The 224,431-nt window shown below is 64.3% G+C and carries 207 protein-coding genes, 1 other RNA gene and 4 pseudogenes (1 of these 212 cut by a window edge); 97 read left to right on the plus strand and 115 right to left on the minus strand.

Translation table 11 applies throughout. The annotated features are described in order from the left end of the window. Positions 1-241 (plus strand): hypothetical protein (locus NGM28_RS08370; RefSeq protein WP_252089747.1); only part of this gene is annotated, 241 nt, incomplete at its 5' end. Between the two features lie 104 nt (positions 242-345). Here NGM28_RS08370 and NGM28_RS08375 read toward each other — a convergent pair. The 11 genes from NGM28_RS08375 to NGM28_RS08425 form a co-directional block, all read right to left on the minus strand. Further along, complete coding sequence (locus tag NGM28_RS08375) at positions 346-747, minus strand: ExbD/TolR family protein (RefSeq protein WP_213658793.1); 402 nt, start codon at positions 745-747, stop codon at positions 346-348. A gap of 1 nt (position 748) precedes the next feature. Beyond that, a complete protein-coding gene (locus tag NGM28_RS08380) occupies positions 749-1,471 on the minus strand; it encodes a MotA/TolQ/ExbB proton channel family protein (RefSeq protein WP_252089748.1) in 723 nt (240 codons plus the stop codon). A gap of 30 nt (positions 1,472-1,501) precedes the next feature. Then, the gene (locus tag NGM28_RS08385; RefSeq protein WP_252089749.1) at positions 1,502-2,293 is read right to left on the minus strand and encodes an energy transducer TonB; all 792 of its coding nucleotides are present in this window, start codon (positions 2,291-2,293) and stop codon (positions 1,502-1,504) included. Positions 2,294-2,620: 327 nt separating this feature from the next. Next, positions 2,621-3,610: a sulfate/molybdate ABC transporter ATP-binding protein gene (locus NGM28_RS08390; protein ID WP_011536261.1), complete on the minus strand. Its 990-nt coding sequence runs from the start codon at positions 3,608-3,610 to the stop codon at positions 2,621-2,623. A 3-nt stretch (positions 3,611-3,613) separates the two neighbouring features. Beyond that, on the minus strand, positions 3,614-4,486 hold the full coding sequence (gene cysW / locus NGM28_RS08395) for a sulfate ABC transporter permease subunit CysW (protein WP_011536262.1): 873 nt from the start codon (positions 4,484-4,486) through the stop codon (positions 3,614-3,616). A 12-nt stretch (positions 4,487-4,498) separates the two neighbouring features. Next, positions 4,499-5,317, minus strand: coding sequence for a sulfate ABC transporter permease subunit CysT (gene cysT, locus NGM28_RS08400; RefSeq protein ID WP_011536263.1), 819 nt, complete (start codon positions 5,315-5,317; stop codon positions 4,499-4,501). A 135-nt stretch (positions 5,318-5,452) separates the two neighbouring features. Then, positions 5,453-6,460, minus strand: a complete 1,008-nt coding sequence (locus tag NGM28_RS08405) for a sulfate ABC transporter substrate-binding protein (RefSeq protein WP_240065484.1) — start codon at positions 6,458-6,460, stop codon at positions 5,453-5,455. A 48-nt stretch (positions 6,461-6,508) separates the two neighbouring features. Beyond that, positions 6,509-6,691, minus strand: coding sequence for a sulfur starvation response protein OscA (gene oscA / locus NGM28_RS08410; protein ID WP_011536265.1), 183 nt, complete (start codon positions 6,689-6,691; stop codon positions 6,509-6,511). Positions 6,692-6,988: 297 nt separating this feature from the next. Next, positions 6,989-10,054 (minus strand): efflux RND transporter permease subunit, encoded by a 3,066-nt coding sequence (locus NGM28_RS08415; protein ID WP_252089750.1) that lies wholly within the window; start codon positions 10,052-10,054, stop codon positions 6,989-6,991. After that, positions 10,051-11,118: an efflux RND transporter periplasmic adaptor subunit gene (locus NGM28_RS08420; RefSeq protein WP_252089751.1), complete on the minus strand. Its 1,068-nt coding sequence runs from the start codon at positions 11,116-11,118 to the stop codon at positions 10,051-10,053. The genes NGM28_RS08415 and NGM28_RS08420 overlap by 4 nt, the downstream gene beginning before the upstream one ends. Continuing rightward, positions 11,115-12,203 (minus strand): efflux RND transporter periplasmic adaptor subunit, encoded by a 1,089-nt coding sequence (locus NGM28_RS08425; RefSeq protein ID WP_252089753.1) that lies wholly within the window; start codon positions 12,201-12,203, stop codon positions 11,115-11,117. Before NGM28_RS08425 ends, NGM28_RS08420 begins: the two co-directional genes overlap by 4 nt. Positions 12,204-12,343: 140 nt before the next feature. Between NGM28_RS08425 and NGM28_RS08430 the strand changes: the two genes are divergently transcribed. Continuing rightward, entirely contained in the window at positions 12,344-13,510 is a 1,167-nt protein-coding gene (locus tag NGM28_RS08430) for an AAA family ATPase (protein ID WP_252089755.1), read from the plus strand. 112 nt (positions 13,511-13,622) lie between these two features. Here the strand turns inward: NGM28_RS08430 and NGM28_RS08435 are convergent, their stop codons facing one another. The 7 genes from NGM28_RS08435 to NGM28_RS08465 form a co-directional block, all read right to left on the minus strand. Next, on the minus strand, positions 13,623-14,516 hold the full coding sequence (locus NGM28_RS08435; RefSeq protein WP_028688537.1) for an ABC transporter permease subunit: 894 nt from the start codon (positions 14,514-14,516) through the stop codon (positions 13,623-13,625). Continuing rightward, positions 14,513-15,394 carry an ABC transporter permease subunit gene (locus tag NGM28_RS08440; protein WP_240065489.1) on the minus strand — a complete coding sequence of 294 codons (882 nt, stop codon included), beginning with the start codon at positions 15,392-15,394 and terminating at the stop codon, positions 14,513-14,515. The genes NGM28_RS08435 and NGM28_RS08440 overlap by 4 nt, the downstream gene beginning before the upstream one ends. Positions 15,395-15,429: 35 nt before the next feature. Then, positions 15,430-16,572 carry an ABC transporter ATP-binding protein gene (locus NGM28_RS08445; protein ID WP_240065479.1) on the minus strand — a complete coding sequence of 381 codons (1,143 nt, stop codon included), beginning with the start codon at positions 16,570-16,572 and terminating at the stop codon, positions 15,430-15,432. 57 nt (positions 16,573-16,629) lie between these two features. Next, positions 16,630-17,724 (minus strand): polyamine ABC transporter substrate-binding protein, encoded by a 1,095-nt coding sequence (locus NGM28_RS08450; protein WP_240065478.1) that lies wholly within the window; start codon positions 17,722-17,724, stop codon positions 16,630-16,632. Between the two features lie 161 nt (positions 17,725-17,885). After that, the gene (locus NGM28_RS08455) at positions 17,886-18,983 is read right to left on the minus strand and encodes a polyamine ABC transporter substrate-binding protein (protein WP_084941111.1); all 1,098 of its coding nucleotides are present in this window, start codon (positions 18,981-18,983) and stop codon (positions 17,886-17,888) included. A 169-nt stretch (positions 18,984-19,152) separates the two neighbouring features. Then, complete coding sequence (locus tag NGM28_RS08460; RefSeq protein ID WP_252089757.1) at positions 19,153-20,514, minus strand: aspartate aminotransferase family protein; 1,362 nt, start codon at positions 20,512-20,514, stop codon at positions 19,153-19,155. A gap of 48 nt (positions 20,515-20,562) precedes the next feature. Beyond that, positions 20,563-21,921 (minus strand): glutamine synthetase family protein, encoded by a 1,359-nt coding sequence (locus NGM28_RS08465; protein WP_240065476.1) that lies wholly within the window; start codon positions 21,919-21,921, stop codon positions 20,563-20,565. Between the two features lie 667 nt (positions 21,922-22,588). On the opposite strand from NGM28_RS08465, the gene NGM28_RS08470 reads away from it, so the two are divergent. Continuing rightward, positions 22,589-23,965 carry a glutamine synthetase family protein gene (locus NGM28_RS08470; protein WP_213658805.1) on the plus strand — a complete coding sequence of 459 codons (1,377 nt, stop codon included), beginning with the start codon at positions 22,589-22,591 and terminating at the stop codon, positions 23,963-23,965. A gap of 203 nt (positions 23,966-24,168) precedes the next feature. Here the strand turns inward: NGM28_RS08470 and argA are convergent, their stop codons facing one another. Next, a complete protein-coding gene (argA, locus tag NGM28_RS08475) occupies positions 24,169-25,467 on the minus strand; it encodes an amino-acid N-acetyltransferase (RefSeq protein WP_240065475.1) in 1,299 nt (432 codons plus the stop codon). 125 nt (positions 25,468-25,592) lie between these two features. Then, positions 25,593-26,735, minus strand: coding sequence for an acetylornithine deacetylase (gene argE / locus NGM28_RS08480; protein ID WP_240065474.1), 1,143 nt, complete (start codon positions 26,733-26,735; stop codon positions 25,593-25,595). A 247-nt stretch (positions 26,736-26,982) separates the two neighbouring features. Here argE and NGM28_RS08485 point away from each other — a divergent pair, with 247 nt between their 5' ends. Beyond that, positions 26,983-28,362, plus strand: a complete 1,380-nt coding sequence (locus NGM28_RS08485) for a CYTH domain-containing protein (RefSeq protein ID WP_252089759.1) — start codon at positions 26,983-26,985, stop codon at positions 28,360-28,362. A gap of 88 nt (positions 28,363-28,450) precedes the next feature. On the opposite strand, the gene NGM28_RS08490 is transcribed toward NGM28_RS08485, so the two are convergent. Then, positions 28,451-28,921, minus strand: a complete 471-nt coding sequence (locus NGM28_RS08490) for an Lrp/AsnC family transcriptional regulator (RefSeq protein ID WP_011536281.1) — start codon at positions 28,919-28,921, stop codon at positions 28,451-28,453. 126 nt (positions 28,922-29,047) lie between these two features. Between NGM28_RS08490 and NGM28_RS08495 the strand changes: the two genes are divergently transcribed. From NGM28_RS08495 to NGM28_RS08505, 3 genes are all read left to right on the plus strand, one after another. Further along, positions 29,048-29,374, plus strand: a complete 327-nt coding sequence (locus NGM28_RS08495) for an ACT-like domain-containing protein (RefSeq protein WP_240065472.1) — start codon at positions 29,048-29,050, stop codon at positions 29,372-29,374. A 98-nt stretch (positions 29,375-29,472) separates the two neighbouring features. Beyond that, positions 29,473-31,140, plus strand: a complete 1,668-nt coding sequence (locus NGM28_RS08500) for a GspE/PulE family protein (protein ID WP_252089760.1) — start codon at positions 29,473-29,475, stop codon at positions 31,138-31,140. 92 nt (positions 31,141-31,232) lie between these two features. Continuing rightward, positions 31,233-31,547, plus strand: a complete 315-nt coding sequence (locus NGM28_RS08505; protein ID WP_011536284.1) for a DUF2388 domain-containing protein — start codon at positions 31,233-31,235, stop codon at positions 31,545-31,547. Between the two features lie 101 nt (positions 31,548-31,648). Here NGM28_RS08505 and gcvP read toward each other — a convergent pair whose 3' ends face one another. The 10 genes from gcvP to NGM28_RS08555 form a co-directional block, all read right to left on the minus strand. After that, the gene (gcvP, locus tag NGM28_RS08510) at positions 31,649-34,522 is read right to left on the minus strand and encodes an aminomethyl-transferring glycine dehydrogenase (RefSeq protein ID WP_252089762.1); all 2,874 of its coding nucleotides are present in this window, start codon (positions 34,520-34,522) and stop codon (positions 31,649-31,651) included. Between the two features lie 160 nt (positions 34,523-34,682). Beyond that, a complete protein-coding gene (gene gcvH, locus NGM28_RS08515; protein WP_252089763.1) occupies positions 34,683-35,066 on the minus strand; it encodes a glycine cleavage system protein GcvH in 384 nt (127 codons plus the stop codon). Between the two features lie 47 nt (positions 35,067-35,113). Further along, on the minus strand, positions 35,114-36,196 hold the full coding sequence (gcvT, locus tag NGM28_RS08520) for a glycine cleavage system aminomethyltransferase GcvT (protein ID WP_240065467.1): 1,083 nt from the start codon (positions 36,194-36,196) through the stop codon (positions 35,114-35,116). Between the two features lie 125 nt (positions 36,197-36,321). Continuing rightward, positions 36,322-37,944, minus strand: coding sequence for an ABC transporter permease (locus NGM28_RS08525; protein ID WP_502943841.1), 1,623 nt, complete (start codon positions 37,942-37,944; stop codon positions 36,322-36,324). 142 nt (positions 37,945-38,086) lie between these two features. After that, a complete protein-coding gene (locus NGM28_RS08530; RefSeq protein ID WP_240065466.1) occupies positions 38,087-39,088 on the minus strand; it encodes an extracellular solute-binding protein in 1,002 nt (333 codons plus the stop codon). A gap of 200 nt (positions 39,089-39,288) precedes the next feature. Further along, positions 39,289-40,506: a 2-octaprenyl-3-methyl-6-methoxy-1,4-benzoquinol hydroxylase gene (locus tag NGM28_RS08535; RefSeq protein ID WP_252089921.1), complete on the minus strand. Its 1,218-nt coding sequence runs from the start codon at positions 40,504-40,506 to the stop codon at positions 39,289-39,291. A gap of 9 nt (positions 40,507-40,515) precedes the next feature. Beyond that, positions 40,516-40,998 carry a DUF4442 domain-containing protein gene (locus NGM28_RS08540; protein WP_252089765.1) on the minus strand — a complete coding sequence of 161 codons (483 nt, stop codon included), beginning with the start codon at positions 40,996-40,998 and terminating at the stop codon, positions 40,516-40,518. After that, a complete protein-coding gene (gene ubiH, locus NGM28_RS08545) occupies positions 40,995-42,194 on the minus strand; it encodes a 2-octaprenyl-6-methoxyphenyl hydroxylase (RefSeq protein WP_240065464.1) in 1,200 nt (399 codons plus the stop codon). The genes NGM28_RS08540 and ubiH overlap by 4 nt, the downstream gene beginning before the upstream one ends. Beyond that, a complete protein-coding gene (gene pepP, locus NGM28_RS08550; protein ID WP_240065463.1) occupies positions 42,191-43,525 on the minus strand; it encodes a Xaa-Pro aminopeptidase in 1,335 nt (444 codons plus the stop codon). The genes ubiH and pepP overlap by 4 nt, the downstream gene beginning before the upstream one ends. 22 nt (positions 43,526-43,547) lie before the next feature. After that, positions 43,548-44,102, minus strand: a complete 555-nt coding sequence (locus NGM28_RS08555) for a YecA/YgfB family protein (RefSeq protein WP_240065462.1) — start codon at positions 44,100-44,102, stop codon at positions 43,548-43,550. A gap of 146 nt (positions 44,103-44,248) precedes the next feature. On the opposite strand from NGM28_RS08555, the gene NGM28_RS08560 reads away from it, so the two are divergent. The 4 genes from NGM28_RS08560 to NGM28_RS08575 all read left to right on the plus strand — a co-directional run bounded on the left by NGM28_RS08560 (position 44,249) and on the right by NGM28_RS08575 (position 45,649). After that, positions 44,249-44,458: a TIGR02449 family protein gene (locus NGM28_RS08560; RefSeq protein ID WP_011536295.1), complete on the plus strand. Its 210-nt coding sequence runs from the start codon at positions 44,249-44,251 to the stop codon at positions 44,456-44,458. Then, on the plus strand, positions 44,455-44,772 hold the full coding sequence (locus NGM28_RS08565) for a cell division protein ZapA (RefSeq protein WP_240065461.1): 318 nt from the start codon (positions 44,455-44,457) through the stop codon (positions 44,770-44,772). Before NGM28_RS08560 ends, NGM28_RS08565 begins: the two co-directional genes overlap by 4 nt. A 17-nt stretch (positions 44,773-44,789) precedes the next feature. Continuing rightward, a non-coding RNA gene (gene ssrS, locus NGM28_RS08570) (6S RNA) lies at positions 44,790-44,969 on the plus strand. A 71-nt stretch (positions 44,970-45,040) separates the two neighbouring features. Then, positions 45,041-45,649, plus strand: a complete 609-nt coding sequence (locus NGM28_RS08575; protein ID WP_252089767.1) for a 5-formyltetrahydrofolate cyclo-ligase — start codon at positions 45,041-45,043, stop codon at positions 45,647-45,649. A gap of 19 nt (positions 45,650-45,668) precedes the next feature. On the opposite strand, the gene NGM28_RS08580 is transcribed toward NGM28_RS08575, so the two are convergent. After that, entirely contained in the window at positions 45,669-45,824 is a 156-nt protein-coding gene (locus NGM28_RS08580; RefSeq protein ID WP_011536298.1) for a hypothetical protein, read from the minus strand. Positions 45,825-46,000: 176 nt separating this feature from the next. Here NGM28_RS08580 and NGM28_RS08585 point away from each other — a divergent pair, with 176 nt between their 5' ends. The 4 genes from NGM28_RS08585 (at position 46,001) to NGM28_RS08600 (ending at position 51,335) form a co-directional block, all read left to right on the plus strand. After that, entirely contained in the window at positions 46,001-46,450 is a 450-nt protein-coding gene (locus tag NGM28_RS08585; RefSeq protein ID WP_240065459.1) for an EVE domain-containing protein, read from the plus strand. A gap of 94 nt (positions 46,451-46,544) precedes the next feature. Further along, entirely contained in the window at positions 46,545-47,504 is a 960-nt protein-coding gene (locus NGM28_RS08590) for an HlyD family secretion protein (protein WP_252089769.1), read from the plus strand. Then, complete coding sequence (rbbA, locus tag NGM28_RS08595) at positions 47,501-50,224, plus strand: ribosome-associated ATPase/putative transporter RbbA (RefSeq protein WP_252089771.1); 2,724 nt, start codon at positions 47,501-47,503, stop codon at positions 50,222-50,224. The genes NGM28_RS08590 and rbbA overlap by 4 nt, the downstream gene beginning before the upstream one ends. Before the next feature lies 1 nt (position 50,225). Further along, positions 50,226-51,335, plus strand: a complete 1,110-nt coding sequence (locus NGM28_RS08600; protein ID WP_240065456.1) for an ABC transporter permease — start codon at positions 50,226-50,228, stop codon at positions 51,333-51,335. Here the strand turns inward: NGM28_RS08600 and NGM28_RS08605 are convergent, their stop codons facing one another. Then, positions 51,336-51,740 carry a flagellar basal body-associated protein FliL gene (locus NGM28_RS08605; protein WP_213658824.1) on the minus strand — a complete coding sequence of 135 codons (405 nt, stop codon included), beginning with the start codon at positions 51,738-51,740 and terminating at the stop codon, positions 51,336-51,338. It abuts the gene before it with no gap. 157 nt (positions 51,741-51,897) lie between these two features. Here NGM28_RS08605 and NGM28_RS08610 point away from each other — a divergent pair, with 157 nt between their 5' ends. Then, positions 51,898-52,875 carry an NADPH:quinone oxidoreductase family protein gene (locus tag NGM28_RS08610; RefSeq protein ID WP_240065455.1) on the plus strand — a complete coding sequence of 326 codons (978 nt, stop codon included), beginning with the start codon at positions 51,898-51,900 and terminating at the stop codon, positions 52,873-52,875. A gap of 56 nt (positions 52,876-52,931) precedes the next feature. On the opposite strand, the gene NGM28_RS08615 is transcribed toward NGM28_RS08610, so the two are convergent. The 5 genes from NGM28_RS08615 to trxA form a co-directional block, all read right to left on the minus strand. Then, the gene (locus NGM28_RS08615) at positions 52,932-53,582 is read right to left on the minus strand and encodes a gamma-glutamylcyclotransferase (protein ID WP_240065454.1); all 651 of its coding nucleotides are present in this window, start codon (positions 53,580-53,582) and stop codon (positions 52,932-52,934) included. A gap of 345 nt (positions 53,583-53,927) precedes the next feature. Beyond that, a complete protein-coding gene (locus NGM28_RS08620; RefSeq protein ID WP_240065453.1) occupies positions 53,928-54,896 on the minus strand; it encodes a CDP-6-deoxy-delta-3,4-glucoseen reductase in 969 nt (322 codons plus the stop codon). Continuing rightward, positions 54,896-56,362 (minus strand): 4-hydroxy-3-polyprenylbenzoate decarboxylase, encoded by a 1,467-nt coding sequence (ubiD, locus tag NGM28_RS08625; protein ID WP_252089773.1) that lies wholly within the window; start codon positions 56,360-56,362, stop codon positions 54,896-54,898. The genes NGM28_RS08620 and ubiD overlap by 1 nt, the downstream gene beginning before the upstream one ends. Before the next feature lie 211 nt (positions 56,363-56,573). Next, positions 56,574-57,833 (minus strand): transcription termination factor Rho, encoded by a 1,260-nt coding sequence (gene rho / locus NGM28_RS08630; RefSeq protein ID WP_011536308.1) that lies wholly within the window; start codon positions 57,831-57,833, stop codon positions 56,574-56,576. A 310-nt stretch (positions 57,834-58,143) separates the two neighbouring features. After that, a complete protein-coding gene (gene trxA, locus NGM28_RS08635; RefSeq protein ID WP_011536309.1) occupies positions 58,144-58,470 on the minus strand; it encodes a thioredoxin TrxA in 327 nt (108 codons plus the stop codon). A gap of 245 nt (positions 58,471-58,715) precedes the next feature. On the opposite strand from trxA, the gene ppx reads away from it, so the two are divergent. After that, positions 58,716-60,218, plus strand: coding sequence for an exopolyphosphatase (ppx, locus tag NGM28_RS08640; protein WP_252089923.1), 1,503 nt, complete (start codon positions 58,716-58,718; stop codon positions 60,216-60,218). 184 nt (positions 60,219-60,402) lie between these two features. Here the strand turns inward: ppx and ppk1 are convergent, their stop codons facing one another. Both ppk1 and hemB read right to left on the minus strand, forming a co-directional pair. Further along, positions 60,403-62,634: a polyphosphate kinase 1 gene (ppk1, locus tag NGM28_RS08645; RefSeq protein WP_240065451.1), complete on the minus strand. Its 2,232-nt coding sequence runs from the start codon at positions 62,632-62,634 to the stop codon at positions 60,403-60,405. Positions 62,635-62,653: 19 nt separating this feature from the next. Then, positions 62,654-63,664, minus strand: coding sequence for a porphobilinogen synthase (gene hemB / locus NGM28_RS08650; protein WP_011536312.1), 1,011 nt, complete (start codon positions 63,662-63,664; stop codon positions 62,654-62,656). A gap of 208 nt (positions 63,665-63,872) precedes the next feature. On the opposite strand from hemB, the gene NGM28_RS08655 reads away from it, so the two are divergent. Then, complete coding sequence (locus NGM28_RS08655; protein WP_240065450.1) at positions 63,873-64,517, plus strand: DedA family protein; 645 nt, start codon at positions 63,873-63,875, stop codon at positions 64,515-64,517. 501 nt (positions 64,518-65,018) lie between these two features. On the opposite strand, the pseudogene NGM28_RS08660 reads toward NGM28_RS08655, so the two are convergent. After that, a pseudogene (locus NGM28_RS08660) lies at positions 65,019-65,645 on the minus strand (sterol desaturase family protein); the annotation flags it as partial. Positions 65,646-65,902: 257 nt separating this feature from the next. Between NGM28_RS08660 and elbB the strand changes: the two are divergent. Continuing rightward, on the plus strand, positions 65,903-66,571 hold the full coding sequence (elbB, locus tag NGM28_RS08665) for an isoprenoid biosynthesis glyoxalase ElbB (RefSeq protein ID WP_240065449.1): 669 nt from the start codon (positions 65,903-65,905) through the stop codon (positions 66,569-66,571). A 78-nt stretch (positions 66,572-66,649) separates the two neighbouring features. On the opposite strand, the gene NGM28_RS08670 is transcribed toward elbB, so the two are convergent. Further along, positions 66,650-67,102 carry a YaiI/YqxD family protein gene (locus NGM28_RS08670; protein ID WP_240065448.1) on the minus strand — a complete coding sequence of 151 codons (453 nt, stop codon included), beginning with the start codon at positions 67,100-67,102 and terminating at the stop codon, positions 66,650-66,652. Positions 67,103-67,240: 138 nt separating this feature from the next. After that, positions 67,241-69,172, minus strand: a complete 1,932-nt coding sequence (locus NGM28_RS08675) for a cytochrome c/FTR1 family iron permease (RefSeq protein ID WP_252089775.1) — start codon at positions 69,170-69,172, stop codon at positions 67,241-67,243. A gap of 277 nt (positions 69,173-69,449) precedes the next feature. On the opposite strand from NGM28_RS08675, the gene NGM28_RS08680 reads away from it, so the two are divergent. Genes NGM28_RS08680 through NGM28_RS08695 form a run of 4 tightly spaced genes read left to right on the plus strand, consistent with a single transcriptional unit; the run spans position 69,450 to position 72,580 of the window. Then, positions 69,450-70,841: a COG3014 family protein gene (locus tag NGM28_RS08680; RefSeq protein ID WP_252089776.1), complete on the plus strand. Its 1,392-nt coding sequence runs from the start codon at positions 69,450-69,452 to the stop codon at positions 70,839-70,841. A gap of 14 nt (positions 70,842-70,855) precedes the next feature. After that, the gene (locus tag NGM28_RS08685) at positions 70,856-71,224 is read left to right on the plus strand and encodes a YcfL family putative periplasmic lipoprotein (protein ID WP_240065445.1); all 369 of its coding nucleotides are present in this window, start codon (positions 70,856-70,858) and stop codon (positions 71,222-71,224) included. Between the two features lie 21 nt (positions 71,225-71,245). Next, entirely contained in the window at positions 71,246-71,833 is a 588-nt protein-coding gene (gene lpoB, locus NGM28_RS08690) for a penicillin-binding protein activator LpoB (protein ID WP_240065444.1), read from the plus strand. Positions 71,834-71,836: 3 nt separating this feature from the next. After that, positions 71,837-72,580 carry a penicillin-binding protein activator LpoB gene (locus NGM28_RS08695; protein ID WP_240065443.1) on the plus strand — a complete coding sequence of 248 codons (744 nt, stop codon included), beginning with the start codon at positions 71,837-71,839 and terminating at the stop codon, positions 72,578-72,580. Between the two features lie 56 nt (positions 72,581-72,636). On the opposite strand, the gene NGM28_RS08700 is transcribed toward NGM28_RS08695, so the two are convergent. The 7 genes from NGM28_RS08700 to NGM28_RS08730 all read right to left on the minus strand — a co-directional run bounded on the left by NGM28_RS08700 (position 72,637) and on the right by NGM28_RS08730 (position 79,163). After that, positions 72,637-72,885, minus strand: coding sequence for a DUF3077 domain-containing protein (locus NGM28_RS08700; protein WP_252089777.1), 249 nt, complete (start codon positions 72,883-72,885; stop codon positions 72,637-72,639). Further along, entirely contained in the window at positions 72,882-73,145 is a 264-nt protein-coding gene (locus NGM28_RS08705; protein ID WP_252089778.1) for a hypothetical protein, read from the minus strand. The genes NGM28_RS08700 and NGM28_RS08705 overlap by 4 nt, the downstream gene beginning before the upstream one ends. 907 nt (positions 73,146-74,052) lie before the next feature. Further along, on the minus strand, positions 74,053-75,291 hold the full coding sequence (locus NGM28_RS08710) for a heme biosynthesis protein HemY (RefSeq protein ID WP_252089779.1): 1,239 nt from the start codon (positions 75,289-75,291) through the stop codon (positions 74,053-74,055). After that, positions 75,288-76,388: a uroporphyrinogen-III C-methyltransferase gene (locus NGM28_RS08715; RefSeq protein ID WP_240065439.1), complete on the minus strand. Its 1,101-nt coding sequence runs from the start codon at positions 76,386-76,388 to the stop codon at positions 75,288-75,290. The genes NGM28_RS08710 and NGM28_RS08715 overlap by 4 nt, the downstream gene beginning before the upstream one ends. Positions 76,389-76,434: 46 nt before the next feature. Continuing rightward, on the minus strand, positions 76,435-77,202 hold the full coding sequence (locus NGM28_RS08720) for a uroporphyrinogen-III synthase (protein ID WP_240065438.1): 768 nt from the start codon (positions 77,200-77,202) through the stop codon (positions 76,435-76,437). Beyond that, complete coding sequence (gene hemC, locus NGM28_RS08725; protein WP_240065437.1) at positions 77,199-78,140, minus strand: hydroxymethylbilane synthase; 942 nt, start codon at positions 78,138-78,140, stop codon at positions 77,199-77,201. The genes NGM28_RS08720 and hemC overlap by 4 nt, the downstream gene beginning before the upstream one ends. 273 nt (positions 78,141-78,413) lie before the next feature. Then, positions 78,414-79,163: a LytR/AlgR family response regulator transcription factor gene (locus NGM28_RS08730; protein ID WP_044488561.1), complete on the minus strand. Its 750-nt coding sequence runs from the start codon at positions 79,161-79,163 to the stop codon at positions 78,414-78,416. 295 nt (positions 79,164-79,458) lie between these two features. Between NGM28_RS08730 and argH the strand changes: the two genes are divergently transcribed. Continuing rightward, positions 79,459-80,853 carry an argininosuccinate lyase gene (argH, locus tag NGM28_RS08735; RefSeq protein WP_252089780.1) on the plus strand — a complete coding sequence of 465 codons (1,395 nt, stop codon included), beginning with the start codon at positions 79,459-79,461 and terminating at the stop codon, positions 80,851-80,853. Positions 80,854-80,919: 66 nt separating this feature from the next. On the opposite strand, the gene NGM28_RS08740 is transcribed toward argH, so the two are convergent. After that, positions 80,920-81,582: a glutathione S-transferase family protein gene (locus tag NGM28_RS08740; RefSeq protein ID WP_252089781.1), complete on the minus strand. Its 663-nt coding sequence runs from the start codon at positions 81,580-81,582 to the stop codon at positions 80,920-80,922. Between the two features lie 147 nt (positions 81,583-81,729). On the opposite strand from NGM28_RS08740, the gene NGM28_RS08745 reads away from it, so the two are divergent. The 4 genes from NGM28_RS08745 to NGM28_RS08760 all read left to right on the plus strand — a co-directional run bounded on the left by NGM28_RS08745 (position 81,730) and on the right by NGM28_RS08760 (position 86,314). Next, entirely contained in the window at positions 81,730-82,032 is a 303-nt protein-coding gene (locus tag NGM28_RS08745; RefSeq protein WP_011536332.1) for a hypothetical protein, read from the plus strand. Positions 82,033-82,083: 51 nt separating this feature from the next. Then, the gene (locus NGM28_RS08750; protein ID WP_240065434.1) at positions 82,084-82,329 is read left to right on the plus strand and encodes a TIGR02647 family protein; all 246 of its coding nucleotides are present in this window, start codon (positions 82,084-82,086) and stop codon (positions 82,327-82,329) included. Positions 82,330-82,509: 180 nt separating this feature from the next. Beyond that, positions 82,510-85,374 carry a class I adenylate cyclase gene (locus tag NGM28_RS08755; protein ID WP_252089782.1) on the plus strand — a complete coding sequence of 955 codons (2,865 nt, stop codon included), beginning with the start codon at positions 82,510-82,512 and terminating at the stop codon, positions 85,372-85,374. Positions 85,375-85,471: 97 nt separating this feature from the next. Continuing rightward, positions 85,472-86,314: a PI-PLC domain-containing protein gene (locus tag NGM28_RS08760; protein WP_252089783.1), complete on the plus strand. Its 843-nt coding sequence runs from the start codon at positions 85,472-85,474 to the stop codon at positions 86,312-86,314. A gap of 24 nt (positions 86,315-86,338) precedes the next feature. Here the strand turns inward: NGM28_RS08760 and rnk are convergent, their stop codons facing one another. The 3 genes from rnk to cyaY form a co-directional block, all read right to left on the minus strand. Further along, on the minus strand, positions 86,339-86,749 hold the full coding sequence (gene rnk / locus NGM28_RS08765; RefSeq protein ID WP_011536336.1) for a nucleoside diphosphate kinase regulator: 411 nt from the start codon (positions 86,747-86,749) through the stop codon (positions 86,339-86,341). Positions 86,750-86,906: 157 nt separating this feature from the next. Further along, the gene (locus NGM28_RS08770) at positions 86,907-87,125 is read right to left on the minus strand and encodes a DUF1289 domain-containing protein (RefSeq protein WP_213658845.1); all 219 of its coding nucleotides are present in this window, start codon (positions 87,123-87,125) and stop codon (positions 86,907-86,909) included. A gap of 1 nt (position 87,126) precedes the next feature. Then, positions 87,127-87,459 carry an iron donor protein CyaY gene (gene cyaY / locus NGM28_RS08775; protein ID WP_213658846.1) on the minus strand — a complete coding sequence of 111 codons (333 nt, stop codon included), beginning with the start codon at positions 87,457-87,459 and terminating at the stop codon, positions 87,127-87,129. A gap of 214 nt (positions 87,460-87,673) precedes the next feature. Here cyaY and lptM point away from each other — a divergent pair, with 214 nt between their 5' ends. From lptM to NGM28_RS08805, 6 genes are read left to right on the plus strand one after another with little or no spacing between them, the layout of a single operon-like run. Further along, entirely contained in the window at positions 87,674-87,883 is a 210-nt protein-coding gene (gene lptM / locus NGM28_RS08780) for an LPS translocon maturation chaperone LptM (RefSeq protein ID WP_011536339.1), read from the plus strand. Positions 87,884-87,892: 9 nt separating this feature from the next. Further along, positions 87,893-89,140 (plus strand): diaminopimelate decarboxylase, encoded by a 1,248-nt coding sequence (lysA, locus tag NGM28_RS08785; RefSeq protein ID WP_240065431.1) that lies wholly within the window; start codon positions 87,893-87,895, stop codon positions 89,138-89,140. 4 nt (positions 89,141-89,144) lie between these two features. Further along, entirely contained in the window at positions 89,145-89,975 is an 831-nt protein-coding gene (dapF, locus tag NGM28_RS08790) for a diaminopimelate epimerase (RefSeq protein ID WP_252089786.1), read from the plus strand. 13 nt (positions 89,976-89,988) lie between these two features. Then, entirely contained in the window at positions 89,989-90,696 is a 708-nt protein-coding gene (locus NGM28_RS08795) for a DUF484 family protein (RefSeq protein WP_213658850.1), read from the plus strand. Further along, entirely contained in the window at positions 90,696-91,595 is a 900-nt protein-coding gene (xerC, locus tag NGM28_RS08800) for a tyrosine recombinase XerC (RefSeq protein ID WP_240065429.1), read from the plus strand. Before NGM28_RS08795 ends, xerC begins: the two co-directional genes overlap by 1 nt. Further along, on the plus strand, positions 91,592-92,287 hold the full coding sequence (locus NGM28_RS08805; protein WP_240065428.1) for an HAD family hydrolase: 696 nt from the start codon (positions 91,592-91,594) through the stop codon (positions 92,285-92,287). Before xerC ends, NGM28_RS08805 begins: the two co-directional genes overlap by 4 nt. A gap of 220 nt (positions 92,288-92,507) precedes the next feature. Here the strand turns inward: NGM28_RS08805 and sutA are convergent, their stop codons facing one another. The 3 genes from sutA to glnK all read right to left on the minus strand — a co-directional run bounded on the left by sutA (position 92,508) and on the right by glnK (position 94,989). Further along, a complete protein-coding gene (gene sutA, locus NGM28_RS08810) occupies positions 92,508-92,837 on the minus strand; it encodes a dormancy-specific transcriptional regulator SutA (RefSeq protein ID WP_011536349.1) in 330 nt (109 codons plus the stop codon). A gap of 430 nt (positions 92,838-93,267) precedes the next feature. Then, positions 93,268-94,602, minus strand: coding sequence for an ammonium transporter (locus NGM28_RS08815; RefSeq protein ID WP_240065427.1), 1,335 nt, complete (start codon positions 94,600-94,602; stop codon positions 93,268-93,270). Between the two features lie 48 nt (positions 94,603-94,650). Then, a complete protein-coding gene (gene glnK, locus NGM28_RS08820) occupies positions 94,651-94,989 on the minus strand; it encodes a P-II family nitrogen regulator (protein ID WP_002555808.1) in 339 nt (112 codons plus the stop codon). Between the two features lie 406 nt (positions 94,990-95,395). Here glnK and NGM28_RS08825 point away from each other — a divergent pair, with 406 nt between their 5' ends. From NGM28_RS08825 to NGM28_RS08850, 6 genes are all read left to right on the plus strand, one after another. Next, positions 95,396-95,659, plus strand: a complete 264-nt coding sequence (locus tag NGM28_RS08825; protein WP_240065426.1) for an accessory factor UbiK family protein — start codon at positions 95,396-95,398, stop codon at positions 95,657-95,659. Between the two features lie 24 nt (positions 95,660-95,683). Further along, the gene (locus NGM28_RS08830; RefSeq protein WP_240065425.1) at positions 95,684-96,112 is read left to right on the plus strand and encodes a TOBE domain-containing protein; all 429 of its coding nucleotides are present in this window, start codon (positions 95,684-95,686) and stop codon (positions 96,110-96,112) included. 387 nt (positions 96,113-96,499) lie between these two features. Further along, positions 96,500-96,706: a hypothetical protein gene (locus tag NGM28_RS08835; protein ID WP_252089789.1), complete on the plus strand. Its 207-nt coding sequence runs from the start codon at positions 96,500-96,502 to the stop codon at positions 96,704-96,706. 311 nt (positions 96,707-97,017) lie between these two features. Continuing rightward, complete coding sequence (gene mgtA / locus NGM28_RS08840; RefSeq protein WP_252089791.1) at positions 97,018-99,729, plus strand: magnesium-translocating P-type ATPase; 2,712 nt, start codon at positions 97,018-97,020, stop codon at positions 99,727-99,729. A gap of 9 nt (positions 99,730-99,738) precedes the next feature. Then, positions 99,739-100,134, plus strand: coding sequence for an SLOG family protein (locus tag NGM28_RS08845; protein WP_240065422.1), 396 nt, complete (start codon positions 99,739-99,741; stop codon positions 100,132-100,134). A gap of 101 nt (positions 100,135-100,235) precedes the next feature. Then, positions 100,236-100,508: a type II toxin-antitoxin system RelE/ParE family toxin gene (locus NGM28_RS08850; protein ID WP_252089793.1), complete on the plus strand. Its 273-nt coding sequence runs from the start codon at positions 100,236-100,238 to the stop codon at positions 100,506-100,508. An 8-nt stretch (positions 100,509-100,516) separates the two neighbouring features. Here the strand turns inward: NGM28_RS08850 and NGM28_RS08855 are convergent, their stop codons facing one another. After that, the gene (locus NGM28_RS08855) at positions 100,517-100,783 is read right to left on the minus strand and encodes a type II toxin-antitoxin system RelB/DinJ family antitoxin (RefSeq protein WP_252089795.1); all 267 of its coding nucleotides are present in this window, start codon (positions 100,781-100,783) and stop codon (positions 100,517-100,519) included. 233 nt (positions 100,784-101,016) lie between these two features. On the opposite strand from NGM28_RS08855, the gene NGM28_RS08860 reads away from it, so the two are divergent. From NGM28_RS08860 to NGM28_RS08870, 3 genes are all read left to right on the plus strand, one after another. Then, positions 101,017-102,504, plus strand: coding sequence for a YifB family Mg chelatase-like AAA ATPase (locus NGM28_RS08860; protein ID WP_252089797.1), 1,488 nt, complete (start codon positions 101,017-101,019; stop codon positions 102,502-102,504). Between the two features lie 225 nt (positions 102,505-102,729). After that, positions 102,730-103,755, plus strand: coding sequence for an alpha/beta hydrolase (locus tag NGM28_RS08865; protein ID WP_240065418.1), 1,026 nt, complete (start codon positions 102,730-102,732; stop codon positions 103,753-103,755). 234 nt (positions 103,756-103,989) lie between these two features. Beyond that, a complete protein-coding gene (locus tag NGM28_RS08870) occupies positions 103,990-105,777 on the plus strand; it encodes a monovalent cation:proton antiporter-2 (CPA2) family protein (RefSeq protein WP_252089799.1) in 1,788 nt (595 codons plus the stop codon). A 3-nt stretch (positions 105,778-105,780) separates the two neighbouring features. On the opposite strand, the gene NGM28_RS08875 is transcribed toward NGM28_RS08870, so the two are convergent. Next, complete coding sequence (locus NGM28_RS08875) at positions 105,781-106,059, minus strand: HigA family addiction module antitoxin (protein ID WP_062359945.1); 279 nt, start codon at positions 106,057-106,059, stop codon at positions 105,781-105,783. Between the two features lie 649 nt (positions 106,060-106,708). Between NGM28_RS08875 and NGM28_RS08880 the strand changes: the two genes are divergently transcribed. After that, positions 106,709-107,002, plus strand: coding sequence for a DUF3077 domain-containing protein (locus NGM28_RS08880; protein WP_240065415.1), 294 nt, complete (start codon positions 106,709-106,711; stop codon positions 107,000-107,002). A 99-nt stretch (positions 107,003-107,101) separates the two neighbouring features. Here the strand turns inward: NGM28_RS08880 and ycaC (NGM28_RS08885) are convergent, their stop codons facing one another. Then, positions 107,102-107,731, minus strand: a complete 630-nt coding sequence (gene ycaC / locus NGM28_RS08885; protein ID WP_252089801.1) for an isochorismate family cysteine hydrolase YcaC — start codon at positions 107,729-107,731, stop codon at positions 107,102-107,104. 260 nt (positions 107,732-107,991) lie between these two features. On the opposite strand from ycaC (NGM28_RS08885), the gene NGM28_RS08890 reads away from it, so the two are divergent. Then, on the plus strand, positions 107,992-108,903 hold the full coding sequence (locus tag NGM28_RS08890; RefSeq protein ID WP_252089803.1) for a LysR substrate-binding domain-containing protein: 912 nt from the start codon (positions 107,992-107,994) through the stop codon (positions 108,901-108,903). 69 nt (positions 108,904-108,972) lie between these two features. Here the strand turns inward: NGM28_RS08890 and NGM28_RS08895 are convergent, their stop codons facing one another. From NGM28_RS08895 to NGM28_RS08915, 5 genes are all read right to left on the minus strand, one after another. Further along, on the minus strand, positions 108,973-110,946 hold the full coding sequence (locus NGM28_RS08895) for an amidohydrolase family protein (protein ID WP_252089804.1): 1,974 nt from the start codon (positions 110,944-110,946) through the stop codon (positions 108,973-108,975). Positions 110,947-111,012: 66 nt separating this feature from the next. Beyond that, entirely contained in the window at positions 111,013-111,579 is a 567-nt protein-coding gene (locus NGM28_RS08900; protein ID WP_240065412.1) for an antibiotic biosynthesis monooxygenase, read from the minus strand. A 118-nt stretch (positions 111,580-111,697) separates the two neighbouring features. Beyond that, entirely contained in the window at positions 111,698-112,327 is a 630-nt protein-coding gene (gene ycaC / locus NGM28_RS08905; RefSeq protein WP_011536364.1) for an isochorismate family cysteine hydrolase YcaC, read from the minus strand. A 155-nt stretch (positions 112,328-112,482) separates the two neighbouring features. After that, positions 112,483-112,809, minus strand: coding sequence for a hypothetical protein (locus tag NGM28_RS08910; RefSeq protein WP_252089806.1), 327 nt, complete (start codon positions 112,807-112,809; stop codon positions 112,483-112,485). After that, entirely contained in the window at positions 112,806-113,234 is a 429-nt protein-coding gene (locus NGM28_RS08915; RefSeq protein WP_240065410.1) for a hypothetical protein, read from the minus strand. Before NGM28_RS08915 ends, NGM28_RS08910 begins: the two co-directional genes overlap by 4 nt. Before the next feature lie 249 nt (positions 113,235-113,483). On the opposite strand from NGM28_RS08915, the gene NGM28_RS08920 reads away from it, so the two are divergent. Then, the gene (locus NGM28_RS08920) at positions 113,484-114,911 is read left to right on the plus strand and encodes a mechanosensitive ion channel family protein (RefSeq protein WP_252089808.1); all 1,428 of its coding nucleotides are present in this window, start codon (positions 113,484-113,486) and stop codon (positions 114,909-114,911) included. 67 nt (positions 114,912-114,978) lie between these two features. Here the strand turns inward: NGM28_RS08920 and amaA are convergent, their stop codons facing one another. After that, positions 114,979-116,265 (minus strand): L-pipecolate oxidase, encoded by a 1,287-nt coding sequence (gene amaA / locus NGM28_RS08925; RefSeq protein WP_252089810.1) that lies wholly within the window; start codon positions 116,263-116,265, stop codon positions 114,979-114,981. A gap of 133 nt (positions 116,266-116,398) precedes the next feature. After that, positions 116,399-117,889 carry an L-piperidine-6-carboxylate dehydrogenase gene (amaB, locus tag NGM28_RS08930; protein ID WP_286088953.1) on the minus strand — a complete coding sequence of 497 codons (1,491 nt, stop codon included), beginning with the start codon at positions 117,887-117,889 and terminating at the stop codon, positions 116,399-116,401. Positions 117,890-118,022: 133 nt separating this feature from the next. Between amaB and NGM28_RS08935 the strand changes: the two genes are divergently transcribed. Together NGM28_RS08935 and hglS are read left to right on the plus strand one after the other, a co-directional pair. Further along, positions 118,023-118,913: a LysR family transcriptional regulator gene (locus NGM28_RS08935; RefSeq protein ID WP_252089812.1), complete on the plus strand. Its 891-nt coding sequence runs from the start codon at positions 118,023-118,025 to the stop codon at positions 118,911-118,913. A gap of 224 nt (positions 118,914-119,137) precedes the next feature. Next, positions 119,138-120,523, plus strand: a complete 1,386-nt coding sequence (gene hglS / locus NGM28_RS08940; protein ID WP_252089814.1) for a 2-oxoadipate dioxygenase/decarboxylase HglS — start codon at positions 119,138-119,140, stop codon at positions 120,521-120,523. Between the two features lie 88 nt (positions 120,524-120,611). On the opposite strand, the gene NGM28_RS28935 is transcribed toward hglS, so the two are convergent. The 3 genes and pseudogenes from NGM28_RS28935 to NGM28_RS08950 all read right to left on the minus strand — a co-directional run bounded on the left by NGM28_RS28935 (position 120,612) and on the right by NGM28_RS08950 (position 123,757). Next, positions 120,612-121,481 carry a methyl-accepting chemotaxis protein gene (locus NGM28_RS28935; RefSeq protein WP_430624228.1) on the minus strand — a complete coding sequence of 290 codons (870 nt, stop codon included), beginning with the start codon at positions 121,479-121,481 and terminating at the stop codon, positions 120,612-120,614. Beyond that, positions 121,479-122,615, minus strand: a pseudogene (locus NGM28_RS28940) (Cache 3/Cache 2 fusion domain-containing protein); the annotation flags it as partial. The pseudogene NGM28_RS28940 and the gene NGM28_RS28935, both read right to left, overlap by 3 nt. Before the next feature lie 212 nt (positions 122,616-122,827). Further along, positions 122,828-123,757 carry a LysR substrate-binding domain-containing protein gene (locus NGM28_RS08950; RefSeq protein WP_011536377.1) on the minus strand — a complete coding sequence of 310 codons (930 nt, stop codon included), beginning with the start codon at positions 123,755-123,757 and terminating at the stop codon, positions 122,828-122,830. 155 nt (positions 123,758-123,912) lie between these two features. Between NGM28_RS08950 and NGM28_RS08955 the strand changes: the two genes are divergently transcribed. After that, a complete protein-coding gene (locus NGM28_RS08955) occupies positions 123,913-125,307 on the plus strand; it encodes a NorM family multidrug efflux MATE transporter (RefSeq protein ID WP_252089817.1) in 1,395 nt (464 codons plus the stop codon). A gap of 58 nt (positions 125,308-125,365) precedes the next feature. Here NGM28_RS08955 and NGM28_RS08960 read toward each other — a convergent pair whose 3' ends face one another. Next, a complete protein-coding gene (locus tag NGM28_RS08960; protein WP_240066697.1) occupies positions 125,366-127,033 on the minus strand; it encodes a putative bifunctional diguanylate cyclase/phosphodiesterase in 1,668 nt (555 codons plus the stop codon). A gap of 306 nt (positions 127,034-127,339) precedes the next feature. On the opposite strand from NGM28_RS08960, the gene rep reads away from it, so the two are divergent. Both rep and xpt read left to right on the plus strand, forming a co-directional pair. Beyond that, complete coding sequence (gene rep, locus NGM28_RS08965) at positions 127,340-129,349, plus strand: DNA helicase Rep (protein WP_213658888.1); 2,010 nt, start codon at positions 127,340-127,342, stop codon at positions 129,347-129,349. A 63-nt stretch (positions 129,350-129,412) separates the two neighbouring features. Beyond that, positions 129,413-129,985, plus strand: coding sequence for a xanthine phosphoribosyltransferase (xpt, locus tag NGM28_RS08970; protein WP_070093858.1), 573 nt, complete (start codon positions 129,413-129,415; stop codon positions 129,983-129,985). A gap of 141 nt (positions 129,986-130,126) precedes the next feature. On the opposite strand, the gene NGM28_RS08975 is transcribed toward xpt, so the two are convergent. The 5 genes from NGM28_RS08975 to dadA form a co-directional block, all read right to left on the minus strand. Further along, positions 130,127-131,986, minus strand: coding sequence for an acetyl-CoA hydrolase/transferase C-terminal domain-containing protein (locus NGM28_RS08975; protein ID WP_252089818.1), 1,860 nt, complete (start codon positions 131,984-131,986; stop codon positions 130,127-130,129). A gap of 161 nt (positions 131,987-132,147) precedes the next feature. Then, positions 132,148-132,552 carry a c-type cytochrome gene (locus NGM28_RS08980; RefSeq protein WP_240066729.1) on the minus strand — a complete coding sequence of 135 codons (405 nt, stop codon included), beginning with the start codon at positions 132,550-132,552 and terminating at the stop codon, positions 132,148-132,150. Between the two features lie 154 nt (positions 132,553-132,706). Continuing rightward, positions 132,707-133,255 carry a cupin domain-containing protein gene (locus NGM28_RS08985; protein ID WP_240066699.1) on the minus strand — a complete coding sequence of 183 codons (549 nt, stop codon included), beginning with the start codon at positions 133,253-133,255 and terminating at the stop codon, positions 132,707-132,709. Between the two features lie 108 nt (positions 133,256-133,363). Continuing rightward, the gene (gene alr / locus NGM28_RS08990) at positions 133,364-134,437 is read right to left on the minus strand and encodes an alanine racemase (protein WP_240066700.1); all 1,074 of its coding nucleotides are present in this window, start codon (positions 134,435-134,437) and stop codon (positions 133,364-133,366) included. Between the two features lie 184 nt (positions 134,438-134,621). Beyond that, complete coding sequence (dadA, locus tag NGM28_RS08995) at positions 134,622-135,926, minus strand: D-amino acid dehydrogenase (RefSeq protein ID WP_240066701.1); 1,305 nt, start codon at positions 135,924-135,926, stop codon at positions 134,622-134,624. 155 nt (positions 135,927-136,081) lie between these two features. Between dadA and dadR the strand changes: the two genes are divergently transcribed. After that, positions 136,082-136,570 (plus strand): transcriptional regulator DadR, encoded by a 489-nt coding sequence (gene dadR, locus NGM28_RS09000; protein WP_003258963.1) that lies wholly within the window; start codon positions 136,082-136,084, stop codon positions 136,568-136,570. 4 nt (positions 136,571-136,574) lie between these two features. Here dadR and NGM28_RS09005 read toward each other — a convergent pair whose 3' ends face one another. Beyond that, positions 136,575-136,928, minus strand: a complete 354-nt coding sequence (locus NGM28_RS09005; protein ID WP_240066702.1) for a YkgJ family cysteine cluster protein — start codon at positions 136,926-136,928, stop codon at positions 136,575-136,577. 134 nt (positions 136,929-137,062) lie between these two features. Between NGM28_RS09005 and NGM28_RS09010 the strand changes: the two genes are divergently transcribed. Next, a complete protein-coding gene (locus tag NGM28_RS09010; protein ID WP_252089820.1) occupies positions 137,063-138,355 on the plus strand; it encodes an NAD(P)/FAD-dependent oxidoreductase in 1,293 nt (430 codons plus the stop codon). A 146-nt stretch (positions 138,356-138,501) separates the two neighbouring features. Here NGM28_RS09010 and NGM28_RS09015 read toward each other — a convergent pair whose 3' ends face one another. Beyond that, positions 138,502-138,732 carry a DUF1127 domain-containing protein gene (locus NGM28_RS09015; protein ID WP_252089822.1) on the minus strand — a complete coding sequence of 77 codons (231 nt, stop codon included), beginning with the start codon at positions 138,730-138,732 and terminating at the stop codon, positions 138,502-138,504. A gap of 178 nt (positions 138,733-138,910) precedes the next feature. Here NGM28_RS09015 and NGM28_RS09020 point away from each other — a divergent pair, with 178 nt between their 5' ends. Beyond that, a complete protein-coding gene (locus NGM28_RS09020; protein ID WP_252089824.1) occupies positions 138,911-140,341 on the plus strand; it encodes an aminotransferase-like domain-containing protein in 1,431 nt (476 codons plus the stop codon). Between the two features lie 48 nt (positions 140,342-140,389). Then, positions 140,390-141,946 (plus strand): phospholipase D family protein, encoded by a 1,557-nt coding sequence (locus NGM28_RS09025; RefSeq protein WP_252089826.1) that lies wholly within the window; start codon positions 140,390-140,392, stop codon positions 141,944-141,946. 80 nt (positions 141,947-142,026) lie between these two features. Here NGM28_RS09025 and NGM28_RS09030 read toward each other — a convergent pair whose 3' ends face one another. Together NGM28_RS09030 and NGM28_RS09035 are read right to left on the minus strand one after the other, a co-directional pair. Further along, on the minus strand, positions 142,027-143,166 hold the full coding sequence (locus NGM28_RS09030; protein ID WP_240066707.1) for an MFS transporter: 1,140 nt from the start codon (positions 143,164-143,166) through the stop codon (positions 142,027-142,029). Positions 143,167-143,283: 117 nt separating this feature from the next. Beyond that, the gene (locus NGM28_RS09035; protein WP_011536393.1) at positions 143,284-144,777 is read right to left on the minus strand and encodes an aldehyde dehydrogenase; all 1,494 of its coding nucleotides are present in this window, start codon (positions 144,775-144,777) and stop codon (positions 143,284-143,286) included. A gap of 196 nt (positions 144,778-144,973) precedes the next feature. On the opposite strand from NGM28_RS09035, the gene NGM28_RS09040 reads away from it, so the two are divergent. Further along, positions 144,974-145,333: a cupin domain-containing protein gene (locus NGM28_RS09040; protein WP_252089827.1), complete on the plus strand. Its 360-nt coding sequence runs from the start codon at positions 144,974-144,976 to the stop codon at positions 145,331-145,333. Between the two features lie 156 nt (positions 145,334-145,489). Here the strand turns inward: NGM28_RS09040 and rpmG are convergent, their stop codons facing one another. Next, positions 145,490-145,645 (minus strand): 50S ribosomal protein L33, encoded by a 156-nt coding sequence (gene rpmG, locus NGM28_RS09045; protein WP_003253507.1) that lies wholly within the window; start codon positions 145,643-145,645, stop codon positions 145,490-145,492. 11 nt (positions 145,646-145,656) lie between these two features. Further along, positions 145,657-145,893 (minus strand): 50S ribosomal protein L28, encoded by a 237-nt coding sequence (rpmB, locus tag NGM28_RS09050; RefSeq protein ID WP_008091535.1) that lies wholly within the window; start codon positions 145,891-145,893, stop codon positions 145,657-145,659. A gap of 372 nt (positions 145,894-146,265) precedes the next feature. Between rpmB and NGM28_RS09055 the strand changes: the two genes are divergently transcribed. Further along, positions 146,266-147,855 carry an ABC transporter substrate-binding protein gene (locus NGM28_RS09055; RefSeq protein WP_240066709.1) on the plus strand — a complete coding sequence of 530 codons (1,590 nt, stop codon included), beginning with the start codon at positions 146,266-146,268 and terminating at the stop codon, positions 147,853-147,855. An 86-nt stretch (positions 147,856-147,941) separates the two neighbouring features. Here the strand turns inward: NGM28_RS09055 and NGM28_RS28945 are convergent. Then, positions 147,942-148,055: pseudogene (locus NGM28_RS28945) on the minus strand (RadC family protein); the annotation flags it as partial. 356 nt (positions 148,056-148,411) lie between these two features. Between NGM28_RS28945 and NGM28_RS09060 the strand changes: the two are divergent. Together NGM28_RS09060 and NGM28_RS09065 are read left to right on the plus strand one after the other, a co-directional pair. Beyond that, positions 148,412-149,389 carry a retron St85 family effector protein gene (locus NGM28_RS09060; RefSeq protein ID WP_252089829.1) on the plus strand — a complete coding sequence of 326 codons (978 nt, stop codon included), beginning with the start codon at positions 148,412-148,414 and terminating at the stop codon, positions 149,387-149,389. Next, the gene (locus tag NGM28_RS09065; protein WP_252089831.1) at positions 149,390-150,355 is read left to right on the plus strand and encodes a retron St85 family RNA-directed DNA polymerase; all 966 of its coding nucleotides are present in this window, start codon (positions 149,390-149,392) and stop codon (positions 150,353-150,355) included. Positions 150,356-150,365: 10 nt separating this feature from the next. Here NGM28_RS09065 and radC read toward each other — a convergent pair whose 3' ends face one another. Then, a complete protein-coding gene (gene radC, locus NGM28_RS09070) occupies positions 150,366-151,049 on the minus strand; it encodes a RadC family protein (RefSeq protein ID WP_252089832.1) in 684 nt (227 codons plus the stop codon). A 131-nt stretch (positions 151,050-151,180) separates the two neighbouring features. Between radC and coaBC the strand changes: the two genes are divergently transcribed. The 7 genes and pseudogenes from coaBC to NGM28_RS09105 all read left to right on the plus strand — a co-directional run bounded on the left by coaBC (position 151,181) and on the right by NGM28_RS09105 (position 157,248). Beyond that, positions 151,181-152,392: a bifunctional phosphopantothenoylcysteine decarboxylase/phosphopantothenate--cysteine ligase CoaBC gene (coaBC, locus tag NGM28_RS09075; protein WP_011536397.1), complete on the plus strand. Its 1,212-nt coding sequence runs from the start codon at positions 151,181-151,183 to the stop codon at positions 152,390-152,392. A 5-nt stretch (positions 152,393-152,397) separates the two neighbouring features. Further along, complete coding sequence (gene dut / locus NGM28_RS09080) at positions 152,398-152,853, plus strand: dUTP diphosphatase (protein ID WP_252089834.1); 456 nt, start codon at positions 152,398-152,400, stop codon at positions 152,851-152,853. Positions 152,854-152,986: 133 nt separating this feature from the next. Continuing rightward, positions 152,987-154,360, plus strand: a pseudogene (locus NGM28_RS09085) (phosphomannomutase/phosphoglucomutase); the annotation flags it as partial. 30 nt (positions 154,361-154,390) lie between these two features. Next, a complete protein-coding gene (gene argB, locus NGM28_RS09090) occupies positions 154,391-155,296 on the plus strand; it encodes an acetylglutamate kinase (RefSeq protein ID WP_252089836.1) in 906 nt (301 codons plus the stop codon). 220 nt (positions 155,297-155,516) lie between these two features. Continuing rightward, positions 155,517-156,197, plus strand: coding sequence for a CsgG/HfaB family protein (locus tag NGM28_RS09095; RefSeq protein WP_240066712.1), 681 nt, complete (start codon positions 155,517-155,519; stop codon positions 156,195-156,197). 26 nt (positions 156,198-156,223) lie between these two features. Further along, a complete protein-coding gene (locus tag NGM28_RS09100) occupies positions 156,224-156,592 on the plus strand; it encodes a DUF4810 domain-containing protein (RefSeq protein WP_252089838.1) in 369 nt (122 codons plus the stop codon). Continuing rightward, on the plus strand, positions 156,589-157,248 hold the full coding sequence (locus tag NGM28_RS09105; RefSeq protein ID WP_240066714.1) for a DUF799 domain-containing protein: 660 nt from the start codon (positions 156,589-156,591) through the stop codon (positions 157,246-157,248). The genes NGM28_RS09100 and NGM28_RS09105 overlap by 4 nt, the downstream gene beginning before the upstream one ends. A 68-nt stretch (positions 157,249-157,316) precedes the next feature. Here NGM28_RS09105 and pyrE read toward each other — a convergent pair whose 3' ends face one another. Then, positions 157,317-157,958, minus strand: coding sequence for an orotate phosphoribosyltransferase (pyrE, locus tag NGM28_RS09110; protein ID WP_252089841.1), 642 nt, complete (start codon positions 157,956-157,958; stop codon positions 157,317-157,319). An 80-nt stretch (positions 157,959-158,038) separates the two neighbouring features. Between pyrE and crc the strand changes: the two genes are divergently transcribed. After that, positions 158,039-158,818, plus strand: coding sequence for a catabolite repression control protein Crc (gene crc / locus NGM28_RS09115; protein ID WP_011536402.1), 780 nt, complete (start codon positions 158,039-158,041; stop codon positions 158,816-158,818). A gap of 130 nt (positions 158,819-158,948) precedes the next feature. On the opposite strand, the gene rph is transcribed toward crc, so the two are convergent. Further along, positions 158,949-159,671 carry a ribonuclease PH gene (rph, locus tag NGM28_RS09120; RefSeq protein WP_011536403.1) on the minus strand — a complete coding sequence of 241 codons (723 nt, stop codon included), beginning with the start codon at positions 159,669-159,671 and terminating at the stop codon, positions 158,949-158,951. 229 nt (positions 159,672-159,900) lie between these two features. Here rph and NGM28_RS09125 point away from each other — a divergent pair, with 229 nt between their 5' ends. After that, positions 159,901-160,764 carry a YicC/YloC family endoribonuclease gene (locus tag NGM28_RS09125; RefSeq protein ID WP_240066715.1) on the plus strand — a complete coding sequence of 288 codons (864 nt, stop codon included), beginning with the start codon at positions 159,901-159,903 and terminating at the stop codon, positions 160,762-160,764. Between the two features lie 13 nt (positions 160,765-160,777). Further along, the gene (gmk, locus tag NGM28_RS09130; protein WP_240066716.1) at positions 160,778-161,398 is read left to right on the plus strand and encodes a guanylate kinase; all 621 of its coding nucleotides are present in this window, start codon (positions 160,778-160,780) and stop codon (positions 161,396-161,398) included. 94 nt (positions 161,399-161,492) lie between these two features. On the opposite strand, the gene NGM28_RS09135 is transcribed toward gmk, so the two are convergent. The 3 genes from NGM28_RS09135 to NGM28_RS09145 form a co-directional block, all read right to left on the minus strand. Then, the gene (locus NGM28_RS09135; protein WP_240066717.1) at positions 161,493-163,031 is read right to left on the minus strand and encodes an APC family permease; all 1,539 of its coding nucleotides are present in this window, start codon (positions 163,029-163,031) and stop codon (positions 161,493-161,495) included. Positions 163,032-163,144: 113 nt separating this feature from the next. After that, positions 163,145-163,918 (minus strand): gamma-glutamyl-gamma-aminobutyrate hydrolase family protein, encoded by a 774-nt coding sequence (locus tag NGM28_RS09140; RefSeq protein ID WP_252089842.1) that lies wholly within the window; start codon positions 163,916-163,918, stop codon positions 163,145-163,147. Between the two features lie 4 nt (positions 163,919-163,922). Then, entirely contained in the window at positions 163,923-165,305 is a 1,383-nt protein-coding gene (locus NGM28_RS09145; protein WP_502943844.1) for a glutamine synthetase family protein, read from the minus strand. 207 nt (positions 165,306-165,512) lie between these two features. Between NGM28_RS09145 and NGM28_RS09150 the strand changes: the two genes are divergently transcribed. The 5 genes from NGM28_RS09150 to NGM28_RS09170 all read left to right on the plus strand — a co-directional run bounded on the left by NGM28_RS09150 (position 165,513) and on the right by NGM28_RS09170 (position 170,201). After that, on the plus strand, positions 165,513-166,388 hold the full coding sequence (locus NGM28_RS09150; RefSeq protein ID WP_213658910.1) for a LysR family transcriptional regulator: 876 nt from the start codon (positions 165,513-165,515) through the stop codon (positions 166,386-166,388). Positions 166,389-166,578: 190 nt separating this feature from the next. Then, the gene (gene rpoZ, locus NGM28_RS09155; protein ID WP_008091595.1) at positions 166,579-166,842 is read left to right on the plus strand and encodes a DNA-directed RNA polymerase subunit omega; all 264 of its coding nucleotides are present in this window, start codon (positions 166,579-166,581) and stop codon (positions 166,840-166,842) included. 59 nt (positions 166,843-166,901) lie between these two features. After that, positions 166,902-169,010: a bifunctional GTP diphosphokinase/guanosine-3',5'-bis pyrophosphate 3'-pyrophosphohydrolase gene (spoT, locus tag NGM28_RS09160; protein ID WP_240066719.1), complete on the plus strand. Its 2,109-nt coding sequence runs from the start codon at positions 166,902-166,904 to the stop codon at positions 169,008-169,010. Between the two features lie 23 nt (positions 169,011-169,033). After that, positions 169,034-169,414 carry a deaminase RidA gene (ridA, locus tag NGM28_RS09165; protein WP_011536411.1) on the plus strand — a complete coding sequence of 127 codons (381 nt, stop codon included), beginning with the start codon at positions 169,034-169,036 and terminating at the stop codon, positions 169,412-169,414. Positions 169,415-169,472: 58 nt separating this feature from the next. Then, on the plus strand, positions 169,473-170,201 hold the full coding sequence (locus tag NGM28_RS09170; RefSeq protein WP_252089844.1) for a hypothetical protein: 729 nt from the start codon (positions 169,473-169,475) through the stop codon (positions 170,199-170,201). Positions 170,202-170,283: 82 nt separating this feature from the next. Here NGM28_RS09170 and NGM28_RS09175 read toward each other — a convergent pair whose 3' ends face one another. Beyond that, positions 170,284-171,138: an SDR family oxidoreductase gene (locus tag NGM28_RS09175; protein ID WP_252089846.1), complete on the minus strand. Its 855-nt coding sequence runs from the start codon at positions 171,136-171,138 to the stop codon at positions 170,284-170,286. A gap of 192 nt (positions 171,139-171,330) precedes the next feature. Between NGM28_RS09175 and exbB the strand changes: the two genes are divergently transcribed. The 6 genes from exbB to NGM28_RS09205 all read left to right on the plus strand — a co-directional run bounded on the left by exbB (position 171,331) and on the right by NGM28_RS09205 (position 178,060). After that, a complete protein-coding gene (gene exbB / locus NGM28_RS09180; protein ID WP_252089848.1) occupies positions 171,331-172,305 on the plus strand; it encodes a tonB-system energizer ExbB in 975 nt (324 codons plus the stop codon). 3 nt (positions 172,306-172,308) lie between these two features. After that, positions 172,309-172,737 carry a TonB system transport protein ExbD gene (gene exbD, locus NGM28_RS09185; RefSeq protein WP_252089849.1) on the plus strand — a complete coding sequence of 143 codons (429 nt, stop codon included), beginning with the start codon at positions 172,309-172,311 and terminating at the stop codon, positions 172,735-172,737. Further along, a complete protein-coding gene (locus NGM28_RS09190) occupies positions 172,734-173,468 on the plus strand; it encodes an energy transducer TonB (protein WP_252089851.1) in 735 nt (244 codons plus the stop codon). Before exbD ends, NGM28_RS09190 begins: the two co-directional genes overlap by 4 nt. A gap of 94 nt (positions 173,469-173,562) precedes the next feature. After that, entirely contained in the window at positions 173,563-174,489 is a 927-nt protein-coding gene (locus tag NGM28_RS09195; RefSeq protein ID WP_011536417.1) for a hydrogen peroxide-inducible genes activator, read from the plus strand. 4 nt (positions 174,490-174,493) lie between these two features. Further along, complete coding sequence (gene recG / locus NGM28_RS09200) at positions 174,494-176,572, plus strand: ATP-dependent DNA helicase RecG (RefSeq protein ID WP_252089853.1); 2,079 nt, start codon at positions 174,494-174,496, stop codon at positions 176,570-176,572. Positions 176,573-176,650: 78 nt separating this feature from the next. Then, positions 176,651-178,060 carry an HDOD domain-containing protein gene (locus NGM28_RS09205; RefSeq protein WP_252089855.1) on the plus strand — a complete coding sequence of 470 codons (1,410 nt, stop codon included), beginning with the start codon at positions 176,651-176,653 and terminating at the stop codon, positions 178,058-178,060. Between the two features lie 88 nt (positions 178,061-178,148). Here the strand turns inward: NGM28_RS09205 and NGM28_RS09210 are convergent, their stop codons facing one another. From NGM28_RS09210 to NGM28_RS09225, 4 genes are all read right to left on the minus strand, one after another. After that, positions 178,149-178,523: a hypothetical protein gene (locus NGM28_RS09210; RefSeq protein ID WP_011536420.1), complete on the minus strand. Its 375-nt coding sequence runs from the start codon at positions 178,521-178,523 to the stop codon at positions 178,149-178,151. 133 nt (positions 178,524-178,656) lie between these two features. Further along, the gene (locus NGM28_RS09215) at positions 178,657-178,953 is read right to left on the minus strand and encodes an HU family DNA-binding protein (RefSeq protein WP_011536421.1); all 297 of its coding nucleotides are present in this window, start codon (positions 178,951-178,953) and stop codon (positions 178,657-178,659) included. Positions 178,954-179,140: 187 nt separating this feature from the next. Then, a complete protein-coding gene (locus tag NGM28_RS09220) occupies positions 179,141-180,289 on the minus strand; it encodes an NAD(P)/FAD-dependent oxidoreductase (protein ID WP_252089857.1) in 1,149 nt (382 codons plus the stop codon). A gap of 33 nt (positions 180,290-180,322) precedes the next feature. Then, a complete protein-coding gene (locus tag NGM28_RS09225) occupies positions 180,323-180,490 on the minus strand; it encodes a rubredoxin (RefSeq protein ID WP_011536423.1) in 168 nt (55 codons plus the stop codon). 248 nt (positions 180,491-180,738) lie between these two features. Here NGM28_RS09225 and NGM28_RS09230 point away from each other — a divergent pair, with 248 nt between their 5' ends. Together NGM28_RS09230 and ubiA are read left to right on the plus strand one after the other, a co-directional pair. Next, complete coding sequence (locus NGM28_RS09230; protein WP_240066727.1) at positions 180,739-181,296, plus strand: chorismate--pyruvate lyase family protein; 558 nt, start codon at positions 180,739-180,741, stop codon at positions 181,294-181,296. Then, positions 181,296-182,186: a 4-hydroxybenzoate octaprenyltransferase gene (ubiA, locus tag NGM28_RS09235; RefSeq protein ID WP_240066728.1), complete on the plus strand. Its 891-nt coding sequence runs from the start codon at positions 181,296-181,298 to the stop codon at positions 182,184-182,186. The genes NGM28_RS09230 and ubiA overlap by 1 nt, the downstream gene beginning before the upstream one ends. Before the next feature lie 95 nt (positions 182,187-182,281). Here the strand turns inward: ubiA and NGM28_RS09240 are convergent, their stop codons facing one another. Then, a complete protein-coding gene (locus tag NGM28_RS09240) occupies positions 182,282-182,650 on the minus strand; it encodes a COG4315 family predicted lipoprotein (protein ID WP_252089860.1) in 369 nt (122 codons plus the stop codon). Between the two features lie 175 nt (positions 182,651-182,825). Here NGM28_RS09240 and phoB point away from each other — a divergent pair, with 175 nt between their 5' ends. The 3 genes from phoB (at position 182,826) to NGM28_RS09255 (ending at position 186,505) form a co-directional block, all read left to right on the plus strand. Next, positions 182,826-183,515: a phosphate regulon transcriptional regulator PhoB gene (gene phoB / locus NGM28_RS09245; protein WP_011536427.1), complete on the plus strand. Its 690-nt coding sequence runs from the start codon at positions 182,826-182,828 to the stop codon at positions 183,513-183,515. Positions 183,516-183,686: 171 nt separating this feature from the next. After that, entirely contained in the window at positions 183,687-184,958 is a 1,272-nt protein-coding gene (gene phoR, locus NGM28_RS09250) for a phosphate regulon sensor histidine kinase PhoR (RefSeq protein WP_252089926.1), read from the plus strand. Positions 184,959-185,164: 206 nt separating this feature from the next. Further along, the gene (locus NGM28_RS09255) at positions 185,165-186,505 is read left to right on the plus strand and encodes a hemolysin family protein (RefSeq protein WP_252089862.1); all 1,341 of its coding nucleotides are present in this window, start codon (positions 185,165-185,167) and stop codon (positions 186,503-186,505) included. 54 nt (positions 186,506-186,559) lie between these two features. Here the strand turns inward: NGM28_RS09255 and NGM28_RS09260 are convergent, their stop codons facing one another. The 8 genes from NGM28_RS09260 to NGM28_RS09295 form a co-directional block, all read right to left on the minus strand. Continuing rightward, positions 186,560-187,456, minus strand: coding sequence for a peptidoglycan DD-metalloendopeptidase family protein (locus NGM28_RS09260; RefSeq protein ID WP_252089863.1), 897 nt, complete (start codon positions 187,454-187,456; stop codon positions 186,560-186,562). Positions 187,457-187,658: 202 nt separating this feature from the next. Continuing rightward, positions 187,659-188,570 (minus strand): response regulator, encoded by a 912-nt coding sequence (locus NGM28_RS09265; protein ID WP_252089865.1) that lies wholly within the window; start codon positions 188,568-188,570, stop codon positions 187,659-187,661. 163 nt (positions 188,571-188,733) lie between these two features. Then, positions 188,734-189,504, minus strand: coding sequence for a phosphate signaling complex protein PhoU (phoU, locus tag NGM28_RS09270; RefSeq protein ID WP_023630537.1), 771 nt, complete (start codon positions 189,502-189,504; stop codon positions 188,734-188,736). A gap of 129 nt (positions 189,505-189,633) precedes the next feature. Continuing rightward, positions 189,634-190,467, minus strand: coding sequence for a phosphate ABC transporter ATP-binding protein PstB (pstB, locus tag NGM28_RS09275; RefSeq protein WP_134689168.1), 834 nt, complete (start codon positions 190,465-190,467; stop codon positions 189,634-189,636). A 104-nt stretch (positions 190,468-190,571) separates the two neighbouring features. Next, positions 190,572-192,242, minus strand: a complete 1,671-nt coding sequence (gene pstA / locus NGM28_RS09280; protein WP_252089868.1) for a phosphate ABC transporter permease PstA — start codon at positions 192,240-192,242, stop codon at positions 190,572-190,574. 17 nt (positions 192,243-192,259) lie between these two features. Further along, positions 192,260-194,548, minus strand: coding sequence for an ABC transporter permease subunit (locus NGM28_RS09285; RefSeq protein WP_240064222.1), 2,289 nt, complete (start codon positions 194,546-194,548; stop codon positions 192,260-192,262). A 142-nt stretch (positions 194,549-194,690) separates the two neighbouring features. After that, entirely contained in the window at positions 194,691-195,689 is a 999-nt protein-coding gene (locus NGM28_RS09290; RefSeq protein ID WP_240064221.1) for a phosphate ABC transporter substrate-binding protein PstS, read from the minus strand. Between the two features lie 304 nt (positions 195,690-195,993). Further along, the gene (locus NGM28_RS09295; protein ID WP_240064220.1) at positions 195,994-197,283 is read right to left on the minus strand and encodes an MFS transporter; all 1,290 of its coding nucleotides are present in this window, start codon (positions 197,281-197,283) and stop codon (positions 195,994-195,996) included. A gap of 361 nt (positions 197,284-197,644) precedes the next feature. On the opposite strand from NGM28_RS09295, the gene NGM28_RS09300 reads away from it, so the two are divergent. Beyond that, positions 197,645-198,043, plus strand: coding sequence for an acyl-CoA thioesterase (locus NGM28_RS09300; protein WP_003253317.1), 399 nt, complete (start codon positions 197,645-197,647; stop codon positions 198,041-198,043). Between the two features lie 73 nt (positions 198,044-198,116). Continuing rightward, complete coding sequence (locus NGM28_RS09305) at positions 198,117-199,013, plus strand: D-hexose-6-phosphate mutarotase (RefSeq protein WP_252089870.1); 897 nt, start codon at positions 198,117-198,119, stop codon at positions 199,011-199,013. Between the two features lie 92 nt (positions 199,014-199,105). Here NGM28_RS09305 and NGM28_RS09310 read toward each other — a convergent pair whose 3' ends face one another. The 5 genes from NGM28_RS09310 to NGM28_RS09330 form a co-directional block, all read right to left on the minus strand. Next, the gene (locus tag NGM28_RS09310; protein WP_252089872.1) at positions 199,106-199,639 is read right to left on the minus strand and encodes a DUF3299 domain-containing protein; all 534 of its coding nucleotides are present in this window, start codon (positions 199,637-199,639) and stop codon (positions 199,106-199,108) included. A gap of 51 nt (positions 199,640-199,690) precedes the next feature. Further along, the gene (locus tag NGM28_RS09315; RefSeq protein WP_240064217.1) at positions 199,691-199,936 is read right to left on the minus strand and encodes a GlsB/YeaQ/YmgE family stress response membrane protein; all 246 of its coding nucleotides are present in this window, start codon (positions 199,934-199,936) and stop codon (positions 199,691-199,693) included. A gap of 96 nt (positions 199,937-200,032) precedes the next feature. Next, entirely contained in the window at positions 200,033-201,115 is a 1,083-nt protein-coding gene (locus tag NGM28_RS09320; protein WP_252089873.1) for a 5-(carboxyamino)imidazole ribonucleotide synthase, read from the minus strand. A 10-nt stretch (positions 201,116-201,125) separates the two neighbouring features. Continuing rightward, positions 201,126-201,617 (minus strand): 5-(carboxyamino)imidazole ribonucleotide mutase, encoded by a 492-nt coding sequence (purE, locus tag NGM28_RS09325; protein WP_011536443.1) that lies wholly within the window; start codon positions 201,615-201,617, stop codon positions 201,126-201,128. 170 nt (positions 201,618-201,787) lie between these two features. Next, on the minus strand, positions 201,788-202,717 hold the full coding sequence (locus NGM28_RS09330; RefSeq protein ID WP_011536444.1) for a LysR substrate-binding domain-containing protein: 930 nt from the start codon (positions 202,715-202,717) through the stop codon (positions 201,788-201,790). 181 nt (positions 202,718-202,898) lie between these two features. Between NGM28_RS09330 and aspA the strand changes: the two genes are divergently transcribed. Continuing rightward, the gene (aspA, locus tag NGM28_RS09335; protein ID WP_240064215.1) at positions 202,899-204,323 is read left to right on the plus strand and encodes an aspartate ammonia-lyase; all 1,425 of its coding nucleotides are present in this window, start codon (positions 202,899-202,901) and stop codon (positions 204,321-204,323) included. Positions 204,324-204,418: 95 nt separating this feature from the next. Here aspA and NGM28_RS09340 read toward each other — a convergent pair whose 3' ends face one another. After that, positions 204,419-204,940, minus strand: coding sequence for a hypothetical protein (locus tag NGM28_RS09340; RefSeq protein WP_252089875.1), 522 nt, complete (start codon positions 204,938-204,940; stop codon positions 204,419-204,421). A gap of 699 nt (positions 204,941-205,639) precedes the next feature. On the opposite strand from NGM28_RS09340, the gene NGM28_RS09350 reads away from it, so the two are divergent. From NGM28_RS09350 to NGM28_RS09360, 3 genes are all read left to right on the plus strand, one after another. After that, a complete protein-coding gene (locus NGM28_RS09350; RefSeq protein ID WP_252089877.1) occupies positions 205,640-206,632 on the plus strand; it encodes an AraC family transcriptional regulator in 993 nt (330 codons plus the stop codon). Positions 206,633-206,846: 214 nt separating this feature from the next. Then, positions 206,847-207,887 (plus strand): histone deacetylase family protein, encoded by a 1,041-nt coding sequence (locus NGM28_RS09355; RefSeq protein ID WP_252089880.1) that lies wholly within the window; start codon positions 206,847-206,849, stop codon positions 207,885-207,887. A gap of 2 nt (positions 207,888-207,889) precedes the next feature. After that, positions 207,890-208,993 (plus strand): extracellular solute-binding protein, encoded by a 1,104-nt coding sequence (locus tag NGM28_RS09360; protein ID WP_240064208.1) that lies wholly within the window; start codon positions 207,890-207,892, stop codon positions 208,991-208,993. A 57-nt stretch (positions 208,994-209,050) separates the two neighbouring features. On the opposite strand, the gene pdxR is transcribed toward NGM28_RS09360, so the two are convergent. Further along, positions 209,051-210,577, minus strand: a complete 1,527-nt coding sequence (gene pdxR, locus NGM28_RS09365; protein ID WP_252089882.1) for a MocR-like pyridoxine biosynthesis transcription factor PdxR — start codon at positions 210,575-210,577, stop codon at positions 209,051-209,053. Between the two features lie 90 nt (positions 210,578-210,667). Between pdxR and NGM28_RS09370 the strand changes: the two genes are divergently transcribed. The 3 genes from NGM28_RS09370 to NGM28_RS09380 are packed head-to-tail and all read left to right on the plus strand — an operon-like array spanning position 210,668 to position 212,435. Further along, positions 210,668-211,297 (plus strand): FMN-binding negative transcriptional regulator, encoded by a 630-nt coding sequence (locus NGM28_RS09370; RefSeq protein WP_252089884.1) that lies wholly within the window; start codon positions 210,668-210,670, stop codon positions 211,295-211,297. 12 nt (positions 211,298-211,309) lie between these two features. Further along, on the plus strand, positions 211,310-211,756 hold the full coding sequence (locus tag NGM28_RS09375; RefSeq protein WP_252089885.1) for a GNAT family N-acetyltransferase: 447 nt from the start codon (positions 211,310-211,312) through the stop codon (positions 211,754-211,756). 7 nt (positions 211,757-211,763) lie between these two features. Then, the gene (locus tag NGM28_RS09380) at positions 211,764-212,435 is read left to right on the plus strand and encodes a GNAT family N-acetyltransferase (RefSeq protein ID WP_252089886.1); all 672 of its coding nucleotides are present in this window, start codon (positions 211,764-211,766) and stop codon (positions 212,433-212,435) included. A 147-nt stretch (positions 212,436-212,582) separates the two neighbouring features. Here the strand turns inward: NGM28_RS09380 and oadA are convergent, their stop codons facing one another. Together oadA and NGM28_RS09390 are read right to left on the minus strand one after the other, a co-directional pair. Then, positions 212,583-214,391 (minus strand): sodium-extruding oxaloacetate decarboxylase subunit alpha, encoded by a 1,809-nt coding sequence (gene oadA, locus NGM28_RS09385; RefSeq protein WP_011536457.1) that lies wholly within the window; start codon positions 214,389-214,391, stop codon positions 212,583-212,585. Positions 214,392-214,489: 98 nt separating this feature from the next. Then, a complete protein-coding gene (locus NGM28_RS09390; protein ID WP_252089887.1) occupies positions 214,490-215,905 on the minus strand; it encodes an acetyl-CoA carboxylase biotin carboxylase subunit in 1,416 nt (471 codons plus the stop codon). A 189-nt stretch (positions 215,906-216,094) separates the two neighbouring features. Here NGM28_RS09390 and NGM28_RS09395 point away from each other — a divergent pair, with 189 nt between their 5' ends. After that, on the plus strand, positions 216,095-217,057 hold the full coding sequence (locus NGM28_RS09395; RefSeq protein WP_286088955.1) for a LysR family transcriptional regulator: 963 nt from the start codon (positions 216,095-216,097) through the stop codon (positions 217,055-217,057). Here the strand turns inward: NGM28_RS09395 and NGM28_RS09400 are convergent. Both NGM28_RS09400 and hexR read right to left on the minus strand, forming a co-directional pair. Next, positions 216,999-217,217 carry a PA3496 family putative envelope integrity protein gene (locus NGM28_RS09400; protein ID WP_240064203.1) on the minus strand — a complete coding sequence of 73 codons (219 nt, stop codon included), beginning with the start codon at positions 217,215-217,217 and terminating at the stop codon, positions 216,999-217,001. The genes NGM28_RS09395 and NGM28_RS09400 overlap by 59 nt on opposite strands. 179 nt (positions 217,218-217,396) lie before the next feature. After that, a complete protein-coding gene (gene hexR / locus NGM28_RS09405; protein ID WP_011536461.1) occupies positions 217,397-218,263 on the minus strand; it encodes a transcriptional regulator HexR in 867 nt (288 codons plus the stop codon). A 103-nt stretch (positions 218,264-218,366) separates the two neighbouring features. Here hexR and zwf point away from each other — a divergent pair, with 103 nt between their 5' ends. Beyond that, on the plus strand, positions 218,367-219,809 hold the full coding sequence (gene zwf, locus NGM28_RS09410) for a glucose-6-phosphate dehydrogenase (RefSeq protein WP_240064202.1): 1,443 nt from the start codon (positions 218,367-218,369) through the stop codon (positions 219,807-219,809). 128 nt (positions 219,810-219,937) lie between these two features. On the opposite strand, the gene NGM28_RS09415 is transcribed toward zwf, so the two are convergent. Next, entirely contained in the window at positions 219,938-222,799 is a 2,862-nt protein-coding gene (locus tag NGM28_RS09415; RefSeq protein WP_252089894.1) for an EAL domain-containing protein, read from the minus strand. A 255-nt stretch (positions 222,800-223,054) separates the two neighbouring features. On the opposite strand from NGM28_RS09415, the gene uvrD reads away from it, so the two are divergent. Further along, a protein-coding gene (gene uvrD / locus NGM28_RS09420) for a DNA helicase II (RefSeq protein ID WP_240064200.1) crosses the window boundary here: on the plus strand, positions 223,055-224,431 show its 5' portion. 807 nt of this gene lie beyond the right edge of the window; the window shows 1,377 of its 2,184 coding nt (coding positions 1-1,377); its start codon is at positions 223,055-223,057; its stop codon lies beyond the right edge, outside the window.

Here is a 224,431-nt window from a genome sequence, read left to right on the forward strand (position 1 = left end):
CTTAGTATTTTCAACTACTTACAAACGTCATGCATCCATTTGGATGCTCTCGAAAGAAAAAACCATCCAAAAGTTGCGCAACTTTTTGCGCAGTGGTGGCAAAAAGTTGCGCAGTTGGCTGCAGGCCTTGCTGCGCATGCTCTACATCAATGTATTCACACACTTATCCACATTTGAGTGCGCAACTTCTTGCGCAGTTGACCAGAAAGTCAGATTTCCCGAACAAGGCCAAAACGAGTGATCCGAGGAAGCTGGCCCGGGCATAAAAAAAGGGGCCAACCCCTGCCAAGAGATATGGCCCCAACGCACCTGCGAGAATTGCTTGCCTGAAGAGGGTCTTGCCGGTCAGCGTGCGGTGATCACCGCCAGCTTGCTGATGCCGGCCCGTTCGATGGCCGCCATCGCCCGGGCGACCTCGCCGTAGTTCACGCCATCGTCGGCCTGCAGCTGCACGCGCAGCTCGGCATCCTTGCCCTTGGCGGCCTTTAGGTTGGTCTCCAGCAGGTCCGGCTGGATCTCGTCCTTGTTGATGAACAGCTTGCCGCTGCCATCGATGCTCACCACCAACGGGTCCTTCTGCTCCACCGGGGCGACGGCCTCGGTCTTGGGCAGGTTGATGGGGATGGCGTTGGTCAGCAGCGGCGCGGTGACGATGAACACCACCAGCAGCACCAGCATGACGTCCACCAGCGGCGTGACGTTGATTTCACTCAACACTTCATCGCTGTCCTGGGTCGAGAAGGCCATGTCAGGAGGCCTCCTTCACAGGTTGGGTGAAGCCGGTGTGCTGGCGCTGCACCGCAGGGTGTACCAGCACGCGGAAGGCACTCTTCTGCGCCAGGCTGTAGAAGTCGTGGGCGAAGTCGTCGAGGTCGGCCGCGGTCAGCTTGAGGCGACGGAGGAAGTAGTTGTAGACCAGCACCGCCGGCACCGCGACGGCGATACCCACGCCGGTGGCGACCAGCGCCGCGCCGATCGGGCCGGCCACGGTTTCCAGGCTGGCCGAGCCCGCCGCGCTGATGCCCTTGAGGGCTTCCATGATGCCCCACACGGTGCCGAACAGGCCGATGAACGGCGAGGTGCTGCCGATACTGGCCACCACTGCCAGGCCGGTTTCCAGCGAGCGGCGCTCGCGGACGATCTGCTGGCGCAGGGCGCGCTCCAGGCGGTCCTGGTGGTTGATGGCCTGGCTCAGGTCATTGGCCTGGCCAGGCTCGCCGACCGCAATCGCCGCGAAGCCTGCCTGGGCGACGCGGGCGGCCGGGCCGGGCAGGTCGTGGGCGGGCTCGGCGGCGGAGTCGAGGCTGGACGCGGCCCAGAACTGCTGGTGGAAGCGCTTGTCCTGGTTCTTCAGGCGCACGAACTGCACGACCTTGGCCAGGGCCAGCGCCCAGGTGGCGACGGAGAAGCCGACCAGCAGCCAGATGACCGCGCTTTCAACGGATTCGAGGGGGGATGCCAACAGGCTCATGATGTAGTCCTTCCTTTGTGCGGTCGCGGGTTAACGAAGCTTGAAATCGATGGGTACGCTGACCCAGCCCACCTGGGCCACGTCGCCCTGCTTGGCCGGCACGAAGCTCCAGCGCTTCACGGCGGCCAGCGCGGCGGCGTCCAGGGCGTCACGGCCGCTGCTCTTCTGGAGCTGGATCTGCCCCGGCTTGCCGCTGGGCAGCACCTCGATCCGCAGCAGCACGGTGCCTTCCCAGCCACGGCGCAGGGCCATCTGCGGGTACTCCGGCGCCGGGTTCTTCAGGTAGGCGGCGTTGGCCGAAGCCGGGGTGACTGGCGCAGGTGCAGGTGGCGCGGGTGCCGGGGGTGCGGGCGCGGCCACCGGTGTTGGTGGTGGCGCCTCGACCGGCTTGGGTTGCGGCTTGGCCACGGGCTTGGGCGCAGGCTTGGGTTTCGGGACCGGCTTGGGCGCGGGCTTGGCAGCCAGTTCGTCGACCACCGGTGGCGGTGGTGGCGGCTGGACCACAGGGGCCGGCGGCGGCGGTTCGACCACTGGCGGCGCCGGGGCGGCGAACTCGATGGTCATGGGCGGAATCTGCGGCGCAACGACCGGCAGCTCGGGCGTGGGCTGATGGCTGACCCAGTACGCCGCGACGCCGTGCAGCACCAGCACCAGCAGGCCGAGCGCCAGTTTGTCGCGGCGCTTCAGGCCACTAACCGGCGTGCGTTGCAGGCGCAATTGCGCGAGCGGCAGGCGCAGGGTGCGGCCAAGCTCGACGAGCTCACCCGGCGCGGGGCGCCAAGGCTGGTCGTAGGCCCGGGCGGCGATCTGGACATTACCCATTGCTTGAGGCTCCTGGGGTGTTGATTCAGGGGTGTGGCTGAATCATCGGGGGCCCAGGCTTAGCTCATAAAGGAATGTTTAAAGTTAAAGCTATAACCGAATTGAATATTCAATTGCGTGAGTTTCTGGAGCCCTTGTCAGTAAAGGGCTCCAGCCAGGGTGTTGCCGTTCGATGCTTTTCGGGCATGGAAAATATGTGTGACAGGCATCGGATTATTGCGAGGGCTGCGCCCTCGTTCGCCGGCAAGCCGGCTCCTACCTGTATCGCGACAATCCGGCAGCCAAAAAAAAAGCCCGGGACCATGCCCGGGCTTTTGCTTCGGCGAATCAGATATCCGCCACCTTCTGCCACACCTTCGGCCGGAAGAACAACGTCTCCCCCCGCGCCAGCCCCGTCAGGCTGTCGTGATCCTTGACCACCTCGGCTTCGATCAGCTCGCTCTGCCCTTCCACCTTCAGGGTCACCCGGGTGGTCGCGCCCAATGGGCGGATATCACGCACCTCGGCGGCGTGGTGCCCTTCAGTCTCATGGCGCGACAGCGACACCTCGTGCGGACGGAACAGCACGTGATGCCCTTCGCTCAGCGCCAGGCGGTTGGAGTCGCCGAGGAAGTGGTAGACGAAGTCGTTGGCCGGTTTCTCGTACACCTCACCCGGCGAACCGATCTGCTCGATCACGCCCTTGTTCATCACCACGATGCGGTCGGCAACTTCCATCGCTTCTTCCTGGTCGTGGGTAACGAACACCGACGTCAGGTTGATGTCCTCGTGCAGGCGCGCCAGCCAGCGGCGCAGCTCCTTTCGCACCTTGGCATCCAGCGCTCCAAACGGCTCGTCGAGCAGCAGCACCTTGGGCTCCACCGCCAGGGCGCGGGCCAGGGCGATACGCTGGCGCTGGCCACCGGACAGCTGCTCGGGGTAGCGGTCGGACAGCCAGTCGAGCTGCACCATGTTCAGCAGCTCATGAACCTTCTCGGCGATCTTGCTCTCGCTCGGGCGCTCGCCCTTGGGCTTCATGCGCAGGCCGAAGGCGACGTTGTCGAACACGCTCATGTGGCGGAACAGCGCATAGTGCTGGAACACGAAACCGACGTTGCGATCACGCACGTCATGGCCGGACACATCCTCGCCATGGAACACAATGCTGCCGTTGTCCGGGGTCTCGAGGCCGGCGATGATGCGCAGCAGGGTGGTCTTGCCGCAGCCGGACGGCCCCAGCAACGCCACCAGCTCGCCGCTGTGGATATCCAGGTTGATGTTGTCCAGGGCCTGGAAGCTGTTGAAGCGCTTGCTGACGTTACGAACTTCGATCGACATGAATCATTCCTCCGCGGCGCTGTGGCGCAGGCGGTTAATACGGTTCTCGCTCCACTGCTTGAGCAGCAGGATGAAGAGCGCCAGGATCAGCAGCAGGCTGGCCACGCTGAAGGCCGCGACGTGGTTGTACTCGTTGTAGAGGATCTCCACGTGCAGCGGCAAGGTGTTGGTGACGCCGCGAATATGGCCGGACACCACCGACACCGCGCCGAACTCGCCCATGGCCCGGGCAGTACACAGCACCACGCCGTAGATCAGGCCCCATTTGATGTTCGGCAGGGTGACATGCCAGAACATCTGCCAGCCGTTGGCCCCCAGCAGGCGCGCGGCCTCCTCTTCCTGGGTGCCCTGCTCCTGCATCAGCGGGATCAGCTCGCGGGCCACGAACGGCACGGTGACGAAGATGGTCGCCAGGACGATGCCCGGCAAGGCGAAGACGATCTGGATATCGTGGTCCTGCAGCCACGGCCCGAACAGGCCTTGGGCGCCGAACATCAGCACGTAGACCAGGCCGGCGATCACCGGCGACACCGAAAACGGCAGGTCGATCAGTGTGACCAGGATGCTCTTGCCGCGGAAGCTGTACTTACTCACGCACCAGGCGGCGGACACCCCGAACACCAGGTTCAGCGGCACCGAGATAGCCACCGCCAGCAGCGTGAGCTTGAGCGCGGACAGCGCGTCGGGCTCGAAGATCGCTTCGAAGAACGTGCCGAAGCCGTTCTTCAGCGCCTGCGACACCACGATCACCAGCGGCAGCGCCAGGAACAGCGCGAAGACGATCCAGGCCAGGGTGATCAGCACGCGGCGCGAGGTGGCGCTGCCACGCCGGGCGGCGTTGGCGGCGGCGGTTGCACCGAGGGTTTGACTAGACATTGCCGGCCTCCTTCAAGGGGTTTCGATACGCCGCTGCAGCAGGTTGATCAGCAGCAGCAGGATGAAGGAAACCACCAGCATCAGCACGCCGATGGCGGTGGCGCCGGTGTAGTCGTACTGGTCGAGTTTGACCATGATCAGCAGCGGCAGGATCTCGGTCTTCATCGGCATGTTGCCAGCGATGAAGATCACCGAACCGTATTCGCCCACGCCGCGGGCGAAGGCCAAGGCGAAGCCGGTCAGCCAGGCCGGCAGCAAGGCCGGCGCCAGCACATGGCGGAACACCTGCAAGGGCTTGGCGCCCAGGCAGGCGGCGGCCTCTTCCACTTCACGGGGGATGTCGGCCAGCACCGGCTGCACCGTGCGCACCACGAACGGCAAGGTGACGAAGGTCAGCGCCAGGGTGATGCCCAGCGGCGTGTAGGCGATCTTGAAACCGAGGTCGGTGGCGAACTGGCCGACCCAGCCCGCCGGGGCGTACAGGGCGGTCAGGGCGATACCGGCGACGGCGGTGGGCAGGGCGAACGGCAGGTCGATCATCGCGTCGATGACCTTGCGCCCGGGGAAGGTGTAGCGCACCAGCACCCAGGCCAGCAGGGTGCCGATCACACCGTTGATGATGGCGGCGAACAGGGCGGTGCCGAAACTCAGCTTCAGCGCGGCCAGTACCCGCGGTGCGCTGACGATGTTCCAGAACTGCTCCCAGGTGAGCTGCGCGGCATGGATGAACATGGCGGCCAGCGGTATCAGCACGATCAGGCTGAGGTACACCAAGGTGTAGCCCAGCGTCAGCCCGAAGCCGGGTATGACGGGGGAAATGCGACGTGACATAAAGGTCCCTGGTTGAACGCACGAAGCCCGGGGGTCATCCCGGGCCGGTGCAGGCTGCTGGAGTTCGCCGGCAAGCCGGCTCCTACAGGTATTGCGCGCCCCTCGTAGGAGCCGGCTTGCCGGCGAACCGCGTACTCACTGTGCCTGGTAGATCTGGTCGAACACCCCACCGTCATTGAAGAACTTGGGTTGTGCAGTCTTCCAGCCACCGAAGTCCTTGTCGATGGTCACCAGGTCCAGCTTGGGGAACTGCTTGCCGAATTCGGCGGCGACCTTCTCGTCACGCGGGCGGTAGAAGTTCTGCGCGGCGATCTGCTGGCCCGCCGGGCTGTACAGGTGCTTGAGGTATTCCTCGGCGATCTTCTCGTTGCCCTTCTTCTCGGCGTTCTTGTCGACCACCGCCACCGGTGGCTCGGCCAGGATCGACAGCGAAGGCACGACGATCTCGAACTTGTCGGCGCCACCGTCTTCCTTGAGCGCCAGGAAGGCTTCGTTCTCCCAGGCCAGCAATACGTCGCCCTGGCCATTGTTGACGAAGGTGATGGTCGAGCCACGGGCGCCGGTATCGAGCACAGGTACGTGCTTGAACAGCTCCTGCACGTAGGCCTTGGCCTTGTCTTCGCTGCCGCCGCTCTTCAGGCCGTAGGCCCAGGCGGCGAGGAAGTTCCAGCGGGCGCCGCCGGAGGTCTTCGGGTTGGGGGTGATGACCGAGACGTCCTTCTTGATCAGGTCGCCCCAGTCCTTGATGCCTTTCGGGTTGCCCTTGCGCACCAGGAACACGATGGTCGAGGTGTACGGGGTGCTGGCCTGCGGCAGGCGCTTCTGCCAGTCCTCCGGCAGGGTCTTGCCGAGCTTGGCGACTTCGTCGATGTCGCCGGCCAGGGCCAGGGTCACCACATCGGCGCGCAGGCCGTCGATCACCGCGCGGGCCTGCTTGCCGGAGCCGCCATGGGATTGCTGGATCTTCACCTGGTCGCCTGGGTGGGCGGCCTGCCAGTGCTTGATGAACTCGGCGTTGTACTGCTGGTACAGCTCGCGGGTCGGGTCATAGGACACGTTCAGCAGTTCGTAGTCCTTGGCGATCGCGGAACCGGCAAAAACGGCACTGGCCAGGGCGGCAAGCGCATAACGGCGGATGGACATGGTGAAGCTCCCGATTGGCATTTTTCTAGTTTTGTAAGAGATGCGGTATCAGCCGGACTTGCCGCCGGGTTGCTGCAGGCGGAACTTCTCCTTGCGTTCGATCTGCACCACCTGGGCGTTGTGCACGGTGATCTCCACCGCGCCGAAGCGCAGGTCGCGCAGTGCGCTCTGGATTTCACGCAGAATGGTGGCTTCGTCCTGACCGTCGATGCTGCGCAGAGATGCACTCATGCTCGTTCTCCTGTGAGTAAGGGTGCCGGGCAGAGGTTTGAAGGGGATTTGCGCCTGGCGTGAGAGCCATAGTAGTGAGGCGCGGATATTCTTAAAAATACTGTTTAAGAATGTTTATATAACTGATTTTTCCGGTCACATCTGCCGATGTTCGCCGGCAAGCCGGCTCCTACGGGTAGGGGCCGAGCCGCTGGTTCAATGCGGTACTTGTAGGAGCGGATTCATCCGCGATGCAGGCACCGCGACGCTCGGCACGGGCGGTGCCCGTGATCGCGGATAAATCCGCTCCTACCAGGGTCAATGCGATTTCGGGGCTTTGTTTTCCGGCTCGCGGATCTTGTACCAGGCCACATACAGCGCCGGCAGGAACAGCAGCGTCAGCAGCGTTGCACTGATGATGCCGCCAATCATGGCGTAGGCCATCGGCCCCCAGAACACTTCCCGGGCAATCGGGATCATGCCCAGGCTCGCCGCCGCCGCCGTCAGCAGGATCGGCCGGCGGCGGTGATTGGTCGCCTCCACTACCGCATCCCAGGGCGTGTAGCCCTGCTCCTCGAACTCGTCGATCTGGGTCACCAGGATCACCGAGTTGCGGATGATGATGCCAGCCAGGGCGAGGATCCCGAGAATCGCCACGAAGCCCATCGGCGTGCCCGTGGGCACCAGCGCCACCACCACGCCAATCAACCCCAGCGGCGCGACGCTGACCACCAGGAACAGCTTCTGCACGCTGTGCAACTGGATCATCAGGAAGGTCGCCATCAGGAACAGCATCAGCGGGATCACGGCGGCGATCGGCCCCTGGGCCTTGGCGCTCTCTTCCACCGTACCGCCGGTGGCCACGTCGTAGCCCACCGGCAGCTTGCCGGCGAAGTCATCGATGCTGGGCTTGAGTTCAGCCACCAGGTCGGTGGGCTGGATATCACCCACCACGGAAGCCTTGATGGTGATGGTCGGCTTGCGGTCGCGGCGCCATACCAGCGGCTGCTCCTGCTCGTAGCGCACGGTGGCGAAGGCCAGCAGCGGGATCGAGGCGCCGCTGGGCGTGACGATCTGCAGGTTCTGCAAGGTATCCGGCGAGCCGCGCTCGCTGTCCTCGGCGCGGGCCACCACATTGACCAGGTAGATGTTGTCGTTGACCTGGGTGACCTGCACGCCACTGACGATGCTGTTCATCACGTTGGCCACGTCCTCGGACGACAACCCCAACTGGCGCGCCTTGTCCTGGGCGATCTCGATGCGCAGCACCTTACCGGGCTCGTTCCAGTCGTAGATCATCTCGCCGATGTGCTCGTTGCTGTCGAGCAGGGTCGCCAGTTCGATGGCATGCCGACGCACCTGGTCGATATCCTTGCCGCTGACCCGGTACTGGATCGGCCGGCCCACTGGCGGGCCCATCTCCAGCGACTGGACGTTGGTGCCGACACCGACGAACTCCTCGTGCAGCAGCTTCTGCAGGCGCTCCATCATGCCCTCGCGCTCCTCGAAGCCTTTGCTGACGATCACCAGCTGGGCGTAGTACGGGTTCTGCAATTGCTGGTCGAGGGGCAGGTAGAAGCGGATCGCGCCCTGGCCGATGTAGGTGCTCCAGCGCACCAGGTCCGGGTCGTCCTTGATCCTCGCCTCCAGGCGGTCGACGACCTTGCGCGTCTCTTCGATCGAGGCGTTCTGCGGCAGGTTGAGGTCGACCAGGATCTCCGGGCGGTCCGACGACGGGAAGAACTGGTTCTGCACGAAGCGCATGCTGAAGATCGACAGGGCGAACAGCAGCACCGTGCCGATGATGGTCAGCCAGCGGTGGCGCATGCACCACATCAGCCCGCCCTCGAAGGCCCGGCCGACGCGCCCGGGCTCGGCCTCATGAGGCTTGAGCTTGCTGCTGCTGAGAATGTGCACGCCCAGCACCGGGGCGAAGAACACCGCCACCACCCACGACACCAGCAAAGCCACGGCGATCACCGCGAACAGGGTATAGGTGTACTCGCCCGCGGAACTGGCGTTGAGGCCGATCGGCACGAAGCCGGCCACCGTCACCAGGGTGCCGGTGAGCATGGGGAATGCGGTCGAGGTGTAGGCGAAGGTGGCCGCCTGCTCCTTGGTCTCGCCCATCTCCAGGCGCGTGACCATCACCTCGACGGTGATCATCGCGTCGTCCACCAACAGGCCCAGGGCGATGATCAGCGCACCCAGCGAGATCCGCTGCATGGTGATGTCGCTGTACTCCATGAACACGAACACCATCGCCAGCACCAGCGGGATCGAGCAGGCCACCACCAGGCCTGCGCGAATGCCGAGGCTGACGAAGCTCACCGCCAGCACAATCACCACCGCTTCGAACAGCGCGCTGGTGAACCCGCCGACCGCCTGCTTGACCACCACCGCCTGGTCGGACACGTTGTGCACGCCCACCCCCACCGGCAGGTCGCGAACGATGCTGTCCATCCGCGCCTTCAGGGCCGCGCCGAACACCTCGATGTTGGCGCCGGCCTTCATGCCGATCGCCAGGCCGATGGCGGTCTGGCCGTTGAAACGGAACATCGGCGACGGCGGGTCGACATAGCCGCGCTCGATATCGGCGATGTCGGCCAGGCGGAAGAAGCGGTCGTTGATGCGCAGGTTTACCGTCTCCAGGTCCTTCTCCGAAGCGAACTGCCCGGTGGTGCGCACCGAGATGCGCTCGGGCCCGGCTTCGATCACCCCGGCCGGGGTCACGGCGTTCTGCTGCTGCAAGGCCTGCATGGCCTGGCGCTGGTCGATGCCCAGCGCGGCCAGCTTGCGGGTGGAGAAATTCAGGTAGAGCACTTCGTCCTGGGTGCCGATCAGCTCGACCTTGCCGATGTTGGGCACCTCGCGCACTTCGGCCCGCGCCACTTCCACATAGTCGCGCAGTTGGCGCAGCGTCAGGCCATCGGCGGTGAACGCATAGATAGAGCCGAACACGTCGCCGAACTCGTCGTTGAAGGCAGGGCCCTGGATGCCCGCGGGGAACTGCCCGCGAATGTCCTGGATCTTCTTGCGCACCTGGTACCAGATCTCGGGGATGTCCTTGGCCTTGGTGGTGTCGCGCAGGTAGACGTAGACGGTGGACTCGCCGGGGCGGGTGTAGCTTTTCACGTAGTCGAGGGAGTCGAGCTCCTCGAGCTTCTTCTCGATGCGGTCGGTGACCTGGTACAGGGTCTCGTCCTGGGTGGCGCCCGGCCAGCGGGTCTGGATGACCATGGTCTTGATGGTGAAGGACGGGTCTTCCTCACGGCCGAGGTTGAAGTAGGAGAAGATCCCCATCAGCAAACCGACGAACATCAGGTACCAGACGAAGGACTGGTGCTTCAGCGCCCACTCCGAGAGGTTGAAGCTTCCTTTCATTGCGCGTCCTCATCGAAGGTGACCTTCTGGCCGGGCTTGAGGCTGTTCACGCCGGCCGTCACCACCCGCTCGCCGGGCTGCACGCCGGAGGCCAGGACGATGCTGTCGGCGGTACGCCCGATCAATGCGACGTCACGGGTGGCCACGGTTTTCTGTTGCGGATCGACCACCCACACCTGGGTCTTGCCGTCGCGTTCGAGCAGTGCGGTCAACGGCAGCTGACTCCGTGGGCTAACCGCCGAAGACAGGGTGACGCTGATCGCCGTGCCCAGATGGAAGGCGTCGGGGGTGCTGGCCAGGGTCAACCGCGCACGCCGGGTACGGGTGGTGGCATCGGCCTGTGGTTCCAGCTCACGCAGCGTGGCGGTGGTATTGATACTGGGATCGAGCTGCGAAGCGACGGTGAAGGTGAGGTCCTTGTTCAGCTGTTCAGCGAGCGGGATCGGCAGGTCGATCACCGCCTCCTTGATGTCGGGACGGGCCAGGGTCACCACGGCCTGGCCGGCGCTTACGGTCTGCCCGGCCTCGGCCTGCCAGGCGGTGACCACCGCGGCATGGTCGGTGCGCAGGGTGCTGTAGTCGAGCTGGTCGCGGGCCTGGCTGACCGCCGAACGCGCCTGTTCCAGCGCGGCGCCGGTGGTCTTCAGGTCGGTCTGGGCGATGTCCAGCTGGGCCTGGGCGCCGACACCACGGTCGTAAAGCTGCTGCTGGCGGCGGGCATTGGCTTGCGCGTTGATCCATTGCGCCTGGACCTTGGCCAGGTCGCCTTCGGCGGCACGCAGCTGGTTCTGCTGGTCGGTCGGGTCAAGGGTGGCCAGGGTATCGCCCGGGCTGACCCGGGCGCCCACATCCAGCCAGCGCCGGGCGATGCGCCCGGATACCCGGAACCCCAATGTGCTTTCGTAACGGGCCTGGATGGCACCGGCGAAACGGCCCATTTGCGACTGCACCTGGGGTTCGACCAGCGTCGACAGCACCGGGCGCACCGCCTCGGGCTGCACCTCCTCGCCGCCGCAGGCAACCAGCATAAGGCTGGCGGACAGTATCAACAGCTGGCGCTTCATGGCGCGGCTCCTCCGTCCTTGGCGCTGACCTTCTCGACCTGCATGCCCGGGTGCAGCAGTTGCCCACCGCCCACCACCACGGTTTCACCGCCCTTGATACCGTCGGCGATCACCACCTTGCCAGTAAGGTAGCGTGCCACCTGAACCTTGCGTAGCTCGACCTTGTCGCCCTCGCCCACCACCCACACTGCCGGCTCCTTCAACGCCTTGGTCAGCGCCGCCCAGGGCAGCTCGATGCTGGGCCGGCCCTGGGTGTTGCCGGTGGCCGTGACCGGCGAGCCCAGCTGCATCCCGGCCGGCACGTTGCGCAGCGCAACCTTGACCTGCACCGTGCCGCTCTCGGCGGACACCGTCGGGGTAATCTCGCGGACCCGGCCCTCGGCCTTGATCGCCGGATTGTCCAGCAGGCTGACGACGACGCCCTCGTCGCTGGGCGCTTTCACCAGCAGCGCTTCGTAGACATTGAACACCGCATCGCGGTCGCCATCGACGGCCAGGCTGAAGATCGGCATGGTTGCCTGCACCACCTGGCCGACCTCAGCTTGGCGCGCGGTGATCACCCCGTCGGCTTCGGACACCAGCGCCGTGTAGCTCAACTGCTCGTTGGCGTTGGCCAGTTGTGCCTGGGCGGCCTTGAGTGCGCTCTGGCTGCTGCGCAGGGCGGCTTCGGCGGAATCGTATTCACTCTGGCTGGTGTAGCCCTTGGGCAGGAGCTTCTGCTGGCGCACGAACGCGGCGCTGGTCTGGGTGACCCGGGCCTGCTCGGCGAACACCTCGGCCTTGGCGGAATCGACGGTGTTTTGCAGGTCCTTCGGGTCCAGGCGCGCCAATACCTGATTGGCTTTCACGTGGTCGCCCACATCGACGCCGCGCGCGATGATCTTGCCGCCCACGCGAAACGACAGGTCGGTCTGCACCCGCGCCTGCACATCGCCGGTCAAGGTGACCCGGGCGGCGAAATCGGTGGGCTGCACCTGTTGCACCGCCACCCTGGGCAACACCGGGCCGGCTTGCTCCTTGCCACAGCCCGTAAGCATGAACAGCAGCCCCAGGCAAACGACCATCGGCGGACGTATGACCGTCATGCAGGCTCCTTGCGTCGACAAAGGGTGAGAGGGATGCGTTTGAAGCGTAGATCAGGGTTGGACAAACGGCACCGATGTCAGCCCAACAAAGCGCAGCGCTATCGGCGATACTGCCAGCCAGACGCTCAAGGACACCGCCGATGCTGACCACCCTGGCCATTGCCAACTACCGCTCGATCAACCAGCTGGTGCTGCCGCTCGGGCGGCTCAACGTGATCACCGGTGCCAACGGCAGCGGCAAGTCCAACCTGTACAAGGCCTTGCGCCTGCTGGCCGAGACCGCCCGCGGCGGCGTGGTCAACGCGCTGGCGGCCGAGGGCGGGCTGGAGTCGACCTTCTGGGCCGGCCCCGAGAAGCTCACCCGGCGCATGCTCAACGGCGAGGTGCCGGTGGAAGGCGGGCCACGCCAGCAAGCCAGGCGCCTGAAGATGGGCTTTGCCGGGGAGGATTTCGGCTACGCGATCAGCCTCGGCCTGCCCGAACCCAGCCGGTCGAAGTTCGCCCTGGACCCGCAGATCAAGCAGGAGACGATCTGGGCCGGCCCCCTGTGCCGCCCGGCCAGCCAGCTGGTGCAGCGCAACGCCGGGATGGTCAAGGCCCGCGATGGGCGCCAATGGCAGGTGCTGCACCAACACATGACCGAGTTCGACAGCCTGTTCGACCAGGTCGGCAGCCTGCAGGGCTCCCCCGAGGTGCCGCATCTGCGCGAGCAGATCCGCAGCTGGCGCTTCTACGATCACTTCCGTACCGATGCCGAGGCCCCTGCCCGGCAATCACGGCTGGGCACCCGCACACCGGTGCTGCACCACGACGGCCGCGATCTCGCGGCCGCCCTGCAGACCATCGACGAGATCGGCGACCTGCAGGCGCTGCAGGACGCAGTGGGCGACGCCTTTCCCGGCGCCCGGCTCGCGGTCGACGCCCAGCCCGGCGGCCTGTTCGGCCTGCGTTTCCACCAGGCCGGGTTGCTGCGGCCGCTGAGCGCTGCCGAGCTGTCCGATGGCACCTTGCGCTACCTGTTGCTGGTGGCGGCCCTGCTCACGCCGCGCCCGCCGAGCATGATGGTGCTCAACGAGCCAGAGACCAGCCTGCACCCGGACCTGCTGCCGGCGCTGGCGCGCCTGATCCGCCGCGCGGCGCGGGAGTGTCAGGTATGGGTGGTGTCGCACGCGCCCCGGCTGGTGGCGGCGCTGGAGGAGGATGACGACTGCAACTCGATCCACCTGGAGAAAACACTGGGACAGACCGGCATCGTAGGTCAGGGCATGCTGGATGAGCCGGCCTGGAACTGGCCGGATCAAGGCTGAACAGACACAACCCGTAGGAGCCAGCCTTGCTGGCGAACCAGGCACCGCGGTGCCTGGCACCGGCTGTGCCGGTGTTCGCCGGCAAGGCCGGCTCCTACGGTGATCACCTGGCTCAGGCTTGTGCGGTGGCCTGGGCCGGGCGACGAACCTGAGGCTGCGAGACGTTCGCCGCGGCGCCCTCCTCGATGGCCTGCTGGATCGCCCGGCGGCGGCGCTCTTCGGCCTGGCGGCTGAAGTACCAGACCAGGAAGGTCACCAGCGACACCGACAGCAGGATCAGGCTGGCCACGGCGTTGATCTCCGGCTTCACGCCCAGGCGCACGGCCGAGAACACTTCCATCGGCAGCGTGGTCGAGCCCGGGCCGGACACGAAGCTGGCCAGCACCAGGTCATCCAGCGACAGGGCGAACGACATCATGCCGCCCGCCGCCAGCGACGGCGCAATCATCGGGATGGTGATCAGGAAGAACACCTTCCACGGCTTGGCACCCAGGTCCATGGCCGCTTCTTCGATGGACAGGTCCAGCTCGCGCAGGCGCGCCGACACCACCACCGCCACATAGGCGGCGCAGAACGTGGTGTGGGCGATCCAGATGGTGACGATGCCACGCTCCTGGGGCCAGCCGATCATCTGCGCCATGGCCACGAACAGCAGCAACAGCGAAAGACCCGTGATCACCTCGGGCATCACCAGCGGCGCGGTGACCAGGCCACCGAACAGGGTGCGGCCCTTGAAGCGGGTGACCCGGGTCAGCACGAAGGCCGCCAGGGTGCCCAGCGCCACCGCGGCGACCGCCGTGTAGCAGGCGATCTCCAGCGAGCGCATCACCGAACCCATCAGCTGGGTGTTGTCGAGCAGGCCGACGTACCACTTCACCGACCAGCCGCCCCACACCGTCACCAGCTTGGAGGCGTTGAACGAGTAGATCACCAGGATCAGCATCGGCAGGTAGATGAACAGCAAGCCGAGCACCAGCATCAGCTTGGAGAAACTGAAGCGTTTCATGCGCGGCCCTCCATCTCTTTGGCCTGGCTACGGTTGAACAGCAGGATCGGCACGATCAGGATCGCCAGCATCACCACCGCCAGCGCGGACGCCACCGGCCAGTCACGGTTGTTGAAGAATTCCTGCCACAGCACTTTACCGATCATCAGGGTTTCCGGGCCGCCGAGCAGTTCAGGAATCACGAACTCGCCCACCACCGGGATGAACACCAGCATGCAGCCGGCGATGATGCCGTTCTTCGACAGCGGCACGGTGATCTTCCAGAAGCTGTTGAAGGTGCTCGAACCCAGGTCCGAAGCGGCCTCGAGCAGGCTCTCGTCATGCTTCACCAGGTTGGCGTACAGCGGCAGGATCATGAACGGCAGGTACGAATAGACCACGCCGATATACACCGCCAGGTTGGTGTTGAGGATCTGCAGCGGTTGGTCGATCAAACCCAGCCACAGCAGGAAGCTGTTGAGCAGCCCGTTGTTGCTGAGAATGCCCATCCAGGCATAGACGCGGATCAGGATCGCGGTCCAGGTCGGCATCATGATCAGCAGCAGCAGGACCGTCTGCGACTCCTTCTTGGCCTTGGAGATGGCGTAGGCCATCGGGTAGCCGATCAGCAGGCACAGCAAGGTGCTGAACAGGGCCACCTTCAGCGAACCGAGGTAGGCCGCGATGTACAGTTCATCCTCGGTGAGCAGGCCGTAGTTGGCCAGGTTCAGCACCAGCTGGACCTTGCCTTCCAGGTACGTGTAGATCTCGGTGTACGGCGGGATCGCCACGTCGGCTTCGGCAAAGCTGATCTTCAACACGATGAAGAACGGCAGCATGAAGAACAGGAACAGCCAGATGAACGGCACGCCGATCACCATGTGCCGCCCTTCGGGGATCAAGCGCTGGAGGGCTCGTTTGAGCTTTCGTGGTTTCATGAGCGCAGTACCACGCCGCTGTCGTCTTCCCACCACACGTAGACTTCGTCATCCCAGGTGGGGCGGGTGCCCTGGCGCTCGGCGTTGGCGACGAACGACTGGACGATCTTGCCGCCAGGCAGTTCGACGTAGAACACCGAGTGGCCACCGAGGTAGGCGATGTCGTGGACCTTGCCACGCGACCAGTTGTGCTCGCAGGTCGGTTGCTCGGTGGTGACCAGCAGCTTCTCCGGGCGCAGGGCGTAGGTGATGTGCTTGTCCTCGACCGAGGTGGTGACACCGTGGCCAACGTAGATCTTGCGCTCCAGTTCCGGGCTGGCAATGATCGCGTGGCCTTCGGCGTCGTCGACCACTTCACCGTCGAACAGGTTGACGTTACCGATGAACTCGCAGACCAGGCGGCTGGTCGGGGTCTCGTAGACGTCGATCGGGCTGCCGATCTGGGCGATCCAGCCCAGGTGCATGATGGCGATGCGCTGGGCCATGGTCATGGCCTCTTCCTGGTCGTGGGTCACCATCACGCAGGTCACGCCCACGCGCTCGATGATTTCCACCAGCTCCAGTTGCATCTGCGAACGCAGTTTCTTGTCCAGCGCGCCCATGGGTTCGTCGAGCAGCAGCAGCTTGGGGCGCTTGGCCAGCGAGCGGGCCAGGGCCACGCGCTGGCGCTGGCCACCGGACAGCTGGTGCGGCTTGCGCTTGGCGTACTGGGTCATGTGCACCAGCTTGAGCATCTCGGCCACGCGGGCGTCGATCTCGGCCTTGGGCATCTTGTCCTGCTGCAGGCCGAAGGCGATGTTCTGCGCCACGGTCATGTGCGGGAACAGCGCGTAGGACTGGAACATCATGTTGATCGGCCGCTCGTAGGGCGGCATGTCGGTGATGTCGACGCCATCGAGGAAGATCCGCCCTTCGGTCGGGCGCTCGAAGCCGGCCAGCATGCGCAGCAAGGTGGATTTGCCGGAACCGGAGCCGCCCAGCAGGGCGAAGATCTCACCCTTGCGGATTTCCAGGGACACATCGTCCACGGCTACCGTTTCGTCGAACTTTTTCGTGACCCGGTCGATCTTGACCAGCACCTGCTTGGGTTGCTGGCCACCCTCGAGGGCTTTCTTATAGGCACCGGAGGCAACTGCCATGAGTGAAACTCCCAACAAGATTTATGTGCCCGCCGCTGCGCTGGCGGGCCTGGATTGTTACTTGCCCGACTTGACCTTGGTCCAGCTGCGGGTCATCAAACGTTGCACCTTGGGTGGCAACTCAGAGTTGACGAACATCTTGTCCAGCACTTCCTGCGGTGGGTAAACCGCGGCGTCAGTCCTCACGGCCTGGTCCATCAGGTCGCCAGCCTTGGGGTTCGGGTTGGCGTAACCGACGTAATCACTGACCTGGGCGATCACCTCAGGTTTCAGCAAATAGTTGATGAAGGCATGGGCCTCCTTGACGTTGCTGGCATCCTTGGGGATCGCCAGCACATCGAACCAAAGGTTGCCGCCTTCCTTCGGGATGGCGTAGGCCAGTTTCACGCCCTTCTTCGCTTCCTCAGCGCGGGCCTTGGCCTGGAACACGTCGCCGGAGAAGCCGGCGGCCACGCAGATGTCGCCGTTGGCGAGATCGGTGATGTATTTCGAGGAGTGGAAGTAGGTCACGTACGGGCGCACGGCCAGCAGTTTCTCTTCCGCCTTCTGGTAGTCCTTCGGGTTGCTGCTGTTGGGGTCCAGCCCCATGTAGTTGAGCACGGCCGGGAGCATCTCGTCGGCCGAGTCGAGGAAGGCCACGCCGCACTTGGCGAGCTTCTTCATGTTCTCGGGTTCGAACAGCACCGCCCAGGAGTCGATCTTGTCGGTGCCCAGCGCCGCCTTGACCTTCTCGACGTTGTAGCCGATGCCATTGGTGCCCCACAGGTAGGGGACGGCGTACTGGTTGCCCGGGTCGTTCTTCTCCAGGCGCTTCATCAGCGCCGGGTCGAGGTTCGCGTAGTTGGGCAGCAGGTCACGGTCGAGCTTCTGGAACGCGCCCGCCTTGATCTGCTTGCCGAGGAAATGGTTGGACGGTACGACCACGTCGTAGCCGGTACGCCCGGCCAGCAACTTGCCTTCCAGCGTCTCGTTGCTGTCGAAGACGTCGTATTTGGGGGTGATGCCGGTTTCCTTCTGGAACTCGGCAAGGGTATTGGGGCCGACATAGTCGGACCAGTTGTAGATGTGCACCGTGGGCGCCGCTTGGACGCTGCAAGCCAGCGTCAGACCCGCTCCAGCCATCAAGGCCTTGCGAAATACAGAAATGGACAAGTGGGTGGTCCTCACAATCAGTGCCTCAAGTGGCGGAAAAACTCGGCCGCACACGCAAAACCGGCGCGCAACTTACCTTCACGGCGTGGATGCCGCAAACTTATTTGCCTTAACCTGCCTCCGGGCCGGGAAACCCCGGCCCAGAGGGCCTTGCATCGGGCTTACTTGCCCGACTTGATCTTGGTCCAGCTGCGGGTGATCTCGCGCTGGGCGGTCTTCTCCGGTGCCTTGATGGCGTACAGCTTGGCCTTCACGTCATCGGACGGGTAGATCGCCGGGTCGCTGGTGATCTCTTTGTCCACCAGCGGGGTGGCGGCCTTGTTGCCGTTCGGGAAGCGCACGGCATTGGTGATGCCGGCCATCACTTCCGGCTGCAGTAGGAAGTCCATGAACTTGTAGGCGGCCTCGACGTTCTCGGCATCTTTCGGAATGGCGACCATGTCGTAGAAGGTACCGGCACCTTCCTTCGGAATGGTGTAGCTCAGCTTGACCTTGTCGCCGGCCTCGTGGGCACGGGCCTTGGACTGCTCCAGGTCACCCGAGTAACCCACGGCCACGCAGATGTTGCCGTTGGCCAGGTCCGAGATGTACTTGGAGGAGTGGAAGTAGGTGATCGACGGACGGATCTTCAGGAACAGGTCTTCCGCGGCCTTCAGGTCTTCCTTCTTGGTGCTGTCGCTCGGCAGGCCCAGGTAGTGCAGCGCGGCCGGGATCATCTCGGTCGGGGCATCGAGGAAGCTCACGCCGCAGCTCTTGAGCTTGGCGATGTTCTCAGGCTTGAACACGGCGTCCCACGAGTCGATCTTGTCCACGCCCAGCGCGGCCTTGACCTTCTCCGGGTTGTAGCCGATGCCGATGGAGCCCCACATGTACGGGAAGGCGAACTTGTTGCCCGGGTCACTGGCATCACCCACGGCCTTGAGCAGTGCCGGGTCGAGGTTCTTCCAGTTGGGCAGCTTGGAGCGGTCCAGCTCCTGGTAGACGCCGGCCTTGATCTGCTTGGCCAGGAAGTTGTTGGACGGCACGACGATGTCGTAGCCCGACTTGCCTGCCAGCAGCTTGGCTTCGAGGGTCTCGTTGCTGTCGAAGACGTCGTAGACCACCTTGATGCCGGTCTGCTTCTCGAAGTTGGCCACGGTGTCCGGGGCGATGTAGTCCGACCAGTTGTAGACGTGCAGCACCTTGTCGTCAGCCTGAACAGCAGTAGCCATGGCACCCATCAGGGCGGCGGCCAGCAGCGTCTTGCCCAATTTCTTCATGCGTAATGCTCCAGAATTTATTATCAAGCCATCTGTTCAGCAGCCAGGTACCACGGGACGCGCGCTGGGCGACTGAAACAGCCGTTAGTCTGGCAAGTTACAAGGCGCTGTTTCAACCGAAGCAGGGCCCTGTAACGACTTAATGTCACCTCGCCAGCCTAGCAGACCGTCACTTGATCGCTTCGTACGTCAAATCCAGGCACTTGCGCGCCTTTTCCACCAGTTCGTCGATCTCGTCGCGGCTGATCACCAGCGGCGGCGCGATGATCATGGTGTCGCCTACCGCGCGCATCACCAGGCCGTTCTCGAAGCAGTGGGTGCGGCAGATCATGCCCACACCCTTGCCTTCGTAACGGCTGCGGGTCGCCTTGTCCTTGACCAGCTCGATCGCACCGAGCAGGCCCAGGCCGCGTACCTCGCCCACCAGCGGGTGGTCCTGCAGCTCACGCAGTCGTTTTTGCAAATACGGTGCCGTTTCCGTGCGGGCGCGCTCGACGATCTTCTCGTCGCGCAGGATGCGCAGGTTTTCCAGGCCCACCGCCGCCGCCACCGGGTGGCCGGAGTAGGTGAAGCCGTGGTTGAAGTCACCACCTTCGCTGATCACCTTGGCCACTTTGTCACGCACGATCACACCGCCCATGGGGATGTAACCGGAAGTCAGGCCCTTGGCGATGGTCATCAGGTCGGGTTTGAGGTCGTAGTAGTCGGAGCCGAACCACTCGCCCGTGCGGCCGAAACCACAGATCACTTCGTCGGCGACGAACAGGATGTCGTACTTCGCCAGAATTTCCTTGACCTTCGGCCAGTAGGTTTCAGGTGGAATGATTACCCCGCCGGCACCCTGAATCGGCTCGGCGATGAAGGCGGCAACGTTGTCCTCGCCGACTTCGAGAATCTTCTTCTCCAACTGCTCGGCTGCCCACACCCCGAATTCATCCGGGGTCATGTCACCGCCTTCGCCGAACCAGTAAGGCTGCGGGATGTGCACGATGCCCGGGATCGGCAGGCCGCCCTGCTCGTGCATGCCGCTCATGCCGCCGAGGCACGCACCCGCAAAAGTGGAGCCGTGGTAGCCGTTGATGCGGCCGATGATGGTCTGCTTGTGCGGCTTGCCCTTGAGCGCCCAGTAGTGGCGCACCATGCGCAGCACGGTGTCGTTGCCTTCGGAGCCGGAGCCGGTGAAGAACACATGGGTCATGCCCTCGGGCGCCACGTCGGTGATCGCCTTGGCCAGCTCCAGGGCTGGCGGGTGAGCGGTCTGGAAGAACAGGTTGTAGTACGGCAGTTCGCGCATCTGTTTCTCTGCTGCCTGCACCAGCTCTTCACGGCCGTAGCCCACCGCCACGCACCACAGGCCGGCCATGCCGTCGAGGATCTTGTGCCCCTCGCTGTCCCACAAATGCACGCCCTGCGCCTTGGTGATGATGCGCGGCCCCTTCTCCTTCAACTGCTTGTAGTCGCTGAAGGGTGCAAGGTGGTGCTCGCCGCTCAGGGCCTGCCATTCACGGGTTTGCGGGTTGTTGACGCTCATGTGCTTCTCCATGGTCCGGTGGCCGCCCCCAGGCGGCCTCAGGGTTGATCACACAGCAAACAGCAGGAACTCACGCTCCCAGGAGCTGATGACTCGCTTGAAGTTCTCATGCTCGGCGCGCTTGGTGGCGACGTAGCCGGTGATGAATTTCTTGCCCAGGTACTGCACCAGCGCCTGGCTGTTCTCCATGCGCTCGAGGGCATCCTCGATGGTCAGCGGCAGGCGCAGGTTGCGGCGTTCGTAGCCACGGCCCTGCACCGGCGCGCTGGCCTCGATGCCTTCGACCATGCCGATATAGCCACACAGCAGGCTGGCGGCGATGGCCAGGTACGGGTTGGCGTCGGCGCCTGGCAGGCGGTTCTCGACCCGACGGTTTTGCGGGCCGGCATCCGGCACGCGCAGGCCCACGGTGCGGTTCTCCTCGCCCCATTCGACGTTCACCGGCGCCGAGGTGTCGGGCAGGAAGCGGCGGAATGAGTTGACGTTGGGCGCGAACAGCGGCAGCGCCTCGGGAATGAACTTCTGCAAGCCGCCGATGTGATGCAGGAACAGCTCGCTCATGCTGCCATCGGCGTTGGAGAAGATGTTCTTGCCGGTGGCCATGTCGACCACGCTCTGGTGCAAGTGCATGGCGCTGCCCGGTTCACCGGTCATGGGCTTGGCCATGAAGGTGGCGGCCACGTTGTGCTTGAGCGCCGCCTCGCGCATGGTGCGCTTGAACACCAGGATCTGGTCAGCCAGGTGCAGCGCGTCGCCATGACGGAAGTTGATCTCCATCTGCGCCGTGCCGTCTTCGTGGATCAGCGTGTCGAGGTCCAGCTGCTGCAGTTCGCACCAGTCGTAGACATCTTCGAACAGCGGGTCGAATTCGTTGGCGGCTTCGATGGAGAACGACTGGCGGCCGGTTTCCGGGCGGCCGGAGCGGCCCACGGGCGGCTGCAACGGGAAGTCCGGGTCTTCGCTGCGCTTGGTCAGGTAGAACTCCATCTCCGGCGCGACGATCGGCTGCCAGCCCTTGTCGGAGTAAAGCTTGAGGACGCGCTTGAGGACGTTGCGCGGCGACAGCTCGACCGGGTTGCCTTTCTTGTCGTAGGTGTCGTGGATCACCTGGGCGGTCGGCTCGATGGCCCATGGCACCAGGAACACCGCCTTCTCGTCGGGGCGGCAGATCATGTCGATGTCGGCCGGGTCGAGCAGGTCGTAATAGATGTCGTCGTCGACGTAGTCGCCGGTCACGGTCTGCAGCAGCACGCTCTCGGGCAGGCGCATGCCCTTCTCGGCGATGAACTTGTTGGTTGGCGAGATCTTGCCGCGGGTGATGCCGGTCAGGTCGCTGATCAGGCATTCCACTTCGGTGATCTTGTGCTCTTTCAACCAATCGGTGAGCTGGTCGAGGTTGTTACTCATAAATACCTCAGGAGGTAATGTGGCCCGGACGATGGATGCCGGCAGCCACTGACGCCTGGCGTCGGTCAAAATCGGCGCGCACGGCGCCGAGGGGCCTGGACAGGCCCGCGCCTTGATTCTGGATGCTGTGCATGGCTAAAGCAAAAGGCCCCGCGCAGGACGGCAGTGGATACACTGCATAAGAGCGTGTCCGTGATGAAAGCGAAGGGCAGATAGAAAGGAAGACGTGCGGTAAAACGTTACGAGGTATGGTTTTTTTGTGCGAACCGTCAATTATTGCGGCCAGTGCGACAGCCCATTGATGCAGGCGCGCAATGATCGGACGGTAACCGGGAGATGTGCCTGAACGCACCGTGCATGCGGCGCTGACAGGTCTCGACAGGCGGACCATGTGACCCTCGTATTATTGTGTTCTGGGTTGTGACCGAGCTTATCCTCGTTCATTTTTTTTCACAACCTCTCCGTAAAAAATAAAACACGCCCCGCTCGGGATAACCCTTCAGGACGAAAATAGCGGATAATGGCACGCCCTGATATGCAGCAAATCTGCCGTAGATGTGCCATTTAAGGGCATCATGGGGCTGGCTTGACTTAACCTGGTCTTTCCGATTGACTGGGGTTGCAAGCCCCCCTTGATTGATATTTTTAACAAAAAAGGTGTTGCATCATGTCGGTACCCCCGCGTGCCGTTCAGCTTAACGAAGCGAACGCGTTCCTTAAGGAACATCCTGAGGTTCTCTACGTTGACCTTCTGATTGCAGATATGAATGGTGTGGTGCGTGGCAAGCGCATCGAGCGCACCAGCCTCCACAAGGTTTACGAGAAAGGCATCAACCTGCCCGCCTCCCTCTTCGCCCTGGATATCAACGGTTCGACCGTCGAAAGTACCGGCCTTGGCCTGGACATCGGCGATGCCGACCGCATCTGCTACCCCATCCCCGGCACCCTCTCCAATGAACCCTGGCAGAAGCGCCCGACCGCGCAGCTGCTGATGACCATGCACGAAATCGAAGGCGAGCCGTTCTTCGCCGACCCCCGCGAAGTGCTGCGCCAGGTGGTGAGCAAGTTCACCGAGATGGGCCTGACCATCTGCGCCGCGTTCGAGCTGGAGTTCTACCTGATCGACCAGGAGAACGTGAACGGCCGTCCGCAGCCGCCGCGCTCCCCCATCTCGGGCAAGCGCCCGCAGTCGACCCAGGTGTACCTGATCGACGACCTCGACGAATACGCCGACTGCCTGCAGGACATCCTCGAAGGCGCGAAAGAGCAAGGCATCCCCGCCGACGCCATCGTCAAGGAAAGCGCCCCGGCGCAGTTCGAAGTCAACCTGCACCACGTACCTGATCCGCTCAAGGCTTGTGACTATGCGGTACTGCTCAAGCGCCTGATCAAGAACATCGCCTACGACCATGAAATGGACACCACCTTCATGGCCAAGCCCTACCCGGGCCAGGCAGGCAACGGCCTGCATGTACACATCTCCGTGCTGGACAAAGATGGCAACAACATCTTCACCAGCGAGGATCCCGAGCAGAACGCCGCGCTACGTCACGCTGTCGGCGGTGTGCTCGAGACCCTGCCTGCTTCGATGGCGTTCCTTTGCCCGAACGTCAACTCGTACCGCCGTTTCGGCGCGCAGTTCTATGTGCCGAACGCACCGAGCTGGGGCCTGGACAACCGCACCGTCGCCCTGCGCGTCCCAACCGGTTCGCCGGATGCCGTGCGCATCGAGCACCGCGTGGCCGGTGCCGACGCCAACCCGTACCTGATGATGGCGGCTGTGCTGGCCGGTGTGCACCACGGCCTGACCAACAAGATCGAGCCGGGTGAACCGATCGAAGGCAACTCGTACGAGCAGCTGGAGCAGAGCCTGCCGAACAACCTGCGCGATGCCCTGCGCGAGCTGGACGACAGCGAGATCCTCAACAAGTACATCGATCCGAAGTACATCGACATCTTCGTCGCGTGCAAGGAAAGCGAGCTGGAGGAGTTCGAGCATTCGATCTCCGACCTCGAGTACAACTGGTACCTGCACACCGTGTGAACGAAAACGCCGCCCCCAGGGGCGGCGTTTTTCATTGGCCTCCAGACACACTCAATCCCCCTGTAGGAGCGGCCTTGTGCCGCGAAAGGGGTGCGAAGCGCCCCCAGGATTTGTGCGTCAACCTGAAATTGCCGGGGCCGCTGCGCGGCCCTTTCGCGGCACCAGGCCGCTCCTACAGGGACGGCGCAAGCCTGCGAGCGTGTTTACAGAGGTTTCTCGAAGATCTTCGAATTGCGCTGGTAGTTGTACAGCGAAGCCCGCGCCGCCGGCAGCCGCTCCACCTCGCTGGGCGAGAAGCCACGCTCGCGGAACCAGTGCGCGGTGCGGGTCGTCAGCACGAACAAGGTGTTCAGCCCCAGCGCCCGCGCCCGCGTCTCGATACGCTCGAGCAACTCATCACCGCGCCCGCCATGCCGGTACTCCGGGTTCACCGCCAGGCACGCCAGCTCCCCCGCTTCGGAATCGGCAATCGGGTACAGCGCCGCGCAGGCGATGATCATGCCTTCACGCTCGACCACGCTGAACTGCTCGATCTCCCGCTCCAGCACCTCGCGCGAACGGCGCACCAGGATGCCCTGCTCTTCCAGCGGGCTGATCAGGTCCAGCAAGCCACCGACATCGTCGATGGTCGCCTCGCGCACCACTTCGAACTGCTCCTGGGACACCAGCGTGCCGCCACCGCCGCGGGTGAACAGCTCGGTCAGCAACGCGCCATCTTCGGCGTAACTGACGATATGGCTGCGCGCTACACCGCCCTTGCAGGCCTCGGCGGCGGCATCGAGCAACTCGCCCTGGTAATCACTGCCCAGGCGCAGCAGATGCGGCGCCACCTGCTGTGGACGCAGTTCGCGCACCAGCTGGCCTTGTTCGTCCAGCAGTCCGCGCTCGGCACCGAACAGCAGCAGCTTGTCGGCACCCAGCTCGATGGCGGCACGGGTGGCGACGTCCTCGCAGGCCAGGTTGAAGATCTCGCCGGTGGGCGAATAACCCAGTGGCGACAGCAGCACGATGGAGCGCTCATCGAGCAGGCGGTTGATACCCTTGCGGTCGACCCGGCGCACTTCGCCGGTGTGGTGATAATCGACCCCTTCCAGCACACCGATCGGCCGCGCAGTGACCAGGTTGCCGGAGGCCACGCGCAAGCGCGAGCCCTGCATGGGCGAGGCCGCCATGTCCATCGACAGGCGTGCCTCGATGGCCAGGCGCAAGGCGCCGACCGCATCGATCACGCAGTCCAGGGTGGCCGCGTCGGTGATGCGCATGCCGCGGTGGTAATGCGGGGTCAGGCCGCGAGCGGCCAGGCGGCTTTCGATCTGCGGACGCGAGCCGTGTACCAGCACCAGGCGCACGCCAAGGCTGTGCAGCAGTACCAGGTCGTGGACGATATTGCCGAAATTAGGGTGTTCAACCCCGTCCCCCGGAAGCATGACCACGAAGGTGCAGTCGCGGTGGGCGTTGATGTAGGGAGAAGCATGGCGCAGCCAGTTGACGTAATCGGGCATGACAAGGCCTGTGGATAAGTGAACGGAGAACGAAAAGGCTCACAACGTTCGAAAGTCATCGTCGGAACAGGCTTGCGGTCACGCGCGGTCTCCTCTAGGCAGGAACGAATCAGCTCAATGGACGTTTAGCTCAGGCAATAGTGCCGGATCAGGTCACGCAATAGACGCACGGTAGGCTCGATGCGTGACATTTCAAGGTATTCGCCAGGCTGGTGGGCGCAGGCGATGTCGCCTGGGCCGAGTACGATGGTCTGGCAACCAAGCTGCTGAAGATAAGGCGCTTCGGTGCCAAAGGCCACTGCTTCGGCACGATGGCCGGTCAGGCGCTCGGCCAACAGCACCAGCTCGCTGTCGGCGGCCTGCTCGAACGGCGGCACTTCGGGGAATAGCGGCGCGTAGTCGATGCGGACTTCGTGACGCTCCGCCAGCGGTTCCAGCTTGGCGCGAATGGCGGCGCGCAGCGGCTCCACATCCATGCCCGGCAGCGGGCGCAGGTCGAACTCCAGGGCGCACTGGCCGCAGATGCGATTGGGGTTGTCGCCACCGTGGATACAACCGAAGTTCAGGGTGGGGGTGGGCACGCTGAACTGCGGGTTGCGGTATTTCTCCTGCCAGCCGCGACGCAGGTCCATCAGCTCGCCCATCACCGCATGCATGGCCTCCATGGCGCTGCGGCCCAGGCTCGGATCCGACGAATGGCCACTGCGCCCGAGGATATCGATGCGGTCCATCAGGATGCCTTTGTGCATGCGGATCGGCTTGAGCCCAGTGGGTTCGCCGATCACCGCCGCTCGCCCGAGCGGCTGGCCGGCTGCGGCCAGGGCGCGGGCGCCCGACATGGAGCTTTCCTCGTCACAGGTGGCGAGGATCAGCAGCGGTTGCTTGAAGTCGTGTTCGAGCAGCGGGATCACGGCATCGATGACCAGGGCGAAGAAGCCTTTCATGTCGCAACTGCCCAGCCCCACCCAGCGGCCATCCACCTCGGTCAGCTTGAGCGGGTCGCTGCTCCACAGCTGAGGGTCGTAGGGCACAGTGTCGCTGTGCCCGGCCAGCACCAGGCCGCCCGGGCCGGTGCCACGGCTGGCCAGCAGGTTGAACTTGCCGGGGCTGACCTGCTGGATCTCGCAGGTGAAGCCAAGGTCGCCCAGCCAACCGGCCAGCAGGTCGATGACCGGGCGGTTGGACTGGTCCAGCGCGGGCTGGGTGCAGCTGACCGAAGGGGCGGCGATCAGGGCGGCGAACTGGTCTTTCAGCGACGGCAACGGCATGCGCGGACTCCTCGACGGCATTGGAGGCCATCATAACAATGCAATCCCTGCGTGGAACAAGTGTCTTGCCTGTGGAAGCGGGCCCGGCTATGCCGGGCATCGCCAGCAAGGCTGGCTCCTACAGGATTGCGCCCCCTGCAGGAGCGGGTTTACCCGCGATGGGCCGCAAAGCGGCCCCAAACCCGGCAGGGCACAGCCGACTCCTGTAGACTGCTCGCCAACGACGCCCCTCCTTCCCGAGCCCGCGATGCACAAAGAAACCGAACTGAAACTCCGCGCCAGCCGCGAGACCCTTGACGCCCTGCGCGAGCACCCGCTGCTGAAGAAGCGCAACAAGTCCGGCTGGCAGACCCGCGAACTGCTCAACCAGTACTTCGACACCCCGGAGCGCGAGCTCTCCGCCGCCCGCGTCGCCTTGCGCCTGCGCCGCGACGGCGAGGTCATCATCCAGACCCTCAAGTGCCGAGGCCAGAGCGTGGCCGGCCTGTCCGAGCGCAACGAGTACGAATGGCACCTGGACAAGGTCAAGCTCGACCTGAAGAAGCTCGACGCCACCTGCTGGCCCGAACAACTGGCCGACCTCGACAAGAAGACCATCAAGCCGCTGTTCACCACCGACTTCACCCGCGAATACGCCGAAATCGCCTGGGGCCGTGGCAAGGCCAAGGTGGTGATCGAGGCCGCGCTGGACCGAGGCTTCGTGATCGCCGGCAAGCGCAAGGAAGAAATCTGCGAGCTGGAACTGGAGCTGCGAGAGGGCGCGCCGCAAGCGCTGCTGGAACTGGCCGCCGAGCTGGCCGCCGCGCTGCCGCTGATGCCCTGCGACATCAGCAAGGCCGAACGCGGCTACCGCCTGCTCGACCCGGACAGCTACGAGCTGGACCTGCCAAGCACCGAACTGGACGCCGAGACACCCCTGGACGACGCCTTCACCGCCCTGGCCTGGCAACTGCTGGGCAGCAGCCAGCGCCTGGCCGAGCAATTCCGCCACAACGGCCACTGGCGCCTGCTGCAGGACTGGGTCCGCTGCCTGGCCGAACTGCGCGCGCTCACTGGCAGCCTCGGCCAAGCCGCGCCGCGCCCGACCACCCGCGCCCTGCGCAGCAGCCTCGATGCGCTGCTGGAAGACTGGCGCCCACTGGTCCAGGCCGGCAACGACGACGAAGACATTCGCCGCGCCGCGCCCGAGCAATTCGCCGAAGAGCTTGAAGATGTGCGCTGGGGCCAGTTCTCCCTGGAGACTGCCAACTGGCTGAACGCCCGTGCCTGGACCGCCGAACGCAAGGGCCGTGGCGAACGCCAGGGCAAGGCCCAGCTGGCCAGCTGGCTACAACACCAACTGGGCGAGGAAGCCCGGGCCCTGAAGCTGCCATTGTACGTGCAGCGCCCGGAAGACCTGGCCGAACAGCTGCCGCGCATCGAGTGCGTGCAGGCCTGGCTGCACCATGCGCGCCAGGTGCTGGACCTGCCGCAGCTGGACCGCCTCTACGGTGAGCTGAACAAGCTGCACCAGCTGGCCGAACATCCGCTGCTGGACGAGCACAAGGACGAACTGCTGGAGGCCCGCATCGAGCAGGCCCGCGCCATCGAGCAGAACCGCGCCTGGAAGTACTTGCTCAAGGCTTGAGGCCCCTTCGCCGGCAAGCCGGCTCCTACACTGTCTGGGTTGTCCCAGTCCACCGTCCGTAGGAGCCGGCTTGCCGGCGAACCGCCCCTCAGCGCCCCAGCGGCAAGCTGGTGGTGCTCTTGATTTCCGACAGCGCCACGATCGAATTCACCTCCTGTATCCCGGGCACATTCGACAGCTTCTCGAAGAAGAACCGCTCGTACGCCTCGATATCCGACGTGACGATTCGTAGCAGAAAGTCCACCGCCCCCATCAGCACGTAGCACTCCAGCACCTCGGGAAACCCACGGATCGCTTCGGTGAACTCGGCAAAGTTCGAGCGGCCATGGGCATTGAGTTTCACCTCGGCGAAGATCTGCGTGTTCAACCCCACCTTCTTGCGGTCCAGCAAGGTCACCTGGCCTCGGATCACACCCTCTTCCTTCAAGCGCTGGATACGCCGCCAGCAAGGCGATTGCGACAACCCGACGCGCTCGGCAATCTGCGCACTGGATAACGAAGCATCCTCCTGCAGCAATTCGAGGATGCGTCGATCATAGGCGTCCAACTCGCTTTGCATAATTGATTCTCGATTCAGCTAAATATGAAATTGAATTATTCGATCAGGCGGCAAATCGAATAAATCATAGCGAAAAAATGCCCCGTCCCCCGTGCAAGAATTTCCGCACTTTCGCGGAGACCCGGCATGAACGCACTCGAACGCCCCCTCACCTCCCCTCGCGCCGACGCCTGGGCCGCCAACGCCGCCCACAGCACCGTGCGCTACCGCCTGCAGGCTGAAGCCGAGCCAGACAGCCTGTGCCGCGTGCTCAACCTGTTCGCCCTGCAGTTCCTCACCCCGCACAGCGTGCAGGTCAGCCAGTGCGACGACCTGCTGGACATGCAGATCGGCATCGGCGGCCTGAGCTGGCACCGGGCCGAGGTCATCGCGCAGAAGCTGCGCAACCTGGTCTGCGTCAGCGAAGTCAGCCTGGAAAACCTGCCAGCACTGGCCGAGGTCGTGGCGCGCTGAATAACGCGCGCAAGATCCCGAAACCCTTTGCCGGCGCAGCAATGATCGCCCCCGGCTAGCCTTGCCCAGGCCACCGTTCGCCCGGCAGGGACGCCACCATGCTCACCCACGCTACCCAAGACCTCGACCTCAACCGCCTGCTCGACGCCCTGCTGGCCGAACACCGGCTCACTGCCGGCGACGCGCTGGAGGTGCTCGAACGGGCCAGGGCCTGCCCCACCGACCATCCCCTGGAACTGATCGCCGCGCTCAACCTGGCCGATCCGCTGCACCCCGGCCAGCCGCTGGACCTGAACACACTGTGCCGCTGGCTGGCAGACCAGGTTGACCTGCCATTCCTGCACATCGACCCCCTGCAGGTTGACCTGGCCCGGGTGGCCAGCCTGATGTCCGCAGGTTTCGCCCAGCGTCACGGCATACTGCCCATCGCGGTGGACGCCGGCACCATCACGGTGGCCACGGCCCAGCCCTACCTGCGCGAATGGGAGGCCGAGCTCGCGCTCAGCCTGGGCAAGACGGTATGCCGCGTGCTGGCCAGCCCCAGGCAGATCCACCAACTGAGGCCGACGTTCTTCGGCCTGGCCCGCTCCGTGCGCGGCGCCGGCGACCAGCCCCCGCCGGGCCTGGGTGAGCTGGAACAGTTACTCGAAGTGGGCGCCAACCAGCCCCAGGCCAGCGCCGATGATGCCCATATCGTGCATATCGTCGACTGGATGCTGCAGTACGCCATCGAGCAACGGGCCAGCGATATCCACCTGGAACCCCGCAGGGAACAAGGCCACCTGCGCCTGCGCATCGATGGCCTGCTGCAACAGGTCTACAGCTTTCCGGCAAACGTCACCCTGGCCATGGTCTGCCGCCTCAAGCACCTGGGGCGGATGAACGTCGCGGAAAAGCGCCGCCCGCAGGACGGTCGCCTGAAGAGCCGCTTGCCAGGCGGCGCCGAGACCGAGCTTCGTCTTTCCACACTACCGACGCCGTTCGGTGAAAAGCTGGTGCTGCGCCTGTTCGATCCACAGCAGTTGCACGACAACCTCGAAAGCCTGGGCCTGGACGGCCCGATGCTGGAGCAATGGCAAGCGCTGCTGCGTCAACGCCGGGGTATCCTGCTGGTGACCGGCCCCACCGGGTCAGGCAAGACCAGCACCCTCTACGCCAGCCTCAGGCACCTGGCCACGCCACAGGTAAACCTGTGCAGCATCGAAGACCCCATCGAACGCCTGGAGCCGGCGATCAACCAGCTTCAGGTCCAGCCTGCGCTCGACCTGGGCTTCGCCAATGGCGTGCGTGCCCTGCTGCGCCAGGACCCGGACATCATCATGATCGGCGAGATCCGCGACCCGGAGACCGCCCAAGTGGCCGTGCAGGCCGCATTGACCGGCCACCTGGTGTTGTCGACGCTGCACACCAACGATGCCTGCGGAGCAATCACCCGCCTGCAGGAACTGGGCGTCGCCGACTACCTGATCAAGGCCACCTTGAGCGGCGTCCTGGCCCAGCGCCTGGTACGCACCCTTTGCCCGGCATGCCACGGCACACAGGCCTGCCACCAGTGCCGTGGCACGGGCTATCACGGCCGCACCGGGCTGTTCGAGTTGCTGCCTGTCAGCCCACGCCTGCGCGAATGGATCACACCGTCCACCGACATTGCCGCGCTGCACCAGCAAGCCCTGGCCGACGGCATGCGCGACCTGCGCCGCTGTGCACAGGACAAGATCGAGCGCGGCCTGACCAGCCAGGAAGAGGTACTGCGCGTCTGTGGATAACCAAGAAATCCCCTGCGTGGCCGGGAACTTGGCGCAAGGTCAGTGGATCAAACCGGCATCTCAACCGCCCTCATCCACCGAGGTGATTCAACATGCGTTTCAAAACAGCCATCGCAGCCACCGTCCTGTTCTCGCTGCCCATTGGCTCCGCCATGGCCGATACGTTCTGGCGTAACGTGATTTCCTCCGGCGCCACTACCGCCTCGACCTACCTGACGTTCAAGGACCACAAGCTGATCGTCGCCGCCCAGGACGACGCCGGCAGCTTCGTCGCCAGCGAGGGTGCGATCCGCGGGCCATACCTGGAAGCCGCAATGCGCCAGGTGCGCGCGGACAACCCAGGCGTCCAGGCCAGCGACATGGAGCTGGCCAACGCGATCCTGGCCAAGAACGCCGTCGCCGAGTAATCCCCACGCCCTGTAGGAGCGGCTTCAGCCGCGATCACCCGCAAAGCGGGTGCCATCCGCATCGCGGCTGAAGCCGCTCCTACAACGAACAGCCCGCCTGATTAGCGATACGCCTCCACCGGCACACACGCACAGAACAGATTCCTGTCCCCATACACGTTGTCGACCCGGTTCACCGCCGGCCAGTACTTGTGCTGGCGCGCGTGAGTGCTGGGGGCCACCCCCTGCTCGATGCTGTAGGGCCGATCCCACGGCGCCAGCACATCGGCCAGGGTATGCGGGGCATGCTTGAGCGGATTGTCCTCGGCAGGCCAGTTCCCCTCCTGCACTTCGCCGATTTCCGCACGGATCGCCAGCATCGCCTCGACGAACCGGTCCAGCTCGGCCTTCGACTCGCTCTCGGTGGGTTCGACCATCAGCGTGCCTGGCACCGGGAACGACATGGTCGGCGCATGGAAGCCATAGTCCATCAGGCGCTTGGCCACATCTTCCTCGCTGATGCCGGTCAATGCCTTGAGCGGGCGCAGGTCAAGGATGCACTCGTGGGCCACACGCTCGTTGCGCCCACGGTAAAGCACCGGGAAGGCATCGCGCAGCTGGCTGGCCAGGTAGTTGGCCGAGAGGATCGCCACTTCGCTGGCATCGGCCAGTTGCGGCCCCATCATCGCAATGTACATCCAGCTGATCGGCAGGATGCTGGCGCTGCCCCAGGGCGCGGCGCTGACCGCCGTCATGTTCGGGTCGAGGCCAGGCACCGGCACCACCGGGTGACTGGCGACGAACGGCTTGAGGTGGGCACGGATGCCGATCGGGCCCATGCCTGGGCCGCCACCGCCATGGGGGATGCAGAAGGTCTTGTGCAGGTTCATGTGCGACACGTCGGCACCGATGTCGGCGGGCCGCGTCAGGCCAACCTGGGCGTTGAGGTTGGCACCGTCCATGTACACCTGGCCGCCATGCTGGTGCACGACCTCGCAGATCTCGCGGATGCCCTCTTCATACACTCCATGGGTCGACGGGTAGGTGACCATCAGGCATGACAGCCGATCACCGGCCGCCTGCGCCTTGGCCTTGAGGTCGTCGAAGTCGATGTTGCCCTGCTCGTCGCACTCGACGATCACCACGTCCATCCCCGCCATTTGCGCCGATGCCGGGTTGGTGCCATGGGCCGAGGACGGGATCAGGCACAGGGTGCGCCTGGGCTGGTGGCGGCTGCGGTGATAGCGGGTAATGGCCATCAGCCCGGCATACTCGCCCTGGGCGCCGGAGTTGGGCTGCATGCAGATGGCGTCGAACCCGGTGATCGCGCACAACCAGCTTTCCAGCTCGTCGATCATCGCCTTGTAGCCCTGCATCTGGGTTAGCGGGGCGAACGGGTGGGGTTGGGAGAATGCCGGCCAGGTGATGGGGATCATCTCGCTGGTGGCGTTGAGTTTCATGGTGCAGGAGCCCAGTGGGATCATCGACTGGTTCAGCGCCAGGTCCTTGTTCTCCAGCTGCTTGAGATAACGCAGCATCTCGGTTTCGCTGTGGTGCAGGTTGAACACCGGGTGCTGCAGGAGCGGCGTGCGTCGTACCAGGGCACCGGGGATGCCCTCGGGCAGCGCCTTCTGATCAAGCTCGGCGATATCCAGCCCGTGGTCGACACCGAGGAAGATGTCGAACAGCTTGTACACTGTCGCTTCGTCACAGGTTTCGTCCAGGCTGACACCCAGGTGCCCACGCCCGAGAATGCGCAGGTTGATGCGCGCATCCTCGGCACTGGTGATGATCGCCGCCTGGGTGCCGCCGACATCCAGCGTAAGGGTGTCGAAGAAGTGTTGGTTCAGCCGCTTGAGGCCCTTGGCCTCGAGCCCGGCGGCGAGGATGAAGGTCAGCCGATGCACGCGCTGGGCGATGCGTTGCAGGCCTTCGGGGCCGTGGTAGACGGCATAGAAACCGGCGATGTTGGCCAGCAGCACCTGGGCCGTGCAGATGTTGGAGTTGGCCTTCTCGCGGCGGATATGTTGCTCGCGGGTCTGCAGGGCCATGCGTAGCGCGGTGTTGCCACGGGCATCGCGGGACACGCCGATGATGCGCCCGGGCATGGCCCGCTTGAAGTCATCGCGACAGGCGAAATAGGCCGCATGGGGCCCGCCGTACCCCATGGGCACGCCGAAGCGCTGGGTCGAACCGAGCACCACGTCCGCCCCCAGCTCACCCGGTGGCGTGAGCACTACCAGGCTGAGGATGTCGGCGGCTACGCAGGCCAGTGCCTGCTGGCCGTGCAACTGGTCGATGAGGGGGCGCAGGTCACGCACTTCGCCGTGGGTGTCCGGGTATTGCAGCAAGGCCCCGAATACCTTGTGCCTGGCCAGGTTATCCACAGAATCGACGATCAGTTCGAAGCCGAAGCCCTCGGCGCGGGTCTTGAGTACCGACAGCGTTTGCGGGTGGCAGTGCTCGTCGGCAAAAAAGGCGTTGCTCTTGCTGCGCGCCACGCGTTTGGCCAGGGCCATGGCTTCAGCGGCGGCGGTGGCCTCGTCGAGCAGTGAGGCATTGGCCAGCGCCAGCCCGGTCAGGTCGATGACCATCTGCTGGAAATTCAGCAATGCCTCCAGGCGCCCCTGGGCAATCTCCGGCTGATAGGGCGTGTAGGCGGTATACCAGCCCGGGTTCTCCAGCACATTGCGCAGGATGACCGTGGGGGTGACGGTGGCGTGGTAGCCCATGCCGATCAGGCTGGTCCACAGCTGGTTCTGCGCGGCATAGCCGGCAAGCTTGTCGAGCGCGGCCTGTTCGCCGAGTGCTGGCGGCAGGTCGAGGGGGTGGTTGAGGCGAATGCCGGGCGGTACGGTCTGTTCGATCAGCTCATCGCGGCTGGCGACACCCAGTGCCTCGAGCATGGCCTGCTGCTCCGGGCCATCGGGGCCCAGGTGACGACGCAGGAAAGGGTTGGGCTCTTGCAGTTGACTCAGGGATGGCGACTGGGACATGGCGACGATCTCTTCCTGGACCAGTTCTCTTGGAGACTTACAAGTCTAGGAAGGGATCGGGGATATTGCGGGAAAACTTGTGAAGCCTGTTCGCCAGCAAGCTGGCTCCTACGAGACCAGATACACCCCCTGTAGGAGCCAGCTTGCTGGCGAACCTGGGTTACTCGCCGATAAAGGCCTTGTAGCCAGCAGCATCCAGCAGCTTGTCCAGCTCGGCCTTGTCGCTCGGCTTCAGCTTGAAGATCCACGCATCGTAGGGTTCTTCGTTCAGCAGCTCAGGGCTGCCGTCCAGCTCGTCGTTGACCGCGATCACTTTGCCGCCCACCGGCGCGTAGATATCCGAAGCGGCCTTGACCGATTCGACCACGCCCGCGGCGTCGCCAGCCGAGAACACCTTGCCGACTTCGGCCAGCTCGACGAACACCACGTCACCCAGGGCTTGCTGGGCATGGTCGCTGATGCCCACGGTCACCGTGCCATCGGCTTCCAGACGCGCCCACTCATGGCTTTCGGCAAAACGCAGGTCGGCGGGAATATTGCTCATGTCTTGTCTTCCTCGATTGGGTCAGCGGACGGCCCGCCGTTAAGTGTTCAGATCAGGATCTTGCCGTGGCGCACGAAGGTTGGCTTGACCACACGCACCGGGTACCACTTGCCGCGGATCTCCACCTCGGCACGATCACCGGTAGCCATGGGCACACGCGCCAGGGCAATGGATTTGCTCAGCGTAGGCGAGAAACTACCACTGGTGATCTCCCCTTCGCCAATGCCGGATACGCGGACCACTTGGTGGGCGCGCAATACACCACGCTCCTCGAGCACCAGGCCGACCAGTTTTTCCTTCACGCCCTGCTCGATTTCCGCCAGCAGGCCGCCGCGACCGACGAACTCGCGGCCAGCCGGCTCCCAAGCGACGCTCCAGCCGAGATTGGAAGTCAGTGGGGTGTGGGACTCGTCGATGTCCTGGCCATACAGGTTCATGCCGGCTTCCAGGCGCAGCGTGTCACGGGCACCCAGGCCACTGGGGGCGATGCCCGCACCGACCAGGTCGTTGAAGAAGGCCGGGGCCTGATCGCCGGGGAGGATGATCTCGAGACCGTCTTCGCCCGTGTAGCCCGTACGGGCGATGAACCAGTCACCTTCGGCGAAGCCCTCGAACGAGCGCAGTTCGCGGATCAGTGCGGCACGCGGCGCGCTGACCAGGGCGGCGACCTTTTCGCGGGCTTGAGGGCCTTGAATCGCGAGGATTGCCAGCTCCGGGCGAGCGGTGAAATTGACCTTGAAGCCAGCGCTCTGCGCCTGCAGCCAGTTCAGCACCTTGTCGCGAGTGGCGGCGTTGGCCACCAGGCGGTAGCCATCTTCGGTGCGGTAGGCGATCAGGTCGTCGATGACCCCGCCTTCATGATTGAGCAACGGGCTGTACAGCGCCTTGCCGGGGCTTTCCAGGCGCGTCACGTCATTGGCGAGCAGGTGCTGCAGCCAGGGTGTGGCGGCACAGCCTTCGATATCGATGACGGTCATGTGCGAGACATCGAAAACCCCGCAGTCACTGCGCACCTGATGGTGCTCCTCGACCTGCGAGCCGTAATGCAGGGGCATGTCCCAACCGCCGAAGTCGACCGTCTTGGCGCCAAGCGCCAGGTGCAGGTCATACAGAGGCGTACGCTGTCCCATGGGTTTCTCCTTCCGGGCGTGGCGAGGCGGCGGCGGGCGGCAATTGTTTATTGATCACCTGTTCTTGTAGGAACCGCCGCTGCGAATGCCGCGCATTGTAGCCGCAAGGAAGCGCCCTGGCACCCTTATCGCCGATGCCCCGGACGATGGGCCGAACGACGGATCAGGCCGATCACCGGCAGCAAACCGACCAGCACCAGGGTCAGCGCCGGCAACGAAGCCCGCGCCCATTCACCCTCGCTGGTCATCTCGAACACACGCACGGCCAGGGTGTCCCAGCCGAACGGGCGCATCAGCAAGGTGGCCGGCATTTCCTTGAGCACATCGACGAACACCAGCAATGCGGCGCTCAGGGCCCCGGGCACCAGCAGCGGCAGATAAACCTTGAAAAACAATCCTGCCCCACCAACGCCGAGGCTGCGCGATGCCTCCGGCAAGGAGGGCCGGATGCGTTCCAGGCTGCTTTCCAACGGCCCGTAGGCGACCGCGATGAAGCGCACCAGGTAGGCCAACAGCAGCGCCGACAGGCTGCCCAGCAACAGCGGCTTGCCCGCCCCGCCCAACCACTGCGAAAGCGGTATCACCAGTTGGTTGTCCAGGTAGCTGAACGCCAGCATGATCGACACGGCAAGCACCGAGCCGGGCAACGCGTAGCCCAGGTTGGCCAGCCCGACCCCCGCACGAATCCCCGTGGTCGGAGCCTGGCGGCGGGCGAAGGCCAGCAGCATGGCCACGCTGACCGTGATCAACGCGGCCATGCCTCCCAGATACAGGGTGTGCATGACCAGCCCGAAATAGCGCTCGTCCAGGTCGTGCCGGCCTCGCTGCCAGAACCACGCCAGCAGTTGCAGCAGCGGGATGACGAAGGCGCAGGTGAGCACCAGCAGGCACCAGGCGCTGGCGGCGAACGCCTTGACGCCGCGCAGGTGATAAAGCGCCTGCCCCCGTGGCCGTTCATTGCCACTGCGGCCGGCACCGCGGGCGCGGCGCTCGCCGTACAACACCAGGATGACCGCCAGCAACAGCAGGCTGGCCAGCTGCGCCGCGCTGGACAGGCTGAAGAAGCCGTACCAGGTCTTGTAGATGGCCGTGGTGAAGGTGTCGAAGTTGAACACCGACACCGCGCCGAAATCGGCCAGGGTTTCCATCAGCGCCAGGGCGATACCCGCGCCGATGGCCGGGCGCGCCATGGGCAGGGCGACGCGCCAGAACGCTTGCAGGGGGGACAGGCCAAGCACCCGCGCCGCTTCCATCAGGCCCTTGCCCTGGGCCAGGAAAGCGGTGCGTGCCAGCAGGTAGACGTAGGGATAGAACACCAGTACCAGGACCGTGATCACCCCGCCGGTGGAACGCACCCGCGGCAGGCGCATGGGCCCGAACACTTCGCGCAGCGCCGTCTGCACGGGGCCGGCGAAATCCAGCAGGCCGACGAAGACGAATGCCAGCACATAGGCAGGGATGGCGAAGGGGAGCATCAACGCCCAGTCAAGCCAACGCCGGCCCGGGAATTCACAAAGGCTGGTGAGCCAGGCCAGGCTCACGCCCAGAACGGTCACACCGATGCCAACGCCGACCACCAGCGTGAGGGTGTTGCCCAGCAGGCGGCCCATCTGGGTGTCGAGCAGGTGCGACCAGATCTGCATGTCGACCGACTGCCATGAGATCACCAGGACGCTCAGCGGCAGCAGGACCAGGGCGGCGCTGAGGAAGACCGGGAGGTACCAGCGGCGTTGGAGGGTATGGGGCAATGCAGGAGTCTCGGTTGCAGGTGGCGACCGCTGCGCGGTCGTTCGCGGCTGAAGCCGCTCCTACAAGGGACCGTACAATCCTGTAGGAGCGGCTTCAGCCGCGAAGGGGCCCTTGAGGGCCCGAAAGGATAAGCCGTGAAACTCAGTTCCAGCCAGCCCGGTCCATCAAGCGAATGGCCTCGGCCTGGCGCTTGCCGGCCACCTCGACCGGAATACTGTCGGCCTTGAAGCTACCCCACGCCGCCACTTCCTCGGAAGGCTTGACCTTCGGGTTGGCGGGGAACTCCTGGTTGATGTCGGCAAACAGCTTCTGCGCTTCTTCGCCGGTCATCCACTCGACCAGCTTCTTCGCCGCTTCCGGGTGTGGCGCGTGCTTGGTCAGGCCAATACCCGACAGGTTGACGTGCACGCCACGGTCGCTTTGGTTGGGCCAGAACAGCTTCACCGGCAGGTTCGGCTTCTCCTTGTGCAGGCGGCCGTAATAATAGGTGTTGACGATGCCCACGTCGCACTGGCCGGCGGCGATGGCCTGAAGCAAGGCGGTGTCATCGGAGAATACGTCGGTAGAGAGGTTGTTGACCCAGCCCTTCACCAGCTTCTCGGTCGCGGCCTCGCCGTGGTTCTCGATCAGGGTGGCGGTCAGCGACTGGTTGTAGACCTTCTTCGCCGTACGCAAGCACAGGCGGCCTTCCCAGTTCTTGTCGGCCAGGGCCTCATAGGTGCTCAGCTCGGACGGTTTGACCCGCTCGGTGGAGTAGACGATGGTCCGCGCGCGCAGGCTCAGGCCGGTCCAGTCGTGGGACGAGGCGCGGTACTGCGCAGGAATGTTCTGGTCGATGATGGCCGACTTGATCGGCTGCAGGATGCCCATCTGCTCGGCCTGCCAAAGGTTGCCGGCATCGACGGTGAGCAGCAGGTCGGCCACGCCATTCTCGCCCTCGGCCTTGATGCGCTGCATCAGCGGGGCTTCCTTGTCGGTGATGAACTTGATCTTCACTCCGGTCTTGGCGGTGTAGGCGTCGAATACCGGCTTGATCAGTTCGTCGATGCGCGAGGAGTACACCACCACTTCGTCCGCCGCCTGGGCGGTGCCACCGAACAACGTGAGGGCCAGGGCGGCCAGTAGGGGCTTGCGGGATAACATTCGGAGCACTCCTCGCTGAGTTGAGAGGTGCAAATGGTAGTGGTTCCCATTTTACGGCTCATCTGCCGAGCCGTTACCAGATGTTGCTGGGGACTGCTACGCAGTCCTTTCGCGGCACCAGGCCGCTCCTACAGGGATTGCGCAAAACCTGTAGGAGCGGCCTTGTGCCGCGAAAGGGCCGCAACGCGGCCCCGGCCATCTCAAGCCTTGGCCAACTCCGGCAAATCCCCGGACAACCCCAACGCCTGGCGCACGAACAACGCCTTGGCCTCGGGCATCTGCTCCACCAGCTTCAGCCCGCTGTTGCGCAACCAGCGCAGCGGCAGCGGGTTGGCCTGGAACAACCGCTCGAAACCTTCCATCGCCGCCATCAGCGCCAGGTTATGCGGCATCCGCCGCCGCTCGAAGCGGCTCAACACCTTCACATCGGCCAGGCGCTCGCCGCGCTCGCAGGCTCGCACCAGTTCCTCGGCCAGCACCGCGGCATCGAGGAAGCCCAGGTTGACCCCCTGCCCCGCCAGCGGGTGGATGGTGTGGGCCGCGTCGCCGATCAGCGCCAGCCCTTCCTCCACATACCGCTTGGCGTGGCGCTGGCGCAGCGGCACGCAGACCCGCGGGTCGGCCTGCAACACCTCGCCCAGACGGCCCTCGAAGGCGCGCTCCAGCGCCTTGCAGAACGCCTCGTCGTCCATCGCCATGGCCTGCTCGGCCTGCTCCGGCGTGGTCGACCAGACGATCGAGCACCAATCCTGCCGGCCGTCGCGGTCAAGCGGCAGGAAGGCCAGCGGGCCCTCGTCAGTGAAGCGCTGCCAGGCCGTGACCCGGTGGGCTGCGCTGCAACGCACGCTGGTGACGATGGCGTGGTGCAGGTAATCCCACTCACGGGTCTCGCAGCCTGCCAGGCGTCGCACCGCCGAGTTGGCGCCGTCGGCAGCGATCACCAGCGGCGAACGCAGCTGACGGCCATCGGCCAGGGTCAGCAGCCATTCGTCACCGGAGCGGCGCAGCTGCTCGAGGCGGGCATTGGGCAGCAGCCCGACATCGCTGTCGTGCAGGCGCTCCAGCAGGCCGTCCTGGACCACGCGATTCTCGACGATATGGCCCAGCACCTGGGCATGCACGCTGGCCGCCGAGAAGTGGATCTCGCCGGTGCCGCTGCCATCCCAGACACGCATGTGCGAATACGGCGAGACGCGCCGCCGGGCGATGCCCTCCCAGGCACCGACACGTTCGAGGATGCGCTGGCTGGCCGCCGACAACGCGCTGACCCGCGGTTCGAACGCCGCGTCGCTATCGAAGGGCTTGACCGACAGCGGGCCGCCGTCGAGCAGAAGGACTTCCAGGCCGCTGTGGCGCAAGGCCAGGGCCAGGGCGCTGCCGACCATACCGGCACCGACAATCAACAGATCCGCGCGCATTTCCATGCCTTACGCCTGCCTCGCTTGCGGCTTGAGCCGCACATATAGGGTTTTGTCGACCCGCGCCACCAGTTCGCCGGCACCGTCGCGGATCTCCACCTGCAACCGGGGCAGGTATTTCTTGCCGCTGGCGGTCTGCTGGCGGATGTCGTCCAGCAGCGCGTCATCGACGTGCAGTTCGGCATACACCGGGCCCTTGCCCGGCGAGATGAAATCGATGCTGGCGGCCTTGTCCCAGACGATGTACTCGCGCCCCAGCTGCTCGATCAGCAGCAGCATGTAGAACGGGTCGACCATCGAATACAGGCTGCCGCCGAACTGGGTGCCGACATAGTTGCGATTCCACCGCGTCAGCTTCATGCGCACCTTGACGCGGCGCATGTCCGGGCTGATCTCCTCGATGTGGATGCCGGCGCCGAGGTAAGGCGGGTAGAGATTCAACAGCCAACGCAGCATGCGGGCTCGGCGCGCGAGCTTGCGGGAGTCGCTCATGCCTGGCCTCGCGGGTCGGGGCGCGTGCCCAGGCCCATGGCCTGGCGGGCGAACCAGCTTTTCGCCGGGGGCAGCAGGTCAAGGCCGAGCAAACCGATATTGCGCCCAGCCGCCATCAAAGGCTGGTTGCTGCCAAACAGGCGGGTGACCTGGTCGGAGAAGCCAATGGTCATCGCCTGGTCGAGGCGCTGGCGCTGCTGGTAGACCTGCAGCGTGGCCAGGTCACCGGGTTGCTGCGGGCCGGCCAGCAACGCATCGGCCAGCGACTGCACATCGCGCAGCGACAGGTTGAAACCCTGGCCGGCGATCGGGTGCAGGCTGTGGGCGGCGTTGCCCAGCACCACCAGGTGTGGGCGCACCTGCTCCTCGGCCTCGACCAGCGCCAGCGGATACAGATGACGGGCGCCCACCTGACGCAGCGCGCCCAGGCGATAGCCGAAGGCGTCCTGCAGCTCGCGCAGGAAACTGCGCTCGTCGAGCTCGGCCAGGCGCCTGGCGTCCATCCCCTGGCGGGTCCAGACCAGCGCGCAGCGGTTCTCGGAAAGTGGCAGCAAAGCCATCGGGCCCTGCTCGGTGAAGCGTTCGAAGGCCTGGCCGCCGTGGGCTTCGCCCGGGGTGATGTTGGCGATCAGCGCGCTCTGGTCATAGGGCGTGCGGCGCACATGAATGCCCAACTGCTCGCGCAGGCCCGAGCGACCACCGTCGGCCAGCACCGCCAGGTCGCACTCAAGCGAGGTGTCGTCATCCAGCTGCAAGCGATAGCCACCGGCGATGGCCTGCATGGCCTTCACTTCGGCCGGGCAGCGCCAGCTGACCACCTCGCTGTCGATGGCCTGCCACAGGCACTGGCCAAGCCAGGCGTTCTCCACCACATAGCCGAGCGCTGGCACGCCCTCCTCGCCGGCATCCAGGCGCGTGGCGCCAAAGCGGCCGCGGTCGGAGACCTGGATCTGCAGGATCGGTTCGGCACGACGGCTGATGGTCTGCCACAACCCCAGTTGCTCATAGATCTGCCGGGTGCCGTAGGACAGCGCCGAAGAGCGCGCGTCGTAGCTGGGCTGGAAGCTGTCGCCCGGAGCGAACGGTTCGATCAGCAGGATCTTCCAGCCACGCGCCTTGGCCGCGGCCTGCAGGGTCAACGCCAGGCTGGCGCCGACCAGCCCGCCACCGATGATCGCCAGATTGACCCGATTCATGCGGCGTCCTCGCGGGCACCGAGCATCAACGCCTCGATGTCGGCGACGGTCTTGGGTACGCCTGAAGTGAGGATTTCACAACCTTGCCTGGTGACTACCACGTCGTCCTCGATCCTTACGCCGATGCCGCGCCATTTCTTCGCGACGTTCTGGTTGTCGGCGGCAATGTAGATGCCGGGTTCGACGGTCAGCGCCATGCCCGGTTCGAGCACCCGCCATTGGCCGCCGACCTTGTATTCGCCCACGTCGTGCACATCCATGCCCAGCCAGTGCCCGGCGCGGTGCATGTAGAAGGCGCGATGGGCTTCGCTGTCGATCAGCGCCTGCACCTCGCCCTTGAGCAGGCCCAACTCCACCAGGCCTTCGGTGATCACCCGCACGGTCGCCTCGTGGGCGTGGTTCCAGTGCTTGCCTGGGGCGATCACTTCGAACGCCGCTTCCTGGGCCTTGAGCACCAGTTCGTAGATAGCCTTCTGCTCCGGCGAGAAGCGCCCGCTGACCGGGAAGGTGCGAGTGATGTCGCTGGCGTAGCAGTCGATCTCGCAGCCGGCGTCGATCAATACCAGGTCACCGTCCCTGAGCGGCGCATCGTTCTGCTGGTAATGCAGGATGCAGCTGTTGCGCCCGGCCGCGACGATAGAGCCGTACGCCGGCATCTTCGCCCCGCCCTTGCGGAACTCGTAGTCGAGCTCGGCTTCCAGGCTGTACTCGTGCAACCCCGCACGGCACGCCTGCATGGCCCGGACGTGGGCGCGGGCGGAGATTGCCGCGGCCTCGCGCATCACCTTCACTTCCGCCGCCGATTTATACAGGCGCATGTCGTGCAGCAGATGATCCAGGGCAACGAACTCGTTCGGCGGCTGGGCACCCAGGCGGGCCTTCGAACGGATCACGTTGATCCAGTCCATCAGCCGCCGGTCGAACTCGGCATTGCTGCCCATGGCGCTGTAGACCCGTTCGCGCCCTTCGATCAGGCCGGGCAGGATCTCGTCGATGTCGGTGATGGGGAAGGCGTCGTCGGCGCCGAAGTCGCGCATCGCGCCTTCCTGGCCAGCACGCAGGCCGTCCCACTGCTCACGCTCAGGGTTGCGCTCACGGCAGAACAGCACGTACTCGCCGTGCTCGCGGCCGGGGATCAGCGCAATCACCGCCTCGGGCTCGGGGAAGCCGCTGAGGTACTGGAAGTCGCTGTCCTGGCGATAGACGTGCTCGACGTCGCGGTTGCGGATGGCAACCGCGGCGGCCGGCAGGATGGCGATGCTGTTGGGGACCATCTGCGCCATCAGCGCCTTGCGCCGACGGGCGTACTCCGCCTTGGGTATGTGGCTCATGGGCAAACGACCCCGGTTCAGATCAATGCAGCGATGGCTTGGGCGCGGGCGCGGCAGGTGCGGCCAACTCCGTGTACAGCAGCAGCGGCGCGACGCGCAGGTATTCCATGACTTCCATGTAGTCGTTTTCGCCGTCCTCGGACTCTTCCAGCGCTTCCTGGACCTGCGAGATGGCCACCAGGTCCTGGAGCACTTCCTTCGCGTCGGTGGACAAGTCCTTGCCGCCAGCGTTCAAGCCGAAACCGGCAATGAAGCCCTGGCACCATTGGCCCAGCGCGGCGGCGCGGTCGGCCAGCGCGGCATCGTCGGACGGCAGCAGCAGGACGATGGCGACGTCCTCGCCGGTCAGTTCGGCCTTGACCATCTCTTGCAGGCCGACCAGGGCGTTGCGCACGGTGTCGCCGGGCTCGGTCTCGAGCAGCTGGGCCGCATCGGCCAGCCAGGCGTCGGCATCGAAGCCGGCGCCGGCGCAGCTGCGGCCGATCAGCAGGCCATGCAGCTCGGCGGGAGTGACAGGGTGGCCATTGCTCGAGAGCAACATGGCGAAGGCGATGTAGGGCGATTGGGTATTGGGCATGGGCAGCTAGGCGCCAGACGGCGCAATGACTAGAATGGAGACCTTGTATCCTAGCACCGGCAGGCGCGCCAAGACCATCGGCACTGGCCGTCTCGCCCCTGGGGCAGGCATGATCGCCAGGTGAGTCAAGGAATCGAGTGCAACCCATGCAAGAGAACGACCTGCAAGCGCTGATGAGCCGGTTCGAGCTGCTGATCGAGCGCGTCGAGCAACTAAAACGGCAAAATGCACTCCTACTAGCTCAGGAACGATCCTGGCGCGAGGAGCGCGCCCACCTCATCGAAAAGAACGAGATCGCCAAACGCAAGATCGAGTCGATGATCTTGCGCCTCAAGGCCCTGGAGCAAGACTCATGAGTTCAAGCAATAGCGTCACCGTGCAGATCCTCGACAAGGAATACTCGATCATCTGCCCGCCCGAGGAGCGCAACAACCTGGTCGGTGCCGCGCGTTATCTGGACGGCAAGATGCGCGAGATCCGCAGCAGCGGCAAGGTGATCGGCGCCGACCGCATCGCCGTGATGGCCGCGCTGAACATCACCCACGAACTGCTGCACCGCCAGGAACGCCCGGAAACCGCCAGCGGCGGCACCACTCGCGAGCAGGTGCGCGACCTGCTGGAACGGGTCGATCAGGCACTGGCCGACGATCCGGTTAGCAAAAACGATTGAGATTGGTATACTGGCGCCACTCCCTGGGGGATGCGCCAGTCGGTTATGTCCCTGAGCCGATACGCACAACCACGGGGGTTGCACGCTGGGGCCGGTGTGCATGTCCGCCCGACGGAAAGCCTTAACGCCCCCTGCAATCTCCACCTTGAACTTTCGGGTTCAAGGGCTACACCGATAGCGGTCTTGTCGGGGAGCCTGAATTCTATTGCCCGCCTTCCTGGCGGGCATTTCGTTTTGGCCGCCAGCCTCATTGGGGATCGCCCGTGCCATGACCGACATCGCGCCGCTCACCCGCCCCCAACTGCGCCGCCTGCTACGCAACGCCCGCCGCGCACTGACACCCGCCCAGCAACGCCAGGCCGCACTCGGCCTGTACCGCCAGTTGGCGCAGGACCCGCTGTTCCGCCGCGCCCGACATATCGCCCTGTATCTACCCAACGACGGCGAAATCGACCCACGCCTGCTGCTGCGCGAAGCCCACAAACGCGGCAAGCACGTGTACCTGCCCGTGCTGCACGCCTGGCCGCGTACCCGCATGGTGTTCCAGCGCTTCGAGCCGGGCGAGAAACTGCGCCCCAACCGCTTCCGCATCGCTGAGCCGGTGATCGAGCGCAAGCGTCAACGACCGGTCTGGGCGCTGGATCTTGTCCTGCTGCCGCTGGTCGGGTTCGATGAAGTGGGCGGTCGCCTGGGCATGGGGGGCGGGTTCTACGACCGCAGCCTGGCCTATCAGGCGCGGCGCAAGGCCTGGAAGAAGCCAGTGCTGCTGGGGCTGGCGCATGAATGCCAGAAAGTGGAGCGGCTGGCTCAGGCGAGCTGGGATGTACCCTTGCGCGGGACGGTCTCGGACCGTGGCAGGTACCTGGCGCCGAAGTGAACAGGCGCGAAAAGGGGGATCAGCGGTGCTGCTGTTGGGCGGGGTCGACCGGGGCCTGTTGATAGGCGGCGTCCAGCTTTCGCTCCCACAAACCCTGAGCGTAACCGGTGGTGACCACACCCAGACCGAAGATGAAGGCCAGGATCCAGAGCAGGTCCGGTTTACGTTGTTTCATCGATTGCCCCCCTAGGCAATAGTCCATGCTCGGCGGCTTTCTTGATGGCTGCCGGAGCGTCTAGCTTTAAAATCGGCGCATTTTCCGACAACGTGAGTCGACACGCAAACGTTGACGCCAACCGACTGTCGGTTTCATGCAACGATTTATTTCAAACCCTTTCAGGAGCAGCATCCATGGCCTATTGGCTGATGAAATCCGAGCCCGACGAGCTGTCGATCGAAGCCTTGGCACGCCTGGGCGAGGCTCGTTGGGACGGTGTGCGCAACTACCAGGCGCGCAATTTTCTGCGGGCCATGAGCGTAGGCGACGAGTTCCTGTTCTACCACTCCAGTTGCCCGCAACCAGGCGTCGCCGGCGTCGCCCGGATCACCGCCGCCGCCTATCCGGACCCCACGGCGCTGGACCCTGAAAGCCACTACTTCGACGCCAAGGCCAGCACCGAGAAAAACCCGTGGAGCGCGGTGGACGTGGCCCATGTGCAGACATTCCGCCAGGTGCTCGGCCTGGGCCTGCTCAAGCAGCAGGCCGCGCTGGAGGCATTGCCCCTGGTGCAGAAGGGTACCCGCCTGTCGGTGATGCCAGTGACACCCGAACAATGGGCGGCGATCCTCGCGCTGAGCTGAATACCCGTCTATCGTCAGGGGTTTGACCAATATCAACGCGCCAGGAAGTGCGCCGCGCCAGGATTGAGGCGTGCAAGCCGCAGGATGCAGACCGATGAACCGAATCGCCCCCAGACTCTTCGCTGGCGCCCTGATCACCCTGCTGCTGGCGGCGGGTGGGCTGGGTTACTGGAAATCCCTCCACGACCGCCTGCCCGAAGGCCTGAGCATGGGCAACGGCCGCCTCGAATCCACCGAAGTGCAGATCGCCAGCAAGGTTCCCGGCCGCCTGGCCGAGGTGCTGGTGGACGAAGGCGACAAGGTCAGCCGTGGCCAACTGCTGGCGCGCATCGACACCCGCACGATGGAAGCCCAGCGTACCCAGGCCGAGGCCGAAGTGCTGCGCGCCAACGAAAACTACGCCGCCGCCCAGGCCAGCGTGCAACTGCGTCAAAGCGAGCTGCTATTGGCCAGCCAGGAGCTCAAGCGGGTGCGCGAGATCTTCCAGCGTAAATTCGCCAGCCAACAGTTGCTCGACCAGCAACAAGCCCGCTACGACACCGCCAACGCCGCCGTGGTCGCCGCCCGGGCGCAACTGGCGGCGATCAAGGCCGCCATCGGCGCCGCCGAGGCCCAGGTGGCGCAGCTCACCAGCGAGATCGACGACAGCAGCCTGCGCGCGCCCATCGACGGCATCATCCAACTGCGCCTGGCCGAGCCCGGCGAAGTGCTCGGCGCCGGTGGCCGGGTGTTGATGCTGATCGACCCCAGCGACCAGTACATGAATCTCTACCTGCCCGCCGCTACCACCGGGCGGCTGACGGTTGGCGATCAGGCACGGATCGTCCTCGACGCCCTGCCTGAGAAGGCCTTGCCGGCCAAGGTGGCGTTCGTCGCGGCGAAGGCGCAGTTCACCCCGAAACAGGTGGAGACCCGCGACGAACGGCAGAAGCTGGTGTTCCGGGTGAAGCTGCGCCTGAATGAACCCAGCGCCGTGCCCCAGGCCAAGCCCGGCATGCCCGGCGCCGGCTACGTGCGCACCGCCGACGTGGGTTGGCCGGCCAACCTGCAATGAACGCCGCCCCAGCCCTGCTGGCCGAGGGCATCAGCCACCGCTACGGCGACCTGCAGGCCCTACGGGACGTGGCCTTCAGCCTGCCGGCCGGCACCCGCTGCGGCCTGATCGGCCCGGATGGCGCCGGCAAGTCGACACTGCTCGGGCTGATCGCCGGGGTCAAGCGCCTGCAACAGGGTGAGCTGCAGGTGCTTGGCGGCCCGATTCGCCAGCGCCGCCACCGCACCACGCTGTACCCCAGGGTCGCGTTCATGCCCCAGGGCCTGGGCAACAACCTGTACCCGGAGCTGTCGATCCGCGAGAACATCCAGTTCTTCGCCACCCTGTTTGGCCTGGGCCGCACCGAATGCCGCCAGCGCATGGCCAGCCTGCTGCGCGCCACCGACCTGGAACGCTTCGCCGAGCGCCCGGCGGGCAAGTTGTCCGGTGGCATGAAACAGAAGCTCGGTTTGTGTTGCGCGTTGATCCACGAACCGGACCTGCTGATCCTCGACGAGCCGACCACGGGCGTCGACCCGTTGTCGCGGCGGCGCTTCTGGGAACTGGTGGAGCAGGTCCGTGCCCAGCGCCCTCAACTGACCCTGCTGGTGGCCACCGCCTACATGGAAGAGGCCGAGCAGTTCGAGCACTGCCTGATGCTCGACGGCGGGCGCCTGCTGGCGGCCGGCCCCAGCCAGGAACTGGCTGCCGTCACCGCGAGTGGCAAGCTTGACGATGCCTTCACTCGCTTCCAGGGTGCCGGCCGCGAACAGCCCGCCCCCCTGCACATTCCACCCCGCGAGACCGACGACGGCCCGATCGCCATCGAAGCCCACGACCTGACCTTGCGCTTCGGCGACTTCACCGCCGTGAACAAGGTCAGCTTCGCCATCGGCCGTGGCGAGATCTTCGGCTTCCTCGGTTCCAACGGCTGCGGCAAGACCACCACCATGAAAGTACTCACCGGCCTGATGCCGGCCAGTGAGGGCAGCGCCAGCCTGCTCGGGCGCCCGGTGGACGCCGGCGACCTGGCCACGCGCAAGCGGGTGGGGTTCATGTCCCAGAGCTTTTCCCTGTATGGCGAGCTGAGTACCCGACAGAACCTCGAGTTGCACGCGCGCCTGTTCGACCTGCCCAAGGCCGAAAGCACCCCACGCATCAACGAGCTGATCGAACGTTTCGACCTCGGCGCCATCGCCGACCAACCTTCCGGTGCCCTGCCCCTGGGCTTGCGCCAGCGCCTGTCGCTGGCTGTGGCGGTACTGCACCGCCCGGAAGTGCTGATCCTCGACGAACCAACCTCCGGCGTCGATCCGGCCGCCCGCGACGGCTTCTGGCGCTTGCTGGTGGAGCTGTCCCGCGAGCAGGGCGTGACCATCTTCCTCTCCACCCACTTCATGAACGAAGCCCTGCGCTGTGACCGCATTTCGCTGATGCACGCCGGTCGGGTGCTGGCCTGCGACACCCCGCAGGCGCTGCAACGGCAGTTCGGCGGCGACACCCTGGAAGACGCCTTCGTGCGCTGCCTCGAACAGGCCCAGGACACGCCAACCCAGGCCCAGGCCGATACAACGCTGGAACAGGCCGGCACGCCGCCACCGCCGCTGCGCCAAGCGTTCAGCCTGCGCCGCCTGCTGGCGGTGGCCAGCCGCGAGGGCAAGGAACTGCTGCGTGACAAGGTGCGCCTGGCCTTTGCCCTGCTCGGTGCACTGTTCATGATGGTGATCTTTGGCTATGGCATTTCGCTGGACGTGGAAAACCTGGCCTTCGCCGTCTACGACCAGGACCAGAGCCCGCAAAGCCGCGCCTACCTCGAGGCCTTTCGCGGGTCACGCTACTTCGCCGAACAAGCGCCGATCCGCGACGCCCGCCAGCTGCACCAGCGCCTGCAACGCTCGGAAATCAAGCTGGCCCTGGAGATCCCGCCAGGCTTCGGCCGCGACCTGCACGCCGGGCGTCAGCCGGTGGTGGCGGCCTGGCTAGACGGCGGCATGCCGTTCCGCGCCGAGACCAGCCGCAACTATGTCGAGGCCGTGCACCAGGCCAACCTCGAACAGCTCGCCGCCCTCGGCCCGCACCCGGTGTCGCGCCAACAGCCCGTGCGCCTGGAGACGCGCTTTCGCTACAACCAGGACGTGGTCAGCGTGAACGCCATCGGCCCCGGGGTGATGGCGCTGATCCTGGCGTTCATCCCGGCCATGCTCACCGCGCTGGGGATCGTGCGGGAAAAGGAACTGGGCTCGATCACCAACTTCTACGCCACCCCGCTCACCCGCCTGGAGTTCCTGCTCGGCAAGCAGGCGCCCTACCTGGCGGTGAGCCTGGTCAACCTGGCGCTGCTGGTGGCGATGAACCGCTGGCTGTTCGGCGTGCCGCTCAAGGGCAGCCCACTGGCCCTGGCCTGCGGCGGCCTGGCCTACCTGCTGGCGACCACCAGCCTGGGGCTGTTGATCTCGGCCTTCACCCGCACGCAGATCGCGGCGATCCTCGGCACCATGATCATCACCAGCCTGCCGACCATCCAGTTCTCCGGGCTGATCGTGCCGCGCTCGTCGCTGGACGGCTCGGCGGCGCTCATGGGCCAGCTGTTCCCGGCCGGCTACTTCCTCGACATTGCCGTCGGCACCTTCACCAAGGCCCTGGGCCTGCGCGAGCTGTGGCCACAGTGCCTGGTCCTGCTGGGCTTCTTCGCCGCCTTCACCGGGCTTAGCCTGGCCATGCTGAAAAAGCAGGAGGCCTGAGATGAGCCGACTCGCGCATACCTTGCGCCTGGGCCTGAAGGAACTGACCAGCCTGCGCCATGACAGCGTGTTGCTGCTGTTCCTGCTATACGCCTTCAGCGTGGCGATCTACATGCCTGCCGCCGGCTCGGTGATCGGCGTGCACAACGCCAGCGTGGCGGTGGTCGACGAAGACCGCAGCGCGCTGTCGCGCAAGCTCGCCGAGTCGCTGCAGCCACCCGAGTTCCAGCCTGCCGTGGCCCTGCCAGCCGACCGCCTGGACCAGGCCATGGACAGCGGCCAGTACACCTTCATCATCAACGTACCGGTGAACTTCCAGAGTGACCTGCTGGCCGGGCGCTCGCCGGAGCTGCAGGTCAACGTCGATGCCACGGCCATGAGCCAGGCGTTCATGGGCGCCGGCTACATCGGCCGGATCTTCGAACGCGAACTGCTCGAATACGCCGACCGCAGCGCCACCAGCCCCGCGCTGATCAACCCCAAGGCGCTGTTCAACCCCAACCTGGAGGGTGGCTGGTTCCTGGCGGTGATCCAGATCGTCAACAACATCACCATCCTCGCCATCGTGCTCACCGGCACCGCGCTGCTACGCGAGCGCGAGCATGGCACCCTTGATCACTTGCTGGTGCTGCCGCTGACGGCGCTGGAAATCATGTTGGCGAAGATTGGCAGCAACGCCCTGGTGGTGGTGCTGTGCACCTGGGTTTCGCTGGAGGTGGTGGTCAAGGGCGCGCTGGGCGTGCCGCTGGCGGGTTCGCTGGGGCTGTTCCTGGGGGTGACCGCGTTGTACCTGTTCGCCAGCACGGCATTGGGGATCTTCCTCGCCACCTTGGCGCGTTCGACGCCGCAGTTCGGCCTGCTGGCGATCCCGGTGATCATACCGATGCTGCTGCTCTCGGGCGGCAGCACACCGCTGGACAGCATGCCGCAATGGCTGCAGTGGGTCATGCAGGGCTCGCCCTCGACCCACTTCGTCAGCCTGGGCGCGGCGATCCTGTTCCGCGACGCCGGGCTGAGCGTGGTGTGGCCAGACGTGCTGGCCCTGGCCGTGATCGGCCTGGTGTTCTTCAGCGTGGCACTGCTGCGCTTTCGCCGCAGCCTCGCCGCCTGATCACTGCACGATCAGGTTGTTGAACAGCAGGTCCTCGACGATCGGCTTGCCCTCTTCGGACTCCATCACCTGCTGCACCTGCTTCAGGGCTTCCTGACGCAGTTTTTCCTTGGCTTCGACGTTGCTCATGTTGTCCACGCCCTGCTGGGTGAACAGCGCCACCAACTGATTGCGGATCAGCGGCTCGTGGTGCTTGACCGCTGCGGCGGCGGTATCGCCGGTGACGCGCAGGGCCACGTCGGCCTTGTACACCCGCAGTTTCGGGCCACCATCGAGCGCGTAGTTGCCGACAAAGGGCGGGCTCAGGGTGATGTAGGACACCTTCGGCTCCCCTTCCTTGGCTTCCTCGGCCATTGCCGCCGCTGGCAGCATCAGGGCCAGCACCATCAAGATCCACGCTTTCACGAATTCGCTCCTCAATACAGTTGGCGCCAGCTTACCCAGCGCGCCCGCCAAACCCAAGCCCGGGCTTATGCCGGCTCATCAGGGCGGGCCATGCTCGTTGACCGCAGTCACGGCCCTCCTACACTTATCGGCCACCACACGCAAAGGAATAGCCCTGATGAAAGCCTTGTTGTGCAAAGCCCTGGGCCCAGCGCGGGACCTGGTCCTGGAAGAGGTTGCCAGCCCCACGCCGAAGAAGAACGAGATTCTCCTCGACGTGCATGCCGCGGGGGTCAACTTCCCCGACACCCTGATCATCGAGGGCAAGTACCAGTTCCAGCCGCCGCTGCCGTTCTCGCCCGGTGGCGAGGCGGCCGGCGTGGTGACGGCGGTCGGTGAAAAGGCCGGTGCATTCAAGGTGGGCGACCGGGTCATGGCCCTGACCGGCTGGGGCGCCTTCGCCGAGCAGGTGGCGGTACCGTTCTACAACGTGCTGCCGATTCCGGCCGGCATGGACTTCACCACCGCCGCCGCCTTCGGCATGACCTACGGCACGTCGATGCACGCGCTGACCCAGCGCGGCCAGCTCAAGGCCGGCGAGACCTTGCTGGTGCTCGGCGCCTCGGGTGGCGTGGGGCTGGCGGCGGTGGAAATCGGCAAGGCCCTCGGCGCACGGGTGATCGCCGCGGCCAGCAGCGCCGAGAAGCTCGCGGTGGCCAAGGCTGCCGGGGCCGATGAACTGATCGACTACAGCCAGGCCAGCCTGAAGGATGAGATCAAGCGCCTGACCGGCGGCCAGGGCGTGGATGTGGTCTACGACCCGGTCGGTGGCGAGCTGTTCGACCAGGCCGTGCGCGGGCTGGCGTGGAACGGGCGGCTGCTGGTGGTGGGTTTTGCCAGCGGCACGATCCCGCAGTTGCCGGTGAACCTGGCGCTGCTCAAGGGCGCGGCGGTGCTCGGGGTGTTCTGGGGCGCGTTCGCCCAGCGTCAGCCGGAGGACAATGCGAAGAACTTCCGCCAGCTGTTCGCCTGGCATGCCGAGGGCAAGTTGAAGCCGTTGGTGTCGCAAACCTATCCGTTGGCCGAGGGGGGCGCGGCGATCGAGCGGCTCGTGCAGCGCCAGGCGGTGGGCAAGCTAGTCGTGGTGGCCAGGTAGAGGGGTTCGCCGGCAAGCCGGCTCCTACAGCGAGTCGTGCTTGCCGGTAATCCTTCTCAGAGCTCACGCAGGTTGTGGCAACGCCTGAACCGCGCCTCCAGGTTGCGATCCGGCATCTGGTGGCTGCGCAGGGCGTTGAGGGTCTGCTCCACATATTCCCGTGTCGTGCCGTAGCGGCCCTTGGCACTGGCCAGGATCTGGCTCAGCAAGGTGTCCGGCAGATTCCCGGCGTAACAGGGCAAGTGCCGCTCCAGCACGAAGCCCAGCGCCTGCACCTTGCTGCCATCACTCAAGCGGCAGCTCAGCCAATGCGGCCGATAGGCCGGATAGGGCATCTCGCGTTGCCACAGGGCCATCAGCGAGTCTTCCAGGTTGCTGTCGTCCAGCCGGTAGGCGAAACCGCTGCAAGAGCCGCCACGATCCAGGCCGAACACCAACCCAGGGCATTCCGGAGTGCCGCGATGCTCGTGGGACCAGAGGTAGAGCCCACGGTGATAACCATGCACCCGCGCCCGCTGGCGTTCCACCGAATGGCATTCAGGGCGCCAGATCAATGAGCCATAGGCGAACAACCACACCGGGCCGCCCATGTGCTGTGACAGGGTCACACTCATCGACTGTTGTAATTGCTCGCGGGTCAACTGTTGCCCGAAGTCGAGCGAGGGGGGATATGCGACCTGCCAGGATGAACTTTCAAGTGCCGACATAAACTGCCGCCATAATTCCTGTGAACTGCCAGAGTGCCGGTTCTACTGTGATACTTACAGTGCCTGTACGGACGTATTCGCGGCTGAAGCCGCTCCTACAGGAATTGCGCAAGCCTCTGTAGGAGCGGCTTTAGCCGCGAAGGCCCTGACGCCTAACGTAAGGCAGAACGCAGGTTCGGCTCAAGCCCGAATTCAAAGTTTCATTCAGTCGCCCGCCGAACGGAAACTAATATTTCGAGTATAGCGACAGTTATTAACCGTATCGGCAATAATTCCCGCCATATAATCGACCGAAAAAAGTTGGTTATTAAAAACAGCACACCCTTGCAGTGTGCCGTTTCTCGATCAACCGCGCGGTGCGTAGGCGAACACGTCGGCGCGCATGCGGTGGGCGTCCATGCCGGCCTCGACCAACGCGTCGAGAGTGGCATAGACCATGTTCGGCGAGCCGCTGGCATAGACATGGACCTGGTTCAGGTCGCCGATGTCTTCGCACACGGCTTCGTGCAGCAGGCCACAACGCCCCTCCCAACCGCACAGGTCGCTGACAACCTTGTGCAGGAACAGGTTGGGCAGGCGCTGCCACTCGTCCCAGTGCTCGATCTCGTAGAAGTCCTCGGGCCGGCGCACGCCCCAGTACAAGTGCACGGGGTGCTTGAAGCCCTTGGCGCGACAATGCTCGACCAGGCTGTGCATCTGGCCCATGCCGGTGCCTGCGGCAATCAGCACCAGCGGGCCATCCGGCAGCTCGGCCAGGTGGGCGTCGCCGAACGGCAGCTCGATACGCGCGATGCCATTGCGCTGCAATTGCGCGACCAGTTGCACGGCGCTGCTCTCACGCGCCAGCACATGCAGCTCCAGGTCACGGCCACCATGGGGTGCCGAGGCCAGGGAGAATGCGGCCTTGTCGGCGCCCTCGCGCTCGATCATCAGGTACTGCCCGGCGTGATAACGCGGTGGCTTGCCGGCCGGAGCACGCAGGCGCACGCGCCAGACGTCGCCACCCACCTCGACGCACTCGCTCACGGTGCAGGCCAGCTTGCGCACCGGTAGTTCGCCCAGGGCCAGCACACCATCCCAGAGCACCACGCAATCCTCCAGAGGCTCGGCGATGCAAGTGAACAGCTCGCCGTGATCACGGACCACGCCCTCCTGGCGCACACGCCCTTCCACCAGCAACGCGGCACAGACATGGCAGTTGCCATTACGGCAACTGCTCGGGCAGTCGTAACCCAGCCGCCGCGCCGCGTCCAGAATCCTTTCCCCGGGTTCCACCGCCAGTACCGCCCCGGAAGGCTGCAAGGTCACCTGCATCAATCTATTCCCAACTGATCCCACAGCTCATCGATACGGCGGGTGACGGCCTCGTCCTTGACGATGACCCGGCCCCATTCGCGTGTAGTTTCGCCCGGCCACTTGTGGGTGGCGTCCAGGCCCATCTTCGACCCCAGCCCCGACACCGGCGACGCGAAGTCGAGGTAATCGATGGGCGTGTTGTCGATCAACACCGTATCACGCTTGGGGTCCATGCGCGTGGTGATGGCCCAGATCACATCGTTCCAGTCGCGGGCGTTGATATCGTCGTCGGTGACAATAACGAACTTGGTGTACATGAACTGTCGCAGGAACGACCACACACCCAGCATCACGCGCTTGGCGTGGCCTGGATACTGCTTTTTCATGGTCACCACCGCCATGCGGTACGAACAGCCTTCCGGGGGCAGGTAGAAGTCGACGATCTCGGGGAACTGTTTCTGCAGGATAGGCACGAACACTTCGTTCAGCGCCACGCCGAGGATCGCCGGCTCATCCGGCGGACGGCCGGTGTAGGTGCTGTGGTAGATCGGCTTCTGCCGGTGGGTGATGCGCTCGACGGTGAACACCGGGAAGCTGTCCACCTCGTTGTAGTAGCCGGTGTGATCGCCGTACGGGCCTTCCGGAGCCATTTCACCCGGGTGGATCACGCCTTCGAGGATGATCTCAGCGGTGGCCGGCACCTGCAGGTCGTTGCCACGGCATTTGACCAGTTCGGTGCGGTTGCCACGCAGGAGACCGGCGAAGGCGTATTCGGAGAGCGTGTCCGGCACTGGAGTCACCGCACCCAGGATAGTCGCTGGGTCCGCACCCAAGGCCACGGCCACCGGGAAGGGTTGGCCAGGATGCTTCTGGCACCACTCGCGATAGTCCAGGGCACCACCGCGGTGGCTCAGCCAGCGCATGATGACCTTGTTGCGGCCGATCACCTGCTGGCGGTAGATGCCCAGGTTCTGGCGGTCCTTGTTCGGGCCACGGGTCACGGTCAGGCCCCAGGTGATCAGCGGTGCCACGTCGCCCGGCCAGCAATGCTGGATCGGCAGTTGCGACAGGTCGACATCGTTGCCCTCGACCACGATCTCCTGGCACACCGCGTCCTTGACCACTTTCGGCGCCATCGACACGACTTTCTTGAAGATCGGCAGTTTCGACCAGGCGTCCTTCAGGCCTTTCGGCGGCTCGGGCTCCTTGAGGAACGCCAGCAGCTTGCCGATTTCACGCAGCTCCTCGGTCGATTCGGCGCCCATGCCCATGGCCACACGCTCGGGGGTGCCGAACAGGTTGCCCAGCACCGGGATGTCGAAGCCGGTGGGCTTTTCGAACAGCAACGCCGGGCCCTTGGCGCGCAGGGTGCGGTCGCAGACTTCGGTCATTTCCAGGACGGGGGAGATGGGAACCTGGATGCGCTTGAGTTCACCGCGCTGTTCCAGGCCACGGATGAAGTCGCGCAAATCGCGATACTGCATGCATGAGCCTCGTGTTGGCCGTATCGGTCGGGGTGCAGAGTGTAGCGCCGTTCACGCCTTGTTTGGGGGCAAAATGAAACGGGGCCGCTTCGCGCCCCATCGCGGCTGAAGGCCGCTCCTACAGGGGTCGGCGTAAGCAGAACCCGTGTAGGAGCGGCCTTCAGCCGCGATGGGCTGCAAAGCAGCCCCAGTTACAGCCTGGTCTATAAGCTTACTTGCGCTTCATCGACAGGAAGAACTCGTCGTTGGTCTTGGTCTGCTTGAGCTTGTCGACCAGGAACTCGATGGCGGCGATCTCGTCCATCGGGTGCAGCAGCTTGCGCAGGATCCACATGCGCTGCAGTTCGTCGTCGGCGGTCAGCAGCTCTTCGCGGCGGGTACCGGACTTGTTGATGTTGATGGCCGGGAACACACGCTTTTCAGCGATGCGACGGTCCAGGGGCAGCTCCATGTTGCCGGTACCCTTGAACTCTTCGTAGATCACTTCGTCCATCTTCGAGCCGGTCTCGACCAGCGCGGTGGCGATGATGGTCAGCGAACCGCCTTCCTCGATGTTACGCGCGGCGCCGAAGAAACGCTTTGGCTTCTCCAGGGCGTGGGCGTCGACACCACCGGTCAGTACCTTGCCGGAGCTCGGGATCACGGTGTTGTAGGCACGGGCCAGACGGGTGATCGAATCGAGCAGGATGACCACGTCCTTCTTGTGCTCGACCAGGCGCTTGGCCTTTTCGATGACCATTTCGGCGACCTGCACGTGGCGGGTCGGCGGCTCGTCGAAGGTGGAGGCGACCACTTCGCCGCGCACGGTGCGCTGCATCTCGGTCACTTCTTCCGGGCGCTCGTCGATCAGCAGGACGATCAGGTGGCACTCGGGGTTGTTGCGGGTGATGTTCGCCGCGATGTTCTGCAGCATGATCGTCTTACCGGCTTTCGGCGGAGCGACGATCAGGCCACGCTGGCCTTTGCCGATCGGGGCGCACAGGTCGATGACGCGACCGGTGAGGTCTTCGGTGGAACCGTTGCCGGCTTCCATCTTCAGGCGCTTGTTGGGGAACAGCGGCGTCAGGTTTTCGAACAGGATCTTGTTCTTCGCGTTTTCCGGGCGGTCGAAGTTGATGGTGTCGACTTTGAGCAGGGCGAAGTAACGCTCACCTTCCTTCGGTGGACGGATCTTGCCGACGATGGTGTCGCCGGTGCGCAGGTTGAAGCGGCGGATCTGGCTGGGCGACACGTAGATGTCGTCAGGGCCGGCCAGGTAGGAGGCATCCGCCGAACGCAGGAAACCGAAACCATCCTGGAGAATCTCCAGCACGCCGTCACCCGAGATCTCTTCGCCGCTTTTCGCATGCTTTTTCAGCAGGGCGAAAATCACGTCCTGTTTGCGCGAACGGGCCATGTTTTCGATGCCCATCTGTTCGGCCATTTCCAAAAGATCGGTAATCGGCTTTTGCTTGAGTTCTGTCAGGTTCATAAGGGGAGTGACGTAATCATGTAAGAAGGGAGAGAGTAAGCATTTGGCTTAATGAGGCCGCGCCGCTAGATGGCGACAAGATCGCGTACTGATTCGAATTAGGGATGCTTCGGCGACGGCGTGCAGAGGGCACTGAAAGGGTCAGTGCGAGGCCGAATGTAACACTTGATTTTTTCGACGTCTAGTGGTTTTAGCCACACATATCGACAGGTTTTTACCAGGAGGGGCGATAACGTGGGGCGAGCCCGCTTGCACCGATATTTCCCACGGCAGGCAAAGAAAAGCCCCGCATTTGCGGGGCTTTTTCACATCACAGGTTGGCGTCGATGAACGCCTGCAGCTGCGATTTCGACAGGGCGCCGACCTTGGTGGCCTCGACGTTGCCGTTCTTGAACAGCATCAGGGTCGGGATGCCGCGCACGCCGTGCTTGGCCGGGGTTTCCTGGTTTTCGTCGATGTTCAGCTTGGCGACGACCAGTTTGCCTGCGTAGTCTTCGGCGATGGCGTCCAGTACCGGAGCGATCATCTTGCATGGGCCGCACCATTCAGCCCAGTAGTCGACCAGCACCGCGCCTTCGGCCTTGAGTACGTCGGCTTCGAAGCTGGCGTCGGTGACGTGTTTGATTTTGTCGCTCATGGAAATCTCCAAGGTCGTAAGCAATAAAAAACGTTGCCCATCATAGCGGCACCCTGGCGCGACAGGAAGCCACGGACGATTGAGTGTAACTATAGTTGTGCAAGACCCCACGAATCGAAACGGTCATGTCGCTGCCATAACATTGCCATGACCTTGCCATGCATCAAGCCTTGCAGCGCCGCGCGTTGGCGGATGGCCACGATCGTGGCACGATTGCCGGGTTAACGACCGAGAACCTCCAGACCATGCCGCAAACCACCGCGAAGAACCTGTCTCTGATCGCCGCCATCGACCTGGGCTCCAACAGCTTCCACATGGTCGTGGCCAAGGCCCATCACACGGAAATCCGCATTCTAGAGAGGCTTGGAGAAAAGGTTCAGCTCGCCGCCGGTATCGACGAGGAGCGCAGGCTCAGCGAGGAGGCCATGCAGCGGGGCCTGGAATGCCTCAAGCGCTTCGCCCAACTGATCAACGGCATGCCTGCCGGCTCGGTGCGCATCGTCGGCACCAACGCCCTGCGCGAAGCGCGCAACCGTAACGAATTCATCCAGCGCGCCGAAGCTATCCTCGGCCACCCGGTCGAGGTCATCTCCGGCCGTGAAGAGGCACGCCTGATCTACCTCGGCGTCTCCCACACCCTGGCCGACAACCCCGGCAAGCGCCTGGTTGCCGACATCGGCGGCGGCAGCACCGAGTTCATCATCGGCCAGCGCTTCGAGCCGCTGCTGCGCGAAAGCCTGCAGATGGGCTGCGTGAGCTTCACCCAGCGCTACTTCCGCGACGGCAAGGTCACTCCCGCACGCTACGCCCAGGCCTACACCGCCGCGCGCCTGGAGCTGATGAGCATCGAGAACGCCCTGCACCGCCTGACCTGGGACGAAGCCATCGGCTCCTCGGGCACCATTCGCGCCATTGGCGCGGCAATCAAGGCCGGTGGCCTGGGCAATGGCGAGGTCAACGCCGAGGGCCTGGCCTGGGTCAAGCGCAAGCTGTTCAAGCTGGGTGAAACCGACAAGATCGACTTCGACGGGGTCAAGCCGGATCGCCGGGCGATCTTCCCGGCCGGCCTGGCGATCCTGGAAGCGATCTTCGATGCCCTGGAACTGGCCCGCATGGACCATTGCGACGGCGCCCTGCGCGAAGGCGTGCTGTTCGACCTGCTGGGCCGCCATCACCACGAAGACGTGCGCGAACGCACCCTGAACTCGTTGATGGAGCGTTACCACGTCGACCAGGGCCAGGCCGCACGCGTGGAGCGCAAGGCGCTGCATGCGTTCGACCAAGTGGCCAGGGCGTGGGACCTGGAGAATGGAAACTGGCGCGATCTGCTGGGCTGGGCGGCGAAAATCCACGAAATAGGGCTGGATATCGCCCATTACCACTACCACAAGCACGGTGCCTACCTGATCGAGCACTCCGACCTGTCAGGCTTCTCCCGCGAGGACCAGCAGATGATGGCGCTGCTGGTGCGCGGCCACCGCCGCAACATCCCCAAGGACAAGTTCGCCGAGCTGGGTGACGAAGGCATCAAGCTGCTGCGCCTGTGCGTGCTGCTGCGCTTCGCCATCCTGTTCCACCACATCCGGGGTACCCAGCAGATGCCCAAGGTGGTGTTGCAGGCTGGCGAAGACAGCCTCGACGTGGCTTTCCCCGATGGCTGGCTGGAGCAGAACCAGCTGACCCAGGCCGACTTCGCCAACGAGGCGGAGTGGCTGGCGCGGGTCAATTTCGTGCTTAGCGTCAGGTAATGTGAGGCGCCTGGCACCGGCTGCGCCGGTGTTCGCCGGCAAGGCCGGCTCCTACACAGGTTGCAATCCCTGTAGGAGCGGCTTCAGCCGCGAATCAGGCGACGCGGTGCCTGGCACCGGCCATGCCGGTGATCGCGGCTGAAGCCGCTCCTACAGGGCTGCGCAACGGTACCCGCCATCGGCACTAGCGAACGTTGAGCACCGGGTTGCTCAGGCGCTCCAGCAAGGTCGCCTGGGCACTGCGCGGGTTCTGGTTGCCGGTCGGCGTGCTGCGCACGTAGCGCCCGTCCGGCTGCAGGGTCCAGGCCTGGGTGTTGTCGGTGAGGTAACCCTCCAGCTCCTTCTTCACCCGCAGCAGCAACTTCTTGCCCTCCACCGGGAAGCAAGTCTCGACGCGCTTGTCGAGATTGCGCTCCATCCAGTCGGCGCTGGACAGGTAGATCTGCTCCTCGCCACCGTTGAGGAAGTAGAACACCCGGGTGTGCTCGAGGAAGCGGCCGATGATCGAGCGCACATGGATGTTGTGCGACACCCCGGCGATGCCTGGGCGCAGGCAGCACATGCCCCGCACCACCAGGTCGATACGCACGCCCGACTGGCTGGCCTTGTACAGCGCCTTGATGATCTTGGCGTCGGTCAGCGAGTTGAACTTGGCGATGATGTGCGCCGGCTTGCCGTCCAGGGCGAACTGGGTCTCCCGGGCGATCATGTCGAGCATGCCCTTCTTCAGGGTGAAGGGCGCGTGCAGCAGCTTCTTCATGCGCAGGGTCTTGCCCATGCCGATCAGCTGGCTGAACAGGCGACCGACATCCTCGGTGAGGGCATCGTCGGAGGTCAGCAGGCTGTAGTCGGTGTACAGGCGGGCGTTGCCGGCGTGGTAGTTGCCGGTGCCCAGGTGCGCGTAACGCACGATCTCGCCCTGCTCGCGGCGCAGGATCAGCATCATCTTGGCGTGGGTCTTGAAGCCCACCACGCCGTAGATCACCACCGCGCCGGCGGCCTGCAGGCGGCTGGCCATCTGCAGGTTGGATTCTTCGTCGAAGCGCGCGCGCAACTCGATCACCGCAGTGACCTCCTTGCCGTTACGCGCCGCATCCACCAGGGCGTCGACGATCTCCGAGTTGGCGCCCGAGCGGTACAGCGTCTGGCGCACCGCGAGTACGTGCGGGTCCTTGGCGGCCTGGCGCAGCAGGTCGATCACCGGGGTGAACGACTCGAACGGGTGCATCAGCAGCACGTCCTGCTTGCCGATCACGCTGAAGATGTTGTCGGCGTTTTGCAGCAGCTTGGGGATCGCCGGGGTGAACGGCGTGTACTGCAGCTCCGGGTGGCTGTCGAGCCCGGTGATGCTGAACAGGCGTGTCAGGTTGACCGGGCCGTTGACCTGGTACAGCTCGCTCTCGCTCAGGCTGAACTGCTTGAGCAGGTAGTCGGAGAGGTGTTTCGGGCAGGTGTCGGCCACCTCGAGGCGCACGGCATCACCGTAGCGGCGCGAGAACAGCTCGCCGCGCAGGGCGCGGGCCAGGTCGTCGACTTCTTCCGAGTCCAGCGCCAGGTCGGCGTTACGGGTCAGGCGGAACTGGTAGCAGCCCTTGACCTTCATGCCCTGGAACAGGTCATCGGCGTGGGCGTGGATCATCGACGACAGGAACACATAGTTGTCGCCAGCGCCGCCGACTTCTTCCGGCACACGGATCACCCGTGGCAGCAGGCGCGGCGCCGGGATGATCGCCAGGCCCGAGTCGCGGCCGAAGGCGTCAACACCCTCGAGCTCGACGATGAAGTTGAGGCTCTTGTTCACCAGCAGCGGGAACGGGTGGGTCGGGTCGAGGCCGATCGGGGTGATGATCGGCGCGATCTCATCGCGGAAGTAGCGGCGCACCCAGGTCTTGAGCTTGGGCGTCCAGTAGCGGCGACGGATGAAGCGAATCTGGTGTTTCTCCAGCTCTGGCAGCAACACATCGTTGAGGATCGCGTACTGGCGATCCACCTCGATGTGCACCAGCTCGCTGATGCGCGCCAGTGCCTGGTGCGGCTGCAGGCCGTCGGCGCCGGCCTGTTCGCGGGCGAAGTTGATCTGTTTCTTCAGGCCCGCCACGCGGATCTCGAAGAACTCGTCCAGGTTGCTGGAGAAGATCAGCAGGAACTTCAGGCGCTCGAGCAGCGGGTACGACTCGTCCAGCGCCTGTTCCAGCACGCGGATGTTGAACTGCAACTGCGAGAGCTCGCGATGAATGTACAGGCTGCTGTCGTCCAGGCTCGGCACGGCGATCGCCGGCGCCGGCGCCGGGGTGGGCGCGGCGGCCTCTACCACCGGTTCCGGGGCAACGGGCAGGTCGGGCGGGGTCTGTACCAGCTCTTCGGGCACGGCCTGGGCGTCCTTGATCTCGACAGGGGTTAGCACTTCGTTATTCATCTGACGTTCCTGGAGGGCGTTACTGCCCTCTCATCAATTGAGCGGCACGCACGGCGAAATAGGTCAGGATGCCATCAGCGCCTGCCCGTTTGAAAGCAGTGAGGGATTCGAGGATCACGGCCTCGCTCAGCCAGCCGTTCTGGATTGCCGCCATGTGCATGGCGTACTCGCCGCTGACCTGGTAGACGAAGGTCGGCACCTTGAACTCGGTCTTCACCCGGTGAACGATGTCCAGGTACGGCATGCCTGGCTTGACCATGACCATGTCAGCGCCTTCGGCGAGGTCCAGGGCCACTTCGTGCAGGGCCTCGTCGCTGTTGGCCGGGTCCATCTGGTACGAGGCCTTGTTGGCCTTGCCCAGGTTCAGCGCCGAGCCCACCGCGTCGCGGAACGGGCCGTAGTAGGCGCTGGCGTACTTGGCCGAGTAGGCCATGATGCGCACGTTGACGTGCCCGGCCACTTCCAGGGCTTCGCGGATCGCGCCGAGGCGGCCGTCCATCATGTCCGACGGGGCGACGACCTGGGCGCCGGCCTCGGCGTGGGACAGGGCCTGGCGCACCAGGGCATCGACAGTGATGTCGTTCTGGACGTAGCCCTCTTCATCGAGGATGCCATCCTGGCCATGGGTGGTGAACGGGTCCAGGGCCACGTCGGTGATCACCCCCAGCTCCGGAAAGCGGGCACGCAGGGCACGGGTGGCGCGCTGGGCGATGCCGTCCGGGTTCCAGGCTTCGGCGCCATCGAGGGATTTTTTCTCGGTAGGCGTCACCGGGAACAGCGCCAGCGCTGGAATGCCCAGCTCCACCCAGCCCTGTGCGGCTTCCAGCAGCAGGTCGATCGACAGGCGCTCGACGCCTGGCATGGACGGCACTTCCTCGCGGCGGTTCTCGCCGTCCAGTACGAATACCGGAAGAATCAGGTCATCGACGGTCAGGGTGTTTTCGCGAACCAGGCGACGGGAGAATTCGTCCCGGCGGTTGCGACGCAGGCGGGTGGCAGGAAACAGACGGTTGGCGGGGGTAAAGCTCACGGCAGACTCCTGAGCCCGCGCAGGCGGGCGAGCGCGACAGTTATAAGCGGCCATTATGACGCCTGTGTTACACCCAAGGGCAACCCTGCGACTTGTGGCCGCAGTCATTGTCCTTGTAGGAAATGTTCACGTCGAGACACATTTGGACACTTTCCCGAACGCCCACGAAGGGGTAGGCTGCGCGTTCATTTCGCCAGCACGCCAGAAAATGCTTCAACAATTCCTGAACGATTTCGGCTACTTTGCCCTTTTTCTCGGCACGTTCTTCGAGGGCGAGACCATCCTGGTACTCGCGGGCTTTCTTGCGTTCCGCGAATACATGGATATCAAGCTGGTGGTCGCGGTGGCCTTCTGCGGCAGCTATGCCGGTGACCAGTTGTGGTACTTCATGGGCCGCCGCCACGGGCGCAAGATCCTCGCCCGCAAGCCGCGCTGGCAGGCCATGGGCGACCGGGCGCTGGAGCATATCCGCCGCCACCCCGACATCTGGGTGCTGAGCTTCCGCTTCGTCTACGGCCTGCGCACGGTGATGCCGGTGGCCATCGGCCTGTCCGGCTATCCGCCGCGCCGCTACCTGCTGCTCAACGGCATCGGCGCCGCGGTCTGGGCCCTGGCCCTGGGCCTGGCGGCCTACCACTTCGGCGCCATCCTCGAAGGCATGCTGGGCAGCATCAAGAAATACGAGCTATGGGTGCTCGGCGGCCTGCTGGTGCTGGGCCTGCTGCTGTGGCTGCGCCGGCGTTTTCGCAACATCCGCGCCGAACGCCGCGCGGCGGCAGAAGGCGAGGCCAGCGAGGCTGAGCAGGCTGTAACCCAGGAGCAGCCACCAAGCCAAGGGCGTGACCACCACTAAGCCCAGCGCGCCGGCCAGGTACAGGGCCGGCGCATTCGACAGCAGGCGCGCCAGGTCCAGGCGCCCTGCCCAGGGCCGGTCCTCCAGGGCCGCGCCCAGCACGAACAGCCCGAACGCCATCAACGTCCAGCCCAGCACCAGGGCCGAGGGCGACATGTGCCCGGCGTTATCCATCAGGTAACTGCCCAACGCCACATAGACCGCGAACTGCAGCGTGACATACAGCTGTTGCCTGCCACCCAGCGGGATGGCGAACTTGCGAAAGCGCGCCAGGTCCTGCTTGGGCTGGGGATGGGCCGCCGCCACATCGGCCGGGCGCCAGCCGGTGGGCATGAACCAGATACGCAGCCGGTCCCACCCGCTGGACGTCAGCCGGGCATCGCTCCACAACTGCGCGTAGAACTGCACGTTGGCCCACAGCGGATTCCAGCTGGCCAATGGCGTGGTCACGCCGAAGATCACCGGTTCCCGCTCGTCTTCTTCCTGGAAGGTGCCGAACAGGCGATCCCAGAGGATGAACACACCACCGTAGTTGCGATCCAAGTACAAAGGATTCTGCGCATGGTGGACGCGATGGTTGGACGGCGTGATGAAGATCCACTCCAGCCAGCCCAGCTTGGGCACATGGCGGGTGTGCACCCAAAACTGGTACAGCAGGTTCAGCGAGGCCACGGTGATGAACACCACCACCGGCACGCCCAGCAGCGCCAGGGGCAGGTAGAAGATCCACGAGAACAGGAAGCCGCTGCTGGTCTGGCGCAGGGCGGTGGTGAGGTTGTACTCCTCGCTCTGGTGATGCACCGAGTGGGCGGCCCAGAGGATGTTGCGTTCGTGGCCGAGGCGGTGCAGCCAGTAATAACAGAAATCGTAGAGCACGAAGGCGAATACCCATACCCACCAGGCATCGGCGCTCAAATGCAGCAGCGCCAGGTGCTCCAGGGCCAGGGCGTAGGTGACCAACCCCACGCCCTTGGTCAGCAGCCCGGTGCTGGTCGACAGCGCCCCGGTGCTCAGGCTGTTGATCGAGTCGGCCAGACGATAGTTGTGCTGCCCGCGCGCACGGTCGGCGACCAGTTCCACCGCGATCAGCACGAAGAAGAACGGCACGGCCAGCAGAATCAGGTCCATGAACGGCCACCTCCAAGGTTATCCACAAAGATTAGGGTTTGTACGAAAAGTCGCCGAGCGACGATCAGGCAAGGCGAAAACAGGCGAGGATGCGGAGTTTGCTGGTTGCAAATGAGCATTCCGAGCCTGTTTTCAACGCAGCATGATCGTTGCGCAGGCACTTTTCGCACAAAGCCTAGGCCGCCTCCGGGGCAAATCCCATGGATACATCTGCCAAACTAGAGGACATTTAGCGCCTCGACACTGGAGTATTGAGCATGACGAAAAAAGTTGCGGTGATTCTTTCCGGCTGTGGCGTGTACGACGGCGCCGAAATCCACGAAAGCGTGATCACCCTGCTGCGCCTGGACCAGCGTGGCGCCAAGGTGCAGTGCTTTGCCCCGAACATCGCGCAGATGCATGTGATCGACCACCTCACCGGTGAACAGATGCCCGAATCGCGCAATGTGCTGGTGGAGTCGGCGCGCATTGCCCGTGGCCAGGTGAAGGATATTCGCGAGGCCGACGCGAAGGACTTCGATGCCTTGATCGTGCCCGGTGGTTTTGGCGCTGCGAAGAACCTCTCCAACTTCGCCGTGGAAGGCGCCAACTGCACCGTGCACCCCGATGTGCTGGCCCTGGCCGAAGCCTTTGCCGATGCCTGCAAGCCGGTCGGCCTGATCTGCATCTCGCCCGCGCTGGCGGCGAAGATCTACGGGCCGGGCGTGGTCTGCACCATTGGCAAGGATACCGGCACCAGCGCGGCGGTGGTGAAGATGGGCGGCACCCATGAAGAGTGCGATGTGCATGACATCGTCGAGGATGTACAGCGCAAGCTGGTGACGACCCCGGCGTACATGGAGGCGAAGTCGATCAGCGAAGCCGCCAGCGGCATCTACAAGTTGGTGGACCGGGTGCTGGAGCTGACCCACGAGGGTGACCAGTAAGGCCTCTTCGCCGGCAAGCCGGCTCCTACAGAGGCCCCCGTAGGAGCCGGCTTGCCGGCGAACCGCACCACCACCGAATCAGGCCTTGGAAAGCCGGGTCAAGATCCGATCCAGGGCATTGGCGAACGCCTGCTTCTCCCGCTCGCCATAGGGCGCCTGCCCGCCCCCCACCTGCCCCTGTTCGCGCAACTCGGTGAACAGGTTGCGCACGGCCAGGCGCTCGCCCATGTTGCGCTCGTCGAACTCACGCCCGCGCGGGTCCAGTGCCGCCACGCCCTTCTTGATCAGCCGGTCGGCCAGCGGCACGTCGCTGCAGATCACCAGTTCGCCGGGCACGGCGTTTTCCACCAGGTAGTCGTCGGCCGCGTCCATGCCGCTGGGCACCACGATCAGCCGCACGCAGGCGAAGGCCGGCTTGATCTGCGGTTGGCCCGCGACCATCACCACCTCCAGCTTGCGCTTAAGGGCGAACTTGACGATCAGGTCCTTGGCTGCCTTGGGGCAGGCATCGGCATCGATCCATACACGCATTTAAGTTGTTCCTGTGTTTCGCGAAGGGCCATTGTCGCAGGTTCAGCCACAAGCCGCTCCCACAGCGACCGCGCCAACCTCAAGATCAACGCCGCACCTGTAGGAGCCGGACTTGCCAGCGAATCGGCCACCACCGATTCAGTTGGCCGCCGCCCTGCGCTTCTCGGCCAGCCAGCTGCGCCCATACAGGAACATCACCGCCAGCAACGCCACCGCCTGGGCCCCTAGCGAATACGCATCGGCATGAATCCCCAGCCAGTCGAACTCGAAGAACGCCACCGGCCGCGTGCCCAGCACGCCGGCCTCCTGCAGCGCCTTGACGCCATGCCCGGCGAACACCACCGACAACGCGCACAGCAGCCCGGCGTTGATGCTGAAGAACAGCGCCAGCGGCAGTTTGGCCGCCCCGCGCAGGATCACCCAGGCCAGGCCCACCAGCACTACCAGCGCGGTGGCGCCACCGGCCAGCACCGCCTGGTGCCCGGCCGGGCCCGCCTGCAGCCACAGGGTCTCGTAGAACAGGATCACCTCGAACAACTCGCGGTACACCGAGAAGAACGCCAGCAAGGCGAAGCCGAAGCGCCCGCCGCCGCTGACCAGGCTGCTCTTGATGTAGTTCTGCCAGGCGGCGGCGTGGCGGCGGTCGTGCATCCACACCCCCAGCCACAGCACCATCACCGAGGCAAACAACGCCGTGCAGCCTTCGAGCAGCTCACGCTGCGCGCCGCCCACGTCGATCACGTAGGCCGCCAGGGCCCAGGTACCGAAACCGGCGAGCAACGCCAGGCCCCAGCCGATGTTGACGCTGCGCACCGCCGACTGCTGGCCGGTGTTGCGCAGGAAGGCAAGGATCGCCGCCAGCACCAGGATTGCTTCCAGGCCCTCGCGCAGCAGGATCAGCAGGCCGGAGATGTAGCTCAGCGACCAGCTCAGGCCATCGCTGCCCAGCAGCTTGGCAGCCTGGGCGAGCTTGACCTTGGCCTCGGCCAGCCGCTGTTCCGCCTGGGCCAACGGCAGACCGTCCTGCAGCGACTGACGGTAGGCCATCAGGGACTTTTCAGTGTCCTTGCGCACCTGGGTGTCGATGTTGTCGAGCGAGCTTTCCACCAGCTCGAAGCCTTCCAGGTACGCCGCCACCGACAGGTCGTAGGCTTGGTCATGATCACCGGCGCGGTAGGCCGCCAGGCTCTTGTCCAGGGTGCCGGAGGTGTAGTCGAGCAGTTGCGCCGGGCCCCGCTTGACCTGCGGCGGCTGGGCGCGCTGGGCGCGGAACGCCGGCACGGCGTCAGCGCCTTCATTGACCGCGATTTCGGCTGGGGTCTGGCGGGCCAGGTCGGCGATGTTCCAGGTCTTGCCGCCCTTGGCCGCCTGCGGATCGGCGGTGAAGCTGGCGATATAGGCGGCCACGTCCCAGCGCTGGCGTTCGTCGAGCTGGTCGGCGAACGAAGGCATTTCGGTACCGTCGATGCCCAGGCCGAGGGTGTTGTAGAGGTCGAACAGGCTGAGCTGGTCCAGGCGTTCGGCGTTGCGCAGATTGGCCGGCGCAGGCTCCAGGCCCACACCTGCCGGGCCGTCGCCCAGCCCGGTGTCACCGTGGCAGATCGAGCAGTTCTGCGCATACAGCGCCGCGCCACGGGCCGCGTCCGGGGTGATCACCGGGGCCTGGCTGACTTCGTAGGCGACCGCCAGGCGTGCGCCCAACTGGCGAGCCTGATGGGCAACGGCGCTGCCGTCCTGACGTTGCTCGATGGCCTGGCGCAACGCCTGCACGCCCTGTTCCAGCCCGGCGCGCTCGGCATTGGCCGGCAAACCTTTGACCAGCTCGCCCAGCAGCGCGCTGAACTCCTGCTGCTCGCGGTATTCCCCCGTGTCCACCACCTTGCCGTCACGTACCGTCGGCGGATAGTCGGCGCCAATGTAGTCCAGCAAATGCAGGGCCTTGGCCGCATCGGCCGGGGCCTCGGCCAGTGCCAGGGTGCTGCCCAGGGCCAGTAGCGGCCACACCAACAAGGCGAGAAGACGGGAACGGGAAATCATGGCCAATCTCGACGGAAATACGAAAGAGAACATTGTTCACTTCCACTCCCCTTCCCTCAAGGCTCACCGGCGGATTTCATGAAAAATCTTGCAACATCCGTATCTGACAGCCTGCCATCCGTATGACGGCATGACTCGAAAAATAAGAATCATTTGGCCATCATTTTACTATTGCTTTAGGTATAATCCCGCGCCGCCTTAATAGCCATTTGCAATCAAGGTGCCTCTATTCAGAGGCTCTGGCGATGAACAGAGGGATCTGCCGCCCCCGCCTGCGCGGCTCAACTGTTTCAGGGAAAGAAGAAGTCCGATGGTATCCCGCGCTCTAACCCTGGCGACCCTGGTCGCCGCCGTGCAGCTCACTGGTTGCTCGGTCTTGCGCAGTTACGACAGCGAACTGCAGGAAACCAACCAGCAACTGGCCGCCGGCAACGTCGACGCCGCCCTGGCCTTGCTGGAAAGCCACAACAAAGGCGAGCAGAAAGACCTGCTCTACTACTTCGAGAAAGGCGAATTGCTGCGCTCCAAGGGTGACCTCAAGGGCAGCCAGGACGCCTGGCGCGCGGCTGACAGCGTGGTGTTCCAGTGGGAAGAGTCGGTCAAGCTCGACACCGACAAGTACCTGAGCCAGTTCGGCAGCTACCTGGTCAACGACAAGGTCCGCCGCTACGAAGGCTACGACTACGAAAAAGTCATGCTGACCACGCAGATGGCCCTGAACCTGCTGGCCCAGAACGACTTCGACGGTGCCCGTACCGAAATCAAGAAGACCCACGAGCGCGAGGCGGTCATCGCCGAGCTGCGCGACAAGGAATACCTCAAGCGCGAGGAAGAAGCCGAGAAAGAGGGCATCAAGACCGAGTACAAGGACCTGCAGGGTTACCCGGTCGCCAGCCTCGACGCCCCTGACGTGGTCGGCTTGAAGAACAGCTACCAGAGCGCCTTCAGCCACTACCTGTCCGGTTTCGTCTATGAAGCCCTGGGCGAGAAAGGCCTGGCCGCGCCAGGCTACCGCAAGGCCGCCGAGCTGCGGCCGAAGACCCCGCTGCTGGAGCAGGCCCTGCTCGACCTCGACAAGAACAACGCCAAACCTGGCGAGAGCGACGTGCTGATCGTGGTGCAGACTGGCCTTGCGCCGAGCCGCGACTCGATCCGCATCCCCCTGCCGCTGCCGATCGACAACGCCCTGGTGATCACACCGCTGTCGTTCCCGATCATCAAGGACGACACCTCGACCGCGCACCTGAGCGAGATCCAGCTCAATGACAAGGCCCTGGCCCTGACCGCGTTGAACAGCACCAGCGCCATGTCGCGCCGCGCCCTGCGCGATGACATGCCCGGCATCATCCTGCGCACCAGCGTGCGCGCCATCAGCCGTGGCGTGGCGCAGAAAAACCTGAACAAGGCCAACCCCATGGCTGGCCTGGTGGTGGGTATCGCCGGCACCGTGCTCGAAGGCGCCGACACCCGCACCTGGCGCACCCTGCCGAACGAGACCCAGGTCGCCCGGGTACGCCTCAAGCAAGGCGAGCATCACCTGAGCCTGCCGTCGAGCCTCGGTGGCACCCAGGTCACCGTGAAGGTCGATCGCCCGTACCAGGTGGTCAGCCTGCGTGTGGTCGGCAACCGCGTGTTCGCCGGCGGCCCGGCCGTCGAAGTCGCCCCACAGGCCTCGGCGCAAGCCGTGGCCAGCCTCAAGTAAGTCAAGGATCGATCATGCGCAGAACATGCCTCGCCCTGGCCGCCGTCGCCCTCCTGGCCGGCTGTGCCACCCCGCCCCCTGCCCCGGGCAGCGCCGCCAGCAAGGTGGTGACCATGGGCCAGCTGGACAACATCGAGGTCGGCCAGATGCGGGTCGCCCGCGAGAAGGGTTTCCTCACCGTCAATGTGGCGCTGAACAACACCGGCCGCAGCAACCAGACCCTGTACTACCGCTTTGCCTGGCTGGGCAACGACGGCTTCCCGGTGGCTGACGAAGAGTCCTGGAAGACCCTGCCGCTGTACGGCAAGCAGGCCAAGTTCCTGCCCGCCATCGCCCCGACGCCCAAGGCCACCGACTTCCGCCTCGAAGTCCACACCCGGTAACCCCTTTCAGGAGCTTTTCCCATGTTTGCACGCCTTTCCCTCGCCGCCGTCGCCATCGCCCTGGTCAGCGGCTGCAGCAGCCCTTCCCCGGTTCTGGGCAGCAAGAACATCAACTACGGCGACAGCAAGGCCGTCGAGCTGATCACCAACGAGTTCGGCTCCACCGACCTGCAGATGATCGCCGAGAGCATGACCCGCTCCCTGGCCCAGTCCGGCGTGCTGCACGGCCGCCCGGTGGTGCAGGTGTACGACGTGAAGAACAAGACCAGCGAGTACATCGATACCCGCGAGATCACCACCTCGATCAAGACCCAGCTGATGAAGTCTGGCGCAGCCCGCTTCGCCAGCGACAACACCGAGATGCAGAGCCAGGTCGACCAGCTCAAGCTGCAGAACCAGAGCGGCCTGTACAAGAAGAACAGCGTGGCCAAGACCGGCAACATGATCGCCGCCAAGTACCGCCTGGAAGGTTCGATCAGCTCGATCGTCAAGCGCAGCAGCGATTACAAGGACGTGTTCTACAAGTTCAGCCTGCAGCTGATCGACGTGGAAAGCGGCCTGGCCGAGTGGATGGACGAGAAAGAAATCCGCAAGACCACGGAGCGCTGATCGATGCGTGCATGGATGACCATCATCGGCCTGGCCTGGGCGTTCGGCGCCCAGGCGGCCCCCAAGGTGGCGGTGACCGACCTGGCCTACCAGGAGCGGGTGGAGGAGTACATCCACACCGTCGAGGCGCAGAACAGCCACCAGTCGAGCCTGTACAGCGCCAGCGGCCAGTCCAGCTACAGCGAGTACGAGAGCCTCAACAGCTACATCGAGCAGACCGAAGTGCGCAAGTTCGGTGGCGACATCAAGGGTGAGATCCTCAAGACCGGTATGTTCCAGCTGGTCCAGGGCAAGCCTTACACCGCCGGTTCCGAGGAAGACGTGTACGACGTGATCCGCCGCATCAAGAACGGTGCGTTCCAGGGTGCCGACTACGTGCTGTTCGGCACCCTGTCGGACATCGACTTCCAGGAAGACATCAACGCCCTGGACCACACCGACAGCTACTCGGCGGTGCTGGGCCTGACGGTGGTCGCCGACTTCAGCCTGATCAACACCCGCACCTACGAGATCACCTCGGCGTTCACCGCCATGGGTGAAGGGCAGGACACCAAGCTGGTGAAGAGCCGCGACCGCAGCGTGACGCTGAACCGCCCGCGGGTGGTGCGCGACGTGTCGAAGGCGCTGGGGGAAGATGTGGCGCAGCAGCTGGCTGAACAGCTGGGTGGCTCGGTGCCGGGGCAAGCCCGGCAGCCGCGGGGGCAGGACAACCTGCCGCCGGATGAGCCGGCGCAAATCTTGCGGTAATACTTGAAAACGCCCGGTGATCCACCGGGCGTTTTCATTCAAGCGGGCTCAAATGCTCATGGCGCCCGATTCATTCCCAACTCCATGTCATCGATCAGCGCCTTGGCCAGCTCGCTGAGGATCCGCGCCGCGCTCCCGGCCATGCGGTCGTTTTCCATTTCCGCTTCGGTGGTCAGGTGGCGGATGCAACCGAGCAGGACCGACAGCTGGGAAAAGGCGTGATCGAAGGGCACGCCGGGGCGCATCTGGAACAGGTCGAAGGTCGCCTTGCCGGCCGTCTGGGTAGCAATCTGCACGTCGGTCATGGCCTTGCTCCCTCTGTCATCGTCTGGTCGTGCAATACCGTCATGAAGCGGCACAGCAGGCGGATGTTCATGCCCATCGCATCGCGCGCACGGCCGGGCTGGCTGTCGAGGAAGACGTTCACGGTTTCGTGCATGATCAGGCTCAGGGTGTGGAGCATGCTGTGGCATTCGTTGATGCCGAGCGGGGATTGCAGCGCGAGGGGTGGGGGTTCGAAGGGAATCAATGGGGTGGAAGGTGGATCGGGGACGAGTTTGTTCATGATGGAGCTCCTACGATGGTGTCAGGAACTGCCTTCCTTTTCGTCTCACGGATTAGGGTGGCAGTCATACGCGGTGTGAGACCCGGGAACGTAGGCAACCCGGCCAGGCCGAAGCCTGTCCGCGCATGACCGCCATAAGCGGTGCAACTACATTTCCGGGTGTCTCACGCCCGGTCGCCCAAAAGCGACCTGAGGACGTTATGCCTGGGGCATTTCCCCGACAACATCGAAGCTTCCGCAAGGCGCGTAGGATACTTCCGAAGCTAAGAATGGCTGAAGGATTTGGTTTCAGATTCGGAAAAGTCGCACGGCACAAGGCACCACCACCATCCCTGTGGTTTGTTCTTGGCCGACATTTGTCTGCTGTCTTCGCGACCCTGGGGCTGCTTTGCAGCCCTTTCGCGGCACAAGGCCGCTCCTACAGGGGAATGCGGTCTCCTGTAGGGGCCTATTCATTTCACGGAAATGGTGGCAGCAACACGCGGGGGTGAGACCCGGGCCAATAGGAAACCCGACCAGGCCGAAGCCTGCCCGCGTGCGGCTGCCATGGAGTGGCATCTATTGATCCAGGGGTCTCAATCCCGGTCGCCCGAAAGCGACCCGAAGACGTTATGCCTAGGGCATTTCCCCGACAACATCGAAGCTTCCGCAAGGCGCGTAGGATACTTCCGAAGCCAAGAATGGCTGAAGGATTTGGTTTCAGATTCGGAAAAGTCGTACGGCACAAGGCAGCACAAACATCCCTGTGGATTGTTCTTGGGCGACATTAATCTGCTGCCTTCGAGATCCTGGGGCTGCTTTGCAGCCCTTTCGCGGCACAAGGCCGCTCCTACAGGGGTATGCGGTCTCCTGTAGGAGCGGCCTTGTGCCGCGAAAGGGCCGCAAAGCGGCCCCGGCATTCTCAAACTCAGGCGCGCACGCCCTCAGGCAACGGCAACGCCAGCAAACGCTCGTCCAGCAGCCCCAACCCTTCCTGGAACAGCTGGTTGCTGCGCTCGGTCTCACCCAGCCCCGCCAGCAGGCGCGCCAGCTCGGCACACGCCTCCGGGTTGCGTTCCATGCGCAGGCTGCTTTCCAGGTAATCCCGGGCCTTGCCCCACAAGCGGTTCTGCAAGCTCAAACGACCCAGGGTAAGCAGCAGGCTCGGGTCCTGCGGATGCTCTTTCAACCAGCCTTCGGCTGTCTGCAACTGACGCGCCGGATCATCACCTCGCACCAATCCATACAAACGGGCCAGGTGGCTTTCATAAGCACGCTTGAGCGCCCCACGCAGTACCTGCTCGGCCTCACCCTGCGCGCCCACCTGGCGCAACTGCTCGGCATAGGCCAACACCAGTTGGGGCTCCTGGCGCTGGGCAGCGGTCAGCTGCTGCCAGGCACGCTCCAGCGCCTGGCGCGCCGCCTGCGGATCTTCACCGCGGGTCGCCGCCAGGCCCAGGTTCTGGCCCCATGCTCGCTGCTCGAGGTCAGCCAGTTCATTGGCCGGCAGCACCTTGTGCTTGCGCAGGTCAGGCAGCAGGCGGATCACCGCCGACCAGTCACCGCGCTCCAGGTGCAGGCGCTGCAGCAGGCGCAGCACCTGGGCGTTGTTCGGGTAGCGCTCTTGCATGGCCAGCAGGGCCTCCAGGGCGCCTTCGCTTTCGCCACGGTCCATCTGCAACTGGGCATGAGCCAGGGCAATGGCAAGCTCGGCCTGGGGCTGGCGCTCCAGGGCACGCTCCAACAGGTTGTCGCGGTCTTCGACGCGCCCCAGCTCGTTGGCTGCACGCGCGGCGCCGAGGTAATAGAGCAACGGCTGGCGGGCGGACTCGGCGGCCCGCTGCAGATGGCGCTGGGCGCTGCTCCAGCGGCCTTCGGCCAGGTCCAGCTGGCCTTGCTCGATGGCGATTCGGTCGCGGCGGACACGGTTGCGGCGCGACCAGGGGTTGACCACGCCAGTGGAGGTCAGCACCAACCCAATCAAATAGCGCAGCACCAGCAACAGCAAGACGATGCCGACCAGCGCGCCCAGCGCCGCCCACAGGCCCGACTGATAACGGAAACTACCGTATGAGATCAGCACGTAGCCGCTGTGCTTGGCAATGGCGATGCCCAGCGCCGCGGCGATCACGATCGCCAGCACCGCCAGCAGGTAGGCACGCTTCATGGCTTGGCCCCTTCGGTGGGGGCCGGCAGGTGGCGGCGCTGGATATACGCCTGTACCGCCGCCAGGCTCTCGCTCAGGTCAGGGGTCACGACCGAGACCGGCTGCTCGGCGAGCTGGTTGAAGCTGTCGAGCATGGCCTTGCTTTGCGGGTTGTCCGGGTTGAAGTTGGCCAGCAGCACGCTGCGGGCGTCATCCAGCGCCTGGTTGTAGACCTTTTCCTGGCCATTGAGCGCCGCCCACTGGGCCTGCTCGATGGTCAGGCTGAGGGCCAGGCGCAGTTGATTCAGCGACTGCCCGGAGAGCAGCGGGCGCACATTGTCGTCAGCGTTGAACTCGATCTGGAAGTACTTGGAAATCTCGGCCCACCACTGTGACCAGCGGCTGGCGCCGTCGCCGTCGGCGGTCAGGGCGCCCATGGCATCGGCGTTGGCGGCGAATTCCGGTGACTGTGCGCTGAGCTGCTGCACCAGCTCACGCTGGGCGGCGAGCTTGAGGAAGAGGCCGGTACGGTCGGGCTGCTGGGTGCTGTTGAGCGTGGCCAGGCTGCGCGCCAGCTGCTCGCGTGCCGCGAAGGCGCCCGGGTCGCTCTGCTCGCGCAGGATCTCGTCGGCACCTTCGACCAGGGCCTTGGCGCTGGTAACGTCCTGCAACGCCGACAGGCGCAGCGTGGCCAGGCGCAGCAGGTGCTCGGCCTCGGCCAGGCGCCATTCCTTGCGGCTCTCGCCAAGCACGGTTTCCAACCGCTGGCTCAGGCGCTGCTGGTCGCCCTGCAACTGCGCCACCAGGCGGCGGCGGTCTTCCAGTTCGCCGGCAGCCGGCAGGCTGGCCAGTTGCGCGGTCAGCTGCTGCTCGCGTTGCTGCAACGCGTCGGCCCGTTGGGTGAGCGCCTGCAGGTGCTCGCCCTGCCCTTGCTCGCTGCCCTGCAACTGGCGCACCTGCAAGACACCCCAGCCGCCTACGGCGACTCCGGCGGCGCCCAGCAACAGGGCCAGCAGTGCCAAGCCGTTGCCGGAGCGTCGGGCGGGCGTGGCAGTGGTAGTTTGCGGCGCGTCTGGCGCCAAGGGTTGTTCCGTGTTGGACAAGACAGTTTCGCTCACGTATCCATCCTTTGCATGGTGGCGCATCGTTCTCTAGCTTAGCGCCTTAAAAGGCAGGCGCAGCGGTTCGCTGCACGGCTGCCAGCAAGGCCGCGGCACTGGCGCCACGGCAATCCACAACCTCGCGGGCGCCCAGCGCGCGGGCCTGGTCGGCGACCCGCGGGCTGGGCACGAACAACGGCAGGCGCGAAAGCCGCGGCCAGTCCGTCCCCGCTATCTGATGCAAGTGTTCAAGACCCTGCCCACTGCTGACCACCAGGCCATTGAGGCGTTCCCCATCGATGCACTGCGCCAGTGTCCCGGCCGGGTAATGCGGCAGGCAACGGCGATACAGTTCCAGATAATCGACACTAGCACCTTGCTCTGCAAGACGCTCGGCCAGCAGTTCGCGACCTCCGACACCACGGACAATAAGGACGCTGGATGTAGGAAGTGCGATAGCCTGACGTAGGAATGGATGAGCCAGCAAGGCCTCGCTGTCATCACCTTCTGTAGGGAAAGTCACCAAAAGCCCGCGCGCCTGAAGCACGCTAGCCGTGGCCTCCCCAACCGTGAACCAGCCCGCACGCGGCGGTTCGACGCCTGCCTGGTCAAGCTGCTCGAGCAGCAGACGCGCAGCCGGCTTGCTCACCACGATGATCGCTTGCGCCTGGCCAATCGCTGCCAGGCGCTCCTGTTGCCGGGGCTCCAGTTCGACCGGCTCGATGGCCAGCAAGGGCAGGCTGGCACTGGCAATGCCTGCATCGGCCAGCGACCGCGCCAGTGCCGCACAGTCCTCTTCAGGGCGGGTCAGCAGCAGGCGCCAGGGGCTCACGGGTGGCCGGCCTCGCCATAGACTTCCTTGAGGATCGCCTCGGCGCCCTGGCTGAGCAGGTCCTCGGCTACCTGCACGCCCAATGCTTCTGCATTAGCGCGTGGCGCCCGGGCATCGGCCACCAGCAGGGTGCCGCCGGAAGGCTGGCCAACCAGGCCGCGCAGCCACAACTGTTCGCCTTCGAGCACTGCGTAGCAGGCGATCGGCACCTGGCAGCCACCGTTCAGGCGCTTGTTCAGGGCCCGCTCGGCCACCACGCGGTCGGCGGTGTCGGCATGGTGCAACGGCGCCAGCAGCGCGTGGATTTCGCTGTCGGCGCTGCGGCACTCGATGCCCACGGCACCTTGGCCGCCAGCCGGCAGGCTGTCATCGACACTGATGGTGGAGGTGATGCGGTCCTCGAAGCCCAGGCGGATCAGGCCCGCCGCTGCGAGAATGATGGCGTCGTACTCACCAGCGTCGAGCTTGGCCAGGCGAGTGTTGACGTTGCCGCGCAGGAAACGGATTTCCAGGTCGGGGCGACGCGCCAGCAGTTGGGCCTGACGACGCAGGCTGGAGGTGCCGACGATGCTGCCAGCCGGCAGTGCCTCGAGGCTCTTGAAGGTGTTGGAGACAAAGGCGTCGCGCGGGTCTTCGCGCTCGCAGATGCAGTACAGGCCCAGGCCTTCGGGGAAGTCCATGGGCACGTCCTTCATCGAATGCACGGCGATGTCGGCTTCGTTGTCCAGCAGGGCGGTTTCCAGCTCTTTTACGAACAGGCCCTTGCCGCCGATCTTGGCCAGCGGTGCGTCGAGCAGCTTGTCGCCACGGCTGACCATGGGCACCAGGCTGACCTGCAGGCCGGGATGGGCCTGCTCGAGACGGGCTTTGACGTATTCGGCCTGCCACAGGGCCAAGGCACTTTTACGGGTGGCAATGCGGATTTCGCGAGTGGACATGAAACGCCCCGATCCAGAGAAATGCGGTCGATGATAACAGCTCCTCCGGCTGTTCCCGCAGATTCAGATCAGCAATCCAGTGGGATTTACCCCCCCTGTAGGAGCGGCCTCGTGCCGCGAAAGGGCCGCGCAGCGGCCCCAGCGATACCCTCGTCAACGCTGAAATCCCTGGGGCCGCTGTGCGGCCCTTTCGCGGCACAAGGCCGCTCCTACAAGGTTCGCGCAATGCACGAAGTTGGCGCGATCAGAGCCGGGTTACCCGCAAACTTGGTTTCAGTGCAGCGTCTGCATCATCTTGCGCACCCCCGCCACATGCCGGCGGCTGACGGTCAGTGCATCCCCTTCCAGGCCCTTCAGATAAAGCTGGAAGTGCCCCAGCGGCGTGCGCTGCAGCTTTTCGATGCGCTCGCGGGCAACCAGGGCGTTACGGTGTATGCGCACAAAGCGCTCGCCGAACTCGTCTTCCAGCGCCTTCAACGGCTCGTCGAGCAGCACCTCACCCGCTTCGTGGCGCAGGGTGACGTATTTATGGTCGGCGATGAAATAGATGACTTGCGGCAACGGGATCAGCTCGATGCCCTTGCGAGTGCGGGCACTGATATGGCTACGCGGGCCGCCCCCCTCATCGCTGGTGGGCCGGGTCAGCGCCGCCAGCTGGGCGCGGTTGGGTTTTTCCGCGCGGCGCAAGGCGTCGCGCAGCGTCTGGGGCTGGATGGGTTTGTCGACATGGCTCAAGGTGCTCTCCTTGAAGGCCTGGCTGCCGTATTCGTCGTCACCGGTGCAGAACACCACCGCCGGCGGCGCCTCGCGCTCGCACAGTTTGGCGGCCACCTGCAGGCCATCGAGGCCGGGCATACCGATGTCCAGCAGCACCACATCGGGCTTGAGGCTCTCGATCAGTGCCAGGGCCTCCTCGCCGTTGGTGGCGCTGGGCTCCATCACGGTGTAGCCCTCCAGCTCGCCGAGCAGCCGGCTCAGGCGTTCGCGGGCTTGGGGTTCGTCATCAACGATCAGGACATTCATAATTGCGCTGGATTCCTGAGTGAGTCTCGCACGGGTATAGCGTAGACAAGTGTGGGGAGACCGGAAACGGTCACGCTACAGACCGGTGCGAAGGCCAAAGATTCACTGGCCTGGCAGATTCACCGCCAGTCCTCTGTCCAACTGTAGACGGTCCGTGGAACACTGCCGTTCAATCGTTGAATATGCCGCACCCCCTTGCCTGCGCGCTTCTCTCGACCAGCGCCCTGCGGCGGTGGGCGCAACCCTGCTATGATCGGCGCCACTTTTTCCGTTCACGCCTTCAAAGAGTGAATCCATGAGCACCGACAAGACCAATCAGTCCTGGGGCGGCCGCTTCAGTGAGCCCGTCGACGCCTTCGTCGCCCGTTTCACCGCCTCGGTCGACTTCGACAAGCGCCTGTACCGCCACGACATCATGGGTTCGATCGCCCACGCCACCATGCTGGCGCAGGTCGGCGTGCTCAACGACGCAGAACGCGACACCATCATCGATGGCCTGAGGACCATCCAGGGTGAGATCGAGGCCGGCAACTTCGACTGGCGCGTCGACCTGGAAGACGTGCACATGAACATCGAGGCACGCCTGACCGACCGCATCGGCATCACCGGCAAGAAGCTGCACACCGGCCGCAGCCGCAACGACCAGGTGGCCACCGACATCCGCCTGTGGCTGCGCGACGAGATCGACCTGATCCTGGGCGAGATCACCCGCCTGCAGCAGGGCCTGCTGGAGCAGGCCGAGCGCGAAGCCGAGACCATCATGCCCGGCTTCACCCACCTGCAGACCGCCCAACCGGTCACCTTCGGCCACCACCTGCTGGCCTGGTTCGAAATGCTCAGCCGCGACTACGAGCGCCTGGTCGACTGCCGCAAGCGCGCCAACCGCATGCCGCTGGGCAGCGCCGCGCTGGCCGGCACCACCTACCCGATCGACCGCGAACTGACCTGCAAGCTGCTGGGCTTCGAAGCCGTGGCCGGCAACTCGCTCGATGGCGTCTCGGACCGTGACTTCGCCATCGAATTCTGCGCTGCCGCGAGCGTCGCGATGATGCACCTGTCGCGCTTCTCCGAAGAGCTGGTGCTGTGGACCAGCGCCCAGTTCCAGTTCATCGACCTGCCCGACCGCTTCTGTACCGGCAGCTCGATCATGCCGCAGAAGAAGAACCCGGACGTGCCGGAGCTGGTGCGTGGCAAGACCGGCCGCGTGTTCGGTGCCCTGACCGGCCTGTTGACCCTGATGAAAGGCCAGCCACTGGCCTACAACAAGGACAACCAGGAAGACAAGGAGCCGCTGTTCGACGCCGCCGATACCCTGCGCGACTCGCTGCGTGCTTTCGCCGACATGATCCCGGCGATCAAGCCCAAGCACGCGATCATGCGTGAAGCGGCCCTGCGCGGTTTCTCCACCGCCACGGACCTTGCCGACTACCTGGTGCGCCGTGGCCTGCCGTTCCGTGACTGCCACGAGATCGTCGGCCATGCCGTGAAGTACGGTGTCGACACCGGCAAGGACCTGGCCGAGATGAGCCTGGACGAGCTGCGCCAGTTCAGCGACCAGATCGAACAGGATGTGTTCGCGGTGCTGACCCTGGAAGGTTCGGTGAATGCACGTAACCACATCGGCGGTACCGCGCCGGCGCAGGTGCGCGCAGCCGTGGCGCGCGGCAAGGCCTTGCTGGCTTCGCGTTGACGGCATTCGCCGGCAAGCCGGCTCCTACACCCGTAGGAGCCGGCTTGCCGGCGAACCGCTGCAAGCCTATCGCTTGCCGCTTTTGATCATCTCCTGGAACGCCGGCATCGCCGCGTCCTTGTCTGCCACGATCCGCGCCATGTGCGGGTTCCCGCGCAGTTTCTCCAGCAACGCCGCCGCCTGCGGGAAGTCCGCCAGGAAATCGACGTTCAACACTTTCTTGCCCACGGCGTAAGCCAGGTCGACCGAGAAGCAGAATATCAGGTCGGCGATGGTCATCTGTTTACCTGCCACATAAGGATCGAAACGCCCATTGCGCTTGAGCGTGGCAAACCCCGCCAGCAGGTCGGCCCGTGCACGCTCCTTGATCAGCGGTTCCACCGCCGCGCCGAAGAACGCCTCGCCATAGCAGGTCCGCGCCGGCAGCTCGATGTACAGTTCGATCTCCCTGAGCAGCTCTCGTACCTTCGCCTGGCCGAAGGCATCGGCAGGCAGCAGTGGTTTGCCGGGCTGGGTCTGCTCGATGTAGTCGAGGATCACGCCGGTCTCGCTGATGAAACCGTGCTCGGTCTCCAGCGTCGGCACCTTGCCACGTGGGCTCTTGGCCAGTGCCTCGGGCGCCTGGCCACCGAAGAACGGTACTTCCTCGAAGGGCAGGCCTTTTTCCAGCAGGGCCAGCTTGACCATGTTGTAGTAGTTGCTGACCGCGAATCCATGAAGCTTGAGCATGTGAGACAGCCTCCGAGGCCGTATGGGGTTGGCCCGGCTTTTATAGCCCTCCCGCGTCACCTTGGCCAGCGCCATGGCCGGCGCTGATGGCCGGGCATTGCCGGCGCAGGCATGGCACACTGTGCGCTTCACCACAGGAGCACCGCCATGAGCGAGCACGACGATATCGACGGCAACGACGAAGAAGCCTTCACCGAGGCCACCCTCACCCAAGCCATCGAAAACCAGATCGAAAGCGGCGAGCCCCCAGCGGCCAAGGCCACCTTCAACAAGCTGACCCTGGTCGGCTACGAGCGCGAAGACATCCTCAACCTCATGGCCCATGTGCTGGCCGTGGAGATCGACGCCATGCTCGACGAGGACCGCCCCTTCGACACCGAGTGGTACGAAACTGCCCTGCGCGCCCTGCCGGAGCTGCCACCTGAGGCGGATCAAGGCGATATCGAATAAGCCTGACTACACTCCTGACTTCCATCCTTGTCTGGAAGTCAGGAGTCGCCCATGTCCTTCACCCCCGAACTGATCGCCGAACTGGAAGTCCTCGCCCTGTTCAACCTGGACAGCCACCAGGAAGGCATCAAGGTTCACAGCAATGCCTCCCCCGCCCTGATCGCCGCCGCGAAACGCCTGCACGACAAACAACTGACCGACCAGCCCGATGGCGGCTACCTCACCAGCCTGGGCCTGGATGCCGCGCAGAGCGTCCAACAGTTGCTGACCATTCTGAAAGCTACCCAGCCCGCCTGATCGTTCCCCTGTAGGAGCCAGCTTGCTGGCGAACGGCTATGCAATGCGGTTCGCCAGCAAGCTGGCTCCCACTACGACGAACGGCGCTGGAAAAATGGCGTCAAAAAGCCACTTTTCGCTTATCCGAGCGCCGCGCTCAGGCTAAACTCGCAGTGCTTCCCCAGCCTGCCTGAGCGCGCAATGAACCACCCCCATGAAATCCGCCCCGATATCGACCAAGGCATCGACCGCAAGGAGCTGTCCAGGCTGCGTGCGCGGTTTCTGAAGATCAACCAGGGACGGCTGGCGCGGGCACTGGAAGGGTTGTCCACGCGCCAGCAGCAGGTGCTCACGCTGTTGCCGCTGTTCTTCCACGTCAACCACCCGCTGTTGCCGGGCTATGTCTCGGGCAACACCCCCGCCGGTGTTTCTGGCTTCGAGCCGGATAACGAACTGCTGGCCGAAGCCCAGCGCCTGACCCGCTCATTCACCTACAAGGCGCGTCACGGCAACCCACCCCAGCCCATCCATGGCCTGTTCCTGATGGGCAGCCTCGGTACCCTGGCCCAGGCCGAGCAAAGCGACATGGATGTGTGGGTGTGCCATGCCCCAGGGCTGGACGAACAGGCACTGGCCGAACTGCGACGCAAGTGCCAGTTGCTCGAGGACTGGGCGGCCACCCAGGGCGCCGAGGCGCACCTGTTCCTGATCGAGCCCCAGGGTTTCGTCCAGGGCGAGCGCGACAGCCGGCTCAGCTCGGACGATTGCGGCACCACCCAGCACTACCTGTTGCTCGACGAGTTCTACCGCACGGCGCTCTGGCTCGCCGGGCGCACGCCCCTGTGGTGGCTGGTGCCGGTGTACCAGGAGCACAACTACCGGGACTACACCCAGACCCTGCTGTCCAAGCGCTTCATCCGCGTGACCGATGCCCTGGACCTCGGCCACCTTGCGCACATTCCACCTGGTGAGTACGTCGGTGCCGGGCTGTGGCAGCTGTACAAGGGCATCGACTCACCCTACAAGTCGCTGCTCAAACTGCTGCTCACCGAAACCTACGCCAGCGAGCACCCCCACGTGCGCTGCCTGAGCCTGGACTTCAAGCAGGCCGTGTTCGCCAACCGCCTGGACCTGGACGAGCTCGACCCCTATGTCATGGTCTACCGGCGCATCGAGCAGTACCTGCTGCGCCGTGGCGAAACCGCGCGCCTGGAACTGGTACGGCGTAGCCTCTACCTGAAAGTGAACAAGAAGCTCGGTGACCTGGGCCGTTCGCGCAACGCTGGCTGGCAACGCAAGTTGCTGGCTCGCCTCGCCGAGGAATGGGGCTGGGACGAACGGCAGCTGGCACTGCTCGACAGCCGCAGCCAGTGGAAGGTACGTCAGGTTGCTGTCGAGCGCCGCGAGCTGGTGGCCGAGCTGAACCATAGCTACCGCTTCCTCACCCAGTTCGCCCGTGAGCAAAATGCCAACAGCCGCGCCGACCAACGCGACCTCAATGTGCTGGGCCGGCGCCTCTACGCGGCTTTCGAGCGCCGCGCCGGCAAGATCGAGGTGATCAACCCGGGGATCGCGCCCGACCTGGCCGAAGACACCCTGACGCTCGTGCAATCGCCCAACCGCAAGGAGCCGGGCACCCATCACTGGGGCCTGTACAACGGCAACCTGGGCGTGCACGAATGGGAGCATTTCAGCCCCATCAAGCGTTGCCGGGAGCTGCTTGAACTCCTGACCTGGGCCCACCGCAATGGCGTCATCGACAGCAGCACGCGCCTCGCCCTGCACCCGGGTGCAAGCGATCTCAGCGAGTTCGAACTGTTCAACCTGATCGGCAGCCTGCAACAGGGCATCCCCCTGCCCCTGGAAACGGTCAGCGAAGTGCGCCTGCTGCAACCCAGCGTGGCCGACGAGATCCTGCTGCTGGTCAATGTGGGGGTCGACCCGCTGCGCCATCACCGCGACCTGAACATCCTGATGACCACCGAGCGCACTGACTCGCTGAGCTATGCCGGGGTGCGCGAAAATCTGGTCCTGACCCTCGACCAGATCACCTTGAACAGCTGGAACGAAGTGCTGGTGCAGCGCTACGACGGCGAGCACGCGCTGGTGCGCTGCCTGCGCGACTTCCTCAACAGCCTCGGCCAGCGCAGCCACCGCCCGCGGGTGCGGGTACGCTGCTACTGCCACAACCGGGCCCAGGCCATCAGCCAGCGGGTCGAGGAAATCTTCGATACCGTGCAGTTGCTGCTCGACCAGAACCTCAATCACCGCTACCTGCTCCAGGTCGCCCGGCATACTCACGTGCTTGAACTGCAACCCGGGCAGGTGACGCTGGCCACCCTCGACAAGCATGACGCACTGCTCGAAACGCTCGGCGAGGAACGCGACAGCTACAGCCCGCTGCACCTCGACGCCAATGCGCTGCAGGACTACGACCTGCCGCTGGTGCTCGGCCAGGGCCAACCCCAGTGCATCCAGGTGTTCTACCGCCTGCTCGATGGTTGGGCCGACCTTTATGTGCTGGACGAATACAACGCGCTCTGGCAGCAACGCCTGCCCCTGCAGGACGAACAGCACCTACTGCTGCCGCTGCAGCGCTTCCTGCAATCGGTGGTGATGCGCCGTGATGCGCAACTGCCGCTGGACAGCTTGCAACAGGCCTCGCTGGACATCCTGTATTACCAGCTGCTGCCTTCCGGGATTGGCAAGGCACGCGGGCTGGAAATGCGGTCAGCGCCGATCGACGGGCGCGACCGGCCGTACTACGAGGTCCAGGCGATCCTCCAGGCCGGCACCGGCGACGACGTGCACGTCACCCTCTACTGCGACCAGCAGGAATACTCCGAACTGGAGCACGGCGACCAACTGTACAGCGTGGTCGCCCGGCAGATCCTGCGCCAACGCCGCAGCGCCGGCAGCTACCGCTGCTACATCACCGACCTTGATCTCTCCGAGCTGCTAGGTGATGACCAAGGCTCGACCAGCTTGTACCTGCGCTACAAGGGTGAATTGGAACAGGCGCTCAATGAAGGGTTGGAACGCTTGCAGGCGACACTGGAACCCTGAGAAGCATCTCATTTCCAGGAAGGATTTCTCGCTGCCAAGCAATGTTTTGTGGGAAGCATCCTACGCACTCTCCAACAAACCAAACGAGAGTGCTGTCATGAACAAAGAACACTGGATGGGCGCCCACCCTGAGCTGGGACGCTTGCGCATCGATCAACTGATCTTGCCAGGTACCCACGATTCCGGCATGGACAAGCAAGCCGATGGTATTTTTCTACCGAACGAGACCACACAAGATGTGCCCTGCATCGAGCAGATCCGCGGCGGCATTCGCGTACTGGACCTGCGCGTAAGGGCCCACTCGCAACACTCGCGGAGCTCCGACCTGCGCTTTCAGCTGTTCCACCTGAATTCATCCGGACGCACGATCCGGAAAGATATCGTCGACGCATTGAATGGTTTCTATGCCAACCCGGACAATGCGAAGGAAATCGTCATTCTCGACTTTCACGAGTTCAGTCACTTCGACCCTGAAGAACATCGCCTGCTACAGGCGCTACTCGCCGAGCTGGGCCCGCGCATGATCCCCTATTCACTGCATGGGCTCACATTGGATGAGCTATGGCGCGAGCATCCGGGCAAGACGGTGGTGATTGGTTATGACCAAGGCCATACCCCATCCGAGTACTGGCCGAGCGTCAGCCATCGCTGGATCGGCGAAAATACGCCCAGCGCCAGCGAATTGAAGGCGTACATGGACCAAGTGGCAGGGTACGGCGAAACGGGCTTGCCCTTGACTTCGATCCAATGCGCCAAGTACGTCTGGCCCTTCTTCGTGCCGGACGACTTTCACGACAAGATCGACGAATGGTTCGAATCCCGCGACCTGAACAGCTATATCCAGCACTTCCGGATCATCAATACCGACTGGTCGCTACGGGGCAGGCTCGTGGACAACTGCATCCATGCCAACCGCCTCCGCGCATCGGCCATGGGCTGACGCAGCTACCCGCCCCAACCACCGTCAGAGGTCGAAGTCGCCCGCAGCTTCCGGCTGGTACTCGACGGCAAGCAGCTCGAGCTTGAGGGTCTTGCCGCCGGGCGCGGGCCAGTCGATCTGGTCGCCCACCGACAGGCCCAGCAGCGCGCAACCGATCGGCGCGAGGATCGAGACATTGCCTTCCGGACCTGCATCCTTCGGGTAGACCAGGGTCAGGTGGTAATCCTTGCCACTGGCGATCTCACGGCAATGCACGCGGGAATTCATGGTGACCACGCCAGCCGGCACTTCCTCATGACCGACCACCTGCTCGGCGCGGTCCAGCTCGTCCTGCAGGGCGAGCACACCCGGGGTGCTTTCATCGAGGCTGTCGAGCAGGCGCTCGAGACGCTGCACGTCCAAGCGGGTGAGGATGAGGGAGGGCTTGGTGCTCATGATCCAGTCAGACTCCTTTGAACAGGCGATTTTCCACAGACAGATAAAGCAAAACCCCGCCCAAGGGCGGGGTTTGCGAAATGCTTCTGGCGTCAATGACGCAGAACCTGACACTACCACAGCGGGGCAAATACACAAGCCCGCAGGAAACCTGTGGCTATCGTCCGGACCGGGCCTTGAGCACATCAGCCTCGCGGCAGATCTGCCGGCGTCGTTCATCGTCGGCCGCGCGCCACTCGCGGATATGCTCGACATGACGGTGACAGCCGGTGCAAACCTTGTGCTCGTCTAGCCGACACACGCTGATACAAGGTGACGGCACCGCCGGGCTGACATTGCTGTAGAGCGGCTTGGGCGGCCGAGGCAGGTCACTCATCTCAGATCTCGTCGAAATCCAGCTTCTCGCCGGCCCGCTCCCAGACGATGCGCTCGAGCATTTCACCGAGCAGTTCCTCGGTCTTCTCGCACACCCACTTGCCGCTTTCCTCGTCGTAGTCGAAGTGGAAACCGCCGGAGCGGTCGGCAAGCCACAGCTGACGCAGCGGTTCCTGGCGGCTGAAGATCAGCTGGCTGCCATTGTCGAACTTGATGGTCAGCACACCGGCAGAGTTCTCCATGTCCAGGTCCAGGTCGCTCTCGTCGAACAGGTCTTCCAGTGCCTGTTGGGTCGCGTCGACCAGATCGTGGAAACGCGCTTCGCTCAAACTCATTGCAGGAACCTCGAAAAATGGCTGCACACACGCAAGCCGGGCACGATAAGGCCGGTTGGTCGTGATTGCAAAGTTTAGCGCTGATCCGCGGCCCTTTCGCCGGCAAGCCGGCGAAAGGGGCACGCCCGCCAGGCGGGCCGGCGCTTGCATAGGCAATCGGGTGGTCGCTGGGTATACTCGGCCGCAATACTGCATATTTCCAAGGATTTCACCCATGAAACGCCTGATTTCCTCCCTCGCGGCACTGGTCGCGGTTGCCTGCCTCGTTTCGGCCTGCGGTCAGAAAGGCCCCCTGTACCTGCCCGAAGACGGCAAGGACGGCAAAGGCCCGCGCAAGTCGCACCAGCAGCACCAGCACGCCCAACCGGCCCAGCAGCAGGCACCGGAGCAGCAAGAGCAGGCCGAGCCGTCTCCCGCGCCGTAAGGAAATCCCATGGATGCATTCAACTACCGCGGCGGCGAGCTGTTCGCGGAAGGGGTGGCCCTGTCGGCCGTCGCCGAACGCTTCGGCACGCCGACCTACGTGTACTCCCGCGCCCACATCGAGGCCCAGTACCGTAGCTACACCGACGCCCTGCAAGGTGTCGAGCATCTCGTCTGCTTCGCGGTCAAGGCCAACTCCAACCTGGGCGTGCTGAACCTGCTGGCGCGCCTGGGCGCGGGCTTCGACATCGTCTCCGGTGGTGAGCTGGAGCGTGTCCTGGCCGCCGGCGGCCGTGCCGATCGCGTGGTGTTCTCCGGTGTCGGCAAGACCCGTGAAGACATGCGTCGCGCCCTGGAAGTGGGCGTGCACTGCTTCAACGTCGAGTCCACCGACGAGCTCGAGCGCCTGCAGGTGGTCGCCGCCGAGATGGGCAAGACGGCCCCGGTTTCGCTGCGTGTGAACCCGGACGTCGATGCCGGCACCCACCCGTACATCTCCACCGGCCTCAAAGAAAACAAGTTCGGCATCGCCATCGCCGACGCCGAAGCCATCTACGTGCGCGCCGCGCAGCTGCCCAACCTGGACGTGGTCGGCGTCGACTGCCACATCGGTTCGCAGCTGACTACCGTCGAGCCCTTCCTCGATGCCCTCGACCGCCTGCTGGTGCTGGTCGACCGCCTGGCCGAGTGCGGCATCCACCTGCGCCACCTCGACCTCGGCGGCGGTGTCGGCGTGCGCTACCGCGACGAACAGCCCCCCGTGCTGGCCGACTACATCCAGGCCATCCGCGAGCGCGTCGGCGAACGTGAGCTGACACTGGTGTTCGAACCGGGCCGCTACATCGTCGCCAACGGCGGCGTGCTGCTGACCCGCGTGGAATACCTCAAGCACACCGAGCACAAGGACTTCGCCATCATCGACGCGGCGATGAACGACCTGATCCGCCCGGCCCTGTACCAGGCCTGGATGGACGTCAGTGCGGTCAAGCCCCGCGAGGGCGAAGGCCGTGCATACGACCTGGTCGGGCCGATCTGCGAGACCGGCGACTTCCTGGGCAAGGACCGTGTACTGGACCTGGCCGAAGGCGACCTGCTGGCCGTCCGCTCCGCGGGCGCCTATGGTTTCGTCATGAGCTCGAACTACAACACCCGTGGCCGTTGCGCCGAAGTGCTGGTCGACGGCGACCAGGCCTTCGAAGTGCGTCGCCGCGAGACCGTCGCCGAATTGTTCGCCGGCGAAAGCCTGCTGCCGGAGTAAGCCCATGCTGCTGCGTTTCACCAAGATGCACGGGCTGGGCAACGACTTCATGGTCCTCGACCTGGTCAGCCAGCACGCCCATATCCAACCCAAGCACGCCAAGCAATGGGGCGACCGCAACACCGGCATCGGCTTCGACCAGTTGCTGATCGTCGAGGCCCCCAGCAACCCGGACGTGGACTTCCGCTACCGGATCTTCAACGCCGACGGCTCCGAAGTCGAGCAGTGCGGCAACGGCGCGCGCTGCTTCGCCCGCTTCGTGCTGGACAAGCGCCTGACCGCCAAGAAGCGTATCCGCGTCGAAACCAAGGGCGGCATCATCGAGCTGGATGTGCGCAACGATGGCCAGGTCTGTGTCGACATGGGCCCACCGCGTTTCGTACCCGCCGATATCCCGTTCATCGCCGATGAACAGGCGTTGAGCTACCCGCTCGAAGTCGACGGCCAGGTGCACCAGATTGCCGCCGTGTCCATGGGCAACCCGCATTCGGTGCTGCGCGTCGATGACGTACGCACCGCGCCGGTCCATGAACTGGGGCCGAAGATCGAGCACCACCCGCGCTTCCCGCAGCGGGTCAATGCCGGCTTCATCCAGGTCGTCGACCGCCACCGCGCCAACCTGCGGGTGTGGGAGCGCGGCGCGGGCGAAACCCAAGCCTGCGGCACCGGCGCCTGCGCCGCGGCCGTTGCGGCCATCGCCCAGGGCTGGATGGATTCCCCGGTAACCATCGACCTGCCGGGCGGACGCCTGAACATCGAATGGGCCGGCCCCGGCAAGCCTGTGCTGATGACCGGCCCGGCTGTACGCGTTTTCGAAGGACAGGTTCGTCTCTAAGCGAGTATCCGCCATGACCGATCAGCCTAACGTTGCACCCCAGGCCAACGCGCTCGACGAAGACGCCGTGGTCGCCTACCTGCGCGCCCACCCCAGCTTCTTCGCCGAGCACGACGAACTGCTGCTCGAACAGCGCATCCCCCACCAACGCGGCGACAGCGTGTCGCTGGTGGAGCGCCAGCTCAAGCTGCTGCGCGACCGCAACATCGAGATGCGCCATCGCCTGTCGCAATTGATGGACGTGGCCCGCGACAACGACCGGCTGTTCGACAAGACCCGCCGGCTGATCCTCGACCTGCTCGATGCCAGCAGCCTGGAAGAAGTGGTGATGGCCGTCGAAGACAGCCTGCGCCAGGAGTTCCAGGTGCCCTTCGTCAGCCTGATCCTGTTCGGCGAAAACGCCGCGCCGGTCGGCCGCTGGGTACCTGGCGCCGAGGCGCAACAAGCCATTGGCGGCCTGATCGGCGGCGGCAAGACCATCAGCGGTAGCCTGCGCGAGCACGAGCTGGCGTTCCTGTTCGGCGACACTGCACACAAGGAAGTCGGCTCCAGCGCCGTGGCCACCCTCGAACACCAGGGCCTGCATGGCGTGCTGGCAATCGGCAGCCGCGACCCGCAGCACTACAAGAGCAGTGTCGGCACCCTGTTCCTCAGCTACATCGCCGAGGTGCTTGGCCGCGTGCTGCCGCGCTTCACCCAGACGCTGCGCTCGGTGCGCTGATGGAACGCCAGCTGGAAGCTTATTGCGCGCACCTGCGCAACGAGCGCCAGGTGTCCGGGCACACCCTGCTGGCTTACCGCCGCGACCTCGAGAAAGTCATCGAGTACTGCAACAACCAAGGCATCGCCGGCTGGGACGCGCTGCAGGTCCAGCAGTTGCGCCAACTGGTGGCGCGCCAGCACCACCATGGCCAGTCCTCGCGCAGCCTGGCACGGCTGCTCTCGGCGGTGCGCGGCCTGTACCGCTACCTCAACCGCGAAGGCCTGTGCCAGCACGACCCGGCCAACGGCCTGGCGCCACCGAAGGGCGAGCGCCGCCTGCCCAAGACCCTGGACACCGACCGCGCCCTGCAGTTGCTCGACGGCGGCGTCGACGACGACTTCATCGCCCGGCGCGACCAGGCCATCCTCGAACTGTTCTACTCCTCGGGCCTGCGCCTGTCGGAACTGGCCGGCCTTGACCAGGAACACCTGGACCTGACCGGCGGGCTGGTCCAGGTACTCGGCAAGGGCGGCAAGAGCCGCGTGCTGCCGGTCGGGCGCAAGGCCCGCGAAGCGCTGCAGGAATGGTTCAGGCTGCGTGGCATCGCCGCCCCTCGGGACGGCGCGGTGTTCATCACCCGCCAGGGCAACCGCTTGAGCACACGGGCCATTCAGATGCGGGTCAAGACCTTCGGCGAACGCGAGCTGGGCCAGCACCTGCACCCGCACATGCTCCGCCACTCCTTCGCCAGCCACCTGCTGGAGTCGTCCCAGGACTTGCGCGCGGTGCAGGAAATGCTTGGCCACGCCGACATCAGCACCACGCAGATCTACACCCACCTGGACTTCCAGCACCTGGCCGCCGTGTACGACAGCGCCCACCCCCGGGCCAAACGCAGCAAAGGCAACGAATCATGAGCATCAAGCTGATCACCTTCGACCTGGACGACACCCTGTGGGACACCGCGCCGGTGATCGCCAGCGCCGAGACCGTCCTGCGCGACTGGCTGGCGGCCAATGCACCGATCCTCGGCGGGGTACCGATCGAGCACCTGTTCGCCATTCGCGAGCGGCTGGTGCAGGCCGAACCGGGCCTCAAGCACCGCATCAGCGCCCTGCGCCGTCGCGTGCTGTTCCACGCCCTGGAAGAAGTCGGCTACAGCGAGAAGCACGCCCAGGAGCTGGCCAACGAGGGTTTCGAGGTGTTCCTGCATGCCCGGCACCAGATCGAGGTGTTCCCAGAGGTGCAGCCGGTGCTGGAGATCCTGCACCATCACTACATCCTCGGCGTGGTCACCAACGGTAATGCCGACGTGCGCCGGCTGGGGCTGGCGGACTACTTCAAGTTCGCGCTGTGCGCCGAGGACCTGGGTATCGGCAAGCCCGACCCGGCACCGTTCATGGAAGCCCTGAAACTAGGCGCTGTGGACGCAGGGGCCGCGGTGCACGTTGGCGATCACCCGGGTGATGACATCGCCGGGGCCCAGCGCGCAGGGCTGCGCGCAGTGTGGTTCAACCCGCAGCACAAGGCCTGGGCCGGTGAGCAGGCGCCGGATGCGGAGATCCAGCGGCTGTCGCAGCTACCCGACGTCCTGTCCCGCTGGCGCTGACAGGGCATCGCACTCCTCCTTTCGACCATGTGCAATTCCTGTAGGAGCGGCCTTGTGCCGCGAATGGGCCGCAAAGCGGCCCCGAGTTCGTTGCCGACACTGAATTCCTGGGGCCGCTGCGCGCCCCATTCGCGGCACAAGGCCGCTCCTACAAAGACCGCGTCAACCTACAGGCACAAAAAAGCCCGCAGCGACGGCGGGCTTCTTTGCATTCAACCACTCAGATAGGGCGGCTGCCGTACTTGTTGTCCGGCTTCTTGGGCGGATCGGCGACCACGTTGGCCTCCACTTCCTGCACCTTGCCACCGCGCGACAGGAATTCTTCCATCGCCTTGGCCAGCGCATCGCGCTCTTTCTGCTTGGCTTCCATGCTCGGCATCTCGTCTACCGAGACAGCCGCCTTGGACTTGCCTTTTGCAGCAGGTGCGGGGCTGCTGTCGTCATCGCCAGCGTCTTCCGCGCCATCGTCAGCGGCCGCTTCGAGGCCTTCATCAGCCTCGTCTTCGTCGCCTACTTCGAGGTCGTCATTTTCCAGATCGTCGTCGCTCATGTTCTACCTCATGACTTGCGAAAAGCAGGTTAGTTATAGACCGGTGCAGCCGTAGACCGGCAGCCACCAGTGAAAATTCAACTGGCCGTGGGTTGGCCACTGCCCTGGGTGTCCGCCCCTCATGGGGAGCCTGGCACCCTGCAGGCCCTGCTCCTGGCAAGGCCTGACAAAATACGTTGTACCCTTGCTGGCCACAGGCTATTGGCAAGCCTAGCAAAGGGTGGCGAAGTGTGTGGACTACTCGTCCCGCTTCCTTCGGCGCGCATTCTAGCGCGCTCGCAGAAAAAGCAAAGCACCAGAAACACCCGATGGCTTGTAAGTTTTCCGCCCAGGTCGCGAACAGGTGGGGTAAACCGTTTGCATCGCATAAAACAGCAAACTACAGGCAAAAAAATGCCCGGCGAACCGGGCAAGTTTTCCAGCGTGGCGGTTACAGGTTGTAGCCGCGCTCGTTGTGTTGAGCCAGGTCGAGGCCGACCGACTCTTCTTCTTCGCTGACCCGCAGGCCCATCACCAGGTCCAGCACCTTGAGGATCACGTAGGTGGCGATGGCGGTGTAGACCACGGTGAAGATCACGCCCTTGGCCTGGATCCAGAACTGCGCGGCGATGTCGGTGACTGCACCGAAGCCACCCAGGGCCGGTGCCGCGAACACACCGGTGAGCAGCGCGCCGATGATGCCGCCGATACCGTGCACGCCGAAGGCGTCGAGGGAGTCGTCATAGCCCAGCTTGCGCTTGAGGCTGGTGGCGCAGAAGTAGCAGACGATGCCGGACACCAGGCCGATCACCAGGGCGCCCATCGGGCCGACGGTGCCAGCGGCTGGAGTGATGGCGACCAGGCCGGCGACCACGCCCGAGGCGATGCCCAGCGCGCTGGGTTTGCCGTGGAAGATCCACTCGGCGAACATCCAGCCCAGCGCGGCGGCGGCGGTGGCGATCTGGGTCACCAGCATGGCCATGCCGGCGGTGCCGTTGGCCGCGGCGGCAGAACCGGCATTGAAGCCGAACCAGCCGATCCACAGCATGGCTGCGCCCATCAGCGTATAGCCCAGGTTGTGCGGCGCCATTGGCGTGGTTGGGTAGCCCTTGCGCTTGCCCAGCACCAGGCAGCAGACCAGGCCGGCGATACCGGCATTGATGTGCACCACGGTGCCACCGGCGAAGTCGAGCACGCCCCAGTCCCACATCAGCGCGCCGTCACCGCTCCAGACCATGTGCGCGATCGGCGCATAGACCAGGGTGAACCACACACCCATGAAGATCAGCATCGCCGAGAACTTCATGCGTTCGGCGAAGGCGCCGACGATCAATGCCGGAGTGATGATGGCGAAGGTCATCTGGAAGGTGATGAACACCGCTTCAGGGAACAGCGCGGTGGCCGAAGTCAGGCCCGACGGCGTGACACCGCTGAGGAAGGCCTTGGAGAAGCCACCGATGAAGGAATTGAAGTTGAGCACGCCCTTTTCCATACCGGCGGTATCGAAGGCGAGGCTGTAGCCGTAGATGACCCACAGGATGCTGATCAGCCCGGTGATGGCAAAGCATTGCATCATCACCGACAGCACGTTCTTCGAGCGCACCATGCCGCCGTAGAACAGGGCCAGGCCCGGGATGGTCATGAACAGGACCAGCGCCGTCGAGGTGAGCATCCAGGCGGTGTCGCCGGAGTTCAGCACCGGGGCGGCCGTTTCCTCGGCCAGGGCCAGCCCTGGCATTACGAGGGACAATAGGGCTCCTAGCCCTGCGATCTTGCGCAGAGTCATGTTGTTTTCTCCTGGGGCGTTGGGTTTGGTGAGGCGTTGTTCTGGCGCTTAGATCGCGTCGGTATCGGTTTCGCCGGTACGGATGCGGATCGCTTGCTCCAGGTTGACCACGAAGATCTTGCCGTCGCCGATCTTGCCGGTGTTGGCGGCCTTGGTGATGGCCTCGATCACCCGATCAAGGTCCTTGTCGTCGATGGCCACATCGATCTTCACCTTGGGCAGGAAATCGACCACGTATTCAGCGCCGCGGTACAGCTCGGTATGACCCTTTTGACGACCGAAGCCTTTGACTTCGGTGACGGTGATGCCCTGCACGCCGATTTCCGACAGCGACTCGCGCACGTCGTCCAGCTTGAACGGCTTGATGATGGCAGTGACTAGCTTCATGAAACTCTCTCCCGATTTGGTGGACTTGCCCCAGGAAAACAAACCCGACTCAAGTCTAAGCGCAGCGCCTGGCTTTGTAACGCGTCGTCGGCTCCATCCTCCCCGCCGACGCACGATCCGGCTGTGACGAAGAACCCTCCGGCTCCACCTGCGCACTGCCTGGTCACAAGGGACTGCATCAGTGCATGGCTCGATCAGGTCATTGCAGAAACCTTGCCAGTTGGCGCAAGTGACGAAAAAACAGGCAGTTGCGTAAACAGGTGGGGATTGGCCATTCGCCAGCAGCGAAAAAGCGCACAAAATCGGTGCGCGACCTTTGGCCGCCCTGCGCGAAAAGCGTGCAGCGCAAGTGGGCAAAAGGCGCGTGCTACACTGCTGGCCTTTCAGTGATCAGCGGATAGCCAACATGCTCGCGCCCAAAGCCTTTCTCGATGCCCTGAGCGACCAAGCCTCGCGCCTGTTCAGCGGCGACACCGCTGCGCCTCGCGCCGAACTGGAAAGCCAGTTCAAGGTGCTGATGCAGGGCGCCTTCAGCAAGCTCGACCTGGTCAGCCGCGAAGAGTTCGACAGTCAAATGGTGGTGCTGGCCCGCACCCGCGCCCGGCTGGAAGCCCTGGAGAAACAGGTCGCCGAGCTGGAAGCACGGATGGCGCCGCCCACCGCGGAATAACAATCGATACACGGAGCGTTTCCCATGAAAGTCAGTGCCCGCAATGTCTTCGAAGGTACCGTCAGCAGCGTTCAACCCGGCGCGGTGAATGCCGAGGTGGAAGTGACCCTGGCCGGCGGCGAGAAACTGGTCGCGGTGGTCACCATGGCCAGCCTGCACAACCTCAACATCAATGTCGGCAAGCAGGCCGTGGCCCTGGTGAAGGCACCCTGGGTGGTGCTGATGACCGATGCCGCTGGCTACAAGCTTTCGGCGCGCAACAGCCTGGAAGGCGAAGTGGTGCGAGTCGGCGACGGCGCGGTGAACGCCGAAGTGGTCCTGAAGCTGGCCGGTGGCACCGAGGTCTATGCCATCGTCACCCGTGAAGCGGTGCAGGAACTCGGCCTCAAGCCAGGCGTAAAAGCCACCGCGCTGATCAAGGCCTCGCACATCATCCTCGGCGCCAAGGCCTGACCCTACAGGCCGGCCCCTACCCCTGTAGGAGCCGGCCTTGCCGGCGAACACCGGCAAAGCCGGTGCCACGCAACACATTACCCTCCCCTGCTGAAAACCAAATACTCCCTGAACCAACCAGATGAAACTTATTTAAGTTTCACCTCCCTGGTTGACTTGCCCGCTATGCTTTGCATAAAGTTCACCCACCCCAAAAAGCGGGCCTTTATTTCAACTCACGAAGAATTCAATGGACACAGTATCTAGTCGCTGCCTGGCCGCTTATGCCTGCCAGGCACTTGAACCGGAACTCCGGGCCCGCCCCCAAGGTCGGGCAAGCCGCGCCAGAGCCTGATTGCTCCGCCGTCGCTTGCCGCCCCGGGTGCCCGCCCGGTCGGAGGCAAGCTTATGAACTTCATCACCTTTATTCGCGATCGCCTGCACGCTCCGGCGCGCAAGGCCTTGCCATGCCTATCACCACCCCGCGCGACCGTTTCACGGCTGCGCGCCACCTGGCTGCCCCAGCCGGGTAGCCCTGCCCTGCGCCTGCACTGGCACACCGAAGACACCCAGGAACCGCCCGGTCGATGGCGCGCCCATCTGTGCTTCTGCTGACCGGCGCGATGCATTCCCGACACTAAGCTGACGACCTGTTAAACGTCAGGACTTCACAAACTTTAAATATTTAAAGTTTGCGGGTTTCTTATTGCCAATCACTTTATTCGAGGTTTCAAAAGACCATGGAATCCGCCAGTAGAAAGTTCGCTGCCGATCTTATTTCCGGCATTCGCCAGCGAACACGTAAACGTCGGAAAAACCACGTTTTTCATCGATCGAATGATCGCGGCCCGAGACACGTTCACTCACCCGCCCAACGGTGAGTCGACTGTGTGTCGTGCCGCCTCCTGCGGCAGGAGCACAGCCAAATGACCGTAAAAGACCGCAACACCACGAGCAAAGCCGGCGCAGACGCCCGCCTCTCCATGCGCGCCGCCCGCGAGGCGCGCAACGGCCTGGCCGTCACCCTCGCCAATCTCGACGCCAGCGAACTGGGCCTGACCGAGCACGAAGCCAGCAAGCGCCTGCAGCGCGACGGGGCCAACGAAGTCGCCCACGACAAACCGGAACCAGCCCTGGTGCAGCTGCTCAAGGCCCTGCACAACCCCTTTATCTATGTATTGCTGACCCTGGCCGGGATCAGCTTCGTCACCGACTACTGGCTGCCCCTGCGCGCAGGCGAAGTGGAAGATGCCGACCTGACCAAGGTCATCATCATCATGACCATGGTCAGCGTCAGCGGCCTGCTGCGCTTCTGGCAGGAATACCGTTCGACCAAGGCCGCCGAAGCCCTCAAGGCCATGGTCCGCACCACCGCCACCGTGCTGCGCCGTGAACGCCACGACCAGGCCCCGCGCCTTCGCGAAGTGCCGATGAACGAACTCGTGGCCGGCGACATCGTGCAGCTCAGCGCCGGCGACATGATCCCCGCCGACATCCGCCTGATCGAATCCCGCGACCTGTTCATCAGCCAGGCCGTGCTCACCGGCGAAGCCTTGCCAGTGGAGAAGTACGACACCCTGGGCCATGTCGCGCAGAAGTCCGCTGACGACGGCGCCAGCGCTGAAGGCAACCTGCTTGACCTGCCCAACATCGGCTTCATGGGCACCAACGTGGTCAGCGGCCGGGCCCGCGCCGTGGTGGTGGCCACCGGCAAGCGCACCTATTTCGGCTCGCTGGCCAAGGCCATCGCCGGCTCGCGCAGCCAGACCGCCTTCGACCGCGGGGTGAACAGCGTCAGCCGCCTGCTGATCCGCTTCATGCTGGTGATGGTGCCGGTGGTGTTCATGCTCAATGGCGTGGTCAAGGGCGACTGGAGCGACGCCTTCCTGTTCGCCCTGGCCGTGGCCGTGGGTCTCACTCCGGAAATGCTGCCGATGATCGTCAGCGCCAACCTGGCCAAGGGTGCCGTGGCCATGGCCCGGCGCAAAGTGGTGGTCAAGCGCCTGAACGCCATCCAGAACTTCGGTTCGATGGATGTGCTGTGCACCGACAAGACCGGCACCCTCACGCAGGACCGGATCATCCTCGAGCATCACGTCGACCCCAGCGGCCGTGCCGACCCGCGCCTGCTCGAACTGGCCTGGCTCAACAGCCATCACCAGAGCGGCGTGAAGAACCTGATGGACCAGGCCGTGCTGCGCTTCGCCGGTGAGAACGGCAGCTTCCAGCCGCCCTACGCCTATGCCAAGGTCGACGAGCTGCCCTTCGACTTCATCCGCCGTCGCCTGTCGGTGATCGTCAAGGACGCCCTGGGCGATCACCTGCTGGTGAGCAAAGGCGCGGTCGAAGAGGTGCTGGCCATCGCCACCCACATGGAGCAGGACGGCCAGCGGGTCGTGCTCGATGACGCCCTGCGCCAGCAGCTGCTCGCCACCGCCGCCACCTTCAACCAGGAAGGCTTCCGCGTGCTGCTGGTCGGTACCCGCGAGATTCCCGCCGCCGAAGGCAAGGCCCAGTACCACACCGACGACGAGCGCGAGCTGGTGATCCGCGGCTTCCTGACCTTCCTGGACCCACCCAAGGAAACTGCCGGCCCGGCTATCGCCGCCCTGCGTGAGATGGGCGTGAAAGTGAAGGTACTCACCGGCGACAACCCGGTGGTCACCTGCAAGGTTTGCCGCGAAGTGGGCCTGGAGCCCGGGCAGCCGCTGCTCGGCCAGGACATCGAGCGCCTCGACGACACCCAGCTCAAGGTGCTGGTCGAAGAACGCACAGTGTTCGCCAAGCTCACCCCGCTGCAGAAGTCGCGGGTGCTCAAGGCGCTGCAAGCCAACGGCCACACCGTCGGTTTCCTCGGCGACGGCATCAACGACGCCCCGGCCCTGCGGGATGCCGACGTCGGCATTTCGGTGGACAGCGGCACCGATATCGCCAAGGAATCGGCCGACATCATCCTCCTGGAAAAAAGCCTGATGGTGCTGGAGGAAGGTGTACTGAAGGGCCGGGAAACCTTCGGCAACATCATGAAGTACCTGTGCATGACCGCCAGTTCCAACTTCGGCAACGTGTTTTCGGTGCTGGTGGCCAGCGCCTTCATCCCGTTCATGCCGATGCTGGCGATCCACCTGCTGCTGCAGAACCTGATGTACGACTTCTCCCAGCTGTCACTGCCGTGGGACCGCATGGACAAGCAGTTCCTGCGCGAGCCACGCAAGTGGGATGCCCGCAACATCGGCCGCTTCATGCTGTGGATCGGGCCGACTTCGTCGATCTTCGACATCACCACCTTTGCCCTGATGTGGTACGTGTTCGCCGCCAACAGCGTGGAAATGCAGGCGCTGTTCCAGTCCGGCTGGTTCGTCGAGGGGCTGCTGTCGCAGACGCTGGTGGTGCACATGCTGCGCACCCGCAAGGTGCCGTTCTTCCAGAGCACCGCGGCGCTGCCGGTGATCCTGGCGACGGGGCTGGTGATGTGCCTGGGCATCTACATCCCGTTCTCGCCGCTGGGGGCGATGGTCGGGCTGGTGCCGCTGCCGTGGGAATACTTCCCTTGGCTGGTCGCGACCCTGCTGGGCTACTGCCTGGTCGCGCAGACCATGAAGACCCTGTACATCCGCCGCTTCGGCCAGTGGTTCTGAGGGGTGGCCATGCGAGTACTGATCTGCGCGGGGCGCAACTACGCCGACAGCCGCCGCTGCCGCCAGGCGCTGGACGACCTCCAGCGCCGGCAACCGATCCGCGTGCTGATCCATGGCGGCAGCCAGCACCTGGGAGGCGATATCGAAGCCTGGGCCCGCGAGCATGGCGCCGATATCGTTCGCTACCCGCCCAACTGGCAGCTGCATGGCAAGCTGGCCGAGCGATTGCGCAATGTCTTCATGTTGCGTGACAGCCGGCCGGATGCGGTGCTGGCGCTGCCCGGCGGGGATGACACCGAGGAGCTGCTGGCCCGGGCCCGGGGGGCTGGAATTGCCGTGGTCTGCGCTGGGCGGCCGCTGGCTGGACAAACTTCGATGCACTCTTTGCCGCTGCGGCGCGACTGACATCACTAAGCTTTGCCGGGCCGCAGGACGCGGCCCTCAAGCGAACCTGGAGTGTCCGCATCATCGCAAGCTCCCGGCGCTCAACCGGCAGGGAGCCCTCCATGTTCAAGATCCTGACCACGCCGCAATTCGTTATCGACTTCCAGCTGCAGCTTGCAAAAAAACCGGACATCACCGCCTTCAAGGTGGTTGTCCGGTCTTTGGAAAGACAGCCTCCACTGCATCCCAGGCATTGCGATGGACAGTTGGTCGGTGCTCCAGGCCGCTGGTGCTGCCTGATCAGCTTCGACTGGTGGTTGGTCTACAAATGCGACACACAAGCAGGGAGCATCACCCTGGAACAGACCGGCCCGCACCACTACCTGTTTGAGTAGCCTGCGACTCAAACGCCCAAATCTTTGAACAGCGTTTCGGCGCTTTCATGCGCTTGCACCACCTGCTCACGATCCTGGGCCTCCATCACTTGCCGAGCACGCTCATTGAGCGTCATCGCCTTGACCTCGAACGGTAGAGCCTTGGTCTGCACTACCTGGACCAGCATCATCCGAATCGCCTGCGAGACGGTGATACCCATTTCTTCCAGGATTTTTGTCGCGTTCACTTTCAGGTCACTGTCGATTCGCGTACGTACGACTTCTGTATGGGCCATGAATCCTCCAAGCAATTTGTAGCCACAACGTGGCCACATTTTTGTCCCTTAGCTTGAGTCTGTCCACACCAAGTGGTTAAAAAATGTTCGGCCCGGTGGAGGGCGGATAGGCATGGACCGGGACAATGGCCGGAAAAACCCCGATGCACTCTTCTCAGCGTCGACACCAGGGACCTCACTAAGCTTTGCCGGGCCGCAGGACGCGGCCTTTCTCAAGCAAGCACGGAGCGCCCATGTCCCTCGCCCTCGTCCACAGCCGCGCCCAGGTCGGCGTGCTGGCACCACCAGTCAGCGTCGAGACCCACCTGGCCAACGGCCTGCCCACCCTCACCCTGGTCGGCCTGCCGGAGGCCACGGTCAAGGAGAGCAAGGACCGCGTGCGCAGCGCCATCGTCAACTCGGGGCTGGACTACCCGGCCCGGCGCATCACCCAGAGCCTCGCCCCCGCCGACTTGCCCAAGGACGGCGGGCGCTACGACCTGGCCATCGCCCTGGGCATCCTCGCCGCCAACGGCCAGGTGCCGGTGGCCACCCTCGAAGACATCGAATGCCTGGGCGAGCTGGCCCTGTCCGGGGCGTTGCGCCCGGTGCAAGGGGTGTTGCCCGCGGCCCTCGCCGCGCGCGATGCCGGCCGCGCGCTGGTGGTTCCCAAGGAAAACGCTGAAGAGGCCAGCCTGGCCAGTGGGCTGGTTGTGTTTGCCGTAGGCACCTTGCAGGAACTGGTCGCCCACCTGAGCGGGCAACTGCCCCTGCCGCCCTATGCGGCCAACGGCTTGCTGCTGGAACAACGGCCCTACCCGGACCTGAGCGAAGTCCAGGGCCAGGTCGCCGCCAAGCGTGCCCTGCTGGTAGCCGCTGCCGGGGGGCACAACCTGCTGTTCACCGGCCCGCCCGGCACCGGCAAGACCTTGCTCGCCAGCCGCCTGCCCGGCCTGTTGCCGCCGCTGGACGAGCGCGAGGCGCTGGAGGTGGCGGCCATCCGCTCGGTCAGCGGCCATGCCCCGCTCGACAGTTGGCCACAACGGCCATTTCGCCATCCGCACCATTCCGCGTCCGGCCCGGCGCTGGTCGGTGGTGGCAGCCGGCCGCAGCCCGGCGAGATCACCCTGGCGCACCACGGTGTGTTGTTTCTCGATGAACTGCCGGAGTTCGAGCGACGCGTGCTGGAAGTGCTGCGTGAGCCACTGGAATCAGGCGAGATCGTAATCGCACGGGCCAAGGACCGGGTACGCTTCCCGGCGCGATTCCAGCTGGTGGCGGCGATGAACCCCTGTCCCTGCGGCTATTTCGGCGACCCTACCGGTCGCTGCCGTTGCAGCCCCGAACAGATCCAGCGCTATCGCAACAAGCTCTCTGGCCCCCTGCTCGATCGTATCGACCTGCACCTGACCGTGGCGCGGGAAAGCACCGTGCTGAACAGCCAGCCCAGCGGCGAGACCAGCGCCAGCGTCGCCCGCGTGGTCGCAGAGGCCCGCGAGTTGCAGCAGCACCGTCAGGGCTGCGCCAATGCCTTTCTCGACCTCAAGGGCCTGCGCAAGCACTGTCCGCTGGAGCCGGCCGACCAGGCTTGGCTGGAAACGGCCTGTGAACGGTTGACCCTATCGTTGCGCGCAGCGCACCGGCTGCTGAAGGTGGCACGCACGTTGGCGGACCTGGAGAAGGCGCCCTCCATCGCCAGGTCGCACCTAGCAGAAGCGTTGCAGTACCGGCCCAGCGCCTGACGCAGCCTTTGGCACCAGACCTGTAGGAGCGGCTTTAGCCGCGATCACCGGCAACGCCGGTGCCATACACCACACAACCCACATCGCGGCTAAAGCCGCTCCTACAGACACGCTCAATCGGGGTCATAGTGGAAATATATTTTGCGCACTAAATATTATTGCGCAATATTAATCGCACGCAGCAAGCAGTCGCCAACCCCACTCAGCAGAACCCGGAGAACGACCATGACCCTTCGCAAAGCCTTCGCCCTGACCGCCACCGCCCTGACCCTCGGTACCAGTGCCGGCGCCTTCGCCGCCGGCAGCCCCGGTGTCGAATCCACCACTCAAGGTTTCCTCGATGCCCTCGCCGCCGGTGGTGGAAAGCCATTGGAAACCCTGGCACCCAAGGATGCCCGCGCCGTACTGAGCGGCGCCCAGGCCGGGGTGAAGGTCGACCTGTCGGGTATCCGCGTCGAACGCCGGACCATCCAGGCCGACGGCCAGCCGCTGGAGATCCGCGTGGTACGCCCCGAAGGTGCCAAGGGTGAGCTCCCGGTGTTCATGTTCTTCCACGGTGGCGGTTGGGTGCTGGGTGACTACCCCACCCACGAACGCCTGATCCGCGACTTGGTGGTCGGTTCCGGCGCGGCAGCGGTGTACGTCGATTACACGCCATCGCCAGAAGCGAAGTTCCCGACGGCGATCAACCAGGCTTACGCCGCCACCCGCTGGGTGGCCGAGCACGGCAAGGAAATCGGCGTGGACAGCAGCCGCCTGGCGGTAGCCGGCAACAGTGTCGGCGGCAACATGGCCGCGGTGGTGGCGATCAAGGCCAAGGAGGCCGGCACGCCGAAGCTGCGCTTCCAGGCGCTGCTGTGGCCGGTGACCGACGCCAACTTCAACAACGCGTCGTACAACCAGTTCGCCGAGGGCCACTTCCTGACGCGCAACATGATGCAGTGGTTCTGGAACAACTACACCACCGACCCACGCCAGCGCGACGACATCCACGCCTCGCCGTTGCGCGCCAGCCTTGAGCAGTTGAAGGGCCTGCCACCGACTCTGGTGCAGACTGCCGAAATGGATGTGCTGCGCGACGAAGGCGAAGCCTATGCCCGCAAGCTCAATGCGGCCGGGGTGCCGGTGACCGCCGTGCGCTACAACGGCATGATCCATGACTACGGCCTGCTCAACGTGCTGAGCACAGTACCCAGTGTGCGCAGTGCCATGGACCAGGCGGCCCAGGCATTGAAGCAACACCTCCAGTAACAGCGTGCCCTCGTAGGAGCCGGCTTGCCGGCGAACACCGGCGACGCCGGTGCCAGTCACCGCGGCGCTTGGTTCGCCAGCAAGCTGGCTCCTACGGTACGGGGGTTGCCGGGCGTACCGTTCCTCTGAACGAACGATGCGTCACGCCCTGGCGGATTGTCGTTGCCACAGCCAATCCGCAAAATAGCGCTCCAGACACAACCGCTGCCCACGCAGTTCATGGAGCCCGAACCGATGCCACACGAAGGCAGCCTTCTCCAGACCGCGGTGATCTTCCTGCTCGCCGCCGTCGTCGCCGTCCCCCTCGCCAAACGCCTGCAACTGGGTGCCGTGATCGGCTACCTGCTGGCCGGCGTGGCCATTGGCCCGCAGGCCCTGGGCCTGATCCGCGATACCGAAAGCGTCGCGCACATCTCCGAACTGGGTGTGGTGTTGTTGCTGTTCATCATTGGCCTTGAGCTGTCCCCACGGCGCCTCTGGCTGATGCGCAAGTCAGTGTTCGGCGTCGGCACCGCGCAGGTGCTGCTGACGGGCGCGGTGATTGGCGCCATCGCCTTGTTCGGCTTCAGCCAGACGCTACCGGCCGCCCTGGTCCTGGGCCTGGGCCTGGCGCTGTCGTCTACCGCGCTGGGCTTGCAGAGCCTGGCCGAGACCAAGCAGCTCAACGCACCCCATGGCCGCCTGGCGTTCGCCATCCTGCTGTTCCAGGACATCGCCGCGATCCCGCTGATCGCCCTGGTACCGCTGCTGGCCGCCAGCGGCCCGGACACCAGCCAAGGCGACAGCCTCGAACACGGGTTGAAGGTGTTCGCCAGCATCGCCGTGGTCGTCATCGGCGGTCGCTACCTGTTGCGCCCACTGTTTCGCACCGTGGCCCGCACCGGTCTGCCGGAGGTGTCCACCGCCACCGCGCTGCTGGTGGTGATCGGCACCGCCTGGTTGATGGAGGAAGCCGGGGTTTCCATGGCCCTGGGCGCGTTCCTCGCCGGCCTGTTGCTGGCCGACTCGGAATACCGCCATGAGCTGGAAGCGCAGATCGAGCCGTTCAAGGGTTTGCTGCTGGGGCTGTTCTTCATCAGTGTCGGCATGGGCGCCAACCTGCGCCTGCTGCTGGAAATGCCGCTGGTGCTGCTGGGCCTGACCCTGCTGCTGATCGCCGTGAAACTGGTGCTGCTGATCGGCGTCGGCCGCCTGGCGGGTGGGCTCAACCGTGCCAACGCCCTGCGCCTGGGCATGGTGCTGGCGGCCGGCGGCGAATTCGCCTTCGTGGTGTTCAAGCTGGGCAAGGACCAGGGCCTGTTCGATACCCAGACCTACGACCTGCTGCTGATGACCATCACCCTGTCGATGGCCATCACCCCGTTGCTGATGCTCGGTTGCGCCCGCGCCCTCAAGCGCCCACAACCGCCTCGCGAAGTGCCCGAGCAGTACAAGAGCATCGACGCCGGCACCCCGCGGGTGGTGATCGTCGGCATGGGCCGCATGGGGCAGATCGTTGCGCGTATTTTGCGGGCGCAGAAGGTGCCGTTCATTGCTCTGGAAACCTCGGTGGACACCATCGAGATGACCCGCATGTTCGAGCAGGTGCCGGTGTTCTACGGCGATCCGTCGCGCGCCGAGGTGCTGCATGCGGCGAAGGTCGGCGAGGCCGAGTACGTGATCATCACCATCGACGACCCGGAGGCCGCCACCCGCACCGCTGAGCACGTCAAGCGGCTGTACCCGCACCTGAAGGTGATCGCCCGGGCGCGCAACCGCCAGCATGTGCACAAATTGATGGACGTGGGCGCCGAGCCGGTTCGCGAGACGTTCCATTCCAGCCTGGAGATGAGCCGGCGCACGTTGATCGGGCTGGGGTTGTCGGAAGAACAGGCGGCGTTCCGGATCGAGCGGTTTGCCGAGCATGACGAGCAGGTGCTGGAAGCCCAGGGCCTGGTACGTGACGACCGGGCCAAGGTGATGCAGACGGCCAAGGAAGCACGGGTGGAGCTGGAGCGGTTGTTCGAGTCGGATGCGGATTGAGACTCAGGCGAACGCCAACCGCTCGATGGGTGGATGCTCGCGGTGCGCGGCCTGCCACAGGTCATAGGCCGCCTGCTCGGCCAGGTACTGACGGGCACTGCCAAGGCCGGCCAGTTCAAGGCGATAGGCCAGGTCGGCTGAAATGGCTGCGTGGCCGTTGAGCACTGTGGATAACTGGCCACGTGAGTAGCCGAGGTGGCGGGCCAGGGAAGAGACGTTCATGCCGATGGCGGGCAGGACGTCTTCGCGCAGGGCCTCGCCGGGGTGGGGAGGGTTGTGCATGGCTGTCACTCCGTCTTGAAATTACTGGGGCTGCTGTGCAGCCCTTTCGCGGCACAAGGCCGCTCCTACAGGCGATCGCGTACCTCTGTAGGAGCGGCCTTGTGCCGCGAAAGGGCCGCAGAGCGGCCCCGCTTTAAACGGCAGATCGAGGTCTCACCCTACGCTGATGATCCAGCCACCAACGGGGTCCCTACACCAGTTATCGCCACTGGATAGCAACTGGTTTCGCGCTCGTCCGAAACCATACAACAGCGGCAGAGCAGATCAACCGAGAAACTTCTGACAACCTCGACAGAGGATGTTCGAAAAAGGCCCGAATCTGCCGAACTCAGCAATGTCCTACGTGATCTGAAAACCTTTCTCACTGACCAGCCTACACCCCAGGAAATACCCTACGAGATCTGTCGATTCCCGTCTGATTGTCCAGGGAAATCATGCCCTCTAGGATCTCCCGGTCGCTGTCGGTTCAGCGATCGGGCGTGGAAACCCGGCTGGTTGGTTATCGGATTGTTGTCGTGACGGCAGCTGTACACGGGAGGCCTCAAGGCCTACCGGGGTTCTCCGATGACCTGGTTTTCCACCCCGTGTACAGCCGCCACCCTTCGCGTGGAAACGGACGGTGCCGGTCAATTTCTATCGGAGTTTGACCATGAAAAAGATCGTCCCCGACCCACCCCTCCCCGACACCCGCCACCACCCCTTCGGCAAATGCGACGCCGGCCACCCACCGCTGTTCGCGGTCAATCCCAACATCAACGCCCACGACGCCCTGGTGCATGTCGCCGAGTACCTGCGCAGCGCCTACAACGTTGGCTACAAAGCCCTCGACCACATGGACGACACGGGCAAGAGCCTGTTGTGGGCCAACCTGCATGCAGTCGAGATGGCCGAAGGGCTGACGGAGGCGATGCTGGAGGGGATCGAGTCCAATGGCGTGAAATGAGGGCTTGAGCAGGTTCGCCGGCAAGCCGGCTCCTACGGGCCAAGCACACAAAGGCCGGCCCCTTCGACGGGGGCCGGCCTTTAGCGTTTTCAGCGCGGGTTACTTGCCAGCAGTCAGGGCGTTGAAGCTGGTAATCAGGTTGCGGTAGTCGGGGATGTGGTTGGAGAACAGTGCCGCCAGCCCTTCCACGTCGTTGCGCCAGTCGCGGTGCAGCTCACAGGCCACGCCGAACCAGGTCATCAGTTGCGCGCCAGCCTGGCTCATGCGGTTGTGGGCCGCGTCGCGGGTCATTTCATTGAAGGTGCCGGAAGCGTCGGTGACCACGAACACCTCGAACTCCTCTTCCAGGGCCGCCAGCGCCGGGAAGGCCACGCACACCTCGGTCACCACGCCGGCGATGATCAGTTGCTTCTTGCCGGTGGCTTTCACGGCCTTGACGAAGTCCTCGTTGTCCCAGGCGTTGATCTGGCCGGGACGGGCGATGTACGGGGCATCCGGGAACAGTTCTTTCAGCTCCGGTACCAATGGGCCGTTGGGGCCTTGCTCGAAGCTGGTGGTGAGGATGGTCGGCAGGTTGAAGTACTTGGCCAGGTCCGCCAGGGCCAGCACGTTGTTCTTGAAGCGGTCCGGCTCGATGTCGCGCACCAGCGACAGCAGGCCAGCCTGGTGGTCCACCAGCAGTACGGCGGCGTCGTCTTTGTTCAGGCGGTTGTATTTGAAGTTGTTCATTACCGATGCTCCTGGGTTTCGATCTTCAGTGGGTGGGGTATTTCGCGTTGATGAGCAAAGATTAGATTCGTTACCTTTGAGCCGGTAGACTGCGAAAATTGGCTTTAGCGTTCTGTTTTATGAACGACAGATAGTGGGTAGGCTTACGGGCCTCTTCGCCGGCAAAGCCGGCTCCTACAGGTACGGCGCAACCCTTGTAGGAGCCGGCTTTGCCGGCGAAGAGGCCGGTACAGGCAACCCAGAACCCCGGAGACCGCCCCATGGAAGACCTCAACTCCCTCTACTACTTCACCCAGGTGGTCGAGCACGGTGGCTTCGCCCCGGCCGGCCGGGCGCTGGACATGCCCAAGTCCAAGCTCAGCCGGCGCATCGCCGACCTGGAGGAGCGCCTGGGCGTGCGCCTGCTGCACCGCACCAGCCGCCATTGCTCGCTGACCGAGATCGGCCAGGCCTACTACAACCGCTGCCTGGCCATGCGCGTGGAGGCCGAGGGCGCCGCCGAGATCATCGAGCGCAACCGCAGCGAACCGCGCGGCCTGGTGCGCGTCAGCTGCCCGACCACCCTGCTCAACTCCTGGGTCGGGCCGATGCTGACCCGCTACATGCTCAAGTACCCGCAGGTGGAGTTGTTCATCGAGAGCACCAACCGCCGCGTCGACCTGCTGCACGAGGGTTTCGACATCGCGTTGCGGGTACGCTTCCCGCCGCTGGAGAACACCGACATGGTGATGAAGGTGCTGAGCAACAGCACCCAGTGCCTGGTCGGCCATCCATCGTTCCTAGAACAGCTGCCAGCAGGTTTCGACCCGCAACAACTGAGCACGCTGCCCAGCCTGCATTGGGGCGGCGCCCAGCGCGAATACCAGTGGGAGCTGTTCCAGGGTGAGGACCGGGCGCGCAGCCTGGTGATCCCGCACAAACCACGGATGGTCACCGATGACTTGTTCGCGCTGCGGCACTTCGTGGTGGCGGGCGTGGGCATCGCGCACCTGCCACGGGTGGCGGTGCGTGAGGACCTGGCGGCCGGGCGCCTGGTGGAGATGCTGCCGGATTGGCAGCCGCGCTGCGGGATCGTGCATGCAATCTTCCCATCGCGGCGGGGATTGCTGCCGTCGGTGCGGGCGTTGATCGATCACCTGGCGGAGGAGTTCGCGGTCAGCGATATGGCGTAGCCCGCGCCCACAAATCCCTGTAGGAGCGGGTTTACCCGCGAAAGGGCCGCAAAGCGGCCCCCGTTTCACTCAGAACGCAAAGCAGGAACAACCTAGCGCCCCCCAGAACCCCTGGAAGTCGCTGACCGGCACACTGGAATGCCGCGCCTTCTCATGGCTGTGCGCATGCACCCCGCAAGGCCCGACGCACTGGTGCACGGCCGCAGCCAGCGGCGCGCCGGCCCGCCAGTGCCCCGGCACCTTCACCACCGGCGACCACTCCGGCACCACCGGGATCTGCGCCGGCCCCAGCTTCTCGAAGTCACCGGCGCCATACACCACCTTGCCGTCGACCACGGTCAGCACCGACTCGATCCACTTGATCGCCTCTTCCTCGACGCTGAAGAAGTCCGCCGACAGCGCCGCCAGGTCGGCCAGCTGGCCCACCTTGATCTGCCCTTTCTTGCCCTGCTCGCTGGAGAACCAGGCGCTGCCGTGGGTGAACAGCTGCAGGGCAACGTCACGGCTCAGGCCACCGTCCGGGTACAGTTCCAACCCACCAACGGTCTTGCCGCTGACCATCCAGTACAGCGAGGTCCAGGGGTTGTAGCTGGACACCCGAGTGGCATCGGTACCCGCGCCCACCGGCACGCCCTCGGCCAGCATGCGCTTGATCGGCGGGGTCGCCTCGGCGGCCTTGGCGCCATAGCGCTCGACGAAGTATTCGCCCTGGAACGCCATGCGGTCCTGGATGGCGATACCACCGCCCAGCGCCCTCACCCGCTCGATGTTCTTCGGCGTGATGGTCTCGCAGTGGTCGAAGAACCACGGCAGGCCATTGAACGGGATATCGCGGTTGACCTTCTCGAACACGTCGAGCATGCGCGAGATGGACTCGTCGTAGGTGGCGTGCAGGCGGAACGGCCAGCGCTGCTCGACCAGGTGGCGCACCACGGGTTCCAGTTCCTGCTCCATGGTCTGCGGCAAGTCCGGGCGCGGTTCGAGGAAGTCCTCGAAATCGGCCGCCGAGAACACCAGCATCTCGCCGGCGCCGTTGTGGCGCAGGAAGTCGTTGCCGTCGCCGGGCTTGACCTTCTGCGTCCAGTTCTTGAAGTCGGCCAGTTCTTCCTTGGGTTTCTGGGTGAACAGGTTGTAGGCGATGCGCACGGTCAGCTGGCCGTTGTCGGCCAGCTCCTGGATCACCTGGTAGTCATCCGGGTAGTTCTGGTAGCCGCCGCCGGCATCGATGGCGCTGGTCAGCCCCAGGCGGTTGAGCTCACGCATGAACTGGCGGGTGGAATTGACCTGATACTCCAGTGGCAGCTTCGGCCCCTTGGCCAGGGTGGCGTAGAGAATCGCGGCGTTGGGCCGGGCGATGAGCATGCCGGTGGGGTTGCCGAACTTGTCGCGTTGGATTTCGCCACCGGGCGGGTTGGGCGTGTCCTTGGTGTAGCCGACTGCCCGGAGCGCGGCGCGGTTGAGCAACGCGCGGTCGTACAGGTGGAGGATGAACACCGGGGTGTCGGGCGCGGCCTGGTTGATCTCTTCCAGGGTCGGCAGGCGCTTTTCGGCGAACTGGAATTCGTTCCAGCCCCCGACCACCCGCACCCACTGCGGGGTCGGCGTGCGCTCGGCCTGGTCCTTGAGCATGCGCAGGGCGTCGGCCAGCGACGGCACACCCTCCCAACGCAGCTCCAGGTTGTAGTTCAGCCCGCCGCGGATCAGGTGCAGGTGCGAGTCGTTCAGGCCCGGGATCACCGTGCGCTGCTTGAGGTCGATGATCTGCGTGCTGCTGCCTTTGTGGGCCATGGCTTCGGCGTCGTTGCCCACGGCGATGAACTTGCCGTCCTTGATGGCGACGGCACTGGCCTGGGGTTTCTCGCGGTCGACGGTATGCAGTCGGCCATTGAACAGGATGAGGTCGGCGGACATGGGATCTCCTGAAATAGCGGCATGGGCGGAAGAGGTGAACGGCAATGCGCTCCACAGCGCGCCGGCGGCACCGAGCACGGTGCTGGTGGCGAGGAACTGGCGGCGGCTCGGGTCGGTGGGGTCCTGGCTCATGGTGCTCTCCGTCCGAATGGGTGATCGGTAGGCGGTTGAAGGCTAGCAATGGATCGCGGCAGGCGCTCAGCGCCGCAGCCAGCCGGCGCAGCGGCGCGTCACCCAGGGCATGATGTAGAACACCACGGGCAGGATGACGAACAGGTTGGTGACCAAGTTGCCGGTGATCGGGCCACCCAGCAGCGGATAACGGGCAAACAGCGGCGCCAGCAACTGCGGAATGACCAGGGTCATCGGGCAGATCACCAGGTAGGTCAGCAGGGCCTGTTTCCAACGCGGTGGTTGCGCGGCGCCCACGCTGGGCGGGGTGAACCAGAACTCCGGGTCGTCGTGCACCTGGGTCTGGTCGCCGTCTTCCAGCAGTGGCAGCACTTCGCTGATCAACGCCTGGCGCTCGGCGGAGTTGACCCAGGCCTGCAGCAGGCCAGCGTCGGCGAAGCGCACCACGGTGGTGAAGTGACGGCCGCCGTCGTCCGGGCGGATGACGTTGACGTCCAGATGGCCAGGCTGTTGGCGGGCGGTTGTCACGGCGCGCTTGAGCCAGGTTTCGTAGTGCGCCAGCGCCTGGGCGCGGACCTTGTGCTGGATCACCAGTGTGACGACGTTGCGGTTGCCTTCGGTTGCGGTGTTCATCGCTGACATTTCCTGGGGATGAGCTGGCCTGCATCCACTGTGCAACGGCACACGGGCGCTGGATTGGATGGGTGTGCTGCCTTGCCTGGCACCGCGCAGGTGCCAGGCTGGCGGCGGCTTACTTGCCGGCGGTCAGGGCGTTGTAGCTGGTGATCAGGTTGCGGTAGTCGGGGATGTGGTTGGAGAACAGTGCCGCCAGCCCTTCGACATCGTTGCGCCAGTCGCGGTGCAGTTCACAGGCCACGCCGAACCAGGTCATCAGTTGCGCGCCAGCCTGGCTCATGCGGTTGTGGGCCGCGTCACGGGTCATTTCGTTGAAGGTGCCGGAAGCGTCGGTGACCACGAACACCTCGAACTCCTCTTCCAGGGCCGCCAGCGCCGGGAAGGCCACGCACACCTCGGTCACCACGCCGGCGATGATCAGCTGCTTCTTGCCGGTGGCCTTCACCGCCTTGACGAAGTCTTCGTTGTCCCAGGCATTGATCTGGCCGGGGCGGGCGATGTACGGGGCATCCGGGAACAGTGCTTTCAGCTCCGGCACCAGCGGGCCGTTGGGGCCTTGCTCGAAGCTGGTGGTGAGGATGGTCGGCAGGTTGAAGTACTTGGCCAGGTCCGCCAGGGCCAGCACGTTGTTCTTGAAGCGGTCCGGCTCGATGTCGCGCACCAGCGACAGCAGGCCCGCCTGGTGGTCCACCAGCAGTACGGCGGCGTCGTCTTTGTTCAGGCGGTTGTAGGTGAATTTGCTCATGGTCGTTGCTCCCAAAGGTGTGTGATTTTCGTTGCCATCGGTGTTTCGCGTTGATGGGCAAAGATTAGAATCATCACCTTTGAGTCGGTAGACGGTGAAAAATGGCCGTAGCGTTCTATTCTAAGAACGATAGATTTTGCATCGCGCAGCGCTGCTTAACGGACCAGTTTCCAGACAATGTGAGCGTTGCGACCACTGAGCCTGTACTCGCACCCCTGGAACAGCCCCCAGATCAAGGGACCGAACGACAGGACAAGCAACACGGGGAACACATAAAGCCCGAGAATGAGCAGCACCGAGAGCAGTTTGTGCTCGAAGGTCATGGCCAGCCTGTGGACCTCGCCTGCCCCCTCGAAGGTATTGATGTCCAGACCGCGCTGCCTGGCGAAAAACCAGGCATAGATAGCCAGGGCGAATGCGGACACCATTACACACACGAACATCAGGAGATTGATGAACCTGAGGGATTCACACAGGGTCACGAAATCGACCCACTTGGGCGTTGTTCATGCTCAGGAAGCTCCTCTGCCCGGACATGACCACCCAATACATAAAACTCACCGTCACGACGGACCTCGTCGAGTGAGCGAGGGTCTTCGGCACCGCCATACATACCGTTCACATCGACGCACCAAAGGCCATCGAACTTCAGCAGCTTGACGCTGAGGTAGATCCGTCGGATTCGACTGCTCAAGACACTCAGGGATAACTCCCGAACATCATCGACAACAACCCTGACATGTCGCCAGACATTGCCGTCGGCCCAGTTGTCACGGCCGTTGAAGGTCATCGCGAAACTGAGGGTTCCATCAACAGCTTCCTGGTACTCGAAAGCCAGCAGATAACCATCGTCGAACCGGTGGTACTTCTCGAAAATCGCTTCTGCCGATAACGTCCCTGTAGCCACTGCAACCTCCTGGAAAAATCGAAAAGCACCTGACGATTGCCGCTTGCCCAGGCAATCCCAATGCCGACCTGGCGCACTCGAAGCACGCGCGGTTTCGGCCCCGCGCCATTGTTTCCAACTCATCGGCCTGCAGCAAGAACATCGTGCCCTTGTAGGAGCCGGCTTGCCGGCGAACAGCGACAACAAGATTGCCTGCCACTTCAACCTGCTCTATTACTAGCCACAGCCCTCCCTCGCACCGAGACCATCATGCTGGCTTTCATCCAGTCTTCCCCGTTGTTGCTCGGCACCGCCCTGATCTTCCTCGACCTGCTGCTCTGGCACCTGATCCCCCTGGAACGCCGCGCCTGGCGCATCGCTTCGCGGCTGACGATTTTCCTGCTGTTCAGCTGGGTCCTGCTGGCTGCGGGCATGAGCCCGCTGCAACCCCCGCCCTGGGCCGACGATGTTTCGCGCAACCTGATGGCCACGGTGTTGGCGATCGGCTGGTGGCTGTTCGGCGCGCGCACGGTGACGGTGGTGTTCGGCCTGTTGCTGGTGGCGCGCGGCAGCCACGGCGGGCGCCTGCTGCAGGATGTGGTCGGGGCACTGATCTTCCTGGTGGCGGCGGTGGCGGCGGCGGCCTATGTGATGCAGCTGCCGGTCAAGGGCCTGCTGGCCACCTCCGGGGTGATGGCCATCGTCATCGGCCTGGCCTTGCAGAGCACCCTGGCCGACGTGTTCTCGGGGATCGTGCTGAACACTACGCGGCCCTACCAGATCGGCGACTCGATCACCATCGACGGCACCGAGGGCAAGGTCGTCGATATCGACTGGCGCGCCACCCGGCTGATCACCGGCAACAGCAGCCTGGCGGTGATCCCCAACTCGGTGGCGGCCAAGGCCAAGATTCTCAACTTCAGCCGCCCGGCCGAGGTACACGGGGTGTCGATCAGCGTGGTGGTGCCGGCCAAGGTGCGCCCGCAACGGGTGTTCGACGCGCTGGAAAAAACCCTGCAGGGCACCAGCATCCTGCTGGACAAGCCGGCGCCCAAGGTCACGGTGAAGACCTCGACGCTGGAGTCGGTGGAGTACGAGGCCAGCGGCTTCATCGCCGACATGACGCGCAAGACCGAAGTGCGCAACCAGCTGTTCGACCTGGCCCACCGTCACCTGGAGGCCAGCGGTGTGATCTGGAACGTCGAAACCGGCGTACCCCCGCGCAGTCGCCAGCGCGAGCTGCTGGAGGAAGTGCGGGTGTTCCGTTCGCTGACCAGCGACGAGCGCGACAGCCTGAGCCAGCGCATGACCACGGTGGAGTACCCAGCCGACCAGGTGATTCTTGGGATCGGTGAGCGTTCGGAGCATGTGCTGCTGATCAGCCGTGGCGTGGTGTCGGCCTCGGTGCGCGATGGCGAGCGGGTAGTCGAGGGTGGCCGCATGGGGCCAGGGGAAGTGCTGGGGCTGGAAGGGCTGGTGGATGACGAGGCCTCGCCCGTCGAATTCCGCGCCCTGACAGGCTGCGTGCTCTATCGCATCGACAAGGAGCAGATTCGCGGTTGCCTGACCCAGAGCGGGGACGTGAAGTCAGCATTGACCAAGTTGCAGCGCTTCCGTCGGCAGAAACGTGAATCGCTGTTGCTGCAGAAACCGACCGTTGTGAAGAAAGGCGGGTTTCTGAGTTGGCTGCACAAGTGATTCGCCAGCAAGCTGGCTCCTACAGGTATGCGCCGACCCTGTAGGAGCCAGCTTGCTGGCGAACCGCCTACAACACCACCCGCAAGCATTGCCCCGCGTGATACAGCGAGAACCCCGACTCATAGAACGCCGTGCGCAACGACGGCGCGCTCACCGGTTTCATCGGCGAGAACGGGATCGGCAAACTGTCCGGATCATCCTTGAGCAGAAACTCGGCAAAGGCCCGGCCGATCACCGTGCCGGTGGTGTTGCCCCGCCCGTTGTAGCCAGTCACCGCCACCAGCCCCGGCGCCGGCTCGAACAAGCGCATCAGGTGGTCGGGGGTGAAATCGATGCATCCGGTCCAGTGCATCTCCCACTCGACCTTGCCCAGCTCCGGGTAGTAATGGCTCTGGATACGGTCGGCCCAACTGCGCACGAACCACGCCGGCTTGTTGTCGACCCGGCCGAGGCTGCCGAGCAGCAGGCGGCCCTGGTCGTCGCGGCGGATGCTGCTGAGCACGGTGCGGGTGTCCCAGGAGCCCTGGCCATGGGGCAGGACCTTGTCGGCGGCCGCGCCCTGCAAGGGTTTGGAGGCAACCTGGTAGTAATAGCCACGGAAGAAATGCTTCTGCAGGTTGCTCCAGTCGCCCTCGGTGTAGGCACCGGTGGAGATCACCACCTTGTTGGCGCGCACCGAGCCGCGCGCGGTCTTCACCCGCCAGCCATCGCCGTCGCGCTCCAGGCCCTCGACCGAGGACTGCTGGAACAGCTTGCCGCCCAGCCGGCCCACGGCGGCGGCCAGGCCTTGTGTATAACCCATGGGGTTGATGGTGCCGGCGCGGCGGTCGAGCAGCGCGGCGGAAATCTTGTCGGTACCGCAGTATTCCTGGCACTGCGCACCGGTCAGCAGCTCGACGTCGGCACCGCGCCGAGTCCATTGCTGGTGGCGGGCTTCGAGGTCGGCGATGCCGGTGGCGTTGTGCGCCATGTGCAAGGTGCCTTTGTGCTGGGCCTGGCAGTTGATCCCCAGGCGCTCGATCATGGCGAACACTTCGCCCGGCGCCTCACCGAGCACCTTGTTCAGGCGACTGCCCTGCTTGTGGCCGAGGGTAGCCTCGACGTCGTCGGGGCGGATCCAGGTGCCAGCATTGACCAGGCCGACGTTGCGCCCGGAGCCGCCATGGCCGATCTTCCAGGCCTCCAGCAGGATCACCGATTTGCCCTGTTCGAGCAGGTGGATCGCCGCGGACAGGCCGGTGATGCCGCCGCCGATCACGCAGACATCGGCCTTGTGCTCGCCGGCCAGGGCCTGGGCGGCCACGGTTGGCTGGGTGACGAATTCCCACAGACATTCTTGACGCAGTTCGGACATGGCCCGGCTCCAGCGGTGTTGTTCTTGTTGGGGCCGCGATGCGGCCCATCGCCGGCAAGCCGGCTCCTACAACTACCCCCTGTAGGAGCCGGCTTGCCGGCGAACCGGGGGCAAAGCCCCCGGCCATGCAACATCAATCGAATACGATCCCCTGCGCCAGCGGCAGCTCGCGCGAATAGTTCACGGTGTTGGTCTGGCGACGCATGTAGCCTTTCCAGGCATCCGACCCGGACTCACGCCCACCCCCAGTCTCCTTCTCGCCACCGAACGCGCCACCGATCTCCGCGCCGCTGGTGCCGATGTTGACGTTGGCGATGCCGCAATCACTGCCCGAGGCGCTCTGGAAGCGCTCGGCCTCGCGAATGTCAGTGGTGAAGATGCACGAGGACAGTCCCTGCGGCACCTCGTTGTTCAGCCGCAGCGCCTCTTCGAAGTCGTCGTAGGCCAGCACGTAGAGGATCGGCGCGAAAGTCTCGTGGCGCACCACGTCGCTCTGGGCCGGCATCTCGGCAATGGCCGGCGAGACGTAGTAGGCGTTGGGGTACTGGTCGGCCAGCTGACGCTCGCCGCCGAACACCTGGCCACCTTCGTCGCGAGCCTTGGCCAGCGCGCCCTGCATGGCATCGAACGACAGCTTGTCGATCAGCGGGCCGACCAGGTTGTCCTTGCGTGGGTCGCCGATGCGCACCTTGCCGTAGGCCGCTTTGACTCGAGCCACCACTTCGTCCTTGATCGAGCGGTGGACGATCAGCCGACGCAGGGTCGTGCAGCGCTGGCCGGCGGTGCCCACCGCCGAGAACAGGATGCCGCGCACGGCCAGGTCCAGGTCGGCGCTCGGGCCGAGGATCATGGCGTTGTTGCCGCCCAGCTCAAGGATGCTGCGGCCGAAGCGCGCCGCTACACGCGGGCCGACTTCACGGCCCATGCGGGTGCTGCCGGTGGCGCTGACCAGCGGCACGCGCGGGTCGTCGACCAAGGCTTCGCCGGCTTCGCGGCCACCGATCACCAGCTGGCTCAGGCCAGCCGGGGCGTCGCCGAAGGCTTTCAGGGCTTTTTCGAACAGCGCCTGGCAAGCCAGGGCGGTAAGCGGGGTTTTCTCGGACGGTTTCCACACCACGGCGTTGCCGGCCACCAGCGCCAGCGCGGCGTTCCACGCCCACACCGCCACCGGGAAGTTGAAGGCGCTGATAACACCGACCACACCCAGCGGGTGCCAGCTTTCACGCATGTGGTGGCCCGGGCGCTCGGAGGCGATGGTCAGGCCGTACAGCTGGCGCGACAAGCCCACGGCGAAGTCGCAGATATCGATCATTTCCTGCACTTCACCCAAGCCTTCCTGGGTGATCTTGCCGGCTTCGATCGACACTAGCTCACCCAAGTCGGCCTTGTGCTCGCGCAGCACTTCGCCAAACAGACGCACCAACTCGCCACGGCGTGGTGCCGGCACCTTGCGCCAGGCTTCGAAGGCCTGCTGCGCCTGGTCGATGCAGGCGGTGGTGTCGGCCTTGCCGAGCAGTTTCACCGAGGCGATCTGGCTGCCGTCGATCGGGGTGTGGACAGGGTGGTCGCCCTGGGTGTGAGCCGTGGCAGCAACGCCGAGGCGTTCGAGCAATCCAGCAACCATGTGCTTCTCCTACATCGGGTGAAGGGTTGGAAAATGACGTGGGTCAGTATTAATCCGATTACACAGGTGCAACAAACGACCTTTATTCCGCATATCATTCCGCCAGGTAATGATTCGAGCCGCAGAGACCGCTATGTCCAAACGCCTGGTGCCTTCCATGACCGCCCTGCAGTGCTTCGAGGCTGCAGCCCGCCACCTGAGCTTCACCCGCGCCGCCGAGGAGCTGCACCTGACGCAGAGCGCGGTGAGCAAGCAGGTAGCGCAGCTCGAGGAGATGCTGCGCCACCACCTGTTCCTGCGCATTCGCCGGCGCCTGCAGCTTACGCCCGCGGGCGCCCTGTACCTGGCCGAGGTCAACAAGATCCTCACCCAGGTCGACATGTCCAGCCGCTACGTGCTCAGCTACGGCACGCAGACCGAAGTATTGAAGGTAGCCACTCAACCGAGTTTCGGCGTGCGCTGGCTGATTCCGCACCTCAAGGGCTTTGGCAAGCGCCACCCGAACATCCACCTGGACATCCGCAACGAGATGGAACCGTTCGCCCTGCTGCAGGGCTCGGCCGACGTGGTGTTCTTCTTTGGCCAGGGCACCTGGCCGGGGGCGACCTGCGTGGAGTTGTTCGATGAAGAGGTGCTGCCGGTGTGCGCGCCGGAACTGCTGCAAGGCCGCACACTGCCTGACGCGAGCGCGGTGGCGGAGCTGGTGCTGCTGCAGAGCACCTCGCGGCCAGAGGCCTGGCACGAGTGGTTCCTGGAGCAGGGGCTGCACACCGACAACAGCTATCACGGGCCACGCTTCGATACCTTCTATATGGCCTTGAGCGCGGCGCAGGCCGGCTGTGGCGTGGCATTGGTGCCACGTTACCTGGTGGCGAAGGAGCTGGCCGAGGGTAGCCTGGTGGTGGCCTGGGATCATTCAATGAAAAGCAACGGCGCGCATTACCTGGCGTTTGCCGAGCATGCCGCGGAAGTACCGAAGGTGCGGGCATTGGTGGATTGGGTTCATGAGCAGCTTCAGGCTTGAGAGGGTTGGGGCCGCTTTGCGGCCCTTTCGCGGCACAAGGCCGCTCCTACAGGCGAGCGCGTTCCGACGTAGGAGCGGCCTTGTGCCGCGAAAGGGCTGCGCAGCAGCCCCATGGCCCTGAAGATCGATCAAAAAAGGAATGAAACCCGCACTTTTTTTCGCTTGTACGGCCACTCCATTCCCAGCTTTCATGTAAGGGTCCTCACTCACCCAGGAAGCTCGCGATGCCCGCCCACGATTTCGTCAGCCCCGACAGCATCCGCGCGCGGTTCTCCGCCGCCATGTCGCTCATGTACAAGCAGGAAGTGCCCCTGTACGGCACGCTGCTCGAGCTGGTGAGCGAGATCAACCGCCAGGTCATGGCCGAGCAACCCAAGGTCGCCGAAGCCCTGCGCTGGACCGGCGAGATCGAGCGCCTCGACCAGGAGCGCCACGGCGCCATCCGCGTGGGCACCGCCGAAGAACTGGCCACCATCGCCCGCCTGTTCGCGGTGATGGGCATGGAGCCAGTCGGCTACTACGACCTGAGTTCGGCCGGCGTGCCAGTGCACTCCACCGCGTTCCGCGCGGTGCATGAGCAGTCGCTGCATATCAGCCCGTTCCGCGTGTTCACTTCATTGCTGCGCCTGGAACTGATCGACAACCCGAAACTGCGCGAGCTGGCGCAGGAAATCCTGGCCAAGCGGCAGATCTTCACCCCCCGTGTGCTGGAACTGATCGACCAGTGCGAGCGCGACGGCGGCCTGGGCGCGTCCGACGCCGACACCTTCGTCCAGGAAGCCCTGCACACCTTCCGCTGGCACCAGGACGCCACCGTCACCGCCGAGCAGTACCAGCAACTGCACGACCAGCACCGGCTGATCGCCGACGTGGTGGCGTTCAAGGGCCCGCACATAAATCACCTGACGCCACGTACCCTGGACATCGATGCGATCCAGCTCGGCATGCCGGCCAAGGGCATCCCGCCCAAGGCGGTGGTCGAAGGCCCGCCCACCCGCCGCCACCCGATCCTGCTGCGCCAGACCAGCTTCAAGGCGTTGCAGGAGAAGGTCGCCTTCAGCGATGCCCAAGGCAGCCATACCGCGCGCTTCGGCGAGATCGAGCAGCGTGGCGCGGCGCTGACGCCCAAGGGGCGGCACCTGTACGACCGCCTGCTCGATGCAACCCGCGCGGCCCTGGGCGGCGCGCCGGCCGAGGCCAATGCCGAACGCTACATGACGCTGCTCGCTCAGCACTTCTTGGAATTCCCGGATGACCTGGCGCAGATGCGCGAGCAAGGGCTGGCGTACTTCCGCTATTTCGCTACCGAAAAAGGGTTGGCGGCGCGCGGCCAGGCGGATCGCCCGACCACCCTGCAAGGGTTGATCGATGCCGGGCACGTGCATTACGAGGCATTGGTGTACGAGGACTTCCTGCCGGTGAGCGCGGCAGGGATCTTCCAGTCCAACCTGGGCGACGATGGGCAGGCGGAATACGGCAGCAATGCCAATCGGGAGGCGTTCGAGCAGGCGCTGGGGCTGACCGTGCAGGATGAGTTGGCGCTGTATGCGCAAAGTGAGCGCAGGTCGTTGCAGGCGTGTGCGCAGGCGTTGGACCTGGGGGCGATGTGAGGCCAGGTTCGCCGGCAAGCCGGCTCCTACAGGGCCCATCGTAGGAGCCGGCTTGCCGGCGAATGGGCTGCAACGCAGCCCCGATTTATCATCGCTGGACCCGGAACCGATCCACTTCCTGGCGCAACTGCCCCGCCAGCCCTTCCAGCTCCCGCGCCGTCATCGCCAGCTCATTGGCCACGTCACGCTGCTCGCTGTTGGCCTGGGCGATGCTCTGCAGGTTGCGGCTGAGCACCGTGGCGGTGCTGCTCTGCTCCTGGGTCGCGGTGCTGATGACGGTGAACTGCTCACCGGCAACCCGGCTCTGCTCGTCGATGCGCGCCAGCGCCTCGGCCACCTTGTCGTTGCGCGCCAAGCCTTCCTGCATCAGTTGGTTGCCCTGCTCCAGGGTGCTGATGGCATGGCCGGTCTGCTGCTGGATGCTGGCGATCATGCCGGAAATCTCATCGGTGGCCTGGCGGGTGCGCGCGGCCAAACCACGGACTTCATCGGCCACCACCGCGAAACCACGCCCCTGCTCACCGGCCCGGGCCGCTTCGATGGCGGCGTTCAGCGCCAGCAGGTTGGTCTGCTCGGCAATCGCGGTGATCACCCCGACGATGCCGCCGATTTCCTGCGAGCGCGCACCGAGCGTATCCATCACCGCCGCCGTGCCACCCAAGGCCTCGGCGATCTGCTTGAGCGAAGCCGAGGCTTCGTCCATGGCCGTGCGGCCGATGCGGGTCTGCTGGGCATTGTCGCGGGCCATGCGCTCGGTGCCGGCCATGTTGTCGGCGATGTTCATCGAGGTGGCGCTGAACTCCTCCACCGCGCCGGCCATGCTGGTGATCTCGCCGGACTGCTGGTCCATGCCTTCGCAGGCACCGGACGACAGCCCCGACAGCGAACGGGCGCGGCCGCTGACCTGATCGGAGGCACTGCGGATGTGCTCGACCATGGTCGCCAGGGCCTCGCCCATCTGGTTGAAACTGCGTGCCAGCTGGCCGATCTCGTCATGGCTGGTCACGCTCAGGCGGGCATTGAGGTCGCCCGCCCCCAGGGCTTCGGCCTGGCGCACCAGGTCGCCCAGCGGGCGCAGCTTGCGGCGCAGCAGCCAGAGCGTGGCGGCAACAGCCAGAAGCATCGCCAGCAGGCTGCCGATGGCCAGGCGCAGGCCGACGCTCCAGGTCACCTCGCGGATCTCTCCTTCAGGCATGCTCGCCACCACCGTCCAAGGGCCTTCGGCGAACGGCACGGCGACGCTGAACAGCTGCTCGCCGGCACTGGCCCAGAAGCGTCCCTGGCCTGGCTCGAAGCCCTTGAACACCTGGCCGTCAGCGTTGCCTGCCGCCGCCGGCGGCACCAACCACTTGCCCTGCTCGTCGAGCAGCGCCAGCGAGCCGGTCTGGCCGATGCGGAAGCGCTTGAGGTTGGCGAACTGGGCGTTTTGTGCGTCGGTGTAGTCGAAGCCGACGAACAGCACGGCGATCACCCGGCCGGCGCCGTCGCGCACCGGCACGTAGCGGGTCATGTAGTTGCGCTCGAACAGCACGGCGCGGCCGACGTAGGTCTGCCCAGCCATCAGCTTCGAATAGGCCGGGTGCTGGCGATCGAGCTGGGTGCCGATGGCACGGCTGCCGTCCTGCTTGGTCAGGCTGGTGCTGATGCGCACGAAGTCGTCGCCGCTGCGCACGAACAGGGTGGCGACCCCGGCAGTCATCTGCTGGAACTCGTCGACCTGCTGGAAATCGTTGTTCAGCAGGTGGTCGCCGAGGTACAGGGCCGGTGTCTGCGCGCCCGCTACGTTGACCGTCTCGCCCGCGTGCACCGCCAGGCCCGAGGCGAAACGTCGCTCGAACAGGCCACTCAGGCGTTGGGTGTTGTCCTTGAGCGACCCGTGGAAGGTGTCGAGCTGGTCGGCCAGCAGCCGCGCCTCGCTGGCCAGGTGCGCCTGGCGGGTGGTGAGGTTGGCGTCGTCCAGCGAACGCAGGGCGAACAGGGTACTGCCGGTGATCACCAACGCCAGCACGACGGCGAGGGCGACACCGAGTTGCGAGGCAATCCGGGCACGCGGTTGGGACATGGGAAGCTCCTGGCAAGAGGCCGGGATCATCCTGATCACGCTGACCACCCGCTTTCTGATCGACGGGAAATCGCGCCCTCTTCCGGGACGCTGGTGCCATTGGATCGGCGTCGCGGAGGAATACTTGAGTGTTGGGCCTGGGTATTCGCAAACCTTTGCGACCCTGTTCGCCGGCAAAGCCGGCTCCTACAGAGCGAGCGGCGTTCACAAAATCTGTGGGGCCAGCCTTGCTGGCGAACAGCTCAACGCTGTGCCGGCAGAATGTGCACTGCTGGCAGGTCCATCGCCACCGCCTCTTCCTGCAAAAAAGCACTCAGCCGCCGCAACCGCTCGCCGCCCGGCCGGGTCCTGGGCCACACCAGGTAGTAATCCATGCCACTGGCCACGGCTGTCGGCCACGGCAGGCTCAGGCGCCGCTGGGCGACATCCTCGGCCACCATCAGCAGGTCACCCATCGAGATGCCATAGCCCCGTGCGGCGGCAATCATGCCCAGTTCCAGGGTGTCGAACACCTGCCCACCCTTGAGCGACACCTTGTCGGTCAGGCCCATGCGCGCCAGCCAGGCGCGCCAGTCACGTTTATCGGGGGTCGGGTGCAGCAGTTCCATGCCGGCCAGGCGCCGCTCGTCCCAGGGCGCCTCATCGAGCAGGTCCGGCGCGCCCACCGGAATCAGCAGTTCGGAGAACAGCCGACGCACTTCCCAATCCGCCGGGAAGTTGCCGTCACTGAGTAGCACCGCACAGTCGAACGGTTCCTGATTGAAGTCCACATGATCGACGTCCATCCAGGCGCTGGTCAGTTGCACCTCGTTGCCCGGCTGCAGGTGCCGGAAGCGGCTCAGGCGCGCCAGCAACCAGCGCATGGTAAGGGTGGACGGCGCCTTCATGCGCAGGATGTCGTCCTCCCCGCGCAAGGCGTCGCAGGCTCGCTCCAGGGCGGCGAAGCCATCGCGCACGCCGGGCAGCAGCATCCGCGCCGCCTCGGTCAGCTGCAAGCTGCGGCCGCTGCGCACAAACAGGCGGCAGGCAAAGTGCTCCTCAAGGGTACGGATATGCCGGCTGACAGCGCTCTGGGTGATCGACAGCTCTTCACCGGCGCGGGTGAAGGAACTCAGCCGGGCCGCGGCTTCGAATGCGCGCAACGCATAAAGCGGAGGGAGCTGGCGAGACATGGCGCACCTGTCATGCGGGGCCGAGAAGGCAATGCCAGATCATACAGGCATGAGTCAGACTCATGGCAATGATCGCTTTTATCCTTTTGTGCAAAGCTGACCGAAGCCTCAGAATCGACCCTTCGCTCAACAGGATCATCAAGAAGGATCGCCCCATGCATGTCGCGCCCACCACCGAACTCAAGGCTCTGCTGCGCCTGGCCGGGCCCCTGATCGCCTCGCAGCTGGCGCACATGCTGATGGTGCTGACCGACACCCTGATGATGGCCCGCATCAGCCCGCAGGCCCTGGCCGGTGGCGGCCTGGGCGCGGCGAGCTACTCGTTCGTGTCGATCTTCTGCCTGGGGGTGATCGCCGCAGTCGGCACCCTGGTGGCGATCCGCAAGGGCGCCAACGACATCGAGGGCGCCACGCGCCTGGCGCAGAGCGGCCTGTGGCTGGCCTGGGGCCTGGCGATCGTCTCGGCGCTGGTGCTGTGGAACCTCAAGCCCGCGCTGCTGCTGTTCGGCCAGAAGCCGGAGAACGTCGACTCGGCCATGCAGTTCCTCACCCTGCTGCCGCTGGCCCTGCCCAGCTACATGACCTTCATGGCGCTACGCGGCTTCACCAGCGCCCTGGGCCGCTCGACGCCGGTGATGGTCATCAGCCTGGCCGGCACGGTGCTCAACTACCTGCTCAACCACGCGCTCATCGAAGGCATGTTCGGCCTGCCCAAGCTGGGCCTGATGGGCATCGGCCTGGTCACCGCGCTGGTGTCGCTGGGCATGGCCGTGTCCCTGGCGCTGTATATCCGCTGGCACAAGGCCTATGACCAATACCCGCTGTGCAAGGGGCTGTCGCGGCCTTCGCTGCCAGCGCTGCGCGAGCTGTGGCGCCTGGGCCTGCCGATCGGCGGCACCTACATGGTCGAGGTCGGGCTGTTCGCCTTCGCCGCCTTGTGCATGGGTGTGCTCGGCAGCACGCAGTTGGCGGCGCACCAGATCGCCCTGCAGATCGTCTCGACCGCGTTCATGGTCCCGACGGGGCTTTCGTACGCCGTGACCATGCGCGTCGGCCTGTACTACGGCGCCGGCAACCTGCTTGCGGCACGCAGCGCCGGACGGGTTGGGATCGGTTTCGGGGCGTCGCTGATGCTCGGCTTCGCCGTGTTGTTCCTGGTGCTGCCGAACGAACTGGTGGCCTTGCTGGTGAATCGCCACGACCCGGCCTTCGCGCCGATCTTCCAGTTGGCGGTGCAACTGGTGATGGTAGCGGCGTGGTTCGAGCTGTTCGATGGCGTGCAGACCATCGCCATGGGCTCGATCCGGGGCTTGAAGGACGCCCGCACCACCTTCCTGATCGGCGCGGTGTGCTACTGGCTGGTGGGGGCGCCGTGCGCGTGGCTGTTCGCCTTCACCTTGGGCGGCGGCGCGCCAGGCATCTGGTGGGGGCTGGCGTTGGGGTTGGCCTGCGCATCGGTGGCGCTGACGTTCGGCTTCGAGTGGCGGATGAAGCGAATGATCGGCAAGACGGGGGCTACCGCGAAAACAGCCGTCGCCGCACACCTGTAGGAGCGGCTTCAGCCGCGATAGGGGCATCGCGGTGCCTGGATCGCGGCTAACGCCGCTCCTACAGGATGTCCAGCAGGCGGGGTTGCTGTGACTGCGACAGGTACTCGATCAATGCCGCCACCGGCAATGGCCGGCTGACCAGGAAACCCTGCACCTGGTCGCAGCCGAACGCCCGCAACAATGCCATCTGCTCCTCGCTCTCCACGCCCTCGGCCACCACCTCCAGGTTGAGGTTGTGCGCCAGGTTGATCATCGCGTGCACCAGCTTGCGGTTCTCTTCGCGCTGCTCCATGCCACCGACGAAGCTGCGATCCACCTTGAGCAGGGTGATCGGCAGGCTGTTCAGGTGCACGAACGAGGAGAAACCGGTGCCGAAGTCGTCCAGCGAGAAGCGCACGCCCAGGCGCCCCAGCGCGTCCATGGTCTGGCGCACCAGTTCGTTGCGGCGCATCACCGCGGTTTCGGTCAGTTCGAATTCCAGCCAGCGCGCATCGACGCCATGCTCGACGATCAGCCGGCTCAGGGTGGCCAGCAGCTGGCTGTCCTGGAACTGGCGGAAGCTCAGGTTGACCGCCATGTGCAGCGGCGCCAGGCCGCGTTCGCGCAGGGCCTGCATGTCGCTCAGGGCGCGGGAGATCACCCAGTAGCCCAGCGGCACGATCAGGCCGCTCTGCTCGGCCAGCGGGACGAACTCGCTGGGGGCCAGCAGGCCACGCTCGGGGTGGTTCCAGCGCACCAGCGCCTCGAGGCCGACAATGTGCCCGTCAGTGAGGTTCAGGCGCGGCTGGTAGTGCAGCTCCAGTTCGTCGCGGCGCAGCGCGCGGCGCAGTTCGCTTTCCAGGTCGGCTAGGCTGCGGGCGTTGCGGTTGATGCGCTCGTTGAACACGTGGAAGGTGCAGCCCTGGCTGCCCTTGGCCTGGCGCATGGCGATGTGCGCGTGCCACATCAACGGGTCGGCGCCCGCCTGGGCGCGGGCATGGGCGATGCCCAGGCTGCAGCCGAGCAACAGGCTCTCGCCATCGATCCAGTAGGGTTCGGTCAGGGCTTCTACAATGCGCTCGGCCATCCACTCGGCGCGGTTGGGGTCGCGACGGGTATCGATCAACAGGGCGAACTCGTCGCTGCCCAGCCGTGCCAGCTGGTCACCGGCGGCCAGCTGCGCCTTCAACCGCGCCACCACCTGCAGGATCAGGCGATCGCCACCTTGATGACCCAGGGCATCGTTGACGTGGCGGAAGTTGTCCAGGTCGAGGTGGCCAAGGGCAAGGCCACGTCCGTCGTTCTCCGCCAGCCGCGCCGTGAGCAAGGCCTGGAAGCCTTGCCGATTGGCGATGCCGGTCAGCGGGTCCTGCTCGGCCAGGCGCTGCAGGGTGGCGACCAGCACACCGCGCTCACGCACATGGCGCAAGGAGCGGCGCAGGGCATCGCTGCTCAGTTGTGCCAGCACCAGCCAGTCGCTGACCCCCACCGGCGTAGTGGCCGGTTCCTGCTCGAGCAGCAGTATGGTCGGCAGATCGCAGCGCCCCGGCGCCGGCTGCAGTGCGGGGGTGGCCAGCACCACGGCTTGGCGATCGTTGGCGAACAGGCTGTCGACCGCCGCCCAGTTGGGCGCGGTCAGCAGCACCACTGTACCGTCCAGCGGCTGCAGGCACTCGCGCAGACGCGCGGCCCATTCCGGCTCATCGGCCAACAGCAGCAAACGCAGAGGTTCGGCAGGCGTGGACAAGCGGGCTCCTTAGACGTGGCGGTGAATCGACGGGCGCGGCGTATCCTACAGCATCCAAGTGAAAATGATTTTCACTTTTAGTCATGACCATTCCCTGGCCGCAAACCCGACGTATTTTGACGTGCATCCTGCGCGAAACCCGCGCAACCAGCAAACAGGATTTCGGGGATTTGCGAAAGGATCGGCAACCACCGGCGGCGAACAGGCCGCGAGAAAACATTGACTCACACGTCAGACGGTCACGCCACAACCACGCGAGGCCTGTTAGAATGCGCGGCTATTTTCTGGCGACCCCCGGTTTCTAGCATGTCCCGACTCAATCCCCGGCAACAGGAAGCCCGTGACTACGTCGGCGGCCCTCTTTTGGTGCTTGCCGGTGCAGGCTCGGGCAAGACCAGCGTGATCACGCGCAAGATTGCCCACCTCATCCAGAACTGCGGCATCCGCGCCCAGTACATCGTGGCGATGACCTTCACCAACAAGGCCGCGCGCGAGATGAAGGAACGGGTCGGCACCCTGCTGCGTCCGGGGGAAGGCCGGGGCCTGACGGTATGCACCTTCCACAACCTGGGGCTGAACATCATCCGCAAGGAGCACGAGCGCCTGGGCTACAAGCCCGGCTTCTCGATCTTCGACGAGTCCGACATCAAGGCGCTGCTGTCGGACATCATGCAGAAGGAATACTCCGGCGACGACGGCATCGACGAGATCAAGAACATGATCGGTGCCTGGAAGAACGACCTGATCCTGCCACCTGAAGCCCTGGAAAAGGCGCGCAACCCGCGCGAGCAGACCGCCGCCATCGTCTACACCCACTACCAGCGCACGCTCAAGGCGTTCAACGCGGTGGACTTCGATGACCTGATCCTGCAACCGGTCAAGCTGTTCCAGGAGCACCCTGAGGTGCTTGAACGCTGGCAGAACCGCGTGCGCTACCTGCTGGTGGACGAATACCAGGACACCAACGCCAGCCAGTACCTGCTGGTGAAGATGCTGATCGGCATGCGCAACCAGTTCACCGTGGTGGGCGACGACGACCAGTCGATCTACGCCTGGCGCGGCGCCCGCCCGGAAAACCTGATGCTGCTCAAGGAGGACTACCCCTCCCTGAAGATCGTCATGCTCGAGCAGAACTACCGCTCCACCAGCCGCATCCTGCGCTGCGCCAACGTGCTCATCGCCAACAACCCGCATGCCTTCGAAAAGCAGCTGTGGAGCGAGATGGGCGTGGGCGACGAGATCCGCGTGATCCGCTGCAAGAACGAGGAAGCCGAGGCCGAGCGCGTGGCCATGGAAATCCTCACCCTGCACCTGCGCACCAACCGCCCGTACAGCGACTTCGCCATCCTCTACCGGGGCAACTACCAGGCCAAGCTGATCGAACTTAAGCTGCAGCACCACCAGGTGCCGTATCGCCTCTCGGGCGGCAACAGCTTCTTCGGCCGCCAGGAGGTCAAGGACCTGATGGCCTACCTGCGCCTGCTGGTGAACCCGGACGACGACAACGCCTACCTGCGGGTGATCAACGTGCCGCGCCGCGAAATCGGCTCGACCACCCTGGAAAAGCTCGGCAACTATTCCACCGAGCGCGGCATCTCGATGTACGCCGCCAGCGAGGAGATGGGCCTGGGCGAGCACCTGGACGCCCGCTACACCGAGCGCCTGCAACGCTTCAAGCACTGGCTCGACGGGGTACGCCACAAGGTTGCCCTGGACGACCCGATCGCCGCGCTGCACGAGATGATCCGCGACATCGACTACGAGAACTGGATCCGCCAGCAGACTGCCAGCGACAAGGCTGCGGAGTTCCGCATCAGCAACGTCTGGTTCCTCGTCGAAGCGCTGAAGAACACCCTCGAGAAGGACGAAGAGGGTGACATGACCATCGAGGACGCCATCGGCAAGCTGGTGCTGCGCGACATGCTCGAGCGCCAGCAGGAAGAGGAAGAGAACGCCGAGGGCGTGCAGATGATGACCCTGCACGCCTCCAAGGGCCTGGAATTCCCCTACGTGTTCATCATGGGCATGGAGGAGGAAATCCTCCCCCACCGCTCGAGCATCGAGGCCGACACCATCGAAGAGGAACGCCGCCTGGCCTACGTGGGCATCACCCGCGCGCGCCAGACCCTGGCCTTCACCTTCGCCGCCAAGCGCAAGCAGTACGGCGAGATCATCGACTGCACGCCCAGCCGGTTCCTCGACGAACTGCCGCCGGACGACCTGGCCTGGGAAGGCCTGGACGATGCGCCCGTGGAAGTGAAAGCCGCGCGCGGCAACAACGCCCTGGCCGATATCCGGGCAATGCTCAAACGCTGACCAACCATTACTCTTTAACTTTGCCGCTGTTTGCGGCCACCTTTGTTACATCGGAGATACACAGTGGAAGCACTGCAGCAGAAGATTCGCGAAGAAGGCATCGTGCTTTCCGATCAGGTCCTGAAAGTCGATGCGTTTCTCAACCACCAGATCGACCCGGCGCTGATGCAACTGATCGGTGACGAGTTCGCCCGCCTGTTCGCCGACTCCGGTGTGACCAAGATCGTCACCATCGAAGCCTCGGGCATCGCCCCGGCGGTGATGACCGGCCTGAAGCTCGGCGTGCCGGTGATCTTCGCCCGCAAGCACCAGTCGCTGACCCTGACCGAGAACCTGCTGACCGCCTCGGTGTACTCCTTCACCAAGCAGACCGAGAACACCGTGGCCATCTCGCCGCGCCACCTCAACAGCAGCGACCGCGTGCTGGTGATCGACGACTTCCTGGCCAACGGCAAGGCTTCGCAGGCGCTGATCTCGATCATCAAGCAGGCCGGCGCCACCGTGGCGGGCCTGGGCATCGTCATCGAGAAATCGTTCCAGGGCGGCCGCGCCGAGCTGGACAGCCAGGGTTACCGCGTCGAGTCGCTGGCCCGGGTCAAGTCGCTGGAAGGCGGTGTAGTCACCTTCATCGATTAAAAGCCTTGCGCGTACCCTGTAGGAGCGGCCTTGTGCCGCGAAAGGGCTGCGTAGCAGCCCCATGAGCAACGATCGCCGGGGCCGCTTTGCGGCCCTTTCGCGGCACAAGGCCGCTCCTACAGGGGGCCAGGACAGCCCCGTTCATCGGGTCGCCGCCAACCCTGCCAGCAACAACCGCTGGTACAGCTCCTCCTTCAGCCCCTGCGGCTCCGCCAGCCCCATGCGCGCCAATTGCGCCGCATAGGCTTCGGGTGCCGGTGCATCCAGCGCCGCCTTGCCCAGCTCCAGCACCTCACTCAACTTGAACTTGCGCTTGAGCCAGTTCAGCGCCCGCAGCAGGTCGCGCTCTTCAGCCGTGAAATCGCTGCCCAGTGGATACTCCGGGAACAACCGTGGATGCCGTGCGCGAATAGCCTCCAGGCGCTCGGGCGTGTTGTCGGTGTAACGCACATCCAGCTTGAAGTCCTTGGCCAGCTTGCCCGCTGCCTTGGCCTGCTCCATCAACTCGCCCTGGAACCGTGAATCGCTGATCGCCAGCAACCGCGCGATCACCTCGCTGTCGGTCTGACCACGCAGGTCGGCGATGCCGTACTCGGTCACCACGATGTCGCGCAGGTGACGAGGGATGGTGCAGTGGCCGTAGGTCCAGAACAGGTTCGAGGTAACCTCACCGCCCGCCTCGCGCCAGCTGCGCAGCAGCAGGATCGAGCGTCCGCCCTCCAACGCATGGCCCTGGGCGACGAAGTTGTACTGCCCGCCGACACCGCTCAGCACACGCCCGTCCTCCAGCTGGTCAGCCACCCCGGCACCCAGCAGGGTCATGCCGAACACCGTGTTGATGAAGCGGGCGTCACGGCGCTGGCGGCGCTTGAGGCCTTCCTGGCCGTAGAGCTCGTTGATGAAGCTGATGGCTGTCATGGCGAAACGCGCGCGCTGTTCCAGCGGCATCTCGCGCAAGCGCTGGTAGAAGGCCCGAGGACCGAGGAAGAAGCCGCCATGGATCAGCACGCCCTGCTCGTCCGCCGGGCGGCGCACCACACCAGCCTCGGCCAGGGCCAGCAGGCCGTTGACGAACATCTCGCTGCAGCCATACAGCCCCTGGGCGAACGTATCCAGCCCCCCTTCCCGCTCGATCAGCGCTTGCCACGGGCCGACATCCAGCTCATCGAGCAGCGCACGATAGCCTGCGTTGTCGCCCTGGCGCGCCAGCAGTGCCGCCGCCACGGCGTCGCCCATGGCGCCGATGCCGATCTGCAGGGTGCCGCCGTCGCGCGCCAGGGTGCTGGCGTGCAGGCCGATGCAATGGTCCTGGGTGTTCACCGGCATGTTCGGTGTGGAGAACAGGCGGCGTTGTTCTGGCGGGTCGATCAACAGGTCGAACTGCTCCAGGCCAAGCTCCGAATCACCGGGCATGTAGGGCAGTTCATCGTGGACCTGCCCTAGCATCAGGATGGTTTCGCCGGCAGCCCGGCGCCGCGCGATCATCGGCAGCAGGTCGAGGGTGATGTCAGGGTTGCAGGCCAGGCTCAGGTGGTCAGGACGCTCGGGCGTGGCCGCCACAAGTTGGGCAATCAGGTTCAGGCCCTTGGCATTGATGTCGCGGGCGGCATGACTGTAGTTGCTGCTGATGTAGTCCTGCTGCGCGGTGTCACTGTGCAGCAGGCTGCCGGGCTGCATGAAGAACTGCTCGACGCGGATGTTCGGCGGCAGTTGGTCATTGCGCAGGTCGGCGAGGTAGGTGAGCTCTTCGTAGTCGGCGAATACGCGCTCGACGAAGGGTTCTAGGAAGCGCCGCTGCAGGCCGTCGCCCAGGGGTGGACGGCCGAGGGACAGAGCGGTGTAGATCGTCAGATGCCGCTCAGGCAGCTCGCGCACCCGAGCGTAGAGGGCGTTGACGAAGGCGTTAGGCTTGCCCAGGCCCAGGGGCAGGCCCATGTGGATATGGCGAGGCAGGCGACTCAGGACCTCGTCCACTGCCTGGTCGATGGGACAGCGCTGCATCGGGGCCTCCGGGGAGATCTGCGGGTTCAGGGGTTGGACATGAACCTTAGACCATTGGTTGCCTGGGCCGGCCCTTTCGCCGGCAAGCCGGCTCCTACCTGTGGCAGCCCACAAAACAAAGCCCGCCATGAAAGGCGGGCTTTGCTGGAATCAGGCTTGGCTCACAGGCCGGACATTTTCTTGATCGCACCCTTCAGGTCATCATCCGAGCAGTCCGCGCAGGTGCCCTTGGGTGGCATGGCGTTGATCCCGGTGATGGCCTTGGCCAGGATGCCGTCGAGGCCGCCCTGGTGGTCGGCGCGCTCTTTCCAGGCCGCGGTGTCGCCGATCTTCGGCGCGCCCAGCAGGCCGCTGCCATGGCATGCATTGCAGTGCTTGGCGATGATGTCGTCCGGTGTCTTGGCACCACCGCCACCTGCTGTGGCGACCACTTCCATGCCCTTGCACTCCTGGCCCTGGACGCACACCTGGCCTACCGGTGCCAGGCGCTTGGCGATTTCATCGTTGGTCGTAGCGTTTGCATTGATTGCCCAAAGGGCGAAAACGGCTGCTGGTATGGCCAGCATCTTCTTGATTTGGTTCACGCGAACACCCTCATGGTGGCTAATCACGCCCGCGGCCACGGAATTGCGAGCGTTGAAAAGTATAGCGGCACTCCTGGAAGCGTGGAACGACCACACTCGGGGAAAGGGTATTGGCGAATCAATGCACTGCGCTGGATCAAAAGTTCGACGGGGTCGCCGCGCTGATCAGCCGTGCCGGTTCCGCGAACGGGTTGCGGAAACGATGCGGGCGGGTGCTTTCGAAGTAGTAGCTGTCGCCGGCTTCGAGTATGAACGTCTCGGTACCGACCACCAGTTCCAGGCGGCCTTCGAGCAGGATGCCGGTTTCCTCGCCGTCGTGGGTGAGCATCTCTTCACCGGTATCGGCCCCGGGCGGATACACCTCGTTGAGGAAGGCGATGGCCCGATTGGGATGCGACTTGCCCACCAGTTTCATGGTCACTGCACCGTCGGAGATGTCGATCAGCTCATGGGCCTTGTAGACGATCTGGGTCGGGCTCTCGGGCGCCAGCTCGACCGAGAAGAATTCGACCATGGACATGGGGATGCCGCTGAGCACCTTGCGCAGGGAGCTGATCGAAGGGCTCACGCTGTTCTTCTCGATCATCGAGATGGTGCTGTTGGTCACGCCCGCGCGCTTGGCGAGTTCGCGCTGGGACAAGCCCTTGAGCTTGCGGATGGCTTGCAGTCGTTCACCGACGTCCAAAGCGTGGGCCTCCAGAAACGGTCGAGGTGGGGGAAGTGTGAACGATATGATGGCAATGCCGTTCAGTATTTACAACACACCGCCCCGCAGCCTGTCCGCTTCGGCGCCTTATTCGCCGATATAGTCCAGCGGCACGCGCTTGAGATTGCAGAAGATCTGGTACGGAATGGTCCCGGCCTGCATCGCCACGTCGCTGGCCAGCACCTGCTTGCCCCACAGCTCGACCGGGCTGCCGACGGTGGCCTCGGGCACCTCGGTGAGGTCGACGCAGAGCATGTCCATCGACACCCGGCCGATCAGCTGGGTGCGCTTGCCGGCCACCACCACCGGTGTACCGGTGGGTGCCTGGCGGGGGTAGCCATCGGCATACCCCATGGCGACCACGCCCACGCGAGTCGGGCGCGGGCTGATGAACCTGGCGCCATAGCCCACCGGCTCGCCGGCCGGCAGTTCGCGCACGCTGATGATGCGTGATTGCAGGGTCATCACTGGCTGCAGGCGGGCCGCTTCGGCCTGCTCCACCTCGAAGGGCGTGGCGCCATACAGCATGATGCCCGGGCGCACCCAGTCGCTCTTGATGCTCGGCCAGCCCAGCACCGCTGGCGAATTGCGCAGGCTGCACTCGGCGCTCAGGCCCTGGCGGGTCGCCTCGAACACCGCGACCTGCTGCTCGGTGGCGGCAGCGTCGAGTTCGTCGGCGCGGGCGAAGTGGCTCATCAGCACGATGCGCGACACCTTGCCGCTGGCCAGCAGGCGCTGGTAGGCGTCCTGGTAGTCCTTCGGATGCACGCCGACCCGGTGCATGCCGGTGTCCATCTTCAGCCAGATGGTCAGCGGCTTGCGCACGGTCGTTTTTTCCAGAGCCTCCAGCTGCCACAGCGAATGCACCACGCACCACAGGTCGTGCTCGGCGATCAGCGCCAGCTCGCTGGCCTCGAAGAAGCCCTCGAGCAACAGCACCGGCGCCTTGATACCCGCCGCGCGCAGCTCCAGCGCCTCCTCGATGCAGGCCACGGCGAAGCCGTCGGCTTCGGTCTCCAGGGCCAGGGCGCAACGCACCGCGCCATGGCCGTAGGCGTCGGCCTTGACCACGGCGAGGGCCTTGGCGCCGGTCAGTTCACGGGCCAGGCGGTAGTTGTGACGGAGGGCTTGGAGGTCGATCAGGGCACGGGCGGGACGCATGGCGGCAGCCTTCTGGCAGTTCTGGTTATCGGTAAAGCCCCGGCACGGCAGATGGGGGTAGGTACCCACCGCGCCGGGGTGAGGGAACAGTGTTGATTGCTTCGCGGCTGAAGCCGCTCCTACAGGGTTTTGTGCTCATCCCCGTAGGAGCGGCTTCAGCCGCGAAGAGGCCGGTACAGGCGTCTTATTGCTGATGGACCGGCGCGCTCTGCCCATGCTTGGCAACCTCGCGGCTGTTGCCATAACGCGAGATATCCAGGCCTTCGGCGCTGATCTGCGGCTTCTTGCGCGCGATCAGGTCCGCCAGCAGGCGGCCGGAACCGCAGGCCATGGTCCAACCCAGGGTGCCGTGACCAGTATTGAGGAACAAGTTACGGAACGCGGTGGCACCAACGATCGGGGTGCCGTCCGGGGTGGCCGGGCGCAGGCCGGTCCAGAAGCTGGCCTGGCTCAGGTCGCCGCCGCGAGGATAAAGGTCGTTGACGATCATCTCCAGCGTTTCGCGCCGACGCGGGTTGAGCGAGAGGTCAAAACCGGCGATCTCAGCCATGCCGCCGACGCGGATGCGGTTGTCGAAACGAGTGATGGCGACCTTGTAGGTCTCGTCCAGGATGGTCGAGGTCGGCGCCATGTCGCCGTTGGTGATCGGCACGGTCAGCGAATAACCCTTGAGCGGGTACACCGGCGCCTTGATGCCCAGCGGCTTGAGCATCTGCGGCGAGTAGCTGCCCAGGGCCAGCACGTAGCGGTCGGCGGTTTCCAGCTTGCCGTCGATCCACACGCCGTTGATGCGGTCACCGGCGAAGTCCAGGCGCTGGATATCCTGGCCGAAGCGGAACTCGACGCCCAGCTTGATGGCCATGTCGGCGAGCTTGGTGGTGAACATCTGGCAGTCGCCAGTCTGGTCGTTAGGCAGGCGCAGCGCACCGGCGAGGATACCTTTCACGCTGTCCAGGGCCGGTTCGACGCGGGCGATGCCATCGCGGTCGAGCAACTCGTAAGGCACGCCGGACTGCTCCAGCACGGCGATGTCCTTGGCCGCGGCATCCAGTTGCGCCTGGGTGCGGAACAGCTGGGTGGTGCCCAGGCTACGGCTTTCATAGGCGATGCCGGTTTCGGCACGCAACTCGTCGAGGCAGTCGCGGCTGTACTCGGACAGGCGCACCATGCGCTCCTTGTTCACCGCATAACGGCTGGCGGTGCAGTTGCGCAGCATCTGCGCCATCCACAGGTACTGGTCGACGTCGCCGGTCAGCTTGATGGCGAGGGGCGCATGGCGCTCGAGCAGCCACTTGATGGCTTTCAGCGGCACGCCCGGGGCGGCCCAGGGCGAGGCATAGCCGGGCGAGATCTGGCCTGCGTTGGCGAAGCTGGTTTCCATGGCCACCGCCGGTTGACGATCGACCACCGTGACCTCGAAACCTTGCCGGGCCAGATAGTAGGCACTGGCGGTACCAATCACACCGCTACCAAGTACCAGAACTCGCATTGTGTATCCCTCGCACGCGGCTTGCCGCAGACTTTTGTTGATATGGCATGGATGCGCGCAGTATAAGAATCTCCGACCAGTGCTATTCACTATATAAGCGCCTATATTTGGCGAGAATTCTCGGCAATATCGCCTTTGACGGAGGGGCATCCCCTATGAGAACCCAGCACCAGAGCAAACGTGAGCTGGACAAGATCGACCGCAACATCCTGCGGATCCTGCAGAATGACGGCCGCATCTCCTTCACCGAACTGGGCGAGAAGGTCGGGCTGTCCACCACCCCCTGCACCGAGCGTGTGCGCCGCCTGGAGCGCGAGGGGATCATCATGGGCTACAACGCCCGCCTCAACCCGCAGCATCTCAAGGGCAGCCTGCTGGTGTTCGTCGAGATCAGCCTGGACTACAAGTCCGGCGACACTTTCGAGGAGTTCCGCCGCGCGGTGCTCAAGCTGCCCCACGTGCTGGAGTGCCACCTGGTGTCGGGCGACTTCGACTACCTGGTGAAGGCGCGGATTTCGGAGATGGCGTCGTACCGCAAGCTGCTCGGCGACATCCTGCTCAAGCTGCCGCATGTGCGCGAGTCGAAGAGCTACATCGTGATGGAAGAGGTGAAGGAGAGCCTGTGCCTACCGATTCCGGACTGAAGCGTCAGACCAGCACCTGACGGGTCGTGGCGATGAACTGGTGGACCAGCTGCTCGGCCTCGGGCTCGATCGGCTGCGCCGGGCCACGGCCACGGGGGCAGGCCAGGCGCGGAGTGGTACCGAACAGGCGGCAGATCATCGGGCGCTCTTCGTAGACCGTGCAGCCGTTGGGGCCCAGGTGCACGCAGTCCAGGCGCTCCAGGGCGGCCTCCTGCTCGGCCTGGGTCTTGCGCGGCAGGCGGGCCATTTCTTCAGCGGACGTAGTGACCGGGCCGCAGCAGTCGTGGCAGCCGGGCTCGCACTCGAACGAGGGAATGAGTTCACGCAGGAAGTGGATCTTGTGGCGGTTGCAGGACATGGCGGCGCATCAGGAAGAATTGGGTGGATTATAGGCCCATTCGCCGACAGCTCAGCCCCTTGTAGGAGCCGGCTTGCCGGCGAACCGGCCATTTGCCTATCCTCCCCCTTTCGCCTCAACCCAGGAATCGACCCATGGTCCACAGCGCGCAGCACGCCGCCTCCTACTACGCCGCCAGCAGCGCGCCACACCCCGACCACGCCTTCCTGCAAGGCGAGCACAGCGCCGACGTGTGCATCGTCGGCGGCGGCTACTCAGGCCTGAACACCGCCATCGAGCTGGCCGAGCGCGGCCTTTCGGTGATCCTCCTCGAAGCCCGCAAGCTCGGCTGGGGCGCCAGCGGACGCAATGGCGGACAACTGATCCGCGGCGTCGGCCACGGCCTGGAGCAGTTCCTCCCGGTGATCGGTGAGGACGGCGTGCGCAGCCTCAAACTGATGGGCCTGGAAGCGGTGGAAATCGTCCGCGACCGTGTCGAGCGCCACGGCATCGACTGCGACCTGGCCTGGGGCTACTGCGACCTGGCCAACAAGCCCGGCGAGCTGGCAGGCTTCGCCGAAGAAGCCGAAGCCCTGCGCAGCCTGGGCTACCGCCACGAACTACGCCTGGTACAGCCCGGCGACGTGCATTCGGTAGTGGGTTCAGACCGCTATGTCGGCGGCCTGGTCGACATGGGCTCGGGCCACCTGCACCCACTCAACCTGGCGCTGGGTGAGGCCGCCGTGGCCAGCCGCCTGGGCGTGCGCCTGTTCGAGCAGTCGGAAGTCACCCGCATCGAGTACGGCCCGGAAGTGAAGGTGCACACCGCGCAAGGCCGGGTGCGCGCCAAGACCCTGGTGCTGTGCTGCAACGCCTACCACAACGACCTCAACCGCGAGCTGGGTGGCAAGGTGCTGCCCGCCGGCAGCTACATCATTGCCACCGAGCCGCTGGGCGAGGAACGCGCGCGCCAGTTGCTGCCGCAGAACATGGCGGTGTGCGACCAGCGTGTGGCCCTGGACTACTACCGCCTGTCCGCCGACCACCGCCTGCTGTTCGGCGGTGCCTGCCACTATTCCGGACGCGACCCGAAGGACATCGCCGCCTACATGCGGCCGAAGATGCTCAAGGTGTTCCCGCAACTGGCCGACGTGCGCATCGACTACCAGTGGGGCGGCATGATTGGCATCGGCGCTAATCGCCTGCCGCAGATCGGCCGCCTCACCGGCCAGCCCAACATCTATTACGCCCAGGCTTACGCCGGCCATGGCGTCAACGCCACCCACTTGGCCGGGCGTCTGCTCGGTGAGGCTATCAGTGGCCAGCAGGCCGGGCGCTTCGATCTGTTCGCCAAGGTGCCGCATACCACCTTCCCTGGCGGCAAGCTGCTGCGTTCACCCTTACTGGCGCTGGGGATGCTCTGGTATCGGCTCAAAGAGTTGGCCTGAGTTTTCGCTGTCTGTAGGAGCGGCTTTAGCCGCGAAGCAGGCGACACAGGGGTTGTCACCGGCTACGCCGGTGATCGCGGCTAAAGCCGCTCCTACAGAGATCGTGCCGGTTTGAAACGTCTGGGCAGGCCGGAGCAACAGCAAACTCACTCCCGCCAGAACGGCTTGCAACCCTCCTCCCGGGCCTGCTCAAAGGTCAGCCCGATGTCACGCAAGTGGCGGGCATCCAGCTCCAACAGGGCCTTGCGAGTGCGCCAGCGATGCAGCATCAGGCCCCAGCGCCCCAGGCCTGTGGACGGGTTGTAGACCTTGGTACGCTCCCCCACCTCCAGTTCCTTGGCCAACAGTTGCACGCGCACATCACTCAAGCCGCTCATCGCTGCGATCTCCCGATCAGTGGTTACCGTGGAGAAAGCATGCGCGTTCACACCGTCGACAATACAGACTCAAACGCGGCTTATTATTCCCATACAGAATTGGCGGAAAGCGGGCTGAATGGCGTATTTTTGCGAGATCTGTACTGGTCACAACCACACAGAACCCCAGGAGTATGCCGTGACCCTCTACCTCAACCTGGCCGAATTGCTCGGCTCCCGCATCGAACAGGGCCTGTATCGCCCCGGCCAGCGCCTGCCCTCGGTGCGCTCCCTGAGCGTCGAGCACGGCGTCAGCCTGAGCACCGTGCAGCAGGCCTACCGCCTGTTGGAGGACAATGGCCTGGTGTCGCCACGGCCCAAGTCCGGCTACTTCGTCGCCGAGGACCGTAACCTCCCGGCCCTGCCTGACATCAGCCGCCCCGCCCAGCGACCTGTGGATATCTCCCAGTGGGAGCAGGTGCTGGAACTGGTACGCGCCACGCCGCGCCCCGACGTGATCCAGCTCGGCCGTGGCATGCCTGATGTCACCAGCCCCACGCTCAAGCCGCTGCTGCGCAGCCTGGCGCAGATCAGCCGACGCATGGACATGCCCGGCCTGTACTACGACAACATCCACGGCAACGCCCACCTGCGCGAACAGATCGCCCGGCTGATGCTCGACTCCGGCTGCCGCCTGGGGCCGGACGACCTGGTGGTGACCACCGGCTGCCACGAGGCGCTGTCGTGCAGCATCCACGCCGTCTGCCAGCCCGGCGACATCGTCGCGGTCGATTCGCCCAGCTTCCACGGCGCCATGCAGACGCTCAAGGGCCTGGGCATGAAAGCCCTGGAGATCCCCACCGACCCGGTCACCGGCATCAGCCTGGAGGCTCTGGAACTGGCCCTCGAGCAGTGGCCGATCAAGCTCATCCAGATCACCCCCAACTGCAACAACCCCCTCGGCTACATCATGCCCGAGGCGCGCAAGCAGGCCCTGCTGACCCTCGCCCAGCGCTACGACGTGGCCATTCTCGAAGATGACGTCTACGGCGACCTGGCCTACACCTATCCACGCCCACACACTATCAAGTCGTTCGACGACGATGGCCGCGTGCTGCTCTGCAGCTCGTTCTCCAAGACCCTGGCACCAGGCCTGCGGGTCGGCTGGGTGGCACCGGGGCGCTACCTGGAGCGGGTGCTGCACATGAAGTACATCAGCACCGGCAGCACCGCCTGCCAACCGCAACTGGCGATTGCCGATTTCATCGCCGAGGGCCATTACCAGCCGCACCTGCGGCGCATGCGCAGCCAGTACCAGCGCGGTCGCGACCAGATGTGCGACTGGGTGGCCCGCTACTTTCCGCCCGGCACCCGCGCCAGCCGGCCCCAGGGCGGCTTCATGCTATGGGTGGAACTGCCGGAAAGTTTCGACACGTTGCGCCTGAACCGCGCTTTACTGGAGCAGGGGGTGCAGATCGCCGTCGGCAGTATCTTCTCGGCCTCGGGCAAGTATCGCCATTGCCTGCGCATGAACTTCGCCGCGTGGCCAACGCCGCAGATCGAAGCCGCCGTACGCAAGGTGGGTGAAACCGCCCTTCGTCTACTGGATCCGCAAGACGCCGACAGGTAACGTTGCGCCGCCCCGCACCGTTCACCCGCCGTACAGGACGATCGACCCTTGAGACTCCAGCGAGCCCTGCCTCTGCTGCTGGCGCTGCTGCTCGGCCTTGCGGGCTGCGCCAGCCGCGACACGCCTCGTGAAGTCAGCCAGGCCCTGCCTGCCGCCGATTCGGCGTTCGGCCGCTCGGTGCTGCGCCAGGCCGCGCCCTACGGCGGGCGCTCGGGCTTTCGCCTGCTGCCCAACAGCAGCGAGGCGTTCCGCGCCCGTGCCGAGCTGATCCGCAACGCCCAGGCGAGCATCGACCTGCAGTACTACATCGTCCACGACGGCCTCAGCACCCGCGCCCTGGTTCACGAGCTGCTGCGCGCCGCCGACCGCGGCGTGCGCGTGCGCATCCTGCTTGACGACACCACCAGCGACGGCCTCGACAACCTGATCGGCACCCTCGCCGCCCACCCGAACATCCACATCCGCGTGTTCAACCCGCTGCACCTGGGGCGCGAAACCGGCGCTACCCGTGCCATGGGCCGGCTGTTCAACCTGTCGCGCCAACACCGGCGCATGCACAACAAGTTGTTCCTGGCGGACAACAGCATGGCCATTGTCGGCGGGCGCAACCTGGGCGACGAGTACTTCGATGCCGAGCCCAACCTCAACTTCACCGACATCGACCTGCTGGGGGTGGGCCCGGTGGCCGAGCAGCTCGGCCACGGCTTCGACCAGTACTGGAACAGCGCCTTGAGCCGCCCCATCGGTGACTTTCTCTGGCGCGAACCCGACGCCGACGACCTGCACGCCAGCCGCCAACGCCTTGAAACCTGGCTGGCCAAGGCGCGAATCGAGCGCAAGGCCCTGTACGACCGGCTGATGGACTACCAGTACCAGCCGCGCCTGGGGCAGTGGCGCAACGAACTGGTCTGGGCCCACAGCCAGGCGCTGTGGGATGCGCCGAGCAAGGTCCTGGCCGACGATGAACCCGATCCGCAGTTGCTGTTGAGCCGACAGTTGGCGCCGGACCTGAACAGCGTCCAGCGCGAACTGATCCTGGTCTCGGCCTACTTCGTGCCGGGTGAGACAGGCTTGCTGTACCTGACCGGCCGCGCCGACGCCGGCACCTCGGTCAAGCTGCTGACCAATTCGCTGGAAGCCACCGACGTGCCGGCTGTCCACGGCGGCTATGCGCCCTACCGCCGCGCCCTGCTCGAACATGGCGTGCAACTGTACGAGCTGCGTCGCCAGCCGGGCGAGAAGCGGACCCGGCATGGCCTGGGCTTCCACGGCAGTTCCGACTCGAGCCTGCACAGCAAGGCGATGGTGTTCGACCGGCGCAAGACCTTCATCGGCTCGTTCAACTTCGACCCGCGTTCGGTGTTGTGGAACACCGAGGTGGGAGTGCTGGTGGACAGCCCGGAGCTGGCTGAGTACACCCGCGACCTGGCGGTGCAGGGCATGGCGCCGGCCTTGAGCTACCAGCCGATGCTGGTGGGCGGGAAGATGGTCTGGGCCACCGAGGACAATGGCCAGCGGCATATGCTGGTGACCGAGCCAGGGGGGATCTGGCGGCGGTTCAATGCCTGGATCAGCAAGGCGGTCGGGTTGGAGAAGATGTTGTAGCCACCAGCCTATTCGCCGGCAAAGCCGGCTCCTACAGGGTTTGCACTGCACCTGTAGGAGCCGGCTTGCCGGCGAATGGTTCAGGCCGACGCGGGCTCGAAGGCACCCCGCCGCCGGATCAACACCACCAGCCCCGCCGCCCCCGCCGCCATCAGCAACGGCAACGCATGCCCGCTGATCCACTGGCTGCCCGCCCCGGCCAGCAATGGCCCGATCAGGCAACCAATGCCCCACAGCTGAGCCACATGGGCATTGGCCCGCACCAGTTCGTCATCCCGGTACCGCTCGCCAATCAACACCAGCGAAAGGGTGAACAACCCGCCCGCACTGGCCCCGAACAGCACCCACAACGGCCAGATCAGCGGTGTGTACAGCAGCAGCGGAATCGCCAGGCTGCTGGCCAGCAAGGTCAGCGCGCACCCACCGAACAGCGAACGACGCGACATCCGGTCGGCCAGCGCGCCAATGGGCAACTGCAGCACCGCATCACCCACCACCACGGTGCTGACCATGAACAGCGCCACTTCCGTGGTAAAGCCCTGCTGCAGGCAATAAACCGGCAGCAACGTGAGGATCATCGCCTCGAAGGCCGCGAACAGCGCGATGGCCCACGCGATCACCGGCAAACGCCGGCAGAAGCCGAACAGATCGCGGAAGGTGACGCTGCATGCTTCGGTGCTCGGTGCGCCGCCTCGTCCGAACAGGATCAACGGGGCGACCAACAGCAAACCCGTCGCGGCCCAGAAGCCGAAATCGTCGTCCGAACCGAGGAAGCCCAGGACCATTGGCCCAGCCAGCTGGCTCAGGGCATAGCTGCTGCCGTACAACGCCACCAGCCGCCCACGCCACTGCTCGACCACCAACTGGTTGATCCAGCTTTCACCGAGGATGAACACCACGGTCAGCGACATGCCGATCATCAGGCGCAGCAGCAACCACAGCGGATAGCTCGGCAGCAGCGCCACCAGCCCAATGGACAGCGCGCCACCCCACAAACACAGGCGCATCGCTGCCGGAACGCCAACCCAGCCGGCCAGGCGGCTGGCCACGGCGGCGCCGACCAGCACACCCAGGGCCGGCATCGCCGCCATCACCCCGATGGCGAACCCGCCGTAGCCCCAGGCCTCCAGGCGCAAGGACACCAGCGGCATGCTCACGCCGAGCGCGAGCCCGACACTGAGCACCGCCGCCAGCACGGCAAAGTAGGTTCCCCAACGCATCTTGGTCTCCAGGTTTTTGGGTCTGCTATCGCGGCACAAGGCCGCTCCTACAGGGATCGCGTAACCCCTGTAGGAGCGGCCTTGTGCCGCGAAAGGGCCGCAAAGCGGCCCCGACGACTACAGCTTGATCCAGGTCGCCTTCAGCTCGGTGTACTTCTCCAGCGCATGCAGCGACTTGTCGCGGCCATTGCCCGACTGCTTGAAGCCACCGAACGGCGCAGTCATGTCGCCGCCGTCGTACTGGTTGACCCAGACGCTGCCGGCACGCACGGCGCGGGCGGTCTTGTGGGCCTTGGAGATGTCCGAGGTCCAGATGCCGGCCGCCAGGCCATACGGGGTGTCGTTGGCGATGGCGATGGCTTCTTCGGCGGTGTCGAAGGTGATCACCGACAGCACTGGGCCGAAGATCTCTTCCTTGGCGATACGCATGGCGTTGGTCACGCCGTCGAAGATAGTCGGCTCGACGTAGGTGCCACCGGTCTCCTCGAGGGTGCGCTTGCCACCGGCCAGCAGCGTGGCGCCGTCCTGGTGACCGGCGTCGATGTACGACAGCACGGTATTCATCTGCTGGGTGTCGACCAGCGCACCGACGGTGGTCGCCGGGTCCAGTGGGTTGCCTGGTTTCCAGGCCTTCAGGGCCTCGACCACCATGGGCAGGAACTTGTCCTTGATCGAGCGCTCGACCAGCAGGCGCGAACCCGCGGTGCAGACTTCGCCCTGGTTGAAGGCGATGGCGCTGGCGGCCGCTTCGGCGGCGGCCTGCAGGTCAGGGGCGTCGGCGAAGACGATGTTCGGGCTCTTGCCGCCGGCTTCCAGCCAGACACGCTTCATGTTCGACTCGCCGGCATAGACCATCAGCTGCTTGGCGATCTTGGTAGAACCGGTGAACACCAGGGTGTCGACGTCCATGTGCAGGGCCAGGGCCTTGCCCACGGTGTGGCCGTAGCCGGGCAGCACGTTCAGCACGCCTTTCGGGATGCCGGCCTCGATGGCCAGCTGGGCGATGCGGATAGCGGTCAGCGGCGACTTCTCGGACGGCTTGAGCACGATGGAGTTGCCGGTGGCCAGGGCCGGGCCGAGTTTCCAGCAGGCCATCAGCAGCGGGAAGTTCCACGGCACGATGGCACCCACCACGCCCACAGGTTCGCGGGTCACCAGACCCAGTTGGTCGTGTGGGGTCGGGGCGACTTCGTCGTAGACTTTGTCGATGGCTTCGGCAGTCCAGTGGATGGCGTTGGCCGCGCCTGGAATGTCGATGGAAGAGGAGTCACCGATCGGCTTGCCCATGTCGAGGGTTTCGAGCAGGGCCAGCTCTTCGACGTGCTGGCGCAGCAGGCCTGCGAAGCGGATCAGGGTTGCCTTGCGCTTGGCCGGGGCCAGGCGCGACCAGGCGCCGGATTCGAACACGGCACGGGCGTTCTCGACAGCGCGGTTGGCGTCGGCCAGGTCGCAGCTGGCGACCTTGGCCAGGAAGCGTCCGTCCACCGGGCTCAGGCAGTCGAAGGTTTCACCGGATGCGGCATCGGTGTATTCGCCGTTGATGAAGGCGCGGCCTTCGATCTTCAGTTGCTGGGCACGCTGTTCCCAGTCCGCACGAGTCAGGGTGGTCATAGGAAACTCCTCTCTTGTTAAGGTGCAACGCCGCACTGAGGACTCACGGGCGCTGTCAGAAATTCTGGCCAGGTGACGAACGCACACTGGCATCCGACACCCTAAACCAGGGCGGGGAAACTATCAATATATTTGACACGAATGGCCTAAAAGCCTACTGATGTGCATTTTATTAAACAACAACAGGGTAACCACCATGAGTATCGCCAGCATCGTCGACTTCGCCCAGGCCCTGACCGAGGCCGAACGCTATCGCCCCGCGGCGGAAAAAATCCTCAAGGGCGAGCCTGACCAGGCTGTCTACAACCACTATTCCAGCCCTTGCGGGCAGTTCGCCGCCGGGGTCTGGGAGGGCGAGGTGGGCCAGTGGACGGTGAACTACACCGAGCATGAGTACTGCGAGATCGTCCAGGGCGTGTCGGTGCTGCGCGACCAGGACGGCAACGCCAAGACCCTGCGCGCTGGCGATCGCTTCGTCATCCCGGCCGGCTTCAAGGGCACCTGGGAGGTGCTGGAGCCATGCCGCAAGATCTACGTGATGTTCGAGCAGAAGTAAGCGCCGGCTACTTCGCGGGTAAACCCGCTCCTACAGGTTTGGCGCGGCCCCTGTAGGAGCGGGTTTACCCGCGAAGAGACTGAACACGATTTTCCCGCAGGCATAAAAAAACCCGCCACCTTGCGGTTGCGGGTTTTTTCACAGGTTGCCGATCAATTACTTGATCTTGGCTTCCTTGTAGACCACGTGCTTGCGGACGACCGGATCATATTTCTTGATCTCGATCTTGTCCGGAGTGGTGCGTTTGTTCTTGTCGGTGGTGTAGAAGTGGCCAGTGCCAGCACTCGATACCAGACGGATCAATTCACGCATGATGTTCTCCCTTAAACCTTGGCGCCAGCACGACGGATGTCGACCAGAACGGCATCGATGCCGCGCTTGTCGATGATACGCATGCCTTTGGCGGAAACGCGCAGACGCACGAAACGATTCTCGGATTCAACCCAGAAACGGTGGTGCTGCAGGTTTGGCAGGAAACGACGACGGGTTTTGTTGTTTGCGTGGGAAATGTTGTTCCCGGTTACTGGACCCTTACCAGTAACTTGACAGACTCTCGACATGCCTCAGCCCTCTAAAACCACATGCCCAACCCGGCATGGGTTGGCCGCTTAATCTCTCAGTCAATGGCGCCAAGGCGCCGTGTTCCCGGGGGTCTTATCAGCCGTGTGCGCTTTCGCGACAGACCGAGCCCCTAGAAAAGAGCGCTGCTTTATACCAGAAAGACTCCGCCACAACAACAGAAGATGAGTATTCTGGTCGGGCCGAGCGCGCCGGGGCAGCATAACGACTGGGGCGGCAAGCTGTCGACCGCCCGTCGCCGAATTAATACGAAAGGGTGTGGTCATTTGCCCCTGCCCGCACTAGGGTAGGACATTTCCTGAGTTTTCCAGACTGCACCGGCAGATGGGACATCGACCAGCCAAGGAGTCACCATGCGTGCCGCCGCTCTCTCCCTCCTGTTCACCACCCTGTGCGCCGCTGGCTTGGCCCAGGCCGCGCCGTTGTCGGTGTGCACCGAAGCCAGCCCCGAAGGCTTCGATGTGGTGCAGTACAACTCGCTGACCACCACCAACGCCTCGGCCGACGTGCTGATGAATCGTCTGGTCGAATTCGACGCAGGGCTTGGCAAGGTCGTGCCGAGCCTGGCCGAAAGCTGGACGGTGTCGCCGGACGGTTTGATCTACGACTTCAAGCTGCGCCCGGACGTGAAGTTCCACACCACGCCGTACTTCAAGCCGACCCGCGACCTGGATGCCGATGACGTGCTGTTCAGCTTCCAGCGCATGCTCTACCCGGCCCACGCCTGGCACAAGACCGCCCCGGGTGGCTACCCGCACGCCCAGTCGTTGCAGTTGGGCAGTCTGATCAAGCTGATCGAGGCCCCTGAACCACACACCGTGCGCTTCACCCTCACCCACCCGGACGCCACCTTCCTGGCCACCCTGAGCATGGGCTTCGCCTCGATCTATTCCGCTGAATATGCCGATACCCTGCTCAAGGCCGGCACCCCGGAAAAACTCAACAGCCAGCCAGTGGGCACCGGCCCGTTCGTCTTCCAGCGTTTCCAGAAGGACGCCGTGGTGCGCTACCGCGCCAACACCGACTACTTCGCCGGCAAGCCGTCCGTCGACCCACTGGTCTTCGCCATCACCCCGGACGCCAACGTCCGCCTGCAGAAGATCAAGCGCGGCGAGTGCCAGGTCGCCCTGTCGCCCAAGCCGCTGGACGTGGCCGAGGCCGGCAAGGACGGCAACCTCAAGGTGGTCACGACGCCGGCCTTCATGACCGCCTTCGTCGCCATCAACAGCCAGCATCCGCCGCTGGACAAGCCCGAGGTGCGCCAGGCGATCAACCTCGCCTTCGACAAGGCCGCCTACCTCAAGGCCGTATTCGAGGACACCGCCACCGCCGCCAACGGCCCGTATCCGCCGAACACCTGGAGCTACGCCAAAGATTTGCCCGGCTACACCCAGGACCCGAAGAAAGCCAAGGCGCTGCTGGCCAAGGTCGGTTTGCCCAACGGTTTCGAAACCACTATCTGGACCCGTCCGGCGGGCAGCCTGCTCAACCCCAACCCCAGCCTGGGCGCGCAGATGCTCCAGGCGGACCTGGCGAAAGTCGGCATCAAGGCCGAGATCCGCACCATCGAGTGGGGCGAGCTGATCCGCCGCGCCAAGGCCGGCGAGCACGACCTGCTGTTCATGGGCTGGGCCGGCGACAACGGCGACCCGGACAACTTCCTCAGCCCGCAGTTTGCCTGCGCGGCGGTCAAGTCCGGGACCAACTTCGCACGGTTCTGCGACAACCGCCTGGACCAGTTGATCAACGCCGGCCGCACCACCAACGACCAGAGCGTGCGCAGCCGCCTGTACCAGCAGGCGCAGACGCTGATCCAGCAGCAGGCGCTGTGGCTGCCGCTGGCGCACCCGACGGCAGCGGCGCTGCTGCGCCAAGGGGTCGAGGGTTATCAGGTGAGCCCGTTCGGGCGGCAGGATTTCAGCAAGGTTTCGGTGAGTCGCTGAAGCCTATACCGGCCCTTTCGCGGGCATCCCGATCCCAGCGGGAGCGGACTTGACCTACGAGAGAGCGGTACTGGCTTTATAAAGGCCTAGGCCACAACCCACCCATGCTCGAACACCGACAACGGTTCCCCGTCGTCGATGATAACGTGATCCAGCACTCACACATTTTTCAACACCAGCTCCCGCTTCAGCGATTCCGTTCAGGTCAGACGCTCACCCTCCTAGCTTGCATTGTTGCTGCCTGGAGATAAGCACTAAGCCAGTCCAAACGGCACCGCCATGCCCATAGGACCAATTTACAATTTCTCTCTTGACGCCGCGCCTCAAGCCCTCTAAAAATGCAGACCTCTTTACGCGTTTTTGGAGCTTTTTTGCTCTAGTCGGGTGTTTAGCCAGACTCTAACTTATTGATTGGCTTTAGTTGCGACGAAGTCCCGCTTGGGCTTCAGTCGTCGGTCCCAGACCTCCTCCTAAAGCCCAAGCGGGACTTCGTCGCTATATCTTTGGTAAAGAGCCCAAAAATAAGGTATGCCTCCACTGCACCTGAGTGAAGACAGTGAAGTTTGATGACAAACGAGAAGAGCATCTAGCGCACATCACACTTGCCAATTCCCGCATAAAGCTAGATCAACCAATTCTATTTCTTTGTGGCGGTTTAGTAGACATTGCGCTACCTGCACCAGTCTCTGTCCGCGGCGCACTTGTCGAACATCTTCATGCAGTCAGTTGCGATCTGGCAGACCACATCACGCTTGCCGAAGACTTCAAGGACTGGATTTATGACTCAGTCTATAAAGATCTGCTGATCTTCGAAAGCGACATTGCTCATATTTCATCACTAATCGTTATAATCCTAGAAAGCCCTGGCGCACTCACAGAGCTCGGCCTCTTCGTCCGTAACAAATCCCTCAGAAACAAAATATTGGTTTTCATCAGCGACCAGCATTACAAAGAAAACTCCTTCATAAAGCTCGGCCCCTTAAGACACCTCGAAGACATCAAGGATTCCAGCGTCTGTGCTTATCCATGGGAGACTAAAGAGGACAGCACACTCGACGCTAGCGGATCAATCAAGAGCACTATAAAATTCATTCGAGAAGACATCCTCTCAACTGTTGCCAAACAAGATAAGTCAGAGGCCTTTGACAGCGAGAACGAGGGGCACCTGAGCTTTGTTATTTACGAACTTATCCTAACATTTAGGGCTCTTAAACTCGTAGAAATTGAGCAATATTTAACGAAAATCGGTATCACCATAAAAAGAGACAAGCTAAAAAGACTGCTATTTTTGCTTTCAAAATTCAATCTCGCCTCCATCGAGACACGCGGCCACGAAAAATTTTACTATGCGCTCAGCGAAGTAGAAAAAGTAAGCTTTGGCGGGAAATTTGAAAAAACAAAAGCAAAGCTCTCAGCCATGCAGTATTACGGCACTACCGACACCGAATCCAAACGACTCAGCGTAATACAGTCAGTATACAAGCCAAAGGTATCATCAAGCGTTACCGAACAGCCAGACAGCGGGGCTGCCTGAATGAGCATTCTAGAATCACTATCAAAAAAATTTCTCATCAGTCAAAAAGAACTAGCCACTTTCATAAATAGCGCTCCATACAGATACAAAGTGTACACAATCCCCAAGCGCAACGGAGCCGGTGTACGTATTATTGCTCAGCCAACGGATGTGTTAAAAGTTATGCAAAGAATGGTTTTGGAAGAGTTCTTCCATGACCTACCTGTACACGACTGCGCAACTGCATATGTAGAAAACAAAAGCATCAAGACCAATGCAGAGGCTCATGCAAAAAATCAGTACCTCCTCAAGGCAGACTTCTCAGACTTCTTTCCTTCCATGCGCCCAGCCGACCTGATCGAGCATATTTCAAGGCATAAGGGCAAACTAACCCCAGAGGACGAAAACACGGTAAAGAAGCTATTTTTCTGGGCAAAAAAGAATGACCCTACACACAGACTGAGCATTGGCGCCCCCTCCTCCCCATTTATATCGAATACCCTAATGTATGAATTCGACTGCATGCTGCACACAGCGTGCTGGCAACTCAAAGTAACCTACACACGATACGCTGATGACCTTACTCTTACATCCAATGTAAAAGGTGCACTGTCGGAAGCGCTTACGCTCATCAAGAAATTCCTTGAAGACATCGCCTACCCAAAGCTTTCGATCAACCACAAAAAAACGATTTCTTCGTCCAAAAAACACAACCGCCACGTCACAGGGCTAGTTTTAGCAAATCATGGAAAAGTCTCATTAGGCAGAGACAAAAAACGTTTAATTAAAGGACTTATTTTTAAAGCCAACCTAGAGACCACAAGTCGAGAGGAACTGAACAAAATCAAGGGGCTGATTGCTTTTTCGAAACACATCGAGCCGACTTTCTACATGTCTCTCATCCAAAAATATGGAGAAGTCAAAATAACAGCTATTGAAGCCTACCAGCCAGACATCGAACCAAAAAATTCGACCCTGCCCAACTGAACCAAAATAATTAGCCACCTTTAATCAAACCTTGCTCGAGCATAGAAACTGGTTCTCCACTACCAATTACTATGTGATCCAAGACCCGTACATCGATCATGGACAAAGACCTTCTTAGGCTTTCTGTAAGCACAACATCACAATTGCTGGGCTCGGGATCGCCAGACGGATGATTATGGCAAAAAATCACTGCAACGGCGTTGCGCGCTAAAACTCTTTTTACTACCTCTCGCACATAGACAGGTGCACTATCAATCGTTCCTGAAAAAAGAACCTCAAACCCAAGAACTCGGTGTTTGCTATTCAAGAATAAGCAACCGAAAACTTCCTTATCCTCGTGCAGCACCATAGATTTCAGATATTTTTTTACTGCCGACGGGCTTTCAAATACCTCGGTCGTCGGCATAGACTGATCCAGATATCTCCGCCCCAACTCTAAACATGCCTTGAGCTGAGCATACTTTGCCGGCCCCAGCCCGACTTTACTTGTTACATCCTCCTCGCTCGCCTCCAGCAAGCCTCTCAAGCCTTTAAACTCCAGGAGCAATCTTCTCGCCAAATCTACCGCCGTTTGCCCTTTGGCTCCCGTCCGAAGAAAAACAGCAAGTAACTCCGAATCGGAAAGACTGGAAGGGCCGTGTTTGATCAGCCTCTCTCGTGGACGCTCGGATTTTGGCCAACTCGTAATCGTCATATGCTCCCCTTTCCTGGACCCTGCAGCCTGCGTAAGCCCTGTGGTAATCTATTTCACCTCGCACATGCGACGATCTGCCGCAGGCAGTATTTTTCGTCGCCGCCCGCTTTCACTGGAATAAGGCAAGGCCTATGCAGCGGTTGTATCGCAAGCGCATCGTTCTCGGCGTCGGTGGCGGCATCGCCGCCTACAAGAGCGCCGAGCTGATTCGCCGACTCCTGGAACACGGCGCGCAGGTGCGCGTGGTCATGACCCGGGGTGGCGCCGAGTTCATCACCCCGCTCACGCTGCAGGCGCTGTCCGGCCACCCGGTGCACCTGGACCTGCTCGACCCCGCCGCCGAAGCGGCCATGGGCCATATCGAGCTGGCCAAGTGGGCCGACCTGGTGCTGATCGCCCCGGCCACCGCCGACCTGCTGGCGCGCATGGCCCAGGGCATGGCCGACGACCTGCTGACCACCCTGGTGCTGGCCACCGACGCCACCGTGGCCGTCGCCCCGGCGATGAACCAGGCCATGTGGCGCGACCCGGCGACACAAGACAACCTCGACCTGCTCAAGCGCCGCGGCATCCAGGTGTTCGGCCCGGCCTCCGGCAGCCAGGCCTGTGGCGACGTGGGCCTGGGCCGTATGCTCGAGGCCACGGATCTCGCCTGGTGCGCCGCCGAGAGCTTCAAGCGCGAGGCCCTGACCGGCAAGCACGTGCTGATCACCGCAGGCCCCACGCAGGAAAACATCGACCCGGTGCGCTACATCACCAACCATAGTTCAGGAAAGATGGGCTTCGCCCTGGCAGAGGCCGCCGCCGAAGCCGGGGCCCGGGTGACCCTCGTCACCGGCCCGGTACACCTGCCGACCCCCGACCGGGTCAACCGCATCGACGTGGTCAGCGCGCGGGACATGCTCGCGGCCTGCGAAGCCGCCATGCCGTGCGACCTGTTCATCGCCTCGGCTGCGGTCGCGGATTACCGCCCGGAAGTCGTCGCCCCACAGAAGCTCAAGAAAGATCCCACCACAGGCGACGGCATGCTGCTGCAGATGGTGCGCAATCCCGATATCCTTGCGACCATTGCCGGCCGGCCTGATCGCCCGTTCAGCGTGGGCTTCGCCGCCGAGACCGAGCACCTGCTCGACTACGCCACGCGCAAGCTCAAGGACAAGAACCTCGACCTGATCGTCGCCAATGATGTGGCCAACCCCAGCATCGGCTTCAACAGCGAGGAGAACGCCCTGACCGTGATCGACCGCCAGCAGCACCAGACCCTCTTCGCGCAGACCAGCAAGGGCAAGATCGCCCGTCAGCTGGTTGCCTTCATCGCCGAACGGCTCAACCAGGTTCAATAAGTTACATGCACGCTCTTCAAGCCAAGATCCTCGACCCACGCCTGGGCACCGAATTCCCCCTGCCGCAGTACGCCACCCCTGGCTCCGCCGGCCTGGACCTGCGCGCCCTGCTCAAGGAGGACACCGTCCTCGAGCCGGGCCAGACCCTGCTGATCCCCACCGGCCTGTCGGTGTACATCGGCGACCCGGGCCTGGCGGCCATGATCCTGCCGCGCTCGGGCCTGGGCCATAAGCACGGTATCGTGCTGGGCAACCTGGTCGGCCTGATCGACTCGGACTACCAGGGCGAGCTGATGGTCTCCTGCTGGAACCGCGGCAACACCCCGTTCACCATCACCGTCGGCGAGCGCATCGCGCAGCTGATCCTGGTGCCGGTGGTGCAGGCGCACTTCGACATCGTCGAGCAGTTCGACGAGACCCAGCGTGGTACCAGCGGCTTCGGCCACTCCGGCACCCGCTGAAGCCGCAGCAGACCGTTCACGCCATGGATGGCGAACTCTCTGGTGATTCCACCGTCCAAGCGTTCAGTTTGTGCCTGCCCAGAAGCCCTTGACCTACGGAGCCCCAGAGATGAACGACATGGCCCACCTGGTACCCGCACTGCCCGACAGCATCTTCCGCGCCTATGACATTCGTGGCGTGGTCGGCAAGAACCTGCACGCCGAAACCGCCTACTGGATTGGCCGCGCCATCGGCGCCCAGACCCTCGCCCAGGGCGAGCCGCAGATCTCGGTAGGCCGCGACGGCCGCCTGTCCGGCCCGATGCTGGTCGAGCAACTTATCAAGGGCCTGGCCGATGCCGGTTGCCAGGTCAGCGACGTCGGCCTGGTACCGACACCCGCGCTGTACTACGCCGCCAACGTGCTGGCCGGCAAGTCGGGGGTGATGCTCACCGGCAGCCACAACCCGTCGGACTACAACGGTTTCAAGATCGTCATCGCCGGCGACACCCTGGCCAACGAACAGATCCAGGCCCTGCTGACGCGCCTGAAGCGCAACGACCTGACCCGCGGCGAAGGCCGGGTGCAGAAGGTCGAGATCCTCGACCGTTACTTCCAGCAGATCACTGGCGACGTGAAACTGGCCAAGCGCCTGAAGGTCGTGGTCGACTGTGGCAATGGCGCCGCCGGCGTGGTCGCCCCGCAACTGATCGAAGCCCTGGGCTGTGACGTGATCCCGCTGTTCTGCGAGGTCGACGGCAACTTCCCCAACCACCACCCGGACCCAGGCAAGCCCGAGAACCTGGAAGACCTGATCGCCAAGGTGAAGGAAACCGGTGCCGATATCGGTCTGGCCTTCGACGGCGACGGTGACCGCGTGGGCGTAGTGACCAACACCGGCAGCATCGTCTACCCCGACCGCCTGCTGATGCTGTTTGCCCAGGACGTGCTGTCGCGCAACCCGGGTGCCGAGATCATCTTCGACGTGAAGTGCACCCGCCGCCTCACCCCGCTGATCGAGCAGCACGGCGGCCGCGCGCTAATGTGGAAGACCGGCCACTCGTTGATCAAGAAGAAGATGAAGCAGACCGGTTCGCTGCTGGCCGGCGAGATGAGCGGGCACATCTTCATCAAGGAACGCTGGTACGGCTTCGACGACGGTATCTACAGCGCCGCGCGCCTGCTGGAAATCCTCAGCAAGGCCGGCCAGGACGCCGAAACCCTGTTCGCCGCGTTCCCCAATGATATTTCCACGCCGGAAATCAACATTGATGTGACCGACGAGGGTAAATTCAGCATCATTGATGCACTGCAACGCGACGCCGACTGGGGCGCGGCCAACCTGACCACCATCGACGGTGTACGGGTCGACTACCCACACGGCTGGGGCCTGGTCCGCGCCTCCAACACCACACCGGTGCTGGTGCTGCGCTTCGAGGCCGACAGCGAGGCAGAACTCGACCGAATCAAGGCTGTATTCCGCACGCAGTTGCTGCGAGTCCAACCAGACCTGCAACTGCCGTTCTGACGACTATCCGTTCCTTACCTGGAGCCCTGCATGACCCTCGATCGCGATGCCGCTTCCCATGTAGCCGAGGTTTTGTCCGAAGCACTGCCTTACATCCGCCGTTTCGTCGGCAAGACCCTGGTGATCAAGTACGGCGGCAACGCGATGGAGAGCGAGGAGCTCAAGACCGGCTTCGCCCGTGACATCGTGCTGATGAAGGCCGTGGGCATCAACCCGGTGGTCGTGCACGGTGGTGGCCCGCAGATCGGCGACCTGCTCAAGCGCCTGTCGATCGAGAGCCACTTCATCGACGGCATGCGCGTTACCGACGCGGCGACCATGGACGTGGTGGAGATGGTCCTGGGCGGCCAGGTGAACAAGGATATCGTCAACCTGATCAACCGCCACGGCGGCAGCGCCATCGGCCTGACCGGCAAGGACGCGGAGCTGATCCGCGCGCGCAAGCTCACCGTCACCCGTCAGACCCCGGAGATGACCACCCCGGAAATCATCGACATCGGCCATGTCGGCGAGGTCGTGAGCGTCAACACCGACCTGCTGAACATGCTGGTCAAGGGCGACTTCATTCCGGTGATCGCACCGATCGGCGTGGGCGCCAACGGCGAGTCGTACAACATCAACGCCGACCTGGTGGCCGGCAAGGTGGCCGAGGCGCTGAAAGCCGAGAAGCTGATGCTGCTGACCAACATCGCCGGCCTGATGGACAAGCAGGGCGAGGTCCTCACCGGCCTGACCACCGAGCAGGTCAACGAGCTGATCGCCGACGGCACCATCTACGGCGGCATGCTGCCGAAGATCAAATGCGCGCTGGATGCGGTCCAGGGCGGCGTCAACAGCTCGCACATCATCGACGGCCGCGTACCTAACGCTGTGCTGCTGGAGATCTTCACCGACAGCGGCGTGGGCACCCTGATCACCAACCGCAAGCGTCACTGATCCTGCGTTGACACAAGACGGGGCAAGCCAGCCTTCACGCCACTGCAAGGCGCGTGAAGGTAGGCTTGCCCCGTCTTGCATCCAAATGAACACACGCAAATAGATGGCTCATTGCCGCTAATCTTCATGTTTGCGCATCAAGATTCCCGACCGGCAGCCGAGACAACATGGCAGAATGCATGCTCATTGCAAATAGCCATCATCCATCTGGAGTACTCGCGTGAAATACGCATCACACGGACTCGTGCTGGCAGCCGCCCTGGCTGTCGGGTCCATCGCCGGCTGTGCCACCGAAACCTCTACCGCTGTTGCCGTGCAACAAGTCGAAAGCGTCAATCGCCCCTACAGCGGCGTGCGCGCGCCGATTGCCGTGGGCAAGTTCGACAACCGCTCCAGCTACATGCGCGGCATTTTCTCCGACGGCGTCGACCGCCTCGGCGGCCAGGCCAAGACCATCCTGATCACCCACCTGCAGCAGACCAACCGCTTCAATGTGCTCGACCGCGACAACATGAGCGAAATCCAGCAGGAGGCCGCCATCAAAGGCCAGGCCCAGCGCCTGAAAGGTGCCGATTTCGTCGTGACCGGCGACGTCACCGAGTTTGGTCGCAAGGAAGTCGGTGATCACCAGCTGTTCGGCATCCTTGGCCGCGGCAAGACTCAGATCGCCTACGCCAAGGTGGCCTTGAACATCGTCAACATCAGCACCTCCGAAGTGGTCTACTCGAGCCAGGGCGCCGGTGAGTACGCCCTGTCCAACCGTGAAGTCATCGGTTTCGGCGGTACTGCCAGCTACGACTCGACGCTCAATGGCAAGGTCCTCGACCTGGCCATGCGCGAAGCCGTGAACAAGCTGGTCGGCGCCGTCGAAAGCGGCCAGTGGAACCCACGGGCCCAGTAAGGCACTCCACCCAGGAAGGAATCTCCATGAACATCACCCTCTCGGCCATGCGCAGCTGCGCTGGCCTGGTGCTGGGCGGCATTCTGCTGGCCGGCTGCAATGCGCCCAAATCGCTGTACCAGTGGGAAAGTTACCAGCCACAGGTCTACGGCTACCTCAAAGGCGACTCGAAAGAAGAGCAGGTCATCGCCCTGGAGCGCGACCTGGAGAAGATCAAGGCCAAGAACGGCGCTGTTCCGCCTGGCTATCACGCACAGCTTGGCTTGCTGTACTCCAGCCTGGGCAAGGATGACCAGATGATCCAGCAGTTCCGTACCGAGAAGGCGCTGTTCCCGGAATCGGCAGCCTACATGGACTTCCTGATGAGCAACGCCAGCAAAGGGGCCAAGCAATGATCAAGCGCATCACCCGATTGCTCGTCGGCGCCTGCGTACTGGCGCTGTTCGCCGGCTGTGCCGAGCGCAAGACCATCGACTACTCGGCGTTCAAGCAGAGCCGGCCGAAGTCGATCCTGATCCTGCCGCCGCTGAACGAATCGCCAGACGTCAAGGCAACCTACAGCATGCTCTCGCAGGTGACCTACCCCCTGGCCGAGGCCGGCTACTACGTGATGCCCGTGGCGCTGGTGGACGAAACCTTCCGCCAGAACGGCATGACCACGCCTGCCGATATCCATCAGCTGCCAACCGCCAAGCTGCATGAAATCTTCGGTGCCGACGCTGGCCTGTACGTGACGGTTTCGGACTACGGCACCCGCTACATGGTGCTGAGCAGCGCAACCATCGTCACGGCCAATGCCAAACTGGTCGACCTGAAGACCGGCGCCACCCTGTGGACTGGTAGCGCCACGGCCTCCAGCCAGGAAAACCAGCAGAACCAGGGTGGCCTCATCGGCATGCTGATCGCTGCAGCGGTCAACCAGATCATCAGCAGCGTGCAGGATGATGCCGGCTACCCGATCGCCGGCATGACCAGCGCCCGCTTGCTGACACCAAACCCGCATGGCGGCATCCTCTATGGGCCGCGGTCGCCTAAATACGGCACCGACTGAGCCCGGCCTGACCGGCGACACAAAAAAGGCGACCTGCGGAGGTCGCCTTTTTCATTACCAGTACGGAATCAGATCCCGTACTGCGCGCGATACGCCTCGACAGCCGGCAGATGTTGCTTGAGCTGCGGATCGTTCGCCAGGAACTCCAGCACCTGCGTCAGCGACACGATGCTGACCACCGGGATGCCGAAGTCGCGCTCGACTTCCTGGATCGCCGACAGCTCGCCGTTGCCACGCTCTTCGCGGTTCAATGCGATCAGCACGCCGGCGGCCTTGGCCTGCTGGGCGTTGATGATCTGCATCACTTCGCGGATGGCAGTGCCGGCGGTGATCACATCGTCGATGATCAGCACGTCACCGGCCAGCGGCGCGCCCACCAGGCTGCCGCCTTCGCCATGATCCTTGGCTTCCTTGCGGTTGAAGCACCATGGCACGTCGAGCTGGTGCTGCTCGGCCAGGGCCACCGCCGTGGCCGCAGCCAGCGGGATGCCTTTGTATGCGGGGCCAAACAGCACATCGAACGGGATCTTGCTGTCGACGATGGCCGCCGCGTAGCAACGCCCCAGCTGGGCGAGCGCGGAACCTGTGTTGAACAGGCCGGCGTTGAAGAAATACGGGCTGGTACGCCCCGATTTCAGGGTGAATTCACCGAAGCGCAGAACGCCGCGATCGATGGCAAAACGGATGAAGTCGCGCTGATACGGCTGCATGAAAGGTCCCGGACACCACGGATTTAGCTAAATGTGTTGAGCTCGGGTATCATACACGCACGAGATTTTTGGGGCCATTTATGCGGATCATCAGTGTGAACGTAAATGGCATTCAGGCTGCGGCCGAGCGCGGATTGCTCAGCTGGTTGCAAGCCCAGAATGCCGACGTCATCTGCCTTCAGGATACCCGCGCCTCGGCCTTTGAACTCGACGACCCAGCTTTCCAGCTCGATGGCTATTTCCTTTACGCCTGCGACGCGGAGGTGCCCACCCAAGGTGGCGTGGCACTGTACTCGCGCATGCAGCCCAAGGCAGTCATCACCGGCCTGGGCTTCGAGACAGCCGACCGCTACGGGCGTTACCTGCAAGCAGACTTCGACAAAGTCAGTATTGCCACCCTGCTGCTGCCTTCGGGCATGAACGGCGACGACGACTTGAACCAGAAATTCAAGTTGATGGACGACTTCGCCAAGTACCTGGACAAGCAGCGTCGCAAGCGTCGCGAATACATCTATTGCGGCTCGTTCTACGTGGCGCAGCAGAAGCTCGACATCAAGAACTGGCGCGACAGCCAGCAGTCGGTCGGTTTCCTGCCGCCGGAGCGCGCCTGGATGGACGCCATCACCGGCGACATGGGCTATGTCGACGCGCTGCGCGAAGTCAGCCGCGAAGGCGACCAGTACAGCTGGTGGCCGGACAACGAACAGGCAGAAATGCTCAACCTGGGCTACCGGTTCGACTACCAGATCCTCACCCCAGGCCTGCGCCGCTTCGTGCGCAACGCCCGCCTGCCGCGCCAGCCGCGCTTCTCGCGCCATGCGCCGCTGATCGTGGACTACGACTGGACCCTCACCATCTAAACGCATCGGGGCCGCCTTGCGCCCCTTCGCCGGCAAGCCGGCTCCTACAGGTTTTGTGGCGTACACACTGTAGGAGCCGGCTTGCCGGCGAAGGGCCGCGAAGCGGCCCCGATGTCATTTGACGAGCGTATCAGTCGGCCAATGCAGCCTGCTGCAGCTCGAAGATCTCGCCCATGCCCTTTTGCGCCAACGCCAGCATGGCGTTGAAGTCTTCAGGCTGGAACGGCGCGCCTTCGGCGGTACCTTGCACTTCGATGAAGCCACCGGCGCTGGTCATGACCACGTTAAGGTCGGTCTCGGCGGCGGAGTCCTCGAGGTAGTCGAGGTCGAGCACGGCCTCGCCCTGATACATGCCCACCGACACCGCGGCGATCATGTGCTTGAGCGGGTTGCCACCCTTGAGGCCACCACGTTTCTTGATCACTGCCAGGGCGTCGCACAGGGCGACCATGGCGCCGGTGATCGACGCGGTGCGGGTGCCGCCGTCGGCCTGGATCACGTCGCAGTCGACGTACAGCGTGATGTCACCCAGCTTGCTCATGTCCAGCGCGGCGCGCAGGGAGCGGCCGATCAGGCGCTGGATCTCGAGGGTGCGGCCGCCTTGCTTGCCACGGCTGGCCTCGCGCTGGTTACGCTCGCCAGTGGAGCGCGGCAGCATGCCGTACTCGGCGGTCAGCCAGCCTTGGCCCTGGCCTTTGAGGAAGCGGGGAACACCATTTTCGACGCTGACCGTGCAGATGACCTTGGTGTCACCGAACTCGACCAGTACCGACCCCTCGGCGTGCTTGGTGTAGTTGCGGGTGATGCGGATCGAGCGGAGCTGATCGGCGGCGCGACCACTTGGACGTTTCATCTGGGATACCTGTACCGGGACTTTGAATCTGCCGAGCATTATAGGGCGCGACGCCCGGCGAGGACACGCCTATCGTCGCGCCCCAGGCAGCTTGTCGACTTTTCCCGTCGCCACCCCGGTGCACCTGTAGCATGGCTGGATTGGGCGCCCGGGCCGCACTGCGCTACAATCCTGCGCCTTGCAGCCGAAAGGCTTCCCCCGTTCACCCGAATTACGCGAGGTACTCCCCATGGTGCATAGCATGACCGCTTTTGCTCGTGTTGAGCGCGCTGGCAGCCAAGGCACCCTGGTCTGGGAGCTCCGCTCGGTCAACCACCGTTATCTCGAACCCCACCTGCGCCTGCCCGAAGCGCTACGCGACCTCGAGGGCGCGGTGCGTGAAGGCCTGCGCCAGGGCCTGTCGCGCGGCAAGGTCGAGTGCACGTTGCGGCTGAACGAGGACAGCACCGGCAAGCCGTTGCAGGTCGACCGCGAACGTGCCGCGCAACTGGTCGCCGCCGCCGAGACCGTGGCCAGCCTGATCAAGCAGCCTGCCCCGCTCAACCCGCTGGAAGTGCTGGCCTGGCCTGGCGTGCTGGTGGCGGATGCCACCGACCCCCAGGCACTCAACGCCGAAGCCATCGCCCTGTTCGACGAAGCCCTGGCCGAACTCAAGGCGGGTCGCCAACGTGAAGGCATCGAGCTGGCGCGGCTGATCAACGAGCGCCTGGACAACATGGCCACCGAGGTCGCGACCCTGCGCACCCTGGTGCCGCAGATGCTGGCCGTGCAACGGCAGAAGATCCTCGACCGCTTCGCCGACATGAAGGCCGAGCTCGACCCGCAGCGCCTGGAACAGGAGATGGTCCTGCTGGCCCAGAAGAGCGACGTCGCCGAAGAGCTGGACCGCCTCAGCACCCACGTCACCGAGGTGCGCCGGGTGCTCAAGTCCGGTGGCGCCGCCGGCCGGCGCCTGGACTTCCTGATGCAGGAACTCAACCGCGAAGCCAACACCCTGGGCTCCAAGGCCTTCGACCCGCGCAGCACGCAAGCGGCGGTCAACCTGAAGGTGCTGATCGAACAGATGCGTGAACAAGTACAGAACATCGAGTAAGGCCACCCCTACCATGAACCACAGCAGCGGCACCCTCTACATCGTTTCCGCCCCCTCCGGCGCCGGCAAGACCAGCCTGGTCACGGCGCTGATCAAGGACGACCAGCACGTCCGCGTTTCGGTCTCGCACACCACCCGCGCCATGCGCCCGGGCGAAGAGCATGGCGTGAACTATCACTTCGTCATCCATGAAGAATTCAAGGCGCTGATCGCCAAGGGCGACTTCCTGGAGCACGCCGAGGTATTCGGCAACTTCTACGGCACTTCGCGCAGTGCTCTGCAGGAAACCCTCGACCAGGGCTACGACCTGATCCTGGAAATCGACTGGCAAGGTGCCCAGCAGGTGCGCAAGCTGATGCCCGAGGCGCTGTCGGTGTTCATCCTGCCACCGAGCCAGGAGGCCCTGCGCCAGCGTCTTGATGGCCGCGGCCAGGACAGCGAGGAGATCATCGCCGGGCGCATGAAGGAAGCGGTCAGCGAGATGGTGCACTACGACGAGTATGACTACGTCATCATCAACGATGACTTCGGCGTGGCGCTGGACGAGTTGAAGGCCGTGTTCAAGGCCAATCGCCTGCTGCTGAAGAAACAGCAACAGCGCCATGGGGCGCTGCTGGAACAGCTGGTCGGTTGAACGTGCATTCGCCGGCAAGCCGGCTCCTACAGACGCGACGCCAAACCCGTAGGAGCCGGCTCGCCGGCGAAGGGCTGCAAAGCAGCCCCATTCTTCATTCCTGCAGTTGCAAGGTCGCCTGCTGACGCAGGGTAGCCCCCAGGAAATACGCCGGCGCCCGCAGGCGCGAGAGCATCATCAGCACGATCCCCAGCGCCGAGATGATCGCCGCGATCACGAACACCAGCCCCAGCCCACCCACATGCGAGCCGCTGCCGAAGTCCGGCGAGGCGCTGTCGATCGCCGTGCGCACGAAGATCACCGACAGGATCACCCCACCCACCAGCGGGCACGCGCCGCGCATGAAGAAGTGGCGCAGGCTGTCGAACAGGCTGTGGCGGAAGTACCACACGCAGGCGAACGCGGTCAGCGAGTAGTAGAAGCAGATCATCATGCCCAGGGCGGTGATGGTATCGGCCAGCACGTTCTCGCTCAGGGTGCGCATGGTCACGTAGAACAGGCCTGCGGCGACACCGGCGCAGATGGTCGCGTAGCGCGGCGTCTGCGAGCGCGGGCAGACCTTGGCGAAGCGTTGCGGCACGGCACCGTAGTAACCCATGGCCAGCAAGGTGCGCGCAGGCGAGACGAAGGTCGATTGCAGCGACGCTGCAGTACTGGCCAACACCGCGATCGACATCAGGATCGCCAGCGGCCCCATGACCGGCCCGGCCAGGTGGGCGAAGACGTTCTCCTGGATCCGCGGGTTGTTCAGGCCCAGGCCATCTTCGCTGATCCCGGCGAATTGCAGGGTGGCGATGGCGGTGAGCAGGTACAACCCAAGGATCAGCAGTACGGTCCAGGTGGCGGCTTTTCCCGGCACTTCTTCACTGCCGACCGACTCTTCGCTGACGGTCAGGCACACGTCCCAGCCCCAGAAGATGAAGATCGACAGTGAAAGGCCCGCGGCAAACGCCGAGAACGACTCGACGCCGAACGGGTTGAACCAGGCAAGATCGAATGCCAGCGGCGGCGGCGCCGTGGTCTCGCTGAAGGCGGCGAACGCAAAGCCGATCAGCACCAGCAGCTGCAAGGCCACCAGCCCGTACTGCACGGTCATGGTGGTGGCCATGCCCCGACAACAGATCCACACCGCCAGGGCGATGAACACGCAACACGTGACGACGTTGATCAACAAGTTGTCCGCCAGGGCAGCCAGCTCCTGGTTGCCGGTGATCTGGGCGATGAACAGGTAGAAGAAGTCGACCGCCACCCCTGCGAGGTTGGACAGCACGATGGTGGTGGCGACGACCAATCCCCAGCCGCCGATCCAGCCGATCATCGGGCCGAAGGCACGGGCTGACCAGGTGAAGGACGTGCCGCTGTCAGGCTCCGCCGAGTTCAGCTCGCGGTAGCCGAGGGCGACCAGCAGCATCGGCAGGAAGCCGACGATGAACACCGCCGGCAAGTGTGCGCCAACCTCGCGCACGGTCGGGCCGAGCGCGCCGGTCAGGGTATAGACCGGGGCGATGGTGGAAATGCCCAGCACCACGCTGGCCAGCAGGCCGAGCCGGCCTTTGGCCAGGCCCTTGCCACGCTGGGTGCTGCCCGAGTCGGCCGCGTCGGGTGGGCGGCCGGCTTCTGTGTATTCGTTCATGAGTCTGTGCCGTAACTATTGGAATTGTTTTCACAGGCCCGCCGTAGAGGGCCCACTTTCACTCATTGAAAGCTTGCAATGGGGGCACGGTCATCCAGGACCTTCGGCTAACGTCACACTGTTTTCGGACGCACACCTTCCCGTGCAGCATGGGCAATGCAGGCCTCGCGGAACGCCTCGAACAGGCGCAGCGAAACCGGGTTTTCGGCGAAACGCCATTCAGGGTGCCACTGCACACCGAGTACAAAGCCCGGCGCATCAGGCATCGACACCGCTTCAATCAGGCCATCCGGGGCCCGTGCCTCGACGCGCAGGCCCGGGGCCAGGCGGTCGATGCCCTGGCTGTGCAGCGAGTTGACCTCGAACCGCGCAGCCAGGCCCAGGCGCTCGAACATCCCGCCCGGCTCGATACCGACGGGATGACGAGGGCCGTATTGCACCTCCAGGGGTGCATCCTCCGGTTCACGGTGGTCCAGGTAGCCGGGCAATTCCTGCACACGCTGGTGCAGGCTGCCGCCAAGGGCCACGTTCAATTCCTGGAAGCCACGACAGACGCAGAACACCGGCACACCGGCGGCAATCGCCGCCTGCAGCAGCGGCAAGGTCAGACGGTCACGGGCAAGATCGTGCCGGGTGCCTTCCGCGCTGGGCGCGCCATTGTAATGATGCGGCTCGACATTTGAAGGCGAACCGGTAAAAAGAATGCCGTCCAGGCGCGCCAGTAGCGCCTGCGTGTCGCTGCCGCGATCACGCGCCGGCAGGATCAGCGGCAGCCCCGCAAAGCCCGCGGCCTCGACATACTTGTCGCCTACCGTGTGCGACGAGTTCTTCCCCACCTGCTGGCGGCAGGCGCTGACACCGATCAAGGGGACCGCAATTGCGCTCATGGGCTTACACCGTGTGCAGGTACCAGTTGTACTCGAGGTCGGAGATCGACACTTCGAACTCGGCCAGCTCGCTCTCCTTGCAGGCCACGAAGATATCGATGTAGTCCGGGCTGATGTATTGGTTGAGGACTTCGCTGTCATCCAGCGCGCGCAGGGCATCGCGCAGGTTGTTCGGCAGGCTCTGTTCCAGCTGTTCGTACGAGTTGCCTTCGATCGGCGCATCCGGCTCGACCTTGTTGGTCAGGCCGTGATGGATACCGGCGAGGATCGCCGCGAGCATCAGGTACGGGTTGGCGTCGGCACCGGCCACGCGGTGCTCGATGCGCACGTTCTCGCTGCTGTCGGTCGGCACCCGGACCGCCACGGTACGGTTGTCCAGGCCCCAGCTTGGCGCGTTGGGCACATAGAACTGGGCGCCGAAGCGGCGGTAGGAGTTGATGTTCGGGCACAGGAATGCCATCGACGCCGGCATGGTTTCCAGCACGCCACCAATGGCGTGGCGCAGGGTGTCGCTTTGCAGCGGGTCTTCTTGGGCGAAGATGTTCTTGCCGGTCTTCTTGTCCAGCAGCGAGATGTGCACATGCAGGCCGTTGCCGGCCTGGCCCGGGTAGGGCTTGGCCATGAACGTGGTGTCCATCTCATGGTCGTAGGCGACGTTCTTGATCAGGCGCTTGAGCAGGATCGCATAATCGCAGGCCTTCAGCGGGTCGGCGACGTGGTGCAGGTTCACTTCGAACTGCGCCGGTGCGCTTTCCTTGACGATGGCATCGGCCGGCAGGCCCTGCTCCTTGGCCGCTTCGAGCATGTCCTGCAGGCAGTCGGCGTATTCGTCGAGGTCATCGATCAGGTACACCTGGGTGGACTGCGGACGCTTGCCCGAGATCGGCGAGCGCGGTGGCTGCGGGCGGCCGTTGAGGTTGTCCTGGTCGATCAGGTAGAACTCCAGCTCGAACGCGGCGCAGATATCCAGGCCCAGGTCGTCGAACTTGCTCACCACCTGGCGCAGCACTTCCCGCGGGTCGGCGAAGAACGGCGCGCCGTCCAGCTCGTGCATGGTCATCAGCAACTGCGCGGTCGGGCGCTTCTGCCACGGCTCGTCCGACAGCGTGCCGGGGATCGGGTAGCAGATGCGGTCGGCGTCGCCGATGTCCAGGCCCAGGCCGGTGCTCTCGACGGTCGAGCCGTTGATGTCCAGGGCGAACAGCGAGGCCGGCAGGTTGATGCCCTTCTCGTACACCTTGTGCAGGCTGGCGCGTTCGATGCGCTTGCCGCGCACCACGCCGTTCATGTCGGAGATCAGCAGGTCGACGTATTGGGTATCCGGATGGGCATCCAGGAATTCATTCATCTCGCGGGAAGAACTGGCGCACGGAGAGACCGACGTCATGGCTGTACATCCTTTGATTCGGAGCGGCGATGTGGGGGGCTACGGCTGACGCCTCGAAGGGCGACGATGGAATTGCTGTTGTTCTTTTCACTGACCCATCGTGGGGGCTGGTTGCCGACCGGCTGCATTGATTCCCGGGGGCCGTTCCACTATAAAATGGCCTCCACGCAACAGACATTGGCATTTCGGCAAGCAGAGCGTGCATCAATGCAATATCAGATCAACCACGCCGACCTCTCACTGGTCCTGGCACTGGAGCGCGGCCGCTCGCTGGCAAAGGCCGCCGAACTGCTCAAGGTCGACGTTTCCACGGTGTTCCGCTCGATCCGGCGACTGGAGTCGGCGCTGGGCACCGCCTTGTTCGTCAAGAGCCGCAAGGGCTACCTGCCCACCGACACCGCCCAGGCCCTCGCCGAGCAGGCCGAGCGCGCCGAACAGGCGCTGGATGCGGCGCGCATCGCCCTGACCAGCGGCGAGCAAGTGGTCAGCGGCACGGTCCGCGTGACCTGCACCGAAGCCGTCCTGCACAGCCTGCTGCTGCCGGCACTGGCCGAGTTCATGCCCAACTACCCCGCGCTGTCGCTGGAGATGGGCACTTCCAACACCTTCGCCAACCTCAGCCGGCGCGATGCCGACATCGCCCTGCGCCTGACCAACACCCCACCGGAGCATCTGGTTGGCCGTTGCCTGGGCTCGACTTCCTATGTGATCTGTGGCCGCCCGGAGCTGCGCGAACGGCTCCAGGCGTCCGCCACCAGCGTGCCGTGGATCGCCCCCGACGACTCCATGCAGGACCATGCCACCGTGGTCTGGCGCAACCAGCACCACCCCGGGCTGGTCCCACGCTACCAATGCAGCGGCATGTCGACCATCGCCCAACTGGTGACCACCGGCCTGGGCGTGGCGGCGCTGCCCGACTACATGGTTCACGACCTGCCGGACGTGGAAGCGTTGAGCGGCCCGTTGCCCGGCTGCGACACGCAACTGTGGCTGCTGACCCGGCCGGATTGCCGAGCGTTGCGCTCGGTGCAGACGCTGTTCGAGGAATTGACCCCACGCCTACGCGACGCAATGTTGCGTTAACGCGCCAAGGCCGGTTGTTTTCGGGTAACAGGAACCGTTATCGTCCGAGTCAGGCTAGCCCGCGAACAGTACCGGCCGGAAGAGCACCCGACAAAACAGCCCTTCCCTATTGGCTGGTGATTTTTTAAACTATCGAGTCCGCCTGCCCATTCTGGGCGCACGCCTACCGCATTTGCTACTGAGGAAGACCATGGCCCGCGTAACTGTTGAAGACTGCCTGGAACACGTGGATAACCGCTTCGAGCTGGTCATGCTCTCGACCAAGCGCGCCCGCCAGCTCGCTACCGGCGGCAAAGAACCACGCGTTGCGTGGGAAAACGACAAGCCAACCGTCGTCGCCCTGCGTGAAATCGCCGAAGGCATCGTCACCCCAGAGTTCATCGCCGCCGAAGAGATCGTCACCGAGGATCCGGTATTCGCCGCGTTCGAGGACGAGAACAACGAGGCCGTCTGATTGATGCCCAGTCGACACCGTGCGGCGCAAGGCCCTCTTCTTCAGCAAGAGGTGAAACCATGCCGGGTATAGAAGCCCTCGCCGAACGGCTGTCGACTTATCTGGGCCCCGACCAGGTCAACCTGGTCCGGCGCGCCTACTTCTACGCCGAACAGGCCCACGATGGCCAGCGCCGCCGCAGCGGCGAGCCCTACGTGACCCACCCGCTGGCGGTCGCCAGCATCCTCGCCGACATGCACATGGACCATCAGAGCCTGATGGCGGCCATGCTGCACGACGTGATCGAAGACACCGGCATCGCCAAGGAAGCCTTGAGCCAGCAATTCGGCGAGACCGTCGCCGAACTGGTCGACGGGGTCAGCAAGCTGACCCAGATGAACTTCGAGACGAAAGCCGAGGCGCAAGCCGAAAACTTCCAGAAGATGGCCATGGCCATGGCCCGCGACATCCGCGTGATCCTGGTCAAGCTGGCCGACCGCCTGCACAACATGCGCACCCTGGAAGTGCTGTCCGGCGAAAAACGCCGGCGCATCGCCAAGGAAACCCTCGAGATCTACGCCCCCATCGCCAACCGCCTGGGCATGCACACCGTGCGCGTGGAGTTCGAGGACCTGGGCTTCAAGGCCATGCACCCGATGCGCTCGTCGCTGATCCACCGGGCAGTCAAGAGCGCGCGCGGCAACCGCAAGGAAATCGTCGCCAAGATCGAGACCTCGCTGGCCAACTGCCTGGCCGCCGACGGCATCGAGGGCGAAGTCAGCGGCCGGCAGAAACACCTCTATGGCATCTACAAGAAGATGCGCGGCAAACGCCGCGCCTTCACCGAGATCATGGACGTGTACGCGTTCCGCATCATCGTCGACAAGGTCGACACCTGCTACCGCGTGCTTGGTGCCGTGCACAACCTGTACAAGCCGCTGCCCGGCCGGTTCAAGGACTACATCGCGATCCCCAAGGCCAACGGCTACCAGTCGTTGCACACCACGCTGTTCGGCATGCACGGCGTACCCATCGAGATCCAGATCCGCACCCGTGAAATGGAAGAGATGGCCAACAACGGCATCGCCGCGCACTGGCTGTACAAGTCGAACGAGGAAGAACAGCCCAAGGGCAGCCACGCCCGCGCCCGCCAGTGGGTCAAGGGCATCCTCGAGCTGCAGCAACGCGCCGGCAACTCGCTGGAATTCATCGAGAGCGTGAAGATCGACCTGTTCCCGGACGAGGTCTACGTCTTCACCCCCAAAGGCCGGATCATGGAGCTGCCCAAAGGCTCCACCGCCGTCGACTTCGCCTACGCGGTGCACACCGACGTCGGCAACAGCTGCATCGCCTGCCGCATCAACCGCCGCCTGGCGCCGCTGTCCGAACCGCTGCAGAGCGGCTCGACCGTCGAGATTGTCAGCGCCCCGGGCGCGCGCCCCAATCCGGCCTGGCTCAACTTCGTGGTCACCGGCAAGGCGCGTACGCACATCCGCCACGCCCTCAAGCAACAGCGCCGCTCCGAGTCGATCAGCCTCGGCGAGCGCCTGCTGAACAAGGTGCTGACCGGCTTCGACAGCAGCCTGGAGCAGATCCCCCAGGAGCGCATCCAGGGCATCCTCACCGAGTATCGCCTGGAGCTGGTCGAAGACCTGCTCGAAGACATCGGCCTGGGCAACCGCATGGCCTATGTTGTCGCTCGCCGCCTGCTGTCGGCCGAAGGCGAACAACTGCCGGCGCCGGAAGGCCCGCTGGCGATCCGTGGCACCGAGGGCCTGGTGCTCAGCTACGCCAAGTGCTGCACCCCGATCCCGGGCGACCCGATCGTCGGCCACCTGTCGGCGGGCAAGGGCATGGTCGTGCACCTGGAAGACTGCCGCAACATCAGTGAAGTCCGCCACAACCCGGAGAAGTGCCTGCAACTCTCCTGGGCCAAGGACGTCACCGGCGAGTTCAACGTCGAACTGCGCGTCGAGCTGGAGCACCAGCGCGGCCTGATCGCCCTGCTGGCCAGCAGCGTCAACGCCGCCGACGGCAACATCGAAAAAATCAGCATGGACGAACGCGACGGCCGTATCAGCGTGGTCCAACTGGTGGTCAGCGTGCACGACCGCGTGCACCTGGCCCGCGTGATCAAGAAACTGCGTACCTTGACCGGCGTGGTCCGCATCACCCGGATGCGTGCGTAGTCCGCCAACCGCAAGGAGTCATCATGAGCAAGACTGTCATCAACAGCGACAAGGCCCCTGCCGCCATCGGCACCTACTCGCAGGCGATCAAGGCCGGCAACACCGTGTACATGTCGGGTCAGATCCCGCTGGACCCGAAAACCATGGAGCTGGTCGAAGGCTTCGAGGCCCAGACCGTACAGGTGTTCGAGAACCTGAAGTCGGTTGCAGAGGCTGCTGGCGGTTCGTTCAAGGACATCGTCAAGCTGAACATCTTCCTCACCGACCTGAGCCACTTCGCCAAGGTCAACGAGATCATGGGCCGCTACTTCGAACAGCCTTACCCGGCCCGCGCCGCCATCGGCGTGGCCGCCCTGCCCAAGGGCGCCCAGGTCGAGATGGACGCCATCCTGGTCCTCGAGTGACACTCCGGTGACGGGCCCCACGCCCGTCACCGCCCCTTCCTGCCCCAAGGTTTCCACCATGCGCCACGCATTGCCTCTCGCGCTGGCAGCCCTGCTCCTGGGCGGCTGCGCCAGCCATAAACCTGAAGATTTCAACGGTACCTGGATCAACCAGGCCGCTATCGACGCCGCCGCCAAAGGCATAAGCCTGCGTCAGGCCCTGAACGATCACGGGCCGGTGCTCGAATGGAAGATCGACGTCAAGAACCAGCAAGCCAGCTTCAGCAACGGCTTCGAAGCGGCCGATGGCCGCCTGAGCGCCAACGAGAAAGACTGGCAGGTCAGCTTCGAGGGCGGCCTGAATGAACAGCTCAAGCTTGATGGCGATGAACTGCAGGCCATCGATCCTTCAGGCCATGAGCAAGTCTTCGCCCGCGCCAAGGCGGCCGATGGCAACGCCCCCTTGGGCGGTACCTTCGAAAGAACGCTCTACAAGGCTTACCTGGGCGGCGACTGGAAAATTGTCGAAGGCCAGGGCAAAGGCGCCGTGGTGCGTTTCAGCGACACCGGCAGCGTGACCGGCCTGCCCGGCCCGGATCGCTTCGCCCTGTGCCTGGCCGGCGACTGCGCGACCATGGGCGATGGTAACGACAGCCTGTGGCTGGAGCGTAACCAACGCGGCGCACCGTGGATCTTCAAGCGTGACGGCGACACCCTGGAGATCTTCCAGGCGGTGAACCGTGCGCAGCCTGACGAGATGCCGCAGTTGGCCGCAGGTGCCCGGCAGTGGGTGCTGGAGAAGGACTGACCGAGTCAGCCCATTCGCCGGCAAGCCGGCTCCTACAGATTGCGCGTCACCTGTAGGAGCCGGCTTGCCGGCGAACTGCCACTCAACGCCCTGCCAGAATGGCCGCATACCCCTCTTTATAACTCGGATACTGCGGCACCCAGCCCAGCGCCCGCGCCCGCGCATTGCTGCAACGCTTGCTGCCAGTACGCCGCACGCGCTGCTCATCCGACCATTCGGTTACCCCAAGATACCCGCGCAACCAGGCCACCACGTCCGCCAGCGGCGCCGGATCGTCATCCACACCGATATAGCAATCATCGAGCGCCACACCCTTGGCATCAGCCTGCAGCAGATGCGCCAGCAGGCTCGCGGCATCCTCGGCATGGATCCGGTTGCCATACAAAGGCGGCTCCTCGGCTACTCGATAGCCCTGACGAACCTGACTCAGCAGCCACTCTCGGCCCGGGCCATAGATACCGGTCAGGCGCACGATGCTGGCAGGGACGCCACTTTCGAGGGCCAGGCGCTCCGCTTCCAGCATCACCTTGCCGGAATAGCCTTCAGGCGCGGTGCTGGCGGTCTCGTCGATCCACTCGCCATCCTGCTGCGCATAGACACTGCTGCTGGAAACGAACAGCAGGCGGCGTGGCGCCTGGCCATTGCTGGCAAGCCATCCCAGCACATGGCGGAGCCCCTCGACATAGGCAGCCTGGTATCCCGCCTCGTCATGCTGGCTGGCGGCCACGCAGTACACCAGGTAGTCAGGCGCACGCTCAGGCCAGGCCTCGGGTTGGCGGCGATCGGAAAGATCGGCGGCAATGGGCCGCACGCCTTCCGGCAGTTGATCGACCGAACGCCGCAAGCCGCTGACCTGCCAGCCTTGAGCAAGCAGTTGGCGGGCAAGGCGACTGCCCACATCACCGCAACCCACGATCAAAGCTGAAACGTCTGACATGCCAAATCTCCTAATCCGAAAGACGCAGGCTATCGGTTTAGGGCGATCAACGGCTATACCAAGGTCAAAAAAAGCAATCACATTACTTTTGTTAACAAGAATTACTTGCAATAATGGCCGCCTTGTCTGTTCTCGGCCCGCCTCGAGGCCTCGAAGAACTCAACCCATTTCTCTTCATCAGGTCCGGCCAGCATGACACGTACTCAACCTTCCGCTTCGCCTACCCCGTCGCGCGCCTGGCGCGCCATCGCCGCGCTGATGTTCAGCCTGGTGCTGGCCCCGGCTGCCATGGCCGATGAGCCAACCGCACAGGCCACCACCCCGGCCGCAGCCAGCGCCCCGGCAGCACCGGCAGCTGAAGGCCAGGCCCCGACCGCCGCACCCGCCGAAGGCAGCACCGCGCTGCAAGCCCCGGCACCGGCCGACGAGAATGTGCAGGCACTGGTCGAGGACACCTCGCTGGGCATGGCCCATGACCTGTCCCCATGGGGCATGTACAAGAACGCCGACGTGGTGGTGAAGGCCGTGATGATCGGCCTGGCCCTCGCCTCGATCATCACCTGGACCATCTGGATCGCCAAAGGCTTCGAGCTGATGGGCGCCAAGCGTCGCCTGCGTGGCGAAATCGCCGCCCTGAAGCGCTCCGTGAGCCTGAAGGAAGCCAGCGATGTCTCGAACAAGGAAGGCACCCTGGCCCACACCCTGGTCCACGACGCCCTCGAAGAGATGCGCCTGTCGGCCAACGCACGCGAAAAGGAAGGCATCAAGGAGCGTGTCAGCTTCCGCCTGGAGCGCCTGGTCGCCGCCAGCGGCCGCAACATGAGCAGCGGCACCGGCGTGCTGGCCACCATTGGTTCCACCGCGCCGTTCGTCGGCCTGTTCGGTACCGTGTGGGGCATCATGAACAGCTTCATCGGCATCGCCAAGACCCAGACCACCAACCTGGCCGTGGTCGCCCCAGGTATCGCCGAAGCCCTGCTGGCCACCGCGCTGGGCCTGGTCGCGGCGATCCCGGCCGTGGTCATCTACAACGTCTTCGCCCGCTCCATCGCCGGCTACAAGGCGCAGGTCTCCGACGCCTCCGCCCAGGTGCTGCTGCTGGTCAGCCGTGACCTGGACCACCAAGGCAGCGAGCGCGCCGCCCCACACATGGTGAAAGTGGGGTAAGCCATGGGCCTGCATCTCAACGAAGGTGGCGACGACCTCGCCGAGAACCACGAAATCAACGTCACGCCGTTCATCGACGTGATGCTGGTGCTGCTGATCATCTTCATGGTCGCGGCGCCCCTGGCCACGGTCGACATCAAGGTCGACCTGCCCGCCTCGACCGCGAAACCCGCGCCGAGGCCCGAGAAGCCGGTGTTCGTCAGCGTCAAGGCCGACAAGAAGCTGTACGTCGGTGATGACCAGGTGGCCCAATCCGACCAGCTTGGCGCGATGCTCGACGCCAAGACCAAGGGCGACAAGGAAACCACCATCTTCTTCCAGGCTGACAAAGGCGTCGATTACGGCGACCTGATGGAAGTGATGAACACCATGCGCGCGGCCGGCTACCTCAAGGTCGGTCTGGTCGGACTCGAGACGGCAGCCAAGAAATGACGAAAACGCGCTCGAACATGGCGCGCTACGGCACCAGCCTGGCCATCGTGCTGAGCGTGCACGTGGTCGCCGTGGTGCTGACGCTCAACTGGTCGGTGCCCCAGGCCATCGAGCTGCCCCCGGCAGCAATGATGGTCGAGCTGGCGCCGCTGCCGGAGCCGGCGCCACCACCACAGCCCAAGGCAGCGCCCAAACCGCCGACGCCGGTCGAGGAGCCACCACTGCCCAAGCTGGTGGAGGCGCCCAAGCCAAAGATCGCCATCCCCAAGCCGCCCAAGCCCAAGGCCAAGCCACAGCCGCCCAAGCCTGAGAAAAAGCCTGAGCCGCCGAAGGATGAGCCACCGGCCAAGGATGACGTGGCGGACACTCCGCCCAGCAACGCACAGCCGCAGAAATCGGCCGCGCCGGCACCGAGCATCGCCTCCAACAGCAATGCCCTGCCCAGCTGGCAGAGCGACCTGCTGCGCCACCTGGCCAAGTACAAGAAGTACCCGGAAGACGCTCGTCGTCGCGGCCTGCAGGGCATCAACCGCCTGCGCTTCGTGGTCGACGCCGAGGGCAAGGTGGTCTCGTACTCGCTGGCCGGAGGCTCGGGCAGCGCGGCACTGGACCGGGCAACCCTGGAGATGATCCGTCGCGCCGGCACGGTACCGAAGCCGCCAGCGGAGCTGCTGAACAATGGCACGATCGAAGTTGTGGCGCCGTTCGTCTATTCCCTGGACCGACGCTGACACTTTTGTTTCTGTCACAAAACGGCAAGTCTGATAACGTGCGTCTATCGATTGCAGCCGCTATGCTGGGGCCGCAACTTCATGGACGCACGTTATGACCCTCACCGAACTTCGCTACATCGTCACCCTCGCCCAGGAGCAGCACTTCGGCCACGCGGCCGAGCGTTGCCACGTCAGCCAGCCCACGCTGTCGGTCGGCGTGAAGAAGCTCGAGGACGAGCTGGGCGTGCTGATCTTCGAGCGCAGCAAGAGCGCGGTGCGCCTGACGCCGGTCGGCGAGAGCATCGTCGCCCAGGCGCAGAAGGTGTTGGAGCAGGCCCAGGGCATCCGCGAACTGGCCCAGGCCGGCAAGAACCAGCTCACCGCCCCGCTCAAGGTCGGCGCCATCTATACCGTCGGTCCCTATCTGTTCCCGCACCTGATCCCGCAACTGCACCGCGTGGCGCCGCAGATGCCGCTGTACATCGAAGAGAACTTCACCCATGTGCTGCGCGAGAAGCTGCGCAACGGCGAACTGGACGCAGTGATCATCGCCCTGCCGTTCAACGAAGCCGACGTGCTGACGCTGCCGTTGTATGACGAGCCGTTCTGCGCACTGATGCCCGCAGACCACCCCTGGACGCAGAAAGACACCATCGACACGGCCATGCTCAACGACAAGAGCCTGCTGCTGCTGGGCGAAGGCCACTGCTTCCGCGACCAGGTACTGGAAGCCTGCCCAACGCTCAACAAGGGCGGTGAAGGCTCGAAACACACCACAGTCGAATCCAGCTCGCTGGAAACCATCCGTCACATGGTTGCCTCGGGGCTGGGCGTGTCGATCCTGCCGCTATCCGCAGTGCACAGCCACCACTATGCGCCCGGTGTCATCGAAGTTCGCCCGCTGACCGCGCCGGCACCGTTCCGCACTGTGGCCATCGCCTGGCGCGCCAGCTTCCCGCGGCCGAAGGCCATCGAGATCCTCGCCGACTCGATCCGCCTCTGCTCGGTGGCCAAGGCGCCCGTGGAACAACCGGCCTGAGCCCATGACCGAGCTGTCGAACGTCCCGGTCACGGCGCTCAAGGGCGTTGGCGATGCCATGGCGGAAAAACTCGCCAAGGTCGGCCTGGAGAACCTGCAGGATCTGCTGTTCCACCTGCCGCTGCGCTATCAGGACCGTACCCGCGTGGTCCCTATCGGCCAGTTGCGGCCCGGCCAGGACGCGGTCATTGAAGGCGTGGTCAGTGGCGCCGACGTGACCATGGGCAAGCGCCGCAGCCTGGTGGTGCGCCTGGGCGATGGCACCGGTGTACTGAGCCTGCGCTTCTACCACTTCAGCAATGCGCAGAAAGAGGGCCTCAAGCGCGGCACCCATCTGCGTTGCTACGGTGAGGCCCGCCCTGGCGCCTCGGGGCTGGAGATCTACCATCCCGAGTACCGGGCGCTCAATGGCAGCGAGCCGGCGCCACCGGTCGAGCAGACGCTCACGCCCATCTACCCGACCACCGAAGGCCTCACACAGCAGCGCCTGCGCCTGCTGTGCCAGCAGAGCCTGGGCCAGCTCGGCCCGCGCAGCCTGCCCGACTGGCTGCCGGACGAACTGGCACGCGACTACCAACTGGCACCGTTGAGCGACGCGATCCGCTACCTGCACAACCCGCCGTCCGACGCCGATCTGGACGAACTCGCCGAAGGCCATCACTGGGCCCAGCATCGCCTGGCCTTCGAAGAACTGCTTACCCACCAGCTGTCGCAGCAGCGCCTGCGCGAGAGCCTGCGCAGCCTGCGCGCACCGGTGCTGCCCAAGGCCAGCCGCCTGCCCGCGCAGTACCTGGCCAACCTCGGTTTCAGCCCGACCGGCGCCCAGCAGCGCGTGGGTAACGAGATCGCCTACGACCTCAGCCAGCCCGAACCGATGATGCGCCTGGTGCAGGGCGACGTCGGCGCCGGCAAGACCGTGGTCGCCGCCCTCGCTGCTTTGCAGGCGCTGGAAGCCGGCTACCAGGTTGCCTTGATGGCGCCCACCGAGATCCTCGCCGAACAGCACTACATCACCTTCAAGCGCTGGCTCGAGCCGTTGGGCATCGAAGTCGCCTGGCTGGCCGGCAAGCTCAAGGGCAAGGCCCGCGCCAGCGCCCTGGAGCAGATCGCCAGCGGCACACCGATGGTGGTCGGCACCCACGCGCTGTTCCAGGACGAAGTGCAGTTCAAGCACCTGGCCCTGGCGATCATCGACGAGCAGCACCGCTTCGGGGTACAGCAGCGCCTGGCCTTGCGCAAGAAAGGCGTCATGGGCCAGCTGTGTCCTCATCAGTTGATCATGACCGCCACCCCGATCCCACGCACCCTGGCCATGAGCGCCTACGCCGACCTGGACACTTCGATCCTCGACGAGCTGCCGCCTGGCCGTACCCCGGTCAACACTGTGCTGGTCGCCGATAGTCGCCGCTTCGAAGTGGTCGAGCGGGTCCGCGCTGCCTGCGCCGAAGGGCGCCAAGCGTACTGGGTGTGCACCCTGATCGAAGAGTCCGAAGAACTGACCTGCCAGGCCGCCGAAAGCACTTTCGAGGAGCTTGGCAGTGCGCTGGGCGAACTGCGCGTGGGGTTGATCCACGGGCGCATGAAACCGGCGGAGAAGGCGGCGGTGATGGCCGAGTTCAAGGCCGGTGCACTGCAACTGCTGGTCGCCACCACGGTGATCGAGGTGGGCGTGGATGTCCCCAACGCCAGCCTGATGATCATCGAAAACCCCGAACGCCTGGGCTTGGCCCAGTTGCACCAGCTGCGTGGCCGGGTTGGCCGGGGCAGCGCGGTCAGCCATTGCGTGCTGCTGTACCACCCACCGCTGTCGCAAATCGGCCGCGAGCGCCTGGGCATAATGCGGGAAACCAACGACGGATTCGTCATAGCAGAGAAGGACCTGGAGTTGCGAGGCCCCGGCGAAATGCTCGGCACCCGCCAGACCGGCCTGCTGCAGTTCAAGGTCGCCGACCTGATGCGCGACGCCGACCTGCTGCCCGCCGTGCGCGATGCCGCCCAGGCGCTGCTGGCACGCTGGCCGGGCCACGTCAGCCCGCTGCTCGACCGTTGGCTGCGCCACGGCCAGCAATATGGCCAGGTGTGACGCTCGTCCCAATATGGATCCAGCTTGTCGGTCAGGCTGGTTATACTTCGCGTTTAAAAGAATGATTGGATACAGACCATGACTGAAGTTGCCCTGGATACTGCAACCCCAACCGCACCGTCTGTCATCCGGCTGTTGCTCGACAAACTCGGCGTAACCTATCGCGAGGTGCCCGATCACCCGCAACAGCCTGCCGCCTCACGGGTGCAGGCAGCCCTGCTCGACGATGAGATCGGCGCCATGCTGGTGCTGTTCCCGCAGAGCCAGCTGCTGGACCTCAAGCGCTTTGAAGAGCTGACTGGCCGCAACCTCACGGCGGTGCCGTTGAAGCGTCTGAACCAGATGCTCGATAAACACCACCTCAAGACCCTGCCGGCCATCCCTGCCCTGACCAGCTCGCCCTGCCAGTATGAAAAGAGCCTGCTCGACAACGACAAGCTGCTGATCCAGTCCGGCGAAACCGGCGTGTTGCTGGAAATCGAACGGGCCGCCTTCCGCAAGCTGCTCGCCAAGGCCAGCGCCAGCACGTTCGGCCAAGAGGTCAAGGACATCCGCCCGAACCTCGACCGCCCGCATGACGACTCCCAGGAAATCACCAAGGCGGTGCAAGAGTTCACCGCCCGACGCATCCAGAAACGCCTGGAAGAAACCATCGAGATCCCGCCACTGGCTGACACCGCGCAGAAGATCATCAAGCTGCGCGTCGACCCCGACGCGAGCATCGACGACATCACCGGCGTGGTGGAAACCGACCCGGCGCTGGCCGCCCAGGTGGTCAGCTGGGCCGCGTCGCCCTACTACGCTTCGCCCGGCAAGATCCGTTCGGTGGAAGACGCCATCGTCCGCGTGCTGGGCTTCGACCTGGTGATCAACCTGGCACTGGGCCTGGCCCTGGGCAAGACCCTGAGCCTGCCCAAGGACCACCCGCAACAGGCCACGCCGTACTGGCAGCAGTCGATCTACACCGCAGCGGTAATCGAAGGCCTGACCCGCGCGATGCCACGCGCCGAGCGCCCGGAGGCCGGCCTGACCTACCTGGCCGGGCTACTGCACAACTTCGGTTACTTGCTGCTGGCCCACGTGTTCCCGCCACACTTTTCGCTGATCTGCCGCCATCTGGAGGTCAACCCGCACCTGTGCCACAGCTATGTGGAGCAGCATTTGCTGGGGATCAGCCGCGAGCAGATCGGCGCCTGGCTGATGAAGCTGTGGGACATGCCCGATGAACTGACCACCGCGCTGCGCTTCCAGCACGATCCGTCCTACGACGGCGAGCACGCGGCGTTCCCCAACCTGGTGTGCCTGGCTATCCGCCTGCTGCGTACCCGGGGGATTGGCTCAGGGCCGCAGGACGATATCCCTGAAGCGCTGCTCGAGCGCCTGGGGTTGACCCGTGAAAAGGCCGATGAAGTGGTGAACAAGGTACTGGAGGCCGAAGCATTGCTGCGTGAGCTGGCTTCGCAATTCCATGTGCCGCATTCGCACTAAGGCCGCCCTGTAGGAGCGGCTTCAGCCGCGATCACCCGCGAAGCGGGTGCCAGAAGCCGCGGTACCTGCATCGCGGCTCAAGCCGCTCCTACGCTTTCTTCTTCGGTTTCAGGTACTTCATCAAGCCCTGGAACCAGATCACCAGCGCCGGGTTGCCTTTGATCTGGATGCTCTTGTCCTGAATCCCCTGCATGAACGCCAGCTGCTTGTTGCCGGCCTGCAATGTGGCGAAGCCGTAGGCGGCGTCCTTGAAGGCGATGGCAAACGCCGGCTGCGGGTGCAGGCCACCCTTGCTGCTGATGCGCTGGCCACTGACGATGAAGTGCCGGGCAACCTTGCCGTCGAGCGTCTGCATCTGGAAGACCAGGTCCTTGTCCTGCAGTTGCTGCTGGAACGCCGGGTTGTTGCGGCTGGCCTTGGCCATCAGCAAGCCCATGGCCCAGAGAAGAAAACGAAACTTCATCAACGCCCCTCGAATGAAAAATGACTGAGGCGCGCAGTTTATCCGTTTCCCGCCCTGATTATGCAAGTTCGCCGCATTTGCTTACCAGAAACGCAACGGGCGCCTCTCGGCGCCCGTCAGGATGACCTGCAAATCACTTTTTCTTGGCAGGCTTGGCCGGGGCGTTGACGCTGTCGCGCAGGTTCTTGCCCGGTTTGAAGGCAACGGTGTTGCTGGCCTTGATCTTGACCGGCTGGCCAGTCTGCGGGTTCTTGCCGGTGCGGGCGCCACGGTGGCGTTTTTCGAAGGTGCCGAAACCGACCAGGGTGACGGTGTCCTTGTCGAGCGCGCCGGTGATGCTATCGAGAATCGCGTTCAGGACAATATTGGCCTTTTCCTTGGTCAGATCGGCCTTTTCGGCGATGACGGCGGCGAGTTCTGGTTTACGCATAGTGAAGCCTCTTTGACGGAATTCTTGTTGTTATGCCGTGCTGCCGAAGGAAGCAGCGCTCAAGGCACCGCAGGCTCTAGTCTGCGGTAGACGCCAGTGAGAATGGCACGCCGTCCGGGGCCGCGCCAGTGTCTGGGCGGCCATTGTCGCGGCAAGAACAGGATAAATCCGACAGAACGCCCGCTATTTACGCCATCAGGGCTGGCAACTGCTTGTTCAGCGCCAGTTTCTCCATCACCGCACCGCCGGTCAGCGCGTAACCCAGCAACTGGCCGTCGGCACCGTGGCAGAGCACCTTGAGGTCGGCGCCCTGACCTTCCACTTGCCAGGTTCCTTCCTGGCCATACGGGGGTGGCGACACCACCAGCGGGCAGGCCGGGGTCTTCACGGTGACGGGCATCGGCCCGTAGCTGACCGCCGTCGGGTTGCCGGCCAGGGTCTGGGCCAGGGCGCGGGCGCAGGTCATCAGCGGCATGACGTACAGCAGGTTGATGCCTTCGACTTCGGCGCAGTCCCCCAAGGCGAAGATGTTGGCATGGGAGGTGCGCAGCTGACGGTCGACCACCACGCCGCGATTGACCTGCAGGCCTGCGGCGGCAGCCAGGTCGGTGCGCGGGCGCAGGCCGATGGCCGAGACCACCAGGTCGCAGGCGATCACGCGGCCATCGGACAGGTGTGCTTCGAGGCCTTCCCCGGCGTGCAGCAGACGGGTCAGCACCGGGCCCAAGTGGAAGCGTACGCCCAACCCTTCCAGGCCGGCCTGCACGGCAGCGGCGGCGGCTGGGTGCAGCAGGGTCGGCATGACCTGCTCACAGGGGGCGACTACTTCGCATTGCAAACCACCCAAGGTCAGGTCGTTGGCAAACTCGCAGCCGATCAAACCGGCCCCCAGGATCAATACGCGTTGCTTGCCTGCGGCGGCAGCGCGAAAGCGTGCGTAGTCCTCAAGGTCGTTGATCGGGAAGATCAACTCACCGGCATCGCCCTCGACCGGCACCTGCACGGTCTGTGCGCCCCAGGCCAGTACCAGGTCGCGGTACTCGACCGCTTCCTCGCCGATCCACAGGCGCTTGTGGCCTGGGTCGATGCCGCTGATGCGGGTATGGGTGCGGATCTCGGCCTTGAGCTGCTCGGCCATGGCACCAGGCTCGGCCATGCACAGGCCGTCGGCGTCCTTCTGCTTGGCGAAGCCGGTCGAGAGCATGGGCTTGGAGTAGGAACGACCGTCGTCGGCGGTGATCAGCAACAACGGCGTCTCGCCGTCCAGCTTGCGAAACTCTCGCGCCAGGTTGTAGCCGGCCAGGCCGGTACCGATGATCACCACGGGGGACGTCATGTCGTTTCTTCCTTGTTCAGGTCAGGGGGTCGATCAGCCGATGGCGATCATTTCAAAGTCGCTCTTGCCCACGCCGCAGTCGGGGCACAGCCAGTCTTCCGGTACATCTTCCCAACGGGTGCCCGGGGCGATGCCGTCGTCCGGCCAGCCCTCGGCTTCGTCATAGATCAAGCCACAGACAATGCATTGCCACTTCTTCATTTACTGCTGTTCCTCGGTCAGGCCTTTCTGATGCGTTGTCGCTGATGGCCTCTTCGCGGGCAAGCCCGCGCCTACAGAGAACGTGCAAATCCCGAAGGCTGCGCTGTACTTGTAGAGGCGGGCTTGCCCGCGAAGGGGCCACCGCGCAATTCGTGTGGGCTTTGTACTGGCCCTGCCAGCAGTATGCAAGCAGTCAGGGCAAACATGCTAAGCTCGCCGCCTCTCTGGCCTGTATCAAGCATACCCACGTGCCGTACGAAACCCCGCAAGCAGCCGCTGTCGCGTGGCTGCCGTATCCACAGCTGGCGACCACCCTCGACCAGCCGACGCTCGACTGGCTGTTCGACGAGGGCTCCCTGACCCGCCGCCTGACCCGCCTCTCCCACGATCACTTCAGCGTCACGCCCCTGTTCGAGGGCTGGCAACCGCTGCGCGACGACGAGTGCGCGGCCCTGGGCCTGGCGCCCGGCGAGGAAGGCTGGGTGCGCGAAGTCTATCTGCGTGGCCACGGCCAACCTTGGGTGTTCGCCCGCAGCGTGGCCGGGCGAAGTGTGCTGGAACGTGGTGGCCTGGACCTTGAAACACTCGGCAGTCGCTCGCTGGGCGAGCTACTGTTCTGCGACCAGGCCTTCATGCGCCACCCCCTCGAGGCCTGCCGTTATCCACAAGGCTGGCTGCCCACCGAAGTGGCCCATGAAGGGTTGTGGGGGCGGCGCTCGCGCTTCGAGCGTAGCGGCCTCGACCTGCTGGTGGCCGAGGTGTTCCTGCCAGCGCTCTGGCAAGCGGCCAAGGAGAAAACCCACTGATGTACCTGCAACTGCTCAAGTCGCTCAACCGCCTGCACCCTCGGGCCTGGGACTTCGTCCAGCTGAGCCGCATGGACCGGCCGATCGGCATCTACCTGCTGCTGTGGCCGACGCTGGTGGCGGTCTGGATCGCCGGCAACGGCTCGCCCAGCCTGAAGAACGTGCTGATCTTCGCCCTGGGCGTGGTGCTGATGCGCGCCGCCGGCTGCTGCATCAACGACTTCGCCGATCGCAAGGTAGACGGCCACGTCAAGCGCACCGCCGACCGGCCACTGGCCAGTGGCCGGGTCAAGCCTCGGGAAGCCGTGATGCTGTTCGCCTTGCTGGTGGGGGTGAGCTTCCTGCTGGTGCTGTGCACCAACGCCACGACCGTGTGGCTGTCGTTCGGCGCCGTGGCCCTGGCGTTCTGTTACCCGTTCATGAAGCGCTACACCTACTACCCGCAGGTGGTGCTGGGCGCTGCCTATTCCTGGGGCATCCCCATGGCTTTCACCGCCGCGGGCGGCGAACTGCCGGCCAGTGCCTGGCTGCTGTACATCGCCAACCTGCTGTGGACGGTGGGCTATGACACCTACTACGCCATGGTCGACCGCGACGATGACCTGAAGATCGGGGTGAAATCCACGGCAATCCTGTTCGGCGAGGCCGACCGGGTGATCATCCTGACCTTGCAGTTGCTGTCGCTGGGCTGCCTGCTGCTGGCGGGCAATCGCTTCGACCTGGGTGGGTGGTTCCACCTGGGGCTACTGGCGGCGGCGGCCTGCTTTGCCTGGGAGTTCTGGTCGACGCGCAAGCTGGACCGTGAGGCGTGCTTCAAGGCATTCCTGCACAACCATTGGGCGGGGATGCTGATCTTCATCGGGGTGGTACTGGATTACGCCTTGCGGTGACGCCGCCGGCCTCGTTCGCCGGCAAGCCGGCTCCTACAGGTGTTGTGCGTGAACTTGTAGGGGCCGGCTTGCCGGCGAACGGAGGTATCACTGGCTCAAGGCTTGGCCACGTGCCAGACGTCCTTCATGCCGTCGCCGGTCATGTCCCCGGCCTTCTTGTCCTTGACGAAGGTGTACAGCGGCTTGCCGTCGTAGGCCCACTGCATGGAACCATCGTCACGCTTGATCTGCGACCACTTGCCCTCGGCCTTTTCGCCATCCTGGACTTTCAGCGGCGGCCAGTTACCGGCGCAGTCGCCATTGCACATCGACTTGCCGCCGGCATCCTTGTCGAAGGTGTACAGCGTCATGCCGTTGTGATCGACCCACATGCCGCCTTTTTCTTCGGCGTGATGAGCGGACGCCACCCCCGGCACTGCCAGCGCAGCGCAAAGGGCCATCCAGCTCAGCGTATGTCGTGTCATTGGAATCACCATTGTTTCGGGGGCTCGGAGGGGTTCAGCCGCCGCCTGGGCGGCCCAATGAAGCCTAGCCCAGTCACGCAATGTCGCCAGAATGGCCAACACCCTGTCACACAGCTGCAATAATTCCGTTATCTAATGCGGGCCAAGACACCGTTCCTGGGAGAGGTAATTGAGCATGGTTGGCAGAAACATTCTGATCGTCGACGACGAAGCGCCTATCCGCGAGATGATCGCCGTTGCATTGGAAATGGCCGGCTATGACTGCCTCGAGGCCGAGAACTCGCAACAGGCTCACGCCATCATCGTCGACCGCAAGCCGGACCTGATCCTGCTCGACTGGATGCTCCCGGGCACCTCGGGCATCGAGCTGGCCCGCCGCCTCAAGCGCGACGAGCTGACCGGCGACATCCCGATCATCATGCTCACCGCCAAGGGCGAAGAGGACAACAAGATCCAGGGTCTGGAAGTCGGCGCCGACGACTACATCACCAAGCCGTTCTCCCCTCGCGAGCTGGTGGCCCGGCTCAAGGCCGTGCTGCGCCGCACCGGCCCTAGCGACAGCGAGGCGCCGATCGAAGTCGGCGGCCTGCTGCTCGACCCGATCAGCCACCGCGTGACCATCGACGGCCGGCCGGCCGAGATGGGCCCCACCGAATACCGCCTGCTGCAGTTCTTCATGACCCACCAGGAGCGCGCCTACACCCGCGGCCAGTTGCTCGACCAGGTCTGGGGCGGCAACGTCTACGTCGAGGAGCGCACCGTCGACGTGCACATCCGTCGCCTGCGCAAGGCGCTGGGTGAAGCCTACGAAAATCTGGTACAAACCGTCCGCGGCACCGGCTACCGCTTCTCCACCAAAAGCTAGCTGCAAGCTGTAAGCCCCAAGCTGCAAGTAAAAGCTCGTAGCGTCAGGCCCGCAAAAGGACTAGCAGCACCACCGATCCGCTTCTTCTTGCAACTTGAAGCTTGCAACTTGCAGCTGGACCCGAAGGATCCGTAATTGAACCCGAACTGGCACGCGACCCTGATTCGCCACATGCTCCTGTTGATCACCGCCTGCCTGATCGGCGGGCTGGTCAGCGGCTACTACGGCTGGAGCCTGGCCATCGGCCTGGCGTTCTACCTGGGCTGGACGCTCAAGCAGTTGCTGCGCCTGCACGACTGGCTGCGCAACCACCAACCCGACGAGGCGCCGCCAGACGGCTACGGCCTGTGGGGCGAAGTGTTCGACAGCATCTACCACCTGCAACGCCGCGACCAGCGCGTGCGCGGCCGCCTGCAGGCGGTGATCGACCGGGTCCAGGAGTCCACCGCGGCCCTGCGTGACGCGGTGATCATGCTCGACAGCGACGGCAACCTGGAATGGTGGAACCGCGCCGCCGAAACGCTGCTGGGCTTCAAGACCCCGCAGGACGGCGGCCAGCCGGTGACCAACCTGGTGCGCCACCCCCGGTTCAAGGAGTACTTCGAGTCGGAAAACTACGCCGAGCCGCTGGAAATACCCTCGCCGATCAACGACCGCCTGCGGGTGCAACTGCACCTGACCCGCTACGGCAACAACGAGCACCTGATGCTGGTGCGCGACGTCACCCGCATCCACCAGCTCGAGCAGATGCGCAAGGATTTCGTCGCCAACGTCTCCCACGAGCTGCGCACGCCGTTGACGGTGATTACCGGCTACCTGGAGACGTTACTGGACAACGTCGAGGACGTGAACCCGCGCTGGAGCCGTGCCCTGCAGCAGATGAGCGCGCAAGGCTCGCGCATGCAGACCCTGCTCAACGACCTGCTGCTGCTGGCCAAGCTCGAAGCCACCGACTATCCGTCGGACAACCAGCCGGTGCTGGTCGACACCCTGCTCAGCGCCATCAAGAACGACGCCCAGGCACTGTCCGGCCCGCGCAACCAGCGCATCACACTCGAAGCCGCGCCCGGTATTCGCCTGAAGGGCAGCGAGTCGGAGCTGCGCAGCGCGTTTTCCAACCTGGTGTTCAACGCGGTCAAGTACACCCAGGACGAAGGCAACATCCGTATCCGCTGGTGGGCCGACGAACAGGGCGCGCACCTGTCGGTGCAGGATTCGGGGGTGGGCATCGAGGCCAAGCACCTGCCGCGCCTGACCGAACGCTTCTACCGGGTCGACTCCAGCCGCGCCTCCAACACCGGCGGCACCGGGCTGGGCCTGGCGATCGTCAAGCACGTGCTGATGCGCCATCGCGGGCGCCTGGAGATCAGCAGCGTGCCGGGGCATGGCAGCACCTTTACCTGTCACTTTGCGCCGGCACAATTTGCGGTGAGCAAAGGTTGATATTGCCGGGCTGCTTTGCAGCCCATCGCCGGCAAGCCGGCGCCTACCCTGGGAGATGGCTTGCCGGCGATGGGCGCAAAGTGCCCCAACAAGACCACGGCCCTTTGCTTTTGCGGCTTCAGCCGCTACATTGGATCCCCTGTGCCAGCCATCGCTGGCACTTTTTTTCTCCCTTTCTCAAAGACGGACCCCGTAAAAACTCCATCATGGACCCTTCCCCTGGTATCAGCCTCACCTCGTTGTTCGCCGATTTCGGCATGATTCTCTTTGCCCTGTTCCTGGTGCTGCTCAACGGCTTCTTCGTGGCCGCCGAGTTCGCCATGGTCAAGCTGCGTTCCACCCGGGTCGAATCCATTGCCGAGCTGCACGGCTGGCGTGGCAGCATCCTGCGCAAAGTGCACAACCAGCTCGACGCCTATCTCTCGGCCTGCCAGTTGGGCATCACCCTGGCCTCCCTGGGCCTGGGCTGGGTCGGCGAGCCGGCCTTCGCCCACCTGCTCGAGCCGTTGCTGGCCGCCGTGGGCGTGAATACCCCCGAGCTGATCAAGGCGATCTCGTTCTTCGTCGCCTTCTTCGTGATCTCGTACCTGCACATCGTGGTCGGCGAACTGGCGCCCAAATCCTGGGCCATCCGCAAGCCTGAGCTGCTGTCGCTGTGGACCGCGGTGCCGCTGTACTTGTTCTACTGGGCGATGTACCCGGCCATCTACCTGCTCAACGCCAGCGCCAACACCATCCTGCGCATCGCCGGGCAAGGTGAGCCCGGCCCGCACCACGAACACCACTACAGCCGCGAGGAGCTCAAGCTGATCCTGCACTCCAGCCGAGGCCAGGACCCGAGTGACCAAGGCATGCGCGTGCTGGCCTCGGCCGTGGAAATGGGCGAGCTCGAGGTGGTCGACTGGGCCAACTCCCGCGAGGACATGGTCAGCATCGACGCCCATGCCCCGCTCAAGGAGATCCTGGCGCTGGTGCGCCGGCACAAGTTCAGCCGCTACCCGCTGTACGACGCCGAACGCGAGGAGTTCACCGGCCTGCTGCATATCAAGGACCTGCTGCTGGAGCTGGCCGAACTGGAGCACCTGCCCGAGACCGTCGACCTCGTCGACCTGGCCCGCCCGCTGGAGCGCGTGTCGCGGCACATGCCGCTGGCACAGCTGCTGGAGCAGTTCCGCAAGGGTGGCGCGCACTTCGTGTTGGTCGAGGAAGCCGACGGCAAGGTCATCGGCTACCTGACCATGGAAGACGTGCTGGAAGTGCTGGTGGGCGATATCCAGGACGAGCACCGCAAGACCGAGCGCGGCATCCTCGCCTACCAGCCGGGCAAGCTGCTGGTGCGCGGTGACACGCCGCTGTTCAAGGTCGAACGCCTGTTGGGTATCGACCTGGATCACATCGAGGCGGAAACCCTTGCCGGGCTGATCTACGAGACACTCAAGCGCGTGCCCGAGGAAGAGGAAGTGCTGGAGGTCGAAGGCCTGCGCATCATCATCAAGAAGATGAAAGGGCCGAAGATCGTGCTGGCCAAGGTGCTCAAGCTCGATTGAGCACCGGCTCGCCGGCACAGCCCGCTCCCGTAGGAGCCGGCTTGCCGGCGAACCTCACGGATTCCCCGCCGTGAAATTCGGCAACCCGCCGATCGGCCGGTCGAACTGAAACGGAATCGACTCCAACGCCAACCCCACGTTGCGCTGCACCACGAAATGCAGGTGCGGCCCGGTGCTGTTGCCGGTATTGCCCGACTTGGCCAGCGCCTGCCCCAGCACCACCCGCTGCCCCTCCGCCACCACCACCGAGCCACGCATCAGGTGCAGGTACACGCCCATGGTGCCGTCCGGGTGGAGAATGCGCACGAAGTTGCCCGACGGGTTGGTGCCCCGCCCGCTCTGGTTGTTCTCGACTTTCACCACCACGCCGCCGCGCGCCGCGATGATCGGCGTGCCCTCGGGCATGGCAATGTCCATGGCATAGCGGCCCTTGGGCCCAAAATGGCTGAAGCGACCGTTGGGCCCCTGGGTCAGGCGAAACGGCCCGCCTTTCCACGGGAATGGGTAGCGATAGCCCTCGGAACGCTGGATCGGGTCGCCCATGGCGTAGTTGAACGTGCTCGAATACTTCAACGGCCCACCCGGGGCGGCCAGCACTACGCTGAGCACCTTGCTCGAGCGTGGCCCGATCACGCGCCGCACGACGCGCGGCGCGTTGCCGCCAAAAGCGTTGGCCAGCTTGTCCACGCGCAGTTCCACTTCCAGCGGCACGTACAGCTCGTTGCGTGCGATGAAGCGCACACCACCGGGGAAAGGTTCGGCCTGCAGGCGCACCTGGCGGTCCAAACGCTCGACCATCGGCTCACGGAAGATGAACGGCTTGGCACCCGGGCTTGGGCGGTCGGAATAGGAGACCACGCCGAAGTTGTCGGTGGTCTTGTAGATGGTCATGGCCAAGCTCGGCGCTGAGGCCCAGAGCAAGGCACAGAACAGCAGCAAGCGGGCGGGCATGATGATGGCTTTGTGACAGTTATGGTCTGTCGAAGACTAGCAGCCCAGATAGAGACAAGCTGTTACAGCTGGTCGGAAGTTTTTAGAGCCCTCTGTAGGAGCGGCTTCAGCCGCGATGCAGACAACGCGGTGCCTGGCACCCGCTTCGCGAGTGATCGCGGCTAAAGCCGCTCCTACAGGGTGTGCCGCTACATCACGGCGATCAGGCGCCCGGCGTGAAGTACTTCTGCGTGGTCCCGCGGGCAATCAGGCGCGACAGGTAGTCGAGCTTCTGCGCATCCTGGTCGACGAACTTGAAGGTCAGCTGCAACCAGTCGCTCTCAGGCTTGGGCTCCAGCGCGGCGATAGCGTGCAGGTAGCCGTTCAAGCGCGCCACCTCGGCGCTCTCGCCCTGTTCCAGGTCCAGCACCGCGCCTTCGAGCACCTGCGGCAGGTTGGCGCTGCGGCGCACCACCAGCAGGGCTTCCTTCAAGCTCAGGGCCTTGATCACGCACGGCTGGGTGCCGCTGGACAGGCGCAACTGGCCCTGGCCACGACCCGCCTGGGCTGCCGCGGCAGCAGTCTTCGGCGTGGGCGCGTTGATCAGCGGCTTGGCCGCTGCTGCCACGGGCGCGGCGGCAGGCGCAGCCACCTTGGCCGCCTCCGGGCGACCGCCGGTCAGGGCGCTGAGCGAGTCGTTGGCGAACGCCGAGTTGACCCGCGCCGGCGCGCTGGACATCAAGGCGTCGAGCTTGCCGATCTTGGTCAGCGACTTCTTCACCTTGGTCAGCAACTGCTCGTTGGTGAACGGTTTGCCGACAAAATCGGAAACACCGGCCTGGATGGCCTGGATCACGTTCTCCTTGTCACCACGGCTGGTCACCATGATGAACTGCATGGTCTTCATCTCTTCCTGCTGGCGGCACCAGGTCAGCAGTTCGAGGCCCGACATCTCGGGCATCTCCCAGTCGCACAGGACCAGGTCGAAACGTTCCTTGCTAAGCATCGCCATGGCCTTGCGACCATTGACCGCGTCCTCGATTACCACGCCGGGGAAGGCGTTACGCAGGCACTTCCTCACCAGGTCGCGGATGAACGGGGCATCGTCCACGACCAGCACATTCACTTTACTCATCGATATTCCTCTTGAATCCCGGCTAGCATACCGCCGACTGATGGCCATTTGCCAAACCACTGGTCACGCCGGGACTTCTCACACGGTTCGCGGGTGCCTGCTGGTGCTCGACCGCAAACGAAAACGCCCGGCGATTGCCGGGCGTTCATGCTCGGGAGCAATTCTATTTATCGTCCGGTTCGGCCGGAACATTAGCGATTTCGCCCTCATCGAAAGCCTCGCCTTGCACTTCGGCTTTCATGCGCTTGAGGCCCATGTGGCGCACGTCGGTACCACGCACCAGGTAGATCACCAACTCCGAGATGTTGCGCGCGTGGTCGCCGATGCGCTCCAGCGAACGCAGGGCCCAGATCACGCTCAATACGCGGGAGATCGAACGTGGATCTTCCATCATGTAAGTGACCAGTTCGCGCAGCGCGGTCTTGTACTCGCGGTCGATGGTCTTGTCGTACTGGGCCACCGACAACGCCAGGTCGGCGTCGAAGCGGGCGAAGGCGTCCAGCGCGTCGCGGACCATGTTGCGCACCTGGTCGCCGATGTGGCGCACCTCGACGTAGCCGCGCGGCGACTCGCCCTCCTCGCACAGCTGGATGGCGCGGCGGGCGATCTTGGTGGACTCGTCGCCGATGCGCTCCAGGTCGATCACCGACTTGGAGATGCTGATGATCAGGCGCAGGTCGGAGGCCGCCGGCTGGCGACGAGCGAGGATGCGCACGCACTCCTCGTCGATGTTGCGCTCCATCTGGTTGATCTGTTCATCGACCTCGCGCACCTGCTGGGCCAGGCCCGAGTCGGCCTCGATCAGCGCGGTGACGGCGTCGTTCACCTGCTTCTCGACCAGCCCGCCCATGGCCAGCAGGTGGCTGCGCACCTCCTCGAGCTCGGCGTTGAACTGCTGGGAGATGTGGTGGGTAAGGCTTTCTTTGTTGATCATCGTTCGCTCCGCGAAGTTGCAAGCTTCAAGCCGCAAGCTTCAAGTAGTTCGTATCGTTCCCTGGCTCCGCGCTAACCGCTCTTTCTTGAAGCTTGTAGCTTGAAGCTTGCAGCTGCGCCAAAGGCGCCGTTAACCGTAGCGCCCGGTGATATAGTCTTCGGTCTGCTTCTTCGCCGGGTTGGTGAACAGGGTGTCGGTGTCACCGAATTCGACCAGTTTGCCCATGTACATGAAGGCGGTGTAGTCCGAAACGCGGGCCGCCTGCTGCATGTTGTGGGTCACGATGACGATGGTGTACTTGGATTTCAATTCGTAGATCAGTTCCTCGACCTTCAGCGTCGAGATCGGGTCCAGCGCCGAGCACGGTTCGTCGAGCAGCAGCACTTCCGGCTCCACGGCGATGGTACGGGCGATCACCAGACGCTGCTGCTGGCCACCGGACAGGCCCAGCGCCGAGTCGTGCAGGCGGTCCTTGACCTCGTCCCAAAGGGCCGCGCCCTTCAGCGCCCACTCCACCGCTTCGTCGAGCACGCGCTTCTTGTTGATGCCCTGGATACGCAGGCCGTAGACCACGTTCTCGTAGATGGTCTTGGGGAACGGGTTGGGCTTCTGGAACACCATGCCCACGCGGCGGCGTAGCTCGGCCACGTCCTCGCCCTTGCGGTAGATGTTGTTGCCGTACAGGTTGATGGCGCCTTCGACACGGCAGCCATCGACCAGGTCGTTCATGCGGTTGAAGGTGCGTAGCAGGGTGGACTTGCCGCAGCCGGACGGGCCGATGAAGGCGGTCACGCGCTGCTTGGGGATGTTCATGCTGACGTCGAACAGCGCTTGCTTGTCGCCGTAGAACAGGGACAGCCCGGGGACTTCGATGGCCACGGTCTCTTCGGCCAGGCGCAGGCTCTGCTTGTCGCGGCCCAGGGCCGACATGTCGATGCCGTGGGTATGAGCTTCGTGTTGCATGTTCTTACTCCTTTTGTAGCTGCAAGCTATCAGCTGCAAGCTGCAAGTTTGAGCAAAGCGGCGAGCAGCTTGGCGCTTGCCGCTTGTGGCTTAAGGCTTGGAAATCAGTGGTCGAGGGCCTTGTACTTCTCGCGCAGGTGGTTACGGATCCACACCGCCGAGAGGTTGAGGGTAGCGATCACCAGCACCAGCAACAGCGCGGTGGCGTACACCAGCGGCCGCGCGGCCTCGACGTTGGGGCTCTGGAAGCCGACGTCGTAGATGTGGAAGCCCAGGTGCATGATCTTCTGGTCCAGGTGCAGGTACGGGTAGTTGCCGTCCACCGGCAGCGACGGCGCCAGCTTCACCACACCCACCAGCATCAGCGGGGCCACTTCGCCGGCGGCACGGGCCACGGCGAGGATCATGCCGGTCATCATGGCCGGGCTGGCCATCGGCAGGACAATTTTCCACAGGGTCTCGGCCTTGGTCGCGCCCAGGGCCAGCGAACCTTCGCGCACCGTGCGCGGAATGCGCGCCAGGCCTTCCTCGGTGGCCACGATCACCACCGGCACCGCCAGCAGCGCCAGGGTCAGCGAGGCCCACAGCAGGCCGGGGGTGCCGAGGGTCGGCGCCGGCAGCGACTCGGGGAAGAACAGCCGGTCGATCGAACCGCCCAGCACGTAGACGAAGAAGCCCAGGCCGAACACGCCGTAGACGATCGCCGGTACGCCGGCCAGGTTGTTCACCGCGATGCGGATCAACCGGGTCACCGGGCCCTGCTTGGCGTATTCGCGCAGGTAGACCGCCGCCAGCACGCCGAACGGGGTGACGATCACGGCCATGATCAAGGTCATCATCACGGTGCCGAAGATGGCCGGGAAGATACCGCCTTCGGTGTTGGCCTCACGCGGGTCGTCGCTGAGGAATTCCCACACCTTGGCGAAGTAGGCGCCCATCTTGGTCATGCCGGACATGGCGTTCGGCTGGATGGCGTGGACCACCTTGCTCAGGTTGATCTCCACTTCGCGGCCGTTGCCGTCGCGGGCCACCAGGCTGTCGCGGGCGAAGGCCTGGTGCAGGCCGGTCAGGCGCTCCTCGATGGCCTTGTAGCGGTTGTTAAGCTCGGCGCGCTCGGCATCCATGTCGGCCTGGGCGGCGGCGTCCAGCTTGCCGTCCAGCTCCAGCTTGCGACCGTGCAGGCGCAGGCGCTCCAGGCCATGGTTGATGGCACCGATGTCCTTCTTCTCCAGCTTCACCAGCTGGTCGTTGAACTCGCTGGCACGCTTGAGGCGGGCCTGCAGCTCGTTCCAGGCTTCCGGGCCCTGGGCAACCACGCGGCCTTCTTCCTTGACGCTGACCAGGTAGCCATAGAAGTTGCCCCACTCGCGACGCTCCAGGGCGATCAGGTCGACCGGCTTGCGCTGGTCGACCAGCCACTCGCCGACCACCCAGGTGAAGTCGCTGCCGTTGAGGTCGCGGTTACCGACCTTGATCAGCTCACGGGTCATGAACTCCGGGCCCTGGTCGGGCACCGGCAGGCCGGCGCCCTTGAGGCGTTCGCGCGGTACTTCTTCCTTCTGCACCACTTCACCGATGACCACGTGGTCGGCCTGGCCCGGCACCTTGTAGGTGGCCTGGACCAGGTCGGCCGGCCAGAAGTGGCCCAGGCCGCGCACAGCGATCACGGCCAGCAGGCCGACGGTCATGATGACCGCCATGGCGACCGCGCCACCACTGATCCAGACGCCGGGGGCGCCGCTCTTGAACCAGCCTTTGAGGGAATCCTTTTTCACGGATCTCTACCTTTCTATCAAAGCGACGAGTATTTCTTGCGCAGGCGCTGGCGAATCAGCTCGGCCAAGGTGTTCATCACGAAGGTGAACAGCAGCAGCACGAGGGCGGCGAGGAACAGCACACGATAGTGGCTGCCGCCGACTTCCGATTCGGGCATTTCCACGGCCACGTTGGCGGCCAGGGTGCGCATGCCCTCGAACAGGTTCAGCTCCATCACCGGGGTGTTGCCGGTGGCCATCAGCACGATCATGGTTTCGCCCACCGCACGGCCCATGCCGATCATCAGCGCCGAGAAGATACCCGGGCTGGCGGTGAGGATGACCACGCGGGTCAGGGTCTGCCACGGTGTGGCGCCCAGGGCCAGCGAGCCCAGGGTGAGGCTGCGCGGCACGCTGAACACGGCGTCTTCAGCGATGGAGTAGATGTTCGGGATGACCGCGAAGCCCATGGCGATACCGACCACCAGGGCATTGCGCTGGTCGTAGGTGATACCGAGGTCGTTGGTGATCCACAGGCGCATGTCGCCGGCGAAGAACCAGCTCTCCAGGAACGGGCTCATGTACAGGGCGAACCAACCGATCACCAGGATCACCGGGATCAGGATCGCCGCTTCCCAGCCATCCGGGATGCGCAGGCGGATCGACTCCGGCAGGCGGCTCCAGCTGAAGCCCGCGAGCAGGATGCCGACCGGCATGATCACGAACAGGCTGAACACGCCCGGCAGGTGGCCTTCGAGATACGGCGCGAGGAACAGGCCGGCGAAGAAGCCGAGGATCACTGTTGGCATCGCTTCCATCAGCTCGATCACCGGCTTGACCTTGCGGCGCATGCCCGGGGCCATGAAGTAGGCGGTGTAGATGGCGGCGGCGATGGCCAACGGGGCGGCCAGGATCATTGCGTAGAACGCGGCCTTGAGCGTACCGAAGGTCAGTGGCGACAGGCTCAGCTTGGGTTCGAAGTCGGTGTTCGAGGCGGTCGACTGCCAGACATATTTAGGCTCGTCGTAGTTCTCGTACCAGACCTTGCCCCACAGCGCGCTGAAGGAGATCTCCGGGTGCGGGTTGCGCAGGCTCAGGGGCAGCAGCTTGCCGCCTTGCTCGATGACGATGCGGTTGGCACGCGGCGACAGGGCCAGGATGCCCGCGCCTTCGGCGACCGGCTCGACCAGCAGGGTGCGGTGCGCGGTGCTGTGGAACACGCCCAGCTTGCCTTCGCTGTCCAGGGCGACGAAGCCCTTGCGGCGCTCTTCGGCGTCGATCTGCACCACCGGGGCCTTGCCCAGCTGGAAGCTGCGGATCAGCTTGAAGCGCTGTTCGCCATCCGGGTCGCGGGCCATGAACCACTGGCTCAGGCCGCCCTTGGAGTCACCGAAGATCAGCGAGATGCCACCGACCAGTTGGGCGGTCGCGGTGATCTCGGCGTTGCCGTCCTCCAGCAGCTTGTAACGGCCGTTGAGGCTCTTGTCGCGCAGGCTGAACACGTCGGCGGTGGCGCGGCCGTTGACCACGTACAGCCACTGCTGGCGCGGGTCGATGAAGATGTTCTTCACCACCTCGGTCATCTGCGGCAGCTCGATGCGGTTCTGCTCGATGGTGACCTCGTCGGTCATCATGTTTTCGGTGCGCGACAGTTCGATCACCTGCAGGTGCGCGCCGGTGGAGCCGGCCAGCAGCAGGGTGTCGCCGTTGACGTTGACGCTCACGTGCTCAAGCGCGCGGCCTTCGCTGTCCAGGGTGAACAAGTCCTGGCCGTAGGGGTAGTCGATACCCGGCTCGATGGTCTTCTTGTTGTCCGGGTAGGTGATCTTGTAGGTGTGGTGGAACACCAGCGCCTGGCCGTTGGACAGGCCCAGCACCACCAGCGGGCTACCAGGCTGGTCGGTGCTGATCGAGCTGACCTGGGTACCGGCGGGCAGCGGCAGGTCGACGCGCTTCAGTTCGCCACCGGTCTTGGTGTCGAAGAACAGGGCCTGGCCCTTGTCGGAAACGCGCATGCCCACGAGGTTCTGTTCCTCGAGGGCGATCATCAGGGGTTTGCCGGCATCCTGTTGCAACCAGGTCGGCTCCAGGGCCTTCTTGCTGGAAAGCGTGGCGCCCTGGAACAGCGGCAGCACCACATAGGCCAGGTAGAAGAAGATCAGCGTGATCGCTGCCAGCACGGCGAGGCCGCCCACCAGGACGTACCAGCGGGTCAGGCGGTCCTTCAGGGCGCGCATGCGGCGCTTGCGTTGCAACTCGGGCGTATTGAAGTCAATGCGCACGGGAGGAGAATTTTGGGTCATTGTGGAGTTGGCCAGATCATTCATGCGCACACCCTAGCGGTCCCGTATGACAAAAACATGACAGTGCAGTGACGCAAAAAAGCCCGCCGCTCAGGAGCCCTGGCTTCGGACTAAGGAATTCGTGGAAGAGGCCGGCATGATAGTCACCGGCCCCGTCCTCAGTTACTTACTTCTTTGCAACGTTACCCGCGTGGGACAGGCCCAGGTCGGCCAGGGTCTTGTCGACCACTTTGGCTGGCAGCGGGATGTAGCCGTCCTTCACGACAACTTGCTGGCCGGCCTGGGACAGGACCAGCTTGACGAACTCGGCTTCCAGCGGGGCCAGAGGCTTGTTCGGGGCCTTGTTGACGTAGACGTACAGGAAGCGCGACAGCGGGTACGAGCCGTTCAGGGCGTTGGCTTCGTTGTCTTCGATGAACTCGCCACCGTCTTTCTTGGCCAGGGCCACGGTCTTGACGCTGGCGGTCTTGTAGCCGATGCCCGAGTAGCCGATGCCGTTCAGCGAGGAACTGATCGACTGCACGACCGAAGCCGAGCCAGGCTGTTCGTTGACGTTAGGCTTGAAGTCGCCTTTGCACAGGGCTTCTTCCTTGAAGTAGCCGTAGGTGCCCGATACCGAGTTGCGGCCGAACAGCTGGATTGGCTTGTTGGCCAGGTCGCCGGTCACGCCGACGTCGCCCCAGGTCTTGATTTCGCTCTTGCCACCGCACAGGCGGGTGGAGGAGAAGATGGCGTCGACCTGAGCCATGGTCAGGCCCTTGATCGGGTTGTCCTTGTGCACGAACACAGCCAGGGCGTCGACGGCAACCGGAATGGCGGTTGGCTTGTAGCCGTACTTCTGCTCGAAGGCCTGCAGCTCGACGTCCTTCATCTTGCGGCTCATCGGGCCCAGGTTGGCGGTGCCTTCGGTCAGCGCAGGTGGCGCGGTGGAGGAGCCGGCGGCCTGGATCTGGATGTTTACGTTCGGATATTCCTTCTTGTAGGCCTCGGCCCACAGGGTCATCAGGTTCGCGAGGGTGTCGGAACCAACGCTGGAGAGGTTGCCCGATACACCGGTGGTCTTGGTGTAGGTCGGGATTGCTGGGTCGACGGCGGCGACCGCATTGGCGGTGGCAACGCCAGCGGCGGCAAAGGTCAGGGCCGCCATCAAACGCTTCAGTTTCATGCCTTGCTCCTAGCAGGAATATCGTGGGGTTTGTGATGGAACGGGCCCAAGTATCTGCAGGCCGCATGAACACTCTATGACTCGAATGTGACAATTGGATGAAAGGCCATCACCGGATATCCGGGACGGCCTTTCAAGATGTTTCTGGAGAGGTGCGGGGCACGCCCCTGTAGGAGCGGCCTTGCGCCGCGAAAGGGCTGCAAAGCAGCCCCGGCGGTCTTGCATGAGGCCGAGATCCTGGGGCCGCTGCGCGCCCCTTTCGCGGCACAAGGCCGCTCCTACAGGTCCGCGTTATTTGCTCGGATCAGCGCTTGTTGACCAGCAGATAGGTACCGACCAGCAGACCAACGGCACACAGGCAAGCCACATAGTAAGCAGGCGCCATGGGGCTGAACTTCAGCAGCGCGGTCACCACCATCGGCGTCAACCCACCGAAGATCGCGTAGGCCAGGTTGTAGGAGAACGACAACCCGCTGAAACGCACCACCGGCGGGAACGCCTTGACCATCACGTAGGGCACGGCACCGACGATGCCCACGCACAAGCCGGTCAGCGCATACAACGGGAACAGCAGGTCCGGGCGAGTCGGCAGGCTGTGATAGAAGGCCCAGGAAGACGCCAGCAGCGCCAGGCTACCCACGATGAACACCCGCCCGGCACCGAAGCGGTCGGCCAGGCTGCCAGCACCGACGCAGCCCAGGCTGAGCAGCACGATGGCCAGGCTGTTGGCCTTGAGCGAGTCGGTGGGGCTGACGTGATAGAGGCTCTGCAACAATGCCGGAGTCATCAGGATGATCACCACGATGCCAGCCGACAGCAGCCAGGTGAGCAGCATCGACAGGATGATCGCGCCACGGTGGTCGCGCAGCACCGCGCGCAGCGGCAGCTCTTCGGCCAGGGCCTTGCGCGCCTGCATCTCGGCGAACACCGGGGTTTCATGCAGCCAGCGGCGCAGGTAGACCGCGAAGAAGCCGAACACCCCACCGAGCAGGAACGGGATACGCCAGGCAAAGTCCGCCACTTCGTACGGGGTATAGATCGTGTTGATCAGCGTCGCCACCAGCGAGCCGAGCAGGATGCCCGAGGTCAGGCCCGCGGTCAGGGTGCCGCAGGCATAGCCGGTGTTGCGCGCCGGCACGTGCTCGGAGACGAACACCCAGGCCCCCGGCACCTCGCCGCCGATGGCCGCGCCCTGGATCACCCGCATCAACAGCAGCAGGATCGGCGCCCACAGGCCGATCTGCTCATAGGTGGGCAGCAGGCCCATCACCAGGGTCGGCACCGCCATCAGGAAGATGCTCAGGGTGAACATCTTCTTGCGCCCGAGCAGGTCGCCGAAGTGGGCCATGACGATGCCACCCAGGGGCCGCGCCAGGTAGCCGGCGGCAAAGATGCCGAAGGTCTGCATCAGGCGCAGCCATTCGGGCATGTCGGCAGGAAAGAACAGCTTGCCGACCACGGTGGCGAAGAACACGAAGATGATGAAGTCGTAGAACTCCAGCGCACCGCCCAGGGCGGACAACGAGAGGGTCTTGTAGTCACTGCGGGACAACGGCCGGGACGGCTGCTCGATACTGCTCTGCACGGAGGTCATCGCTGTTGTTTCTCTTATAGGTCTGCGGACCGCTTGGCATGCGGCTTCTGGGTAGGTCAGGCAGCGAAGATAGCAAATTGCCGAGCCACGCTCATAGCGGTACAAAATCCGTACAGATATTCATCAATGTGCGGTCGTCGCTGGCTGTGTGGGTATATATACTGCCCGCTCGTAGGAAAAGGTTGCTTGCATCAAGGGATATTGTGCGAAAACGTCGGTCAGAATCGTCGGACTGTTTCGCAGAGTCTCCCTTTGGCCGCCCCTGAAGCGAAATCAGCGTAGTATGTGTGTTGCTGAATCGTTTTTATGGCGTCCTTCACTGCGCCACCCACGAAGCGTCACGGGTCAGAGGCCCCACGGCATGATTGAGCTCGAACAAGAAGATCCTATCCCGCAAGGCGACCTGGCCCTGCAGATCACCGCGCTGCCGCGTGAAACCAACGGTTTCGGCGATATCTTCGGCGGCTGGCTGGTCGCCCAGATGGACCTGGCCGGCACCGCCATGGCCAGCCGCGTTGCCGGTGGCCGGGTGGCCACGGTGGCCATCGACCGCATGGCCTTCCTGGTGCCGGTGGCAGTGGGCGCGCAACTGTCCTTCTATACCCAGACCCTGGAGATCGGCCGCAGCTCGATCCAGATGATGGTCGAGGTGTGGAGTGACGACCCCCTGTCCAGCGAATGGCGCAAGGTCACCGAAGCCGTGTTCGTGTTCGTCGCCATCGATGGCAGTGGCCGCACCCGCTCCGTGCCTCGTCGCTGAGCCACGCGGGCGTTAAACTCATGGCAAGTCACCGGGTCCAACGGCCCGACAGGCAACCAATGAGACGAGTGCAATGGCTAACTTCCAGGTCGACACCGAGCAACACGGCGAACTCCACTGCTGGCGCATCACCAGCAAACACGCCGAACTGCTGATCGCCCAACAGGGCGCGCAGGTCCTCAGCTACCAGCGGATCGGCGAGCCGCCGCTGCTGTGGCTGAGCGACCAGGCCATCTTCCGCCAGGGCAAGTCGGTGCGCGCCGGCGCGCCAGTGTGCTGGCCGTGGTTCGGCATCTTCGAACGCAACCCCGACTCGGTCAAAGCCATGTACAAGGGCGAGCAACCACCGGCCCACGGCCTGGTGCGCGGCCGCGACTGGCAATTGCTGGGTGTCGAGGAAGCCGGCGATACCTTGCACATCGAGTTCGCACTGCCCGAAGCTCAGGGTGATCTACCGGGCTGGCCGCACGAAGTGGAGCTCAAGCTTGTGGTGGAGCTGGGCCAACAGCTGAAGCTGGCCCTCACCAGCTATAACCTCGGCAACACCGATGTCACCCTGAGCCAGGCCCTGCACAGCTACTTTGCCGTGAGCGACGTGCGCCAGGTGCAGGTAGAAGGTGTGGATGGGCTGACTTACATCGAGACCCTGGCCAACTGGGAGCAGCGCCAGCAGCAGGGCAACCTGGGGTTCGCGGGCGAGACCGACCGCATCTACCTTAATGCCCCCGAGCGCCTGGCCATCGTCGACCCGCACTGGAACCGGCGCATCACCCTGCAGGCCGGAGGCTCACGCACCGCGGTGATCTGGAACCCCTGGACCGACCGCGCCCGCGACCTGCCGGACATGGCGGACGATGGCTGGCAGCGCATGCTGTGCATCGAGACGGCGAATGTGATGGATGATGTGGTGACGCTAAGGCCGGGGGCCAGCCATTCGATGCGCGTGGCGATCGGTAGCGAAGCGCTCTGATCCCATAGTTTCAGCTGTCGGCAGGGGCCTGTTCGCCGGCAAGCCGGCTCCTACACATGTTCTGTAGAAGCCGGCTTGCCGGCGAACAGGCTTCACAGATCGGCGTCTTCCACCACCCTCACCTGCCCCGCGTCCAGCGCATACGCAGCATCCGCCAGGTCATTGCTGACCTTCTCCACCTTCAGCAGGCCGGTCACCCACAACGGCGTGTAGATATCGTCGATCTTCAACCCCTTCGGATAACGCACCAACACCAGCTGGTTCGGCGGCGGCGGCGGTACATGGATGCAGGCGCCTGGGTAAGGCACCAGGAAGAACAGCGTGCTGTTGCCCTTGGCATCGCTCTCCAATGGCACAGGATACCCGCCCAGGCGGATCTGCTTGCCGTTCATCGCAGCCACGGTCTTGGTCGAGTACATCACCGCCGGCAAGCCCTTGCTCTGCTTCAGGCCGCCTTTAGCGGTGAAAGTCCCTTGGGCTTCCGGGGAGTCGTGGTCGATCTCGGGCATCTGCTCGAGGGCTTTCTGGTCCGACTTGGGCATCAGCTCCAGCCAGTCGGTCTCGGGCAGTTCGGCATGGGCCAAGGCGCTGGCCAGCAGCAAGGGAACGAGGAATAACGCACGCATGGGAATGCTCGGCAACTCGGGGATTGAATTGCCGGGCATTCTAACGTGTGTTCAGCTCTTCTTGATGAAGCCGTAGAGCACCAGAAGGATGATCGCGCCCACCAGGGCCCCGAAGAAGCCCGCGGCCTGCCCGGCCTGGTAGATGCCAAGGGCTTGCCCACCATAGGTGGCGGCCAGGGAGCCGGCGATGCCGAGAAGGATGGTCATGATCCAGCCCATGCTGTCGTCACCCGGTTTCAGGAAACGCGCCAGCAGGCCGACGATCAGGCCGATGAAGATGGTTCCAATGATGCCCATGGCAAACCCTCTGTGATGAACATGAAACATGCCAAAGCCTAGTCAGCGCTTTGGCATGTTGCCATCTCAGAGCGGCATTGCCGGCCAGAAGTTCGCTCAGCCGGCGATCAGCGCCTCTACTTCGGCAATCTTGGCCCTGAGGGTGGCCATGTCCTGGCACCGCAGGGTGGCGTGGCCGACCTTGCGTCCGACCTTGAAGGCTTTGCCGTAGTGGTGCAGGTGGCAGTCGTCGATGGCGATGACCTTGTCCACCGCCGGCACTTCGCCGATGAAGTTGAGCATGGCGCTCTCACCCACCTTGGCGGTCGAACCCAGCGGCAGGCCGGCCACGGCGCGCAGGTGGTTCTCGAACTGGCTGCATTCGGAGCCTTCGATGGTCCAGTGCCCGGAGTTGTGCACGCGCGGGGCGATCTCGTTGGCCTTCAGGCCACCGTCGACCTCGAAGAACTCGAAGGCCATGACGCCGACATAGTCCAGTTTCTGCAGCACGCGGCCGACGTAGTCTTCGGCCAGGGCTTGCAGCGGATGTGCATCACTGGCCACCGACAGTTTCAGGATGCCGCTCTCATGGGTGTTGTGCACCAGCGGGTAGAAGCGGGTTTCGCCATCGCGGGCACGCACGGCCACCAGCGACACTTCGCCGGTGAACGGCACGAAGCCTTCCAGCAGGCAGGGCACGCTGCCCAGTTCGGCGAATGTATCGACCACGTCTTCGGGCTTGCGCAGAACCTTCTGGCCCTTGCCGTCATAACCCAGGGTGCGGGTCTTGAGCACGGCCGGCAGGCCGATGCTGGCGACAGCGGCGTCCAGGTCTGCTTGCGAGAGGATGTCCGCGAAAGCCGGGGTCGGAATCCCCAGGTCGCGGAACATGCTCTTCTCGAACAGGCGGTCGCGGGCGATGCGCAGCGCTTCGGCGCTCGGGTAGACCGGCACGAACTGCGAAAGGAAGGCGACGGTTTCAGCCGGCACGCTCTCGAATTCGAAGGTCACCAGGTCGACTTCGTCGGCCAGCTGGCGCAGGTGGTCCTGGTCGCCGTAGTCGGCGCGCAGGTGCTCGCCCAGCGGCGCGGCGCAGGCGTCCGGGGCCGGGTCGAGGAAAGCGAAGTTCATGCCCAGCGGGGTGCCCGCCAGGGCCAGCATGCGGCCCAGCTGGCCGCCACCGATTACACCGATCTTCATAGCGTCAACCTCAAGCCTGGCGCGGGTCTGGATTGTCCAGCACGGTGTCGGTCTGCTCCGTGCGGAACTGCTTGAGCGCCGCGTGGAACTGCGGGTACTTGGCCCCCAGGATGCTCGCCGACAGCAGCGCGGCGTTGATCGCGCCGGCCTTGCCGATGGCCAGGGTGGCAACCGGCACGCCGGCCGGCATCTGCACGATCGACAGCAGCGAATCGACGCCCGACAGCATCGACGACTGCACCGGCACGCCCAGCACCGGCAAGTGGGTCTTGGCGGCGCACATGCCCGGCAGGTGGGCGGCGCCACCGGCACCGGCGATGATCACCTCGATGCCGCGGCCGTCGGCCTCCTCGGCGTACTGGAACAGCAGGTCCGGGGTACGGTGGGCGGAAACCACCTTCACCTCGTAGGGAATGCCGAGTTTTTCCAGCATATCGGCGGTGTGGCTAAGGGTGGACCAATCGGACTTGGAGCCCATGATCACGCCAACCAGTGCACTCATCGTCGAGCCTCTTCGCTTGTGCGCCCGCAGGCGCGTCAAAAAACAACAAGCCACGCGGGACGACCGGCGTGGCTTGTTTGCTGATCTGGACCGGAACTGTCCGGTCGAAAGGCCGCGCAGTATACCGCAAGGGAGTGCGTTTAAGGCACCCCGGCGACCAACTGTCGCCCTTATTTTTCGGGGGTTTGGCTGACTTTCGGGTCAACTGAACCGCCCTCCAGCTTGCGCCACAGCAAGCGCACGTTGGCCTTGCGCACCAGGGCGCAACGATAGAGGCGGATTTCCAGCGGCACATGCCACTGGCTGCCGCCACAGATCACCAGTTCGCCACGCTCCAGCTCGCCGCGCATCGACAGCTTCGGCACCCAGGCAATGCCCATGCCTTCGAGCGCCATGCTCTTGAGACTGTCGGCCATCGCGGTTTCATAGACAGTGGTATAGCGCAGGTTGCGCTGGCGCAGCAGCAGGTTGACTGAACGGCCGAGGAAAGCGCCGGCACTGTAGGCCAGCAACGGCACGCTGCCCTCGCCTTCAAGGTCGAACAAGGGCTTGCCGTCCGGCCCCACGGCGCACACCGGCAGCATCTCGGTGTCGCCCATGTGCAGTGAAGGGAAGATTTCGGCATCCATCTGCAATGCCGCATCCGGGTCATAGAAGGCCAGCATCAGGTCGCACCCACCCTCGCGCAAGGCATGCACTGCGTCACCGACGTTGGTGGCCACCAGGCGGGTGGCGATGTTCAAGCCGTCGTTGCGCAACTGGGCCACCCAGCGGGGGAAGAAGCCCGAGGCCAGGGAGTGGGCCGCCGCCACCTGGATGACCTCGCCCTGCCCGCCTTCGAGGTGATGCAAATGGCGAAGAACTTCGCTCAACTGGTCGACAACGGTGCGCGCGGTGACGAGAAACAGCTGCCCGGCCTCGGTCAGTTCGATGGGCGTGCGGGAACGGTTCACCAAGGTCAGCCCCAGCGCCGCTTCCAGGCTTCTGATGCGGCGGCTGAAGGCCGGCTGGGTGACGAAACGGCGCTCGGCCGCCTGCGAGAAACTGCGGGTGGAGGCCAGGGCACTGAAGTCCTCCAGCCATTTGCTTTCGAGGTTCATCGACTACTCCGCAACGCGTGCACCAAAATGGAACACGCTCGATTGTCAATCGGCGTCACATCAAACCGTATGCCGTTTGCGCATAGGTTAGCGTGCAACAGCATTGGCCGCAAAATCCGGGCAGCCCTAGGATTGGCGCCATTCCGGCAGGTGCCGGGTCAAAATCGAGATGATATCCATCATGTCCTCCGCTGCATCGTTCCGCGTCGAAAAAGATCTGCTTGGTACCCTTGAAGTCCCTGCCGATGCCTACTACGGCATCCAGACCCTGCGCGCTGCCAACAACTTCCACCTCTCCGGCGTTCCGCTGTCGCACTACCCGAAACTGGTAGTCGGCCTGGCGATGGTCAAGCAAGCCGCTGCTGACGCCAACCGTGAGCTGGGGCACCTGAGCGATGCCAAGCACGCTGCCATCAGCGCAGCCTGCGCCCGACTGATCAAGGGTGACTTCCACGATCAGTTCGTCGTGGACATGATTCAAGGCGGTGCTGGCACCTCCACCAACATGAACGCCAACGAAGTCATCGCCAACGTTGCGCTGGAGCACATGGGCCACCAGAAAGGTGAGTACCAGTACCTGCACCCGAACAACGACGTGAACATGGCGCAGTCGACCAACGACGCCTACCCGACCGCGATCCGCCTGGGCTTGCTGCTGGGCCACGACGCCCTGCTGGCCAGCCTCGACAGCCTGATCCAGGCCTTCGCCGCCAAAGGTAAAGAGTTCGACCACGTACTGAAGATGGGCCGTACCCAGCTGCAGGACGCCGTGCCGATGACCTTGGGCCAGGAATTCCGCGCCTTCGCCACCACCATGACCGAAGACCTGCAGCGCCTGCGCTCGCTGGCTCCGGAACTGCTGACCGAAATCAACCTGGGCGGCACCGCCATCGGTACCGGCATCAACGCCGACCCGGGCTACCAGATGCTGGCCGTTCAGCGCCTGGCGATCATCAGCGGCCAGCCGCTGGTGCCCGCCGCCGACCTGATCGAAGCCACCTCCGACATGGGCGCCTTCGTGCTGTTCTCCGGCATGCTCAAGCGCACCGCGGTCAAGCTGTCGAAGATCTGCAACGACCTGCGCCTGCTGTCCAGCGGCCCGCGTACCGGCATCAACGAGATCAACCTGCCGGCGCGTCAGCCAGGCAGCTCGATCATGCCAGGCAAGGTCAACCCGGTAATCCCGGAAGCCGTCAACCAAGTCGCCTTCGCCATCATGGGCAACGACCTGGCCCTGACCGTCGCCGCCGAAGGTGGCCAGCTGCAGCTGAACGTGATGGAACCGCTGATCGCCTACAAGATCTTCGACTCGATCCGCCTGCTGCAACGCGCCATGGACATGCTGCGCGAGCACTGCATCGTCGGCATCACCGCCAACGAACAGCGCTGCCGTGAACTGGTCGAGCACTCGATCGGCCTGGTCACCGCCCTGAACCCGTACATCGGCTACGAAAACGCCACCCGTATCGCCCGCGTCGCCCTGGAAACCGGCCGCGGCGTGCTGGAACTGGTGCGCGAGGAGAAGCTGCTGGACGAAGCGATGCTCAACGACATCCTGCGTCCGGAGAACATGATCGCTCCCCGTCTGGTTCCGCTGAAGGCGTAACCCAGACCGCTGCAAAACGTCTCACCAGGTCGAGGGACTAGACACCTCTCAACCTTTCAAGGGCCCGAGCGCACGCTCCGGGCCCTTTTTTTATATCAAGTCCAGGGGGCCGACGGATCGCTCTCGGCATCGAGCATGGCGAGGATCTCGTCGAAGGACACTTTGATTATCGGTGGCTCGCTTGAGGGTAGTTCGGCGGGGACCATGGCAAGCTGCTCTTCACGGTTGTTCACGTCATGGGCGTGCCAGCGGGCGAGTACAATTTCGAGTTCGGGGTGGTTGACGAGCGAGCCGTAGACCTGGGCTGCGGTGACGGTGGTGGTGGCGAGCGCAGAAAGTCGCGTCAGGGTGGCTTCGAGTCGGCGGCGTTCCTCGTGCATGATTTGCAGCCGGTTTTCATGTTGGCGACGGTGTGGGTCCGCCTGCTTGATCGACGCCTGCCTGCGCTGGAGCTGGTCATCGAATGAAACCAGCAGTGCGCGGATCAGCGACAGTTCACGGCGGGTGACAGGGGGCGTGTTGGCCAGCAGGACCTCCTGATGGCGGCGTAATGCGGCCCAGCAAGCGGGAAGATACGCAACCATGAAATGGTCACCGATCCTGAACAGTTGATCCATGAAATCCATACGTTCGGGCGGGCCGTATTCGTGCCGCAGCATGCGGTTGCAAAGCGCTTGCTCGGTGATGGTGCGGCAGCCAGGCCGGTTCGGAGGGCACGGGGTAGCTACCGGGAGCCGGGTTATCCACAACCCGCCATCCATCCATTCGCCAATAACAGAGGTTGATGGTCGGCCCGAGGTAGGCAGGCAGTTCAGCCGGAGCCAAGACATCCAAGGCACGAGCCAGTACGCGGTTGTCGTGAAAGCGATACAGCCCGTACCCGACCATCACCCGCGCCCGCCAGTGGCTGAGCCAGGCCGCCCAGTCGCCGGGCGCCAGGCTCGCCAGCCAACCCCAATGCGTCTGCGGCGCCGAAAGGTCCGGCTCGGCCAGGCGCAGTTCGGCATCGCCTGTATTCGTCGCCGTCGAATTTCAGGACCTGAAGCTCAGGCTGGACCGCCGGTACGTGAAACCGCAGGCGGTCGGGGGGTAATGATTCGAACATCCGTTGTCCCTGGTTGGGCCACCTTGGCCGGGGTGCAGCATTGCCCCCTGCAAAGTGGGGAAAACCGCCAAGCTAGCCGAACTTCTCCACCAGATATGCGGGACCGATCCGAGCTCACGTAGGAGCTTTCCTTGAAGGGTGTAAGGCGTTTACCAAGCCACGAGGCACGCAAATTGCTGCTGATTCCCCTCAGCCCCACGGGATACCGAGCATGCTGCACAGCCACCTCACCACCCTCAACGCGGTTTCGCTGATCCTCCAGGTGTTCCAGGAGGCCGGCGTCGACCCGCGGCAGCTGCTCGCCGGCAGCGGCATTGGCCCGGCGGACCTGGGCCACAGCGATGCGCGCATCACCACCCAGCAAGAGCTGCAGGTGTGCGCCAACGCCGTGGCCCGGCGCGAGGACATCGGCCTGGAGCTGGGCAGGCGCATGCATGTGTCGTGCTACGGCATGCTCGGTTACGCCCTGCTCTCCAGTGCCACTTTGGGTGACGCCCTGCGCCTGGCGCTGAGCTATCCGGCACTGCTGGGAACAGTCTTCCAGCTGCGCCTGGTCGACGATGGCCAGCGGGTCTGGCTGTGCGCCAGCGACCATCACGACGCGCCGGGGCTGGCGGCCTTCAACGCCGAGTTCTGCCTGGTGTCGCTCAAGGTGATCTGCGACGACCTGCTGGGCCGCCCGCTGCCGCTGCTGGCGGCACGCTTCGAACATGCCCGGCCCGGCTATCACGCGCTCTACGACGGGGCGTTCCAGTGCCCGCTGGGGTTCGAGGCCAGGGACAACGCCTTTGCCTTCGAACGCCGCTGGCTCGACATGCCGCTGCCACTGGCAGACCCAATCACCCACAAGGCCATGGGCGAACGCTGCCGGCGCCTGAACCTGGAGTTCACCGGGCGCCAGGCCTGGCTGGGGCGGATTCGCCAGCTGCTGCTGCAGCAACTGGACGCGGCACCCGGGCTGGACGGGTTGGCCCGGCAGATGAACTGCTCGTCGCGCACCTTGCGCCGGCACCTGCAGGCGCTGGGCAGCAGTTATCAACAGCTGCTGGATGAGCTGCGCTTCGAGCGGGCCAAGCAGTTGCTGGCCGAGGACCAGATGCCGATCTATCGCATCGCCGAAACACTGGGGTTCAGCGAGACCGCGAGTTTTCGGCATGCCTTCCAGCGCTGGAGTGGCGTGGCACCAAGCCATTTTCGTGGGTGATCTGTATCGCCCGTTTCGCGGGTAAACCCGCTCCTACAGGGGCAGCACCGCTCTCAATATTTGCGTCATGCCCGCAAATGGGCTGGTTCGGGATGATAAGAATTCGGCCAGCACCCGTGGCCACATCGATCCCCTTTTGGCCGTTTGCGTCGTTCTCCCTGGCTTGGCCGCCCACCAGAATGGCCCCACGCCAGTCATAAACGGAGAACAACACGTGCTGACGATCTATTCCGATGACCACCGCCTGCACCACGGCCGCTGCGAGCTGATCGACGGCCAGCTGATGCCCTGTTTCGAGATGCCCTCGCGCGCCGACCACGTCCTCGATCAGGTGAAGCAGCGCAACCTCGGCCCGGTGCAAGGCCCCACAGATTTCGGCCGCGCCCCGCTGCAGCGCATCCACAGCGCCGACTACCTGAACTTCTTCGAAGGCGCCTGGGCCCGCTGGGCGGCACTGGGCCACGACGGCGACCTGCTGCCCTTCACCTGGCCGGCGCGCACCCTGCGCCAGGTCAAGCCCACTGGCCTGCACGGCGAACTGGGCTACTACAGCTTCGACGCCGGCGCGCCAATCACCGCCGGCACCTGGCAGGCCGCCTACAGCGCCGCGCAGGTGGCACTGACCGCCCAGGCCGCAATCCAGCAGGGCGCCCATGCGGCCTTCGCCCTGTGCCGCCCGCCAGGGCACCATGCCGCCGCCGAGGTGATGGGCGGCTACTGCTACCTGAACAACGCCGCCATCGCCGCCCAGGCCTTCCTCGACCAGGGCCGGCGCAAGGTGGCCATCCTCGATGTCGACTACCACCACGGCAACGGCACCCAAGACATCTTCTACAGCCGCGACGATGTGTTCTTCGCCTCGATCCACGGCGACCCGCAGGACGAGTTCCCGTTCTTCCTGGGGTATGCCGATGAAGTTGGCGAAGGCGCGGGCGAAGGCTGCAACGTCAACTATCCCCTGCCCGCCGGCAGCGACTGGGCCGCCTGGAGCGCCGCCCTGGAAGAGGCCTGCCAGCGCATCGCCGCCTACGACGCCGACGTGCTGGTGATCTCCCTGGGTGTGGACACCTTCAAGGACGACCCCATCTCCCAGTTCAAGCTCGACAGCCCCGACTACCTGGCGATGGGCGAACGCATCGCCCAGCTCGGCAAGCCGACCCTGTTCGTGATGGAGGGTGGCTACGCGGTGGAAGAAATCGGCATCAACGCAGTCAATGTGCTGGAAGGTTTCCAGCGCGCCCAGCCAGGAGCCTGAACATGGTCCGACTCAAGCGTCTGCTCGCCCCGCTCATCACCGCCGGCCTACTCGCCGGCGCGCTCCCGGCCCACGCCGACCAGCGCACCTTGCGGGTGTACAACTGGTTCGACTACATCACCCCGCAAACCCTCACCGACTTCCAGAAAGACAGCGCTGTGAAGCTGGTGTACGACATCTTCGACACCAACGAGGCGCTGGAAGCCAAGCTGCTGACCGGCAACTCCGGCTACGACGTGGTGGTACCGTCCAACGTGTTCCTCGCCAAGCAGATCGAGGCCGGTGTGTTCCAGCCCCTCGATCGCTCGAAACTGCCCAACTGGCAGCACCTGGACCCGGCGCTGATGAAGCTGATCGAGGCCAACGACCCGGGCAACAAGTTCGCCGTGCCCTACATGTACGGCACCGTGCTGATCGGCTTCAACCCGGACAAGGTCAAGGCCGTGCTCGGTGAAAATGCCCCGGTGGACAGCTGGGACCTGATCTTCAAGGAAGAGAACATCGCCAAGCTCAAGCAATGCGGCGTGGCGCTGCTGGACTCGCCGTCGGAGATCCTGCCGCTGGCCCTGAAATACCTGGGCCTGGATCCCAACAGCAACAAGCCGGCCGACTACCAGAAAGCCCAGGACCTGCTGCTGAAGATCCGCCCGCACATCACCTACTTCCACTCCTCCAAATACATGGCCGACATCGCCAATGGCGACATCTGCGTGGCGGTAGGCTATTCGGGCAGTTTCTCCCAGGCCGCCAATCGCGCCCACGAGGCGAAGAACGGCGTGACCGTGGACATGCGCCTGCCCAAGGAAGGGGCGCCGATCTGGTTCGACATGCTGGCGATCCCGAAAAACGCGGCCAACCCGGAGGATGCCCACACGTTCATCAACTACCTGCTGCGGCCTGAGGTGATCGCGCCGATCAGCGATTTCGTCGGCTACCCGAACCCGAACAAGGATGCGACCGAGAAGGTCAGCCCGGCGATTCGCAACAACCCGAACCTGTACCCGACGGCAGAGGCGATGGCCACGCTGTACACGCTCAAGCCGTTGGCGCGGGATGCAGAGCGTGCGCGCACGCGGGCCTGGACCAAGATCAAGTCCGGGACCTGAGCCTTCGCCGGCAAGCCGGCTCCTACTGATCCGTGTAGGAGCCGGCTTGCCGGCGAACTATCTCCAGGCCTTGCGCAAGCGCATCAGCGCAGCCGCAATCCCGGCTTCCGGCACCGCCGCAAACCCCAGCACCAACCCCGCACGCTTATCCACAGGCACCTCGCTGTCTTCCAGCCAGTAACCGCTCAAAGGATTGACCTCCACCCCCATCGCTTCGGCCCGCTGTACCAATTCCTGCTCCCGCGCAAAGTTATCCACATCCACCTTCACATGCAGCCCTGCCGCCACCTCCGGCATCGCTCCCAACCCTGGCACATCCATCGGCCAGCCGGCTTTGAGCACATTGCGCCGCGCCAGCGCGGCACGCCGCATGCGCCGGATATGCCGCTGGAAATGCCCCTGGGCCATGAACTGCGCCATGACGCACTGGGTGCCCACCTCGGAATGGCGCACCGCCAGCGCCCTCGCCTGGCTGAAGGCCTGAACCAGCCCGCGAGGCAGCACCAGGTAGCCCAGCCGCAACGCGGGAAAGGCGATTTTGCCGAAGGTGCCGACGTAGAGCACCCGCCCCGCCCGGTCCAGCGCGGCCAGCGGCGCCAGGGGCGCACCGCTGTAGCGATACTCGCCGTCGTAATCGTCCTCGATGATCCAGCCCTCCCGGCGCTCGGCCCAGGCCAGCAGCGCCAGGCGCCGGGCCAGGCTCATAGTGACCCCGGTGGGGTACTGGTGGGCCGGCGTCACATAGGCCAGCCGGCACTCGGGCAACTCGCCCAGCCTCGCGCAATCCATGCCCTCTTCATCCACCGGCACGCCCCGGAGCTTCGCCCCGGCCATCGCGAAGGCATGCCCGGCGGCACGGTACCCCGGGTTTTCCACAGCCACGCCATCACCAGGCCGCAACAGCAGCTGTGCACAAAGGTTAATTGCTTCCTGCGAACCACTGGTGATCACAATTTGTTCAGCCGTGCAGGAAAGGCCCCGAGAGCGGCGCAGGTAGGTGGCGATCAGTTCACGCAGCTGTGGCTCCCCTGCCGGATCGCCATAACCCAGCAACGCCGGGTCCGGGTTTCGCCAGAAACCCGCGTGCAGCTTGGCCCACACCTCGAACGGGAAGAGATCGAACGCAGGTACTCCCACACGAAACGCCTTCGGAGAACCCCCTCTGGGTAGCGGCAGTTGATGATTTTTCAGGCGTCCAAAAGGCTCGTCAGTATCAGCGAAACTGGATAAATCCTCAGTATCAGAAGCACAAAATGTGGATAAGTCTGTTGATAAACCCAGGGATAACCCTGTGGACAGTTGTGTGGATAGTTTCGGTAGCTGGCTCACATAAGTGCCATCCCCCACCCGGCTCTCGATGAAGCCTTCGGCATACAACTGGTCATAGGCCCGCACCACGCTGTTGCGCGACAGCGCCAGCACCGCTGCCAGGTCCCGTGTCGCCGGCAGCCGCGTGCCGCTGCCCAGGCGCCCATCCAGCACGCGCGCACGCAGCGCCTGGTAAAGCTGCTGGCTGAGCCCCCGGCGACGGTCAAGCACGATGCCGGCGGGGTCGAAAGGCAGTGCATGGGATGGCTCGCTCATGGCATTGGACCTATGAAAATAGGGGTAAATGGCTCTTACGCAGGGCCAATAGCCTGCCTAGGATGGAGCCACAGCACAAGGAACTCCGGCATGTACAACAGCAAGCCTCATCAGGAACACGACCTCGACCGCCTGCACCGGCACATGCTGGAAACACGCCTGGCATTGCTGGTCAGCCATGGCGAACAGGGCCTGCTGGCCACCCACCTGCCGGTGCTGGTCGACACCGCTGATGGCGAGTTCGGCACCATTTATGGACACCTGGCCCGCGCCAACCCGCAATGGCGGGACCTTGAACAGGGTGGTGAGGCGCTTCTGGTGTTTCCCGGGGCCGACGCCTATGTCAGCCCAGGCTATTACCCCAGCAAGGCGGACAACCCCAAGGTGGTACCGACCTGGAACTACCTGTCCGTGCACGCCTACGGCCCGATCGAAGTTATCCACAATGCGCAGCCGCTGCTGGACATCGTCAGCCGCCTGACCGATCGCCATGAGCAGGGTCGCAGTGAACCCTGGACAGTGGCCGACGCACCCAATGACTACCTGGAAGGCATGCTCCGCGCCATCGTCGGCATCCGCATGCCCATCGCCCGCCTGCAAGGCGCACGCAAGCTGAGCCAGAACCGTTCGGCGCAAGACATAGCCGGCGTGCGCGAAGGCCTGGGCGCCAGCGCCGACACCCTGGACAACCAACTCGCCGCGCATATGCGCGATCTCTGAAGGAAAAGACCGATGACCACCGTTACCCTGCGCCCGGTGGGCGCCAACGATCGATCAGCCTGGCTGCCACTGTGGAACGCCTATCTGAAGTTCTACGAAACCGAACTGGCCGACGCGATCAGCACAAACACCTGGCAGCGCCTGCTCGACCCCAACGAGCCCACCCATTCGGCGCTGGCCTGGGTCGATGGCAAGGCGGTGGGCATGGTCAACTTCATCTACCATCGCTCCAACTGGAGCATCGAGAATTCCTGCTACCTGCAGGACCTCTACGTGGACAGCGAAGTGCGTGGGCTGGGTATCGGCCGCCAGTTGATCGAGCATGTGTACGCCACCGCCAAGGCCGCAGGCTGCATCAAGGTGCACTGGCTGACCCACGAAACCAACGCCACCGCCATCGGCCTCTACGAGCAGGTCGCCGAGCGGCCGGGCTTCATCCAATTCCGCAAGCCACTGTAGGCCGACCATGACCGACGCATTGAACTGGACACCTGCTGGCACCCCCAAGGCCGAGCCCATCGAAGGCCGCTTCATCCGCCTGGAAAAGCTCGACCCGGCCCGCCATGGCGATGATCTCTGGGACGTGTTGCAGGGGCCGGGCTCGGACCCGGTGCTGTGGGACTATCTGCCTTATGGGCCGTTCCATGAACGCACCCGATTCGACCGCTGGCTGGAGAGTAACGCCGCCAGCCGCGACCCGCTGTTCTACAGCGTCATCGACCTGGCCAACGGCCAGGTCCAGGGCATCCTCAGCTACATGTCGATCGTCCCGGAGCAGGGGCGCTTCGAGATTGGCCATATCGCCTTTGGCGCCGCCATGCAGCGCACCCCGAAAGGCACCGAGGCGGTGTACTTGCTGGGCAGGCTCGGCTTCGAGTTGGGCAACCGTCGGCTGGAGTGGAAGTGCAACAATGCCAATGCACGCTCCAAGCGGGCGGCGGAACGTTTTGGCTTTGTCTTCGAAGGAGTGTTCCGCAACCACATGGTGGTCAAGGATCGCAATCGGGATACCGCTTGGTATTCGATCACCGATGCCGAATGGCCGGCGGTGGCGGCGGGGTTCGAGCGCTGGTTGAGCGTGGAGAATCAACAGCCTGAAGGCCAGGTGCGATCGCTGGAAGCTTGTCGCAAAGGCTGATGGCCTATTCGCCGGCAAAGCCGGCTCCTACAGGTTTGGCATTCCCCTGTAGGAGCCGGCTTTGCCGGCGAACAAGCCCAAAAACAGCACAAAAAAAGGGGAGCATTCGCCCCCCAGAGGTTAACCGCTTGCAGATGAAGGCTTCTGTCAGCCTTCGATCTCGATCAGGATCTCGCCCGGCGTTACCCGGTCACCCTTGGCCACGTGGATGGCTACGACTTTGCCGGCAATGGCCGCCTGGACCTCGGTCTCCATCTTCATGGCCTCGGTGATCAATACCGCCTGTCCGGCCTTGACCACATCACCTTCCTTGACCAGCACATCGACGATGTTGCCTGGCATGCTGGTGCTGACGTGGCCCGGCTCGCTGGCCTGCTTGCGCTTGCTGCCGCCACCGCCGACGAAGTCGTTGAGCGGCTCGAACACCACTTCTTCCGGCATGCCGTCGATGGACAGGTAGAAGTGGCGCTTGCCCTCGGCCTTGACGCCCACGCCGGTGATGTCGACGCGGTAGGTCTCGCCGTGCACGTCGATGACGAACTCGGTCGGCACGCCTTCACCGCCCGCCGAGCCCACCGCGCCGGCTTCCGGAATTGGCAGCAGGGCTTCGGGCTTGAGGGTGCCGGCTTCGCGCTCCTCGAGGAACTTGCGGCCAATGTCGGGGAACATGGCGAAGGTCAGCACGTCTTCCTCGGATCGCGCCAGGCTGCCGATATCGGCGCGCAGCTTGGCCATTTCCGGCTTGAGCAGGTCGGCCGGGCGCACGTCGATCACTTCCTCGCTGCCGATCGCCTGGCGGCGCAGCTGCTCGTTGACCACGCCCGGGGCCTTGCCGTAACCACCCTGGAGGTACAGCTTCACTTCGTTGGTGATGGTCTTGTAGCGTTCGCCAGCCAGCACGTTGAAGAACGCCTGGGTGCCGACGATCTGCGAGGTCGGGGTCACCAGCGGCGGGAAGCCGAGGTCTTCGCGCACCCGCGGGATTTCCGCCAGCACTTCGTTCATGCGGCTGAGCGCGCCCTGCTCCTTGAGCTGGTTGGCCAGGTTGGAAATCATCCCGCCCGGCACCTGGTTGACCTGCACGCGGGTGTCCACGGCGGTGAACTCGCTCTCGAACTGGTGGTACTTCTTGCGCACGGCGTAGAAGTACAGGCCGATTTCCTGCAGCAGCTCCAGGTCCAGGCCGGTGTCGAACTCGCTGCCCTTGAGCGCGGCGACCATCGACTCCGTACCCGGATGGCTGGTGCCCCAGGCAAAGCTGGAGATCGCGGTGTCGATGTGGTCGGCGCCGTTTTCCACCGCCTTGAGCTGGCACATGGCGGCCAGGCCGGCGGTGTCGTGGGAATGGATGAACACCGGCAGCGACTGCTCGGCCTTCAGCGCCTTCACCAGCTCGCCGGTGGCGAATGGCGTGAGCAGGCCGGCCATGTCCTTGATCGCCACCGAGTCGCAGCCCATGGCTTCCATCTGCTTGGCCTGCTGCACGAAGGCGTCGATGGTGTGCACCGGGCTGGTGGTGTAGGCGATGGTGCCCTGGGCGTGCTTGCCGGCGGCCTTGACAGCCTCGATGGCCACGCGCAGGTTACGCACGTCGTTCATGGCGTCGAAGATGCGGAACACGTCGATGCCATTGACCGCAGCCTTGGCGACGAAGGCCTTGACCACGTCGTCGCTGTAGTGGCGGTAACCGAGCAGGTTCTGGCCACGCAGGAGCATCTGCAGGCGCGTGTTGGGCAATGCGGCGCGCAACTTGCGCAGGCGCTCCCACGGGTCTTCCTTGAGGAAGCGCACGCAGGCATCGAAGGTCGCGCCGCCCCAGACTTCCAGCGACCAGTAGCCGACCTTGTCGAGCTTGTCGCAGATCGGCAGCATGTCTTCGGTGCGCATGCGGGTGGCCAGCAGGGACTGGTGGGCGTCGCGCAGGATCGTATCGGTGACAAAGATTTTCTTGGACATTATTTTCTCCTTGTAGCGGCAAGCTTCAAGCTACAAGCCGCAAGAAAAAGCCGATGTGCTTTGACTTGCAGCTTGCCGCTGACAGCTTGCAGCTGCATTCAAAGGCCTGCGTGCGCGGCGATGGCGGCGGCGATGGCCAGGGCCAACTCTTCGGGTTTGCGCTTGATCGAGTAGTTGGTCAGTTCAGGGTGGCTTTCGACGAAGCTGGTGTTGAACTGGCCGCTACGGAATTCCGGGTTGCGCAGGATTTCCTGGTAGTACGCGGCGGTGGTCTTCACCCCTTGCACACGCATGTCGTCCAGGGCCCGCAGGCCACGGTCCATGGCTTCTTCCCAGGTCAGCGCCCAGACCACCAGTTTCAGGCACATGGAGTCGTAGAACGGCGGGATCGTGTAGCCGGTATAGATCGCCGTGTCGGTGCGCACGCCGGGGCCGCCGGGGGCGTAGTAGCGGGTGATCTTGCCGAAGCTGGGCAGGAAGTTGTTCTTCGGGTCTTCGGCGTTGATGCGGAACTGTAGCGCGTAGCCGCGGTGCTGGATGTCTTCCTGCTTGATCGACAGCGGCAGGCCGGAAGCGATGCGAATCTGCTCGCGGACGATATCGATGCCGGTGATTTCCTCGGTGATGGTGTGCTCCACCTGCACCCGGGTGTTCATCTCCATGAAGTACACCTCGCCATCGGCGAGCAGGAACTCCACGGTACCGGCATTCTCGTAGTTCACCGCCTTGGCCGCGCGCACCGCCAGGTCGCCGATGTAGGCGCGCTGTTCGGGGGTCAGTTGCGGGCTCGGGGCAATCTCGATGAGCTTCTGGTTGCGGCGCTGGATCGAGCAGTCGCGCTCGAACAGGTGCACCACGTTACCAAAGCTGTCACCAAGGATCTGCGCCTCGATGTGCTTGGGGTTGACGATGCACTTCTCCAGGAACACTTCCGCCGAACCGAAGGCCTTGCTGGCCTCGGAGATCACCCGGGGGAAGTTCTGCTCCAGCTCCTCACGGCTGTTGCAACGGCGGATACCGCGGCCGCCACCACCGGAGGTGGCCTTGAGCATCACCGGGTAACCGATGCGGTCGCCTTCCTGCAGCGCTTCATGGATATCGGCGACGTTGCCTTCAGTGCCCGGAGTAACCGGCACACCGGCCGCGATCATGGTGCGGCGCGCTTCGGTCTTGTCGCCCATGCGGCGAATGACGTCGGCGGACGGGCCGATGAACTTGATCCCGCGTTCGGCGCAGATTTCGGCAAGCTCGGCGTTTTCCGAGAGGAAACCGTAGCCCGGGTGCAGGGCATCACAGCCGGTCTCCACGGCAAGGTTCACCAGCTTGCGCGGGTTCAGGTAACCGGCCAGTGGCTCGGCACCGATGCTGTAGGCCTCGTCGGCGCGCTTGACGTGCAGGGCGTGGCGGTCGGCGTCGGCATAGATCGCCACGGAGCGAATGCCCATCTCGGCGCAGGCACGCACGATCCGAACTGCGATTTCACCCCGGTTGGCGATCAGGATTTTTGTTATCACTGGAGTCTTCCCAAAGCCGTAGGAACAGACGATCCGGTTCTACCGGTCGGCGCGTGACCAGACGTCGCTGGCCAGTCGCATATTCACCCTAGCGCTGAAGGTCGATAAACAAAAATCAATATTTGTTAGAGGTAGTATTAGCAAAAGCTTATATTCAGGTAACAAGGTTTTGCCGGAGCTCGGAACAAAATGCGTAAGTCCTTGATGCGTATGACTTTACGTCAGCTTCAGGTGTTCAACGAGGTGTGCGATTTGCGCTCCTACAGCCGGGCCGCCGAGGAGATGTCGCTGACGCAACCCGCCGTTAGTCTACAGATCCGCCAGCTCGAGGAACTGGTCGGCCAGCCGCTGTTCGAGTACGTCGGCAAGAAGCTGTACCTGACCGAAGCGGCCGAGGCGCTGCAGCGCGCCAGCCGGGATATCTTCGGGCGCCTGGAGAACCTCGACATGCAGCTGTCGGACATGCAGGGCTCATTGCAGGGGCAGCTGAAACTGGCGATCGAGTCCAGCGCCAAGTACTTCGTGCCACACCTGTTCGCTGCCTTCAAGCAGCACCACCCGGAGGTCAACCTCACCCTGACGGTGGTCAACCGGGCCCAGGCGATCCGTCGCCTGTCGGACAACCGCGACGACCTGACCATCATGTCCATGGTGCCCCAGGACATGGGCCTGGAGTTCCTGCCTTTCCTCAACAATCCGATCGTCGCCGTGGCACCACCGGAGCATCCGCTGTGCAAGCTCGAACAGTTGCGCCTGCAGGACCTCGAGCCTCATACCCTGCTGGTCCGCGAACAGGGGTCGGGCACGCGCAAGGCCTGTGAGGAGTTCTTCAAGGACAAGCGCGTGCACTTCACCCAGACCCTCGAGGTGGCCTCCACCGATGCCCAACGCGAGTGCGTGGTGGCCGGGCTGGGCATCGCCCTGCTGACCCGCCATGCGGTGAACCTGGAGCTGGCCACCGGCGTGCTCAAGGAACTGCCGGTGGAAGAGTTGCCGTTGTACCGCAGCTGGTGCCTGGTGCAATCGAAGACCAAGCGGCAATCACCGGTAGCGTTGGCGTTCCAGGCGTTCATACGCGGCGAACGTGCAAGGATCAGCGGGCTTGTGGAGCGTTTCTCGGGGAAGTTGCCGCCGATACCTGCCACACCGTGATGTCCTGCAAATCGGGATAGTCGGCCAGTTCGCGCAGCAGCTGGCGCCGGTCGCAGTAGCTTTCGATAGCGCGGCGGAACTCCATGCGGCGCTGGTCCTTTTCCTGCTGCTTGCGAGCTTTGGCGTTGGGTTGGTACACACCGTCGTGATCGCGTGCCATTGCCTGTCTCCCAGATAGGATGCGGGGAGTTCCAGACTGGCCTCAGGGGTTTACCGTTTGGCGGTGGAATGGTGACAGAATCGTGAATTTTCGCGGCTTTCACGGACCTGTTCGCCGGCAAGCCGGCTCCCACATGATTACCTGTAGGAGCCGGCTTGCCGGCGAACAAATCCAAGCAATCAGTCGTCGGTAGCCTTGATCGACTTCGGCGACAAACGCAGGCTGCGCAAACTGCGCTTCACGCTCTTGAGATGGTTGACCAGGCTCGGCCCACGGGCCATGGCCACGCCCATGGCCAGCACATCGATCACTACAAGGTGGGCGATGCGCGAAGTCAGCGGTGTGTAGATCTCGGTGTCTTCATGCACGTCGATGGCCAGGTTGACGGTCGACAGCTCCGCCAGCGGCGTCTGGCTCGGGCACAGGGTGATCAGGTTGGCGCCGCTCTCGCGCACCAGGTTGGCGGTGATCAGCAGGTCCTTGGAACGCCCAGACTGCGAAATGCACACCGCCACATCGCCAGGTTTCAAGGTAACCGCCGACATTGCCTGCATGTGCGGGTCAGAATAGGCGGCGGCGCTGAGCAGCAGGCGGAAGAACTTGTGCTGGGCGTCGGCCGCCACCGCACCCGATGCGCCAAACCCGTAGAACTCCACGCGCTGGGCCTGAGCCATGGCCGTCACCGCCTGCTGCAGCGCCTGTGGATCAAGGTGCTCGCGCACCTCCATCAACGTGTGCAGGGTGGTGTCGAAGATCTTCAGGCTGTAGTCGGCGACCGAGTCGTCTTCATGGATGGCGAACTGGCCGAAACTGGCACCCGCGGCCAGGCTCTGCGCCAGCTTGAGCTTGAGGTCCTGGAAGCCCGAGCAGCCGATCGCCCGGCAAAAACGCACGATGGTCGGCTCGCTGATGCCCACGCTGTGCGCCAAGTCGGCCATGGAGCTGTGCATGACGGCAGCCGGATCGAGCAGCACGTGGTCGGCCACTTTGAGTTCCGATTTGCGCAGCAAGTGGCGCGATTGGGCGATATGTTGCAACAGATTCACGGGCTGGACTCGGTTATGATCGGCTGGCCGGGATGTAGCTTTCTTGTAGTTATACTACATGCTTGCCAACCCGCCCAGCTAAACGAACGTGGAGTGTGGTGGTTTGACTATTCCTTGCGACATCCTGGTTTTCGGCGGCACTGGCGATCTTGCCCTGCACAAGCTGCTGCCGGCGCTCTACCACCTGTATCGCGAGGCCCGCCTGCACAATGCCGTGCGGATCATCTCCCTGGCCCGGCGGCCATTGCCGCGCAACGACTACGTCAAACTCGCCGAGCGCCACTGCCGGGCACAGATCGCCCGCCAGGACTTCGATGAAGACGTGTGGCAGCGGTTCTCGGCTCGCCTGGACTACTTTCCGATGGACGCTGCGCAAAGCGCCGATTTTGGCCGCCTGGCCCGCTACCTCGGCGAGCCCGGCGGGCTGACGCGCATCTACTACCTGGCCACCGCGCCCAAGCTGTTCGTGCCTATCGCCAACCACCTGCGTATCGCCGGGTTGGCCGACAGCGAGGCGCGCATCGTCCTGGAAAAGCCCATCGGCCATTCGCTGGAGTCGGCTACCGCGATCAACGAAGCCATCGGCGACGTGTTCGACGAGTCCCAGGTGTTTCGCATCGACCACTACCTGGGCAAGGAGACGGTGCAGAACCTGATGGCGCTGCGCTTCGCCAATGCCCTGCTGGAGCCCGTGTGGCGCAACAGCCAGGTCGACCATGTGCAGATCAGCGTCTGCGAGACGCTCGGGGTCGAGAACCGCGGCGCCTATTACGACCGCGCCGGCGCCACCCGCGACATGCTGCAGAACCACCTGTTGCAACTGCTGTGCCTGGTGGCCATGGAGCCGCCCGCGCAGTTCGAGGCCGAGGCCGTGCGCGACGAGAAAGTGAAGATTCTCCGCGCCCTCAAGCCCATCACCGGGCAGGACGTGCAGGACAAGACCGTGCGCGGACAGTACGGCGCCGGCAAGATCGGTGGCCAGGAAGTACCGGCTTACTACTTCGAGAAGGATGTGGACAACGACAGCGACACCGAGACCTTTGTCGCGGTCCAGGCACACATCGACAACTGGCGCTGGGCCGGGGTGCCGTTCTACCTGCGCACCGGCAAGCGCATGGCGCGCCGCTCCTCGCAGATCGTCATCCAGTTCAAGCCTGTGCCGCATGAGCTGTTCAGCGGCGGCCAGGTCAACCAGCTGCTGATCCAGCTGCAACCGGACGAACACATCAGCCTGCGCATGATGACCAAGAGCCCGGGCAAGGGCATGCGCCTGGCACCGGTCGAGCTGGACCTCAACCTGGCCCAGGCCTTCGCCCAGACCCGACGCTGGGACGCTTACGAACGCCTGCTGCTGGACGTGCTGGAGGGCGATTCGACGCTGTTCATGCGCCGTGACGAGGTGGAGGCGGCATGGGCCTGGGTCGACCCGATCTTGCAGGGCTGGGAAGAACACTTCCAGGCACCGCGCCCCTATCCGGCCGGCAGCAATGGTCCGGATCAGGCCAACAGCTTGCTAACGCGCGCGGGCCAGGCCTGGCACCTTTAAGCGCCAGCCAGGGACCGCTGCGCGACCCTTTCGCGGCACAAGGCCGCTCCTACAGAGATTGCGCTGTACTGTAGGAGCGGCCTTGTGCCGCGAAAGGGCTGCGACGCAGCCCCATCACCCGATCTGTGCTAGTGGAACAGATCGGCGGTCGAACGTCGCAGCAACGCCTGGAACGACACCGCATCTACCGGCCGGCTGATCAGATAGCCCTGCACTTCGTCACAGCCGTGTTCACGCAGGAACTGCAACTGCTCGGGCGTCTCCACCCCCTCCGCGACCACCTTGAGCTGCAAGCTCTTGGCCATGGCGATGATCGCCCGGGTGATGGCAGCGTCCTGGCTGCCTTCGAGCAAACCACGGATGAAGGCCTGGTCGATCTTCACGTAATCCACCGGGAAGCGTTTGAGGTAGCTGAGCGACGAATAGCCAGTACCAAAATCGTCGATGGCCAGCTTCACACCCAACGCATGCAACTGCTCGAAGGTGGCGATGATGTGTTCCACGCTGTCCAGCAACTGGCTTTCGGTCAGCTCAAGTTCCAGCAGGTGCGGCGCCAAACCTGACTCCTGCAGGACCTGGCGCACCAGGCTGACCAGTTTGCCCTGGCGCAGCTGGTACACCGACAGGTTGACCGAGACCCGCACTTCCAGCCCCTGGCGCAACCATTCGCAGGCCTGCCAGCACGCCTGGCGCAAGACGAACTCGCCCATCGGCGCGATCAGCCCGGTCTCCTCTGCCAGCCCGATGAACTCGCCGGGCGGCACCATGCCCCATTCCGGATGCAGCCAGCGCACCAGCGCTTCGGCCGCATGCAGTTGCCCCGTGCGCAGGCACATCTTGGGTTGGTAGTAGACCAGCAACTGGCCTTCATCGATGGCCTTGCGCAGCTGGTTCTCCAGTTGCAAGCGCTCAAGGGTGCTGGCGCGCAGACTCTCGGTGTAGAACTGGAAGTTGTCGCCTCCAAGGTGCTTGGCGTGTTGCTTGGCCATGTCGGCCTGGCTTACGAGCGCATTGATGTCGGCGGAGGCATCCGCAAGCACACTGATGCCCACCGACGCGCTGACTACCAGCTCATGGCCACCCAGCCGCTGCGGCACCCTCAGCTTGTCCAGCAAGCGCGTGGTCACGCGCACCAGGCTGGACAGGTTGGTGTAGCCGTCGAACAGGATGACGAACTCGTCACCCGACAAGCGTGCCACGGTATCGGCCTCCGGCACCGCGTTGGCGATGCGTTGCGCCATCTTCTTCAACAGTTCGTCGGCCAGTTCGTGGCCAAGGCTTTCGTTGAGCAACTTGAAGCGGTCGAGATCGACATGCAGCAAGGCCAGGCTGCGCCCGTTCAGGCGCAGGCGCTGGGCAGCGTCGTGCAGGCGCAGGCGGAACAGGGCACGGTTGGCCAGCCCGGTGAGGTCGTCGTAATGGGCCAGATAGCGCAAGCGCTCTTCCGATTCACGGCGCGCCGACAGGTCGGTGAAGAAGCCGACGATGTTGACGATCCTGCCCCGTGCATCACGCACGCTGTTGAGCTGCAACCATTGCGGGTAGAGCTCGCCGTTCTTGCGCGCCTCGACCAGCTCGCCCTGCCAGCCGCCGTGCTGTTCCAGCGCCTGGTCGATGGCCTGGCTGTGCCGGCGTGCGTCACGGCTGCAGGGCAGCTCCAGGGCGTTGCGGGCAATCAGTTCGGCGCGGCCATAGCCGGTGACGTCGCAAAACGCCTGGTTGACCGCCAGCAACTGGTAGTCGGCCCCCAGGATGGCGATGCCTTCGCTGGCCGCCTCGAACACCGTGGCGGCCAGGCGCTGCTGTTCTTCCTGTTCCTTGCGGGCAGTGATGTCACGTCGAGTCCCCAACATCCTTGTCACCTTGCCATCCGGGGACCGTTCCACCGCCCGCCCGCGGTCCTCGATCCAGCACCAATGGCCCTGGACGTGACGTATGCGGTACTCGACCCGGTAGTCCTCGGTACGGCCTTTCAGGTGCTCGACCAGCGTTCGCCGCAGTAGCGGCACGTCGTCAGGGTGCAGGCGCGGCTTGAGGTCGGCGCGCACCGAGCGCACCTGGTCGGAGTCCAGGCCGAACAACGTCTGCAGCTGTGTGTGGTGGACTTCGTCGGTCTGCAGGTTCCAGTCCCACAGGCCCAGCTCGCTCGCCTCGAGTGCCAATGCCAGGCGTTCCTCGCTCTTGCTCAGCGCCTGGTTGGCCAGGTCCAGTTCATGGCTGCGCTGCACCACCCGCAACTCCAGGCCCAGGTGGGCCTGGCGCAGTTCTTCTTCAGCTTGACGACGCTGGCGGACTTCGGCGCTGAGCTGATGGTTGAGGTCCTCGCCATGGCGCTGGGCACTTTGCAGGTGCTCGATCAGCGCCTGGTTCTGGAACCGGCGCAGCAGGCCACGCTCGATCAGCCGGTTGACCTGCCAGGCCACCACCATCAACGCCCCCAGCAGGATCAACCCGAGCCAGCCCCAGCCCCGCTGGTGCCCCGTGTCATAGACGAACAGGAAAACGATCGGCGGCAACAGGCAGGGCAAGGCGAAACTGAGGAATGCCGGCAGGCTCACGGCGTAGGCGACACTGGCCGACAACGCCGCCGTCCCCAGCAGGCCGAAGACCCAGGCCTGCTGCACAAAGTTGTCCACAGGCACCAGGGCAATCGCCGCGCTGGCGAGCGTCAACCCGCTGAACGCGGACCCGCACAGGAACATCCGCCGCCAGGTCGGCCTGGCCTGGCGCCCGGGCGTCGCGGCGTCGAAGGCCGCCACCTGGATCACCCGCAAAGCCACCAGCGCCAGCAGCCAGACCATCCACACCGCAACCAGCAGATAGCGGGCAGGGCTCCACAACAGCCAGGCACTCAGCAGGCCGGTGATCAACATGAACAGCGTGGGCAGCAGGGAGCCTTGGTACAACAGGCGGGTGCGCTCGACCGACAGCTGGGTGGCGAATTGCCTGCGAACGCTCCGTGTCGTCTCCGGCGATGCTCCGATCGCCATGCAATCCTGGGTCATAGGGCTGGATTCTTGTTGTGTTCTTGTTATGGCAGACCGCAAATGTGCAGCGAGCATACACAAGCGTCGCACCGGACCAAACTGCTCTGCGTCATGATTTCGAAAATGTCTCGTGCGTCGAAGTGCGACCGCTCAACCACGCCTACCCATCGCACTTATCGATGAACGGCGGATCGCCGACGAGACGATTTGCACTGCGGGCGTTTGCCCCTGCCCCCCGCCCGGCCCTAGAATGGCCGGATGCGCAATGATGACCTCTCCCTCCTGCTGAACTCCCTCAACGACGCTCAACGCCAGGCCGTGGCGGCCCAGGTCGGGCGGCAACTGGTGCTGGCCGGCGCCGGCTCGGGCAAGACCCGTGTGCTGGTGCACCGTATCGCCTGGCTGATCCAGGTCGTGCAAGCCTCGCCGCACTCGATCCTGTCGGTGACGTTCACCAACAAAGCCGCGGCGGAAATGCGCCACCGCATCGAGCAGCTGCTGGGCATCAACCCGGCCGGCATGTGGGTCGGTACCTTCCACGGCCTGGCTCACCGCCTGCTGCGGGCCCACTGGCAGGAAGCGGGGCTGGCGCAGAACTTCCAGATTCTCGACAGCGACGACCAGCAGCGCCTGATCAAGCGGGTGATCCGCGAAATGGGCCTCGACGAGCAGAAATGGCCCGCGCGCCAGGTCCAGTGGTTCATCAACGGGCAGAAGGACGAAGGCCTGCGCCCGCGGCATATCCAGGCCAGCGGCGACCTGTTCCTGACCACCATGCGCGACATCTACAGCGCTTACGAGCAAGCCTGCGAGCGCGCCGGGGTCATCGACTTCTCCGAACTGCTGCTGCGTGCCCTCGACCTGTGGCGCGACCAGCCAGGGCTGCTCGAGCACTACCAGCGCCGCTTCCGGCACATCCTGGTGGACGAGTTCCAGGACACCAACGCCGTGCAGTACGCCTGGTTGCGCCTGCTGGCCGGCGGTGGCGACAGCCTGATGGCGGTGGGCGACGACGACCAGTCGATCTACGGCTGGCGCGGCGCCAAGATCGAAAACATCCACCAGTACACCGCCGACTTCCCGGACGCCGAGCTGATCCGCCTGGAGCAGAACTACCGCTCCACCGGTGGCATCCTCAAGGCCGCCAACGCCTTGATCGCCAACAACAGCGGGCGCCTGGGCAAGGAACTGTGGACCGACCTGGGCGAAGGCGAACCGCTGACGCTCTATGCCGCCTTCAACGAGCACGACGAAGCGCGCTACGTGGTCGAGACCATCGAAAGCCTGATCAAGCAGGGCAACGCCCGCAGCGAGATCGCCATCCTGTACCGCTCCAACGCCCAGTCGCGGGTGTTGGAAGAAGCCTTGCTGCGTGAGCGCATCCCCTACCGCATCTATGGCGGCCAGCGCTTCTTCGAACGCGCCGAGATCAAGAACGCCATGGCCTACCTGCGCCTGCTCGAAGGCCGCGGCAACGACGCGGCGCTGGAGCGGGTGATCAACGTGCCGCCACGTGGTATCGGCGAGAAGACCGTCGAGGCCATTCGCGAGCATGCCCGTCACAGCCAGTCGTCGATGTGGGACGCGATGTGCCAGTTGCTCGCCGCCAAGGCCCTCAAGGGCCGCGCCGCCAGT

Origin of the sequence: Pseudomonas sp. MWU13-3659 (genome assembly GCF_023757525.1) — a bacterium.
Taxonomy (GTDB): domain Bacteria; phylum Pseudomonadota; class Gammaproteobacteria; order Pseudomonadales; family Pseudomonadaceae; genus Aquipseudomonas; species Aquipseudomonas entomophila_E.

Excerpts from the sequence above, each read along its gene's own strand:
- NGM28_RS08375 (WP_213658793.1), bottom strand. The coding sequence starts at position 747 with ATGGCCTTCTCGACCCAGGACAGCGATGAAGTGTTGAGTGAAATCAAC.
- NGM28_RS08380 (WP_252089748.1), bottom strand. The coding sequence starts at position 1,471 with ATGAGCCTGTTGGCATCCCCCCTCGAATCCGTTGAAAGCGCGGTCATC.
- NGM28_RS08385 (WP_252089749.1), bottom strand. The coding sequence starts at position 2,293 with ATGGGTAATGTCCAGATCGCCGCCCGGGCCTACGACCAGCCTTGGCGC.
- NGM28_RS08390 (WP_011536261.1), bottom strand. The coding sequence starts at position 3,610 with ATGTCGATCGAAGTTCGTAACGTCAGCAAGCGCTTCAACAGCTTCCAG.
- cysW (WP_011536262.1), bottom strand. The coding sequence starts at position 4,486 with ATGTCTAGTCAAACCCTCGGTGCAACCGCCGCCGCCAACGCCGCCCGG.
- cysT (WP_011536263.1), bottom strand. The coding sequence starts at position 5,317 with ATGTCACGTCGCATTTCCCCCGTCATACCCGGCTTCGGGCTGACGCTG.
- NGM28_RS08405 (WP_240065484.1), bottom strand. The coding sequence starts at position 6,460 with ATGTCCATCCGCCGTTATGCGCTTGCCGCCCTGGCCAGTGCCGTTTTT.
- oscA (WP_011536265.1), bottom strand. The coding sequence starts at position 6,691 with ATGAGTGCATCTCTGCGCAGCATCGACGGTCAGGACGAAGCCACCATT.
- NGM28_RS08415 (WP_252089750.1), bottom strand. The coding sequence starts at position 10,054 with ATGAAAGGAAGCTTCAACCTCTCGGAGTGGGCGCTGAAGCACCAGTCC.
- NGM28_RS08420 (WP_252089751.1), bottom strand. The coding sequence starts at position 11,118 with ATGAAGCGCCAGCTGTTGATACTGTCCGCCAGCCTTATGCTGGTTGCC.
- NGM28_RS08425 (WP_252089753.1), bottom strand. The coding sequence starts at position 12,203 with ATGACGGTCATACGTCCGCCGATGGTCGTTTGCCTGGGGCTGCTGTTC.
- NGM28_RS08430 (WP_252089755.1), top strand. The coding sequence starts at position 12,344 with ATGCTGACCACCCTGGCCATTGCCAACTACCGCTCGATCAACCAGCTG.
- NGM28_RS08435 (WP_028688537.1), bottom strand. The coding sequence starts at position 14,516 with ATGAAACGCTTCAGTTTCTCCAAGCTGATGCTGGTGCTCGGCTTGCTG.
- NGM28_RS08445 (WP_240065479.1), bottom strand. The coding sequence starts at position 16,572 with ATGGCAGTTGCCTCCGGTGCCTATAAGAAAGCCCTCGAGGGTGGCCAG.
- NGM28_RS08455 (WP_084941111.1), bottom strand. The coding sequence starts at position 18,983 with ATGAAGAAATTGGGCAAGACGCTGCTGGCCGCCGCCCTGATGGGTGCC.
- NGM28_RS08460 (WP_252089757.1), bottom strand. The coding sequence starts at position 20,514 with ATGAGCGTCAACAACCCGCAAACCCGTGAATGGCAGGCCCTGAGCGGC.
- NGM28_RS08465 (WP_240065476.1), bottom strand. The coding sequence starts at position 21,921 with ATGAGTAACAACCTCGACCAGCTCACCGATTGGTTGAAAGAGCACAAG.
- NGM28_RS08470 (WP_213658805.1), top strand. The coding sequence starts at position 22,589 with ATGTCGGTACCCCCGCGTGCCGTTCAGCTTAACGAAGCGAACGCGTTC.
- argA (WP_240065475.1), bottom strand. The coding sequence starts at position 25,467 with ATGCCCGATTACGTCAACTGGCTGCGCCATGCTTCTCCCTACATCAAC.
- argE (WP_240065474.1), bottom strand. The coding sequence starts at position 26,735 with ATGCCGTTGCCGTCGCTGAAAGACCAGTTCGCCGCCCTGATCGCCGCC.
- NGM28_RS08485 (WP_252089759.1), top strand. The coding sequence starts at position 26,983 with ATGCACAAAGAAACCGAACTGAAACTCCGCGCCAGCCGCGAGACCCTT.
- NGM28_RS08490 (WP_011536281.1), bottom strand. The coding sequence starts at position 28,921 with ATGCAAAGCGAGTTGGACGCCTATGATCGACGCATCCTCGAATTGCTG.
- NGM28_RS08495 (WP_240065472.1), top strand. The coding sequence starts at position 29,048 with ATGAACGCACTCGAACGCCCCCTCACCTCCCCTCGCGCCGACGCCTGG.
- NGM28_RS08500 (WP_252089760.1), top strand. The coding sequence starts at position 29,473 with ATGCTCACCCACGCTACCCAAGACCTCGACCTCAACCGCCTGCTCGAC.
- NGM28_RS08505 (WP_011536284.1), top strand. The coding sequence starts at position 31,233 with ATGCGTTTCAAAACAGCCATCGCAGCCACCGTCCTGTTCTCGCTGCCC.
- gcvP (WP_252089762.1), bottom strand. The coding sequence starts at position 34,522 with ATGTCCCAGTCGCCATCCCTGAGTCAACTGCAAGAGCCCAACCCTTTC.
- gcvH (WP_252089763.1), bottom strand. The coding sequence starts at position 35,066 with ATGAGCAATATTCCCGCCGACCTGCGTTTTGCCGAAAGCCATGAGTGG.
- gcvT (WP_240065467.1), bottom strand. The coding sequence starts at position 36,196 with ATGGGACAGCGTACGCCTCTGTATGACCTGCACCTGGCGCTTGGCGCC.
- NGM28_RS08530 (WP_240065466.1), bottom strand. The coding sequence starts at position 39,088 with ATGTTATCCCGCAAGCCCCTACTGGCCGCCCTGGCCCTCACGTTGTTC.
- NGM28_RS08535 (WP_252089921.1), bottom strand. The coding sequence starts at position 40,506 with ATGCGCGCGGATCTGTTGATTGTCGGTGCCGGTATGGTCGGCAGCGCC.
- NGM28_RS08540 (WP_252089765.1), bottom strand. The coding sequence starts at position 40,998 with ATGAGCGACTCCCGCAAGCTCGCGCGCCGAGCCCGCATGCTGCGTTGG.
- ubiH (WP_240065464.1), bottom strand. The coding sequence starts at position 42,194 with ATGAATCGGGTCAATCTGGCGATCATCGGTGGCGGGCTGGTCGGCGCC.
- pepP (WP_240065463.1), bottom strand. The coding sequence starts at position 43,525 with ATGAGCCACATACCCAAGGCGGAGTACGCCCGTCGGCGCAAGGCGCTG.
- NGM28_RS08555 (WP_240065462.1), bottom strand. The coding sequence starts at position 44,102 with ATGCCCAATACCCAATCGCCCTACATCGCCTTCGCCATGTTGCTCTCG.
- NGM28_RS08560 (WP_011536295.1), top strand. The coding sequence starts at position 44,249 with ATGCAAGAGAACGACCTGCAAGCGCTGATGAGCCGGTTCGAGCTGCTG.
- NGM28_RS08565 (WP_240065461.1), top strand. The coding sequence starts at position 44,455 with ATGAGTTCAAGCAATAGCGTCACCGTGCAGATCCTCGACAAGGAATAC.
- NGM28_RS08575 (WP_252089767.1), top strand. The coding sequence starts at position 45,041 with ATGACCGACATCGCGCCGCTCACCCGCCCCCAACTGCGCCGCCTGCTA.
- NGM28_RS08580 (WP_011536298.1), bottom strand. The coding sequence starts at position 45,824 with ATGAAACAACGTAAACCGGACCTGCTCTGGATCCTGGCCTTCATCTTC.
- NGM28_RS08585 (WP_240065459.1), top strand. The coding sequence starts at position 46,001 with ATGGCCTATTGGCTGATGAAATCCGAGCCCGACGAGCTGTCGATCGAA.
- NGM28_RS08590 (WP_252089769.1), top strand. The coding sequence starts at position 46,545 with ATGAACCGAATCGCCCCCAGACTCTTCGCTGGCGCCCTGATCACCCTG.
- rbbA (WP_252089771.1), top strand. The coding sequence starts at position 47,501 with ATGAACGCCGCCCCAGCCCTGCTGGCCGAGGGCATCAGCCACCGCTAC.
- NGM28_RS08600 (WP_240065456.1), top strand. The coding sequence starts at position 50,226 with ATGAGCCGACTCGCGCATACCTTGCGCCTGGGCCTGAAGGAACTGACC.
- NGM28_RS08610 (WP_240065455.1), top strand. The coding sequence starts at position 51,898 with ATGAAAGCCTTGTTGTGCAAAGCCCTGGGCCCAGCGCGGGACCTGGTC.
- NGM28_RS08615 (WP_240065454.1), bottom strand. The coding sequence starts at position 53,582 with ATGTCGGCACTTGAAAGTTCATCCTGGCAGGTCGCATATCCCCCCTCG.
- NGM28_RS08620 (WP_240065453.1), bottom strand. The coding sequence starts at position 54,896 with ATGCAGGTGACCTTGCAGCCTTCCGGGGCGGTACTGGCGGTGGAACCC.
- ubiD (WP_252089773.1), bottom strand. The coding sequence starts at position 56,362 with ATGCAGTATCGCGATTTGCGCGACTTCATCCGTGGCCTGGAACAGCGC.
- rho (WP_011536308.1), bottom strand. The coding sequence starts at position 57,833 with ATGAACCTGACAGAACTCAAGCAAAAGCCGATTACCGATCTTTTGGAA.
- trxA (WP_011536309.1), bottom strand. The coding sequence starts at position 58,470 with ATGAGCGACAAAATCAAACACGTCACCGACGCCAGCTTCGAAGCCGAC.
- ppx (WP_252089923.1), top strand. The coding sequence starts at position 58,716 with ATGCCGCAAACCACCGCGAAGAACCTGTCTCTGATCGCCGCCATCGAC.
- ppk1 (WP_240065451.1), bottom strand. The coding sequence starts at position 62,634 with ATGAATAACGAAGTGCTAACCCCTGTCGAGATCAAGGACGCCCAGGCC.
- NGM28_RS08655 (WP_240065450.1), top strand. The coding sequence starts at position 63,873 with ATGCTTCAACAATTCCTGAACGATTTCGGCTACTTTGCCCTTTTTCTC.
- elbB (WP_240065449.1), top strand. The coding sequence starts at position 65,903 with ATGACGAAAAAAGTTGCGGTGATTCTTTCCGGCTGTGGCGTGTACGAC.
- NGM28_RS08670 (WP_240065448.1), bottom strand. The coding sequence starts at position 67,102 with ATGCGTGTATGGATCGATGCCGATGCCTGCCCCAAGGCAGCCAAGGAC.
- NGM28_RS08675 (WP_252089775.1), bottom strand. The coding sequence starts at position 69,172 with ATGTTCTCTTTCGTATTTCCGTCGAGATTGGCCATGATTTCCCGTTCC.
- NGM28_RS08680 (WP_252089776.1), top strand. The coding sequence starts at position 69,450 with ATGGTATCCCGCGCTCTAACCCTGGCGACCCTGGTCGCCGCCGTGCAG.
- NGM28_RS08685 (WP_240065445.1), top strand. The coding sequence starts at position 70,856 with ATGCGCAGAACATGCCTCGCCCTGGCCGCCGTCGCCCTCCTGGCCGGC.
- lpoB (WP_240065444.1), top strand. The coding sequence starts at position 71,246 with ATGTTTGCACGCCTTTCCCTCGCCGCCGTCGCCATCGCCCTGGTCAGC.
- NGM28_RS08695 (WP_240065443.1), top strand. The coding sequence starts at position 71,837 with ATGCGTGCATGGATGACCATCATCGGCCTGGCCTGGGCGTTCGGCGCC.
- NGM28_RS08700 (WP_252089777.1), bottom strand. The coding sequence starts at position 72,885 with ATGACCGACGTGCAGATTGCTACCCAGACGGCCGGCAAGGCGACCTTC.
- NGM28_RS08705 (WP_252089778.1), bottom strand. The coding sequence starts at position 73,145 with ATGAACAAACTCGTCCCCGATCCACCTTCCACCCCATTGATTCCCTTC.
- NGM28_RS08710 (WP_252089779.1), bottom strand. The coding sequence starts at position 75,291 with ATGAAGCGTGCCTACCTGCTGGCGGTGCTGGCGATCGTGATCGCCGCG.
- hemC (WP_240065437.1), bottom strand. The coding sequence starts at position 78,140 with ATGTCCACTCGCGAAATCCGCATTGCCACCCGTAAAAGTGCCTTGGCC.
- NGM28_RS08730 (WP_044488561.1), bottom strand. The coding sequence starts at position 79,163 with ATGAATGTCCTGATCGTTGATGACGAACCCCAAGCCCGCGAACGCCTG.
- argH (WP_252089780.1), top strand. The coding sequence starts at position 79,459 with ATGAGCACCGACAAGACCAATCAGTCCTGGGGCGGCCGCTTCAGTGAG.
- NGM28_RS08740 (WP_252089781.1), bottom strand. The coding sequence starts at position 81,582 with ATGCTCAAGCTTCATGGATTCGCGGTCAGCAACTACTACAACATGGTC.
- NGM28_RS08745 (WP_011536332.1), top strand. The coding sequence starts at position 81,730 with ATGAGCGAGCACGACGATATCGACGGCAACGACGAAGAAGCCTTCACC.
- NGM28_RS08750 (WP_240065434.1), top strand. The coding sequence starts at position 82,084 with ATGTCCTTCACCCCCGAACTGATCGCCGAACTGGAAGTCCTCGCCCTG.
- NGM28_RS08755 (WP_252089782.1), top strand. The coding sequence starts at position 82,510 with ATGAACCACCCCCATGAAATCCGCCCCGATATCGACCAAGGCATCGAC.
- NGM28_RS08760 (WP_252089783.1), top strand. The coding sequence starts at position 85,472 with ATGAACAAAGAACACTGGATGGGCGCCCACCCTGAGCTGGGACGCTTG.
- rnk (WP_011536336.1), bottom strand. The coding sequence starts at position 86,749 with ATGAGCACCAAGCCCTCCCTCATCCTCACCCGCTTGGACGTGCAGCGT.
- NGM28_RS08770 (WP_213658845.1), bottom strand. The coding sequence starts at position 87,125 with ATGAGTGACCTGCCTCGGCCGCCCAAGCCGCTCTACAGCAATGTCAGC.
- cyaY (WP_213658846.1), bottom strand. The coding sequence starts at position 87,459 with ATGAGTTTGAGCGAAGCGCGTTTCCACGATCTGGTCGACGCGACCCAA.
- lptM (WP_011536339.1), top strand. The coding sequence starts at position 87,674 with ATGAAACGCCTGATTTCCTCCCTCGCGGCACTGGTCGCGGTTGCCTGC.
- lysA (WP_240065431.1), top strand. The coding sequence starts at position 87,893 with ATGGATGCATTCAACTACCGCGGCGGCGAGCTGTTCGCGGAAGGGGTG.
- dapF (WP_252089786.1), top strand. The coding sequence starts at position 89,145 with ATGCTGCTGCGTTTCACCAAGATGCACGGGCTGGGCAACGACTTCATG.
- NGM28_RS08795 (WP_213658850.1), top strand. The coding sequence starts at position 89,989 with ATGACCGATCAGCCTAACGTTGCACCCCAGGCCAACGCGCTCGACGAA.
- xerC (WP_240065429.1), top strand. The coding sequence starts at position 90,696 with ATGGAACGCCAGCTGGAAGCTTATTGCGCGCACCTGCGCAACGAGCGC.
- NGM28_RS08805 (WP_240065428.1), top strand. The coding sequence starts at position 91,592 with ATGAGCATCAAGCTGATCACCTTCGACCTGGACGACACCCTGTGGGAC.
- sutA (WP_011536349.1), bottom strand. The coding sequence starts at position 92,837 with ATGAGCGACGACGATCTGGAAAATGACGACCTCGAAGTAGGCGACGAA.
- NGM28_RS08815 (WP_240065427.1), bottom strand. The coding sequence starts at position 94,602 with ATGACTCTGCGCAAGATCGCAGGGCTAGGAGCCCTATTGTCCCTCGTA.
- glnK (WP_002555808.1), bottom strand. The coding sequence starts at position 94,989 with ATGAAGCTAGTCACTGCCATCATCAAGCCGTTCAAGCTGGACGACGTG.
- NGM28_RS08825 (WP_240065426.1), top strand. The coding sequence starts at position 95,396 with ATGCTCGCGCCCAAAGCCTTTCTCGATGCCCTGAGCGACCAAGCCTCG.
- NGM28_RS08830 (WP_240065425.1), top strand. The coding sequence starts at position 95,684 with ATGAAAGTCAGTGCCCGCAATGTCTTCGAAGGTACCGTCAGCAGCGTT.
- NGM28_RS08835 (WP_252089789.1), top strand. The coding sequence starts at position 96,500 with ATGAACTTCATCACCTTTATTCGCGATCGCCTGCACGCTCCGGCGCGC.
- mgtA (WP_252089791.1), top strand. The coding sequence starts at position 97,018 with ATGACCGTAAAAGACCGCAACACCACGAGCAAAGCCGGCGCAGACGCC.
- NGM28_RS08845 (WP_240065422.1), top strand. The coding sequence starts at position 99,739 with ATGCGAGTACTGATCTGCGCGGGGCGCAACTACGCCGACAGCCGCCGC.
- NGM28_RS08850 (WP_252089793.1), top strand. The coding sequence starts at position 100,236 with ATGTTCAAGATCCTGACCACGCCGCAATTCGTTATCGACTTCCAGCTG.
- NGM28_RS08855 (WP_252089795.1), bottom strand. The coding sequence starts at position 100,783 with ATGGCCCATACAGAAGTCGTACGTACGCGAATCGACAGTGACCTGAAA.
- NGM28_RS08860 (WP_252089797.1), top strand. The coding sequence starts at position 101,017 with ATGTCCCTCGCCCTCGTCCACAGCCGCGCCCAGGTCGGCGTGCTGGCA.
- NGM28_RS08865 (WP_240065418.1), top strand. The coding sequence starts at position 102,730 with ATGACCCTTCGCAAAGCCTTCGCCCTGACCGCCACCGCCCTGACCCTC.
- NGM28_RS08870 (WP_252089799.1), top strand. The coding sequence starts at position 103,990 with ATGCCACACGAAGGCAGCCTTCTCCAGACCGCGGTGATCTTCCTGCTC.
- NGM28_RS08875 (WP_062359945.1), bottom strand. The coding sequence starts at position 106,059 with ATGCACAACCCTCCCCACCCCGGCGAGGCCCTGCGCGAAGACGTCCTG.
- NGM28_RS08880 (WP_240065415.1), top strand. The coding sequence starts at position 106,709 with ATGAAAAAGATCGTCCCCGACCCACCCCTCCCCGACACCCGCCACCAC.
- ycaC (WP_252089801.1), bottom strand. The coding sequence starts at position 107,731 with ATGAACAACTTCAAATACAACCGCCTGAACAAAGACGACGCCGCCGTA.
- NGM28_RS08890 (WP_252089803.1), top strand. The coding sequence starts at position 107,992 with ATGGAAGACCTCAACTCCCTCTACTACTTCACCCAGGTGGTCGAGCAC.
- NGM28_RS08895 (WP_252089804.1), bottom strand. The coding sequence starts at position 110,946 with ATGAGCCAGGACCCCACCGACCCGAGCCGCCGCCAGTTCCTCGCCACC.
- NGM28_RS08900 (WP_240065412.1), bottom strand. The coding sequence starts at position 111,579 with ATGAACACCGCAACCGAAGGCAACCGCAACGTCGTCACACTGGTGATC.
- ycaC (WP_011536364.1), bottom strand. The coding sequence starts at position 112,327 with ATGAGCAAATTCACCTACAACCGCCTGAACAAAGACGACGCCGCCGTA.
- NGM28_RS08920 (WP_252089808.1), top strand. The coding sequence starts at position 113,484 with ATGCTGGCTTTCATCCAGTCTTCCCCGTTGTTGCTCGGCACCGCCCTG.
- amaA (WP_252089810.1), bottom strand. The coding sequence starts at position 116,265 with ATGTCCGAACTGCGTCAAGAATGTCTGTGGGAATTCGTCACCCAGCCA.
- amaB (WP_286088953.1), bottom strand. The coding sequence starts at position 117,889 with ATGGTTGCTGGATTGCTCGAACGCCTCGGCGTTGCTGCCACGGCTCAC.
- NGM28_RS08935 (WP_252089812.1), top strand. The coding sequence starts at position 118,023 with ATGTCCAAACGCCTGGTGCCTTCCATGACCGCCCTGCAGTGCTTCGAG.
- hglS (WP_252089814.1), top strand. The coding sequence starts at position 119,138 with ATGCCCGCCCACGATTTCGTCAGCCCCGACAGCATCCGCGCGCGGTTC.
- NGM28_RS28935 (WP_430624228.1), bottom strand. The coding sequence starts at position 121,481 with ATGGGCGAGGCCCTGGCGACCATGGTCGAGCACATCCGCAGTGCCTCC.
- NGM28_RS08950 (WP_011536377.1), bottom strand. The coding sequence starts at position 123,757 with ATGTCTCGCCAGCTCCCTCCGCTTTATGCGTTGCGCGCATTCGAAGCC.
- NGM28_RS08955 (WP_252089817.1), top strand. The coding sequence starts at position 123,913 with ATGCATGTCGCGCCCACCACCGAACTCAAGGCTCTGCTGCGCCTGGCC.
- rep (WP_213658888.1), top strand. The coding sequence starts at position 127,340 with ATGTCCCGACTCAATCCCCGGCAACAGGAAGCCCGTGACTACGTCGGC.
- NGM28_RS08975 (WP_252089818.1), bottom strand. The coding sequence starts at position 131,986 with ATGCAGCGCTGTCCCATCGACCAGGCAGTGGACGAGGTCCTGAGTCGC.
- NGM28_RS08980 (WP_240066729.1), bottom strand. The coding sequence starts at position 132,552 with ATGCTGGCCATACCAGCAGCCGTTTTCGCCCTTTGGGCAATCAATGCA.
- alr (WP_240066700.1), bottom strand. The coding sequence starts at position 134,437 with ATGCGTCCCGCCCGTGCCCTGATCGACCTCCAAGCCCTCCGTCACAAC.
- dadA (WP_240066701.1), bottom strand. The coding sequence starts at position 135,926 with ATGCGAGTTCTGGTACTTGGTAGCGGTGTGATTGGTACCGCCAGTGCC.
- dadR (WP_003258963.1), top strand. The coding sequence starts at position 136,082 with ATGAGAACCCAGCACCAGAGCAAACGTGAGCTGGACAAGATCGACCGC.
- NGM28_RS09005 (WP_240066702.1), bottom strand. The coding sequence starts at position 136,928 with ATGTCCTGCAACCGCCACAAGATCCACTTCCTGCGTGAACTCATTCCC.
- NGM28_RS09010 (WP_252089820.1), top strand. The coding sequence starts at position 137,063 with ATGGTCCACAGCGCGCAGCACGCCGCCTCCTACTACGCCGCCAGCAGC.
- NGM28_RS09015 (WP_252089822.1), bottom strand. The coding sequence starts at position 138,732 with ATGAGCGGCTTGAGTGATGTGCGCGTGCAACTGTTGGCCAAGGAACTG.
- NGM28_RS09030 (WP_240066707.1), bottom strand. The coding sequence starts at position 143,166 with ATGCGTTGGGGAACCTACTTTGCCGTGCTGGCGGCGGTGCTCAGTGTC.
- NGM28_RS09035 (WP_011536393.1), bottom strand. The coding sequence starts at position 144,777 with ATGACCACCCTGACTCGTGCGGACTGGGAACAGCGTGCCCAGCAACTG.
- NGM28_RS09040 (WP_252089827.1), top strand. The coding sequence starts at position 144,974 with ATGAGTATCGCCAGCATCGTCGACTTCGCCCAGGCCCTGACCGAGGCC.
- rpmG (WP_003253507.1), bottom strand. The coding sequence starts at position 145,645 with ATGCGTGAATTGATCCGTCTGGTATCGAGTGCTGGCACTGGCCACTTC.
- rpmB (WP_008091535.1), bottom strand. The coding sequence starts at position 145,893 with ATGTCGAGAGTCTGTCAAGTTACTGGTAAGGGTCCAGTAACCGGGAAC.
- NGM28_RS09055 (WP_240066709.1), top strand. The coding sequence starts at position 146,266 with ATGCGTGCCGCCGCTCTCTCCCTCCTGTTCACCACCCTGTGCGCCGCT.
- NGM28_RS09065 (WP_252089831.1), top strand. The coding sequence starts at position 149,390 with ATGAGCATTCTAGAATCACTATCAAAAAAATTTCTCATCAGTCAAAAA.
- radC (WP_252089832.1), bottom strand. The coding sequence starts at position 151,049 with ATGACGATTACGAGTTGGCCAAAATCCGAGCGTCCACGAGAGAGGCTG.
- coaBC (WP_011536397.1), top strand. The coding sequence starts at position 151,181 with ATGCAGCGGTTGTATCGCAAGCGCATCGTTCTCGGCGTCGGTGGCGGC.
- dut (WP_252089834.1), top strand. The coding sequence starts at position 152,398 with ATGCACGCTCTTCAAGCCAAGATCCTCGACCCACGCCTGGGCACCGAA.
- argB (WP_252089836.1), top strand. The coding sequence starts at position 154,391 with ATGACCCTCGATCGCGATGCCGCTTCCCATGTAGCCGAGGTTTTGTCC.
- NGM28_RS09100 (WP_252089838.1), top strand. The coding sequence starts at position 156,224 with ATGAACATCACCCTCTCGGCCATGCGCAGCTGCGCTGGCCTGGTGCTG.
- NGM28_RS09105 (WP_240066714.1), top strand. The coding sequence starts at position 156,589 with ATGATCAAGCGCATCACCCGATTGCTCGTCGGCGCCTGCGTACTGGCG.
- pyrE (WP_252089841.1), bottom strand. The coding sequence starts at position 157,958 with ATGCAGCCGTATCAGCGCGACTTCATCCGTTTTGCCATCGATCGCGGC.
- crc (WP_011536402.1), top strand. The coding sequence starts at position 158,039 with ATGCGGATCATCAGTGTGAACGTAAATGGCATTCAGGCTGCGGCCGAG.
- rph (WP_011536403.1), bottom strand. The coding sequence starts at position 159,671 with ATGAAACGTCCAAGTGGTCGCGCCGCCGATCAGCTCCGCTCGATCCGC.
- NGM28_RS09125 (WP_240066715.1), top strand. The coding sequence starts at position 159,901 with ATGGTGCATAGCATGACCGCTTTTGCTCGTGTTGAGCGCGCTGGCAGC.
- gmk (WP_240066716.1), top strand. The coding sequence starts at position 160,778 with ATGAACCACAGCAGCGGCACCCTCTACATCGTTTCCGCCCCCTCCGGC.
- NGM28_RS09135 (WP_240066717.1), bottom strand. The coding sequence starts at position 163,031 with ATGAACGAATACACAGAAGCCGGCCGCCCACCCGACGCGGCCGACTCG.
- NGM28_RS09140 (WP_252089842.1), bottom strand. The coding sequence starts at position 163,918 with ATGAGCGCAATTGCGGTCCCCTTGATCGGTGTCAGCGCCTGCCGCCAG.
- NGM28_RS09145 (WP_502943844.1), bottom strand. The coding sequence starts at position 165,305 with ATGACGTCGGTCTCTCCGTGCGCCAGTTCTTCCCGCGAGATGAATGAA.
- NGM28_RS09150 (WP_213658910.1), top strand. The coding sequence starts at position 165,513 with ATGCAATATCAGATCAACCACGCCGACCTCTCACTGGTCCTGGCACTG.
- rpoZ (WP_008091595.1), top strand. The coding sequence starts at position 166,579 with ATGGCCCGCGTAACTGTTGAAGACTGCCTGGAACACGTGGATAACCGC.
- spoT (WP_240066719.1), top strand. The coding sequence starts at position 166,902 with ATGCCGGGTATAGAAGCCCTCGCCGAACGGCTGTCGACTTATCTGGGC.
- ridA (WP_011536411.1), top strand. The coding sequence starts at position 169,034 with ATGAGCAAGACTGTCATCAACAGCGACAAGGCCCCTGCCGCCATCGGC.
- NGM28_RS09170 (WP_252089844.1), top strand. The coding sequence starts at position 169,473 with ATGCGCCACGCATTGCCTCTCGCGCTGGCAGCCCTGCTCCTGGGCGGC.
- NGM28_RS09175 (WP_252089846.1), bottom strand. The coding sequence starts at position 171,138 with ATGTCAGACGTTTCAGCTTTGATCGTGGGTTGCGGTGATGTGGGCAGT.
- exbB (WP_252089848.1), top strand. The coding sequence starts at position 171,331 with ATGACACGTACTCAACCTTCCGCTTCGCCTACCCCGTCGCGCGCCTGG.
- exbD (WP_252089849.1), top strand. The coding sequence starts at position 172,309 with ATGGGCCTGCATCTCAACGAAGGTGGCGACGACCTCGCCGAGAACCAC.
- NGM28_RS09190 (WP_252089851.1), top strand. The coding sequence starts at position 172,734 with ATGACGAAAACGCGCTCGAACATGGCGCGCTACGGCACCAGCCTGGCC.
- NGM28_RS09195 (WP_011536417.1), top strand. The coding sequence starts at position 173,563 with ATGACCCTCACCGAACTTCGCTACATCGTCACCCTCGCCCAGGAGCAG.
- recG (WP_252089853.1), top strand. The coding sequence starts at position 174,494 with ATGACCGAGCTGTCGAACGTCCCGGTCACGGCGCTCAAGGGCGTTGGC.
- NGM28_RS09205 (WP_252089855.1), top strand. The coding sequence starts at position 176,651 with ATGACTGAAGTTGCCCTGGATACTGCAACCCCAACCGCACCGTCTGTC.
- NGM28_RS09210 (WP_011536420.1), bottom strand. The coding sequence starts at position 178,523 with ATGAAGTTTCGTTTTCTTCTCTGGGCCATGGGCTTGCTGATGGCCAAG.
- NGM28_RS09215 (WP_011536421.1), bottom strand. The coding sequence starts at position 178,953 with ATGCGTAAACCAGAACTCGCCGCCGTCATCGCCGAAAAGGCCGATCTG.
- NGM28_RS09220 (WP_252089857.1), bottom strand. The coding sequence starts at position 180,289 with ATGACGTCCCCCGTGGTGATCATCGGTACCGGCCTGGCCGGCTACAAC.
- NGM28_RS09225 (WP_011536423.1), bottom strand. The coding sequence starts at position 180,490 with ATGAAGAAGTGGCAATGCATTGTCTGTGGCTTGATCTATGACGAAGCC.
- ubiA (WP_240066728.1), top strand. The coding sequence starts at position 181,296 with ATGTACCTGCAACTGCTCAAGTCGCTCAACCGCCTGCACCCTCGGGCC.
- NGM28_RS09240 (WP_252089860.1), bottom strand. The coding sequence starts at position 182,650 with ATGACACGACATACGCTGAGCTGGATGGCCCTTTGCGCTGCGCTGGCA.
- phoB (WP_011536427.1), top strand. The coding sequence starts at position 182,826 with ATGGTTGGCAGAAACATTCTGATCGTCGACGACGAAGCGCCTATCCGC.
- phoR (WP_252089926.1), top strand. The coding sequence starts at position 183,687 with ATGCTCCTGTTGATCACCGCCTGCCTGATCGGCGGGCTGGTCAGCGGC.
- NGM28_RS09255 (WP_252089862.1), top strand. The coding sequence starts at position 185,165 with ATGGACCCTTCCCCTGGTATCAGCCTCACCTCGTTGTTCGCCGATTTC.
- NGM28_RS09260 (WP_252089863.1), bottom strand. The coding sequence starts at position 187,456 with ATGCCCGCCCGCTTGCTGCTGTTCTGTGCCTTGCTCTGGGCCTCAGCG.
- NGM28_RS09265 (WP_252089865.1), bottom strand. The coding sequence starts at position 188,570 with ATGAGTAAAGTGAATGTGCTGGTCGTGGACGATGCCCCGTTCATCCGC.
- phoU (WP_023630537.1), bottom strand. The coding sequence starts at position 189,504 with ATGATCAACAAAGAAAGCCTTACCCACCACATCTCCCAGCAGTTCAAC.
- pstB (WP_134689168.1), bottom strand. The coding sequence starts at position 190,467 with ATGCAACACGAAGCTCATACCCACGGCATCGACATGTCGGCCCTGGGC.
- NGM28_RS09285 (WP_240064222.1), bottom strand. The coding sequence starts at position 194,548 with ATGAATGATCTGGCCAACTCCACAATGACCCAAAATTCTCCTCCCGTG.
- NGM28_RS09290 (WP_240064221.1), bottom strand. The coding sequence starts at position 195,689 with ATGAAACTGAAGCGTTTGATGGCGGCCCTGACCTTTGCCGCCGCTGGC.
- NGM28_RS09295 (WP_240064220.1), bottom strand. The coding sequence starts at position 197,283 with ATGACCTCCGTGCAGAGCAGTATCGAGCAGCCGTCCCGGCCGTTGTCC.
- NGM28_RS09300 (WP_003253317.1), top strand. The coding sequence starts at position 197,645 with ATGATTGAGCTCGAACAAGAAGATCCTATCCCGCAAGGCGACCTGGCC.
- NGM28_RS09305 (WP_252089870.1), top strand. The coding sequence starts at position 198,117 with ATGGCTAACTTCCAGGTCGACACCGAGCAACACGGCGAACTCCACTGC.
- NGM28_RS09310 (WP_252089872.1), bottom strand. The coding sequence starts at position 199,639 with ATGCGTGCGTTATTCCTCGTTCCCTTGCTGCTGGCCAGCGCCTTGGCC.
- NGM28_RS09315 (WP_240064217.1), bottom strand. The coding sequence starts at position 199,936 with ATGGGCATCATTGGAACCATCTTCATCGGCCTGATCGTCGGCCTGCTG.
- NGM28_RS09320 (WP_252089873.1), bottom strand. The coding sequence starts at position 201,115 with ATGAAGATCGGTGTAATCGGTGGCGGCCAGCTGGGCCGCATGCTGGCC.
- purE (WP_011536443.1), bottom strand. The coding sequence starts at position 201,617 with ATGAGTGCACTGGTTGGCGTGATCATGGGCTCCAAGTCCGATTGGTCC.
- NGM28_RS09330 (WP_011536444.1), bottom strand. The coding sequence starts at position 202,717 with ATGAACCTCGAAAGCAAATGGCTGGAGGACTTCAGTGCCCTGGCCTCC.
- aspA (WP_240064215.1), top strand. The coding sequence starts at position 202,899 with ATGTCCTCCGCTGCATCGTTCCGCGTCGAAAAAGATCTGCTTGGTACC.
- NGM28_RS09340 (WP_252089875.1), bottom strand. The coding sequence starts at position 204,940 with ATGGATCAACTGTTCAGGATCGGTGACCATTTCATGGTTGCGTATCTT.
- NGM28_RS09350 (WP_252089877.1), top strand. The coding sequence starts at position 205,640 with ATGCTGCACAGCCACCTCACCACCCTCAACGCGGTTTCGCTGATCCTC.
- NGM28_RS09360 (WP_240064208.1), top strand. The coding sequence starts at position 207,890 with ATGGTCCGACTCAAGCGTCTGCTCGCCCCGCTCATCACCGCCGGCCTA.
- pdxR (WP_252089882.1), bottom strand. The coding sequence starts at position 210,577 with ATGAGCGAGCCATCCCATGCACTGCCTTTCGACCCCGCCGGCATCGTG.
- NGM28_RS09370 (WP_252089884.1), top strand. The coding sequence starts at position 210,668 with ATGTACAACAGCAAGCCTCATCAGGAACACGACCTCGACCGCCTGCAC.
- NGM28_RS09375 (WP_252089885.1), top strand. The coding sequence starts at position 211,310 with ATGACCACCGTTACCCTGCGCCCGGTGGGCGCCAACGATCGATCAGCC.
- NGM28_RS09380 (WP_252089886.1), top strand. The coding sequence starts at position 211,764 with ATGACCGACGCATTGAACTGGACACCTGCTGGCACCCCCAAGGCCGAG.
- oadA (WP_011536457.1), bottom strand. The coding sequence starts at position 214,391 with ATGTCCAAGAAAATCTTTGTCACCGATACGATCCTGCGCGACGCCCAC.
- NGM28_RS09395 (WP_286088955.1), top strand. The coding sequence starts at position 216,095 with ATGCGTAAGTCCTTGATGCGTATGACTTTACGTCAGCTTCAGGTGTTC.
- NGM28_RS09400 (WP_240064203.1), bottom strand. The coding sequence starts at position 217,217 with ATGGCACGCGATCACGACGGTGTGTACCAACCCAACGCCAAAGCTCGC.
- NGM28_RS09415 (WP_252089894.1), bottom strand. The coding sequence starts at position 222,799 with ATGGCGATCGGAGCATCGCCGGAGACGACACGGAGCGTTCGCAGGCAA.